Annotated in this window: 175 protein-coding genes, 5 tRNA genes, 3 pseudogenes and 2 riboswitches (1 of these 185 cut by a window edge); of the genes and pseudogenes, 55 read left to right on the top strand and 128 right to left on the bottom strand. The window is 72.1% G+C overall.

All coding sequences use genetic code 11. The features are described from left to right. From ACZ62B_RS21745 to nsdA, 3 genes are all read right to left on the bottom strand, one after another. On the bottom strand, positions 1-103 hold the start of the coding sequence (locus tag ACZ62B_RS21745) for a P-II family nitrogen regulator (protein ID WP_030231663.1). The gene continues 236 nt to the left of window position 1, outside the view; 103 of the gene's 339 nt are visible here — the first part of the coding sequence; its start codon is at positions 101-103; the stop codon falls past the left edge of the window. After that, complete coding sequence (locus ACZ62B_RS21740) at positions 100-1,440, bottom strand: ammonium transporter (protein ID WP_344565694.1); 1,341 nt, start codon at positions 1,438-1,440, stop codon at positions 100-102. Before ACZ62B_RS21740 ends, ACZ62B_RS21745 begins: the two co-directional genes overlap by 4 nt. A gap of 349 nt (positions 1,441-1,789) precedes the next feature. Then, the gene (gene nsdA, locus ACZ62B_RS21735; protein WP_344565696.1) at positions 1,790-3,286 is read right to left on the bottom strand and encodes a transcriptional repressor NsdA; all 1,497 of its coding nucleotides are present in this window, start codon (positions 3,284-3,286) and stop codon (positions 1,790-1,792) included. 446 nt (positions 3,287-3,732) lie between these two features. Between nsdA and ACZ62B_RS21730 the strand changes: the two genes are divergently transcribed. Beyond that, a complete protein-coding gene (locus ACZ62B_RS21730) occupies positions 3,733-4,398 on the top strand; it encodes a bifunctional DNA primase/polymerase (RefSeq protein WP_344565698.1) in 666 nt (221 codons plus the stop codon). A 325-nt stretch (positions 4,399-4,723) separates the two neighbouring features. On the opposite strand, the gene ftsY is transcribed toward ACZ62B_RS21730, so the two are convergent. The 5 genes from ftsY to ACZ62B_RS21705 all read right to left on the bottom strand — a co-directional run bounded on the left by ftsY (position 4,724) and on the right by ACZ62B_RS21705 (position 12,560). After that, complete coding sequence (gene ftsY / locus ACZ62B_RS21725) at positions 4,724-5,926, bottom strand: signal recognition particle-docking protein FtsY (RefSeq protein ID WP_073937038.1); 1,203 nt, start codon at positions 5,924-5,926, stop codon at positions 4,724-4,726. Between the two features lie 272 nt (positions 5,927-6,198). After that, positions 6,199-7,617, bottom strand: coding sequence for a sugar porter family MFS transporter (locus ACZ62B_RS21720; protein WP_344565701.1), 1,419 nt, complete (start codon positions 7,615-7,617; stop codon positions 6,199-6,201). Between the two features lie 193 nt (positions 7,618-7,810). Next, on the bottom strand, positions 7,811-11,392 hold the full coding sequence (gene smc / locus ACZ62B_RS21715) for a chromosome segregation protein SMC (RefSeq protein ID WP_469691739.1): 3,582 nt from the start codon (positions 11,390-11,392) through the stop codon (positions 7,811-7,813). 305 nt (positions 11,393-11,697) lie between these two features. Next, positions 11,698-11,901: a hypothetical protein gene (locus tag ACZ62B_RS21710; protein WP_073936471.1), complete on the bottom strand. Its 204-nt coding sequence runs from the start codon at positions 11,899-11,901 to the stop codon at positions 11,698-11,700. A gap of 377 nt (positions 11,902-12,278) precedes the next feature. Next, positions 12,279-12,560: an acylphosphatase gene (locus tag ACZ62B_RS21705; protein ID WP_344565705.1), complete on the bottom strand. Its 282-nt coding sequence runs from the start codon at positions 12,558-12,560 to the stop codon at positions 12,279-12,281. Between the two features lie 176 nt (positions 12,561-12,736). Between ACZ62B_RS21705 and ACZ62B_RS21700 the strand changes: the two genes are divergently transcribed. Beyond that, entirely contained in the window at positions 12,737-13,993 is a 1,257-nt protein-coding gene (locus tag ACZ62B_RS21700) for a CAP domain-containing protein (protein WP_344565707.1), read from the top strand. 61 nt (positions 13,994-14,054) lie between these two features. Here the strand turns inward: ACZ62B_RS21700 and ACZ62B_RS21695 are convergent, their stop codons facing one another. Continuing rightward, complete coding sequence (locus tag ACZ62B_RS21695) at positions 14,055-14,645, bottom strand: flavodoxin family protein (protein WP_344565723.1); 591 nt, start codon at positions 14,643-14,645, stop codon at positions 14,055-14,057. Positions 14,646-14,785: 140 nt separating this feature from the next. On the opposite strand from ACZ62B_RS21695, the gene ACZ62B_RS21690 reads away from it, so the two are divergent. Further along, positions 14,786-15,184 carry a winged helix-turn-helix transcriptional regulator gene (locus tag ACZ62B_RS21690; protein ID WP_344565725.1) on the top strand — a complete coding sequence of 133 codons (399 nt, stop codon included), beginning with the start codon at positions 14,786-14,788 and terminating at the stop codon, positions 15,182-15,184. On the opposite strand, the gene mutM is transcribed toward ACZ62B_RS21690, so the two are convergent. The 9 genes from mutM to ACZ62B_RS21645 form a co-directional block, all read right to left on the bottom strand. Then, positions 15,157-16,017 (bottom strand): bifunctional DNA-formamidopyrimidine glycosylase/DNA-(apurinic or apyrimidinic site) lyase, encoded by an 861-nt coding sequence (gene mutM / locus ACZ62B_RS21685; RefSeq protein ID WP_344565727.1) that lies wholly within the window; start codon positions 16,015-16,017, stop codon positions 15,157-15,159. The genes ACZ62B_RS21690 and mutM overlap by 28 nt on opposite strands. Before the next feature lie 238 nt (positions 16,018-16,255). Next, positions 16,256-17,074 (bottom strand): ribonuclease III, encoded by an 819-nt coding sequence (rnc, locus tag ACZ62B_RS21680; RefSeq protein WP_073936465.1) that lies wholly within the window; start codon positions 17,072-17,074, stop codon positions 16,256-16,258. Between the two features lie 19 nt (positions 17,075-17,093). Continuing rightward, a complete protein-coding gene (gene rpmF / locus ACZ62B_RS21675; RefSeq protein WP_003951102.1) occupies positions 17,094-17,267 on the bottom strand; it encodes a 50S ribosomal protein L32 in 174 nt (57 codons plus the stop codon). 2 nt (positions 17,268-17,269) lie between these two features. Further along, positions 17,270-17,914 carry a YceD family protein gene (locus tag ACZ62B_RS21670; RefSeq protein WP_344565729.1) on the bottom strand — a complete coding sequence of 215 codons (645 nt, stop codon included), beginning with the start codon at positions 17,912-17,914 and terminating at the stop codon, positions 17,270-17,272. Positions 17,915-18,042: 128 nt separating this feature from the next. Continuing rightward, entirely contained in the window at positions 18,043-19,137 is a 1,095-nt protein-coding gene (locus ACZ62B_RS21665) for an ATP synthase F0 subunit B (protein ID WP_344565731.1), read from the bottom strand. Between the two features lie 97 nt (positions 19,138-19,234). Then, the gene (coaD, locus tag ACZ62B_RS21660) at positions 19,235-19,714 is read right to left on the bottom strand and encodes a pantetheine-phosphate adenylyltransferase (RefSeq protein ID WP_344565733.1); all 480 of its coding nucleotides are present in this window, start codon (positions 19,712-19,714) and stop codon (positions 19,235-19,237) included. A gap of 26 nt (positions 19,715-19,740) precedes the next feature. Next, positions 19,741-20,328: a 16S rRNA (guanine(966)-N(2))-methyltransferase RsmD gene (rsmD, locus tag ACZ62B_RS21655; protein WP_344565735.1), complete on the bottom strand. Its 588-nt coding sequence runs from the start codon at positions 20,326-20,328 to the stop codon at positions 19,741-19,743. Between the two features lie 159 nt (positions 20,329-20,487). Then, on the bottom strand, positions 20,488-22,695 hold the full coding sequence (recG, locus tag ACZ62B_RS21650) for an ATP-dependent DNA helicase RecG (RefSeq protein WP_468719666.1): 2,208 nt from the start codon (positions 22,693-22,695) through the stop codon (positions 20,488-20,490). A 27-nt stretch (positions 22,696-22,722) separates the two neighbouring features. Beyond that, positions 22,723-24,549 (bottom strand): DAK2 domain-containing protein, encoded by a 1,827-nt coding sequence (locus tag ACZ62B_RS21645; RefSeq protein WP_469691736.1) that lies wholly within the window; start codon positions 24,547-24,549, stop codon positions 22,723-22,725. Between the two features lie 266 nt (positions 24,550-24,815). On the opposite strand from ACZ62B_RS21645, the gene rpmB reads away from it, so the two are divergent. Continuing rightward, a complete protein-coding gene (gene rpmB, locus ACZ62B_RS21640; RefSeq protein ID WP_004924906.1) occupies positions 24,816-25,001 on the top strand; it encodes a 50S ribosomal protein L28 in 186 nt (61 codons plus the stop codon). Between the two features lie 515 nt (positions 25,002-25,516). On the opposite strand, the gene thiD is transcribed toward rpmB, so the two are convergent. Both thiD and ACZ62B_RS21630 read right to left on the bottom strand, forming a co-directional pair. Then, on the bottom strand, positions 25,517-26,314 hold the full coding sequence (thiD, locus tag ACZ62B_RS21635) for a bifunctional hydroxymethylpyrimidine kinase/phosphomethylpyrimidine kinase (protein WP_073936458.1): 798 nt from the start codon (positions 26,312-26,314) through the stop codon (positions 25,517-25,519). Beyond that, entirely contained in the window at positions 26,311-27,276 is a 966-nt protein-coding gene (locus ACZ62B_RS21630) for a thiamine-phosphate kinase (RefSeq protein ID WP_030866190.1), read from the bottom strand. Before ACZ62B_RS21630 ends, thiD begins: the two co-directional genes overlap by 4 nt. Positions 27,277-27,482: 206 nt before the next feature. Between ACZ62B_RS21630 and ACZ62B_RS21625 the strand changes: the two genes are divergently transcribed. Further along, a complete protein-coding gene (locus ACZ62B_RS21625; protein ID WP_037933238.1) occupies positions 27,483-27,716 on the top strand; it encodes an Lrp/AsnC family transcriptional regulator in 234 nt (77 codons plus the stop codon). Between the two features lie 20 nt (positions 27,717-27,736). Then, a complete protein-coding gene (locus ACZ62B_RS21620) occupies positions 27,737-28,240 on the top strand; it encodes a DUF3515 domain-containing protein (RefSeq protein WP_468719672.1) in 504 nt (167 codons plus the stop codon). Between the two features lie 32 nt (positions 28,241-28,272). Here ACZ62B_RS21620 and ACZ62B_RS21615 read toward each other — a convergent pair whose 3' ends face one another. The 3 genes from ACZ62B_RS21615 to ACZ62B_RS21605 all read right to left on the bottom strand — a co-directional run bounded on the left by ACZ62B_RS21615 (position 28,273) and on the right by ACZ62B_RS21605 (position 31,317). Next, the gene (locus ACZ62B_RS21615) at positions 28,273-29,430 is read right to left on the bottom strand and encodes a D-alanine--D-alanine ligase family protein (RefSeq protein ID WP_469691733.1); all 1,158 of its coding nucleotides are present in this window, start codon (positions 29,428-29,430) and stop codon (positions 28,273-28,275) included. An 82-nt stretch (positions 29,431-29,512) separates the two neighbouring features. After that, entirely contained in the window at positions 29,513-30,523 is a 1,011-nt protein-coding gene (locus ACZ62B_RS21610; protein WP_344565744.1) for an NAD(P)H-dependent glycerol-3-phosphate dehydrogenase, read from the bottom strand. Further along, the gene (locus ACZ62B_RS21605) at positions 30,520-31,317 is read right to left on the bottom strand and encodes a lysophospholipid acyltransferase family protein (protein ID WP_344565746.1); all 798 of its coding nucleotides are present in this window, start codon (positions 31,315-31,317) and stop codon (positions 30,520-30,522) included. The genes ACZ62B_RS21610 and ACZ62B_RS21605 overlap by 4 nt, the downstream gene beginning before the upstream one ends. 174 nt (positions 31,318-31,491) lie before the next feature. Between ACZ62B_RS21605 and cofC the strand changes: the two genes are divergently transcribed. Further along, entirely contained in the window at positions 31,492-32,130 is a 639-nt protein-coding gene (cofC, locus tag ACZ62B_RS21600; RefSeq protein ID WP_344565748.1) for a 2-phospho-L-lactate guanylyltransferase, read from the top strand. Between the two features lie 9 nt (positions 32,131-32,139). Continuing rightward, on the top strand, positions 32,140-32,343 hold the full coding sequence (locus tag ACZ62B_RS21595) for a hypothetical protein (protein WP_344565750.1): 204 nt from the start codon (positions 32,140-32,142) through the stop codon (positions 32,341-32,343). A gap of 117 nt (positions 32,344-32,460) precedes the next feature. Here ACZ62B_RS21595 and ACZ62B_RS21590 read toward each other — a convergent pair whose 3' ends face one another. From ACZ62B_RS21590 to leuC, 4 genes are all read right to left on the bottom strand, one after another. After that, positions 32,461-33,102 (bottom strand): HU family DNA-binding protein, encoded by a 642-nt coding sequence (locus tag ACZ62B_RS21590; protein WP_085573005.1) that lies wholly within the window; start codon positions 33,100-33,102, stop codon positions 32,461-32,463. A 136-nt stretch (positions 33,103-33,238) separates the two neighbouring features. Continuing rightward, positions 33,239-33,469: an SCO5555 family protein gene (locus ACZ62B_RS21585; RefSeq protein ID WP_073936450.1), complete on the bottom strand. Its 231-nt coding sequence runs from the start codon at positions 33,467-33,469 to the stop codon at positions 33,239-33,241. Positions 33,470-33,746: 277 nt separating this feature from the next. Then, the gene (gene leuD / locus ACZ62B_RS21580; RefSeq protein WP_344565754.1) at positions 33,747-34,340 is read right to left on the bottom strand and encodes a 3-isopropylmalate dehydratase small subunit; all 594 of its coding nucleotides are present in this window, start codon (positions 34,338-34,340) and stop codon (positions 33,747-33,749) included. Positions 34,341-34,346: 6 nt separating this feature from the next. Then, the gene (gene leuC, locus ACZ62B_RS21575) at positions 34,347-35,774 is read right to left on the bottom strand and encodes a 3-isopropylmalate dehydratase large subunit (RefSeq protein WP_344565756.1); all 1,428 of its coding nucleotides are present in this window, start codon (positions 35,772-35,774) and stop codon (positions 34,347-34,349) included. A gap of 195 nt (positions 35,775-35,969) precedes the next feature. Between leuC and ndgR the strand changes: the two genes are divergently transcribed. Next, positions 35,970-36,683 (top strand): IclR family transcriptional regulator NdgR, encoded by a 714-nt coding sequence (ndgR, locus tag ACZ62B_RS21570; RefSeq protein WP_030866220.1) that lies wholly within the window; start codon positions 35,970-35,972, stop codon positions 36,681-36,683. A gap of 129 nt (positions 36,684-36,812) precedes the next feature. On the opposite strand, the gene ACZ62B_RS21565 is transcribed toward ndgR, so the two are convergent. The 10 genes from ACZ62B_RS21565 to ACZ62B_RS21520 form a co-directional block, all read right to left on the bottom strand. After that, positions 36,813-36,885, bottom strand: a tRNA-Glu gene (locus ACZ62B_RS21565). 27 nt (positions 36,886-36,912) lie between these two features. After that, positions 36,913-36,984 (bottom strand) — tRNA-Gln (locus ACZ62B_RS21560). 21 nt (positions 36,985-37,005) lie between these two features. Next, positions 37,006-37,078 (bottom strand) — tRNA-Glu (locus ACZ62B_RS21555). Between the two features lie 62 nt (positions 37,079-37,140). Then, positions 37,141-37,213 (bottom strand) — tRNA-Glu (locus tag ACZ62B_RS21550). Positions 37,214-37,252: 39 nt separating this feature from the next. Further along, a tRNA-Gln gene (locus ACZ62B_RS21545) sits at positions 37,253-37,324 on the bottom strand. Positions 37,325-37,415: 91 nt separating this feature from the next. Continuing rightward, on the bottom strand, positions 37,416-38,150 hold the full coding sequence (locus tag ACZ62B_RS21540) for an HAD family hydrolase (RefSeq protein WP_469691729.1): 735 nt from the start codon (positions 38,148-38,150) through the stop codon (positions 37,416-37,418). A 61-nt stretch (positions 38,151-38,211) separates the two neighbouring features. After that, a complete protein-coding gene (locus tag ACZ62B_RS21535) occupies positions 38,212-38,607 on the bottom strand; it encodes a Rid family hydrolase (protein ID WP_469691727.1) in 396 nt (131 codons plus the stop codon). Between the two features lie 112 nt (positions 38,608-38,719). Continuing rightward, positions 38,720-40,204, bottom strand: a complete 1,485-nt coding sequence (gene gltX / locus ACZ62B_RS21530) for a glutamate--tRNA ligase (RefSeq protein ID WP_469691725.1) — start codon at positions 40,202-40,204, stop codon at positions 38,720-38,722. Next, complete coding sequence (locus ACZ62B_RS21525; protein WP_344565764.1) at positions 40,197-40,982, bottom strand: fumarylacetoacetate hydrolase family protein; 786 nt, start codon at positions 40,980-40,982, stop codon at positions 40,197-40,199. Before ACZ62B_RS21525 ends, gltX begins: the two co-directional genes overlap by 8 nt. Before the next feature lie 151 nt (positions 40,983-41,133). Beyond that, positions 41,134-41,322 (bottom strand): hypothetical protein, encoded by a 189-nt coding sequence (locus ACZ62B_RS21520; protein WP_073936444.1) that lies wholly within the window; start codon positions 41,320-41,322, stop codon positions 41,134-41,136. A 606-nt stretch (positions 41,323-41,928) separates the two neighbouring features. Here ACZ62B_RS21520 and ACZ62B_RS21515 point away from each other — a divergent pair. The 8 genes from ACZ62B_RS21515 (at position 41,929) to ACZ62B_RS21480 (ending at position 52,610) form a co-directional block, all read left to right on the top strand. Beyond that, positions 41,929-45,867, top strand: a complete 3,939-nt coding sequence (locus tag ACZ62B_RS21515) for a sensor histidine kinase (RefSeq protein ID WP_469691723.1) — start codon at positions 41,929-41,931, stop codon at positions 45,865-45,867. A 9-nt stretch (positions 45,868-45,876) separates the two neighbouring features. Next, positions 45,877-46,290 (top strand): roadblock/LC7 domain-containing protein, encoded by a 414-nt coding sequence (locus tag ACZ62B_RS21510; protein WP_003993189.1) that lies wholly within the window; start codon positions 45,877-45,879, stop codon positions 46,288-46,290. A gap of 111 nt (positions 46,291-46,401) precedes the next feature. Beyond that, positions 46,402-46,797, top strand: coding sequence for a DUF742 domain-containing protein (locus tag ACZ62B_RS21505; protein ID WP_004924977.1), 396 nt, complete (start codon positions 46,402-46,404; stop codon positions 46,795-46,797). After that, positions 46,778-47,368, top strand: coding sequence for a GTP-binding protein (locus tag ACZ62B_RS21500; RefSeq protein ID WP_344560730.1), 591 nt, complete (start codon positions 46,778-46,780; stop codon positions 47,366-47,368). Before ACZ62B_RS21505 ends, ACZ62B_RS21500 begins: the two co-directional genes overlap by 20 nt. 376 nt (positions 47,369-47,744) lie before the next feature. Beyond that, the gene (locus ACZ62B_RS21495; RefSeq protein WP_344560731.1) at positions 47,745-50,957 is read left to right on the top strand and encodes a sensor histidine kinase; all 3,213 of its coding nucleotides are present in this window, start codon (positions 47,745-47,747) and stop codon (positions 50,955-50,957) included. Positions 50,958-50,967: 10 nt separating this feature from the next. Continuing rightward, entirely contained in the window at positions 50,968-51,381 is a 414-nt protein-coding gene (locus ACZ62B_RS21490) for a roadblock/LC7 domain-containing protein (protein ID WP_004983065.1), read from the top strand. Between the two features lie 94 nt (positions 51,382-51,475). Continuing rightward, on the top strand, positions 51,476-52,048 hold the full coding sequence (locus ACZ62B_RS21485; RefSeq protein WP_344560732.1) for a DUF742 domain-containing protein: 573 nt from the start codon (positions 51,476-51,478) through the stop codon (positions 52,046-52,048). Continuing rightward, positions 52,029-52,610 (top strand): GTP-binding protein, encoded by a 582-nt coding sequence (locus ACZ62B_RS21480; protein ID WP_030216560.1) that lies wholly within the window; start codon positions 52,029-52,031, stop codon positions 52,608-52,610. The genes ACZ62B_RS21485 and ACZ62B_RS21480 overlap by 20 nt, the downstream gene beginning before the upstream one ends. A gap of 303 nt (positions 52,611-52,913) precedes the next feature. Here ACZ62B_RS21480 and ACZ62B_RS21475 read toward each other — a convergent pair whose 3' ends face one another. The 3 genes from ACZ62B_RS21475 to ACZ62B_RS21465 form a co-directional block, all read right to left on the bottom strand. After that, complete coding sequence (locus ACZ62B_RS21475; RefSeq protein WP_085574439.1) at positions 52,914-53,102, bottom strand: acyl-CoA carboxylase subunit epsilon; 189 nt, start codon at positions 53,100-53,102, stop codon at positions 52,914-52,916. A gap of 14 nt (positions 53,103-53,116) precedes the next feature. Next, positions 53,117-54,700, bottom strand: coding sequence for an acyl-CoA carboxylase subunit beta (locus ACZ62B_RS21470; protein ID WP_344560733.1), 1,584 nt, complete (start codon positions 54,698-54,700; stop codon positions 53,117-53,119). Positions 54,701-54,959: 259 nt separating this feature from the next. Beyond that, positions 54,960-55,823, bottom strand: a complete 864-nt coding sequence (locus tag ACZ62B_RS21465) for an SDR family NAD(P)-dependent oxidoreductase (protein ID WP_344560817.1) — start codon at positions 55,821-55,823, stop codon at positions 54,960-54,962. A 283-nt stretch (positions 55,824-56,106) separates the two neighbouring features. On the opposite strand from ACZ62B_RS21465, the gene hpnR reads away from it, so the two are divergent. Together hpnR and ACZ62B_RS21455 are read left to right on the top strand one after the other, a co-directional pair. Beyond that, the gene (hpnR, locus tag ACZ62B_RS21460; RefSeq protein ID WP_344560734.1) at positions 56,107-57,606 is read left to right on the top strand and encodes a hopanoid C-3 methylase HpnR; all 1,500 of its coding nucleotides are present in this window, start codon (positions 56,107-56,109) and stop codon (positions 57,604-57,606) included. A 23-nt stretch (positions 57,607-57,629) separates the two neighbouring features. Further along, positions 57,630-58,508: a DMT family transporter gene (locus tag ACZ62B_RS21455; protein WP_344560735.1), complete on the top strand. Its 879-nt coding sequence runs from the start codon at positions 57,630-57,632 to the stop codon at positions 58,506-58,508. A gap of 230 nt (positions 58,509-58,738) precedes the next feature. Here the strand turns inward: ACZ62B_RS21455 and ACZ62B_RS21450 are convergent, their stop codons facing one another. Further along, positions 58,739-60,043 carry a glycosyltransferase gene (locus ACZ62B_RS21450; protein WP_344560736.1) on the bottom strand — a complete coding sequence of 435 codons (1,305 nt, stop codon included), beginning with the start codon at positions 60,041-60,043 and terminating at the stop codon, positions 58,739-58,741. A gap of 138 nt (positions 60,044-60,181) precedes the next feature. Here ACZ62B_RS21450 and ACZ62B_RS21445 point away from each other — a divergent pair, with 138 nt between their 5' ends. Together ACZ62B_RS21445 and ACZ62B_RS21440 are read left to right on the top strand one after the other, a co-directional pair. Further along, a complete protein-coding gene (locus ACZ62B_RS21445) occupies positions 60,182-60,784 on the top strand; it encodes a YceI family protein (RefSeq protein ID WP_344560737.1) in 603 nt (200 codons plus the stop codon). Continuing rightward, positions 60,781-60,984, top strand: a complete 204-nt coding sequence (locus ACZ62B_RS21440; protein ID WP_344560738.1) for a DUF397 domain-containing protein — start codon at positions 60,781-60,783, stop codon at positions 60,982-60,984. Before ACZ62B_RS21445 ends, ACZ62B_RS21440 begins: the two co-directional genes overlap by 4 nt. 25 nt (positions 60,985-61,009) lie before the next feature. Here ACZ62B_RS21440 and ACZ62B_RS21435 read toward each other — a convergent pair whose 3' ends face one another. The 12 genes from ACZ62B_RS21435 to ACZ62B_RS21380 form a co-directional block, all read right to left on the bottom strand. Continuing rightward, positions 61,010-62,245, bottom strand: a complete 1,236-nt coding sequence (locus ACZ62B_RS21435; RefSeq protein WP_344560739.1) for an MFS transporter — start codon at positions 62,243-62,245, stop codon at positions 61,010-61,012. Beyond that, on the bottom strand, positions 62,242-63,420 hold the full coding sequence (locus ACZ62B_RS21430) for an acyl-CoA dehydrogenase family protein (protein ID WP_344560740.1): 1,179 nt from the start codon (positions 63,418-63,420) through the stop codon (positions 62,242-62,244). The genes ACZ62B_RS21435 and ACZ62B_RS21430 overlap by 4 nt, the downstream gene beginning before the upstream one ends. Beyond that, the gene (locus tag ACZ62B_RS21425) at positions 63,417-66,005 is read right to left on the bottom strand and encodes a class I adenylate-forming enzyme family protein (protein WP_344560741.1); all 2,589 of its coding nucleotides are present in this window, start codon (positions 66,003-66,005) and stop codon (positions 63,417-63,419) included. The genes ACZ62B_RS21430 and ACZ62B_RS21425 overlap by 4 nt, the downstream gene beginning before the upstream one ends. Further along, positions 66,005-66,391 carry an ectoine synthase gene (locus tag ACZ62B_RS21420; protein ID WP_344560742.1) on the bottom strand — a complete coding sequence of 129 codons (387 nt, stop codon included), beginning with the start codon at positions 66,389-66,391 and terminating at the stop codon, positions 66,005-66,007. Before ACZ62B_RS21420 ends, ACZ62B_RS21425 begins: the two co-directional genes overlap by 1 nt. Before the next feature lie 228 nt (positions 66,392-66,619). Further along, positions 66,620-68,107: an AAA family ATPase gene (locus ACZ62B_RS21415; RefSeq protein ID WP_344560743.1), complete on the bottom strand. Its 1,488-nt coding sequence runs from the start codon at positions 68,105-68,107 to the stop codon at positions 66,620-66,622. A gap of 482 nt (positions 68,108-68,589) precedes the next feature. Beyond that, positions 68,590-69,954 (bottom strand): hypothetical protein, encoded by a 1,365-nt coding sequence (locus ACZ62B_RS21410; RefSeq protein WP_468719698.1) that lies wholly within the window; start codon positions 69,952-69,954, stop codon positions 68,590-68,592. A 129-nt stretch (positions 69,955-70,083) separates the two neighbouring features. Beyond that, entirely contained in the window at positions 70,084-71,688 is a 1,605-nt protein-coding gene (gene cimA, locus ACZ62B_RS21405) for a citramalate synthase (RefSeq protein ID WP_468719700.1), read from the bottom strand. A gap of 317 nt (positions 71,689-72,005) precedes the next feature. After that, entirely contained in the window at positions 72,006-73,094 is a 1,089-nt protein-coding gene (locus ACZ62B_RS21400; RefSeq protein WP_344560746.1) for a branched-chain amino acid aminotransferase, read from the bottom strand. A gap of 248 nt (positions 73,095-73,342) precedes the next feature. Beyond that, entirely contained in the window at positions 73,343-74,386 is a 1,044-nt protein-coding gene (locus tag ACZ62B_RS21395) for a 3-isopropylmalate dehydrogenase (RefSeq protein WP_073936422.1), read from the bottom strand. 67 nt (positions 74,387-74,453) lie between these two features. Further along, positions 74,454-74,585 (bottom strand): hypothetical protein, encoded by a 132-nt coding sequence (locus ACZ62B_RS21390; RefSeq protein WP_106982032.1) that lies wholly within the window; start codon positions 74,583-74,585, stop codon positions 74,454-74,456. Between the two features lie 303 nt (positions 74,586-74,888). Further along, positions 74,889-76,520 (bottom strand): L-glutamate gamma-semialdehyde dehydrogenase, encoded by a 1,632-nt coding sequence (pruA, locus tag ACZ62B_RS21385; protein ID WP_344560747.1) that lies wholly within the window; start codon positions 76,518-76,520, stop codon positions 74,889-74,891. A 174-nt stretch (positions 76,521-76,694) separates the two neighbouring features. Continuing rightward, positions 76,695-77,621 carry a proline dehydrogenase family protein gene (locus ACZ62B_RS21380; protein ID WP_344560748.1) on the bottom strand — a complete coding sequence of 309 codons (927 nt, stop codon included), beginning with the start codon at positions 77,619-77,621 and terminating at the stop codon, positions 76,695-76,697. Between the two features lie 138 nt (positions 77,622-77,759). Between ACZ62B_RS21380 and ACZ62B_RS21375 the strand changes: the two genes are divergently transcribed. Continuing rightward, on the top strand, positions 77,760-79,010 hold the full coding sequence (locus tag ACZ62B_RS21375) for a PucR family transcriptional regulator (RefSeq protein ID WP_469691714.1): 1,251 nt from the start codon (positions 77,760-77,762) through the stop codon (positions 79,008-79,010). Here the strand turns inward: ACZ62B_RS21375 and ACZ62B_RS21370 are convergent. After that, positions 78,991-79,581 carry a TetR/AcrR family transcriptional regulator gene (locus ACZ62B_RS21370; protein ID WP_344560750.1) on the bottom strand — a complete coding sequence of 197 codons (591 nt, stop codon included), beginning with the start codon at positions 79,579-79,581 and terminating at the stop codon, positions 78,991-78,993. The two genes, ACZ62B_RS21375 and ACZ62B_RS21370, sit on opposite strands and share 20 nt — an antisense overlap. An 84-nt stretch (positions 79,582-79,665) precedes the next feature. On the opposite strand from ACZ62B_RS21370, the gene ACZ62B_RS21365 reads away from it, so the two are divergent. Further along, positions 79,666-81,213 (top strand): MFS transporter, encoded by a 1,548-nt coding sequence (locus ACZ62B_RS21365; RefSeq protein ID WP_469691711.1) that lies wholly within the window; start codon positions 79,666-79,668, stop codon positions 81,211-81,213. A 54-nt stretch (positions 81,214-81,267) separates the two neighbouring features. On the opposite strand, the gene serA is transcribed toward ACZ62B_RS21365, so the two are convergent. The 6 genes from serA to ACZ62B_RS21335 all read right to left on the bottom strand — a co-directional run bounded on the left by serA (position 81,268) and on the right by ACZ62B_RS21335 (position 91,376). Continuing rightward, positions 81,268-82,857, bottom strand: coding sequence for a phosphoglycerate dehydrogenase (gene serA, locus ACZ62B_RS21360; RefSeq protein WP_344560752.1), 1,590 nt, complete (start codon positions 82,855-82,857; stop codon positions 81,268-81,270). A gap of 311 nt (positions 82,858-83,168) precedes the next feature. Beyond that, entirely contained in the window at positions 83,169-84,167 is a 999-nt protein-coding gene (ilvC, locus tag ACZ62B_RS21355; protein ID WP_073731646.1) for a ketol-acid reductoisomerase, read from the bottom strand. Positions 84,168-84,284: 117 nt separating this feature from the next. Next, positions 84,285-84,809: an acetolactate synthase small subunit gene (ilvN, locus tag ACZ62B_RS21350; protein ID WP_030866294.1), complete on the bottom strand. Its 525-nt coding sequence runs from the start codon at positions 84,807-84,809 to the stop codon at positions 84,285-84,287. A gap of 35 nt (positions 84,810-84,844) precedes the next feature. Further along, on the bottom strand, positions 84,845-86,692 hold the full coding sequence (locus ACZ62B_RS21345; RefSeq protein ID WP_344560753.1) for an acetolactate synthase large subunit: 1,848 nt from the start codon (positions 86,690-86,692) through the stop codon (positions 84,845-84,847). Between the two features lie 230 nt (positions 86,693-86,922). Beyond that, entirely contained in the window at positions 86,923-89,913 is a 2,991-nt protein-coding gene (locus tag ACZ62B_RS21340; RefSeq protein WP_469691708.1) for a putative bifunctional diguanylate cyclase/phosphodiesterase, read from the bottom strand. 509 nt (positions 89,914-90,422) lie between these two features. After that, positions 90,423-91,376: a 2-hydroxyacid dehydrogenase gene (locus tag ACZ62B_RS21335; RefSeq protein WP_468719710.1), complete on the bottom strand. Its 954-nt coding sequence runs from the start codon at positions 91,374-91,376 to the stop codon at positions 90,423-90,425. A 75-nt stretch (positions 91,377-91,451) separates the two neighbouring features. On the opposite strand from ACZ62B_RS21335, the gene ACZ62B_RS21330 reads away from it, so the two are divergent. Both ACZ62B_RS21330 and ACZ62B_RS21325 read left to right on the top strand, forming a co-directional pair. Further along, positions 91,452-92,450 carry an aldo/keto reductase gene (locus ACZ62B_RS21330; RefSeq protein ID WP_344560756.1) on the top strand — a complete coding sequence of 333 codons (999 nt, stop codon included), beginning with the start codon at positions 91,452-91,454 and terminating at the stop codon, positions 92,448-92,450. A 110-nt stretch (positions 92,451-92,560) separates the two neighbouring features. Next, positions 92,561-93,727, top strand: a complete 1,167-nt coding sequence (locus tag ACZ62B_RS21325; protein ID WP_344560757.1) for a PQQ-dependent sugar dehydrogenase — start codon at positions 92,561-92,563, stop codon at positions 93,725-93,727. Between the two features lie 7 nt (positions 93,728-93,734). On the opposite strand, the gene ACZ62B_RS21320 is transcribed toward ACZ62B_RS21325, so the two are convergent. The 9 genes from ACZ62B_RS21320 to ACZ62B_RS21280 all read right to left on the bottom strand — a co-directional run bounded on the left by ACZ62B_RS21320 (position 93,735) and on the right by ACZ62B_RS21280 (position 103,929). Continuing rightward, positions 93,735-93,923, bottom strand: a complete 189-nt coding sequence (locus tag ACZ62B_RS21320; protein ID WP_344560758.1) for a DUF6191 domain-containing protein — start codon at positions 93,921-93,923, stop codon at positions 93,735-93,737. A 37-nt stretch (positions 93,924-93,960) separates the two neighbouring features. Continuing rightward, a complete protein-coding gene (locus tag ACZ62B_RS21315; protein ID WP_469691705.1) occupies positions 93,961-97,005 on the bottom strand; it encodes a helix-turn-helix transcriptional regulator in 3,045 nt (1,014 codons plus the stop codon). A gap of 359 nt (positions 97,006-97,364) precedes the next feature. Further along, entirely contained in the window at positions 97,365-97,529 is a 165-nt protein-coding gene (locus tag ACZ62B_RS21310) for a hypothetical protein (protein WP_344560760.1), read from the bottom strand. A 140-nt stretch (positions 97,530-97,669) separates the two neighbouring features. Then, positions 97,670-98,389: a sulfite exporter TauE/SafE family protein gene (locus ACZ62B_RS21305; RefSeq protein WP_344560819.1), complete on the bottom strand. Its 720-nt coding sequence runs from the start codon at positions 98,387-98,389 to the stop codon at positions 97,670-97,672. Continuing rightward, positions 98,386-99,414, bottom strand: coding sequence for an ABC transporter ATP-binding protein (locus tag ACZ62B_RS21300; RefSeq protein ID WP_469691702.1), 1,029 nt, complete (start codon positions 99,412-99,414; stop codon positions 98,386-98,388). The genes ACZ62B_RS21305 and ACZ62B_RS21300 overlap by 4 nt, the downstream gene beginning before the upstream one ends. Beyond that, entirely contained in the window at positions 99,407-100,417 is a 1,011-nt protein-coding gene (locus tag ACZ62B_RS21295) for an ABC transporter ATP-binding protein (RefSeq protein WP_469691700.1), read from the bottom strand. Before ACZ62B_RS21295 ends, ACZ62B_RS21300 begins: the two co-directional genes overlap by 8 nt. Continuing rightward, a complete protein-coding gene (locus ACZ62B_RS21290; protein ID WP_344560763.1) occupies positions 100,414-101,391 on the bottom strand; it encodes an ABC transporter permease in 978 nt (325 codons plus the stop codon). Before ACZ62B_RS21290 ends, ACZ62B_RS21295 begins: the two co-directional genes overlap by 4 nt. A gap of 14 nt (positions 101,392-101,405) precedes the next feature. Then, positions 101,406-102,335: an ABC transporter permease gene (locus ACZ62B_RS21285; RefSeq protein ID WP_469691698.1), complete on the bottom strand. Its 930-nt coding sequence runs from the start codon at positions 102,333-102,335 to the stop codon at positions 101,406-101,408. A 1-nt stretch (position 102,336) separates the two neighbouring features. After that, positions 102,337-103,929, bottom strand: a complete 1,593-nt coding sequence (locus tag ACZ62B_RS21280) for an ABC transporter substrate-binding protein (RefSeq protein WP_468719729.1) — start codon at positions 103,927-103,929, stop codon at positions 102,337-102,339. 463 nt (positions 103,930-104,392) lie between these two features. Here ACZ62B_RS21280 and ACZ62B_RS21275 point away from each other — a divergent pair, with 463 nt between their 5' ends. The 4 genes and pseudogenes from ACZ62B_RS21275 to ACZ62B_RS21260 all read left to right on the top strand — a co-directional run. Next, positions 104,393-105,322 carry a 2-hydroxyacid dehydrogenase gene (locus tag ACZ62B_RS21275; protein WP_469691696.1) on the top strand — a complete coding sequence of 310 codons (930 nt, stop codon included), beginning with the start codon at positions 104,393-104,395 and terminating at the stop codon, positions 105,320-105,322. A gap of 59 nt (positions 105,323-105,381) precedes the next feature. After that, a complete protein-coding gene (locus tag ACZ62B_RS21270; protein WP_468719732.1) occupies positions 105,382-106,656 on the top strand; it encodes a glucarate dehydratase family protein in 1,275 nt (424 codons plus the stop codon). 7 nt (positions 106,657-106,663) lie between these two features. Continuing rightward, complete coding sequence (locus ACZ62B_RS21265; protein ID WP_468719733.1) at positions 106,664-107,647, top strand: 2-hydroxyacid dehydrogenase; 984 nt, start codon at positions 106,664-106,666, stop codon at positions 107,645-107,647. Between the two features lie 42 nt (positions 107,648-107,689). Then, positions 107,690-108,604: pseudogene (locus ACZ62B_RS21260) on the top strand (5-dehydro-4-deoxyglucarate dehydratase); the annotation flags it as partial. 50 nt (positions 108,605-108,654) lie between these two features. On the opposite strand, the gene ACZ62B_RS21255 reads toward ACZ62B_RS21260, so the two are convergent. From ACZ62B_RS21255 to ACZ62B_RS21240, 4 genes are all read right to left on the bottom strand, one after another. Further along, positions 108,655-109,179, bottom strand: coding sequence for a hypothetical protein (locus ACZ62B_RS21255; protein WP_469691694.1), 525 nt, complete (start codon positions 109,177-109,179; stop codon positions 108,655-108,657). A 35-nt stretch (positions 109,180-109,214) separates the two neighbouring features. After that, positions 109,215-109,775 (bottom strand): GNAT family N-acetyltransferase, encoded by a 561-nt coding sequence (locus tag ACZ62B_RS21250; RefSeq protein ID WP_344560770.1) that lies wholly within the window; start codon positions 109,773-109,775, stop codon positions 109,215-109,217. Beyond that, positions 109,753-111,999: an MMPL family transporter gene (locus tag ACZ62B_RS21245; protein ID WP_468719735.1), complete on the bottom strand. Its 2,247-nt coding sequence runs from the start codon at positions 111,997-111,999 to the stop codon at positions 109,753-109,755. The genes ACZ62B_RS21250 and ACZ62B_RS21245 overlap by 23 nt, the downstream gene beginning before the upstream one ends. A 162-nt stretch (positions 112,000-112,161) precedes the next feature. Then, on the bottom strand, positions 112,162-112,485 hold the full coding sequence (locus ACZ62B_RS21240; protein ID WP_469691692.1) for a hypothetical protein: 324 nt from the start codon (positions 112,483-112,485) through the stop codon (positions 112,162-112,164). Between the two features lie 187 nt (positions 112,486-112,672). Here ACZ62B_RS21240 and ACZ62B_RS21235 point away from each other — a divergent pair, with 187 nt between their 5' ends. Continuing rightward, a complete protein-coding gene (locus ACZ62B_RS21235; protein ID WP_469691691.1) occupies positions 112,673-113,476 on the top strand; it encodes an SAM-dependent methyltransferase in 804 nt (267 codons plus the stop codon). Positions 113,477-113,550: 74 nt separating this feature from the next. Here ACZ62B_RS21235 and gatB read toward each other — a convergent pair whose 3' ends face one another. The 6 genes from gatB to ACZ62B_RS21205 form a co-directional block, all read right to left on the bottom strand. Further along, positions 113,551-115,065 (bottom strand): Asp-tRNA(Asn)/Glu-tRNA(Gln) amidotransferase subunit GatB, encoded by a 1,515-nt coding sequence (gene gatB, locus ACZ62B_RS21230; RefSeq protein ID WP_344560774.1) that lies wholly within the window; start codon positions 115,063-115,065, stop codon positions 113,551-113,553. Positions 115,066-115,080: 15 nt separating this feature from the next. Further along, positions 115,081-115,320 (bottom strand): hypothetical protein, encoded by a 240-nt coding sequence (locus ACZ62B_RS21225; protein WP_030216519.1) that lies wholly within the window; start codon positions 115,318-115,320, stop codon positions 115,081-115,083. Then, on the bottom strand, positions 115,317-116,813 hold the full coding sequence (gene gatA / locus ACZ62B_RS21220; RefSeq protein ID WP_344560775.1) for an Asp-tRNA(Asn)/Glu-tRNA(Gln) amidotransferase subunit GatA: 1,497 nt from the start codon (positions 116,811-116,813) through the stop codon (positions 115,317-115,319). Before gatA ends, ACZ62B_RS21225 begins: the two co-directional genes overlap by 4 nt. Positions 116,814-116,819: 6 nt before the next feature. After that, positions 116,820-117,116, bottom strand: a complete 297-nt coding sequence (gatC, locus tag ACZ62B_RS21215) for an Asp-tRNA(Asn)/Glu-tRNA(Gln) amidotransferase subunit GatC (protein WP_004925108.1) — start codon at positions 117,114-117,116, stop codon at positions 116,820-116,822. Between the two features lie 368 nt (positions 117,117-117,484). Further along, complete coding sequence (locus tag ACZ62B_RS21210; RefSeq protein ID WP_344560776.1) at positions 117,485-118,327, bottom strand: NAD(P)H-binding protein; 843 nt, start codon at positions 118,325-118,327, stop codon at positions 117,485-117,487. Beyond that, positions 118,327-118,770: a nuclear transport factor 2 family protein gene (locus tag ACZ62B_RS21205; RefSeq protein ID WP_383348960.1), complete on the bottom strand. Its 444-nt coding sequence runs from the start codon at positions 118,768-118,770 to the stop codon at positions 118,327-118,329. Before ACZ62B_RS21205 ends, ACZ62B_RS21210 begins: the two co-directional genes overlap by 1 nt. Before the next feature lie 126 nt (positions 118,771-118,896). Here ACZ62B_RS21205 and ACZ62B_RS21200 point away from each other — a divergent pair, with 126 nt between their 5' ends. Next, a complete protein-coding gene (locus ACZ62B_RS21200; protein WP_344560778.1) occupies positions 118,897-119,724 on the top strand; it encodes a helix-turn-helix transcriptional regulator in 828 nt (275 codons plus the stop codon). A gap of 577 nt (positions 119,725-120,301) precedes the next feature. Here ACZ62B_RS21200 and ACZ62B_RS21195 read toward each other — a convergent pair. The 6 genes from ACZ62B_RS21195 to ACZ62B_RS21170 all read right to left on the bottom strand — a co-directional run bounded on the left by ACZ62B_RS21195 (position 120,302) and on the right by ACZ62B_RS21170 (position 128,229). Next, positions 120,302-122,572, bottom strand: coding sequence for a putative bifunctional diguanylate cyclase/phosphodiesterase (locus ACZ62B_RS21195; RefSeq protein ID WP_344560779.1), 2,271 nt, complete (start codon positions 122,570-122,572; stop codon positions 120,302-120,304). Positions 122,573-122,831: 259 nt separating this feature from the next. After that, complete coding sequence (ligA, locus tag ACZ62B_RS21190) at positions 122,832-125,027, bottom strand: NAD-dependent DNA ligase LigA (protein ID WP_469691688.1); 2,196 nt, start codon at positions 125,025-125,027, stop codon at positions 122,832-122,834. A gap of 14 nt (positions 125,028-125,041) precedes the next feature. Next, positions 125,042-126,049 (bottom strand): methionine synthase, encoded by a 1,008-nt coding sequence (locus tag ACZ62B_RS21185; protein WP_468879736.1) that lies wholly within the window; start codon positions 126,047-126,049, stop codon positions 125,042-125,044. A 123-nt stretch (positions 126,050-126,172) separates the two neighbouring features. Then, entirely contained in the window at positions 126,173-126,871 is a 699-nt protein-coding gene (locus ACZ62B_RS21180) for an SDR family oxidoreductase (protein ID WP_469691686.1), read from the bottom strand. A gap of 18 nt (positions 126,872-126,889) precedes the next feature. Beyond that, a complete protein-coding gene (locus ACZ62B_RS21175; protein ID WP_344560783.1) occupies positions 126,890-127,429 on the bottom strand; it encodes an LOG family protein in 540 nt (179 codons plus the stop codon). After that, positions 127,426-128,229, bottom strand: coding sequence for a class I SAM-dependent methyltransferase (locus ACZ62B_RS21170; RefSeq protein WP_468887780.1), 804 nt, complete (start codon positions 128,227-128,229; stop codon positions 127,426-127,428). Before ACZ62B_RS21170 ends, ACZ62B_RS21175 begins: the two co-directional genes overlap by 4 nt. 86 nt (positions 128,230-128,315) lie before the next feature. Here ACZ62B_RS21170 and ACZ62B_RS21165 point away from each other — a divergent pair, with 86 nt between their 5' ends. Together ACZ62B_RS21165 and ACZ62B_RS21160 are read left to right on the top strand one after the other, a co-directional pair. Continuing rightward, positions 128,316-128,639: a DUF427 domain-containing protein gene (locus ACZ62B_RS21165; RefSeq protein WP_344560784.1), complete on the top strand. Its 324-nt coding sequence runs from the start codon at positions 128,316-128,318 to the stop codon at positions 128,637-128,639. An 80-nt stretch (positions 128,640-128,719) separates the two neighbouring features. Continuing rightward, positions 128,720-129,499, top strand: coding sequence for an alpha/beta fold hydrolase (locus ACZ62B_RS21160; protein ID WP_344560785.1), 780 nt, complete (start codon positions 128,720-128,722; stop codon positions 129,497-129,499). A gap of 28 nt (positions 129,500-129,527) precedes the next feature. Here the strand turns inward: ACZ62B_RS21160 and mnmA are convergent, their stop codons facing one another. Continuing rightward, on the bottom strand, positions 129,528-130,658 hold the full coding sequence (gene mnmA, locus ACZ62B_RS21155) for a tRNA 2-thiouridine(34) synthase MnmA (RefSeq protein WP_344560786.1): 1,131 nt from the start codon (positions 130,656-130,658) through the stop codon (positions 129,528-129,530). A 59-nt stretch (positions 130,659-130,717) separates the two neighbouring features. Here mnmA and ACZ62B_RS21150 point away from each other — a divergent pair, with 59 nt between their 5' ends. Then, positions 130,718-131,422 carry an N-acetylmuramoyl-L-alanine amidase gene (locus tag ACZ62B_RS21150; protein WP_469691682.1) on the top strand — a complete coding sequence of 235 codons (705 nt, stop codon included), beginning with the start codon at positions 130,718-130,720 and terminating at the stop codon, positions 131,420-131,422. On the opposite strand, the gene ACZ62B_RS21145 is transcribed toward ACZ62B_RS21150, so the two are convergent. From ACZ62B_RS21145 to ACZ62B_RS21095, 11 genes are all read right to left on the bottom strand, one after another. Continuing rightward, on the bottom strand, positions 131,419-132,588 hold the full coding sequence (locus tag ACZ62B_RS21145; RefSeq protein WP_344560788.1) for a cysteine desulfurase family protein: 1,170 nt from the start codon (positions 132,586-132,588) through the stop codon (positions 131,419-131,421). The two genes, ACZ62B_RS21150 and ACZ62B_RS21145, sit on opposite strands and share 4 nt — an antisense overlap. A 224-nt stretch (positions 132,589-132,812) precedes the next feature. After that, a complete protein-coding gene (locus ACZ62B_RS21140; RefSeq protein ID WP_344560789.1) occupies positions 132,813-133,670 on the bottom strand; it encodes a thioesterase family protein in 858 nt (285 codons plus the stop codon). A 59-nt stretch (positions 133,671-133,729) separates the two neighbouring features. Continuing rightward, the gene (locus ACZ62B_RS21135; RefSeq protein WP_073936375.1) at positions 133,730-134,386 is read right to left on the bottom strand and encodes a trimeric intracellular cation channel family protein; all 657 of its coding nucleotides are present in this window, start codon (positions 134,384-134,386) and stop codon (positions 133,730-133,732) included. Positions 134,387-134,525: 139 nt separating this feature from the next. Beyond that, positions 134,526-136,151 carry an ABC transporter ATP-binding protein gene (locus tag ACZ62B_RS21130; protein ID WP_469691680.1) on the bottom strand — a complete coding sequence of 542 codons (1,626 nt, stop codon included), beginning with the start codon at positions 136,149-136,151 and terminating at the stop codon, positions 134,526-134,528. Next, entirely contained in the window at positions 136,148-137,149 is a 1,002-nt protein-coding gene (locus tag ACZ62B_RS21125) for an ABC transporter ATP-binding protein (RefSeq protein ID WP_344560790.1), read from the bottom strand. The genes ACZ62B_RS21130 and ACZ62B_RS21125 overlap by 4 nt, the downstream gene beginning before the upstream one ends. Before the next feature lie 6 nt (positions 137,150-137,155). Beyond that, positions 137,156-138,115, bottom strand: a complete 960-nt coding sequence (locus tag ACZ62B_RS21120; RefSeq protein WP_344560791.1) for an ABC transporter permease — start codon at positions 138,113-138,115, stop codon at positions 137,156-137,158. A gap of 1 nt (position 138,116) precedes the next feature. After that, a complete protein-coding gene (locus ACZ62B_RS21115; RefSeq protein ID WP_468879753.1) occupies positions 138,117-139,121 on the bottom strand; it encodes an ABC transporter permease in 1,005 nt (334 codons plus the stop codon). Between the two features lie 107 nt (positions 139,122-139,228). Further along, entirely contained in the window at positions 139,229-140,902 is a 1,674-nt protein-coding gene (locus tag ACZ62B_RS21110; RefSeq protein ID WP_468725232.1) for an ABC transporter substrate-binding protein, read from the bottom strand. A 401-nt stretch (positions 140,903-141,303) separates the two neighbouring features. Beyond that, positions 141,304-142,053: an enhanced serine sensitivity protein SseB C-terminal domain-containing protein gene (locus ACZ62B_RS21105; RefSeq protein WP_344560821.1), complete on the bottom strand. Its 750-nt coding sequence runs from the start codon at positions 142,051-142,053 to the stop codon at positions 141,304-141,306. 388 nt (positions 142,054-142,441) lie between these two features. Continuing rightward, positions 142,442-143,221 (bottom strand): enhanced serine sensitivity protein SseB, encoded by a 780-nt coding sequence (locus ACZ62B_RS21100; RefSeq protein WP_468887787.1) that lies wholly within the window; start codon positions 143,219-143,221, stop codon positions 142,442-142,444. A 69-nt stretch (positions 143,222-143,290) separates the two neighbouring features. Next, the gene (locus tag ACZ62B_RS21095) at positions 143,291-143,959 is read right to left on the bottom strand and encodes an AAA family ATPase (protein ID WP_107425266.1); all 669 of its coding nucleotides are present in this window, start codon (positions 143,957-143,959) and stop codon (positions 143,291-143,293) included. Positions 143,960-144,182: 223 nt separating this feature from the next. Next, a riboswitch (glycine riboswitch) is annotated at positions 144,183-144,283 on the top strand. Further along, positions 144,284-144,414: riboswitch (glycine riboswitch) on the top strand. It abuts the riboswitch before it with no gap. A gap of 74 nt (positions 144,415-144,488) precedes the next feature. On the opposite strand from ACZ62B_RS21095, the gene gcvT reads away from it, so the two are divergent. From gcvT to ACZ62B_RS21075, 4 genes are all read left to right on the top strand, one after another. Beyond that, positions 144,489-145,607, top strand: a complete 1,119-nt coding sequence (gene gcvT, locus ACZ62B_RS21090; RefSeq protein ID WP_469691677.1) for a glycine cleavage system aminomethyltransferase GcvT — start codon at positions 144,489-144,491, stop codon at positions 145,605-145,607. A 116-nt stretch (positions 145,608-145,723) separates the two neighbouring features. Further along, the gene (gene gcvH, locus ACZ62B_RS21085; protein WP_344560796.1) at positions 145,724-146,101 is read left to right on the top strand and encodes a glycine cleavage system protein GcvH; all 378 of its coding nucleotides are present in this window, start codon (positions 145,724-145,726) and stop codon (positions 146,099-146,101) included. Positions 146,102-146,115: 14 nt separating this feature from the next. Continuing rightward, on the top strand, positions 146,116-147,375 hold the full coding sequence (glyA, locus tag ACZ62B_RS21080; RefSeq protein WP_468725239.1) for a serine hydroxymethyltransferase: 1,260 nt from the start codon (positions 146,116-146,118) through the stop codon (positions 147,373-147,375). Positions 147,376-147,560: 185 nt separating this feature from the next. After that, a complete protein-coding gene (locus ACZ62B_RS21075) occupies positions 147,561-148,928 on the top strand; it encodes an L-serine ammonia-lyase (RefSeq protein ID WP_344560798.1) in 1,368 nt (455 codons plus the stop codon). Between the two features lie 29 nt (positions 148,929-148,957). Here ACZ62B_RS21075 and ACZ62B_RS21070 read toward each other — a convergent pair whose 3' ends face one another. The 11 genes from ACZ62B_RS21070 to eccD all read right to left on the bottom strand — a co-directional run bounded on the left by ACZ62B_RS21070 (position 148,958) and on the right by eccD (position 180,221). After that, positions 148,958-150,208: a DUF6236 family protein gene (locus tag ACZ62B_RS21070; protein ID WP_469691675.1), complete on the bottom strand. Its 1,251-nt coding sequence runs from the start codon at positions 150,206-150,208 to the stop codon at positions 148,958-148,960. Positions 150,209-150,249: 41 nt separating this feature from the next. After that, positions 150,250-150,843 (bottom strand): type VII secretion system-associated protein, encoded by a 594-nt coding sequence (locus tag ACZ62B_RS21065; RefSeq protein ID WP_344560800.1) that lies wholly within the window; start codon positions 150,841-150,843, stop codon positions 150,250-150,252. Between the two features lie 56 nt (positions 150,844-150,899). Then, positions 150,900-171,488, bottom strand: coding sequence for a lonely Cys domain-containing protein (locus ACZ62B_RS21060; protein ID WP_469691673.1), 20,589 nt, complete (start codon positions 171,486-171,488; stop codon positions 150,900-150,902). 14 nt (positions 171,489-171,502) lie between these two features. Next, positions 171,503-171,850, bottom strand: a complete 348-nt coding sequence (locus ACZ62B_RS21055; RefSeq protein ID WP_468879770.1) for a hypothetical protein — start codon at positions 171,848-171,850, stop codon at positions 171,503-171,505. 2 nt (positions 171,851-171,852) lie between these two features. Beyond that, complete coding sequence (locus ACZ62B_RS21050) at positions 171,853-172,323, bottom strand: YbaB/EbfC family nucleoid-associated protein (protein WP_469691672.1); 471 nt, start codon at positions 172,321-172,323, stop codon at positions 171,853-171,855. A gap of 16 nt (positions 172,324-172,339) precedes the next feature. Continuing rightward, positions 172,340-175,744: an AAWKG family protein gene (locus ACZ62B_RS21045; protein ID WP_468879776.1), complete on the bottom strand. Its 3,405-nt coding sequence runs from the start codon at positions 175,742-175,744 to the stop codon at positions 172,340-172,342. A 12-nt stretch (positions 175,745-175,756) separates the two neighbouring features. Beyond that, the gene (locus ACZ62B_RS21040) at positions 175,757-176,203 is read right to left on the bottom strand and encodes a type VII secretion system-associated protein (protein ID WP_468879779.1); all 447 of its coding nucleotides are present in this window, start codon (positions 176,201-176,203) and stop codon (positions 175,757-175,759) included. Between the two features lie 28 nt (positions 176,204-176,231). Continuing rightward, complete coding sequence (locus ACZ62B_RS21035; RefSeq protein ID WP_468879781.1) at positions 176,232-176,552, bottom strand: WXG100 family type VII secretion target; 321 nt, start codon at positions 176,550-176,552, stop codon at positions 176,232-176,234. Positions 176,553-176,620: 68 nt separating this feature from the next. Continuing rightward, positions 176,621-176,971 carry a hypothetical protein gene (locus ACZ62B_RS21030; RefSeq protein WP_468879784.1) on the bottom strand — a complete coding sequence of 117 codons (351 nt, stop codon included), beginning with the start codon at positions 176,969-176,971 and terminating at the stop codon, positions 176,621-176,623. A 361-nt stretch (positions 176,972-177,332) separates the two neighbouring features. Beyond that, positions 177,333-178,805 (bottom strand): type VII secretion protein EccB, encoded by a 1,473-nt coding sequence (gene eccB / locus ACZ62B_RS21025; protein WP_468879787.1) that lies wholly within the window; start codon positions 178,803-178,805, stop codon positions 177,333-177,335. Positions 178,806-178,823: 18 nt separating this feature from the next. Beyond that, the gene (gene eccD, locus ACZ62B_RS21020; RefSeq protein ID WP_468879790.1) at positions 178,824-180,221 is read right to left on the bottom strand and encodes a type VII secretion integral membrane protein EccD; all 1,398 of its coding nucleotides are present in this window, start codon (positions 180,219-180,221) and stop codon (positions 178,824-178,826) included. Between the two features lie 300 nt (positions 180,222-180,521). On the opposite strand from eccD, the gene eccCa reads away from it, so the two are divergent. Then, positions 180,522-184,508, top strand: a complete 3,987-nt coding sequence (eccCa, locus tag ACZ62B_RS21015; protein ID WP_468879839.1) for a type VII secretion protein EccCa — start codon at positions 180,522-180,524, stop codon at positions 184,506-184,508. Between the two features lie 209 nt (positions 184,509-184,717). Here eccCa and ACZ62B_RS21010 read toward each other — a convergent pair whose 3' ends face one another. Further along, positions 184,718-185,938, bottom strand: a complete 1,221-nt coding sequence (locus ACZ62B_RS21010) for a S8 family serine peptidase (protein WP_469691669.1) — start codon at positions 185,936-185,938, stop codon at positions 184,718-184,720. 73 nt (positions 185,939-186,011) lie between these two features. Here ACZ62B_RS21010 and ACZ62B_RS21005 point away from each other — a divergent pair, with 73 nt between their 5' ends. Then, entirely contained in the window at positions 186,012-189,347 is a 3,336-nt protein-coding gene (locus ACZ62B_RS21005; RefSeq protein WP_468725260.1) for a right-handed parallel beta-helix repeat-containing protein, read from the top strand. Between the two features lie 63 nt (positions 189,348-189,410). Here the strand turns inward: ACZ62B_RS21005 and ACZ62B_RS21000 are convergent, their stop codons facing one another. The 4 genes from ACZ62B_RS21000 to ACZ62B_RS20985 all read right to left on the bottom strand — a co-directional run bounded on the left by ACZ62B_RS21000 (position 189,411) and on the right by ACZ62B_RS20985 (position 195,796). Beyond that, complete coding sequence (locus ACZ62B_RS21000; protein ID WP_469691667.1) at positions 189,411-190,670, bottom strand: immunoglobulin domain-containing family protein; 1,260 nt, start codon at positions 190,668-190,670, stop codon at positions 189,411-189,413. A gap of 67 nt (positions 190,671-190,737) precedes the next feature. Further along, positions 190,738-194,070 carry a hypothetical protein gene (locus ACZ62B_RS20995; RefSeq protein ID WP_469691666.1) on the bottom strand — a complete coding sequence of 1,111 codons (3,333 nt, stop codon included), beginning with the start codon at positions 194,068-194,070 and terminating at the stop codon, positions 190,738-190,740. Continuing rightward, positions 194,067-194,726: a type VII secretion system-associated protein gene (locus ACZ62B_RS20990; protein WP_344567478.1), complete on the bottom strand. Its 660-nt coding sequence runs from the start codon at positions 194,724-194,726 to the stop codon at positions 194,067-194,069. The genes ACZ62B_RS20995 and ACZ62B_RS20990 overlap by 4 nt, the downstream gene beginning before the upstream one ends. 8 nt (positions 194,727-194,734) lie before the next feature. Beyond that, positions 194,735-195,796 carry a sugar-binding transcriptional regulator gene (locus ACZ62B_RS20985; RefSeq protein WP_469691664.1) on the bottom strand — a complete coding sequence of 354 codons (1,062 nt, stop codon included), beginning with the start codon at positions 195,794-195,796 and terminating at the stop codon, positions 194,735-194,737. A gap of 227 nt (positions 195,797-196,023) precedes the next feature. On the opposite strand from ACZ62B_RS20985, the gene ACZ62B_RS20980 reads away from it, so the two are divergent. Beyond that, a complete protein-coding gene (locus ACZ62B_RS20980; RefSeq protein WP_344567474.1) occupies positions 196,024-196,581 on the top strand; it encodes a glycoside hydrolase family 25 protein in 558 nt (185 codons plus the stop codon). Here ACZ62B_RS20980 and ACZ62B_RS20975 read toward each other — a convergent pair. From ACZ62B_RS20975 to ACZ62B_RS20945, 7 genes and pseudogenes are all read right to left on the bottom strand, one after another. Then, a pseudogene (locus ACZ62B_RS20975) lies at positions 196,578-197,252 on the bottom strand (NADPH-dependent F420 reductase); the annotation flags it as partial. The gene ACZ62B_RS20980 and the pseudogene ACZ62B_RS20975 sit on opposite strands and share 4 nt — an antisense overlap. A gap of 107 nt (positions 197,253-197,359) precedes the next feature. After that, positions 197,360-197,572 carry an EF-hand domain-containing protein gene (locus ACZ62B_RS20970; protein ID WP_344567472.1) on the bottom strand — a complete coding sequence of 71 codons (213 nt, stop codon included), beginning with the start codon at positions 197,570-197,572 and terminating at the stop codon, positions 197,360-197,362. Positions 197,573-197,621: 49 nt separating this feature from the next. After that, positions 197,622-198,536, bottom strand: a complete 915-nt coding sequence (locus ACZ62B_RS20965) for a helix-turn-helix domain-containing protein (RefSeq protein ID WP_469691661.1) — start codon at positions 198,534-198,536, stop codon at positions 197,622-197,624. A gap of 80 nt (positions 198,537-198,616) precedes the next feature. Then, on the bottom strand, positions 198,617-199,225 hold the full coding sequence (locus ACZ62B_RS20960) for an ATP-binding protein (RefSeq protein WP_344567468.1): 609 nt from the start codon (positions 199,223-199,225) through the stop codon (positions 198,617-198,619). Between the two features lie 169 nt (positions 199,226-199,394). Next, positions 199,395-200,162, bottom strand: a complete 768-nt coding sequence (locus tag ACZ62B_RS20955) for an enoyl-CoA hydratase/isomerase family protein (RefSeq protein ID WP_073936342.1) — start codon at positions 200,160-200,162, stop codon at positions 199,395-199,397. Positions 200,163-200,217: 55 nt separating this feature from the next. Further along, positions 200,218-200,619, bottom strand: a complete 402-nt coding sequence (locus ACZ62B_RS20950; RefSeq protein ID WP_469691658.1) for a DUF6069 family protein — start codon at positions 200,617-200,619, stop codon at positions 200,218-200,220. Further along, a complete protein-coding gene (locus ACZ62B_RS20945; protein ID WP_469691657.1) occupies positions 200,616-201,155 on the bottom strand; it encodes a TetR/AcrR family transcriptional regulator in 540 nt (179 codons plus the stop codon). Before ACZ62B_RS20945 ends, ACZ62B_RS20950 begins: the two co-directional genes overlap by 4 nt. A gap of 27 nt (positions 201,156-201,182) precedes the next feature. Between ACZ62B_RS20945 and ACZ62B_RS20940 the strand changes: the two are divergent. Continuing rightward, a pseudogene (locus tag ACZ62B_RS20940) lies at positions 201,183-201,809 on the top strand (GntR family transcriptional regulator); the annotation flags it as partial. Positions 201,810-202,049: 240 nt separating this feature from the next. On the opposite strand, the gene ACZ62B_RS20935 reads toward ACZ62B_RS20940, so the two are convergent. From ACZ62B_RS20935 to ACZ62B_RS20925, 3 genes are read right to left on the bottom strand one after another with little or no spacing between them, the layout of a single operon-like run. Next, positions 202,050-203,342, bottom strand: a complete 1,293-nt coding sequence (locus ACZ62B_RS20935) for a M24 family metallopeptidase (protein ID WP_344567461.1) — start codon at positions 203,340-203,342, stop codon at positions 202,050-202,052. Positions 203,343-203,371: 29 nt separating this feature from the next. Continuing rightward, positions 203,372-204,352, bottom strand: coding sequence for an SDR family NAD(P)-dependent oxidoreductase (locus tag ACZ62B_RS20930; protein ID WP_344567459.1), 981 nt, complete (start codon positions 204,350-204,352; stop codon positions 203,372-203,374). A 32-nt stretch (positions 204,353-204,384) separates the two neighbouring features. Continuing rightward, on the bottom strand, positions 204,385-205,149 hold the full coding sequence (locus tag ACZ62B_RS20925; protein ID WP_344567457.1) for an SDR family NAD(P)-dependent oxidoreductase: 765 nt from the start codon (positions 205,147-205,149) through the stop codon (positions 204,385-204,387). Between the two features lie 121 nt (positions 205,150-205,270). On the opposite strand from ACZ62B_RS20925, the gene ACZ62B_RS20920 reads away from it, so the two are divergent. The 3 genes from ACZ62B_RS20920 (at position 205,271) to ACZ62B_RS20910 (ending at position 207,776) form a co-directional block, all read left to right on the top strand. After that, positions 205,271-206,098, top strand: a complete 828-nt coding sequence (locus tag ACZ62B_RS20920; protein WP_344567455.1) for a helix-turn-helix transcriptional regulator — start codon at positions 205,271-205,273, stop codon at positions 206,096-206,098. Positions 206,099-206,314: 216 nt separating this feature from the next. Then, positions 206,315-207,121 carry a transposase gene (locus ACZ62B_RS20915; protein WP_469691653.1) on the top strand — a complete coding sequence of 269 codons (807 nt, stop codon included), beginning with the start codon at positions 206,315-206,317 and terminating at the stop codon, positions 207,119-207,121. Then, complete coding sequence (locus ACZ62B_RS20910) at positions 207,114-207,776, top strand: M15 family metallopeptidase (protein WP_344567451.1); 663 nt, start codon at positions 207,114-207,116, stop codon at positions 207,774-207,776. Before ACZ62B_RS20915 ends, ACZ62B_RS20910 begins: the two co-directional genes overlap by 8 nt. A 69-nt stretch (positions 207,777-207,845) precedes the next feature. Here the strand turns inward: ACZ62B_RS20910 and ACZ62B_RS20905 are convergent, their stop codons facing one another. Together ACZ62B_RS20905 and ACZ62B_RS20900 are read right to left on the bottom strand one after the other, a co-directional pair. Next, a complete protein-coding gene (locus tag ACZ62B_RS20905; RefSeq protein WP_344567449.1) occupies positions 207,846-209,096 on the bottom strand; it encodes a L,D-transpeptidase in 1,251 nt (416 codons plus the stop codon). Between the two features lie 161 nt (positions 209,097-209,257). Further along, positions 209,258-210,493: a L,D-transpeptidase gene (locus ACZ62B_RS20900; protein WP_469691651.1), complete on the bottom strand. Its 1,236-nt coding sequence runs from the start codon at positions 210,491-210,493 to the stop codon at positions 209,258-209,260. 189 nt (positions 210,494-210,682) lie between these two features. Here ACZ62B_RS20900 and glgX point away from each other — a divergent pair, with 189 nt between their 5' ends. Further along, a complete protein-coding gene (gene glgX, locus ACZ62B_RS20895; protein ID WP_468725280.1) occupies positions 210,683-212,935 on the top strand; it encodes a glycogen debranching protein GlgX in 2,253 nt (750 codons plus the stop codon). Here glgX and ACZ62B_RS20890 read toward each other — a convergent pair. Both ACZ62B_RS20890 and ACZ62B_RS20885 read right to left on the bottom strand, forming a co-directional pair. Next, positions 212,918-213,301: a hypothetical protein gene (locus tag ACZ62B_RS20890; RefSeq protein ID WP_344567443.1), complete on the bottom strand. Its 384-nt coding sequence runs from the start codon at positions 213,299-213,301 to the stop codon at positions 212,918-212,920. The two genes, glgX and ACZ62B_RS20890, sit on opposite strands and share 18 nt — an antisense overlap. Beyond that, positions 213,298-213,666: a hypothetical protein gene (locus tag ACZ62B_RS20885; protein ID WP_344567441.1), complete on the bottom strand. Its 369-nt coding sequence runs from the start codon at positions 213,664-213,666 to the stop codon at positions 213,298-213,300. The genes ACZ62B_RS20890 and ACZ62B_RS20885 overlap by 4 nt, the downstream gene beginning before the upstream one ends. A 162-nt stretch (positions 213,667-213,828) precedes the next feature. Here ACZ62B_RS20885 and ACZ62B_RS20880 point away from each other — a divergent pair, with 162 nt between their 5' ends. The 7 genes from ACZ62B_RS20880 to ACZ62B_RS20850 all read left to right on the top strand — a co-directional run bounded on the left by ACZ62B_RS20880 (position 213,829) and on the right by ACZ62B_RS20850 (position 225,545). Then, positions 213,829-215,802 carry an ABC transporter ATP-binding protein gene (locus ACZ62B_RS20880; protein ID WP_469691648.1) on the top strand — a complete coding sequence of 658 codons (1,974 nt, stop codon included), beginning with the start codon at positions 213,829-213,831 and terminating at the stop codon, positions 215,800-215,802. Beyond that, positions 215,799-217,649, top strand: a complete 1,851-nt coding sequence (locus ACZ62B_RS20875; protein WP_344567437.1) for an ABC transporter ATP-binding protein — start codon at positions 215,799-215,801, stop codon at positions 217,647-217,649. Before ACZ62B_RS20880 ends, ACZ62B_RS20875 begins: the two co-directional genes overlap by 4 nt. A gap of 30 nt (positions 217,650-217,679) precedes the next feature. Then, positions 217,680-219,401, top strand: coding sequence for an ABC transporter ATP-binding protein (locus ACZ62B_RS20870; RefSeq protein ID WP_469691646.1), 1,722 nt, complete (start codon positions 217,680-217,682; stop codon positions 219,399-219,401). Then, the gene (locus ACZ62B_RS20865) at positions 219,398-221,164 is read left to right on the top strand and encodes an ABC transporter ATP-binding protein (RefSeq protein WP_468725290.1); all 1,767 of its coding nucleotides are present in this window, start codon (positions 219,398-219,400) and stop codon (positions 221,162-221,164) included. Before ACZ62B_RS20870 ends, ACZ62B_RS20865 begins: the two co-directional genes overlap by 4 nt. 379 nt (positions 221,165-221,543) lie before the next feature. Continuing rightward, entirely contained in the window at positions 221,544-223,595 is a 2,052-nt protein-coding gene (locus ACZ62B_RS20860; protein ID WP_469691643.1) for a M4 family metallopeptidase, read from the top strand. Positions 223,596-223,667: 72 nt separating this feature from the next. Further along, complete coding sequence (locus ACZ62B_RS20855; RefSeq protein ID WP_468725294.1) at positions 223,668-224,189, top strand: DUF1990 family protein; 522 nt, start codon at positions 223,668-223,670, stop codon at positions 224,187-224,189. Between the two features lie 312 nt (positions 224,190-224,501). Further along, positions 224,502-225,545: a glycoside hydrolase family 11 protein gene (locus ACZ62B_RS20850; RefSeq protein WP_468879828.1), complete on the top strand. Its 1,044-nt coding sequence runs from the start codon at positions 224,502-224,504 to the stop codon at positions 225,543-225,545. A gap of 73 nt (positions 225,546-225,618) precedes the next feature. Here ACZ62B_RS20850 and ACZ62B_RS20845 read toward each other — a convergent pair whose 3' ends face one another. Beyond that, a complete protein-coding gene (locus ACZ62B_RS20845) occupies positions 225,619-228,237 on the bottom strand; it encodes a glycosyltransferase family 1 protein (RefSeq protein WP_469691640.1) in 2,619 nt (872 codons plus the stop codon). 261 nt (positions 228,238-228,498) lie between these two features. Between ACZ62B_RS20845 and ACZ62B_RS20840 the strand changes: the two genes are divergently transcribed. Beyond that, positions 228,499-229,701, top strand: a complete 1,203-nt coding sequence (locus tag ACZ62B_RS20840; RefSeq protein WP_468725299.1) for a S8 family peptidase — start codon at positions 228,499-228,501, stop codon at positions 229,699-229,701. Positions 229,702-229,984: 283 nt separating this feature from the next. After that, positions 229,985-230,686: maltotransferase domain-containing protein (locus ACZ62B_RS20835; protein WP_468879832.1), on the top strand; the 702-nt coding region annotated here is incomplete at its 3' end.

The following is a 230,686-nucleotide window of genomic DNA, read 5'->3' as shown; positions in this document are numbered from 1 at the left end:
CGCTGGCCTCGGTGACGGTCAGTCCGTGTACTCCGAAGGCCTGCAGGGCCTCCTTGATCTCGTCGAGCCGGTGCGGCTTCACGACGGCGGTGATGAGCTTCATGCGTCCACCTTCTTGCTCTCGGCCGGGGCGACGGGGGCGGTGGCCGCGGTGCGGGCCGCGCCGCCGCCGGCGCCGCTGAAGTCGTATGCGGTCTCGGCGTGCTCGGCCTGGTCGATGCCGGCCACCTCGTCGTCCTCGGAGACTCGCATACCGATGGTCTTGTCGAGGAGGAGGGCGAGGAGCGCGGAGACGACCAGGGAGTAGGCGAGGACGCCGAAGACACCGGCGCACTGCTTCCAGAACTGGTCGAGGCCGCCGCCGTAGAAGAGGCCCGCGACGTCGGACTGGCCCTTGCCGGTGGCGAAGAAGCCGATGAGCAGCGAGCCGAGGATGCCGCCGACGAGGTGGACGCCGACGACGTCGAGGGAGTCGTCGTAGCCGAACTTGTACTTCAGTCCGACGGCCATGGCGCACAGCACACCGGCGATGACGCCGACGGCGATCGCGCCGAGCGGGGAGACCGCGCCGCCGGCCGGGGTGATGGCGACCAGACCGGCGACCGCGCCGGAGGCGGCGCCCAGCGTGGTGAAGGCGCCGTGGCGGATCTTCTCGTAGGCGAGCCAGCCGAGGACGGCGGCGCCGGTGGCGACCTGGGTGTTGACGAACATCAGCGCGCCGACGCCGTCGTCGTTGCCGAGCCAGGAGCCGGCGTTGAAGCCGAACCAGCCGAACCACAGCAGACCGGCGCCGAGCATGACCAGCGGGAGGCTGTGCGGGCGCATCGGGTCCTTCTTGAAGCCGACGCGCTTGCCGATCACCAGGATCACACCGAGCGCGGCGGCACCGGCGTTGATGTGGACCGCCGTGCCGCCGGCGAAGTCGATGACGCCGAGTTCGAAGGCCCAGCCGCCGGCGCCCCAGACCCAGTGCGCGACGGGGAAGTAGACGACGGTGGCCCACAGGGCGATGAACAGCGCCCACGCGGTGAACTTCACGCGGTCCGCGAGGGCGCCGCTGATCAGCGCGGGGGTGAGGACGGCGAACATCAGCTGGAAGACCAGGAAGACGAAGACGGGGATGGTGTAGCCGTCCCAGAGTTCGGTCAGGCCGATGTCGCTCAGTCCGACCCAGTCGGAGTTCCAGCCGATGACGCTGCCGGAGTCGGTGCCGAACGCCATGGAGAAGCCGTACAGCACCCACAGGACGGTGACGATGCCGAGGCTGATGAAGCTCATCATCAGCATGTTCAGGGTGCTCTTGACGCGGACCATGCCTCCGTAGAAGAAGGCGAGACCCGGGGTCATGAGCATCACCAGGGCGGAACAGATGAGCATGAACCCTGTGTTGGCGGCGGACAGCGTGGGCGCGTCTGCGGCCAGGGTGATGGCTGGTGCCATCGGCGTCTCCTCGTCGTTGGTACGGCCCCGTGCGGGCGAAGCCTCGAGCGGATTGAGGGGTGGGCCGGTTATGCGCCATGAGATTGGCGCAGCGCCGTTTCGGTGGAAGCCCCTCGTTGTTTCGCCGCCGTGACGAAGGCACCTGGCGTGTTACGGGTCGATGAACTGCCGGATCCGGGGCGCGCCGATCGTTATCGTGGCGCAACCTTGGGTGTACGGCGGTGAGCCGTGGCCGGGGAGACACACGACCGGCCGCGGTCGACCTCCGAATGACCTGGCATGGGGGAGCCGAGTCGGGCAGTTCGGGAGGGCCGGCCGCGGCCGGGGCCTTAGCGGTACCTCGGGGGTGTCAGACCGCCTCCGCGGACTCGGGCAGCTCGATCGCGAGCCGCTCGCCGAGTTCGACGACTTCGGCGAGGTCCCCGAAGTCGCGTACGGCGGTGTCGACCGTCTTTCGGATACGGGTGTTGACGCGCTCGGAACGGACCTTCTTGGCCGCCTTGATGGCGTCGGTGGCGAGAACCGCGCTCTGCTCGGGCTCGCTCTGCAGCAGGTGGACGGTGGCCATGCCGATCAGGTTGAGGGCGTAGGAGCGCTGGTGTTCGCCGCCCTCCTGGCCGAACAGCTCCACGGCCCGCTTCATCAGCGGCTCGGCGAGCGAGGCGTAGGTGGGGCTGCGGCCGGCGACGTAGGCGAGGTCGCGGAAGGAGTGGGCGTTCTCCGCGTACAGCTCGGCCTCGGAGAAGAAACCGATCCAGTCGGCGTCGGGCTCGTCCCACTCGTCGGCCTCGGCGAAGGTGTCCTCGGCCATCCGCACCGCCCGCTTGCAGCGGCCGGGCTGGCCCATGTTGGCGTAGGCGCGGGCCTCCATCGCATACAGCATGGACTGGGTGCGCGGGCTGGCGCAGTCCCGGCTGCCGTACTGCGCGAGGTGGATCAGTTCCAGGGCGTCCTCGGGCCGGCCGAGGTGGATCATCTGCCGGCTCATGCTGGACAGCACGTACGAGCCGAGCGGCCGGTCGCCGGCCTCCTTGGCCGCGTGCAGGGCGAGCACGAAGTACTTCTGCGCGGTGGGCTGGAGCCCCACGTCGTACGACATCCAGCCGGCCAGTTCGGCGAGTTCGGCGGCGACCTTGAACAGGCGCCGGGTGGTGGACTCGGGCTGGGGTTCCTGGAGCAGGTCGGTCACCTCGTGCAGCTGTCCGACGACCGCCTTGCGGCGCAGGCCGCCGCCGCACTGGGCGTCCCACTGCCGGAACATCACGGTGGTGGTCTCCAGCAGGTCCAGCTCCGGCTTGGACAGCCGGCCGCGGGCCCGCGCGGCGGAGGACACCGGTTCGGTCTCGGGCCGGGCCGGCGCGGCGGACGGGGAGGGGACGAGCCAGCGCTGCATGGGCTCGATGAGGGACGGGCCCGCGGAGAGGGCCAGCGAGCTCCCGAGGAAGCCGCGCCGCGCCAGCATCAGGTCGCTGCGCGAGAACTCGCTGAGCAGGGCCACGGTCTGCGGGCCCGTCCAGGGGAGGTCGACGCCGGTCGCGGAGGGTGCCGGGCGGGTGGTGCGCAGGCCCAGGTCCTCGACGGAGACGACGACACCGAAGCGTTCGGAGAACAGTTCGGACAGGATTCTGGGGATCGGCTCGCGCGGGTTCTCACCGTCCAGCCAGCGGCGTACGCGCGAGGTGTCGGTGGAGATGTGGTTGGCGCCCAACTGGCGTGCCCTGCGGTTGACCTGGCGGGCGAGCTCGCCCTTGGACCAGCCGCTGCGGACGAACCATGACGCGAGCAGCTCGTTCGGGCGTTTCTCCGCGCTCGTAGCGTTCGTCCCGCCACCGCCGTTGCCGCTCACTGGAACGCCCCCATCCCTGAAGACCACTTGTCGCCGATTGCGCCAAGCCCTATCAGAATGCCGGTCGTCGGGGCCGCCCGTCCGGCGGTTGTCACCCTTCGAACGGAAAGCCGAGTTGCCTCCGGCATACCCACGAGTGCATGTGCCCCAAGAAGCCGTGCACACAAAGTAACCCTACGATCACCCGTCTCACCATGACGGAACCGCAATCGCCACCATTCGCCACCCCTTCGAATGAACTCACCGTCGCCATCCCACGATTCACTTGACACAGGACGGCCAAGAGTGGATGCAGCGATGCAGCGAGGGGCGCGCATCGCCGGACGCACCACCCCTGGCGCCTCAAAGCGCTGGTTGAGCGGAACGGCGTCGGGAAGTCGGAAACAGAGAGTCACTTTCTGCGTTCGCTACGTGACCACCGGTACGTCGGACCCGTTGGAGGGGGCATGGGCTTCACGATCGGTATCAGTCGGGGCATCCGCGACATCCGGTCCGGTTCGCGTCGCCGGAGCCGCTCCTCGGACGGCACCGTGGTGGCGGAGTACACCGGGCTGTGGGGCTGGGACGTGGTGCCGGGCGTCCGGGCCGCCGCGGGCACCTGCTCCTGCGGCCGCGCCGGCTGCCGGGCACCGGGCGCGCATCCGCTGGACCACGCGCCGGTGATCCGCGCCGGGGCCCCGCTGGACGAGGTGACCGCGGTCTGGTCGGAGTTCCCCGGGGCCTCGCTGATGCTGCCGGTCGGGCGGGCGTTCGACGTGATCGAGGTCGCGGAGGCCGCCGGGCGCCACGCCCTGGCCCGGCTGGAGCGCATGGGCCTGCCGGTCGGCCCGGTCGCCGCCACCCCGGACGGCCGCGCCCACTTCTTCGTCGCCCCCGGCGCCGCCGCCGCGCTCCCCGACCTGCTCTACCGCATGGGCTGGGACGTCCCGGCCGCCCTGGACCTGCGCGGCCTCGGACCCGGTACGCACATCACGGCGCCACCGTCCGACCGGGGCGACCTGGGCCCGGTCCGCTGGCTCCGCTCCCCCGCCCTGGACTCGGCCTCCCCTCCGCCGGAGGCCCGCCTGCTCCTGGGCACACTGGCCTACGTGGCCCACCGCTCGGGGACGTAACCGTCCCCGCGGACAGCCGCGCCACCGCCCCCGCCCTCCACGGGCAGCCGCCTGCCGCCGTCCTCCGCGGGCAATCGCGCCACCGTCCCCGCCTTCCGCGGGCAGAGTCGTGCCTCCCCCAGTGCCTCAAGGGCCTGGGAGGTACCCCCAGGGCGGCACGGGGGGCGCGCCAGCACCCTCGCAAACGCCGGGCAGCGCGAACACCCCCGCCCACGCCCACGCCGGGGCACCCCGGACATGGCGAAGCGCCCGTCCCCCGGTCTACTCAGGGGCGGGCGCTTCTTCGCGTCTGCCGAATCCGTCCGACGGAGTCGGAGTCAGGACCTCACTCCCCGATAAGGGCATCCACGAACGCCTCCGGCTCGAACGGCGCCAGATCGTCCGCCCCCTCGCCGAGCCCGATCAGCTTGACCGGCACACCCAGCTCACGCTGCACGGCGATCACGATGCCGCCCTTGGCCGTACCGTCCAGCTTGGTCAGCACGATGCCGGTGATGTCAACGACCTCGGCGAACACCCGCGCCTGGACCAGACCGTTCTGCCCGGTGGTGGCGTCGAGCACGAGCAGCACCTCGTCCAGCGGAGCCTGCTTCTCCACGACCCGCTTGACCTTGCCCAGCTCGTCCATGAGGCCGGTCTTGGTGTGCAGCCGCCCCGCGGTGTCGATGAGCACGGCGTCGGCGGTCATCTCCTTGCCCTCCTTGACCGCGTCGAACGCGACGGAGGCCGGGTCACCGCCCTCCGGACCGCGCACGGTGTGGGCGCCGACCCGCTCGCCCCAGGTCTGCAGCTGGTCGGCGGCGGCGGCACGGAAGGTGTCGGCGGCGCCGAGCACGACGGTGTTGCCGTCGGCGACCAGGACGCGGGCGAGCTTGCCGGTGGTGGTGGTCTTGCCGGTGCCGTTGACGCCGACGACCATCACGATGCCGGGGCCGCCGGCCGCGTTCTCGGTGTGCACGGTGCGGTCCATCTCGGGACCGACCAGCGTGATCAGCTCCTCGCGGAGCAGTCCGCGCAGCTCCTCGGGGGTGCGGGTGCCGAGCACCTTCACGCGCTCGCGCAGCCGCTCGACCAGCTCCTGGGTGGGCTGCACGCCGACGTCGGCGGTGAGCAGGGTGTCCTCGATCTCCTCCCAGGTGTCCTCGTCGAGGTGCTCGCGGGACAGCAGGACGAGCAGGCCCTTGCCCAGGGCGTTCTGCGAACGGGAGAGACGGGCGCGCAGCCGGACCAGGCGGCCGGCGGTGGGCTCCGGGATCTCGATCTCGGGAGCCTCGGCGGCGGGCGGCTCCTCGATGACGACGGGACCGGCGCCCGCCGGAAGATCAACCTCCTCTATGGTGCGCCGCGGTTCCTCCCGCGGCGTCTCGGCCTCTTCGCCGACGTGCGGCTCGGCCGGAGGGGCGGTGATGTCGGGCGCGGCGGGCGGCGGCGGGGGCAGCGGCTTCTTGCGCCGGCTGCCGACGATGAGCCCGCCGAGCGCGCCGAGCACGACCACGGCGATGACTACAGCAAGGATGACGATGTCCATAACAGCCCCAGTATGGCGCGACCTCCCGCGAGGCCGTTCTTTGTACGCGCGGGGCCTCGACCCCGCCGGGCGGGAAGCCCTCACGGGTGGGGTCACGACGCGGCCGGTGTCGCGGACGCGCCGGGATCCGCGAAGGCGACACCGGCACCCGGTCCCCGGGAGACACACCGCCGCCCCGGTCCGGGCATCGGCCCGGCCGGGGCGGCGGTGAGGGTACGAGGAGAGGGGCAGCGGGGACTTGGACCCTTCTCCCCGGTCTTGGGGGCTGCCGCTCAGCCCATCTCCTCCAGCGCCTTGCCCTTCGTCTCCTTCACGAACTTCAGGACGAACGGGATGGAGAGCGCGGCGAAGACCGTGTAGATCACGTAGGTGACCGACAGGTTCCAGTCGGCCAGCGAGGGGAAGCTCGCGGTGATGGCCCAGTTGGCGACCCACTGCGCGGCGGCGGCGACACCGAGGGCGGCGGCGCGGATCCGGTTGGGGAACATCTCGCCGAGCATGACCCAGACGACCACGCCCCACGACAGGGCGAAGAAGAGGACGAAGACGTGCGCGGCGATCAGGGCGACCCAGCCCTGGGTGGCGGGCAGCGCTCCGTCGACGAGGTCGGCGGAGAAGGCCCAGGCCTCGAGGGCGAGGCCGATCACCATGCCGACGGAGCCGATGATCGCGAGCGGCTTGCGGCCGATGCGGTCGACGAAGATCATCGCGATGACGGTGCCGACGATGTTGATGATCGACGTGGTGAACGAGTAGAAGAACGAGTCGGTGGGGTCGACGCCGACCGACTGCCACAGCGTCGAGGAGTAGTAGAACGCGACGTTGATGCCGACGAACTGCTGGAACACCGACAGGCCGATGCCGATCCAGACGATCGGCTTGAAGAAGAAGCTGCCGCCGAGCAGGTCCTTGAAGCTGGACTTCTCCTCGCGGTGCATCGCCGACTCGATCTCGGTGACACGGGCGGTCAGGTCGATGTCCTTGCCCTCGACCTCTTCGAGGATCTGCCGGGCGCGCTCGTGCTTGCCCACCGAGATCAGGTAGCGCGGGGACTCGGGGATGGCGAAGGAGAGCAGACCGTAGAGGACGGCCGGGATCACCATGACGCCGAGCATGACCTGCCAGGCCTCCAGGCCCATCAGCTCACCGCGCTGGTCGCCGTCGGCGGCGTTGAGGATGCCCCAGTTGACCAGCTGCGAGACGGCGATGCCGACGACGATCGCGGCCTGCTGGAAGGAGCCGAGCCGGCCACGGTAGGCGGGCGGGGCGACCTCGGCGATGTAGGCCGGGCCGATGACGGAGGCCATGCCGATGGCGAAGCCGCCGACGACCCGCCAGAAGGCGAGGTCCCACAGCGCGAAGGGCAGCGCCGAGCCGACGGCGCTGACGGTGAACAGCACCGCGGCGATCTGCATGCACCGGATGCGGCCGATGCGGTCGGCTATGCGGCCGGCGGTCGCGGCGCCGATGGCACAGCCGATCAGGGCGACGGCGATGACCTGCGCGAGCGCGGCGGAGCCGATGTCGTAGCGGTCGCGGACGGCCTCGACGGCGCCGTTGATCACGGAGCTGTCGTAGCCGAAGAGGAAACCGCCCATGGCGGCCGCCGCCGCGATGAAGATGACGTGCCCGAGATGTTCGGGATGAGCCGTCCTGGCTCCTGACTTCTGTGCCTGCGCCGTGCTGGTCACGTGTACTCCTCGGGCCACCGGCAACATCGCCGGATGGGGGTCAGCCCTTCGAGGTCCAGCTGAAGGTACCTGAAGGTAAAAACAACATTGCAGAGACTATGCCTTCAACTTTTGAAGTCAATAGGCCGTGTGCTGTGAGTTTTAAGACGCGCCGGAGTAAAGATCGTTCATGACTTGAAGATTTTGTGCCGGTCTAGCGCAGCCGCTGGCTGATGACCTTGGACACGCCGTCGCCCTGCATGGAGACGCCGTAGAGCGCGTCGGCGACCTCCATGGTGCGCTTCTGGTGCGTGATCACGATCAGCTGCGAGGCCTCCTGCAGCTCCTGCATGATCCGGATCAGCCGCTGGAGGTTGGTGTCGTCGAGGGCGGCCTCGACCTCGTCCATGACGTAGAACGGGCTGGGCCGCGCCTTGAAAATCGACACGAGCATCGCCACGGCGGTCAGCGACCGTTCGCCGCCCGAGAGCAGGGAGAGCCGCTTGACCTTCTTGCCGGGCGGACGCGCCTCGACCTCCACGCCCGTGGTGAGCATGTTGTCGGGGTCGGTCAGCACCAGCCGCCCCTCGCCGCCCGGGAACAGCCGGGAGAAGACGCCCTCGAACTCGCGCGCGGTGTCCCGGTAGGCCTCGGTGAAGACCTGCTCGACGCGTTCGTCGACCTCCTTGACGACCTGGAGCAGATCCGCGCGGGTCTTCTTCAGGTCCTCCAGCTGCTCGCTGAGGAACTGGTGGCGTTCCTCCAGCGCCGCGAACTCCTCCAGGGCGAGCGGGTTCACCTTGCCGAGCTGCTGGTAGGCGCGCTCGGCGGCCTTCAGGCGCTTCTCCTGCTCGGCCCGTACGAAGGGGCGGGGCCTGTTGCGCGGGTGCTCCGGGGCATCCGGCAGCTGTTCGCCCTCGGCGGGGGGCGAGGGCGGCACCGGCTGGTGCGGGCCGTACTCCGACACCAGCCCGGCCGGCTCGACACCCAGTTCCTCCAGCGCCTTGGTCTCCAGCTGCTCCATCCGCAGCCGCTTCTCGGCGCCGAGTACCTCGCCCCGGTGAACTGAATCCGTCAACTTGTCGAGTTCCGCCTTGAGATCGCGGCCCTCGGCGCGGGCGCGGGCGAGTTCCTGCTCGCGGCGGGCCTTGGCGGCGTCGGCGGCGGTGCGCTCCTGGCCGGCGCGGGCGAGGGAGACCTCGACGTGCGCGAGGAGCGTCCGGGCGCCGGCGGCGACGGCCCGGGCGACTTCCGCCTCGTGGCGCAGCCGGGCCCGGCGCTGTTCGGCACGCGCGCGTGCCTCGCGTTCCGCGCGGGCGGCACGGTCGAGGGAGTCGGCCCGTCCGGCGAGCCCCTTGACCCGTTCCTCGTGCGTACGGGCCTGGAGGCGGGCCTCCATCTCGGTCTGGCGGGCGTTGGCCCCGTCGGCGGCGAGCCGGTCGCGTACGGCGGTGTCGGGCTCCTCCTCGAACGGCATCTCCTCGGCGACGGCCAGCCGCTCGGCGAGTTCCTCGACCTCGATGAGCGCCTTGTCGAGGGCTTCCTGGGCCCGGGCCGCGGCGGCGCCGGCCCGCTCGGCCTCCCCGGCGGCACCGCGCGCCTGTCCGGCGAGCCGGCCGAGCTGCTGGGCGACGGAGGACTTCTCCCGGTCCGCGGCCCGGCGCCGCTCCCCGAGTTCCTCGACGAGCGCCGCGCACTCCCGGCGCCGCCCGGTGGCCGCCTCCTGCTCCTCGGCCAGTTCCGCGCAGCGCACGGCCAGCTCCGCCAGCTCGGCGGCGGCCTCGTCCACGGATGCCTGTACTTCCAGCAGGCTGGGGGCGCCTGCGGAACCGCCCTGCGCGAAGTGGGCGCCGAGCAGGTCGCCTTCGGCGGTGACGGCGGTGAGGTCGGGGTGGGCGCCGACGACTTCCTCGGCGTCCTCCAGGGTCCCGACGACGACGATGCGGTGCAGTAGCCGTCGCACGGCCGGCATGAGCTCGGGGGGTCCGCTGACGAGGCGCTCGGCGGGGAGGGCGGCTGCGGGCTCGTCGTGGCCGGTCGCACGGTCCCCCGTGCCCCTCCGGGGAGGTGTTCCCTCTGCTTCTGTCAGGAGGAGGGTCGCTCGGCCCGCGTCCTGTTTGCGCAGAAGCCGGATGGCGTCGGCCGCGGCGGACGGTGAGGTGGCCGCGAGGGCGTCCGCCGCCGTGCCGAACGCGGCCGCGAGGGGGACCTCGTAGCCGGGCTCGATCGTCAGCAGCTCCGCGGCCGGGCCCAGCACCCCCGTGAGGCGGTCCTTCGCGTCCAGCAAAGCTCCGGTGCCGTCCTTGCGGCGCAGGCCGAGGGCGAGGGCCTCGTGGCGGGCCCGGGTCGCCGCGCGGCTGCGTTCGGCGGCGGTGGCCGCCTCGCGGGCGGCGGTGAGGGCGGCCTCCGCATCCGCGAGCCGCCGCTTGGCGGCATCGTGCAGCTCGGCGAGTTCCGCGTCGTCCGCGTCGAGGCCGTCGACCTCGGCCTTGAGGGCCTCGTACTCCTCCTGCGCGGCGACGGCCCGCTCCTGGGCCTCGTCCCGGGCGACGGCCAGCCTCTCGATCTCCGCCTGGGCGGCGGCGGCACGCGAACGGGCCGCGCCCACCTGCCCCTTGAGCCGGGCGAGCCCCTCGCGCCGGTCGGCGATGGCCCGCGCGGCGTCCTTCAGCCGCCGCTCCTCCTGGACGAGTTCGCGTTCCAGCTCCGCGCGGTGGGCGACCGTGTCCTCCAGCGCGCGTTCGGCCGCTTCCAGGGCGGCCTCCAGTTCGGCCTCCTGCTCGCGGATGCGGGCGGCCTCGCGCTCCATGTCCTCCGGGTCCCGGCCGCGCCGCTCCTCGGGGGGCGCGGAGGTCGCGCTCTGCACGCGCGCGTCGGCCAGCGAGATCGTGCCGCGCACCCGTTCGGCGAGCTGGGAGAGCTCGTACCAGGTCTGCTGGGCGCTGTGCAGCCGTGGGACGAGCCGACGCACCTCGTCCTCCAGCCGGGCCTCGTGCTGGAGGGCCTTCCTCAGCTCGGCCTCGGCCGCCTCTTTGCGCTCTTTGAGGGCGGCCTCGTCGGCGATCTCGGCCCGCAGCGCCTCGCGCAGCCGTACGAGGTCGTCGGCGAGGAGGCGCAGCCGCGCGTCGCGCAGATCGGCCTGGATGACGGCGGCCCGCCGCGCGACGGCGGCCTGGCGGCCGAGCGGCTTGAGCTGGCGCCGCAGCTCGTCGGTGAGGTCCTGCACTCGTGCGAGGTTGGCCTGCATCGCGTCCAGCTTCCGCAGCGCCTTCTCTTTGCGCTTGCGGTGCTTGAGGACGCCGGCGGCCTCCTCGATGAAGGCGCGGCGGCCCATGGGGTCGGCGTGCAGTACGGAGTCGAGCCGGCCCTGGCCGACGATGACGTGCATCTCCCGGCCGATGCCGGAGTCGGAGAGCAGTTCCTGGATGTCGAGGAGCCGGCAGGTGTCGCCGTTGATCTGGTACTCGCTGCCGCCGTTGCGGAACATGATCCGCGTGATGGTGACCTCGGCGTACTCGATGGGGAGGGCGCCGTCGGAGTTGTCGATGGTCAGGGACACCTCGGCACGGCCCAGCGGGGGGCGGCCGGTGGTGCCGGCGAAGATGACGTCCTCCATCTTGCCGCCGCGCAGCGACTTGGCGCCCTGCTCGCCCATGACCCAGCTGAGCGCGTCCACGACATTGGACTTGCCCGAGCCGTTCGGACCCACGACGCACGTGATCCCCGGCTCGAACCGGAGCGTGGTCGCGGAAGCGAACGACTTGAAGCCGCGGAGGGTCAGGGCCTTGAGGTGCACGCCGCCGGACTTTACCCGCCGGGCAGGTCTCACTCCATGAACGCGCGGTTTCGCGGGTGAACGCGCAGGGCACACCAGACGTTGAAGAGGGTGAAAGGATGCGCGGGGCAACGAGCACGGGGCGCCGTGCGCGGGGGTGCGGGCGCCGGGGCAGGGTCACGGAGGCGGGAAAGAAAGAAGGGACGCCGGGGCGTCCCTTGCAGTTCTGACTGCTTGGCGGTGGTGACGGGCAGGCCCGACCACTGCTGTGCTGTTCGTACAGCGCGGTGAAGTGATCAGCGGTGCAGTGATCAGCGGTGCAGTGATCAGGTGAGCGCAGGCTCCGCCTGGTGTGCGTCAACGCTCTCCATGATCCTGTCGTGAGAAGCGGCAGCCGAAAGCGCGTCGTTCTCCGCCTGGATCCGTACGAGCTCGGATTCCAGGTCCTGGACGCGCTGCTGGAGCCGTCGCATCTCGGCGAGGAGTCGAGGGTCGGAGCCGCCGACGTAACCGAGAAGCGCCTTTGCCATGATGGATGGTCCTCCACAATGAGTGACCGACCGATGCGGTGTGGGTCGTGAGGGATTCGCACCCGCGGTGCTTGGCAGGCCTGGAGTTGTGCTGCCGTTCAGCCATGCCAAACAGCTAAGGTGCGCGGGGCTTTCAGCGTCTCACCAAAAAGTTTGAGGGTCAACACGATCACGCCCCGTATTGGCGGACAACCGGGCGCACACGGCCGGCGAAGGGCGGCGGCGCGAATCTCACGGGTCCTCGGGACGTGGCGATCATCCTGACGGCCGGCGCCGCCCACGGCAAGCCCTTCTCGTCAATCACCAGGACTTTTTCGTCGGGGAGGGCCCGTCGCGCGGACCGCCCGCGGCACTCGGGGCCGCCGGAGCGGGCGGGATCAGCGGATGGCGAAGCCCTCGTAGCCACCGCGCGGTGTGTCCCAGATCTCGGTGACTCCGTCCACGCGTCCGGGCGTGTCGCCGGCCTGGAGCCAGTCGAGCAGCCCCTCGCAGTGTTCGCGGGCGCCCTCGGCGACCACTTGGACCCTGCCGTCGCCCAGATTGAGAGCAAAACCACTCAGGCCGCCGATCTCCAGCGCCTTGGCCCGGGTGAACCAGCGGAAACCCACACCTTGGACACGCCCGCGCACCCAGGCGACCATTCGCACATCCTCGCTCATGGCTGCAACCTAACCGGACAAAGTCACTTGGGGCACACCTGGCCCTTGCGCCATGCGGTAGCGTCCCCAGCCATGAATCTCATATGAAACTCACTCGTTCGTGTGAGTTTCGTGATCATCGGGTTTCGGGTTGGTCGCCAGCATGAGTCGACCGCGAGGACGAGGAAGGCCAGGACATGGGACGCCACCGACGCTCCGCCGCCGGCCGCGCCGCCACGGGCCGCGCCACCGGGATCACCCACGACGACCCCTACGGCGGCGTCCCGCTTCCGAGGGGCGACCGGAGGGACGGCCCGCCCACGATGGGCACCGCGCCGTATCTGAACCCGCAGGCGTACGCCGAGACGTACGCGAAGAGCGAGGCCTATCTCTACGCGACGGACGGCGCCGGAACCCCCGCTGGGGGCGGCGACTTCACCCGCGGCGGCTTCCCGGGCACCGACTTCTCAGACACCGACTTCTCAGGCACCGGCCTCTCGGGCACCGACTTCTCCACGGGCCCGGAGCGGATCGGCTCCGCCCCTGACCGGATCGGCCACGCCTTCGCCGGCGACGGCCTCGCGCCCGACGGCGACGCGCCCCGCCCCGACGGACACCGGCGCCGGAAGAAGAAGGCCGCGACCCCGGTCCGTACCGGCCTGCTCGGCGTCTCCGCCGCGGTGGCCCTCGGCACGGTGGCGGTGGCCACCGGCGCGATACCCGGTCTGGAGAACTACAAGCTCGGCGGCGACAGCACCTCCGGTGACAGCGTGCAGGCCGGGAACGCGCCGACCAACTCGCCGAGCGAGCAGGGCGGCACGTCCGGCAGCCTGGAGAGCCCGGGCCGCGACGCCGGCACCCCGGCGAGCCGTGACGCCGAGCGCTCCGCCTCGCCCGCGCCGTCCGCGTCGGCCTCGGCGTCGGCCGCGCCGACGAAGACCCCGGAGAAGAAGACTCCGGAGAAGAAGGCGCCCGCGGCGGCCCCCGAGAAGACCGCGGAGAAGAAACCGTCCCGCGAGGCGACGCCGGAGCCGGAGCCGGAGAAGAAGACGAGCGCCCCCGCGCCCTCGTCCGCGGAGGCCGTCGCCGGTGCCGAGGTGCTCCGGCTGGTCAACGTGGAGCGGGCCAAGGCGGGTTGCAGCCCGGTCACCGCGAGCGGCTCGCTGACCGACCTGGCCACGGCGTTCAGCGACGACATGGCCGCCCGGGGCTTCTTCGACCACACCGACCCCGACGGCGACACCCCGTGGGACAGGGCCAAGACGGCCGGCATCAGCAACCTGGGCGGCGAGAACATCGCCCGGGGCCAGGCCGACGCCGCGGCCGTGATGCAGGCCTGGATGGACAGCCCCGGCCACAAGGCGAACATACTGAACTGCGACTTCAAGACGCTGGGCGTGGGCGTCCACATGGGGTCGGGCGGCCCGTGGTGGACGCAGAACTTCGGCTACTAGCGATACGCGACGAGCACGAAGGACGGCGGGCCGGGATCTTCCCGGCCCGCCGTCCTTCGTGTCACGCGGCGACGGCCGCCCGGCCCCGCAGGAAGATCTCGGCGGTCCGGGCCACCCTCCGGCCCAGGTGCTCCGCCGTGGCGATGTCGGCCTTGTGGACGGCGTCCGGGCCCTCGTCGACATTGGTCTGGGCGGCGGCGCCGGCGAACACGCCGAGGCGGTTGAGGTCGTTCTCCGAGGCCGTGCTGCTGTTCCAGCCCGGCAGCAGGCCGAGGTTGACCCAGTGCATGCCGAGCTGCGCGGCGAGGATCTGGAAGAACTGCAGGGTGTGCAGCTTGTCGCCGCTCTTCGAACCCGAGTTGGTGAATCCCGCGGCGAGCTTGTCCCGCCACACCTGGTCCCCCCAGCGCTTCGAGGTGGCCTCGGCGAAGGCGTGGAAGGCCGCGGAGGCGGTGCCCATGTAGGTCGGGGAGCCGAACACGATGGCGTCCGAGCGGTCCAGGATCGCCCACTGCTCCTCGGTGATCGTCCCGACGTCGATCAGATGCACCTCGGCACCGGTGTCGGCGGCACCCGCGCGCACGGCTTCGGCGAGGACGGCGGTGTGGCCGAAGCCGGAGTGATGGGCGATGGAAACGACAGGGGTGGTCACGGTGGGCACTCCTCGGAAGGGCTCTTGGGGAAGCGAGGGAACAGGCGAAGCAGCAGCCCGCCAGCAATGTGGAAAGGAAAGCACTAACTTCTAGTTAGTGCAACCTGTCGGTTAGCGCTGCTCTGAAGTAGGCTTGACCTATGACGACCACGCAGCGCCCGGAGGAGCAGGAGCTCGCCTTCAACGTGTTCGCCAAGGCGTGCCCGTCCCGCGGCACGCTGGAGCATGTGACCGGGCGCTGGGGCGCGCTGACCCTCGGCGCGCTCCATGAGGGCTCGCTCCGGTTCAACGAGCTGCGCCGCCGGGTCGACGGGGTGAGTGAGAAGATGCTCTCCCAGACGCTGCACGCGCTGGAGCGCGACGGGCTGGTGCACCGCGAGGCCCAGCCCACCAACCCGCCCCGCGTGGACTACGAACTGACCCCGCTGGGCCACGAGGTCGCCCGGCGTCTGCTCTCCCTCATCCAGTGCGTCGAGGGCAGCATGGACGCGGTGCTCCAAGCGCGTGAGCGCTACGACGGGACGCGCGGCGCCCGCTGACACCTCGGGCAGAAGTAGCTGGACCGGTTCATCCACGCCCGTCGGCGCATCGGCGTACCGCAGCGGCGGCAGGGCAGACCCTCACGGCCGTACGCGTCCAGGGACCGGTCGAAGTAGCCGGACTCCCCGTTGACGTTGACGTAGAGGCTGTCGAAGCTGGTGCCGCCCACCGCGAGCGCGGCGTTCATGACGTCCCGGACGTGACCCAGCAGGAGCAGGGTGCGCGGGCGGGTGAAGCCGGCCGTGGGGCGCTCGTAGTGGATGCGGGCCCGCCACAGCGCCTCGTCGGCGTAGATGTTGCCGACGCCGCTGATCAGTGACTGGTCGAGCAGGGCCCGCTTGACGGTGGTCCGCTTGCGGCGCAGCGCCTGGTGGAACGCCTCCTCGTCGAAGAGCGGGTCGAGGGGGTCCCGGGCGATGTGCGCGATGACGTCGGGCAGTCCGTCGGGGGTGGTGTCGTGCAGCGACAGACCGCCGAAGGTCCGCTGGTCGACGAAGCGGAGTTCGGTGTCCAGGGCGTCGGTGAAGCGGACGCGGATGCGCAGGTGCTTCTCGTCCGGTGCCGTGTGCGGCTGGACCAGCAGTTGGCCGCTCATACCGAGGTGGGCCAGGACCGACTGGCCGGTGTCCTCCAGGGGCAGCCACAGGTACTTGCCGCGGCGGCTGGGGACGCCGATGCGGTGCCCCTTGAGCCGGTGGGCGAAGTCGTCGGCGCCGGCGACGTGACGGCGTACCGCGCGGGGATGCAGCACCTCGGCGTCGGCGACGGTCCGGTGGGCGACCCACCGCTCGAGTCCGCGCCGTACGACCTCGACCTCGGGCAGCTCGGGCATGGTGTCCCTCCAAGGACCGGTGTACTGGCGGCTGTCCGGAGGGCGGCGGTCGGCGTGCCGCGCTCGGCCTCTCCCTCGTGCGCGAGGGATCCCCCGTGCCCGAGGAGTCCGCCGTGCGCGAAGGGGCCCGTCGCGTCGAGGCCGTCCGTCCGGCTCCGGCCCGGACGGCCGGACAGGCTCTGGCGCCGCGAGCGCCCGCCCTCCAGGAGAGTGCGGGCGCTCGGGTCGCGCTGTTCTTTCAGGCGGAGGCCGACGGGGCGTCGGCGCTCTTCCCGGAGGCATCGGCTTCGGCGGTCCGGACGGCCTCCTCGGCCTCCGCCGCCGCCTTGGCCCGCTCGTCCGCCGCGGCCCGGATGGACCGCCACGCGGACTCGGCGGCCTGCTGCTCCGCCTCCTTCTTGCTGCGGCCGGTGCCGGTGCCGTACGAGACGCCTCCGACGCGGGCGGCAGCAGTGAAGGTCTTCTCGTGGTCGGGGCCGGTCTCCGTGACCAGGTACTCGGGCACGCCGAGTCCCTCGGTCGCGGTGAGCTCCTGGAGACTGGTCTTCCAGTCCAGGCCGGCTCCGAGGTTCGAGGACTTCTCGATCAGGGGGTCGAACAGGCGGTGCACCAGTTCGGAGGCCGCGTCGAGGCCCTGGTCGAGATAGACGGCGCCGATCACCGCTTCCAGGGTGTCGGCGAGGATGGACGCCTTGTCCCGGCCGCCCGTGCCCTCTTCACCGCGGCCGAGCCGGATGAAGGAGCCCAGGTCGAGCCCGCGGCCCACCTCCGCCAGCGCACGCGAGTTGACCACCGCGGCCCGCAGCTTGGCCAGCTGGCCTTCGGGCAGGTCGGGGTGGGTGTTGTACAGCGTGTCCGTGACGACGAGGCCGAGCACGGAGTCCCCGAGGAACTCCAGCCGCTCGTTCGTCGGCAGACCGCCGTTCTCGTACGCGTAGGAACGGTGGGTCAGCGCACGCACCAGAAGGGCGGACTCGAGCTGGTAGCCGAGCCGCCCTTCCAGAAGCGTGTGGGACGAGGCCTGGTGGTCCGCTGAGTTCTTCTTCGGCGTCGACACAGTGCCTCTCACCAGCCGCTCAGACCTCGAGGACCTGGCGCTTGTTGTAAGTGCCGCAAGACGGGCACGCGATGTGCTGCTGCTTGGGCTCGTGGCAGCGCTCGCACGCAACCAGGGTGGGGACCGCAGCCTTCCACTGCGACCGGCGGTGGCGCGTGTTGCTGCGCGACATCTTCCGCTTCGGAACAGCCACGGCTACTTCTCCTGCTTCTCGTCGACGCCCGGTTCGGCGCCGCTCATCTCGTCCTTCTCGCCGTCCGACATGGTGCCGGCGAGTCCCTGCAAAGCCGCCCAACGGATGTCGACGGCATCGTGGTGGTGGTCCGGGTCGTCAGCGAGCCGTGCTCCGCACTCGGAGCACAGACCCGGGCAGTCTTCCCGGCACACCGGCTGCATCGGCAGTGCGAGCACCACCGCATCACGCAGCACAGGCTCGAGGTCGAACAGGCCGTCCTCGAGAAAGAGCCTGTCCTCGTCGTCCTCGGCGTCGTCGCCCGGCTCCGCGATCACGCGGCCCCGGTCGTCGGCGTCAGGGTACGAGAACATCTCCTGGAAGTCCGCTTCGAGCTCCTGCTCCAGCGGCTCCAGACACCTTACGCACTCCCCCTCGGCCTTGGCACGGGCGGTGCCTGTGACGAGCACACCTTCCATGACCGACTCGAGCCGGAGTTCCAGCTCCACCGGGGCGCCTTCCGGCACTCCGATGACGTCCTTGATCCCGAAGTCCTGGGGAGCGTCGACCGTACGGGTCAGGCGCTGCAGCGCACCGGGCCGCCGTCCCAGCTCGTGCGTGTCGAACACGAGGGGGTTGCGGTGGTCGAGGCGGGCGTTCGGGGCCATTCCTGCTTCCGGTCTTCGGGCTCGGAGATACCACTGCCGTGCGATGTTCTTGGGCAGCGTGGATCGCGGACGTAAGCGCGACCGAAGGGCCAGGATACTGGACCTTTCGCTCTCGTCCCAATCCGCCCCTACAGACCCCGCTCGCGCTCGTAGGCCCGCAGCTGCTCGGGCGTGATCATGCTGGTGTCGAAGAGGCTGGTCTCGTCCAGGGCGTAGCCCTGCTGGGCCTGCTGCGCCTGCTGGTCGTGCCCGGCCTGCTGCCCCTGGTTCGGGTCGTACGCCTGCCCCTGCGTGTCGTAGCCCTGGTACGCGGCGGCGTACGGGTCGGCCTGCTGGATGGGGGCACCTCCCGCCGGAGCGTAGCCGGAGGTGGGGGAGTAGGCGTCCTGCTGATAGCCGTAGGCGTCCTGCCGGCCGTCGTACTGCTGCTGGTAGCCGTACGCGGGCTCCGGCTGGGCGTAGGGCTGGTGCGGCTCGGGCTGCTTGGCCGGGGCGGCGTCCCGCTCGGCGAGGGACGCGAGGTCGGCGAGGTAGTCGGCGTCGCTGGAGTGCTGGACGGTCGTCGGGTCGTCGGCGAGGGCGCCGAGGTCGTCGCTGGCGATCCGGCCGTGCAGCTTCTGCCGGCCCTTCCCGACCGCCTCCAGGGTCTTGGCGAGGACCGCCTCGAAGGCGCCGAGCTTGACGTCGACGTATTCGTCGGCGCTGCGGCGCAGGGTCTCCGGGTCGTGGCTGCGCTCGGGGGCGTCCTCGTCCTCGTAGCCCTGCTCGTCGAGGCCGGGTCCGGTGCCGAGCAGCTTCTCGCGGCCGCGGCCGACCGAGCCGAGCGTCTTGGTGAGGACGACCTCGAAGTTGGCCAGCTTGGAGTCGACGTAGTCGTCGGCCTCCGCGCGGACCTCCTCGGCCTCCTTGCGGGCCTCCTCGAGGATCCGGTCGGCCTCGGACTGGGAGCGGCGGGCGATCTCCGTGTCGGAGATCAGGGAGCCGCGCTGGGCGTGCGCGCCCTCGATGATCCGCTCGGCCTCCTGGCGGGCCTGCTCGACCATCTGCTCCCGGCCGCCGATCAGTTCCTCGGCCTGCGCGAGGGAGTCGGGCAGCGCCGCGCGCACCTCCTCGAGCATCGAGAGCAGTTCGGCGCGGTTGACCACGCACGAGGCCGACATGGGCATCGACCGGGCACTGGAGACCGCGGCGACGATCTCATCGAGCTTCTTCTGCACGTCCACCGTGTGCTCGCCACTCTCTACAGCTGTGTTGGAGACGGACGGGACGACTGTACGGCCCTGGGGCGTCCGGTGGACACCGGGCGGCCGGTACCGACGGTCAGTCCTGGCCCAGGCGTTCGGTGAGGGCCGTCAGAACCTCCGGCGGCACCAGGTGGGCGACGTCGCCGCCCCAGGCCGCGACCTCCTTGACGAGCGAGGAGGACAGGAAGCTGTAGGTGGGGTTGGTGGGGACGAAGAGGGTCTCCACGCCCGAGAGACCGTTGTTCATCTGGGCCATCTGCAGCTCGTAGTCGAAGTCGCTGACCGCGCGCAGGCCCTTGACGATGGCGGGGATGTCGCGCTGCTTGCAGAAGTCGACCAGCAGGCCGTGGAAGGCCTCGACGCGGACGTTGCCGTACTCGGCGGTGACCCGGCGGATCAGGTCGATCCGCTCATCGATCTCGAACAGGCCCTTCTTGGACTGGTTGATCATCACCGCGACGTAGACCTCGTCGTACAGCCGGGAGGCCCGGGCGATGATGTCGAGGTGTCCGTTGGTGATCGGGTCGAACGACCCGGGGCATACGGCGCGGCGCACTTGTGATCCCTCGCTCTCCGGTCCGGTCATCGTGCGTCTTCGCACGTAGAGGCGGCGCGACCGTACCAAAACGTTCCCTCGCCGTAGCGGCGGGCCCGGATCCCCTCGAAGCCGGGCGGCCAGGCGAATTCCCCGCCTCGGGTGCTGCGCTCCACGGTGACGAGGGCTTCTTCGGCGAGCCAGCCCCCCGAGCGGAGTGTGAGCAGGATCTCGCGGAGATCGTCGTCCGAGACGGCGTAGGGCGGGTCGAGGAAGACGATGTCGTACGGCCCGTGCGGGGGCGCGGTGCGGATGATCTGTTCCGCTTTGCCGGATCCGACCTCGGCGCCGGGGAGTCCGAGCGACTTCACGTTCTCCCGGACCGTGCGGACGGCGCGGGCGTCGGCCTCCACGAGCAGGACGTGTCCGGCGCCGCGGGACAGGGCCTCCAGGCCGACGGCGCCGGAGCCGGCGTACAGGTCGAGGACGCGTTCGCCGTCCAACGGGCCGCCGAGCAGGGACTGCCAGGTGGAGAAGAGGCCTTCGCGCGCGCGGTCGGAGGTGGGGCGTGTGCCGGTTCCCTGCGGAACGGCCAGGCGACGTCCGCCGGCTGCGCCGGCGATCACGCGGGTCATCTCAGTCCTTGGTTGTGGGGGCGCTGTGGGTTCAGTCTGGCAGGTGGGGACGGGGACTGCCTCGCGTCGTGGGCGGCCGCGGGTTCGTCGTGGTCGCCCGCGCCCGCGCGGCGGAGCCGTATGCCGGCACAGCCCCGCGCCCCTTCGGGGTGCCGCCGCTCACCCCTTCTCCAAGTACTGCTCCCGCTCCTCGTCCAGCAGTGCGTCCAGGGCCGTGCGCAGGGCGGGCAGGTTCGTCAGGTCCGGGTCCGCGGTCACCACCGCCGCCGCTTCCTCCCTCGCCTCGGCGATGATCTCCTCGTCGTCGATGACGGCGAGCATGCGCAGGCTGGAGCGGGTGCCGGACTGGGCCTGGCCCAGGACGTCGCCCTCGCGGCGCTGCTCCAGGTCGATGCGGGAGAGTTCGAAGCCGTCGAGGGTGGCGGCGACGGCGTTCAGCCGCTGCCGGGCCGCGCTCGCCTCGGGCATCTCGGTGACCAGCAGACACAGGCCCGGGGCCGAGCCGCGGCCGACCCGGCCGCGCAGCTGGTGGAGCTGGGAGACGCCGAAGCGGTCGGCGTCCATGATCACCATCGCGGTGGCGTTGGGGACGTTGACCCCGACCTCGATGACGGTGGTGGCGACCAGGACGTCGGCCTCGCCGGCGGCGAAGCGGCGCATGACGGCGTCCTTGTCGTCGGGCTGCATGCGCCCGTGCAGGACCTCGACCCGGAGCCCTCGCAGCGGCCCTCCCGCGAGCTGCTCCGCGATGTCGAGGACGGCGAGCGGGGGCCGCTTCTCCGCCTCGTCCTCGGGGGACTTCTTCTTGCCGGCCTTCTTCGGGTCGTCCTCCTCGTCACCGATGCGCGGGCAGACCACGTACGCCTGGTGGCCGTTCGCGACCTCCTCGCGGACCCGTTCCCAGGCGCGGGCGAGGAAGTGCGGCTTGTCGGCGGCCGGGACGACATGGCTGGCGATGGGCGAGCGGCCGGCCGGGAGCTGGTCGAGGACGGAGGTCTCCAGGTCGCCGAAGACCGTCATCGCGACCGTGCGCGGGATGGGGGTGGCGGTCATGACGAGCAGGTGCGGGGGCTGTTTGCCCTTGCCGCGCAGGGCGTCGCGCTGCTCCACACCGAAGCGGTGCTGTTCGTCGACCACGACCAGGCCCAGGTCGTGGAACTTCACCTTGTCCTCGATCAGCGCGTGCGTGCCGATGACGACACCGGCCTCGCCGGTGGCCAGGTCGAGCAGCGCGTGGCGCCGCGCCGCCGCCCCCATGGACCCGGTGAGCAGCACCACCTTGGTGGCGGTCTCCGCTCCCCCGAGCATCCCTCCCTCGGCCAGCTCCCCCATCATCTCGGTGACCGACCGGTGGTGCTGCTGGGCGAGGACTTCGGTGGGCGCGAGCATCGCCGCCTGCCCGCCCGCGTCGACGACGGCGAGCATGGCGCGCAGGGCGACCAGTGTCTTGCCCGAACCGACCTCGCCCTGGAGCAGGCGGTGCATGGGGTGTTCGGTGGCGAGGTCGGTGAAGATCTCGGCGGAGACCTTCCGCTGGCCCTCGGTGAGGGTGAAGGGGAGGCGGTCGTCGAAGGCGGCGAGGAGGCCGTCCGGCTCGGGGCGGCGGGCCACGGCGGGGAGTTGTGCGTCGGCGTGGCGGCGGCGGGCGAGGGCGACCTGGAGGACGAAGGCCTCGTCCCATTTGAGGCGGGCGCGGGCGTCCTCGATGTCCGCCTTGGTGTGCGGGCGGTGGATCTTCAGCAGGGCCTCGGGGAGGGCGGCCAGTCCGCGGCCCGCGCGGAGGGACTCCGGGAGCGGGTCGACGGCCTCCTGGGCGCTGGGCAGGACCGTCTGGAGCGCCTTGCCGATCTTCCAGGACTCCAGCTTGGCGGTGGCGGGGTAGATGGGGATGAGGGCGCCGGCCCAGGTCTCAACCGCCTCCTCGGCGTCACCGCGCAGCAACTCGTACGCGGGATGGGCGAGTTGGAGGCGCCGGTTGAAGACGGAGACCCTGCCGGCGAACATCGCGCGGGTGCCCGGCAGGAGTTCCTTGTGCGGTTTGTGGACTCCGGCGCCGAAGAAGACCAGTTGCAGCCGGCCGCTGCCGTCCGTGATGGTCACCTCCAGGCGCTGGCCCTTGCCGCGCGGGGCCTTGGCGGAGGCGAAGGTGTGCAGGCGGGCGTCGGCGACCTGGGCGACCACCGTGACGTGCTCGTCCATGGGGAGGTCGGCGAGGTGGGTGAGCTGGCCGCGCTCCTCGTACCTGCGCGGGTAGTGGTGCAGGAGGTCGCCGACGGTGTGCAGGCCGAGGTGCTCGGCCATCACCTTCGCGGTGGCGGGGCCGAGCACCTTCTTCAGTGGTTCTTCCAGTGCGGGCACGGCATCCATTGGACACCACACCACTGACAACGTGTGTCACTCCACCCCGATGAGCAGCAGGGCGCCCTGCCTGCCGCCGTGGTACACCACCGTGTCGACGGCGAGGTAGCCCTCGCGGACGCGGGTCTCCAGGTGGGCGGCGACGGATGCGGGGGCGCCGTCGCCGAGGACCAGGGTGACCAGTTCGCCGCCGGCCGCGAGCATGCGGTCGAGGACGGCCTCGGCGGTGGCCGTGAGGTCCTGTCCGATCACGGCCACGTCCCCGTCGACCAGGCCGAGGACGTCCCCGGCCTGGCAGATGCCCGCCATGGTCCAGGACTGGCGCTCGGCGACGGTGACCTCGGCGTAGCGGGTCGCGCCCGCCGCCGACGTCATCGACACCACGTCCTCGTCGAAGCGGCGCTCCGGCTCGTGCACCGCGAGCGCCGCGATGCCCTGGACCGCGGAGCGGGTCGGGATGAGGGCCACCCGGACGCCCTCCGCCCGGACCTGCTCGGCCGCCGCGGCGGCGGTGTGGCGCAGGTCGGCGTCGTTGGGCAGCAGCACCACCTCCCGCGCGTGCGCGCGCCGTACGGCCTGGACGAGTTCGCCGCTCGCGGGCGGCTCCCCGGGACGGGCGAGCACGGTCGTCGCGCCCGCCTCGGCGTACAGCCCCGCCAGGCCCTCGCCGGGCACCACGGCCACGACGGCCCGCTGAGCGCGCTCCCCGGGCGCCGTCGCCGTCGGCTCGGTCCCGGTCGTGTGGACGTCCCCCGCGCCGAAGTGGGTGATCCGGATCCGGTACGGCCGTCCGGCCTCGACCCCGGCCTCCACGGCGGCGCCCGCGTCGTCGACGTGCACATGGACGTTCCACAGTCCGTCCCCGCCGACCACCACGAGCGAGTCGCCCAGCGCGTCGAGCCGGTCGCGCAGCCGCGCGACGGCCGCGTCCCCGGCCTCCAGGAGATAGATCACCTCGAAGGCCGGACCGCCGGCCCCCGGTACGGCCCCGGCGTCGGCGCACTCACCGGGTTCGGCGGGGTCGGCGGACCCCTGGGGGAGATCTCCACGCACCGCCACGCGCGCGTGGCGACGCTCCCCGTCCCCCGGGTCCGCCACGCCTTCGGCGGGCGGCTCGGCCACATGCTCCACGCGCGTGCGCAGCCCGGGACCCGTGGTGCGCACGGAGCCGCTCCACGGGCCCCCCACCGCGGGCATCGCCCGCGGCGCCTCCCCCGTGAACGTCTCCACCAGTGCCGCGAGCACCGCCACCAGGCCCCTGCCGCCCGCGTCGACCACTCCGGCGCGCTGGAGGACGGCCAGCCGGGCCGGGGTCTCGGCGAGTGCCGCGCGGGCTCCCTCGTGGGCCGCCCGCGCCACCGCCCCGCAGTCGCCCTCCGCCCGGCCGGCCGCGTCGGCGGCGGCCGAGGCGACGGTGAGGACCGTGCCCTCGACGGGGTGGGCGACGGCCTGGCGCGCGGAGTCGGCCGCATGCCGCAGGGCGGTCCGCAGCCCCTGCCCGTCGGCGTGCGCCGGGGCGTCGTCACCTGCCAGCACCTGGGCCATGCCGCGCAGCAGCTGCGCCAGGATCGTCCCGGAGTTGCCGCGGGCGCCGATCAGCGCGCCGTGCGCCATCGCCCGTACGGCGTCGGCGAGCGCCGGCCGCCGGTCCCCGCCGGCCCGGTGCCCCTCGAACACCGCTTCCACCGCCGCGGTCGCCGACTCGACGGTCAGATAGAGGTTCGTCCCGGTGTCCCCGTCCGCCACCGGGTAGACGTTGATCGCGTCGATCTCCTCACGGGCCCGTCCCAGCGCCTCGAGCGCGAGACCGCACCAGGAGCGCACCGCGAGAGCATCGAAGAATGTCTGCGGCACCTGCGCCACCTGCGCCTCCTTGAGCTGCCGGCCGTGGCAGGCAGCGTAGACCGTGGGGCGCCGCCCGCCGGAAGAGGGCCGGAGGCGGGCCCCTGAGCTGCCGTGGTAGTTTCGTTCTACGGGTGCAGCCGTTGTATGCTGCTCCGGTTGCCCGATCTGATCGGGCCTCTCCCCTGGCAACGCCACTCAGATTCCACAGGGCTCCTGGAGCCCGGAATTCGATCCCGGCATGCCGGGATCAACCGTAAGTGCATCTGAAGTCTTTGGAGTGACCCGTGGCTGCCAACTGCGACGTCTGCGGCAAGGGGCCGGGCTTCGGCAACAACATCTCGCACTCGCACCGCCGTACGCCCCGTCGCTGGAACCCGAACATCCAGCGCGTGCGTACCGTGGTCGGCGGGACGCCGAAGCGCGTGAACGCCTGCACCTCGTGCATCAAGGCCGGCAAGGTCTCGCGCTGACGCTTTCGCTGAGCGCGCGGCCATAGTCGGTTTCGCCGCAACAGCCGGTCCACCTTGGGGTGGGCCGGCTTCTTGCTGTGGGCCGGCGCGGTTGCAAGGTGGCCGGCGTGGGGTGGACCGGGGGTGTTGCGCAGCCCGGCGCGCTTTACGGGGTGCCCCGTGTTGGTGCGGGCCGGGGGTGGGGTTGCGCGGCCCGGCGCTTACGGGGTGCCTCCCCCACTCTCGGCTCCGCTCGAGCGGGAGGTACCCCCATCGCCCACCCGTGCCGCTGGGGGCACCTCCCAGGCCCTTAAGGCACTGGGGGAGGCACGACTGCCCGCGGGAACGCGGGAACGCGGGGACGGGGGCGCGGCCGCCCGCGGGAACGGAAGGGGCAGCGGCGCGACTGCTCGCGGAGCGTGGAGCAGAGGCGCGACTGCCTGCGGGTCGCCGAGCGGCGACTGCGGCTGCCCGCGTTAGCGGCGGCTGCGGCACGGCTGCTCGCGGAGCGGGAAGTGTCGGCGCGGCCGGCCGCGTCAGCGTGGTCGGGGCAGGTTCCAGGCGTGGTTCACCGGGCCTATGCCCGTCCCCAGGGCGAAGCCCGACGCTATCGCTCCGGTGACGTAGGACTTGGCTGTCTTCACCGCCTCCGGTACCGGGTGGTCCTTCGCCAGTTCCGAGGCGATCGCCGAGGCGAGGGTGCAGCCCGTGCCGTGGGTGTGGCGGTTGTCGTGCCTCGGGGCGCGCAGCCAGTGCTCCTCGGACCCGTCGGTGAGCAGGTCCACGGCGTCGCCGGACAGGTGCCCGCCCTTGATCACCACCCAGCGCGGCCCGAATTCCAGCACCGCCCGAGCCGCCCGGCGCAGATCGTCCTCCGCCTCGACCCGTACGCCGGTGAGCTGCGCCACCTCGTCCAGGTTCGGGGTGGCGACCGTCGCCACCGGCAGCAGCCTCGTCCGTACGGAGTCCAGCGCGGAGGCCGCGAGCAGCGGGTCCCCGTGCTTGGAGACCCCCACCGGGTCGACGACCGCCGGCGCGTCCGTGCCGGCGATCAAGTCGGCCACCGCCTCGACGAGTTCGGCGGAGGACAGCATGCCGGTCTTGACCGCCTGCACCCCGATGTCGTCGACGACGCTGCGGTACTGGGCCCGCACCGCCTCCACGGGCAGCTCCCAGGCGCCCTGCACGCCCAGGGAGTTCTGCGCGGTCACCGCGGTGAGCACGCTCATGCCGTGCACGCCGAGCGCGAGCATCGTCTTCAGATCGGCCTGGATGCCGGCGCCGCCGCCGGAGTCGGAGCCGGCCACGGTGAGGACCCTGGGCGGCGCGCTCATGACTCGATGTCCCCGAAGTGGTCCCAGCCGCCCTGGGTCGTCCAGGGCGCCCCGTCGACCGTCACCTGGGGCAGCGCCGACGGGTTGAGCACCTCGCCGATCACCTTCCAGCGGGCGGGCAGCTTCACGTCCGGCGGGAAGGTCGCCACGATCGCGTGGTCCTCTCCCCCGGTCAGCACCCACTGCATGGGGTCGACGCCGACGGCCTGGCCGATGTCGTTCATCTGCGAGGGGATGTCGATCGCGCCGGAGCGGATGTCGATGCGGACCTTGCTGGCCTCGGCGATGTGCCCGAGGTCGGCGATCAGCCCGTCGCTCACGTCGCACATCGCGGTGGCGCCGAGCCCGGCGGCGGCCGGTCCCGCGTGGTACGGCGGTTCGGGGCGCCGGTGTGCCTCGACGAAGGCGCGCGGCGAGCGGAAACCGCGGGAGAGCACCGCGTGTCCGGCGGCGGACCAGCCCAGCCAGCCGGTCACCGCGACGAGGTCGCCGGGCTGCGCTCCGCCCCGGGTGACGGGTTCCTGGTTGCGCAGATCGCCGAGCGCGGTGATCGACACCATGATCGTGTCGCCGCGTACGACATCGCCGCCGACGACCGCGGCGCCGGCCACCTGGCATTCGTCGCGCAGGCCGTCCATCAGCTCGCTGGGCCAGGTCACCGGCAGTTCCGCGGGGACGACGAGACCGAGCAGCAGCGCGGTCGGCACGGCGCCCATGGCGGCGATGTCGGCGAGGTTCTGCGCGGCGGCCTTGCGGCCGACGTCGTAGGCCGTGGACCAGTCGCGGCGGAAGTGCCGGCCCTCCAGCAGGATGTCGGTACTGGCCACGACCCTGCGGTCGGGCGCGGAGACCACCGCGGCGTCGTCGCCGGGGCCGACCCGGACCGCCGGGGTGGTGGTGAGGCGGGAGGTGAGCTCCCTGATGAGCCCGAACTCGCCGAGCTCACCAACAGTGCCCTTCATTTCCCTTTCGACCCTTCTATCCCTGTCCGTGCCCGGTCGCGAGGCGTTCGAGTCCTCGCTACGGTCGAAGTGACCGTCAACTTCTCTCGTGTCTGTACCCCGGCGCGCAAGGCCCGGTTCCCGCAGGTCTCCCCGCGAGGAGCGGCGACGCGATACCGTGGCGTTCCTTTTCCCCACATGATCCTCGTGGCCGCCCTGGAGGTTCCGTGGTACAGGCGTACATCCTGATCCAGACGGAGGTCGGCAAGGCGTCGACCGTCGCCGAGCTGATCGGCAAGATCCCTGGAGTCATCCAGGCCGAGGACGTGACCGGACCGTACGACGTGATCGTGCGCGCCCAGGCCGACACCGTCGACGACCTGGGTCGCATGGTGGTCGCCAAAGTCCAGCAAGTGGACGGCATCACCCGTACCCTGACCTGCCCGGTCGTCCATCTGTAGCCCCCGTCTACCCTGTGCCGGTGAACTCCTTCCGTCACCGGCACGCCGTCCTGTCCGCGCTCGTGGTGCTGATCACCGCCGCCGCGGGCTGCTCCTCGGCAGACGACAGCGCGTCCGTGGCGGTTCCCGGCCCGGACGCGAAGGTCACCAAGCTGTGTCAGAACCTGGACGAGGCCCTGCCGGCGAAGGTGGACGGTGAGAGTCGCGACGATCCCGAACCCGCGTCCGAACTGACCGCGGGCTGGGGCGGCGTGGCGATCATACTGCGGTGCGGTGTCGAGCGACCGCCGAAGATGGCCGACCCCAAGGTGGCCAACGGGAACGACGCCGACGCGGTGCCGGGCGGAGTGAACGGCGTCGACTGGCTCATGGAGACGCGGGACGACGACGTGCAGCGCTTCACCACCGCCAACCGCGAGGCGTACGTCGAGATCGAGGTGGCCGACGGACGGGACAGCACGGGCGTGCTGATCGATCTCGCCCCGGCCCTGAAGAAGGCGATCCCCGAGGGGATCGCCTTCTGAAGCGTGCGGGCGTGAGGCGTGCGCGTGGCGGCTCAGCGCAGCCCGGTCGGCCGGCGCAGCGCCGCCCGCACCAGCAGGTCGACCAGCTCCGGGTAGCTCACCCCGGTGGCCTGCCACATCTGCGGGTACATCGAGATGGGCGTGAAGCCGGGCATGGTGTTGATCTCGTTGATCACGAACTCGCCGTCCTCGGTGAGGAAGAAGTCCGCGCGCACCAGCCCCTCGCAGGAGGCCGCGTCGAACGCCTCCACCGCGAGCCGGCGCACCTCGGCCGTCTCCTCGTCGGTCAGCGGCGCGGGCACGATGCCGGGCGTGGAGTCGATGTACTTGGCCTCGAAGTCGTAGTACGCGTGCGCGTCGGGCGGCGGGATCTCGGCCGGCAGCGAGGCGCGCGGACCGTCCTCGAACTCCAGCACACCGCACTCGATCTCACGGCCGCGCAGCGCCGCCTCGACGAGGATCTTCGGGTCGTGGCGCTGGGCCTCGGCGATCGCCTCGTCCAGACCGGAGATGTCGTCGACCTTGGTGATGCCGATCGACGAGCCCGCGCGGGCGGGCTTCACGAACAGCGGCCAGCCGTGCTCGCCGGCGAAGTCGACGATCCTCTTGCGGGCGGCGGACTCGTCGAGCCGCCACTCGCGCGGCCGGATCACCAGGTACGGGCCGACCTTCAGCCCGAAGGAGGTGAACACCCGCTTCATGTACTCCTTGTCCTGGCCGACGGCCGAGGCGAGCACGCCCGAGCCGACGTAGGGGACGCCGGAGAGCTCCAGCAGGCCCTGGAGGGTGCCGTCCTCGCCGTAGGGGCCGTGCAGCACCGGGAAGACCACGTCGACCTCGCCGAGCGCCTTGGGCACCGAACCCGGCTCGCTGTAGACGACTTCGCGGCTGGCGGGGTCGACGGGGAGCACCACGCCGCCCTCCGTCGACTCGGCGAGCTGGTCGACGCTGGGCGTGCGGCGGTCGGTGATCGCCATGCGTTCCGGCTCGTCGGCGGTGAGCGCCCAGCGGCCGTCCGTGGTGATGCCGATCGGCAGGACGTCGTACGCGGTCCGGTCGATGGCCTTGAGGACGGCGCCGGCGGTGACCACGGAGATCCCGTGTTCGGAGCTGCGCCCGCCGAACACGACGGCCACACGCGGCTTGCGGGACGGCTGCTCGGGGCTCTGGGGGAGGTTCTCGGTGCTCATATCGCGATGAGAGTACCTGCCCGTAGGGCCGGGACACAGCGCCCGCAACGCCCGGCGTGAGCCGAACGGAGGGGGTCGTCGCTCAGCGTCGTTCGGGCTTCGCGCTGCGCGACATCAGCTCCTTGACGGCGACCACCGGGGGCTTGCCCTCGTGCACGATGGAGACGACCGTCTCGGTGAGCGGCATGTCGACGCCGTGCCGGCGGGCCAGGTCCAGCACCGACTCGCAGGACTTGACGCCCTCCGCGGTCTGCTTGGTGACCGCGATGGTCTCCTTGAGGGTCAGGCCCTTGCCGAGGTTGGTGCCGAAGGTGTGGTTGCGCGACAGCGGCGAGGAGCAGGTGGCCACCAGGTCGCCCAGGCCCGCCAGTCCGGAGAAGGTCAGCGGGTCGGCGCCGAGGGCGACGCCGAGCCGGGTGGTCTCGGCGAGGCCGCGGGTGATGAGCGAGCCCTTGGCGTTGTCGCCGAGCCCCATGCCGTCCGCGATGCCGACGGCGAGACCGATCACGTTCTTCACGGCGCCGCCCAGTTCGCAGCCGACGACGTCGGTGTTGGTGTACGGCCGGAAGTAGGGCGTGTGGCAGGCGGTCTGGAGCCGCTGGGCGACGCCTTCGTCGGTGCAGGCGACCACGGCGGCGGCCGGCATCCGGGCGGCGATCTCCCGGGCCAGGTTGGGGCCGGTGACCACGGCGATGCGGTCGGCGCCCACCTTGGCGACGTCGTCGATCACCTCGCTCATCCGCATCGCGGAACCGAGTTCGACGCCCTTCATCAGCGACACCAGGACCGTGCCGGGCGCGAGCAGCGGCGCCCACTCGGCGAGGTTGCCGCGCAGGGTCTGGGAGGGGACGGCGAGGACGGTGAAGTCGGCTCCGCGCGCGGCCTCGGCGGCGTCCGCGGTGGCCCGCAGGTTCTTCGGGAGTTCGATCCCGGGCAGGTAGTCGGGGTTGGTGCGGGTGGAGTTGACCGCCTCGGCGAGTTCGGGGCGCCGCCCCCACAGCACGACGTCGCAGCCCGCGTCGGCGAGGACCATGCCGAAGGCCGTCCCCCACGATCCGGTGCCGAAGACGGCCGCCTTGACCGGCTCGCTCACGTGCCCAGCCCCTCTTCCCGCGCGGTGGGCCTGCCGCCCCGCGCCCGCTCCTCCCGCTTCTGCGTGTGCGTCCTGCGGCGCTGCTCGATCCGCTCACGGCGCGGGTCGTACGGCGTCTCGGGGGCCTGCTCGCCGCGGATCTGCTCCAGCTGGCGCGTGACGGCCGCCATGATGACCTCCGTCGCCTCCTTGAGCAGTTCCGGGGTCATCTCCCGGCCGTAGAAGCGGTCGAGGTCCACCGGCGGCCCGGCCAGCACGCGGTGGGTCTTGCGCGGCAGCAGGCTGGGCTTCTTGGCGTACGGCGGCAGCAGTTCGTTGGCGCCCCACTGGGCGACCGGGATCACGGGGCACCTGGTCTGCAGGGCGACGCGCGCGGCACCGGTCTTGCCGGTCATGGGCCAGCCGTCGGGGTCGCGGGTGAGGGTGCCCTCGGGGTAGAAGGCGACGCACTCACCGCGCTCCACGGCGTCGATCGCCGCGCGGAAGGCGCTGAGCGCGTCCGTGCTCTCGCGGTAGACGGGGATCTGCCCGGTGCCGCGCATCGCGGCACCGATGAATCCCTTGTTGAAAAGCCCGCTCTTCGCCAGGAATCGCGGAACGCGTCCGGTGTTGTACTGAAAGTGCGCGTAGGCGAAGGGATCGATGTGCGAATTGTGGTTCACCGCGGTGATAAACCCACCCTCGGCCGGAATGTTCTCCATTCCGCGCCAGTCCCGCTTGAGCAGAACCACCAGCGGCGGTTTGCAGAGAACCGCGGCGAAGCGGTACCAGAAGCCGATTCTGCGGCGCGGCACGAGTACACCTTCCTCTTCCGAATGTCAGGCCCGGGGCCCGGACCCGGAGGCCAGGCGGGCCGCACAAGTGTCGCCCCGGGCCACCGGTCTGTCGAGAACACCGTACGCCCCGACCCCCCGGCCGCCCGGTGTACCGGGTGACAATGACCGCGACAAGAGAGGGACGCAACACTCGTGCAGTGGACCTTGGTGGTACCCCTGAAGCCGCTGGACCGGGCCAAGAGCAGGCTCTCGGACACCGCGGACGACGTCCTGCGCCCGGGCCTCGCGCTCGCCTTCGCCCAGGACACGGTGGCCGCCGCGCTGGAATGCCCGGCGGTACGGGATGTGGTGGTCGTCACGGACGACGCCCTCGCCTCCCGTGAGCTGGCCGTACTGGGTGCCGGAATCGTCCCGGACGAGCCGCGCGGCGGCCTGAACGCGGCTCTCGCCCATGGCGCGGCGGTGGCGGGCGCCGCTCGCCGCGCGGCCTGTGTCGCGGCCCTCAACGCCGATCTTCCGGCGCTCCGCCCGCCGGAACTGGCCCGTGTTCTCGATACGGCCGTCGAATTCCCGCGCGCTTTCCTCGCCGATTCCGCCGGGGTCGGCACGACTTTGCTGGCCGCGAGCCGGGGCCGGGAACTGCGCCCGTTCTTCGGCCCCGGTTCCCGGGCCCGGCACCGGGAGTCCGGAGCCGTGGAGCTGGAGCTCGACGGTGTGGACTCGGTACGGCAGGACGTGGACACCGGCGACGATCTGCGGGCGGCGCTGGCGCTGGGCGTGGGCCCCCGCACGGCCGCGGTCACCGCGCGGTCGATCGTCACCGAGCAGTAGGCTGCCGGTATGCAGGCCACCGCGTACACCTACGACCCCGACAGCCGCAGCGGCCAGGTGCTCCTGGACGACGGCACGCCGGTGCCCTTCGACGCCCCGGCGTTCGACGCGGGGGGTCTGCTGCTGCTGCGTCCCGGGCAGCGGGTGCGCGTCGAGACCGAGGGCGAGGGCGGGGCCCGGCGGATCACACTGGTGACGCTCCAGACGTTCTGACCGAGACGTTCCGACCGCCCGGGGCGCCGGCCCCGGAACACACCGCGGGCCGGACTCCCGAGGGAGTCCGGCCCGGCGCGTGAGTGCCGCTTGTCCGAGGGGACGGGACCCTGCCCGCTACTTCTTGCGGGCGGTGGTCTTCTTGGCGGTGGTCTTGCGCGCGGTGGACTTCTTGGCGGGCGCCTTCGTGGCCGTCGCCTTCTTCGCCGGGGCCTTCTTGGCGGCCGTCTTCTTCGCGGCGGTGGTCTTCGCCGTCGCCGCGGTCTTGGCGGGCGCCTTCTTGGCCGTGGTCTTCTTGGCCGCCGCCGTCTTGGTGGTGGCCTTCTTCGCCGGAGCCTTCTTGGCCGCCGCCTTCTTCGCGGTGGCCGCCTTCTTCGCCGTCGTCTTCTTCGCGGCGGCCTTCTTGACCGTGGCCGAAGCGCCTCCGGTCAGGCTGCCCTTGGGCGCCTTCTTGACCGAGACCTCGCCACCGCGCGGCAGCTTCTTCGAGCCGCTCACCAGGTCCTTGAAGCCCTGACCCGCGCGGAAGCGCGGAACGGAGGTCTTCTTGACCCGAACCCGCTCGCCCGTCTGGGGGTTACGGGCGTAGCGGGCCGGACGGTCGACCTTCTCGAACGAACCGAAGCCGGTGACCGAGACCCGCTCCCCCGCGACGACCGCGCGGACGATGGCGTCCAGTACGTGGTCGACAGCCTCGGCGGCCTGCTGGCGGCCGCCCACCTTGTCGGCAATCGCTTCTACGAGCTGCGCCTTGTTCACGTCTTCCCCTTCGGAGACATCGCCAGAACGAAAGTGTTCAAGCTTTTTCGCACGTTAGGCAGATATATACCGCAAATCAAACACGAAACGGGCTAATCACCCTTGTGCCGCAACGAACTCGGTTGTCTCGACTGGTTCAGCGTTCCTCTTCGGGGAATCGACCCTCGTCGAGGTCCTCGGTGAACCGCTCCAGACGCCTTGCCGCACCGGCGAGATCATGTTTGGCCGCGGCCGTAATGACCAGCAGCTTCCGGGTCAGCGCCATCCGTACGCCCTCCGGGACTTGCAGTGCGCGCACCTTTGAGTGCGCTTCCTTGAGCCGGACCGCGACCGCCGCATAGAGCTGGAGTTGGCCGTCGTGTTCCATGCACAGATTGTGCCATCTGGGGCGAGTTGTCGCCTGCCCAGGGGGCAACTGCCGCCTCGGGCGGCCGTCCGGACACACGCGAAGATCACGGGCACGTGACACGTGTACCCCGACAACCGCCTTCGTAACGTGGCAAGTTGAGGGCCATCGAGGTGGTGCGTGGGGCCGAACGGGTGCAGACGTGCCCGTACCCCCGATCGGGGCGATCGGGGGTACGGGAGGGGTGATCCGGTGGCCGAAAGTCGACCTCTGGCGAGGACTTCGGCCGCGGCGCGGGTCAGGCCGTGAGCGTCCTCGGCTTGAACGACGGGCGCTTCGTCTCGTACGCGGCGATGTCCGCCTCGTTCTGCAGCGTGATGGAGATGTCGTCGAGCCCGTTCAGCAGCCGCCAGCGGGAGTTCTCGTCGAGCTCGAAGGAGGCGGTGACGCCCTCGGCGCGCACCTCGCGGGCCTGGAGGTCGACGGTGATCTCGGCGGTGGGGTCGGCTTCGGTGAGCTCCCACAGCGCGTCGACGATCTTCTGGTCGAGGACCACCGTCAGCAGGCCGTTCTTCAGCGAGTTGCCGCGGAAGATGTCGGCGAAGCGGGAGGAGATCACGGCCTTGAAGCCGTAGTTCTGCAGCGCCCAGACGGCGTGCTCGCGGGAGGAGCCGGTGCCGAAGTCGGGGCCGGCGACCAGCACGGTCGCACCCTCGCGCTCGGGCTGGTTGAGGATGAAGGACGCGTCCTTGCGCCAGGCCTCGAACAGCCCGTCCTCGAACCCGTCCCGGGTCACCTTCTTGAGCCAGTGGGCGGGGATGATCTGGTCGGTGTCGACGTTGCTGCGGCGCAGCGGGACGGCCCGGCCGGTGTGGGTGGTGAATGCTTCCATGACTGATCAGACTCCAGCGGGCGTACGGGCGTCGGCGGCGAGGTCGGCCGGGGAGGCCAGGTGACCGAGGACCGCGGTGGCGGCGGCGACCTGCGGGGACACCAGGTGGGTGCGGCCGCCCTTGCCCTGCCGGCCCTCGAAGTTGCGGTTGGAGGTGGAGGCGGAGCGCTCACCGGGGGCGAGCTGGTCGGGGTTCATGCCCAGGCACATGGAACAGCCCGCGTGCCGCCATTCGGCGCCGGCCTCCTTGAAGACCACGTCCAGGCCCTCGGAGACGGCCTGCAGGCCCACCCGCGCGGAGCCCGGGACGACCAGCATCCGCACGCCGTCGGCGACTTTGCGGCCCTTGATGATGTCCGCGGCGGCGCGCAGGTCCTCGATGCGGCCGTTGGTGCAGGAACCTACGAAGACGGTGTCCACGTTGATGGAGCGCAGCGTCTGGCCGGCCTCCAATCCCATGTACTCCAGGGCCTTTTCGGCGGCGAGCCGCTCCGAGGCGTCTTCGTACGAAGCCGGGTCGGGGACGGACGCCGAAAGCGGGGCGCCCTGGCCCGGGTTGGTGCCCCAGGTGACGAACGGCGACAGTTCGGCGGCCTCGATGACCACCTCGGCGTCGAACTCGGCGTCCTCGTCGGACCTGAGCGTCTTCCAGTAGGCGACGGCCGCGTCCCAGTCCTCGCCCTTCGGGGCGTGCGGACGGCCCTCCAGGTAGGCGAACGTGGTCTCGTCGGGGGCGATCATGCCCGCGCGGGCGCCGGCCTCGATCGACATGTTGCAGATGGTCATCCGGGCCTCCATCGAGAGCTTCTCGATGGCCTCGCCGCGGTACTCCAGGACGTAGCCCTGGCCGCCGCCGGTGCCGATCCGCGCGATGATCGCCAGGATCAGGTCCTTGGCCGTGACGCCGTCGGGCAGTTCGCCGTTGACCGTGATCGCCATGGTCTTCGGGCGGGCCATCGGCAGCGTCTGGGTGGCCAGCACGTGCTCGACCTGGGAGGTGCCGATGCCGAACGCGAGGCCGCCGAAGGCGCCGTGCGTGGAGGTGTGCGAGTCGCCGCAGACGACGGTCATGCCGGGCTGGGTCAGACCCAGCTGCGGGCCGACGACGTGCACGACGCCCTGCTCGACGTCGCCCAGCGGGTGCAGCCGGACGCCGAAATCGGCGCAGTTCTTGCGCAGCGTCTCCAGCTGGACCCGGGAGACCGGGTCGGCGATCGGCTTGTCGATGTCCAGGGTCGGGGTGTTGTGGTCCTCGGTGGCGATGGTGAGGTCGAGACGGCGCACCCGGCGGCCGTTCTTGCGCAGGCCGTCGAAGGCCTGCGGGCTGGTCACCTCGTGCAGCAGGTGCAGATCGATGAAGAGGAGGTCGGGCTCGCCCTCGGCGCGCCGGACGACGTGGTCGTCCCAGACCTTCTCCGCGAGTGTCCTACCCATCGCTGTCCCTCCGGCCGGCCGTGGTGCGCCGGTCCAACTAGATCTGTGGGGAGACGGCGCCCGCACCCCCTGCTTCCGGGCGTCCGCCGCCAGGCCCGGTGGTCCACGGGCCGCGTTGCTTCCGTGCTTCCAGAGTGGCGGGTTCCACGGAAAATTGAACTTGCGTTTCACAGAGTGAGACGCAAGTATCGTTGCATGGACAACAGTAGCGGCGTCGGCGTTCTGGACAAGGCGGCCCTCGTCCTGAGCGCTCTGGAGTCCGGTCCGGCCACCCTCGCGGGGTTGGTCGGGGCGACCGGACTGGCACGACCCACGGCCCACCGCCTGGCCGTGGCGCTGGAGCACCACCGCATGGTGGCGCGCGACATGCAGGGCCGTTTCATTCTCGGCCCGCGCCTGGCCGAACTGGCCGCGGCGGCGGGCGAGGACCGGCTGCTCGCCACGGCGGGCCCGGTGCTCACGCACCTGCGCGACGTGACCGGCGAGAGCGCCCAGCTCTACCGCCGCCAGGGCGACATGCGCATCTGCGTCGCCGCGGCGGAGCGCCTCTCGGGCCTCAGGGACACGGTACCGGTGGGCTCCACGCTCACGATGAAGGCCGGTTCCTCGGCGCAGATCCTGATGGCCTGGGAGGAGCCGGAGCGGCTGCACCGGGGCCTGCAGGGCGCCCGGTTCACGGCGACGGCCCTCTCGGGCGTACGACGCCGGGGCTGGGCCCAGTCGATCGGCGAGCGCGAGCCGGGCGTGGCGTCCGTCTCCGCGCCGGTGCGCGGGCCGTCGAACCGGGTGGTGGCCGCCGTCTCGGTCTCCGGCCCCATCGAGCGCCTGTCCCGCCACCCGGGCCGGATGCACGCCCAGGCCGTCATCGACGCCGCCGGCCGCCTCTCCGAGGCGCTGCGCCGCTCCTGAGCCCCCTGTCCGTACCGTCCCGTGGGGACGGGCCCGCCTCAACGCCGCGGCGGGCCCGTCCCTCGGTTCCCGGGCACGCGCCCCGGAACGCCGAAAGCCCTCCACCGAGGTGGAGGGCTTTCACTCGTGTACCCCCGACCGGATTCGAACCGGCGCTACCGCCTTGAGAGGGCGGCGTGCTAGGCCGCTACACAACGGGGGCGTGGATCATACGTTGCCGCAGATCCTGCTGGTCTACCTGGACTCGAACCAAGACTAACTGAACCAGAATCAGTCGTGCTGCCAATTACACCATAGACCAATGATGGTTTAGACCAGTCAGTACCCCCGACCGGATTCGAACCGGCGCTACCGCCTTGAGAGGGCGGCGTGCTAGGCCGCTACACAACGGGGGCCCTAGCGATCCTGCGTCGACGACGGCGGGAGCTACCCTGACCATCCTCGCGGGAAGGATCTGTACCCCCGACCGGATTCGAACCGGCGCTACTGCCTTGAGAGGGCAGCGTGCTAGGCCGCTACACAACGGGGGCTTTGCGGATGGTATCCGCGGTGCAGATGAGCTCTGCGAGCTGGCCTACCTGGACTCGAACCAAGACTAACTGAACCAGAATCAGTCGTGCTGCCAATTACACCATAGGCCACTGGAACGCAAGCCCCAGAGGGGTTCTTGTTCTAGCTTGACGCTTGGGGGCTCCGGCCTTCCGGCCCGCTCCCCTCGGCGCAGGAAGAACATTACCCGAAGGTGGACGGGGCTCCAAAACGGGTATCGGCGGCGAGTACCGCCGGGAGTTCCGCGAGGGAGGCGATACGCCGCGGCCCCACCGGCGGCTCGACCGTCGCGCGGGCGCCGCCGCGGTCGATCCACACCGACAGCAGCCCCGCGTCGGCGGCGCCCCGGCCGTCGATCTCCGGGTGGTCACCGACGTACGCCACCTGGTCCGGGGGCAGCGCCAGCGCGTCGCAGGCGGCGAGGAACGCGCCGGCCTCGGGCTTGGAGACGCCCAGTTCGGCGGCGCACAGGATGGCCTCGAAGCGGTCGTGGACGCCGAGGACGCGCAGCTTGCGGTCCTGGACGTGGAGGCTGGAGTTGGAGAGCACCGCGTGCCGGTGGCTGGCGGCGAGGGCGTCCAGGACAAACAGCACGTCCGGGAAGAGGCTCCAGGCGGACTCGTAGTGCGTGACGTACCGCCGGAACCAGTCGTCGGCCTCGGTGTCCGTCAGCTCCGGCCGCCCCAGGAAGACCCGGGTGCGGTCGCGCCGCTGCGTCTCGAAGTCCACCTCCCGCGCGGCGAACCGCGCCCACTGCTGCTCGGTGACCTCCTTCCAGCGCACGAGGGCCTCCTCGGCCGACCCGTACCCGGCGAGCAGCCCCTCGGCCACCAGGTGGGCGCGCATGCCCTCACGGTCGGCGGTGGTGTAGTCGAAGAGGGTGTCGTCGACGTCCCAGACCACGGCTTTGATCGGCATGACGCCCAGCCTAGGCAGCCAGAGCCGTGGATGCGGGAGAACCGGCCGGGTGGCACGGCGGTCACCGAACGGCGAGCCCCTCGGCCTCGAGGAGCGTTCGGGGACCGGACAGGGCCCCGACCCCCGCCAGGAGACCGGCCGGACGGCAGTCCGCCTCGGCCGGCACGCTCGGCACGACGTCGTAGTTGGCCGTCATGGCCTCGATGTCGACCGTGAAGATCCTGATCCGGACCAGGTCGCCCAGGGCGAACCCGGCTTCGTGCAGCGTCCCGGCCAAACGCTGGAAGGTCAGCCGGATCTGGCCGCGGATGTCGCCCACGGCCGCGATGCCGCCCTCGTCGTCCCGGGCCTCGTGACCGGCGACCACGAGCCGGCGCTGCGGCCGCTCGACGACGACGGCCCGGTCGCTGGCCGGCCTGTCCCCGAAGAAGCGCGGGGCGATGTCCTCACGGCGCATGTGTCCGGTCTGCGGAGAACCCGGCGGCGGCGCCGGTCGGCACCGGCCGTGCGGGGGTACGGCAAGGGCGGCAGCCTTCCCGGCCGCCGCCCTTCACCCGTGCGTCCGTGCGTTACGCCGCCAGCCTCGCCAGCGCCGCGTCGATCCTGGCCAGGGTCTTCTCCTTGCCCAGGACCTCCAGGGACTCGAAGAGCGGCAGGCCGACCGTGCGGCCGGTGACGGCGACGCGGACCGGGGCCTGGGCCTTGCCGAGCTTGAGGCCGTGGGCCTCGCCGGCGGCCAGGACGGCCTCCTTCAGGGAGTCCGGGGACGTCCAGTCGGCGGCGTCCAGCTTCTCGCGGGCCGTGCGGAGCAGGGCGTCGGAGCCCTCCTTCATCGCCTTGGTCCAGGACGCCTCGTCGAAGACCGGCTCCGGCAGGAACAGGAAGTCGACGTTGTCCGTGATCTCCGACAGCACCTTCAGGCGGGTCTGCGCGTGCGGGGCGATGGCCGCCCACTTGGCGTCGTCGAAGGCCTCCGGGGCCCAGGGCGCGAAGGGGGCCTTGAGCCAGGGCGCGCAGCGCTCGGTGAAGTCCTTCACGTCGAGCATGCGGATGTGGTCGGCGTTGATCGCCTCGCACTTCTTCAGGTCGAAGCGGGCCGGGTTCGGCTGCACGTCGGCGATGTCGAAGGCCGCGACCATCTCGTCGATCGAGAAGACGTCCTGGTCGGCGGAGAGCGACCAGCCGAGCAGGGAGAGGTAGTTGAGCAGGCCCTCGGGGAGGAAGCCGCGCTCGCGGTAGAGGTTGAGCGAGGCCTGCGGGTCGCGCTTGGAGAGCTTCTTGTTGCCCTCGCCCATGACGTACGGCAGGTGGCCGAAGGCCGGGGTGCTCTTGGCGATGCCCAGCTCGGTCAGCGCCTTGTAGAGGGCGATCTGGCGGGGGGTGGAGGAGAGCAGGTCCTCGCCGCGCAGGACGTGGGTGATCTCCATCAGGGCGTCGTCGACCGGGTTGACCAGCGTGTAGAGCGGGGCCCCGTTGGCGCGGACGATGCCGTAGTCCGGGACGTTCTCCGGGGTGAAGGTCAGTTCGCCGCGGACCAGGTCGGTGAAGGTGATCGTCTCGTCGGGCATCCGGAAGCGGACGATCGGCTCGCGGCCCTGGGCCCGGTAGTCCTCGACCTGGGCGTCGGTCAGCTCGCGGCAGTGGCCGTCGTAGCCGGAGGGCCTGCCGGCGGCGCGGGCGGCCTCGCGGCGGCTGTCCAGCTCCTCCTGGGAGCAGTAGCAGCGGTAGGCGTGGCCGGCTTCCAGGAGCTTCGCCGCGACGTCCTTGTAGAGGTCCATGCGCTGCGACTGGCGGTACGGCGCGTGCGGGCCGCCGATCTCGGGGCCCTCGTCCCAGTCGAAGCCGAGCCAGCGCATCGAGTCGAGGAGCTGGGCGTAGGACTCCTCGGAGTCGCGGGCCGCGTCGGTGTCCTCGATGCGGAAGACCAGGGTGCCGCCGTGGTGCTTGGCGAACGCCCAGTTGAACAGGGCGGTGCGGACCAGGCCCACATGGGGGTTACCGGTGGGCGACGGACAGAAACGGACGCGAACGGGAGTGCCGGATGCGCTAGCCACGCTTGACAACCTTGTTGGTGAGAGTGCCGATGCCTTCGATGGTGACGGCGACCTCGTCGCCGACGTTGAGGGGGCCGACCCCAGCCGGGGTGCCCGTGAGGACGACGTCGCCCGGGAGCAGCGTCATGGCCTCGGAGATGTTGACGATCAGGTCCTCGATGGAGTGGATCATCTCGCTGGTGCGGCCGAGCTGGCGCTGGGCGCCGTTGACCGTGAGCTGGATGGTCAGGTCGCCGGCGGCGGCGATGTCGATGTCCGTCTCCACCCAGGGGCCGAGCGGGCAGGAGGTGTCGAAGCCCTTGGCCCGGGCCCACTGCTTCTCGCGCTTCTGGACGTCGCGCGCGGTGATGTCGTTGGCGCAGGTGTAGCCGAAGATCACGTCCTTGACGCGCTCGCGCGGGACCTCGCGGCACATCCGGCCGATGACCACGGCCAGCTCGGCCTCGTGGTGCACCTCCTGGGAGAAGGAGGGGTACTGGATCTCGTCGCCGGGGCCGATCACCGAGGTGGAGGGCTTGAAGAAGGCGAACGGGGCGTCGGGCACCTCGTTGCCGAGTTCCCTTGCGTGTTCGGCGTAGTTGCGGCCGAAGGCCACCACCTTGTTGGGGAGCACCGGGGGCAGCAGCCTGACCTTGCTCACCGGGACCTTGGTGCCGGAGAGCTCGTGGTCCGCGAACGGGATGCCCTTGATGATGTCCAGGACGAGTTCGTCCTGCTTCTCGCCCTCGACCGCGCCGAAGGCGACGTTCCCGTCGATGGAGAATCTGGCGATGCGCACGGGATGCTTGTCCCCTTGACCGATCGGCTGAAGTCTGACGCCCCAGGCTAACGCGGCGGGGGTCCGCGCCCCGCGCAATAAGGAGGGGCGTCCCCGTTGCCGTGGGGACGCCCCTTGAGTGTTTCGCGGCCGGTGCGCGTATGGACCGGTGTCACTTCGCGGCGGCGGCCGCGACCGGGATCTCCATGAGGATGGTGCGCTTGGGGTTGGCGGTCTGGGCCGGGAGGTCGACGGTGTGCTCCTGCTGGACCGGCGTCTGCAGTTCATCGGCGCCGTCGAGGTGCGCCAGCGTGGTGCGCCGCGGGTTGGCGATCTTGTGGAACATCGTCGTCGTCTTCACTGTTTACTTGACCCTGTCCTGTTCACGGGCGCCCGGAGGGGGTGAGAGACCCCAGTGAGGGCGCGGGTTGTCGGTTTTGCCATCCCTGTAAAGCGTCAGGCTAAACATGCAATTCCCCGCCGACCTCGGCAGGAGCCCCTGATCATGGTGTGATTTTGCTCACGGATCGCCGGACAAACCACCCATTCCGACCCGGCCCCCGACGAGACGGAATCGGACATTCACCCCCTGAAGCCACCATTCCGCTCCTGATCATGGCGACTGGGACACCCGGAGCCGCCCGCCGACTCGCGGACATACGCCCCTTATGGACGAGATCACTTTCTACCCCCGGTGACTCGTCACTCACGTGGTGTCACGTATCTCACGGGTAAGCCCGTGGGCCTTGTTGGAGATCCTGCACTGTGCTGGAATTCCACGGAACCGCCGCAGGATCGACCCGGCGCACAGGGGGCGCACAGACGCGCCGAGTGGCGGGCGAGAAGGGGGAACCAGCGCCGGTCACTCACGACCACCACGGGGGCGTATTCAGGGCGCCCCTATGACGCCGACACCGTGCCTCGCCGTTCACGCGGAGAGGTGCCTGGTTCAGAGGTTGCGACGCTAGTGCAGGGACGTTTCAAGAGGGATGGCAGCGCTTCGGCAGAGCCGGAGCCGCAGGGCGGGACTGGCCCCAAGGCCGTCGGCTCCTCGCCCCAGCACGCCCAGAACCAGGGCCCGGACGCTGCCGGGAACGGCGGCGAAGGCGCCGACAAGCCGAGCCCGGCACCGGCCGCCCCGAAGGGCCCGGCCGGCCCGGGGCCGCGAATAGCCCTGCGGAACTGGCGGATCTCGACCCGTCTGGTGTCGCTGCTCGCCCTCCCGGTGGTCGCGGCCACCTCGCTGGGCGCGCTGCGTATCAACCAGTCGCTGGACGACATCCAGCAGCTCGACAACATGAAGCTGCTGACCGACATGACCAAGCAGGCCACCGAACTGGCCCACGCGCTCCAGGAGGAGCGCGACCAGTCGGCCGGCCCGCTGGCGCACGGCGGCAAGGCCACCGACTTCTCGGTCAAGGGCTACCGCGAGAAGACCGACCGGGCGCGCAACCTCTTCATCGACAGCTCCGAGGAGATCGACGACGCCAGCAAGGACGGCAACCTCAAGGGCGTCCGCGACAACCTGGTGCAGCTCGCCGGTGAACTGGGCGAGCTCGAGAAGATCCGCAACACGGCGTACCAGTCGGAGGACAACTCCACCCAGACCGTCGAGGGTTACCACCGTCTGATCGAGAAGCTGGTCGAGCTCTCGCAGGACATGGCGGAGGCGACCAGCAACCCCGAGATGATCCAGCGCACCCGTGCCCTGGCCTCCTTCTCCTCCGCCAAGGAGTACGCGTCGATCCAACGCGCGGTCCTCGCCGCGGCGCTGCCCGCCAGCAACACCACCAAGGGCGAGCTCTCCGACAACGACCGGCTCTACGCCGAGTCGGCGCTGGCGAGCCAGAAGTCCGAGCTCCGCAGCTTCAAGAGCATCTACGGCGACGTCGCCGCCACCGAGCTGCTGCTGCCGATCGAGGAGGGCAACAGCACGATCAAGGCCACCGACGAGTACGCAGGGCGTGCCCTGGCCTCGGAGTTCGGCCTCACGTCGGTCGGCGCGCGGTCCTACCGCGACTGGCTGGACGACAGCTCCACCAAGATCCAGCAGATGAAGAACATCGAGCTCACGCTGCTCGAGGACATGGAACAGCAGGCCCGTGAGCTGCGCAGCGCCACCGAGCGCGACGCGATCATCTCCGGTGTGCTGATCCTGATCGTGCTCGGTGTGTCGCTGGTCGGCGCCTTCGTCGTGGCCCGCTCCATGATCCGCTCGCTGCGCCGGCTGGAGGACACCGCCACCAAGGTCGCCCAGGAACGCCTGCCCGAGCTGGTCAAGCAGCTCTCCGAGTCCGACCCGCAGGACGTCGACACCTCCGTGGAGTCGGTCGGTGTGCACTCCCGGGACGAGATCGGCAAGGTGGCCGCGGCCTTCGACGACGTGCACCGCGAGGCGGTCCGCCTCGCCGCCGAGCAGGCCCTGCTGCGGGGCAACGTCAACGCGATGTTCACCAACCTCTCGCGCCGCTCCCAGGGCCTGATCCAGCGCCAGCTCTCGCTGATCTCCGAGCTGGAGTCCCGCGAGGCCGACCCGGACCAGCTCTCCTCGCTGTTCAAGCTGGACCACCTCGCCACGCGTATGCGCCGTAACGGTGAGAACCTCCTCGTCCTCGCGGGTGAGGAGCCCGGCCGACGCTGGACCCGCCCGGTCCCGCTGGTCGACGTGCTCCGTGCCGCCGCGTCCGAGGTGGAGCAGTACGAGCGCATCGAGCTGGCCTCCGTGCCGAGCACCGAAGTGGCCGGCCGCGTGGTCAACGACCTCGTGCACCTGCTCGCCGAGCTGCTGGAGAACGCGACCTCGTTCTCCTCGCCGCAGACCAAGGTCAAGGTCACCGGTCACGCCCTGCCCGACGGCCGGGTGCTGATCGAGATCCACGACACCGGTATCGGTCTGTCGCCGGAGGACCTGGCGGCGATCAACGAGCGGCTCGCCTCGCCGCCCACCGTGGACGTCTCCGTCTCCCGCCGCATGGGTCTGTTCGTGGTCGGCCGTCTGTCGCAGCGCCACGGCATCCGCATCCAGCTCCGTCCGTCCGACTCCGGTGGTACGACCGCGCTGGTCATGCTGCCCGTGGACGTCGCCCAGGGCGGCAAGAAGCCGCAGGGCAAGCCGGGCCAGCCGGGCGCGGGCGGCGGCGGCCCCGCCGCCGCGCAGGCCGCCGCGGGCGCCGCGGCCGCACGGCGTGCCGCCGGTGCCGGTCAGTCCGCGGGCGGTGCTCTCGGTGCCGGTGCGCCCGGCGGTGGCCGGCTCGGTGCCGGTCAGGGGCCGCGCGCCGCGCTGCCCGGACGGGACGGCGCGGGCCGGCCCGACGGAGCGCGGGGGCCGCAGGGCCAGCCGGCCAACTCCACGCCGTCGCTGTTCGACCGGGGTGCTCCCGGTGCGGCTCCGCAGGGCCGTCCGGCTCCGGCCGGCTTCGGTGGCCAGGCGCCCGGTGTCCCGCAGGGCATGCAGGCCGCGGGCCCGAACGGACAGCAGGACCAGGACGCCTTCGGTGGCGGCCGCGGCCAGGTGCCGCCGCAGCGCGGCGGCGGAAAGCCCGAGCGCTCCCGTCGTCCGCAGCTTCCGCCGCGCGGTGGCGCGCGTCCGGAGCTGCCCGGCGGTGACCAGCAGCAGCCGCGCGTGCCGAGCTGGAGCGACGAGAACGCCCAGCCGCCGGTGCCGCGCGCCTCGCTGGACGCCCCGCGCGGTCACGAGGAGCCGGACGCCGCCCGGACCTCGGCCATGCCCCGGTTCGACGACCGGCAGGGCCCGGGTGCGACGGCGGAGATCCCCCGGTTCGACGAGCGTCAGAACCCCGGTGCGCCCGCTTACGGCGCCCCCGGTGCCGGCGCCCCGCAGAACACGGGCCAGTACGCCCAGCCGGGTGCGAACGGTTCCCAGGACACGGGCTCGTACGCCCAGCCGGGTATGAACGGTTCCCAGGACACGGGCTCGTACGCCCAGCCCGGTATGAACGGCTCCCAGGACACGGGCTCGTACGCCCAGCCGGGTGCGAACGGTGTCCAGAACACCGGCCAGTACGCCCAGCCCGGCGCGAACGGCGCCCAGAACACGGGCTCGTTCCTCCGCGGTGACATCTTCGGCGCCCCGCAGGGCGGCCCGGGTGGTCCGGGCGGGCAGAACCCGGCCGTGACGGGCCAGTTCCCCGTCCCGCAGGGCTACGACAACGGCTCCACCGGCCAGTTCCAGATGCCGGGCCAGGACAACGGCGCCACGGGCCGTCACTCCCTCCCGGAGCGTCCGAACGCCGCGGACCCGGCCGTCACCGGCCAGTACGAGCGTCCGCAGCCGAACGGCACGCACGGAGCCGGCCCGGACGCCCCGCGTCCGCCGGCCCCGCAGCAGCGTCCGGTCGCCCCGGAGCGGCAGGGCAACGGCGGTGCCGCGCAGCGGCCCGACGGGCGCGCGGCGTCCGACGCGTGGGCGCTGCCGCCCGCGCCCGGTCCGGGCGACGGCCGTACGCCGCTGTACGACACACTGGAGACCAACTGGTTCCACGGTGGCGGGCAGGAGCAGGGCAACGGCCCGGCTCAGGCACCCCAGCAGCAGCAACAGCACCAGCAGCCCCAGCAGCCGCAGGCCCCCACCGGTCCGCAGCGGTCCGCTTCCACCGCCTGGCGCAGCTCGCCCAACGACGAGCTGGTCCGGCAGGCCGAACGCGTCCGGCAGCCGGCCGCGGGCGGCGTCACCACCTCCGGCCTGCCGCGCCGGGTGCCCAAGGCGAACCTCGTCCCGGGTACGGCTCAGCAGCAACAGCACCAGAGCGGTCCTCAGGTCTCGCGCGCCCCCGATGACGTGCGCGGCCGGCTGACCAATCTCCGTCGGGGTATCGCACAGGGTCGTCAGGCCGGTACCACCCAGACCGGCAGCTTCCCGAACCCCACTCACCAGCAGGAGCGTTAGTTGAGCCCGATGAGCCAGGCGGCACAGAACCTCAACTGGTTGATCACCAACTTCGTGGACAACACCCCCGGGGTGTCCCACACCGTCGTCGTGTCCGCCGACGGTCTCCTGCTGGCCATGTCCGAGGGGTTCCCGCGCGATCGCGCGGACCAGCTCGCGGCCGTCGCTTCGGGACTGACCTCCCTGACGGCCGGCGCCTCCCGGATCTTCGAAGGCGGCAGCGTGGCCCAGACGGTCGTCGAGATGGAGCGGGGATTCCTCTTCCTCATGTCCGTCTCGGACGGCTCGTCCCTGGCCGTTCTCGCGCACCCCGAGTGCGACATCGGCCTCGTCGGCTACGAGATGGCGCTCCTGGTCGACCGTGCGGGAGCGGTCCTCACCCCGGACCTCCGCGCCGAACTACAAGGAAGTCTGCTCCACTGATCGGCCCCGGCACCACCCGTCTCACCAAATCACCGTCCGGCCGCCACATTCCCCCCACCGGCCCCGTCAGACGGCTTGACTGACCGACTTGCTGTCCCGCCCGGAGGACCCATGACCCCGCCCACCGCCTCTCATGATCCGTACGCGGAGCCGTACGAGGACGAGGGCGACCAGCCGCTGGTGCGTCCGTATGCGATGACCGGCGGCCGGACCAGGCCGCGTTATCAGCTGGCCATCGAGGCACTGATCAGTACGACGGCCGACCCGGCAGCGCTCATGGGACTCCTTCCGGAGCACCAGCGCATCTGCCATCTGTGCCGTGAGGTGAAGTCGGTCGCCGAGGTCTCGGCGCTGCTCAACATGCCGCTGGGTGTTGCCCGGATCCTGGTGGCCGACTTGGCGGAGGCGGGACTCGTCGCCGTGCACCAGCCGGGCGGCGACGAGACGACCGGCGCCCCGGATGTGACACTGCTCGAAAGGGTGCTCAGTGGACTTCGCAAGCTCTAACGGCGGGACGGTCTCCGAGAACCGTGCCACCACGTCCGCGAAGATCGTGGTGGCGGGCGGCTTCGGCGTGGGCAAGACCACGTTCGTCGGCGCCGTTTCGGAGATCAACCCGCTGCGCACGGAGGCCGTCATGACGTCCGCCTCGGCGGGCATCGACGACCTCACCCACACCGGGGACAAGACCACCACCACGGTGGCCATGGACTTCGGCCGCATCACCCTGGACCAGGACCTGATCCTGTACCTGTTCGGTACGCCCGGCCAGGACCGCTTCTGGTTCATGTGGGACGACCTGGTCCGCGGCGCCATCGGCGCGGTGGTCCTGGTGGACACCCGCCGGCTGGCGGACTGCTTCCCGGCGGTGGACTACTTCGAGAACAGCGGACTGCCCTTCGTGGTCGCCCTCAACGGCTTCGACGGCCAGCAGCCCTACCAGCCGGAAGAGGTGCGCGAGGCGCTCCAGATCGGGCCCGACACCCCGATCATCACCACCGACGCCCGGCACCGCGCGGATGCGAAGAGTGCGCTGATCACATTGGTCGAGCACGCTCTCATGGCGCGTCTCAGGTAGAACCAAAAAAGAAGCGACATACGGCAGTTGCCGTAGCCGCACCGGAGCCGGCTGTGTCCTTTGACACGGCCGGCCCCGGTGTTCATAACGTTTCGGCAGAGGAATCGAGGGAGGCCGACACGCGACGCGGTCGCGCGGTACCGCTGCGCGCACGAACGAACCGCCTTTTGCCGGTGCTCGCTCTGTATGACCGTTTTATCTGGGACTTACATCACTCGGATTCCTCGCCTTCCCATGTTTGGAAGAGCGCTGGTCGGCATGCTGGAATGCCTGAACTGCCCAATAGTCAAAGACGTACTCCACAGTCGATGGCACACCGGGCTCTGAGACACAGCGGCACAACGATGGTGCCGACCGCCGAGAGGTTGTTGGTCGAGTGAGGCGAAGCAAGAGCAGTCCCGAGCCGTCGGCCCGGGGCAACTTCACGCCGCCGCCGCGCACAGCGGCGCCCGCCCCCGTGCCCGGTCCCGAACCGACGGCCGCGCCCGCCAAGAGCGGAGGCCGCCTTTCCCCGCGCAACTGGCGCGTGACGACCAGACTGAACGCGATCCTGCTCATACCCGTGCTGGTCGGTCTGGTCATGGGCGGCTTCCAGGTGAAGGGCTCGATCGACACCTGGAACGAGGCCGAGGACGCGGAGAACACCGCCCGCCTGGTGCAGGCCTCCCTCACCTACGCCAACGCCCTCTACAACGAGCGGGACGTCACCGCGGTCCCCCTGCTGCAGGGCAAGGGCACGGACGACCCGGACGTCGTCAAGGCCCGCGCCGCGACCGACAAGGCAGCCGACGCCTTCGACGAGGCCGCGCAGAGCATGCCGGACAAGCCCGGCCTGAAGCGCCGGATGGAGCTGTTCCGCAAGGCCGAGCCCCAGCTGACCGAGCTGCGCGCCGCGGCGTACACCTCCAAGCTCAAGGGGGTCGCGACCGAGGAGGGCTACGTCACCGTCGCCCACCCCCTGATGGAGTTCGCCAACGACCTCGGTCTCGGCACCGGCAACGTCACCAGCTACGGACGTACGGTCTACGCGATCTCGCTGACCAAGTCGGCCCTGTCGCTGGAGCGCGCCATCGGCATGCACCTGCTGGTGAAGCCCGGCCCGACCGACAGCCAGCTCGCCAGCCAGCGCGTCGCCCTCACCTCCTACGCCTACCTCGAGCGCATCGCCATCGAGGAGTACCGGGGCGGTGGCACCGAGGCCGACGTGGAGAAGCTGGAGCAGACGGCGCAGCGGATCCAGGCCGAGGGCAAGGTGATGGCCCGGGAGGCCAAGCAGAAGGACCCGGACTACGTGGCACCGCCCGCCAAGCCGGAGACGATGATCTCCGAGCTGGGCCGGCTCCCCTCCACGGACGCCTCCGCCCGCGCCGATCTCGCCGCCCAGGGCATCACCCCCGCCAACTGGTGGGCCGTGAGCACCCTCAAGTTCGACGGTTACAGCGAGATCGAGTCCGACCTCACCGACACTGCGGTGAGCGAGGCCGCGCAGATCGCCGACGACGCCCAGCGCGACGCCCTCATCACCGGTGCCGCCGTCGTCATCGCCCTGCTCGCCGCGTTCATCCTGGCCGGCATGGTGGCCCGCCAGATGAGCCGCTCCATGCGCCAGCTGCGCAACGCCGCCTTCGGCATCGCCGAGCAGCGCCTGCCGATGCTGGTCGACCAGCTCTCCCGGACCGACCCCGGCCGGGTCGACACCAAGGTCGCGCCGATCCCGATCTCCACCACCGACGAGATCGGCGAGGTCGCCCGCGCCTTCGACCAGGTCCACCGCGAGGCCGTCCGGCTCGCCTCCGAGCAGGCCCTGCTGCGGGGCAACATCAACGCGATCTTCACCAACCTGTCGCGCCGCAACCAGTCGCTGATCGAGGGCCAGCTGACCCTGATCACCGACCTGGAGAACAACGAGGCCGACCCGGACCAGCTGGAGAACCTCTTCCGCCTGGACCACCTCGCGACCCGTATGCGCCGCAACGGCGAGAACCTCCTGGTCCTCGCCGGCGAGGAGCCCGGCCGCCGCTGGGACCAGCCGGTTCCGCTGGTCGACGTGTTGCGCGCCGCCTCCTCCGAGGTGGAGCAGTACGAGCGCATCGAGCTGTCCGGTGTCCCCGAGGCCGAGATCCACGGCCGCGCGGTGACCGACCTCGTGCACCTGCTCGCCGAGCTCCTGGAGAACGCCACCACGTTCTCCTCCCCGCAGACCAAGGTCCGCGTCACCGCGACCCGTCTCCCCGACGGCCGCGTGATGGTCGAGATCCACGACAAGGGCATCGGCCTCACCGCCGAGGACTTCGCGGACATCAACCACAAGCTGGCCAACCCGCCGACCGTGGACGCCGCGATCTCGCAGCGCATGGGCCTGTTCGTGGTCGGCCGGCTGTCCGACCGGCACGGCATCCGGGTCCAGCTCCGCCCCTCGGGCGAGCAGGCCGGCACCACCTCGCTGGTCATGCTGCCGGACGCGATCACCCACGGCGGTGGCGGCGAGCAGCAGCCGGACCGCGACGAGTTCACGGTCTCGCAGATCATCCCGGAGCAGAACTTCCAGGGTGAGGACTTCGGCCGGCAGCCGCTGCGCACCGCCGCGGAGCTGGGCTTCGACGACAGCCGCTACGAGGTCCCGGACGACATCCGCGACCTGGACCCGGTCGGCCGTTCCCTGATGCGCGAGGAGCGCCGGGCGGCCCTGGAGTCCCAGGCGCAGCCCGAGCCGGCCGCCGCGAACGCCCAGGAGGCCCCCGAGGCGCCCGCCTACCCGGACGGGTTCGCCGCCCCGCAGGGCTACGCCGACGGCCAGGGCTACCAGGACGGCGGCCAGGGCTTCGACGGCGGCTACCAGGAGCAGCAGACCGCCGAGTACGACCAGCAGGCGTACGACAACGGGCAGCGGACGGCGTACGAGGAGCCGCAGCAGCAGGCGTACGGCGAAGGGTTCTACGCGCCGGACGGTCTGCCGGCCCAGAACGACGCCTTCCCGTCCAACGGCGGCTACCCGGACGCCTCCTACACGGAGCCGGCCCAGGACGACTGGCCGCAGCAGGGCAACTACCACAACGGCTACCCGGACCAGTACCCTGCTCAGGCCCCGGAATCGGAAAATACGCAGGCCGCTGACGCGCGTGAGCAGGACAGCGTAGGCTTCGACCGTCCGGGACCGGCTGTCTCCGACGTCCACCCGTTGACCGACGCCGGGCTTCCCCGCCGCGGATCCACCGCGGGCGGCGCGAACGGCTCGGGCGGCGCGCGGCGTGTGAACCAGGAGCCGCCGGCTTCCACTCCGGAGGGTGACGGCGACAGCGGCTGGCGTTCGGCGAACGACGAGCGCTGGCAGCAGGCATCGTCGCTCCGGAAGCCCAAGGCCGGCGGAGTGACCTCTTCCGGTCTGCCGCGGCGAGTCCCCAAGGCCAACCTGGTCCAGGGAGCCGCCGAAACCACCCCCCAGGGAGGCCCCCAGGTCTCCCGCGCCCCGGAAGACGTCCGGGGCAGGCTGAGCAACCTGCGTCGCGGTGTCCAAAAGGGCCGCAGCGCGGGCAGTGAAACGAACGGTCAGGGCTTCGGTTCTGACAGCACCTACAACCAGGAGCGTTAGTGTGAGCCCGATGAGCCAGGCGGCACAGAACCTGAACTGGTTGATCACCAACTTCGTGGACAACACCCCGGGGGTGTCCCACACGGTGGTGGTCTCCGCCGACGGACTCCTTCTGGCGATGTCCGAAGGCTTTCCGCGCGACCGCGCCGACCAGCTCGCGGCCGTCGCCTCCGGTCTGACGTCTCTGACGGCAGGCGCCTCCCGGATCTTCGAGGGCGGCAGCGTGAACCAGACGGTTGTGGAGATGGAGCGGGGATTCCTGTTCATCATGTCCATCTCCGACGGTTCGTCGCTCGCGGTTCTCGCACATCCCGAGGCGGACATCGGCCTCATTGGGTACGAGATGGCCCTTCTGGTCGACCGAGCCGGTACGGTCCTGACGCCGGACCTTCGAGCGGAGCTCCAAGGGAGCCTTCTCAACTAGAGGACAGACGGTGCGTTTTGGCGTCCCGGGGCCGTAAGGTTTCGGGACGCGGCTCCACAGTGATGGGTGCCAGGCACAGTCGGAGGAGGAGAAAGTGGCAACACCCCCAGACGGTTCATCCGCGGGCAACTGGTCGTACGGTCCTGCCCAGGGCCAGAACGACGGTTCCCAGAACCTGTACGGATACCCCTCCGCGCCACAGCACCGGCAGCCGTACGCGCCGCAGGGCCCCGGCCCTTCGCCGTACGAGCAGCCGCACGCCCCGCGCATCCAGCCGGTGCAGCCGCAACGCCGGGCACCCGAGCCGGCGCCCGCCGGGGCGTCGAACAATCCCCTGGTGCGCCCGTACGCGATGACGGGCGGCCGCACCAGGCCGCGGTACCAGCTCGCCATCGAGGCGCTGGTGCACACCACCGCGCAGCCGCACCAGATGCAGGGCCAGCTGCCCGAGCATCAGCGGATCTGCACCCTCTGCCGGGAGATCAAGTCGGTGGCCGAGATCTCGGCCCTGCTGACGATCCCTCTCGGCGTGGCCAGGATCCTCGTCGCCGACTTGGCGGAGGCGGGACTGGTCGCCATCCATCAGCCCGGCGGCGACGAGAGCGCCGGCGGCCAGCCAGACGTGACACTGCTCGAAAGGGTGCTCAGTGGACTTCGCAAGCTCTAGCGGCGGTCCTTCCCGCTCCACCACCTCGGCGAAGATCGTGGTGGCGGGTGGCTTCGGCGTGGGCAAGACCACGTTCGTCGGGGCCGTTTCGGAGATCAACCCGCTGCGCACGGAGGCCGTCATGACGTCTGCTTCGGCGGGCATCGACGACCTCACCCACACCGGGGACAAGACCACCACGACGGTGGCCATGGACTTCGGCCGCATCACCCTGGACCAGGACCTGATCCTGTACCTGTTCGGTACGCCCGGCCAGGACCGCTTCTGGTTCATGTGGGACGACCTGGTGCGCGGCGCCATCGGCGCGATCGTCCTCGTCGACACGAGGAGGCTCGCCGACTGCTTCCCCGCGGTGGACTACTTCGAGAACTCGGGTCTTCCCTTCGTGATCGCCCTCAACGGCTTCGACGGCCAGCAGCCGTACCAGCCGGACGAGGTCCGGGAGGCGCTCCAGATCGGCCCCGACACCCCGATCATCACCACCGACGCCCGCCACCGCGCGGATGCGAAGTCGGCCCTGATCACCCTGGTGGAACACGCCCTGATGGCCCGCCTCCGCTAACGGCTACCGCCGCGGCCTGCCTCTGACATGCCGCCGTCCGCGCCGAGCGGCGCAACAGCCCCCTGCGGCCACTGAGCCGCCGGGGGCTGTTGCATGCCGGGTGCGGGCAGGTGGGGGCTGGTCGCGCAGTTCCCCGCGCCCCTGAGGGGGTGGCCGCTGGCGCATGACAGGTGCGGGTGGCCCGTGGCTGGTCGCGCCCGTGCGGCGGAGCCGCATATCGTCACGGCCCCGCGCCCCTGGGGGCGTTGTCCCGACCGGAGTGCAAGAAGGGCCCCTCCTTTTGTGGAGGGGCCCTTCTTGGGGTCAGCGCCAGCTGTGGGGGGCTCGGAAGCCCGGTTCGCGTTCCAGGCGGCGCCAGCCGGCCTTCGCCCGGCCCCGGTGGGCCGGAGCCGCCGGCCGGGCGGCGGCCCTGGCCAGCAGGATCGCCGTGATCGCGGCGACCTCCTCCGGCTCGGCGTGCCCCTTCTCGACGCGGATGTCAGGTGTGCTCATGGCGTGCGTCTCCCTTACTGCGGCGGGTTGCCGTGCTTGCGGGACGGCAGATCGGCGTGCTTGGTCTGCAGCATCGCCAGTGAACGGATCAGCACCTCACGGGTTTCGGCCGGGTCGATGACGTCGTCGACCAGACCGCGCTCGGCGGCGTAGTACGGGTGCATCAGCTCGGACTTGTACTCCTTGACCATGCGCGCCCGCATGGCGTCGGGGTCCTCGGCCTCGGCGATCTGGCGCCGGAAGATGACGTTGGCCGCGCCCTCCGCGCCCATCACGGCGATCTCGTTCGTCGGCCAGGCGTACGTGAGGTCGGCGCCGATGGACTGGGAGTCCATCACGATGTACGCACCGCCGTACGCCTTGCGCAGGATCAGCGAGATCCGCGGCACGGTGGCGTTGCAGTACGCGTACAGCAGCTTCGCGCCGTGGCGGATGATGCCGCCGTGCTCCTGGTCGACGCCCGGGAGGAAGCCGGGGACGTCCAGGAAGGTGAGGATCGGGATGTTGAAGGCGTCGCACATCTGGACGAAGCGGGCGGCCTTCTCGGACGCCTCGATGTCCAGCACGCCGGCCAGCGACTGCGGCTGGTTGGCGACGATGCCGACGACCTGGCCGTCCATCCGGGCCAGGGCGCAGATGATGTTGCGCGCCCAGCGCTCGTGGACCTCCAGGTACTCGCCGTCGTCGACGATCTCCTCGATGACCTTGGCCATGTCGTACGGCCGGTTGCCGTCGGCGGGGACCAGGTCGAGGAGGACGTCGCTGCGGCGGTCCGCCTCGTCGGCGCACTCCACGCGCGGCGGGTTCTCCCGGTTGTTCTGCGGGAGCAGCGAGAGGAGGTAGCGCACCTCGTGGATGCACGTCTCCTCGTCGTCGTAGGCGAAGTGGCAGACGCCGGAGGTCTCGGCGTGCACGTCCGCGCCGCCCAGGCCGTTCTGGGTGATCTCCTCGCCGGTGACCGCCTTGACGACGTCCGGGCCTGTGATGAACATCTGCGAGGTGTCGCGGACCATGAACACGAAGTCCGTCAGGGCGGGGCTGTAGGCCGCGCCGCCCGCGCAGGGGCCGAGCATCACGCTGATCTGCGGGATGACGCCGGACGCCTTGGTGTTGCGCTGGAAGATGCCGCCGTACCCGGCGAGCGCGGAGACGCCCTCCTGGATGCGGGCGCCGGCGCCGTCGTTCAGGGAGACCAGCGGCGCGCCGGCCGCGATGGCCATGTCCATGATCTTGTGGATCTTGGTGGCGTGGGCCTCGCCCAGCGCGCCGCCGAAGATCCGGAAGTCATGGGCGTAGACGAAGACCGTACGGCCCTCCACCGTGCCCCAGCCGGTGATCACACCGTCCGTGTACGGCTTCTTCTCCTCCAGACCGAAGCCGGTGGCCCGGTGCCGGCGCAGCTGCTCGACCTCGCGGAAGGACCCCGGGTCCAGCAGCAGTTCGATGCGCTCCCGCGCGGTCAGCTTGCCCTTGGCGTGCTGCGCCGCGGTCGCCTTCTCGCTCGGGCCGGCCAGTGCCTGCGCACGGATCTCGTGCAGTTCGGCCACGCGTCCGCGCGCGTCGGTCGGCTCACCCGGCGCCTCATCCAAAACGGTCATGTAGTGACCTTACGAAGCCGACCTGGAAATGCGAGCCGTCGACTCCTCACAGTCTCCGGGGTGTTTTCCTGGTACCCCTGAACAGAACCCCGGCGGCATGCAGCCGTTCCGACTGCTCAGAGGGCGTCCGGCTTGTAGGGGTCGTACAAAGACGCCGCCTGAGAGTCGCCTCACATTCATGTGAGGCGCATGCACCCGTTCGGGTCGGTCCGCTCACCCGGAGCGTAGCGGTGGCGGTGCTCCGCTCCACGCCGGGGTCTCAGCCGAAGCGGTCGAGGAGCCTGCGGTAGAGGCCGGGGGTGAGGGCGCGCACCCGGGCGGGGAGGGCGAGCCAGGCGGGGATGTAGGTGTCGTCGCGGCCTTGGGAGACGGCGTTCCAGACGGCGGCCGCGACCCGGCCGGCCGAGGTGGGGCGCGGGTGGGAGCGGTGGTACGGCGTGCCGCGGCGGGCGAAGAAGCCCGTCTCCACGGGGCCGGGCACGACGAGCGTCACCCCCACGCCCGTACCGCGCAGTTCCTGGCGGAGCGCCTCGGCGAACGCGGCGAGTCCGGCCTTGGCGGCGGAGTACACCGCCTCCTCCCGTACGCCGACCGAGCCGGCCACCGAGCCGACGAGCACCACCCGGCCGCCGCCGGCCGCCACCATCGCGGGCAGCACCTCCCGTACGAGGTGCAGCGTCGCGTTGAGGTCCAGGAACAGCACCCGGTCGATGTCGGTGTGCGGCATGGTCAGGAAGGGCCCGGCCCAGCCGATGCCCGCCCCGGCGACCAGCACGTCGATGCGTCCGGTCTCCCGCAGCGCGGCCTGGGCCAGCATCTTGGCCCCGTCCGGCGCGGCGAGGTCGGCGGGCAGCAGGACCGCCGAGGTGCCGGACGCCGTCTCCTCAAGGCGCCGCCGGTCCCGGCCGCTGAGCAGCAGTTGCCAGCCCCCGGCGGCGAAGCGCCGCGCGGTGGCCGCGCCGATGCCCGAGGAGGCGCCGGTGACGAGGGCGACGCGCCGACCGGTGCGCGGCGGCGGCCCGTGGCCGCGTGCCGCCGCCGGGGCGGAGGCCGCGGCGCGGGCGTCACTGTGTGCGGGGTCCGCCGGGGGGTCGTAGGTGGAACCGGAGCCGGTGGTGGTCACGAGTCGGTCTCCCATGCGCTGTCGCTGCGGGTCCTCGGTCTCCAGGACACCCCCACTCCGGTGCACCCCGCCAGCGCAGGAGCCCGTCCGCCCGGCCCGCTCCCGCTTCTGCCGACGGGCGGCGTCCAAGCTCACGGGGCCGCCGCGCCGCGCCGCAGGACCACTCCTGCGGGCCGCGGGGTGCGGCCAGGCGGGCGTATGGCGGGTACGCGGCCGCGTGTGCCGGGATACGAAGGGGACACCCTTCCGTACCCGGTCCGTCCGACCCCGTGGCGAGGTCCCCATGCGTCTGCTGCTCGTCCACCCCAGCGCCCTGATGTACTCCGAGATCTTCCTCCGGCTCGAACCACTGGGCCTGGAGCGGGTGGCGGGCGCCGCCCGCGAGGCCGGTCACGAGGTCCGGGTCGTCGACCTCCAGGTGCTGGGCGTGAACCGGCTGCGCGACGAGGTGCGGTCCTTCCGTCCGGAGGCGCTCGGCGTCTCCCTCAACTACCTGGCGAACATCCCCGAGGCGATCGCGCTGGCCGCGCGGGTGAAGCGGGAGGTGCCGGGCTGTTTCGTGTTCTTCGGCGGGCACAGTGTCTCGTTCGTCGCCGAGGAGGTCATCGAACAGGCGGAGGGCGCGGTCGACGCGGTGGTCCGCGGAGAGGGGGAGCCGGCGATGGCCCCGCTGCTGGAGGCGGTGCGCGACGGCGGGGTGGAGGGCGTGCCGGGCGTCGTCACGGCGGCCGGGCGCGGACCGGCGCCGCTGATGCTGCACGGCATCGACGGACCGCTCCCGGCCCGCGATCTGATGCGCAGCCGGCGCCGCTACTTCATCGGCGAGCTCGACCCGTGCGCGTCCATCGAGTTCACCCGCGGCTGCCCCTGGGACTGCTCGTTCTGCTCGGCGTGGACGTTCTACGGCCGCAGCTACCGCAAGGCCTCGCCCGAGGCGGCGGCGGAGGAGCTGGCGAGGATCCGCGAGCCGAACGTGTTCATCGTGGACGACGTCGCGTTCATCCGGCCCGAGCACGGCGACGCCATCGCCGCCGAGGTGGAGCGGCGCGGCATCCGCAAGAAGTACTACCTGGAGACGCGCGCCGACGTCCTGCTGCGCCATCCGGAGGTGTTCGAGCGGTGGGCGCGGCTGGGGCTGCGCTACATGTTCCTCGGCATGGAGGCGATCGACGCCGAGGGGCTCGACCTGTACCGCAAGCGGGTCAGCCCGGACGAGAACCTCAAGGCGCTTCAGACGGCCCGCCGGCTCGGCATCAAGGTGGCGATCAATCTGATCGTGGACCCGGCCTGGGACGAGGAACGCTTCCGCGTGGTGCGGGAGTTCGCGCTGGCCGTGCCGGAGATCGTGCACTTCACGGTGATGACGCCGTATCCGGGTACGGAGATCTGGCACACCGAGTCCCGCCGGCTCACCACCCGCGACTACCGCCTCTTCGACATCCAGCACGCGGTGGTGCCGACGACGCTGCCGCTGGAGCGCTTCTACGAGGAGCTGGTGCGCACCCAGGCGGTCATCAACCGCAAACACCTGGGGGTGCGCACGGCGTTCGGCGCGGCGCGCGTGCTCGGCCGCAACCTGCTGCACGGGCAGACCAACTTCGCCCGCATGCTGTGGAAGTTCAACCAGGTCTACAACCCGCGCCGGCAACTCGCCGACCACGCGCGGCCGGTGCGCCACGAACTGCCGCTCCCCCAGCGCCTCGACGTCGGCGACCGGCGCAAGCTGTACGTCCACACGCGGGGGGCGACACGGGGCGCGCCGACCGGCCGGACACCCGACTAGTCCGCTCCCGGGGCTCTTCCGTCATGGCGATCGCCGTTCTCGCCTCGCTCGCCGCCGGTGTGTGTTTCGCCGTCGCGGGGGTCCTGCAGCAGTGGGCGGCGGCCGCGCGGCCGGACGCGGAGGCGCTCACCGCGCGGCTGCTGGGGCGGCTGGCGCGGGATCCGCTGTGGCTGTGCGGGATCGGGCTGGCCGTGGTGGCGTACGGATTCCAGTCGCTGGCGCTGGCGTTCGGGCCGCTGAGTCTGGTGCAGCCGCTGATCGTCGCCGAGCTGGTCTTCGCGGTCCCGCTGTCGGCGCGGCTGTACCGGCTGCGGCTGGGCCGGCGGGAGTGGTCCGGCACGCTCGCGGTGGCGGCGGGACTGGCGCTGGCGCTGCTCTCCGCCCGGCCGCACGGCGGCGACCCCCGGGCGGCCGGCCCGCTGTCCTGGCTGCCGGCCGTCGGCGCGGTCGCGGCCGTGGTGTGCGGCGCGCTCGTGACCGCGCGGATGCTGTCCGGCCCCTGGCGGGCCTCGGCGACGGCGCTCGCCGCGGGGGCGGTGATGGGCACCCAGTCCGTCCTGCTGGCCGCGACGGTGGACCGGCTCCGGTACGGGCTGCCGACGGCCCTGGCCGCCTGGCAGACCTACGCGCTCGTCGCGGCCAGCGTGGGCGGCCTGCTGCTCATCCAGAGCGCCTTCCAGCAGGGCCCGCTGGCCGCGACCATGACGGTCCTGGACGCGACGGAGCCGGTGGTCGCGGTGGCCATGGGCATGCTCCTCTTCGACGAGACGATCCACACGGGCTGGCCGGTCTCGGCGGCGACGCTGGCGGGTCTGGCCCTGGTGGCGACGGGCATCGTGGCCTTGGACACGTCACCGGTCATCGCGGCGTCACACGCCCGGCACCGGGCCGCTGACGAGTGACCGGTGTCGGGTTGTTCGCAAAAGAGCACGGGTGGTTCTGTCGTACGGCGGCTGCGGGCCGCATCGTGGCTGTTCGCGCAGTTCCCCGCGCCCCCTGGGGGCGCGGGGAACTGCGCGAACGGGGGTCTGGGGGCGAAGCCCCCAGGGACGGGAAGGGAAGGGGCGGCGGGGGCGAAGAAACTCGGCGGGCGCGCAGGCGCCCATGGTGTGTGCCCGTGCGGGCCGCCGGCTCAAGCCGTACGGAAGCCGGCCCGCCGTGGCGTGCGGGCCGACTGGGTCCAGACCGGGAGGAGGTCCTCCTCCAGCACCCGGTCCCAGCTGGGATGGACGGTCCTGGACGTCTCCAGGGCCCGACGCCGTACCGCCTCCCGCACGACGGGCCGCTCGACCAGCGGGTGCAGGGCGTCCGCCCAGGCCACCGGGGAGTCGGCCGGGACGACGATGCCGTCGAACCCCGGCGCGGCCAGCCAGCGGGTGGTGTGCGCGCCCTCGGGCAGAACCACCGCCGACCCGCACGCCATCGCCTCGGCGACGACGTTGCCGCTGGTCTCCGTACGGGACGGGAAGGCGAAGACGTCGCAGCCGGCGTACACCCGTGCCAGCCGGTCCTGCGGGAGCGGTCCGAGCAGGGTGACGTCCCGGCCGAGTCCGCGGCGCACGGCGTCCTCCTCGGCGCCGGAACCCGCCATGACCAGGTGCAGGGCGTCGCCCCGGGCGCGCAGCAGCCGGACGCTCTCGGTCAGCAGCGGCACGCCTTTGCTGGCGTCCAGCCGGCCGGCGAACAGCACCAGCGGGCGGTCGCCCGGAACGCCGTACGCGCGCGTCAGCCAGTCCCGCGCGGTGGGGTCGGGCCGGAAGAGTTCGTGGTCGACGCCCCGGCGCAGCAGGGCGACCCGGTGCGGCCCGAGGACGCTGGCGAGTTCCGCGCGGCCCTCCGGGGTCGGGACGAGGACGCGTTCGCAGGGGTCCAGCAGCCGGTCCCGGCGCCGGCGCAGCGCGCTCTCGGCCCGGTCCGCGAGCAGGTCCTCCACCCTCGGGTGGCTCCCGGGCAGCCACCGCTCGGCCAGATAGCGGGCGTAGACGGAGGCCAGCAGCGGTACGTCGGTGTGCACGGAGCCGATGAGCCGGGGCCGTGGGGCGGACCGCCGGGCCGCACGGTGGTGCAGCCGTACGGCGGTGGCGGCGAAGGCGAAGCCGTGGGTCAGGTGCCAGACGTCGTGGCGGGGCAGCAGGGCGGCGAGCCGCGGGTGGTACGGCGCGAGGTCGCAGACGTCCTCCGCGCGGTCGGCCGAGCGCGTCGCCGCCGAGCTGAGCACCGGCCGGAGCATGACGAACCGGACGTGCGGGGAGAGCGGCTCGACCCGCTCGCGTTCGCCGAGGAAGTAGACGGTCAGGTCGAGGGGTGTGCCGCCGGAGCCGCCGGGCAGGCGCTCCGTGAGGCGGGCGGCACTCCGCGCGAAGTGCTCCCAGCACTTCACCTGGCCGCCCGACGTATCGCGCCGCACCAGCTCCACCAGGACCGCGACCGAGGACACGACCGGCGGGTACCACCCTTCGTGGCGGCCCAATCCCGCCACTTTCGCCAAACATGTTGAAAGTTAAAGGGAATAGGTCTACGGTGGACCTCGTTGGGTTAGTTGAACATTAAACCTCATCCCCTCAGGAGGAACGTCATGGGCATCTTCGGCCGCAAGGACAACGAGACCGCGACCGCCACCACCGCGGTGAACCCGGACCTGGCCGCGCTGACCGGCGAGTACACGATCGACCCCGCGCACTCCACGTTCGGCTTCGTCGCCCGGCACGCCATGGTCACCAACGTCAAGGGCAGCTTCCAGGACTTCACCGGCACGCTGCACCTGGACGGCACCGACCCGGCCGCCTCCACCGCCACCATCGACGTGGTGATGGACAGCATCGACACGGGCAACGCCGACCGTGACGGCCACCTGAAGAGCGCCGACTTCTTCAAGACGGACGAGTTCCCGGCCATGACCTTCCGCTCCACCAAGGCGGAGGCCCTCGGCGGCGACGACTACCGCATCACCGGTGACCTGACCATCCTGGGCACCACCAAGCCGCTCACCATCGACCTGGAGTTCAACGGCGCCGCGAAGGACCCCTTCGGCAACGAGCGCGTCGGCTTCGAGGGCAAGGCGGAGATCCTGCGCTCCGAGTGGGGCCTGACCTGGAACGCGGCGCTGGAGACGGGTGGCGTCCTGGTCTCCGACAAGATCAAGCTGAACTTCGACATCTCGGCGATCAAGCAGGCGTGAGCCCCGTCGGCCCCTCGGGGCCCCGAGTTCACCACGGCAACGGCCCGGAGCCCGACGAGGCGTCCGGGCCGACGCCTGTCCGGCTGATCCCCCCGCGCCCCTCCGCCGTCCACATCCGCGACTCCAAGAACGCCGACGGCCCCGCCCTCACCGTCTCCCCCGCCGCCTGGGCCGGGTCTCTCGGTCGTATCGGCCGCTGACGACGCAGGCCCGGCCGCCGCTTCCTCAGCACAGGACGGCGGCGCCGCGCGCTCGCAACTGCCGGACGACGGGCGTGACGAGCGCGGACGCCACGAGGCAGTACCCGCCCAGCGCGACGAACTGGACCGACTGGCCGACACCGGCGTCGAGGAGCAGGCCGCCCGCGCCGGGGCCGAGTGCCGAGGCGAAGACCAGGACCGCCACCACCACCGACCGGACGGCGCCGAGGTGCCGGGTGCCGTAGACCTCGGGCCACACGACGCCGAACAGGCTCAGGGAGAGGCCGTTGGTGACGCCGTACAGGGCCATGAAGGCGAACGCGCTCCACGGGGCGGTGACGGTGCCGAGCAGCAGCAGCCCGCCGCCGAGCGGGAGAAGGAAGACCGGCAGCAGCACGAGCCCGGTGATCCGGTCCAACAGAAAGCCACTGGCCACACTGCACAGCACGGTCAGGACCGCGTAGAGCGGGAACGCCGACGCCAGCACCCCGAGCGACCAGCCGCGCGTCTCCGCCAGATGGGCCTGATGGAAGAAGACCGTGTTGCCGATCAGTGCGGGCGCCGCGGTGGCGAGCAGCAGGGGGTAGAAGCACCGGTCCCGCAGCACCTCGGCCCGGGTCCAGCCGGCGGCGGCAGACGCCTCCGGGTCCGCGGAGCCGTCCGCGGGGTGCGGGGTGCGCTCCGTCCTGAACAGCGCCGCGACGGCGACGCCCACGGCGGTCACCAGCGTGCCGGCCGCCCACCACACGGCCTGCCACCCAGCGGCGCCCGACAGGGCGACGGCCAGGGCGGGCAGGGCGGCCTCGCCCGTGTTCAGGCCCAGGGCCGCCAGGGACACCGCCCGTCCCCGCTGCCGGGTGAACCAGCGGCCCAGCACGGTGAACGCGGTGTGCGTCATCATGCCCTGCCCGAACAGTCGCAGCAGGACGAGAGCCCCGAACAGCGTGAAGAGGTCCGCCGACCAGGTCATCGCCACGGCTCCCAGCGCCAGCAGCGGCGCGCTCACGAGGACGACCCGGCGCACCGGGTGGCGGTCGACCAGGTGACCCGTCCTGGTCAGGGCGACCGCGCCGAGCAGGGTGGCCGCCATGTACAGGGCACCGTAGGAGCCGTGGGTGAGGTCGTGCCTGTCGCGGATGTCGTCGGCGAAGAGCGAGACGAAGAAGGTCTGGCCGAAGGAGGAGAGCAGGAACAGCAGGAAGCCGCCCAGCAGCCAACGGCCCTCCCGCCGCAGGAAGGAAGTTTTGTACAGGTGGGTCATACGGCTTGCCCATGACCGTCAGCGGTGAAGGCCGCCGACGCGTACGCCGCCGCGTTGCGGGCCCAGTTCAGGTCTCGGTGGGCCGCCATCATCTGCAGATCGCGCCAGTGCCGGGCGAGCGGGTCGTCGGCGAAGTGGGCGGCCGTCCCGGCCAGCTGGATCAGCCGTTGTACGGAGCGGACGCACAGGCGGGCCAGATAGGCACGGTCCCTGCCGATCGCGGCGGCGTCCTCGGAGGGAAGGGCCCGTCGGGCGGTTCCCGCCGCGTGCAGGCGTGCGCACATGTCCTCGTACAGGTGCCGGGCGCAGGCCAGTTCCGCCGCGCTTTCCGTCAGCCCGTCCCGCACCAGCGGCTGTTCCAGTGGACGCGACCCGCCGGTGCCCTGCGCGAACCGGGTCAGGCAGGCCGCGAAGGCGCCCTCGGCGCAGCCGAGCACCGGACCGATGACGCAACTGTTGACGTACGGCAGGAACGGCACCTCGTCGAGGTAGTACGGCGACGGCCCGGTGCCGGACGGCGACCGCCCGGCGAAGCAGCGCGACGGGGAGACGGCCAGCGCCTCGGGCACGAAGACGCGGTCCACCGTGATGTCCCGCGAACCGGTGCCGGCCATCCCGCAGACGTCCCACCCGTCCTCGATCCGCACCTTCCCGGCGGGGAGCGGAACCAGCACCCGGTCCGTCGGATCGTCGCCGTGGCCGCTGAGGAGAAACCAGTCGGCGTGGTCGGCGGCGGAGCAGAACCGCCACCGGCCTGCCACCTCGAAGCCACCGGGGACGCGGGTGAAACGTCCGTCGGCCGCTGCGGACGCTGTCGCGAACACCTGCCGGACACCCGCCGTGAAGACGGTCTCGGCGGCCGTCGGCGGTAGCCGCCCGGCCAGCGCAGCGTGTCCGCCGACGACTCCGATGACCCACCCGGTGGACGGACAGGCCCTGGCCGCACGCCGGGCCGCCTCCACCACTGTGGGCCAGCCGTGCCCCGGCCCGCCGAAGCGTGGCGGCGCGGCGAGCTGGAGCAGCCCGGCGTCAAGCAGCTCGGCGACGGTCGCGTCCGGGAGCCGGCGTTCCCGTTCCGTCTCGGCGGCCCGGCCACCCCACCGGCCGACGAGCGTGTCGAGGACGGTGAGCACCTCCGGGTCGGCGCTCTCGACGGGTGCGTCCGCGCCCCTCACCGCAGCACCGTCCCGCCGTGCCCTCCGACCCGGCGCACGACCGGGTCCTCGAAGCAGAAACCGTCCGGGATGAACGGCTGCCCCGCCAGCTCCAGGAACTCCGTGAGCATCCCGGCGTCGTCACTCGCCACGAACTCGTAGAAGTTGGTGCCGTTCCACAGGAGGTGGACGTGCGAGAAGCGGTCGCCGAGCGCCCCCACCAGGTCGTCGAACCCCACCTGGCCGTCCACCATCCGCGTCAGCATCTCCTGCCGCTTGCGCCCGATCTCCTCGGGGGTGAAGTAACGGGCCTTGTGCACCTCGTCCTTGACACGTTCCCGGCGCTCGTACTCCAGCGGGTCGGGGTGATTCAGCTTCTCCAGGAAGAACGCCAGGCCGCCGGGCCTGAGCACCTCGGTGAGGTGCTCGATCTGCGTCGCGCGGTCCTTGCCGTAGAACTGGAACGCGGCCGTCTCGTAGACCACGTCGAAGCCGTCGCGGAACGGCTCGTACTGCGGCGCGGACCGCAGCCCGGCGCGGTCGAGGTGGAACAGCGAGCCGGGGAAGTAGCGGGAGCGGGCCGGGTCCGCCCAGGTGCGGAACCACCGCTCGTTGGCCCGGTTGGGCGAGCTGGTCAGGGTGGTGACGCGGCCGTCGGCGAAGGCCGCCAGGGTGCGCCCGTTGCTGCCGTCGAACGCGTCCGCCTCGTAGAAGGTCAGGCCGTGCCCGTCACGCCGTGCGCGGCGTCCGGCCAGGCGGGCCAGTGCGACACCGACCCGGGACAGTTCCTCCAGAACGCCGGGCACACTGGCCAGGAAGTGCCGGAAGAGCGGACCTGAGCGTTCCACCATCGCGTCCTGGTACTCCAGGAGGAGGCTGTCGGTGACGGCGCTGCGGATCGTGGAACGCACCGGGGCCCGCGGCACCTGGTCCTGCCCGGTCGCGATCGCGTCGAAGCGGTCGGCGAGGCCGACCATCGAGGACGACGCCACGTACTCGCCGGGACTGTCGTCCACGGGCCCGGGGGCCGGCTGGGCGAGCGCCTGCCGCAGGGCCCGCCGGTCGGTCTTACCGGACTCGGTGCGCGGAAGCTCGTCGTGGAAGACCACGAGCGCGGGCACCATGTGCCAGTCGAGGCGCTCGGCGCAGTGGCGGCGCAGTTCCTCGGCGTCGGGTGCGTGGCTGTCACGGGGTACGACACAGGCCGCGGGCACCTCCCCCGCCTCCTCGTCCGGCACCGGCACCACGGCGGCGTCGGCCACCGAAGGGTGCTGTCTGAGCCGCGCTTCGACCTCGTGCGGGTTCACCTTGAACATCGAGCGGCTGAAGGTGTCGTCCCCGCGGGCGACCCAGTGCAGGAAGCCGTCCTCGTCACGGGTGAACAGATCGCCCGTGAACAGCACCCTGTCCTCGCCGAACAAACCGGTGCGCAGGACACGGCCGGTCAGCTCGGAGTCGCCCCAGTAGCCCTGCATCACCTGGTCGCCCGCGACCGCCAGCTCGCCGGGCACACCGGGTTCCTCGACCGGAGCGCCGGTGCCGTCCACGAGGTAGGCGCGCACACCTGGGACGGGGCCACCGACGGAGCCGGGACGGCGGTCGATCTCCTCCGGCGGCAGGGCACACACGCGTTTGCACTCGGTGAGCCCGTACATCGAGTGGATCGGCACATCGGGGAGTGCCTCACGCAGGGTCCTGATGTGCTCCGCGGGGAGGCGCTGTCCGGTGCTGGCCAGCAGGCGCAGGGACGGGCGCGGGTCCCGGCCGAGGCCGTCGATCCGGCACAGGTGGGCCAGCAGGGAGGGGAAGCCGTGGACCGCGGTGACACCCTCGCGGCCGATCGTCTCCCACACCTCCCGCGGACGCGCGCTGAGGCCCCGCAGCAACACCACCCGACCGCCGAAGGCCAGCGGCAGCACGATGTTGTAGAAGCCGAAGTCGGAGCCGATGGGCGTGCAGCTCAGCACCACGTCGTCGGCGGTGTGACCGAGGGAGGAGGTGACGGCTTCGAAGGCCGCCGTCATGGTGCGGTGGCCGATCGTCACGCCCTTCGGCGACGAGGTGGAGCCCGAGGTGTAGAACACGGCGGCCGGCGGGCCCACGACCGGTATGCCCGGACCCTTCCTGGGGCGCCCGAGCGGACGCGGCCGTGGCCTCGGCTCGCCGGGCTGTCCGCCAGTGCCCAAGGGGAGCACGGCGGACAGCCCGGTGTCGGCGAAGAGGTCCCCCAGGGCCCCTGTCCGGTCGGTGACCAGGACGGCGGCGTCACAGGCACGGGCCTGATGGACCAGTTTGCGCCGCGAGAACGTCGGATGCGTGGTGACCAGGCATGCACCCGCCTTGAGGATCCCGAGGGTCGCCGCGACGACGCCGAGGGACAGGTCCGCGTAGACCACCACGCGGTCGCCGGCACCGAGGCCGAGACCGAGCAGCCGCGCCGCGTACGAGTCGGCGAGTTCGTTCAGCGCTCCGTAGGTGGTGGTGACGCCGTCCAGCGTCACGGCGGCGCGTGCGGGGTGCCGCGCCGCGTTCGTCTCGAACAACCCGACGAGCCGTACGCCGTGTCCGGTGACGCCCGAAGCGGCGTCGTGCATCAGGCCGGTCATCAGTAGGACGACGCCTTCTCGCGGTGGAGTGTGTGACGTTCCGTGCCCTGCAACGGTGGGTTGAAGACGCTGAGCAGCGTCATGTCACCGTCCGGATCCGCGCGCAGACGGTGCCGGTCGTGCCGGTCGAGCGCGTACAGCACGCCCGGGACGATCCGGTGGGAGTTGCCCGCCATGTCCGTGATCTCCCCCGACCCCGACAGGCAGAAGCATGCCTCCAGGTGCGAACGGTACTCGAGGAGCGAGGACGTGCCCGCCCGGACCACCGTGTGACACACGGTGAAACCCATCTCGTCCACGGCGGTGAGGAGGCGGACACTGGTGCCGTTGCCCCAGTCGACCTCGTACCGGGAACCGGCAAGTTCGACCAAAGATCGAATCAGCATGCGACTCCCCCGGCACTCTGGCCCTCACGAATTGCGATCACTGTAGAAAGCGCTTACTGAATCCAACAGCAGATATCTCGTCACTCATATGGCGCAAAGATGCCGCACAAGGGAAGGGCTTCCTGGGCGAGGCAACGAGAGTCGCCCCCGTGCCGGAGCGGACCGGGTCAAGGGTGACCACGAGAACCAGCGCCGAAGGCGACGCGGAGCGCCCCCGGACCGGCGGTCTCACTCCCCGCGGTACAGCCGCTCCAGGTCCACGAGCACGACCTCGCCGCGCTTCTCCGCCGCCTTCAGCTCGTCGGTGAACCCGGCCCCGCTGTAGCAGGCGGGCCGTACGGCCGACGTGTCGGTCCCGCGAGCGGCCAGCAGTGATACGGCGTGCTTCAACCGCTCCAGGTGTCCCGTCCCCATGACCCGGTCCCACTTGGCCTCGCCCAGGGAGAGCAGCACGCCGTTGTCCTGCCCGACAGCGCCTCGTACGACCACGTCGATCTCGTGACCCGTCCGTTCCACCGGGTCGGCCACCGTCCCGTACGAAACGTCGATGGGCATGCCGCCGAAGGTCTCCGGCGCGGCGAAGTGAGCCACCCAGTCCCGGCAGATCTGCTCGAAGTGCGGTCCGACGACGGCGGAGAGGAAGCGTGGCCGGGCGCTCTCCCAGACCTGCTCGGCCAGCCCCCGGTCGAGCAGGGCGAGCCGGGGCCGGGAGACGGCGTGGTCGAAGGCGATGAGGGGCTCGCCCACGCGGTAGACGCTGCGGTTCCTGCGAAACGCGTCCGCCTCCTTGCGGACGAGTCCGCAGTCCTGCAACACGGTGAGCGGGTGGGTGATGTCACTGACGGGCCGCTCCAGACACGCGGCGATCCGACCCGCCGTGGCGTTGCCCGACGCCAGGGCGGCGAGTACGGAGTGGTAGAGAGCCCGGTCCCGCAGGTCGGCCTCGTCCGCGAGGAGGTAGCGGGCCTCCCGGTAGAGCGGGGACCGTGGAGACAGTGCGGTGCGGCAGACCCAGGCGTCGAAGTCGTCGAGACCGGCAGGAGTGTCATCACGCACGAACTCCCTGCGGTAGGCGGGGGTACCGCCGACCACGCTGTGCACGAGCACGGCGAGTCGTGGGTCGCCCAGCCCCCAGAAGGCAGCGGCCTGCCGGAAATCCAGCGGCTGGACGACGAGTTCCAGGCCGGCCCGACCGCGCAGGGGTGAGGTGCCGCTGAGCAGTTTGCCCATGAAGGACAGCGAACTGCCGCACAGCAGAAGGCGCGTACGGGAACGCAGGCGCTCCGGACGCCGCGGTCCGTACGCCACCTGGATGATGGACGGCAGCGAGGGCGTGGCCCTGGCGAGGTAGGGAAACTCGTCGAGAACGACGGGCACGGGCCGCTCCCTGCCCAGTTCGAGCAGCGCGTCGACGGCTTGCTCCCAGCGGTCGAACCGCATCGGGGCCAGGCTTCCGCAGTACTGGCCGAGCTCCTCACCGAAGCGGCGGAGCGACTCGGCCTCGGTCGCCTCGTACGCGCAGAAGTAGAACCCGTCGGTGGCCCGGGCGAGTGAGTCGAGGAGGAACGACTTGCCCTGTCGCCGCCGCCCGGAGACGACGGCCATGGTCGCCTCCGGTCCCTCGTCGGCCACGAACGCGGTGAGTTCGCTCCACTCCCAGCTCCGGTCGAACATGTCCGCGGGCTTGGGCAGATCGAGCAGGGGGCGATACACCATGGGCGCCTCCATACATTGAGGAAGTACGTTTCCCGGAATTACGCTTCCCTAACGGTCGGTGGCGTGCTCGGGTCACGGGCAAGGCGCATCATGGCGGGTATGACAGTCAGCAGCGCGCTCTCACGGCCCGGGTGGGTCGTCGTCGCCGAGTACGAGAACCTGCCGGGTCGCCTTCACCCCTGGGCGGCCGTCCGCGGTTGACTGCGTGAGCGGGGGATCGACTGGATGCCGTTCACCGCGGAGGAGCTGCGGCTGGATCACATGTGCGGGCCGGGGCGTGACGGGCGGTGGCGGGGGTGGATCACCGTGTCCGTCGACGCGGAGGCGCTGGGACGGCTCGGGCTGGGCCCCGGGCGGGCCGGCTCCGTCGTCCCGGGCGGCACGTCACCGCCCGGGTGGTGGCATGCCGCCGGGGAGCGGTACGCGGTGGAACGCGGATGGCCGAGGCGGGATCCCCCGGCCGGGCAGGATCCCCCGGCCGGTCAGAACCCGCCGCCGAAGTCCCCGCCGCCCCCGAAGTCCCCGCCGCCGAAGCCGCCGCCTCCGCCGAAGTCGCCGCCGAAGTCCCCGCCGTCGAAGTCGGCGCCCGAGACGTCGCCGCCCTCGTAGCCGCCGAAGTCGCCGTAGCCGGCGCCGTAGTCGGCCGCGTAGGCGGGGCCGGCCATCATGCCGCCGAGCATGGTGCCGACGAGCAGGCCGGGCAGCAGGCCGCCGCCGAAGTAGCCGCCGGCCCAGGGGCCGTAGGCGGGACCGGCGTCCCAGTAGGGGCGGCGCCCGTACTCGGTGTCGACCTCGCGGACGGCGGGGTCGAGGCCGTCGGCCAGCCGGGCCCGGTCGGCCGCGCACACCGGGACCTCGCGCTCGGCGCCGCCCGGCGGCGTCCAGACGGCGTCGGCGACCGAGGGGCCGTGGCGCGGGTCGAAGAAGCAGGGCGGGCGGCGCTCCGGCAGCGGGCGTCCCGCACGCCGGGCGGCGAGGGAGGCGAGGGCGAAGCGGCCGTCCTCCACGGCCTGGGTGACGGCCCGGACGTCCTCCGGTTTGCGGGCCGCGGCCATGAGCGACTTGGACTTCTCGTAGGCGTCCAGCGCGTGCGCGTAGTCCGTGCGCATCGCGTCGTCCGCGCCCCGTTCGCCGGGGTGGAAGTCGAGGCGGTCGAGCTCCTCGCCGAACGCGGTGATGTCCTCGTCCACCACCACCCGCAGCTTCTCCAGCGCGGTCCGCCGCTCCTCCTCGTGGCGCCGCCGGTTGCGGCGGGACACGGCGTAGATGCCCGCGCCGCCGGCCGCCACCAGCGCTCCGACGGTGATCAGCCCGCCGACCGGGACGTCACCGCCGGACCCGTCGCTCCAGGAGTTCGGCGCGGAGCCGCCGGTGCTGCGCAGCGCGTTGTCGACGAAGTCGTTCAGCTGGGCCTTGGCGTCACCGGTGCCCTGCACGGACTGGACCAGGTTCCGCACGCCCTGGCGGCTGAGCACGCTGCTGTCGGCTCGCGCGTCGAACTCGTCGCCGAGGCGGATGCCGTACAGACCGGTGACGCCGGTCTCGGTGCGCAGGTTCTGGAAGAGGTTCTGCGTCGGGTAGTCCGCCGGGAGGACCGCCACGAAGACGGGTTCGTCCGCGTCCTCGATCTTGTCGGCGAGGGCCTCGGCGTCGGACTCCGCCAGGATGTCCCGGGCCTCGGGGTCGACGTAGACGGGACTCTCGCGCAGTTCGCGGGCGATCTCGGAGAGGTCCGTGGCGGCCTGCGCCCCCGGCGCACCGGCCATCAGGACCGCCAGCGCGGCGGCCACCGGCACGATCAGCAGGCGTATCAGGCGTATGTGGATACGCGTCGGCGCGACCTCCATACGTTCAAAAGTACCCAAACGGGCGTTAAACAGACATCAGGTCCGGCGGGGATTCCGATACCGCCCCGCCGGACCCGCCGGACCTGCCGGGCCCACCGAACCCGCCGGGCCCGTCGTCCTCGGCGCTTCCTACGCGGCCGGTTCCACCCCGGCCCGCAGCAGCCCGTACGCGTACGCGTCCTCCAGCGCCTGCCAGGACGCGGCGATGACGTTGTCGGCGACGCCCACCGTCGACCACTCCCCCGCCCCGTCGGACGTGGAGATCAGGACGCGGGTGGTGGACTGGGTGCCGTGCTTGCCCTCCAGGATGCGGACCTTGTAGTCGACCAGCTCCAGCTTGGCGAGCTGCGGGTAGATCTTCTCCAGGGCGACGCGCAGGGCGCGGTCCAGGGCGTTGACCGGGCCGTTGCCCTCCGCGGTGGCGACGATGCGCTCGCTCTTGGCCCACAGCTTCACCGTGGCCTCGTTGGCGTGGGTGCCGTCGGGGCGGTCCTCGACGATCGCGCGCCAGGACTCGACGTCGAAGTACTTCAGCGGCCTGCCCTCGGCCTCCGCGCGGAGCAGCAGTTCGAAGGAGGCGTCGGCCGCCTCGTACGTGTAGCCCTTGAGCTCGCGTTCCTTGACCCGCTCGACGACCCGGCCGACCAGTTCGCGGTCGCCGCCGAGGTCGATGCCGAGTTCCTTGCCCTTGAGCTCGATGGAGGCGCGTCCGGCCATGTCGGAGACGAGCATCCGCATGGTGTTGCCGACCTGCTCGGGGTCGATGTGCTGGTAGAGGTCCGGGTCGACCTTGATCGCGGAGGCGTGCAGGCCCGCCTTGTGCGCGAAGGCGGAGACACCGACGTACGGCTGGTGCGTGGACGGGGTGAGGTTGACGACCTCGGCGACGGCGTGCGAGATGCGGGTCATCTCCCGCAGCCGGCCCTCGGGCAGGACCTGCTTGCCGTACTTCAGTTCCAGGGCGGCCACGACCGGGAACAGGTTGGCGTTGCCGACCCGCTCGCCGTAGCCGTTGGCGGTGCACTGGACGTGGGTGGCGCCCGCGTCGACGGCGGCGAGGGTGTTGGCGACCGCGCAGCCGGTGTCGTCCTGGGCGTGGATGCCGAGCCGGGCGCCGGTGTCGGCGAGCACGGTGGAGACCACGGCCTGGATCTGCGCCGGGAGCATGCCGCCGTTGGTGTCGCACAGGACGACCACGTCGGCGCCGGCCTCGGAGGCGGCGCGGACCACGGACTTCGCGTACTCGGGGTTGGCGCGGTAACCGTCGAAGAAGTGCTCGCAGTCGACGAAGACCCGGCGGCCCTCCCCCTTGAGGAAGGAGACCGTGTCGCGGACCATCTCCAGGTTCTCGTCGAGGGTGGTGCGCAGGGCGAGCTCGACATGGCGGTCGTGGGACTTCGCGACCAGCGTGATCACCTGTGCGCCGGAGTCGAGGAGCGCCCTGACCTGGGGGTCCTTCGCGGCGCTGGTGCCGGCGCGGCGGGTGGCGCCGAAGGCGACCAGCGTCGCGTGCCGGAACTCGATCTCCTGCTGGGCGCGGGCGAAGAACTCGGTGTCCCGCGGGTTCGCGCCGGGCCAGCCGCCCTCGATGAAGCCCACGCCGAACTCGTCCAGGTGCCGTGCGATGGCGAGCTTGTCGGCGACCGTGAGGTTGATGCCCTCGCGCTGGGCGCCGTCGCGCAGGGTGGTGTCGAAGACGTGGAACGAGTCGTCGGGCTCGCTGGTTGCGGTCATGGTCTGAAGGCTCCTGAGTTGATCTCGGTCTACCGGAATGACCGGTTCCACCGTTCCCCCATGGTCCCTCGCGCCCCGTTCCCGGCTGCGGGTGGGCCAGGAAACAGAAAAACCTCTCGCGGGTGCGAGAGGTCTGCGCGCGGGTCGAGGACGACGGTGTCCGCCCGTACCGTGTCGTACGTGCGGTCACTGCGGACCGGCGCGCCTGCTGCCAATAATCGTGGCGAACGAGAGCACGGGGGCAGTCTGGCACAATCCGCCCCCGCGCTCACGATCCGTCTCAGGATGCGGGCGGTGGGTGTTCACCCGCGGGGGATTCAGCCCAGCCGGTGCATCCAGCCGTGCTTGTCCTCGGCGGTGCCGCGCTGGATGTCGAGGAGTGCCTGGCGCAGGCGGGTGGTGACCTCGCCGGGCTCGCCGCCGCTCTGCTGCCACTCGGCGCCCGCCCGCTTCACCGTGCCGACCGGGGTGATGACGGCCGCCGTACCGCAGGCGAAGACCTCGGTGAGGGTGCCGTTCTCCGAGTCGCGCTGCCACTGCTCGACGGAGACGCGCTCCTCGACGGCCTCGTAGCCGAGGTCGCGGGCGACGCCCAGCAGGGAGTCACGGGTGACGCCCTCCAGGATGGAGCCGCTGAGGGCGGGGGTGACGATCTTGTCGCCGTAGACGAAGTACAGGTTCATGCCGCCCAGCTCCTCGACCCACTGGTGCTCGACCGCGTCGAGGTAGCAGACCTGGTCGCAGCCCTTGGCGGCGGCCTCGGCCTGGGCGAGCAGGGAGGCCGCGTAGTTGCCGCCGGTCTTGGCGTCGCCCATGCCGCCGGGGACGGCGCGGACGCGGTCCTCCGAGACCCAGATGGAGACGGGCTTCACGCCGCCCGGGAAGTAGGCGCCGGCCGGGGAGGCGATGACCAGGAACAGGTACTCGTTGGCGGGCTTCACACCCAGCCCGACCTCGGTCGCGATCATGAACGGGCGCAGGTAGAGGGACTCCTCGCCGCCGTGCGCCGGCACCCACGCCCTGTCCTGGGCGACGAGGGCGTCGCACGCCTCGATGAAGGTCTCGACCGGCAGCTCGGGCATCGCGAGGCGCTTGGCGGAGCGCTGGAAGCGCTCGGCGTTCTTCTCGGGGCGGAAGGTGGCGACGGACCCGTCGGGCTGCCGGTAGGCCTTCAGGCCCTCGAAGATCTCCTGCGCGTAGTGCAGGACGGTGGTCGCGGGGTCGAGGGAGATCGGCGCGTACGGGACGAGCTGGCCGTCGTGCCAGCCGCGGCCCTCGGTCCACTTGATCGTCACCATGTGATCGGTGAAGTGGCGGCCGAACCCGGGGTTGGCCAGGATCGCCTCGCGCTCTGCGTCCGAGAGCGGGTGCGCCGAGGGCTTGAGCTCGATCGTGGGCGTCGTCATGAGTGGTTGTCCTTCACCGGTTGTAGTGACGGGCCGCGCACACGCCCGTACGGCCGGTGGCCAGTGCTAGGACGTCCGAGCATTCCCTCATTCCGCGGCTCCGCGTCCGATTATCGCCCGGAGGCGACGACGGAAGGAACAGGGGGAACGCGGCCCGGTGGTCGATGGTGGCACCCGGCGGGGACAGGGGGAAGCCGCCGGGTGCGGATGCGACCCGGCGGCTTCGAATGTTTTCGAGGGGCGCCGGGTCAGCCGGCTACTCGTGCGGCGAGCGCGTCGCCGATCTGCGAGGTGGAGCGGGCGGGCAGGCCGCCGCGCTCCGCGAGGTCGGCGGAGACGGCGTCCTCGATGCGGGCCGCCTCGGCGTCGTGGCCGAGGTGGCGCAGCAGGAGGGCGACGGACAGGACGGTGGCGCTGGGGTCGGCCTTGCCCTGACCGGCGATGTCCGGGGCCGAGCCGTGCACGGGCTCGAACATGGACGGGTACTCGCGGCCCGGGTTGATGTTGCCGGAGGCCGCGACGCCGATGCCGCCGGAGACGGCCGCGGCGAGGTCGGTGATGATGTCGCCGAAGAGGTTGTCGGTGACGATGACGTCGAAGCGGGCCGGGTCGGTGACGAGGTAGATCGTCGCGGCGTCGACGTGGATGTAGTCGGTGGTGACCTCGGGGTACTCCTCGGCCACCTTGTTGAAGACGTTCGTCCACAGGTGGCCGGCGAAGGTCAGCACGTTGTTCTTGTGGACCAGCGTGAGCTTCTTGCGGGGGCGGGCCTGGGCGCGGGCGAAGGCGTCGCGGACCACGCGCTCGACACCGAAGGCCGTGTTGACGGACACCTCGGTGGCGACCTCGTGCGGCGTGCCCTTCCTGATGGTGCCGCCGTTGCCCGTGTACGGCCCCTCGGTGCCCTCGCGCACCACGACGAAGTCGATCTCGGGCTGGCCGGCGAGCGGGGTGGCGACGCCCGGGAGGAGCTTCGACGGACGCAGGTTGACGTGGTGGTCGAAGGCGAAGCGGAGCTTGAGCAGAAAGCCGCGCTCCAGGACGCCGGAGGGGACCGACGGGTCACCGATGGCGCCGAGCAGGATGGCGTCGTGCCGCTTCAGCTCGTCGAGGTCGGCGTCGGTGAGGGTCTCACCGGTGGCGTGGTACCGCTTGGCGCCGAAGTCGTACTCCTTGGTCTCCAGCTTCACATCCTGCGGAAGGACGGCGGAGAGGACCTTGAGACCTTCGGCCACGACCTCCTGGCCGATGCCGTCACCGGGGATCACTGCGAGATTGATGCTGCGAGACATGCGGGCACCCTACTCCTCGTCCCACGGGATGACATGCGGTGTCCGGCATGCGGACGCCGTCGGCGTGTCAGTGGCCGGTCGAACCGCCGTTGTCCCTGCGGTCGAGGGCGCGCTGGAGCGCGGCGGCGGCGTTCTTGCGGTCGGATTCGCTGGTGCGGGAGGTGTGACGGACGCGGCGGCGGACGGTCGTCTCGGCCATGGGTCATCGACTCCTTCGGCATACGTGGAGTGCGGAAAGGGGTTGCGAGACGCCGAGAAGGGGCGGGGAGCGTCGGACCGCAGGGGTTGCCTGCACGGGGACCGGCTCACGACCGCCGTTCGCTTGATCGAGCGAGTCGTTCGGCTCCTACAAAGCTAGAGGAGCGGACCGCGTCTGTCTGCACAATTACTCGGACTTCCTACTATCTGAGACGGCGGACCCGGTCACACCGCTCCCACCTGCGAAAACGCCGGACGGGCCAGGTCGGGGGGTGACCTGGCCCGTCCGGGGTCGGGGGGGGCGTCAGCCCATGTGCGGGTAGCCGTAGTCGGTCGGCGGGACCAGCGTCTCCTTGATGGCGCGGGTCAGGGTCCAGCGCATCAGGTTCTGCGGGGCGCCGGCCTTGTCGTTGGTGCCGGAGGCACGGCCGCCGCCGAAGGGCTGCTGGCCGACGACGGCGCCGGTCGACTTGTCGTTGATGTAGAAGTTGCCGGCCGCGTAGCGCAGCTTCTCCATCGTGTACGCCGCCGCCGCGCGGTCGCCGGAGATGACCGAGCCGGTCAGGGCGTAGTCGGACACCGACTCCATCTGGGTCAGCATCTCGTCGTACTTCTCGTCGTCGTAGACGTGCACGGCGAGGATCGGGCCGAAGTACTCGGTGCGGAACACCTCGTTCTCCGGGTCGTCGCACTCGATGACGGTCGGGCGGACGAAGTAGCCGACCGAGTCGTCGTAGGTGCCGCCCGCGACGATCGTGCAGGCCGGGTCCTCCTTGGCGCGGTCGATGGCGGCCTTGTTCTTGGCGAAGGACCGCTCGTCGATGACGGCGCCGATGAAGTTCGACAGGTCGGTGACGTCACCCATGGTGATGTAGTCGACCTCGGCGGCGAACTCCTCCTTGAAGCCGGAGTTCCAGATCGACGCCGGGATGTACGCGCGCGAGGTGGCGCTGCACTTCTGGCCCTGGTACTCGAAGGCACCGCGGGTCAGCGCGGTCTTGAGGATCGCGGGGTCGGCGCTCGGGTGGGCGACGACGAAGTCCTTGCCGCCGGTCTCGCCGACCAGGCGCGGGTAGGTGCGGTACTTCTCGATGTTGTTGCCGACCGTCTTCCACAGGTGCTGGAAGGTCTTGGTCGAGCCGGTGAAGTGGATGCCCGCGAGGTCCCGGTGCTCCAGGGCGACCTTGGAGACCTCGATGCCGTCGCCGGTGACGAGGTTGATGACGCCCTTGGGCAGACCGGCCTCCTCCAGGAGCCGCATGAGCAGCACGGCGGCGTGGGTCTGGGTGGGGGACGGCTTCCAGACCACCACGTTGCCCATGAGGGCCGGCGCGGTGGGCAGGTTGGCGGCGATCGCGCTGAAGTTGAACGGCGTGATCGCGTAGACGAAGCCCTCCAGCGGGCGGTGGTCGAGGCGGTTCCACACGCCCGGGGAGTTGGCCGGGGGCTGCTCGGCGAGGATGCCGCGCGCGTAGTGGACGTTGAACCGCCAGAAGTCGACCAGCTCGCAGGGGCTGTCGATCTCGGCCTGCTGGGCGGTCTTGGACTGGCCCAGCATGGTGGAGGCGGCGATGGTCTCGCGCCAGGGGCCGGCCAGCAGCTCGGCGGCGCGCAGGATGATCGCCGCGCGGTCGTCGAAGGCCATCGCGCGCCAGGCGGGCGCGGCGGCGAGGGCCGCGTCGATGGCGTCCTGGGCGTCCGCCTGCGTGGCGTTGGCGTAGGTGCCCAGGCGGGCCTTGTGGTTGTGCGGCTGCACGACGTCGAAGCGCTCGCCGCCGCCCATCCGCTTCTCACCGCCGATGGTGCAGGGCAGGTCGATCGGGTTGTCGGCCAGCTCCTTGAGCTTGGCCTCCAGCCGGGCGCGCTCGGGCGTACCGGGGGCGTAGCCGTGCACCGGCTCGTTGACGGGGGTGGGGACCTGGGTCACAGCGTCCATGGGTGGCGTAACTCCTTGTCGTGAGCGGTGTGGTGTCAGCCCTTGGTGATCATGCTGCGGGCGAAGAACCGGAGGTTGGCCGGCTTCTCCGCCAGACGGCGCATGCTGTGCCTTCCCGGGGGACGACCCCCGGACCCCCGGCCGGAGCCGGGGCGGCGGCACAACCGAGTTGTCTCAGCCACGGCTGACCATGCTCCGCAGGAAGAAGCGCAGGTTCGCCGGCTTCTCCGCCAGACGGCGCATGAAGTAGCCGTACCAGTCGGTGCCGTAGGCCGTGTAGACGCGCATGCGGTGGCCCTCGGCGGCCAGTCGCAGGTGCTCGTCGCTGCGGATGCCGTAGAGCATCTGGAACTCGTACTCGTCGAGCTTGCGTCCGGCGGTGCGGGCCAGTTCCTGGGTGATGGAGATCAGGCGCGGGTCGTGGGACCCGATCATCGGGTAGCCCTCGCCCTCCATCAGCGTCCGCAGGATGCGCACGTACGCCTTGTCGATCTCGTGCTTCTGCTGGTAGGCGACCTCGGCGGGCTCCTTGTAGGCGCCCTTCACCAACCGTACGCGACTGCCGGCCGCGGCGAGGCGGCGCGCGTCCTCCTCGGTGCGGAAGAGGTAGGCCTGGATGACGCAGCCCGTCTGCGGGACGTCCTTGCGCAGCTCCTCGTGGATGGCGAACATCGAGTCGAGGGTGGTGTGGTCCTCGGCGTCCAGGGTGACCGTGGTGCCGATCTCGGCGGCGGCCTCGACGACCGGGCGGACGTTGGCGAGGGCCAGCTCGTGACCGCCGTCCAGCGCCTGGCCGAACATCGACAGCTTCACCGACATCTCCGCGCGGGTACCGAGCTCCAGCGGCTTGAGCCGGCCGATCAGCTCCAGGTACGCGTCGCGGGCGGCGGCGGCCTGCTCGGGGGTGGTGATGTCCTCGCCGACCACGTCCATGGTGAGTTCCAGGCCGTTGCCGGTGAGCTCCCGGATGATCGGCAGGACCTCGTCGACGGTCTCCCCGGGGATGAAGCGGTCGACGACCTGCTTGGTCACCGGGGCCGCCGAGATCAGGCGTCGCATCCGGTCGCTGCGCGACGCGGCGAGAATCACGGGACCCAGCACGGGGCACCTCCACAAGCTGCATGAGGCCGTCACCCGACGATTCGGGTACGGCACGGAGAACCACCGTGAAACCTACGGATGCCCCCGATCGTGGGCTATCGACAGCTGTCACGCATCCGTGCCGCAGATCTCAGACAGATGTATGAAGGATCCGGGATTTTGCGGCAGAATGCCCGGGTGACGCCGGAACACAGGGACGATTACCAGGAGCTGGTGGACGAGATCTCGGAGCTGCTGGGCGCTCCGGCGACCCTGGAGAACCGCGATTTCGAGCTGATCGCCTTCGGGGCGTACGACAGCGAGGGCGACCTCGATCCGTCCGCGCTGGACCCGGTGCGCACCCGCTCGATCCTGACCCGCCGTTCGACGGCCGCCGTCCGCGCCTGGTTCGAGGGCTTCGGCATCACCCGCGCGACCGGCCCGGTCCGCATCCCGCGCACCCCGGAGGCGGGCGTGCACCGGGGACGCATCTGTCTGCCGGTGCGGCATCGGGGCGTCGTCCTCGGTTACGTCTGGCTGCTCGACTACGACCCCGGCCCCTCGGAGCAGCAGCTGGGCGCGGCCATGCGGGTGACGGCGCGGATCGGCGCGCTCCTCGCGGACGAGGTCCAGCACGGCGCCGACCTCACGCGGGAACTGCGCGCGGTGCTGACGGCGGAGCAGGACTGGCAGCGGGAGATGGCCGTCGCCGAGCTGCGCACCGCCCTGGGCGGTCGCGCCGACGGTCCGCACACGGTGGTCTGTGTCGCCCCCTGGCCCTCCGCCGGCCCGGACGACGCCCCGTCGGTCCGTACGGTGCCGGGGGCGACGGCGCTGTGCACCCTGCCGTGGGGGACTGGGGGTGCCTCCCACGCCCTTGAGGCAGTGGGGGACGGCCTGTCCCTGGCCCTGCTGCTGCGGCTGCGCTCGACGGACGTACTGGCTCCGGCGACGACGGCGGCCTCGCGGCTGCTGGAGCGGGCGGGCTCGGGCGGTCCCCCGGTGGCCGCCGGGATCGCCGCGCCCCGCGCGGGTCTCGCCGAACTGGGCGCGGCCTGGGAGGAGGCGTCGGCGTCGGCCCGGGCGGCGCTGGCCGAACCCCGGCTCGGACCGGTCGCCCGGTGGGCGTCGATCGGCCCGTTCCGCCTGCTGACCGCGCTGCCCCCGGGCGCCGCCCACGACCCCGTCGTCAGCCCCCTGCTCTCCCCCGCGCAGGCCGAACTCGCCCGCACCGCCGAGGTCTACCTCGACCGCGCGGGCCAGGCCGGCCGCACGGCCGCCGAACTGGGCATCCACCGCCAGACCCTGTACTACCGCCTGTCGCGGATCGAGCAGCTCACGGGCCTCGACCTGGACGACGGCGAGGACCGGCTGCTGCTGCACATGACGCTCAAGGCCGCGCGTCTGTAGCGGCGGCCTCGATCACCCGGCGCAGACCCGCGGCGAGCTGCCCGCCGTCGGGCGCCGACTTCGGGTCGAAGGTCCACTGGGCGATCAGACCCGTCATCAGGGTCACGTAGAACATGCCGACCGTGTCCGCGGTCTCGTCGGACACGTCCTCCTCCCGGCCGCCCATCAGCAGCGGGACCAGACCGCGCCCGGCCTCGCGCTGCGCCGCCGCCAGGTGGTCGCGGACCTCGGGGAGCCGGTCGCCGAGGGCGAGGACCTCCATGCTGAGCCGCCACACCGAGCCGGGCTCCTTCATGGTGCCGATGATGTTCGACCACACCCGTTCGAACCGCTCCAGGGAGCCGGGCACGGTCTCGTCCACGGTCCCGTCGCCCTCGAAGGCGCCGCCCATCCCCTCCACCAGTGAGATGTAGGCCCGCGCGAGCAGGGCGTCCTTCGACCCGTAGTGGTAGCCGATGGACGCCAGATTGGTCCCCGACTCCTTGACGATGTCCCGCGCCGTGGTGCGCACGAAGCCCTTGGCGAGCAGGCAGCGCTTGGCGCCCTCCAGCAGATCCTCACGGTGTCCCATGGCGTCACCTTACCCACCTCTCCATACGCCTGTCTTATACGATCGTTCTAGACAAGCGTATAAGACGTGCGTACAGTCGCCGCCATGACAACGAACCCGCCCCGCGCCGGCCGCCGCGAGTGGACCGCGCTCGCCGTGCTGATGCTTCCGCTGCTGCTGGTCTCGATGGACGTCTCCGTCCTCTACTTCGCGGTCCCCGAGATCAGCGCGGACCTGGAACCGAGCGGCACCCAGCAGCTGTGGATCTTCGACATCTACGGCTTCGTCCTGGCCGGCCTGCTGATGACGATGGGCGCGCTGGGCGATCGCGTCGGCCGCCGCAGGCTGCTCCTCTTCGGCGCCGCGGCCTTCGGCGCCGCCTCGCTCCTCGCGGCCTACGCGCACACCGCCGAGACGCTGATCGCGGCCCGCGCGGTGCTCGGCATCGGCGGCGCGACCCTGATGCCGTCGACGATGGCGCTGGTCCGCACGATGTTCACCGACCCCGCCCAGCGGGCGAAGGCGATCGGGCTGTGGTCCGGGGTGATGACGGCCGGGATCGCGCTCGGCTCGGTGATGAGCGGCGTCCTCGTGGAGCACTTCTGGTGGGGCTCGGTCTTCCTGGTCAACCTGCCCGCGATGGCCCTGCTGCTGGTCCTCGGCCCGGTGCTGCTCCCCGAGGCGAAGAACCCCTCCCCCGGCCGCTTCGACCTGCTGAGCGTCCCGCTGTCGATGGCGGCGGTCCTGCCCGTGGTCTACGGCCTGAAGGAGCTGCCCTCCGAGGGCTGGAACGTCCGGTACGTGCTCTCGATCACCGTCGGCCTGCTGTTCGCGGCGCTGTTCGTGCACCGGCAGCGCACCGCGGCCTCACCGATGATCTCACCGGCCCTCTTCCGCGGGCACGGCTTCACCCCGGCGCTCGTCCTCAACACCCTGTCGGCCTTCGGGATGATGGGCTCGGCGTACTTCACCACCCAGTACCTGCAGTCGGTGCTCGGCAAGAGCGCGCTGGAGGCCGCGCTGTGGAGCCTGCTGCCGTCGGTGCTGATCGGCGCCGCCGCACCGGTCGCCGCCCAGCTCGTCCAGCGGGGCGTGGAGCGCGCGTACGTCGTGACGGCCGGCTTCGTCATCGCGGCGGGCGGCTACGGGCTGCTGGCCCCGGCCGGTACGGACTCGCTGTGGCTGGTGCTGGCCGCCTGCGGTGTGCTGGCCGCCGGCATCGTCATCGTGATGTCCCTGCTCACCGACCTGGCCCTGAGTTCGGCGCCGGTCGAGAAGGCGGGGGCGGCGTCCTCCCTGCTGGAGACCGGCACGGAGTTCGGCGGAGCGCTGGGGATGGCCGCCCTCGGCTCCATCGGTACGGCCGTCTACCGCCACGAGATGCCGGACGCGGCCCCCGCGATGGCCCAGGAGACCCTGGGCGGCGCGCTGGCCGTCGCCGCCGGACTGCCGGGGCGCGCGGGGGACGCCCTGGCGACGGCGGCACGGGAGGCTTTCACCAGCGGGATGCAGGCAGCGGCGGTCGCGGCGACGGTACTGCTGCTCGGGGCGGCGGCACTGGCCGCGATAGGCCTGCGGCACATCAGGATCCGTCCGGAAGCGCCCACGGAGAACGCCGGACAGGCTGACCGACTCAGCCCGTCCGGCGTTTGAGGACGAGGCCCGTTCAGGGCGAACGGGGGTCCGGGGGCAGGGCCCCCGGCACTCTCAGACCAGGTTGACCGACCGGGCGGACGTCGCCCCGATCTCCGCGGCGAGTTCGCCGAGCACCCCCGCGGCCACCGTGTCGTCGACGGTCAGCACGGCGAGCGCCTCGCCGCCGACCGTCGCGCGGGCGACCTGCATGCCGGCGATGTTGATGCCCGCCTCGCCGAGGATGCGGCCCACGGTGCCGACGACACCCGGACGGTCCTCGTAGCGCAGCACGAGCATGTGGTCGGCGAGCGCCAGGTCGACGTCGTACTCGCCGACCGCGACGATCTTCTGGACGTGCTTGGGACCGGCCAGCGTGCCGGAGACCGAGATCTCCTCGCCGCCGGAGAGGGTGCCGCGCACGGTGACGACGTTGCGGTGGTCGGCCGACTCGGAGCTGGTGGTCAGCCGGACCTCGACACCGCGCTCCTGGGCGAACAGCGGGGCGTTGACGTAGGACACCGTCTCGTCGACGACGTCCTCGAAGACGCCCTTGAGCGCGGAGAGTTCCAGCACCTTCACGTCGTGCTGGGTGATCTCGCCGTAGACCTCGACGTCGAGGCGGACCGCGACCTCACCGGCGAGCGCGGTGAAGATCCGGCCGAGGCGCTCGGCGAGCGGCAGACCCGGCTTGACGTCCTCGGCGATGACCCCGCCCTGCACGTTCACCGCGTCCGGGACCAGCTCACCGGCGAGGGCGAGGCGCACCGAGCGGGCGACGGCGATACCGGCCTTCTCCTGCGCCTCGTCGGTGGAGGCACCGAGGTGCGGAGTGCAGACGACCTGGTCGAACTCGAACAGCGGGGAGTCGGTGCACGGCTCCTTGGCGTACACGTCGAGGCCGGCGCCGGCGACGCGGCCCTCCTTGAGCGCCGAGTACAGCGCCTCCTCGTCGACGATGCCGCCGCGCGCGGCGTTGATGACGCGCACGCCCGGCTTGACCTTGCGCAGCGCCTCGTCGCCGATGAGGCCGACGGTCTCGGGGGTCTTGGGCAGGTGGACGGTGATGAAGTCGGAGACCTCGAGCAGTTCGTCCAGCGACAGGACCTTGACACCCATCTGCGCGGCCCGCGCGGGCTGGATGTAGGGGTCGTAGGCGACGACCTTCATGCCGAAGCCGGACATGCGCTGGGCGACCAGCGCGCCGATGCGGCCCAGGCCCACGACACCGAGGGTCTTCTCGGCGAGCTCGACGCCCGTGTACTTGCTGCGCTTCCACTCGCCGTTCTTCAGCGCGGCGTTGGCCTGCGGAATGTGGCGGGCGGTGGCGACGATCAGACCGCAGGCGAGTTCGGCGGCGGTCACGATGTTCGAGGTGGGGGCGTTGACGACCATCACGCCGGCCTTGGTGGCGGCGGAGACGTCGACGTTGTCCAGGCCGACGCCGGCGCGGGCGACGACCTTGAGCCTGTTCGCGGCGGCGATCGCCTCGGCGTCGACCTTGGTGGCCGAGCGGATCAGGATCGCGTCCACCTCGGCGATGGCCGGGAGCAGTTCGGCGCGGTCCGCGCCGTTGCAGTGGCGGATCTCGAAGTCCGGGCCGAGCGCGTCGACGGTGGCGGGCGACAGCTCTTCAGCGATGAGTACGACGGGTTTCGAGCTCACGTGAGTCCTCACAAGTCCAATGCGGACGGCCGTCCCGACGGCCGCAGGCGGTGAAGAAGTGCTAGCCGCGTGGAAGACGCACGACGCTGTGGGCCTGACGCGTTTGTTGTACAGCAGTCTAGTGGCGCGGGGCGAGTCGTCTTGCGCCTCTGCGGAATGATCACCCGGAAGAGGCGGTAAGGGAGAACAGCCCCTCTGGGGTCCCCCCCCCACGCCTTCAAGGCAGTGGGGGAGTTCGAGGAGCGGGGTCCGGGGCAAAAGCCCCCGCGACGGCACCCGGAACCAGCGGCGCCGTCGCGGGGCGAAAGGACTTACGCCTCTTCGTCGACCCAGCTCATGAGCTTGCGCAGCTCCTTGCCGGTGGTCTCGAGGAGGTGCTCGGAGTCCTGCTGCTTGTACTCGTTGTACTTCTTCAGGCCGCCGTGGTACTCGTCCATCCAGTTCTTGGCGAAGGTGCCGTCCTGGATCTCGGCGAGGACCTTCTTCATCTCGGCCTTGGTGGCGTCGGTGATGATCCGCGGGCCGGTGACGTAGTCGCCCCACTCGGCGGTCTCGGAGATCGACCAGCGCATCTTCTCCAGGCCGCCCTCGTACATGAGGTCCACGATCAGCTTCAGCTCGTGCAGGCACTCGAAGTACGCGATCTCCGGCTGGTAGCCGGCCTCGGTCAGGGTCTCGAAGCCCGCCTTGACCAGCGCCGCGGTGCCACCGCACAGGACGGCCTGCTCGCCGAACAGGTCGGTCTCGGTCTCCTCGGTGAAGGTCGTCTTGATGACGCCGGCGCGGGTGCCGCCGATGCCCTTCGCGTACGACAGGGCCAGCGCGAAGCCGTTGCCCGTGGCGTCCTGCTCGACGGCGGCGATGCAGGGAACGCCGCGGCCCTCCTCGTACTGACGGCGCACCAGGTGGCCCGGGCCCTTGGGGGCGACCATGCAGACGTCCACGCCGGCCGGGGGCTTGATGAAGCCGTAGCGGATGTTCAGGCCGTGACCGAAGAACAGCGCGTCGCCGTCCTTCAGGTTGTCCTTGATGTGCTTCTCGTAGACCTCGGCCTGGATCGGGTCCGGGACCAGGATCATGATGACGTCGGCCTCGGCGGCGGCCTCGGACGGGCTCACCACGCGCAGGCCCTGCTCCTCGGCCTTGGCCTTGGACTTGGAGCCCTCGTGCAGACCGACGCGGACGTCGACACCCGAGTCACGGAGCGACAGCGCGTGGGCGTGGCCCTGGCTGCCGTAACCGATGACCGCGACCTTGCGGCCCTGGATGATGGACAGGTCGGCGTCGGCGTCGTAGAACAGCTCGGCCACTGGGTTCTCTCCTTGAGTGCAGGTGTTGCGTCCCACCGTATGCCGGTGAGGGGAAGGGAAGTCTCTCGGTCTCGGAATACGGGCGGCCGGTCGTGTCCCGGCCGCCCGCTTCGGGTCTTACGCCGACCGGTCCAGGGCGCGCAGCGACCGGTCCGTGATGGAACGGCCACCGCGTCCGATCGCGATCGTGCCGGACTGGACGAGCTCCTTGATGCCGAACGGCTCCAGCATCTTGAGCATGGCGGACAGCTTGTCGCTGCTGCCGGTGGCCTCGATGGTCACGGCCTCCGGGGAGACGTCCACGGTCTTGGCGCGGAAGAGCTGGACGATCTCGACGATCTGGGAGCGCGTCTCGTTGTCGGCGCGCACCTTCACCAGAACGAGTTCGCGCTGAACGGCCTGCCCGGGTTCGAGCTCGACGATCTTCAGCACGTTGACGAGCTTGTTGAGCTGCTTGGTGACCTGCTCCAGCGGGAACTCCTCGACGCTCACCACGATGGTGATGCGGGAGATGTCGGCGTGTTCGGTGACGCCGACGGCGAGCGAGTCGATGTTGAAGCCGCGGCGGGAGAACAGGGCGGCGATCCGGGCCAGGATGCCCGGGGTGTTCTCCACCAGGACGGAGAGCGTGTGCTTGGACATGATCTGCTTCCTCTGCTTGAAAGTCCTGACGGCTCTCAGTCGTCTTCGTTGTCGCCGAAGTCGGGGCGGACGTCCCGGGCGGCCATGATCTCGTCGTTGGAGGTGCCGGCGGCGACCATCGGCCACACCATCGCGTCCTCGTGGACGATGAAGTCCACGACGACCGGGCGGTCGTTGATGGAGTTCGCCTCCTCGATGACCTTGTCGAGGTCGGCCGGGTCCTCGCAGCGGATCGCGTAGCAGCCCATGGCCTCCGACAGCTTCACGAAGTCGGGGACGCGGGTGCCGCGGGCCTCCGGGTTGACGTCCTCGGGGCCGGAGTGCAGCACGGTGTTGGAGTACCGCTGGTTGTAGAAGAGGGTCTGCCACTGGCGGACCATCCCGAGGGCGCCGTTGTTGATGATGGCGACCTTGATCGGGATGTTGTTCAGGGCGCAGGTGGTGAGTTCCTGGTTGGTCATCTGGAAGCAGCCGTCGCCGTCGATCGCCCAGACGGTGCGGTCGGGGGCGCCGGCCTTGGCCCCCATGGCGGCCGGGACGGCGTAGCCCATGGTTCCGGCGCCGCCGGAGTTCAGCCAGGTGGCGGGCTTGTCGTACTCGATGAAGTGCGCGGCCCACATCTGGTGCTGGCCGACGCCGGCCGCGAAGATCGTGCCCTCGGGCGCGAGCTGTCCGATGCGCTCGATGACCGCTTGCGGGGAGAGCGAGCCGTCCTCGGGCTGGTCGTAGCCGAGCGGGTAGGTCTCGCGCCAGCGGTTCAGGTCGTTCCACCAGGCGGTGTAGTCGCCGCGGTTGCCCTCGGCGTGCTCCTTCTGGACGGCCTGGACGAGGTCGGCGAGGACCTCGCGGGCGTCACCGACGATCGGCACGTCGGCGGCGCGGTTCTTGCCGATCTCGGCCGGGTCGATGTCGGCGTGGACGATCTTGGCGTACGGGGCGAAGCTGTCCAGCTTGCCGGTGACGCGGTCGTCGAAGCGGGCGCCGAGGGCGACGATCAGGTCGGCCTTCTGCAGCGCGGTGACGGCGGTGACCGCACCGTGCATGCCCGGCATCCCCACGTGCAGCTCGTGGCTGTCGGGGAACGCGCCGAGTCCCATCAGGGTGGTGGTGACGGGAGCTCCGGTGAGTTCGGCGAGGACCTTCAGCTCGGCGGTGGCGCGGGCCTTGAGGACGCCGCCGCCGACGTAGAGGACCGGCCGCTTCGCGGCGGTGATCAGCTTGGCGGCCTCGCGGATCTGCTTGGCGTGCGGCTTGGTGACGGGCCGGTAGCCGGGCAGGTCCATGACGGGCGGCCAGGAGAAGGTGGTCCTCGCCTGGAGGATGTCCTTGGGGATGTCGACCAGGACCGGTCCCGGGCGGCCGGTGGAGGCGATGTGGAACGCCTGCGCGATCGCCCGGGGGATGTCCTCCGCCTTGGTGACCAGGAAGCTGTGCTTGGTGATCGGCATGGTGATGCCGACGATGTCCGCCTCCTGGAAGGCGTCCGTGCCGATCGCCTTGGACACGACCTGCCCGGTGATCGCGACCAGCGGCACGGAGTCCATGTGCGCGTCCGCGATCGGGGTGACCAGGTTGGTGGCGCCCGGACCGGACGTCGCCATGCAGACCCCGACCTTGCCGGTGGCCTGGGCGTAACCGGTGGCCGCGTGGCCGGCGCCCTGCTCGTGGCGGACCAGCACGTGGCGCACCCGCGTGGAGTCCATCAGGGGGTCGTACGCCGGCAGGATGGTGCCCCCGGGAATGCCGAATACCGTGTCGGCGCCGACCTCCTCGAGAGAGCGAATGAGGGACTGTGCGCCCGTGACGTGCTCGACGGGGGCGGACTGTCCTCCGGATCGGGGCCGGGGCTGCGGGTGATGGGCCCCGGTGGCCTGCTCGGTCATCGGCATTCTCTTCTCGATGCTGAGGGTTTTTGCGAAGTTTGTACGGGTCACGCGTGCTGCTCGGCGGGTGCCTGTGCAACAAAAAACCCCTCGTGCCGTAAGGCAAGCGAGGGGAGCGCGCCGGGTGGTGGTCGCTGAGCGGTGGAGGCTCAGCGTCAGCCGACGCGCTTTCCAAGTACGAGAATTCGGGTGCGCATGGCACTGACCCTCCACCCGGCGCGCACCCAGTGTCAAGTGGGTGGGACGGGAGTCTCATTATGTGAGCGCAGTGCCGTACCGCCCTGGAGTAGGGCGGTCACTCCGGTGGAGTACACACCGGAGTGACCGCCGACGAACACGGGTTCGGCCGGTACGGGCGGCACCGGGTAGTGCCCGGCGGCCAGCGCCCTGCGCAGCCGGTACTCGTCCAGCGGCCCGGAGAAGGCCTTGCCCTGCCCGTGCGTGCAGCCCATCGCGCGCAGGGCCGCGACCTGCTCGGGCAGGTCCACGCCGTCGGCCACGGACTGCATCCCGAGGTCGGCGGCGATCCGCAGCAGCCCGCTGGTGATCTTGTGCAGCCGCGCGGACTCCACCACGCCGTCGACCAGACCCCGGTCGAGCTTCAGCACGTCGACGGGGAGCCGTCTGAGGGCCGTGATCGCCGCGGGTCCGCTGCCGAAGCCGTCGAGCGCGATCCGGACGCCGAGCCGCTTGAGCACGGTCAGCCGGCGCTCCAGCTCGTCGAGCGACGCCCTGGGGTCGGTGTCGGCCAGCTCGACGACCAGGGAGCCGGACGGCAGCCCGTGCCGGGTCAGCAGGGCCTCGATCGAGCCCAGCGGCAGTGACCGGTCGAGGAGCCGGTGCGCGCTCAGCCGGACGGCCACCGGGACGGGCAGACCGGTCGCGTGCCGTTCGGCGGCCTGCTCGACGGCCTCCTCCAGCACCCAGCGGCCCAGCTCGGCGGTCTTCTCGCTGTCCTCGGCCACGCGCAGGAACTCCGCGGGGGTGAACAGCACGCCCTGGGAGGAGCGCCAGCGCGCCTGGGCGCAGACCGAGGTGATCCGGCCGTCCGCCAGGCACACCACCGGTTGGTGCAGCAGGGCGAACTCGCCGTGGTGCAGCGCCGCGCGCAGCCGGGTGGCCAGCTCCGCCCTGCGCACCACGTCCTGCTGCATCTGCGGCTTGTACAGCTCCACGCGGCCCTTGCCGGCGGCCTTGGCCCGGTACATGGCGAGGTCGGCGTTGCGCAGCAGTTCGCCCGCGCCGAGGCCGGGTTCGGCGAAGGCCACCCCGATGGAGGCGTTGACCCGGACATCGTTGCCGTCGATGGAGTAGGGCTGGGAGAGGGTCGCTCTCAGCCGGTCGGCGAGTTCGACGATGTGCCGCTCGCGGGCGTCCCGGTCACGGACGCCGTCGCCGACGATCAGGGCCGCGAACTCGTCGCCGCCCAGCCGGGAGGCGGTGTCGCCCTTGCGGACCGCGTCCTGGAGTCTGCGGGCGGCCTGGACGAGCAGTTCGTCCCCGGCCTGGTGCCCGATGGTGTCGTTGACGCCCTTGAAGCCGTCGAGGTCGATGAAGAGCACCGCCGTGCCTCTGAGGGCGGCCCCGCGGTCCGAGGCGCGGCGGCCGGACAGGGCCTGCTGGACGCGCCGGGTGAACAGGGCGCGGTTGGGCAGGTCGGTGAGCGGGTCGTGCTCCGCGTTGTGCTGGAGCTGCGCCTGGAGCCGCACGCGTTCGGTCACGTCACGGCTGTTGAAGATCAGGCCGCCGTGGTGCCGGTTGACGGTCGACTCGACGTTCAGCCAGCCCCCGTCGCCGGATCGGAAGCGGCACTCGATGCGGGTGGTGGGTTCCTCGACCGGGCTGGCGGCGAGGAAGCGGCGCACCTCGTGCACGACGCAGCCCAGGTCCTCCGGGTGGATGAGACCGGCCAGTTCGGTCCCCTCCAGCTCCTCCGCGGGCCTGCCGTAGACCCCGGCGGCGGCCGGGGAGACGTAGCGGAGGATGCCGCTGGGGGCGGCGATCATGATGACGTCGCTGGAGCCCTGCACCAGGGAGCGGAAGTGGTTCTCCTTCTGCGCCAGTTCCTGGGTGAGGGTGATGTTGTCGAGCAGCATGATGCCCTGGCGCACGACGAGCGCGAGCACCACGGTGCCCCCGGTGAGCAGCACGACCCGGTCGACGCTGCGGCCGTTGAGGACGTTGTAGAGGATCCCCAGGGTGCATACGGCCGCGGCGAGGTACGGCGTGAGCGCGGCGAGGGAGCCGGCGATGGGCCGGGAGAGCGGGTACCGGGTGTGCTCGCCGGGCGGCGGGCCGTGATGGTGGTCCGGCGTGCCGTACCGTCCGGGCAGGTGCTCGCGGACCACGCGCGTGTGCCCCTCCCGCTCGGGCCGTCCGTCACGGGGCGCGGTCCAGGGGGCGTACGCCAGGAGCAGCGAGCCGGCGAACCAGCCCGCGTCGAGCAGTTGCCCGGAGCGGTAGTCGGCGTGCAGCAGCGGGGAGGTGAACAGGGCGTCGCACATCACGGTCAGCGCGAGCGCGCCGATCGCGGTGTTGACCGCGGACCGGTTGACCGCCGAGCGCCGGAAGTGCAGTGCGAGCACCATGCTGACCAGGGCGATGTCGAGCAGCGGGTACGCCAGTGACAGCGCGGTGTGCGCGACGCCTGGCCCCTCGGCCTGCGCGGCCTGGGCGAGGGCGAGGCTCCACGCGAGGGTGAGCAGGGAGCCGCCGATCAGCCAGGCGTCCAGGGCGAGACAGACCCAGCCGGCCTTGGTCACGGGCCGTTTGGCGAGCACCAGCAGTCCCACGATGGCGGGTGGCGCGAAGCACAGGAAGAACAGGTCGGCGTAGCTGGGGCTGGGCACGGGAAGCCCGAGGACGACCTCGTACCACCCCCAGACCAGGTTGCCCAGGGAGGCCATGGCCGAGGAGAGGCCGAACATCAGCCAGGCGGGCCGAAACCGGGTGCGGGGGCTGCGGGCGTAGACGAAACAGGACACGGCGGCGGCACCGGCCGCGGCGCTCAGTCCGAAGTCACCCATGATCAGCGCGAGTTGTTCCGATCCCCAGCCGGACGCGGCGCCGACGGCGTAGGCCGCGCAGACCAGGGCGAGAACGAGTTGGGCGGCCGGGCCGGGCCGGCGGCCGACGGCCGGTGCGCCGGCCGCCGGCGCCGTCGGCGCGGACTGCTGCCGCGGCGCTCCGTCGAGCGTGGAGGTGGGGGTGGGCGCACTCACCGGTACCTCCCGGTCCGCTCCGCTCCCGGGTCCCCGGCGGGTGTCGTTCGGATCGCGCCGGGGGCACCGCCCACGCCCCTTCGGGCGGTGGGGGAGCACGCGCCGGGCCCCGCGCCCCCGGCAAGATCCGAACGGCACCCCCTCCGCCGCCGGTGCACCGGGTGGGCATGCCTTCCGCGGCTGCCGTGCCGGTGGGGGTGGCGGCCGGGGCCGTCATGAGGGCCGCCGTACCGGATGTGGTGGCCGCGGCAGCGCGCGGTCGTGCGCCACGGTCGTCGCCGACGGCTCCGCCGCGTCGGATCGCTCGTCCATAGGCCGTGCATCGCCCGTCGCCCCCCTCACTGTCCGCAGTGTCCTGCCCCCACGCCGATGGTCAGCGGCGCGGCCCCTGTCGGGACGATACACCAGCATCGTCACTCAGGGACATAGGTTCTCTACGCTCCGTAACGATCAACTGATATATGAGTACCCACCGCGCCCGGAGAAACGCGGACGGTACTCGAAGTGGACTACAGCTCTCCCGCTCCCGTCACCAGGACCACGTTGCCGGGCTCCTCCTGGTTCAGGTGACGGCGCAACTGATTGACCAGCAACCGCTCGGCGCGCGGCCGGAAGGCGGAGGTGGGTCCGCCGACGTGCGGGGTGACGAGGACGCCCGGGGCCCGCCACAAGGGGTGATCCGAGGGCAGCGGTTCGGGATCGGTGACGTCGAGGGCCGCGGTGATGCGGCCGCTCTCCAGCTCGGTGAGCAGCGCCTTGGTGTCGACGACGCCCCCGCGGGCCACGTTCACCAGCAGCGCGCCGTCCTTCATCCGGGCCAGGAATCCGGCGTCCACGAGGTGCCGGGTGGTCTCGGTCAGCGGCGTGGAGAGGACGACGACGTCCGCCTCCGGGAGCAGGGCGGGCAGTTCGGTGAGCGGGTGCACCGGACCGCGCTCCGTGGTGCGTGCGGAGCGCGCGACGCGCGCCACCCGCGCGAGCTCGAACGGAACGAGCCGGTCCTCGATGGCCGCGCCGATCGAGCCGTACCCCACGATGAGCACGTTCTTGTCGGCGAGCGCGGGCCGGAACCCGCCGCGCCACTCCCCCTTGTCCTGTGCCCGCACGAAATCGGGGACGCCCCGCAGGGAGGCCAGGATCAGCGCGAGCGTGAGCTCGGCGGTGCTGGCCTCGTGCACACCGCGCGCGTTGCACAGCCGTACGCCGGCGGGCAGGTGCCTCAGACCGGGCTCCACGTGGTCGGTGCCGGCCGACAGGGTCTGCACGACCCGCACGGAACGCATCAGGGGCATCGGCCGCACACCGACCCCGGCGGGCTTCATGTACGGCACCACGTAGAAGACGCAGTCGGCCGGGTCGGCGGGGAACTCCTCACCCCCGTCCCAGAAACGGTAGTGCGGCCCCTCGGGAAGGCCCTCGATCTCGTCCGGCGGGATGGGAAGCCATACGTCAGCAGCGTTCATGGTTCGGAGGCTAGTTCAGGAGTGCGGGAGCGCAGAGGTTAGGTTGGGGGGCCGGAGAGGGAGGGTCACGACCAGGTGGAGCGCAGGACGATCGGCGCGGGGGCGCTCGCGGTGGGGGCCGTCGGACTCGGGTGCATGCCGATGAGCTGGGGCTACAGCACGTCCCGGCAGCGCGGCGAGGAGTCGCTCAAGGCGGTGCACCGGGCGCTGGACGCGGGCTCGACGCTCCTCGACACCGCCGACATGTACGGTCCGTTCACCAACGAGCTGCTGCTCGGGCGGGTGCTGAAGGAGCGGCGCTCCGACGCCTTCGTGTCCACGAAGGTCGGGCTGCTGGTGGGCGACCAGCACATCGTGGCCAACGGCCGCCCCGGCTACGTGAGAAGGGCCTGCGACGCGTCGCTGCGCCGGCTCCAGACCGATGTCATCGACCTCTACCAACTGCACCGCGCCGACCCGGAGGTCCCGGTCGAGGAGACCTGGGGTGCGATGGCGGAGCTGGTGCGGGCGGGAAAGGTACGGGCGCTGGGGCTGTGCGCGGTGGGGGCGCGTTCGGCGCGGCGGCCGGGGGCGCGGCTGCACGACACGACGATCGGGCAGCTGGAGCGGGTGCAGCAGGTCTTCCCGGTGAGCGCGGTGGAGGCGGAGCTGTCGGTGTGGTCGCCGGAGGCGCTGCGGGCGCTGCTGCCGTGGTGCGCGTCGCGGGGCGTCGGCTTCCTGGCGGCGATGCCGCTGGGCAACGGCTTCCTGACCGGGACGCTGACGCCCGGCGTGGGCTTCGAGGCGGACGACCTGCGCGCCCGGCACCCCCGCTTCACGGCCGAGATGATGGCCGCGAACCAGCCGATCGTGGCCGGCCTGCGCCGCGTCGCCCGCCGGCACGGCGAGCACGTCACCCCGGCGCAGGTGGCGCTGGCCTGGGTGCTGGGCCGGGGCCCCCAGGTGATCCCGGTCCCCGGCGCCAAGCGGGAGCGGTGGGTCGTGGAGAACGCGGCCGCGGTGGACCTGCGCCTGACGGAGCGCGACCTCGCGGAGATCGCGGAGCTGCCCGCGGCGCAGGGGTCGTGGGACTGACCGCCGGACCGGCGGCGGCGATCCGGCGGTTCGGGGTTCCGCGATCGGGAACTTCGGAGGCACGAGCGGTGTATGACAGGTAGGACCCGCCGCGTCGAAGGGACGAGATCGTGCAACGACGAGCCGTGACGGCCGTACTGGCCGCCGCCGCGCTCCTGCTGACCGCCGGCTGCTCCTCCGACGACGGGGGACCGCCGGGCGGCTCGGACGCAGGCGCCACCCCGAGCGATACGGCGCCGAGGTCGTCGTCGCCGGAGGGGAGCGCGGAGGAGACGCCGCCCGCGAAGGGCTCGGTGAAGGTGGTCCGCACGGTGACCACGGGCCTGAGCACCCCCTGGGGCCTGGCCCCGCTGGCCGACGGCGACCTGCTGGTCTCCTCCCGGGACGAGGCGACGATCACCCGGGTCGACGGCAGGACCGGCGAGAAGACCGAGCTGGGCGAGGTGCCCGGGGTGTCTCCGTCCGGCGAGGGCGGCCTGCTCGGCATCGCCCTCTCCCCCGAGTACGCCTCGGACCGCATGATCTACGCGTACTTCACCTCGGCCTCCGACAACCGCATCGTCCGCATGATCTACGACGAGGAGAAGCCGTCCGGTGAGCAGCTCGGCGCGCCGGACACGGTCTTCCGGGGCATCCCCAAGGGCGAGGTCCACAACGGCGGCCGGATCGCCTTCGGCCCGGACAAGATGCTGTACGCGGGCACGGGCGAGAGCGGTGACACGGGTCTGTCCCAGGACAAGGAGTCCCCGGGCGGCAAGATCCTGCGGCTGACCCCGGAGGGCGAGCCGGCCCCGGGCAACCCGTTCCCCGACTCCGCGGTGTACTCGTACGGCCACCGCAATGTGCAGGGGCTGGCCTGGGACGCCGAACAGCGGCTGTTCGCCTCGGAGTTCGGCCAGGACACCTGGGACGAGCTGAACGCGATCAAGCCCGGTGACAACTACGGCTGGCCGGAGGCGGAGGGCGAGTCGGACGACGGCGGCTTCCACAACCCGGTCGACCAGTGGACCACGGACGAGGCCTCCCCCAGCGGTATCGCCTACGCCGAGGGCTCGATCTGGATGGCCGGCCTGGGCGGCGAGCGGCTGTGGCGCATACCCCTGAAGGGCACGGAGGCCTCGGCGGACCCGGAGGCCTTCCTGGAGGACGAGTACGGCCGCCTGCGCACGGTGGCCCCGGCGGGCGGCAACAAACTCTGGCTGGTCACCAGCAACACGGACGGCCGCGGCAGCCCGAAGGAGGGCGACGACCGGATCCTGGAGCTGGAGGTGAGCTAGGCGGCGCTCACGTCTCGTCGGGTTCCTCCTCCGGGGCGGCCGGCGGGCGCACGGTGACCTTTCCGGACGCGAGGTCTATCGGCCCGCGTCCGGGGTCGGCGTCGCCGACGTCCTCCCGGGTCAGCTCCAGGCGCTTCTGCTCGTCGCGGGTGTGTTTACGGCCAGGGGCGAACAGTTCCTCGAAAGCGTTGAACATCGCTCCCCTCCCCAGGGACGAATGGATCGCACACCTATTATCCCGCCGCCAGCCGTTCATCCGTCTCCGCCGCGAACAGCCCGAGCCGGTGTGCCACCGCCGCCGCCTCGCCCCGCCCGGAGACGCCCAGCTTGGCGAGGATGTTGGAGACGTGGACGCTGGCCGTCTTCGGGGAGATGAAGAGTGCCTCGGCGATACGGCGGTTGGTGTGGCCGGCGGCCACCAGGCGCAGGACGTCGTGCTCGCGGCTGGTGAGGCCGAGCGTGTCGGCCGGGGCGGCGGGGGCCGGCTCGCGGGTGGCGGAGGGCAGTGCGAGGCGGGCGCGCTGCGCCAGCAGCGTGGCGGACCGGGCCAGCGGTGCGGCGCCGAGGTGGTCGGCGACGGCGGTCACCAGCCGCAGCAGTTCCGTGGCGCGGGCGCGCTCGTCGTCGCCCGCGCCGGTGGCGAGCAGCGCCTCGGCGAGCCGGAACCGGACGCGTGCGAGGTCGTAGGGCCGTTCCAGTGGCTCGACCGCCGCGACGGCCGCGGACCACGCGTCCGGCGCGGTCCTGCCCTCGGCGCGCAGCAGCTCGGCGCGCAGCCACAGGTCGTACGCCTGCCATACGGGCACGCCGGTCGCCAGGGTCCTGGCCGCCGCGCGGATCCGGTCCAGGATCTCCGGGCGGCCGGGCTCGGTCGCCGGGGCGCCGTGGGCGTCGGCCTCCGCGGTGGTGGCGGCGAGCAGCAGGGGCCAGCCGTAGCGCTGGGTGCCGGGCGGGAGGCCGGTGTCGAGGGCGGCCAGCAGTTCGGCGCGGGCGTCGGGGAGGCGGTCCTCGGCGGCGGCGATGCCGATGGCGACCCACTTCATGGGGAGGGCGTACTGCGGCATCGGGTCGTGGGTGCCGAAGAAGGCGCGGGCGTCGGCGAGCCGGCGGGCCGCCTCGGCCATGTCCCCACGGTCGTACGCGAGATACGCCAGGCGCATGGAGCCCCCGGCGCGGGGCTTGGCGCTCTGTTCGAGACGCTGGGCGTTGGCCGCGGCGCGGGCCGCCTCGTCCCAGCGGCCGAGGGTGTGGAGGGACTCGGCGAGGTTGCCCCACACCCAGCCCTCGGAGTCCAGCAGTCCGAGCCTGCGGGCGAGGTGGACGCCTTCGTGGAGGAGCCCGGCGGCCTCCTCGGAGCGGCCGACGCCTTCCAGGACGGACGGGAGGTTCACATGGGCGCGGGCCACCACCATGTCCATGCCCAGTTCGGTCGCCCGGTCCTTGACCTCGTACATCTCGGCGAGCCCGGTGTCGATGTCACCGGCGTCGACCATGAGGCCGCCGAGGGTGAGCCGGGCGTTGAGCTCGATGTCGTGGGCGCCGACCATGCGGGCGTACTCGACGGCGCGTTCGGCGGCGGCCATGGCGTCCGGGCCGGGGTCGTGCAGCATGGACCAGCTGGCGGCGGAGGCGAGGACCTCGGCGTGCACCTCGGACGGGGGCAGTCCGCGCACCAGGTCCTGGGCGGTGCCGAGTTCGGCCCAGCCGTCGCCGCGGGCGAGGGCCTGGGTGAGCCGGGAGCGCTGCACCCAGAACCAGGCGGCGCGCAGGGGGTCCGGGTCCTCGTCGAGGAGGCGCAGCGCCCGCTTGGTGATCTTCATCGAGCGTTCGCGTTCCCCGCAGAGGCGTCCGGCGACGGCGGCCTCCGCCATCAGGTCGAGGTAGCGCAGCGGAGTCGTCTCGGGGTCGCAGCCGCAGGGAGGGTAGGCCTCGGCGTAGTCGAGGGGGCGCAGGGTGGCCCGTACGGCGTCGGGGACGGCGTCCCACAGCTCCATCGCCCGGTCCAGCAGGCCCAGTTGCTCGGAGTAGGCGTGGCGCCGGCGGGCTTCGACGGAGGCGTCGAGGACGGCGGGCAGGGCCTTGGCCGCGTCGTGGGCGTGGTACCAGTAGCTGGCCAGGCGGGTCACCCGCTCGTCGGCGGGGACCAGGGTGGGGTCGGCCTCCAGGGCCTCGGCGTAGCGGCGGTTGAGACGGGAGCGTTCTCCGGGCAGCAGGTCGTCGCTGACGGCCTCGCGGACCAGGGAGTGGCGGAAGCGGTAGCCGTCGCGGTCGGGTGCGGGGGTGAGGATGCTGGCGTTGACGGCGGCCCGCAGGGCCTCGATGAGGTCGTCCTCGGTGAGGCGGGCGACGGCGGCCAGCAGCCGGTCCTCGACGGTGGAGCCGCCCTCGGCGACGATCCGGGCGACCCGCTGGGCGCTCTCCGGCAGACCCTCGACCCTGACGAGGAGGAGGTCGCGCAGGGAGTCGGTGAGGCCGGTGCAGCAGCCCTCGTCGGAGGCGACGGCGAGTTCCTCGACGAAGAAGGCATTGCCGTCGGAGCGTTCGAAGATGTCGTCGACGCGGGCGGGGTCGGGTTCGCGGGCGATGATGCCGGCTATCTGCCGGCCGACCTCCTCGCGGTTGAGGCGGCCGAGTTCGACGCGCTGGACCGTACGGAGCCGGTCGAGTTCGGCGAGGAGGGGGCGCAGGGGGTGGCGGCGGTGGATGTCGTCGGAGCGGTAGGTGGCGAGGACGACGAGGCGGCCGGTGCGCAGGGTGCGGAAGAGGTAGGCGAGCAGGTGGCGGGTGGAGGCGTCGGCCCAGTGCAGGTCCTCCAGGGCGAGGACGACGGTGTGGTCGGCGGCGACGCGCTCCAGCAGGCGGGCGGTGAGCTCGAAGAGGCGGGCCACGCCCTGTTCGTCGCGGCGGGCCTCGCGGGCGGCGGTGCCGATCTCGGGGAGCAGGCGGGCGAGTTCCTCCTCCTGGCCCGAGGCGGCGGCGGCGAGCTGGTCGGGCAGTTCGCGGCGGAGTTGGCGCAGGGCGGTGGAGAAGGGGGCGAAGGGGAGTCCGTCGGCGCCGATCTCCACGCAGCCGCCGAGGGCGACGATCGCGCCCCGGCGGCGGGCCGCGGCGGCGAACTCCTCCACGAGGCGGGTCTTCCCCACGCCGGCCTCGCCTGCGATGAGCAGGGCCTGGGGCTCGGTGGCGGCTCGGGTGAGGGCGGTGTTCAGTGTGTCGAGCTCGGTGTTGCGGCCCACGAACACGGGACTGACGGACTTGGTCTCCACGGTCCTGAGCATGTCATGCCCTTCCGGCGGCGGGTCACCGGTTTTCCGGTGCGCGGGGGTGGTCCTGCGGACCGGCGCTCATGGGGTGCGCGGTGTGGGGGCTGGGCAGGGAGGGTGGTCCTGCGGACCGGCGCTTGTGTTGGTGACCCGCGTTGGCGCTGGGCGGGGGTGGTCGCGCGGCCCGGCGCTTGCGGGGTGCCTCCCCCACTCTCGGCTTCTCCCCCACTCTCGGCTTCGCTCGAGCGGGGGGACCCCCATCGCCCTGGGGGTACCTCCCAGGCCCTTGAGGCACTGGGGGAGGCACGACTGCCCGCGGGAGCGGTGGGGGCGGCGGGGCGGCGGCCGACCCCCGTGCGGTCGCCGCCCCGTGGTCATGCGGCTCGGGCGAACCAGTGGCGGCGCGGATGGCTTTCCGCCTCGGTGTCTCGGGGGGCGGTGGTGCGGCGGAGGCGGGCGGCTTCCCGGGCCAGGCGGTGCTCCTCCCCCTGACGGACGAGGTCGTCGTGGTGGAGTCGGTGGAGTGCGTACTCGAACATGGTGTGTTCCCCCCGGAGGAGTCGGTGTCGGTCATCGCTTTCCGCGATGTCTCCACCTTCGTCTCCGAGGCGGGTCCGCCACATCGGGAGGGTTCCGTATCTTCCGGCCGGCGCGGGGCCTTAGGAGGTGCTCAGGCCGCCTAAGGCCTCAGTTGCTGCACCACCAGCCCCGCCGCGCCGGCGACCGCGAGCGCCATGGCGGCCGTACGTGTGTGGCGCGCGTTCAGCCGCCGGGTCAGCGGGCCGGCGAGCAGCACGCCGGCGACCGCCGCCGGCGCGAGCAGCACCGTGCGCTGGAACGTGTGCGCGCCCACCGCCCCCGCCGCACCCAGCGCGACCAGGCTCATCAGCGAGCCGGCCAGGAAGAACGCGCTCATCGTGGCCCGCAGCCGCGGTCCGCTCAGCCGCTGCCACACCATCGCCATCGGCGGGCCCCCGATGGAGGTCGCCGTGCCCATCAGCCCCGACGCCATCCCGGCCAGGAACACCGAGGAGCGCCGTGCCCGGGGCACGTACCCCGCCGCGCTCACCGCGACGCCGGTGAGGACCACCCCGGCGATGAGCAGCGCGAGGTACTTCGCCGGCAGCGCCACCACGAGCAGCGCGCCCGCTGCCGCTCCCGGGACGCGTCCGACGAGGGCCCACCCGCAGCCGCGCAGATCCGCCGAGCCCCGCTCCCGCACCAGTACCGCCGCCGTCACCCCGGCGGCGAGCAGCAGCACCACCGGTGGCGCCAGGGTGGGGTCGACCACGGCGAACACCGGCGCGGCGATCATGCCCAGGCCGAAGCCGACGGACACCTGGAGCACCGCGCCGACGCCCACCGTGAGGGAGAGCAGGGCGAACTCCGCGCCGGTCATGCCCACGCGGGCCGCGCCTCCAGGGGGAAGTGGCACAGGGCGGTGTGGTCGTCACCGTCGCCCTCGGACCCACGGACGGCGAGCGGGGGCACCTCGGTGGCGCACTTGTCCTCGGCGTGCGGGCAGCGGGTGCGGAAGCGGCAGCCGGAGGGGATGTCGAAGGGCGAGGGGATCTCGCCCTTGAGCTGGATCTCCTGGCCGTGGGCGGCGCGGGAGGCGTCCAGGACCGGTGCGGCCGACATCAGCGCGGCGGTGTAGGGGTGCCGGGGGCGGTCGAAGACGTCCTCGGTCTCCCCGTGTTCGATGACCTTGCCCAGGTACATCACCGTCACCCGGTCGGAGATGTACCGCACCACGGACAGGTCGTGGGAGATGAACACGTACGCGACGCCGAGCCGGGACTGGAGTTCGGAGAGCACGTTGAGGACCTGGGCCTGCACCGACAGGTCCAGGGCGGAGACCGGTTCGTCGCACACGATGAGGTCGGGGTCCAGGGCGAGCGCGCGGGCGATGCCGATGCGCTGGCGCTGTCCGCCGGAGAACTCGTTGGGGTAGCGGTGGGCGTCGCTCCCCCGCAGCCCGACCAGGGACAGCAGTTCCCGGATCCGCTTCTCGCGGGCCCTGGCGTCGGGGACGACGTCCCGGTGGGTGCGCCAGGGCTCGCCGATCAGGTCGGCGGCCGACATACGGGCGTTGAGCGAGGCGAAGGGGTCCTGGAAGACCATCTGGACGCGCCGCCGCCAGTTCAGCAGCTCCTTGCCCCGCAGGGCGAACGGGTCGACGCCGTCGTAGCGGACCGTGCCCGCGTCGGGCCGTTCCAGCCCGAGCAGCACCCGTGCGAGGGTGGACTTGCCGCAGCCGGACTCGCCGACGAGCCCGAGGGTCTCTCCCCGGCCGAGCCGTACGTCCACTCCGTCCAGGGCGGTCAGCCGGCGGCGTCCGCCGCCGAAGCTCTTGGTGACACCGCGGACCTCCAGCAGCGGCGGGTGTCCGGCGGTCTCGGTGGTGGTGCGGGACTCAGTCACGGTCGAGCTCCTCGGAGAAGTGACAGGCGGCCGAGCGTCCGTCGCCGGTGGCGCGCAGGGACGGCCGTTCCCGCACGCAGCGCTCCCGCACCAGCGGGCAGCGGTCCTGGAAGACACAGCCGGACGGCACCGCGCTCAGCTCGGGCGGGCTGCCGGGGACGGCGGGCAGCGGCTGTCCGCGCTCGGCGTCCTCGGGGACGGAGTCGAGCAGTCCGCGGGTGTAGGGGTGGCGGGGCGCGGCGAAGACCTCGCGCACCGTGCCCTGCTCCACGACCGTGCCGGCGTACATCACGACCACGTCGTCGGCGCGCTGGGCGACCACGGCGAGGTCGTGGGTGATCAGTACGACGGCCATGTCCCGTTCGTCCTGGAGGTCCCGCAGCAGCCGCATGATCTGGGCCTGCACGGTGACGTCGAGGGCGGTGGTCGGCTCGTCGGCGATGAGCACGTCGGGGTCGAGGGCGACGGCCATCGCGATCAGCAGCCGCTGGCGCATGCCGCCGGAGAACTGGTGCGGGTAGGACTTGGCCCGCTGCCTCGGCTCGGGGATGCCGACGCGGGTCATCAGCTCGATCGCCTTCTCCCGGGCCTCGCGCCGGGAGAGTCCGCGGTGGATGCGGAACGGCTCGCCGATCTGCCGGCCCACCGGCTGCACCGGGTTGAGGGCGGTCAGGGCGTCCTGGAAGACGATCGACAGGACGGGGCCGGCCAGTCTGCGGCGCTCGGCCGGGCTGAGCCGCAGGGTGTCCTCGCCCCTGACCCGTACGGCGCCGCCGGTCACGGAGGCGGCGGGGTCGAGCAGTCCCACGACCGACAGCGCGGTCATCGACTTGCCGCAGCCGGACTCGCCGAGGAGGGCCAGGGTGCGGCCGCGGCGGACGCTGAAGCTGACGCCGTCCACGGCGCGCACCGTCCCGGAGGCCGTGCTCAGGTCCACGCACAGCCCTTCGACGTCGAGGGCCGGGCCGGCGGCGGACGGGGCGGGTGCGGATGTGGTCGTCACGGGATCATCTCCGGGGGTACGGCGGCGGAGGCTCCGCGGCGCTTGCGGGGCAGCGTCAGACGCCAGCGCTGGGCGGGGTCGGTGGCGATGCGGGCCCAGGCGGCGAGCACCGTGGCGGACACGGTGGTGAGCACGATGGCCAGTCCGGGCAGCACGGTGATCCACCAGGCGGTCTGCAGGTACTGCCGGCCCTGGGCGACCATCAGGCCCCAGCTGACGTCCGGGGGCTGGATGCCGATGCCCAGGAAGCTCAGCGAGGACTCGGTGAGCATCACGAAGCAGAAGTCGAGGGTGGCGACCGTCAGCAGCGTCGGCAGGGCGATCGGGAGGATGTGCCGGCAGATGATGTTCCGGCTGGGGGTGCCGAAGGTGCGGGCCGCGTCGACGAACAGGCGGCTGCGCAGCTCGGCCGCCTCCGCGCGGGAGGTGCGCAGGTAGACCGGGATGCGGGCCACGGCGAGGATCAGCACGATGTTCATCGCGGAGGGCGAGAAGACGTACAGCACGACGACCGCGATGAGCAGCGAGGGGAAGCTGAGGATGACGTCGGCGACGCGCATCGCCACGCTCTCCCGGCGGCCCCCGTGGTAGCCGGCCCACAGGCCGATCGCCGATCCGATCACCAGGGAGCAGAGCACCGCGGGGACGGCCACGGACAGGGTGGTGGCCGCCGCGTCGATCAGCCGGGCCAGCACGCTGCGTCCGAGGACGTCGGTGCCGAGCAGTCCGTGGAAGCCGTCGCTCAGGGAGGGCGCCCGCAGGGAGGCGTCCAGGTCCTGGCGCTGTGCGTGGTCGCCGATGAACAGCCGGCCGAAGAGGGCGACCAGGACGACCAGGCCGAGGACGACGGCTCCGACGGCGGCGGCCCGGTCCCGGCCGAGCAGCCGCCACCAGCGCGGCGGGCCCTTCCGGACGGGGGCGGACTCCGGGGCGTCCTCGTGCCCGTCCGCGGTGGTGGTCTCCGCTGTGGTCATGATGCCTCCTTCGCTCACGCCGACACCGCCTGGCGTACTCGGGGGTCGGTCAGCGCGTGGCAGACGTCGACGAGGATGTTCAGCGCGAAGATCGTCACCGCGGTCATCAGGACGGCGGCCTGGAGGACCGCGAAGTCGCGCTGGAGGATGGAGTCGATCATGAGTTTGCCGATGCCGGGCCAGCCGAAGATCGTCTCCACGATGACGGCGCCGTTGACCAGGCCCACCGTCAGGTCGCCGGCGACGGTCAGGACGGGCGTCACGGCGTTGCGCAGGGCGTGGCCGAAGATCACCCGGCGGGGTGTGGCGCCCTTGGCGCGGGCGATCTTGACGTAGGGCGCGGAGAGCGCGGAGACCATGCTGCCGCGCACCACCTGGACGAGCACGCCGAACGGGCGGATCAGCAGGGTCGCGACGGGCAACACCCAGATCTCGGGCCCGCCGAGGGTGCCGGAGGTGGGCAGCAGGTCGAGGCTGACGCCGAAGACGAGGACGCCCATGACGGCGAACCAGAAGTCGGGGATGCTGGCGGCCGTCATCGACAGCAGGCTGGCGATCCGGTCGACCGGGGAGTTGGGCCGGTAGGCGGCCAGGCTGCCGATCAGCACCGCGCCGGTGACCGCGAGGAGCATGGTGACGCCGGCGAGCTGGAGGGTGACGGGGAAGGCGTCGAAGACCATCTCGGTGGCGGACTGTCCGGTCCGCAGCGAGGTGCCGAAGTCCAGGTGGGCGGCGTCGACGAGGTAGTTCCAGAGCTGGGCCGGGACGGAGAGGTCGAAGCCCTGCGCGGCGGAGAACTCCGCGCGCTGTTCGGCGGTGGCGCTCAGCGGGAGGTAGAGGTCGACCGGGTTGCCGGTCATCCGGGCCAGGAAGAACACGCCCAGCACCACGCACACCAGGGGGACGGCGCTGGAGAGGACGCGTTTGCGCAGAAAGGTGACCATGTCAGTGCTGTCCCGCCTTCGCCGGGCCGACCTCTGCCAGCCGCATCTCGTCGCCGGTGGCGGAGTTCGGCTCGTACCGGATGGACGGTGACAGGCCGAGCAGTCCGCTCATGTGGGCCAGATGGGCGTACTGGACGACCGACCTGTTCTGGTCCGCGAGCAGGCCGGCGAAGGCCTTCTGCCGCTGCTCGCCGGAGAGCGCGCCCGCGTCGGCGATGCGCCGGTCGAGCTCCTCGGTGCCGAAGGTGGACTGGGGTCCGTCGCTCAGCAGGTACTGGCTCGTGGTGAAGGCCGCGTCACCGGCCTGGTTGCCGTGCATGATCAGCAGGGCGATGGGTCCGACGTTCTCGGGCAGCGGCCGGAGCTGGTACTGGAGCTGGGTGGCGGTGTCCGCCATCCGGACCTTGACGTTCAGCCCGATCTGCCGCATCTGGTACTGGAGCGCCTCGGCCGTCTCCGACACCCCGGAGAACATGCCGTTGCGGGCGACCAGGGTGATCTGCCGGTCGACGGGGACGCCGTCGGCCTCGGCCTCCTCGATCAGGGCCCTGGCCCGTTCCACGTTCTGCCGGGTGGGTTCGATCCCCTCGCTGTGTCCCACCACTCCGGGCGGGACCAGTTGGCCGGCCGGTTCGGCGAGTCCGCCGAGCAGGGCGTCGATGATGCCGTCCCGGTCCACGGCCAGGTCGACGGCGCGGCGTACCCGTATGTCGTCGAGCGGCGCCTCGCGGCCGTCCAGCCGCAGTGCGGTGGTCTCGTTGTTGGGGTAGGCGACCGTGGTGTCCTTCCCGGCCTCGATGGGGTCGAGGGCCACGGCGATCTCCGCCTCACCCTTGTCGATCATGGCGGCGCGGACACTGGCGTCGCTGCGCCAGACGTAGCGGGCGCGGGGGAAGTCGGGGGCGTCGCCCCAGTAGTCGTCGTAGCGGCTGAGGTCGATCGCCGCTCCGGGCTGCCAGGAACTGACGGCGTAGGGGCCGGTGCCGACGGGGATACGGACCTTGGCCTCGGCGTTCGTTGTGCGCGGCACGATCTCCACGAAGCTCAGGCGCAGCGGCAGGATCGGGTCGGGCCGCTCGGTGGTGACGGTCAGCCGGGTGTCGCTCTCCGCCTCGGCCTTCAGGTCGTCGTCACCGAAGACATAGCCCTCGACGTTGCAGGCGAGGTCGGAGTTGACGGCCCGGTCGATGGAGAAGGCGGCGTCCCGCGCGGTGAACGGCTCGCCGTTCTGGAAGGTCACCCCCTCGCGCGTGTCGAAGGTCCAGGTGCGGTCGCCGGTCTGCTTCCAGCCGGTGGCGAGCAGTGGGTGCAGTTCACCGGAGTCGGGGTCGCGTTCGACGAGGGGCTCGGTGATGTTGGACCGGACGACGACGCCGGTGCCGGTCAGCGAGGCCTCGCAGGGTTCCAGGGTCGGTGGCTCCTGGGTGAGCACCACCCGCAGGGTGCGGCCGTCGGCACGGCCGGCGTCACCGGCGGCGCTGCCCGCCACGGCGCAGCCGCTGGACAGCAGCACCGTGCCCGCCAGGAGTGTCGCCGTCGGCGCGCGGAGGCGCCTTCGTCCGGTGGGCGGAAGAGGGGAAACGGAGAACTTCATCGTCGGCCTGTCTCCGGTGAGTGCTGGTGTGTCGCGTTCCACGTACGGGCGACTGCGAGAGGCTGTCTACACTTGCGTACCCGGTCCGCATCTGTGAACGCCGAAGCTAAACCGGCACCGTGGCAGCGTCAAGACGTGCGCGGGAACGGATCCGTGCCGCGTCCCTCGCGCGGCCGGTCCGTCCGGGCACGGCCGACCGTCCCGCCCGGCACGGCGGCGCGACCGGCCGGACGGCCTCTCCGGACACCACGGAGGCGCGACCGGCCGAGCGGCCCGGCGCCATGCCGCGGCGCCGACACCCGGGGCGTCCGAGCAGCCCGGCCGCGACGGCCACGCGACCCCGGACGCCTTCCACGCCTTCCACGGCACCCATGGGGCCGCGCCCGCCCCACCGCCATGGACCCAGGCAGGAGATCACCTGCCCACTCCCGGCACCACGACCGCCCCGGCCACCGTGCTCCAGGTGTCCCCGCTGCTCCCCGGCCTGGAGCAGGCCCTGGCCGAGCGCCACCACACGGTGCGTCTGCACGAACTGCCCGATCAGGACCGCTTCCTGCGCGACCACGGCGCGGACGTGGTCGCCGCCGTCGCCGGCGCGCGGTTCGGGGTCGGGAACGCCCTGATGGACGCGCTGCCGAGGCTGGGCGCGATCGTCCACTTCGGCGTCGGCCACGAGACCACGGACGTGGTCCGCGCCCGGGCGCGCGGCATCGACGTCGGCAACACCCCGGACGTGCTCACCGACTGCGTGGCCGACCTCGCCGTCGGCGCGCTGATCGACGTCATGCGCCGGATGTCGGCGGCCGACCGCTACGTGCGGGCCGGCAACTGGAGCGCCGCGCCCTTTCCACTGGCCGCGCGGGTGAGCGGGAAGCGGGTCGGCGTCCTCGGACTGGGCCGCATCGGCCGGGCCGTGGCGCGCCGGCTCGAGGGGTTCGACATGGAGGTGGCGTACTGCTCGCGCACCCCGGTGCCCGGTGTCCCGTACCGCCGTCCGCCCACCGCGCGGGCGCTGGCCGCCGCGTGCGACGCGCTCGTCGTGACCGTCGCCGGCGGCACGGGCACCGAGGGCCTGGTGTCGGCGGCGGTACTGGACGCGCTCGGCCCCGAGGGCCATCTGGTGAACGTCGCGCGGGGCAGCGTCGTCGACGAATCCGCCCTGGTCGCGGCGGTGGAGACGGGGCGGATCGCGGGAGCGGCGCTCGACGTCTTCGCCGACGAGCCGAACGTGCCGCGGGCGCTCCTGGACTCGGACCGGGTGGTCCTGCTCCCCCACATCGCCGGCGCCACCCGGGAGACCCGCGAGGCCATGGGCGATCTGGTGCTGCGCAACGTGGAGCGCTTCATGACCGAGGGGGTCCTGCTCACCCCCGTGCCGGGGTCCGCCCATTGACACCGTCGCACCTGGCTGTCTACAAATGAGAACGCCGACTACATATGAGGATGGCATTCATGGTTCGGACCGCAGAGCGGATCGCCGGCGTCACCGTGACCCCCGTGGCCTTCCGGGATCCCCCCTTGCTGAACACGGTCGGAGTGCACGAGCCCTACGCCCTGCGCACCGTCGTGGAGATCACCACCGAGTCCGGTGTCAGCGGCGTCGGCGAGACCTACGGCGGCACGGTGCACCTGGAGCGGCTGCGCCGCGCCGCCGACGAACTGGCCGGCATGGACGTGTGGAGCCTCAACGAGCTGACCGCCCGCACCACCCGCGCGCTGGGCGCCGACACCACGGGCGGCGACGGCATGTCCGGCATGGTCACGGGCAGCAGCACCGTGGACCGGGTCATGTCCCCGTTCGACGTCGCCTGCCTGGACATCCAGGGCAAGCTCGTGGGCCGCCCGGTCAGCGACCTGCTGGGCGGAGCGGTCCGCGACTCGGTCCCCTACAGCGCGTACCTCTTCTACAAGTGGGCGGGCCACCCCGGCCAGGAGGACGACGACTGGGGCCCCGCCCTCGACCCGGCGGGGCTGGTCGAACAGGCCCGCCGCATGATCGGCGCGTACGGCTTCACCTCGATCAAGCTCAAGGGCGGGGTCTTCCCGCCCGACGAGGAGATCGCGGCGGTCAGGGCGCTGCGCGAGGCGTTCCCGGAGCTGCCGCTGCGGCTCGACCCCAACGCGGCGTGGAGCACGGAGACGTCCCTGCGCGTCGCCCGGGAGCTGGACGGCGTCCTGCAGTACCTGGAGGACCCGACCGAGGGCATCGACGGCATGGCCGCCGTGGCCCGCGGGACGCCCACGCCGCTGGCGACCAACATGTGCGTGGTCTCCTTCGACGACCTCGCCCCGGCGGTGGCGAAGGGAGCCGTCGGCATCGTCCTGTCCGACCACCACTTCTGGGGCGGCCTGCGGCGCTGCGGACAGCTCGCCGCGATCTGCGGGACCTTCGGCCTCGGCCTGTCGATGCACTCCAACTCGCACCTGGGCATCAGCCTCGCCGCGATGACCCACCTGGCCGCCGCGACACCCCGGCTGACCTACGCCTGCGACACGCACTGGCCCTGGAAACGGCCCGACGAGGACGTCGTCGACCCCGCGCCGCTGCGGTTCGCCGAGGGCCGGCTCGCCGTGCCGACGGCTCCGGGACTCGGCGTGGAACTGGACCGGGACGCCCTGGCCCGGCTGCACCGGCAGTACCTCGACTGCGGGCTGCGCGACCGCGACGACACCGGCTACATGCGCCGCTTCGAACCGTCCTTCTCCACCAAGACCCCCAGGTGGTGAGCGACTGATGCGCATCATGCTCGACCACCGCATCCTGAGCCGCTTCCACGACCGGCTCAAGGCGTCCACGCAGGGCGAGCACGACTGGCTGGAGACCTTCGACCTGGACGCCGTACGACGCTCCGAGGCCGTCGCCGGCACCGACGTCTACGTCGGCTCGAAGCTGAGCCCCGAGGACGCCCGGCGCGCGCGGCGGCTGCGGCTGGTCCACGTCGTCGGCGCCGGCTACGACGGCATCCCGCTGGACGCGCTCCACCCGGGAGTCACGGTCGCCACCACCCACCACCACGGCCGCTCCATCGCCGAGCACGTGCTGATGTCGGTGCTGATGCTCTCCCGCGACGTCCTGGGCGCCGACCGCGCGCTGCGCGCCGGGCGGTGGCGCAACGTGGCGGTCGACCCCGGACTGCCCTTCGGGACCACGCTGCACGGCCGCCGGGTCGGCGTCGTCGGCTTCGGCGAGACCGGCACCGAGGTCGCCCGGCTGTGCCAGGCGGCCGGCCTGCGGGTCCGCGCCGTACGACGCGACCCCTCGGCGCCGTTCCCCGCGGACCTGCGGCCCGACTGGGTGGGCGGCGACGACCGGCTGCCGGAACTCCTCGCCGACTCCGACGTCGTGGTGGTCACCGTCCCGCTGGGTCCCGCCACCCGCGGACTGATCGGCCCCGCCGAACTGAGGGCCATGGGCCCCGACGCCCTGCTGGTCAACGTGGCGCGGGGGCCGGTGGTCCAGGAGGAGGCGCTCTACGAGGCACTCCGCTCCGGCACCATCGCGGGCGCCGCGCTGGACGTGTGGTGGTCGGGCCCGCCCGACGCGCCGAGCCGGCTGCCCTTCCAGGACCTGCCGAACGTACTGATGACCCCGCACCACTCGGGCCACACGGCCGACACCTTCGCCGCTCGCGCGACCGAGATCGCCGAGAACATCGACCGGCTGGAGCGGGGGGACGCGCTCACCAACGTGGTCCGCGCCCCGTCCCCCGGCCATTGACACCGGCCGGCACTCCCGTCCCTCACCCAGAGTAGGAAACCACCCATGCTCGAAGGCGTTCTGTTCTTCCCCGTCACCCCGTTCACCGAGACCGGTGACGTCGACCTCGACGCCCTGCGCCGGCACATCACGGCCAGGGTCGACGCCGGACCGGGCGGAGTCTTCGTCGCCTGCGGCACCGGCGAGTTCCACGCCCTGGACCACGAGGAGTACACCGCGGTCGTCCGCACCGCCGTCGAGGCGGTGGCGGGACGCGTCCCGGTGTACGCCGGGGCCGGCGGCTCCGTCGGCCAGGCCCGCCGACTCGCGCGGGCGGCCGACCGGGCCGGTGCGGACGGCCTGCTGCTCATGCCGCCCTACCTGGTCGAGGCCCCCGGCGACGGGCTCGTCGCCTACACCCGCGAAGTGGCCGGCGAGACCGCCCTGCCGCTGATCGTCTACAACCGGGCCAACGCCCGCTTCGACGAACGCTCGGCGGCGGCGGTCGCCCAGCTCCCCACCGTCGTGGGCTTCAAGGACGGCACCGGTGACCTCGACCTCCTCGCGCGGATCGTCCCCGCCGTGCGGGAGGCGCTCGACGGGACCGGCAAGGAGTTCCAGTTCTTCAACGGCATGCCCACGGCCGAGGCCAGCCAGCTCGCGTACCGGGCGCTGGGCGTGAAGCTGTACTCGTCGGCGGCCTTCGCCTTCGCTCCCGATGTCTCCCTGGCCTTCCACCGCGCGGTGGAGGAGGGCGACCAGAAGCGGATCGACGCGCTGCAGCGGACCTTCTTCCACCCCTTGGTCCGGCTGCGCAAGCGGGTTCCGGGGTACGCGGTGGCGCTGGTGAAGGCCGGGGTCACCCTGGAGGGCCTCGCGGCCGGACCGGTCCGCCCGCCGCTGACGCCCCTCACCGGGCCCGAGACCGAGGAACTGGCGGCCATCATCGCCGAGGCACGCGCCGTACTCGCCTCCTGAACGCGCGTGAGGGGTCTCCGGGCGCCCGGGGACCCCTCACGCGGCCCGGCTCAGCCGGTCGCCGGCAGACCCAGCAGTACGTCGGTGTACTTGAGGACCGCCAGCAGCAGTCCGATGACGCCGAGCGACACGCCCGCCCAGGCGACCGACTTCGTCCAGGGTGCCTGGGCGGTCCGTCCCGGCGTCCCGAACGCGGGCCTCGCCAGTACCGCCACGCCCACGATCAGCGCGGTCAGCGCGAACAGGCCGGCCCACAGCGCGCTGGTGTGCCAGGCGTCGCCGTACACCTCCTCGACCTGGGTGGCGACGGAGGCGTCCGCGGCCGTCTCGAGCTGGCCCATGAGGGTCTCCCGCGCGGCGGCCACCGTGCCCAGCCAGCCGCCGGTGAGCGAGACGAGGCCGAGGGCCGCGGAGACGACCGCGGCGGCGCCCTGTCCGACACCGGACGGGGCCCGGTCCTCGGTCTCGGGGGCGTCCCGCACCGCGTCCGTGACATCGTCCGGCTCCGTGGCGTCCACCGCCGTCTCGTCGCGCTCGGTGCCGGCTCCGGTCTCGTCCACTGTGCTGGTTCCCATGCCCCGCACCGTACGGACGCTCTCTGAGAGTCCGCTTAACGCTCGTCGCGCGCCGCGCGCCACTCCGGGGCCAGCACGGACCACACCTCCAGGTCGTGGCGTACCCCGTGGTGGAGGTGGGCCTCGCGGCGCACACCGTCGCGGGTCATGCCGAGCCGGCGGGCGATGTTGACGCTCGGCACGTTGCCGGCCGCCGCGACCCATTCGACCCGGTGGATGCCGCGCTGCTCGACGGCCCAGTCGATGAGCACCCGCATCGCGCGGGTGACGAGCCCGCGCCCGGTGGCGGCGGGCTCCAGCCAGCAGCCGACCTCGCAGCTTCCGTTCCCGGCGTCGAAGTTCAGGGTGAGCACCCCGCCCACGAGCGTGCCGTCCAGCCACAGCCCGTGCAGCGAGGCCGTGTCGGCGGCACGCCAGTCGGCGTACCGCCGGAGCACCTCCCGGGCACCGGCCACGTCCGTGGCCTTGGAGCCGAAGGGGACGTACTGGTTGATGAACTCACGGCCCCGGTCCAGATGGGCCAGGAACTCCTCGGCGTGCCAGGGCTCCAGGGGGCGCAGTTCGGCTCCGTCGTCACCCAGTCGTATCGCGTACATCCCGCTGCTGCTCCTCCTCGGCCAGCACGTCCGCCGCCTCGGCGTCCGTGGCGGCGGCCAGCCTCTCATGGGCGGCGCGGCACTCGGGCGGCTCGATGCTGATCCGGGGCAGGATCCGGTCCAGCGAGCGCGGCAGCCACCAGTTGGCGCCGCCGAGGAGGTGCATGAGGGCGGGGACGAGCAGGGTGCGCAGGACGAAGGCGTCGAGGGCGACGGCCGCGGCGAGCGCGATGCCGAACATGGCTATCACCCGGTCGCCGGTGAGGACGAAGGCGAGGAAGACCGAGATCATGATCACGGCGGCGGAGTTGATCACCCGGCTGGTCTCGGCGAGGCCGACGCGGACGGCGCGCCGGTTGTCGCCGGTCTCCAGCCACTCCTCGTACATCCGGCTGACCAGGAAGACCTGGTAGTCCATGGAGAGCCCGAAGAGGACCGACACCATGATCACGGGCAGGAAGGGCTCGATGGGGCCCGCGCTGCCGAGGCCGAGCGGTTCGCTGCCCCAGCCCCACTGGAAGATCGCGACGACGACGCCGAAGGCGGCGGCGACGGCGGCCACGTTCATCGCGGCGGCCTTGAGCGGGATGCCGATCGAGCGGAAGGCCAGCAGGAGCAGCAGACAGCCCAGACCGATCACGACACCGACGAAGAGGGGCAGCTTGTCGACGATGACGTCGGCGAAGTCGTCGTACCCGGCCGTCACACCGCCGACGTGCACGTCGAGCGAGGTGCCCGACTCGGCCCGCGGCAGCACGTCGTCGCGCAGCCGGTCGACCAGGTCGCTGGTCTGCTTCGACTGCGGGGACGACTCCGGTACGACGGTGAGGTACGCGGTGTCGCCGCCCGCGCCGTAGGTCGCGGGAGACACCGACGCGACGCCCTCGGTCGCGCGCAGGGTGGTGTCGAGGTTGTCCAGGGCGAGCCGGTCCCCGGCGCCGTCGACGTGGGTGACGAGGGTGAGGGGGCCGTTCACGCCGGGGCCGAAGCCGTCGGCGAGGAGGTCGTAGGCCTGGCGGGTGGTGGACGTCTCGGGGTCGTTGCCCTGGTCGGAGGTGCCCAGGTGGAGGGAGAGGGTGGGCAGCGCGAGGACGGCCATGACGACGACGGCGACCGCGCCGAGCAGCTTGGGCCGGCGCTCGACCAGTGCCGACCAGCGGGCGGCGAACCCGGTCGGCAGCTCCGGCACGGGCCCGTGCTCCGCCAGGCGGCGCCGCTCCCTGCGGCTGAGCGCGCGCATGCCGATGCACTTCAGCAGGGCGGGCAGCAGGGTGACGGAGGCGGCGACGGTCAGGACGACGGTGAGCGAGGCCGCGATGGCGACGCCGTTGAGGAAGTTCAGCCGGAGGATCAGCATGCCCAGCAGGGCGATGCAGACGGTGGCGCCCGCGAAGACGACCGCCCGTCCGGTGGTGGCGACGGCGTCGGTGGCGGCCTCGGTGACGGTGAGGCCGCGCTTCAGTCCGCGCCGGTGCCGGGTCACGATGAACAGCGCGTAGTCGATGCCGACGCCGAGCCCGATCAGCATGCCGAGCATGGGGGCGAAGTCGGCGACGGTCATGACGTGCCCGAGGAGCACGATCCCGGCGTAGGCGGTGCCGACGCCGACCAGGGCGGTGGCTATGGGCAGCAGCGCGGCGGCGAGCGAGCCGAAGGCGAGGAAGAGGACGACGGCGGCGACGGCCACGCCGACGATCTCGGCCGTGTGCCCGCCGGAGGGCCCGCCGGTCTCGACGGCGCTGCCGCTGAGCTCGACCTGGAGCCCGTCGGTCCGGGCGGCCTCGGCGGTCTCCACCACGGCGGCGGCCTCGCCCGCGTCGATGTCCTTGGACTGGTCGTCGAAGGTGACCGTGGCGTAGGCGGTGCGGCCGTCCGCGCTGATCCGGCCGGCGCCCTGGTCGTCGTAGGGGCCGCTCACGGCGGCCACGCCGGGCAGCTCCCCGATCCGGTCCAGGGTGCGGGTCATGGTCTGCTCGACGCCGGGGTCCCGCACGCTGCCGGACGACGTGTGCCAGACCACGTTGTCGCTGTCGCCGCCGAGGTCCGGGAAGCCTTCCTCCAGCAGCCGGGCGGCCCGCCCCGACTCGGTGCCGGGCACCTCGTAGTCGTTCGAGTAGGCGGAGCCGGCGGCGAAGGCCCCGGCGGAGACCCCGCCGAGGGCGAGGAGCCAGAGCAGGACGGTGATCAGACGGCGTTGGACACACCAGCGTGCGAGGGCTGCCACGAGACGTGCTCCCGGAGTGACTGAGGTGTGGATCTTTGACCGGGAACAGCCGAACGTGGACCGAACATCCAGCAAAGAACGTATGAGAAACGCACTGACACTGTTACAGCCATGGATGATCGTTTGTCGGTTTCGTGTACTAACTCACATTTCCACGGCCGCTCAGTCGAACTGGTCCCCCAGCGCCATGGTCATGAGCCCCGCGACCAGCAGCCACAGCGCTCTGCGGGTCCGCCCCCGGGAGCCCAGCACCGCGGCCAGGGCGCAGGCGGCGGCTCCGCAGGCGTACGCGACGGGGACGAGGGCCGGCGCGGAACCCGCGAGACGGAGCAGGGCGGCGGCCACACCCGCGAGGGCGAGTACGGCCCCGGCACCGACCGCGGCCCACCGGGCGCGCCGCACCTCCCGCGAGGCCCCGTCGCCCCGCCCGGTGTCCTCTTCCCGGACGTCCGCGGTCGAGTCATCGGAATCGGCACGTCCACTCATGGCGCGGGAGCGTAGCGCCCACGGCCCGGAAATCCGGGTGCGGGGGTGCGGGGCCGGCTGCTACCGTCCGCCGTTCCGACGTTCCGCGGCAGTGCGCCGCCGGCCGAAGCAGGTGCTTTGATGCTTGTCCGCCCGATCTCCGACGAGACCCTTTCCCCCTTCACGGCCCCAAGGAGCCCGTTCACCGATGTCGGACATCACATCGAACACCCCGCACGACGACCTCGCTAGCCGCCTCACCCTGCCCCGGTACCCCCGCAGCAGCGCCTACGACGCCCGCTGGACCATCGAGAACGGGATGGGCCCGCACGCGCTGTGGCTGCTGGAGTGGCTCGCCCCGGCCCTCGGCCTCGACACCCTGCGCCCCGGCGCACGCGTGCTCGACCTGGGCTGCGGACGCGCCATGACGTCGGTCTTCCTGGCCAGGGAGTACGACGTCCAGGTCACCGCGGCCGACCTGTGGATCAAGCCGGACGACAACGCGCGCCGCATCGCGGAGGCGGGCGTGGCCGACCGGGTGTTCCCGGTCCTCGCCGAGGCGCACGACCTGCCCTTCGGGGAGGAGAGCTTCGACGCGATCGTCTCCGTCGACGCGTACCAGTACTTCGGCACCGACGACCTCTACCTGCCGACGCTGACCCGGCTGCTGAAGCCCGGCGGACGGATCGGGGTCGTCGTCCCCGCGCTGCCCGAGGAGATCGAGGGCACCGAACCGCCGGAGCACATGAAGCCCTTCTGGGAACCCGCGTTCTGGTGCTTCCACAGCCCCGCCTGGTGGCGCCGCCACTGGACCCGCAGCGGGGCCGTGGAGGTCGAGACGGCCGACTGGCTGGAGGACGGCTGGCGGGAGTGGCTGCTCTGGTGCGACGTCGTCGCCGAGGAGAGCACGGAGGAGTTCCACGTGCGGATGAGCCGGCAGAGCGCGGAGATGCTGCGCACGGACCGGGGCCGCACGCTGGGCTTCACACGCGTGGTGGGCCGCCGCGCCTGACCGCGTGACGGCATGACCGCATGAGGGAGGGGGCGCATCGAACCCGATGCGCCCCCTCCCGCCGTCTTCGGGGATCAGCCCTCGTCGACGCCCAGCTTCTGAAGGATCAGCTCCTTCACGCGGGCCGCGTCCGCCTGCCCGCGCGTGGCCTTCATGACCGCGCCGACCAGGGCACCGGCCGCGGCCACCTTGCCACCGCGGATCTTGTCCGCGATGCCCGGGTTGCCGGCGATGGCCTCGTCGACGGCGGTGCCCAGGGCACCCTCGTCGGAGACGACCTTCAGACCGCGCTTGTCGACCACCTCGTCGGGGGTGCCCTCACCGGCGAGGACGCCCTCGATGACCTGGCGGGCCAGCTTGTCGTTCAGATCGCCCTTCACGACCAGCTCGGCGACCCGGGCCACCTGCTCCGGGGTGATCGCCAGCTCGTCGAGCGACTTGCCGGACTCGTTGGCGGCGCGGGCCAGCTCGCCCATCCACCACTTGCGGGCGGAGGCCGCGTCGGCACCGGCGTCGATCGTGGCGACGATCGGGTCCAGCGCACCGGCGTTGAGGATGGCCTGCATGTCGGTGCCGGAGATCCCCCACTCCTCGCGGAGCCGGCTGCGGCGCACCAGCGGCAGCTCGGGCAGGGCGGAACGGATCTCCTCGACCCACTCGCGGGACGGGGCGACCGGCACCAGGTCGGGCTCCGGGAAGTACCGGTAGTCCTCGGCCTCCTCCTTCACGCGGCCGGAGGTCGTGGACCCCGTGTCCTCGTGGAAGTGCCGGGTCTCCTGGATGATCGTGCCACCGCTGCTCAGCACGGCGGCATGCCGCTGGATCTCGAACCGGGCCGCACGCTCCACGGACCGCAGCGAGTTGACGTTCTTCGTCTCGCTGCGGGTGCCGAACTTCTCGGTGCCGTTGGGGCGCAGCGACAGGTTCACGTCGCAGCGCATCTGGCCCATCTCCATGCGGGCCTCGGACACGCCGAGCGCCCGGATGAGCTCGCGCAGCTCACGGACGTACGCCCGCGCGACCTCGGGGGCGCGCTCGCCCGCTCCCTCGATCGGCTTGGTGACGATCTCGATCAGCGGGATGCCGGCGCGGTTGTAGTCCAGCAGGGAGTGGGACGCGCCGTGGATACGGCCGGTGGCACCGCCCACGTGCGTGGACTTGCCGGTGTCCTCCTCCATGTGGGCGCGCTCGATCAGGACGCGGAAGGTCTCGCCGTCCTCCAGCTGCACGTCGAGGTAGCCGTCGAAGGCGATCGGCTCGTCGTACTGGGAGGTCTGGAAGTTCTTCGGCATGTCCGGATAGAAGTAGTTCTTCCGGGCGAAGCGGCACCACTCGGCGATCTCGCAGTTCAGCGCGAGACCGATCTTGATCGCCGACTCGACGCCGGTCGCGTTGACGACCGGGAGCGCGCCGGGCATGCCGAGGCAGACGGGGCAGGTCTGGGTGTTCGGGTCGGCGCCCAGCGCCGTCGAACAGCCGCAGAACATCTTGGTCCGGGTGCCGAGTTCGACATGGACCTCGAGGCCCATGACGGGGTCGTACGACGCCAGCGCGTCCTCGTACGACACCAGGTCAGTCGTGGTGGTCACGGTGAAACTTCCCTCTCAGCCCAGCAGGACGTCGTCGTCGCCGAGGCGCTTCACCTCGCGGTAGAGGATGGCGAGGTTGGTGATGACGGCGGCGCCGGTGACGACCGCGTCGAGCAGCCGCAGCGTGTCGTTCTCGCCACGCGCCTTCTTGATCTGCTTGTACACACCGACGGCGCCGAACGCCGAGGTGGCCATGGAGACGTACAGACCGGACTTGGACTTCTTGAAGCCCTTGGCCTTGGACAGTGCGCTCACAGCGACGGTGCCTCCTCGATCAGCGGGTGGCCCCACTTTTCCACGAAGGCGGCCTCGACGGCTGCGCCGACCTTGTAGAGCCGGTCGTCCTTCATGGCGGGGGCGATGATCTGCAGACCCACCGGCAGGTTGTCCTCGGGGGCGAGGCCGCAGGGCAGCGACATGGCCGCGTTGCCCGCCAGGTTGGTGGGGATGGTGCACAGGTCGGCCAGGTACATCGCCATCGGGTCGTCGGCGCGCTCGCCGATCGCGAAGGCGGTGGTCGGGGTCGTCGGGGAGACGATCACGTCGACCTGCTCGAAGGCCCGCTCGAACTCCTGCTTGATGAGGGTGCGGACCTTCTGGGCGCTGCCGTAGTACGCGTCGTAGTAGCCGGAGCTGAGCGCGTACGTGCCGAGCATGATGCGGCGCTTGACCTCGTCGCCGAAGCCGGCCTCGCGGGTCAGCGAGGTGACCTCCTCGGCGGAGTGCGAGCCGTCGTCGCCGGTCCGCAGGCCGTAGCGCAGGCCGTCGAAGCGGGCGAGGTTGGAGGAGCACTCGGAGGGCGCGATCAGGTAGTAGGCCGACAGCGCGAGGTCGAAGGACGGACAGTCCAGCTCGACGATCTCGGCGCCGAGCCCCTTCATCATCTCGACGGCCTCGTCGAACCGCTGGACGACACCGGCCTGGTAGCCCTCGCCGCGGAACTGCTTGACGACGCCGACGCGCATGCCGGCGACGCTGCCGTTGCGGGCGGCCTCGACGACCGGCGGGACCGGGGCGTCGATGGAGGTGGAGTCCATCGGGTCGTGCCCGGCGATCACCTCGTGCAGCAGGGCGGCGTCCAGGACCGTACGGGCACAGGGCCCGCCCTGGTCCAGGGAGCTGGAGAAGGCGACCATGCCGTACCGGGAGACGGCACCGTACGTCGGCTTCACACCGACGGTGCCGGTGACGGCGGCCGGCTGGCGGATGGAACCGCCGGTGTCGGTGCCGATGGCGAGCGGCGCCTGGAAGGAGGCGAGCGCGGCGGACGAGCCACCACCCGACCCCCCGGGGATCCTGGTCAGGTCCCACGGATTGCCGGTCGGCCCGTAGGCGCTGTTCTCGGTGCTGGACCCCATGGCGAACTCGTCCATGTTGGTCTTGCCGAGGATGACGACGTCGGCGGCCTTCAGCCGCTTGGTGAGCGTCGCGTCGTACGGCGGGATCCAGCCCTCGAGGATCTTGGAACCGACGGTGGTCGGGATGCCCTCGGTGGTGAAGATGTCCTTGAGCGCGAGGGGGACGCCGGCCAGCGGACCGAGCTTCTCCCCCTTGGCCCGCTTCTCGTCGACGGCCCGCGCCTGCGCCAGGGCACCCTCGCGGTCGACGTGCAGGAAGGCGTGCACCTTCTCGTCGACGGCCTCGATCCGGGCCAGGTGCGCCTCGGTGACCTCTACGGCCGTGAGCTCACCGGAGGCGATCTTCTCGGCGGTCTCGGCGGCGGTGAGCTTGATGATGTGATCGCTCATGGCGGGTTACTCCTCCCCCAGGATCTGCGGCACCTTGAAACGCTGCTGCTCCTGGGCCGGGGCGCCGGAGAGCGCCTGCTCGGGGGTGAGCGAGGGACGGACCTCGTCCGGCCGCATGACGTTCGTCAGCGGGAGCGGGTGCGAGGTCGGCGGTACGTCTTGGTCGGCGACCTCGCTGACGCGGGCGACCGCGCCGATGATGTCGTCCAGCTGGCCCGCGAAGTGGTCGAGCTCTTCGGGCTTCAGCTCCAGACGCGCCAGCCGGGCGAGGTGGGCGACCTCCTCGCGCGTAATGCCAGGCATGCAGCGATCCTCTGGGGTGAGTGTGTGTGGTTTGGGGCCAATCCTATGGGGCGGCGGGCCGTGCCCGTGAAACCCTTTCCCCGGGCCCGCCCCGCCGGACGCCGTGCGGCGTTTCTCCGCGTCGGAGTGCGGGTGCCGGCGAGGACGCCGTCACCGGCCGCGAACGGCGGCGTGCCGGGCGACCGCGGCGACGCCGGGGCGGGCGCATCGCCCCAGGGAGCGGGCCGGCCGCACCGGGGCAGGTTGCTGTCCTCGGCGTCGTGCGTCGGGGCACCGCGCCGGAGCCGGTGGAGCGTCACATCACGTGACGCCGGACCGCGTTCTCCGCGCGGTTCCCGCTCGACCGCACATCGCTGCCGCTCCGGGCACTACCGCGTCCACTCGTACGCGTGATCGGAGACGAATTCGGCAAAGGCGCGCGGCGGACGGCCGGTCAGTTCGAGCACCGCGGTGCTGACCCGGTCTTCGCGCCCCTCCTTGATTCCGCGCTCGACGGCGGCGAGGGCGGCAGCGAACTCCGTCGGCATTCCGGAGGCACGGTAGGCGGCGGCCTGCTCCTCCTCCGCGATGCGCTCCACCCGAACCCGCCTGCCGGTCTGCGCGGTGATGATCCGCGCGGCCTGCGGATAGCTCATCCCGTGCGGCCCGGTGATCAGGTAGTCGCTTCGAGCGTCCACCCCCGGGTCGGCCAGCAGCGCGGCGGCACTGGCCGCGATGTCCCGCGCGTCGACCCACCCCAGCCTGCCGTCACCAGCCGCGGTGCGGATCTCACCGTGCCGATGGATGTGCTCGGCCAGCGGGTGCGGGCGCAGGAAGTTCTGCATGAAGCCGGACGCGCGGAGCACGACGCCTCCGGGCTGAGCCCGAACCCGAGCGGCCATCTCCACAGCGCTGGGCGCGTTCGGCAGCACGATGGCGGAGCCGAGCATCACGAGGCGCTGGACACCGGCCCGCTGCGCTCGGCGCAGGAAGGGCTCGACCAGCGGCAGCGGGTCCACACTCTCCACCGGGGGAAGCAGGAACACCCGGTCCGTCCCGTCGAGCGCGGGTCCGTGTGTGGCCGGGTCGTTCCAGTCGAAGCGGATCGCGTCGGGATCGGCTGCGGCCGGGTTCCGGCTGGCGGCCCGAGCCCGCACACCGGCGGCGCGGAGCACTTGCACCACCGTCCTGCCGGTCCTGCCGGTCCCTCCGGTCACGAGCACTCCGGACATCAGGTGTCCTTCCTTCCGAGCGAGTCGATCAGCCCGGCGAGACCCCCGGCGGCGGCCGCCGCCGACAGCGGGCTCCAGTAATCCCGGTACAGGGTGATCAGCCCGTCGCGGACCGTGAGAACCACGATGTAGTCCAGGCGGTAGGGCCGGGAGGTGGCCACGGTGCGGCCGGTGGCCGTCCACTCCACCACGACGGTGTCCGTTCGGTCCGTGGGCCGCACGGCAAGCGCGGCCACCTCCCTCATGTCCATCAGCTCCGGATAGGGGGCGAGGTAGGCGCGTACCTCCTCGCGTCCGCGGAGAACGCGAGGGGAGCTCCCGGCCGCGAAAGGGAATTCCGCGATTCCGTCAGCCGCCCACAGATCCGCCACGGCGTTCATGTCTTTGGCCAGCATCAGGCCGATCATGCGGCGAAAAGTTTCCTCAGGTGTGCTGGACACCATTTCTCCTCGTGGTCGACAAACCGACCGGACCACCATGCACAGCGGATTTGTGGGCGCGGAACGGACGGCTGAGCCCCGGACCGACAGTGCGAGGCTCAGCCGTCCCTCCCGTGACAGGATGGAAGAGTGAGCAGCCAGGAACTCGCAGACTTTCTCCGCCGCCGCCGCGAGAACCTGCGACCGGAAGACGTGCCGGCCGAAGCGGCTCTTCCACCGAGCCGGCGCGCCCGTCGCACCCCCGGACTGCGCCGCGAAGAGGTGGCCGCCCTGGCACAGGTGTCGGTGAGCTACTACGAACGACTGGAACGGGCACGGGCGCCTCGGCCCTCACCGCAGGTGCTGTCCGCGCTGGCGACGGCTCTCCAGCTCACTGAAGCAGAGCGTGACCATCTGGCCCGCGTGGCCGGACAAGTGCTGCCGGCGGAGAACGAGGGCGCGCCGGAGCACGTACCCGAGGACGCCCGTCAACTGCTCGGCAGACTTGACGGCGTCCCCGCCTACATCGTCAACGACCGGCAGGACATCGTCGCCTGGAACGCGGCAGCCGCGGCTCTGATCACGGACTTCTCCCGCCTCACACCTGACGAGCGCAACCTCACGCGCATCTCGACGAGATTCCGTGACACCCTCTGCACCGGCGCGCCCGGTTCGGAGTCCGATTTCTCTCAGCAGGTAGCCGCTCAATTGCGCGCGGCCAGCGTTCGGTACCCCACGGACAACGTGCTCGCGGAGCTGGTCAACGAGTTCGCGACCCACGATCCGGATTTCGCGAGCAGCTGGCGCAATCACGCCGTGCGTCCCGTGCCCAGCGTGCGGAAGAACCTGCGTCACCCCGTACTGGGCGAGTTGGAAATCGACCGGCACACCCTCGGCCTGCCCGGCTCAGGTTTCTCCTTGGTGATGTACACGGCAGAAGCCGGCAGTCCCAGCGCCGCTGCGCTGAAGAGCCTCTGACCGCTGCCCCTACGGAGGACACCGCGTCCGCCGAGGCCGGGCCGCGCGGGTGGAACCGTGGCCTCGGGACGGAGAGCCGCCCGCTCCGGTTCGCCGGGCGACGCCTCGGCGAGCTCGAAGAGGGTGTTCTCCTTGCCCGGCACCTTCTTGAACACGTTGACGAGCTGCTCGGTGACCTTCTTCTCCGCCCGCGCCCTCCCCCCGGCCAGGACCTCCGGCGCGAGGTCGATGGACCGGTCCCGCGGCAGACCGATCGCCCGCACCGCCAAGAGCTCGTCGGTCCCGGTGAGCATGGTCCCCATCACCCGGGGCTTCCCTTGAGGCACCGGGGAAGGCACGACTGCCCGCGGTGACGGCGGCAGGCGATCGCCGACGGCGGGGAGGGGACGGGGCGGGGGTGGCCGCCCGCAGCGGCTGGCGCGTCCGCACCCCGCACCCCCACCAAGGAACGCAGTCGCGCCAGTCCGAGGACGGACACCCCCGACGCGGCCCCGACCCACCCACCCACCGCAGGCGCTACACACGCCCCCACCGGACCGAAAGCTGCGCCGCAGGCATCCCGCCCACCCAGCGCAAGCTATTCGTCGGCCGTGGTCGTCGCGGCCGGGAGCGCCGCGGCCGGGCGTTGCCAGCCGCGGGAGCCGCGGGCGAGGAGCCAGGCCGTGGTCTCGTCCGGCGGCATCGCCGCGGCGACCAGCCACCCCTGCACCGCGTCACAGCGAAGATCGCGCAACCGCTCCCACGTCTCGTCGTCCTCCACCCCCTCCGCGACGACGAGCAGCCCCAGCGAATGCGCCAGATCGACCGTGCAGCGCACGATCTCCGCGTCCTCCGCGTCCACGGCCAGCCGAGCCACGAACGACCGGTCGATCTTCAGCTCGCTCACCGGCAGCCGCCGCAGATGCACCAACGACGAGTACCCCGTGCCGAAGTCGTCCAGCGACATCTTCACCCCGTGCCCGGTCAACGCGTTCAACGTGTCGGCCGCACGCTGCGGGTCCTCCAGCAGCACATGCTCGGTGATCTCCAGTTGCAGCGCCCCCGCCGGCACCCCGTACCGAGCCAGCCGCGCCGCCACGGAGCCCGCGAAGCCCGGCGAGTGCACATCGCGCGGAGACACGTTCACGGCGACCGGCACGAACAACCCCTGGGCCCGCCACCGCGCGACCTGCCCCAGCGCGGTCTCCAGCACGTACTCGGTGAGGTGCGGCATCAGCCCGGACGACTCGGCGATCGCTATGAACTCGTCCGGCGGCACCTTCCCCCGCTCCGGGTGCACCCACCGCACCAGCGCCTCGAGTCCCGCGACCTGCCCGTCGAAACGCACCTTCGGCTGGTAGTGGAGCTCGACCTCCCGGGCGTCCAGCGCCCGCCGCAGGTCCCCCAGCAGCCCCAGCCGGTCAGGGGTGTTGGAGTCCCGCTTGGACTCGTACGCCTCGACCCCCGTACGGTCCCGCTTGGCCTGATACATCGCCACGTCCGCCCGCCGCAACAGCCCCTCCGCGTCGTCGGCGTGGTCGGGAAAGACGGCGACCCCCGCGCTCGCCTCCAGGACGAGGGTGAGCCCGTCGAGGTCGAGCGGGGAGCTGAGGGCGGCGACGAGGGAACGGGCGACGCGGGTGGCGGCCGTCGTGGAGTCGGCGACGGGCAGTAAGACGGCGAACTCGTCACCGCCGAGCCGCGCGGCCTCCGCCCCGCGCGGCAGGGCGATTCTGAGCCGGTCGGCTATCTGCAGCAGCAGCCGGTCACCGGCGAGATGCCCGAGGGTGTCGTTGACCGACCGGAACCGGTCCAGGTCGATCAGCATGAGCGCGGCGCGGGCGTCGATCCGCTCCGCGTCGTCCAGCGCGGTCCAGATGCGCTCCAGCAGCCACTGCCGGTTCGGCAGTCCGGTCAGCGGATCGCGGAGCTGCTCCTCGGCCCGCGCGCGGGCTATCCACAGCGTGGAGTCGAGGGCGATCAGCGGAATGGAGAACAGGGGCAGCAGCACCGGTTTGGCATCGGCGACCACACACACCAGCGGCGCTATGCCGAGCAGGGCGACAGCGACCAGGCCCTGCCGGACCAGCGCGGTACGGGCCACGGTGGGCAGCCCCGCGCGGGGGGTCTGCAGGTACCACAGCAGACCGCGGGTGACCGCGAGATAGACCGCGGCGACCAGCACCACCCCCGGGGCGGTGTACGGCGTCCAGGTGTCCGGGGCCGACGGCGACTCGACGGACGGCACGGAGCCGAACGCGGCCAGCACCAGCGCACCGGCGCCGATGCCGAGCAGGTCCACCGCGCCGTGCAGCACGCCCTGCCGCCAGCGGCCCCGCCGGGCTATGCCGACCAGCACCACGACGGTGAGGCTGACCATCCCGGCCGGGACCCAGCCGTACGACAGCAGCACCGCGAGAGTGAGGGCGGCGCCGGAACCCGTACCGCCCCACCACCGGGAGCGGCCCAGCATCACCAGATGGCCGACGATGATTCCGGTCAGCACCGCCAGCGACCAGCCGACGGTGCCGGACGGGAAGAGCGCGTGCCCTCCGGTGAACGCCCGCAGGAAGCCCGCGCCGAGCACGAAGCCGGCCGCGGCGACGACCGCCGTGGGCAACGCGGGCCAGGACGGGTGCCGTTCCGCGTCCGCATCGGACAGCCCGGCCAGCCCGGGACCGTGCCCGGCGACCGGCTGCCCGACACCGCGCGAGCCCGCCCCGCGCGCGTCCGCGGTAAGCGCCCCGGTGCGCCCCTTTGCGCCCGGCCGCCCCGCGGGCCGCCCGTCCTCACGGCCGCGCAGCCATGCGACCGCCATGCGGCGCAGGCGCAGCCGTGAGCCCGGGGCGGCGCTCTCGGTCGGTTCCATTCCCGTCCCTCTCCCAGCCGGCGGTGCCCACGCCACGCGGCCCGATGCCCGACGACCCTCAGCGGCTCCGCGGTGGAAAGCCCTTACCCCGGACCCCTCACGAGTACGGGTTGCCCCGACCGCAGCTGGGCACGGCAGGCGCACATCTCAACAGTAGGCCGCAGAAGGCCTGTACGGGCACCGGTCGCCGACGGTTGCCCGAATGCGCCCCAGCCACCCGTATGCATCTGATATGCGCCGATCGGCCGACCTTCAACCGCTACTCCTCGGCCGAAAGAGCGACGTCCGCCGCGGCCTTCGGGCCCTGTCCGAGGAGGACGGTGAAGCCGTCCTCGTTCAGAACCGGCACCTTGAGCTGCATCGCCTTGTCATATTTCGTCCCGGGATTGTCACCCACAACGACGAACGACGTCTTCTTGGAGACGGATCCGGTCACCTTCGCCCCCTGGCTCTGCAGCGCCTCCTTCGCGCCGTCCCGGGTGAAGTTGTCCAGGGTTCCGGTCACCACGACAGTGAGCCCTTCCAGCGGACGCGGCCCCTCGTCCTCCCCCGGCCCCTCGTCCTCCATACGGACACCGGCCGCTTTCCACTTGCGGATGATCTCCCGGTGCCAGTCCTCGGCGAACCACTGCTTGAGCGAGGCGGCGATGGTCGGGCCGACCCCTTCGGTACCCGCCAGCTCCTCCTCGGTGGCCTGCTCGATGCGGTCGACGGAGCGGAACTCACGGGCCAGCGCCTCCGCCGCGACCGGACCGACGTGACGGATCGACAGACTGGTCAGCACCCGCGCCAGCGGACGCTCCTTGGCCGCCGCGATGTTCGCCAGCATCGCGACCGCGTTCTTCCTCGGCTCGCCCTCCTGGTTGGCGAAGACGGTGGCGATCTTCTCCTCGCCGGTCTTCGGGTCCCGCTTGGGCAGCCCGCTGTCCTGGTCGAGGACGTACGCCTTGATGGGCAGCAACTGCTCGACGGTGAGGTCGAACAGGTCGCCCTCGTCCCGCAGCGGCGGGTCCGCGGGCTCCAGCGGCCTGGTCAGCGCCGCCGCGGCGACATAGCCGAAGTGCTCGATGTCCAGCGCCTTCCGCCCGGCCAGGTAGAACAGCCGCTCCCGCAACTGTGCCGGACACGTACGGGCGTTGGGGCAGCGCAGGTCGACGTCGCCCTCCTTCATCGCCTTCAGCGGCGTACCGCACTCGGGGCACTCGGCCGGCATCACGAACTCGCGCTCGCTGCCGTCCCGCAGGTCGGCGACCGGACCGAGGATCTCCGGGATCACGTCACCGGCCTTGCGCAGCACCACCGTGTCGCCGATGAGGACGCCCTTGGCCTTGACCACGTCCTGGTTGTGCAGGGTGGCGAACTCGACCTCGGATCCGGCCACCGTGACCGGTTCGACCTGGGCGTACGGCGTGACCCTGCCCGTACGGCCCACCCCCACGCGGATGTCGACCAGCTTGGTGTTGACCTCCTCGGGCGCGTACTTGTACGCGATGGCCCAGCGCGGCGCGCGCGAGGTGGTGCCGAGGCGGCCCTGCAGGGAGATCTCGTCGAGCTTGACGACGACCCCGTCGATCTCGTGCGCCACGGAGTGCCGGTTCTCGCCGTAGTACGCGATGAACTCCCGTACGCCGGCGAGGCCGTCGACCACCTTGTTGTGCTCGGAGGTGGGCAGGCCCCAGGCCTTCAGCAGGTCGTAGCCCTGGGAGAGGCGGGTCATGCCCTTGTAGCCCTCCAGGACGCCGATGCCGTGCACCACCATGTGCAGCGGGCGGGAGGCGGTGACCCGGGGGTCCTTCTGGCGCAGCGAACCGGCCGCCGCGTTGCGCGGGTTGGCGAAGGGCTTGTCGCCGGCCGCGACCAGGCGGGCGTTGAGCCCCTGGAACTTCTCCATCGGGAAGTAGACCTCCCCGCGGATCTCCACCAGGTCGGGCACCTCGTCGCCCTTCAGCCGGTCCGGGATCTCGGCGATGGTGCGCACGTTGGGCGTGATGTCCTCGCCGGTGCGGCCGTCGCCGCGGGTCGCCGCGCGGACCAGCCGCCCCCGCTCGTAGGTGAGGTTGACGGCGAGGCCGTCGACCTTCAGCTCGCACAGGAAGTGGAACTTCTGCTCGCCCAGCTCCTTGTGGATGCGCTCGGCCCACGCGGCGAGGTCGTCGTCGTTGAACGTGTTGTCGAGGGAGAGCATGCGCGAGACGTGCCGCACGGAGGTGAACTCCGTCTCGTACGCCCCCGCGACCTTCTGGGTCGGCGAGTCCGGGGTGCGCAGCTCCGGATGCTGCTCCTCCAGCGCCTCCAACTCCCGCAGCAGCCGGTCGAAGTCGGCGTCGCTGATGACGGGGGCGTCGTTCACGTAGTACCGGAAGCGGTGCTCCTCGATCTGCTCAGCGAGCCTGGCGTGCTTCTCCCGTGCCTCGGCGGGCACGCTCGTCGTCTCCGCTTGCTTGTCGCCGGCCACCGTGTGTCCTCCCGTTACTCTGGGTTGTCCGCGAGGGATCTCGCCGCCCGGACGCAATGGGCGAGGGCCCTGCGCGCGTACTCCGGGGAGGCCCCCGCGAGTCCGCACGCCGGAGTGAGCGTGACCGCCTCCGGGAGGAGTCCCGGCCGCAGCCCCAGCCTGCGCCAGAGCGTCCTGACACCCATGACGCTACCGCCAGGGTCCGACAACGGTCCGTCCGTGCCCGGGACGACACCGGCGAACAGCCGGGTCCCGCTCTCCACCGCTTCCCCGATCACCTCGTCGTCACGCTCGGTGAGGAGGGAGAAGTCGAAGGAGATCCCCGTCGCGCCCGCCCGGCGCAGCAGGGCGAACGGGACGTCCGGTGCGCACGAGTGGACCACGACGGGCCCGCCGTCGTGAACCCCGACGACGTCCCGCAGCGTGGCCTCGACGATCTGCCGGTCCACCGCGCGGTGGGTGCGGTAGCCGCTGGCGGTCCGCACCTGTCCGCGCAGTACGGCGGTGAGGGAGGGTTCGTCGAGCTGCAGGACGAGCCGCGCGCCGGGTACGCGCCGCCGCATCTCGGCGAGGTGGAGGCGCAGTCCCTCGGCGAGGGAGGCGGCGAGGTCGCGGCAGGCGCCGGGGTCGGAGAGGGCGGCCTCGCCGTTGCGCAGCTCCAGGGCGGCGGCGAGCGTCCACGGGCCGACCGCCTGGACCTTCAGGAGGCCCTGGTACTCCTGGGTGAACTCCTCCAGCGCGTCGAGGTCCTCGCCGAGCCAGGAGCGGGCGCGCTTGGTGTCGCGGCCGGGGCGGTCGCCGAGGCGCCACCCGCTGGGTTCGACGCGGGCGTACAGCTCCACGAGCATGCCCGCGGTGCGGCCGATCATGTCCGCGCCGGGGCCGCGGGCGGGGAGCTCGGGGAGGTGGGGGAAGGTCTCGAAGCTGCCGGTGACGGTTTTGGCGGCCTCCCGGGCGTCCCCGCCCGGCATGGAGCCGATCCCTGTCGCGGGGGCGAAGCTGAACTGGCTGTTTTCGCTCACCCGTAGAGCGTACGGATGTTTTTCGCCCCCGCCGCCCCTACCCGTCCCATCCCGGGGGCGCTGCCCCCGGACCCCCGCTCCTCAAACGCCGGAGGGGCTGGATGGTGTTGGAGGGGCTGAAAGTCACCACCCCGGTCGGACCGTCAGGTCGTTGATCTCCGCGTCGGCCGGGAGGTCCAGGGCCGTCACGATGGTCGTGGCGACCGACTCGGGGTCGATCCACCGCGCGGGGTCGTACTCCTTGCCCTCCTGCTGGTGGACCTTGGCCTGCATGGGGCTGGCCGTGCGGCCGGGGTAGACCGAGGTGACACGGACGCCATGGCCGTGCTCCTCGTGGCGCAGGGAGTCCGCGAGGGCCTTCAGGCCGTGCTTGGAGGCCGCGTACGCGGACCAGTCGGCGTGGGCGGCCAGGCCGGCGCCGGAGTTGACGAAGATCACGTGGCCCCGGCTCGCGCGGAGCTGGGGCAGGAAGTGGCGGGTCAGCTCGGCGGGGGCGATCAGGTTGACGTTGAGCTGGTGCCGCCAGGTCTTCGGGGTCAGCTCGCCGACCGGGCCGAGGTCGACCACGCCGGCGATGTGCAGGAGGGAGTCCACCCGGTCCGGGAGCGACTGGTGGGAGAAGGCCCAGGAGAGCTTGTCCGGGTCCGCCAGGTCGCCGACGAGGGTGCGGGCGCCGGGGAACCGGGCCGCCAGTTCCTTCGCCCGGCCCGCGTCGCGCGCGTGCAGGACGAGTTCGTCCCCGCGCGCGTGCAGGCGGCGGGCGACGGCCGCGCCGATGCCGGAGCCCGCTCCGGTGATCACATGTGTAGCCATGCCCGCCATGCTCGCATCATCGGGCGGTCACTTTTCGCCCAGGCTCTCCTCCAGGTAGGCCAGCGCGCCCACCGGCTCCTCGGCGAAGAACACCAGGTCGGTGAGCGGGCGGGGCAGGAAGCCCTCGTCCTCCATGCGGCGGAACTGCTCCTTGAGGCCGTCGTAGAAGCCCGCGGTGTTGAGCAGCACCACCGGCTTCTCGGTGTGTCCGTGCTTCTTCAGCTCCAGGATCTCGGTCGCCTCGTCGAGGGTGCCGGTGCCGCCGACCATGATGACCACCGCGTCGGCCTTCTCCAGCAGCAGCCGCTTGCGCTCGGCGAGGTCACGCGCGATCACCATCTCGTCGACGCCGTCGCGCGCCTTCGCCGCGAGGAACTCCACGGAGACGCCGAGGAGCCGCCCGCCCGCCTCCTCCACCCCGTCGGCGACGACCTTCATCAGGCCGACGTCGGAGCCGCCCCACACCAGCGTGTGCCCGCCCTTGCCGAGCAGTCGCGCGAACTCCCGCGCGGGGCGTGTGTAGCGTTCGTCGAGGTCGGCGGCGGAGAGAAAGACACAGATGTTCACGGACCCACAGTACGGGCCCGGTCGGACATCGCGGTCAGTCGCATCTTCGACTGCCGGTGCGGCAGCTCCTCCCAGTCGTCCATGAACCGCGCGGTGAGGCCGTACCCGGCGGCCAGTTCCACCAGCGTCTCCGTCCGGTAGTAGAAGTCCTCGTGCAGCACCTGGTGCTCCTCGCCCTCCGTGCGGTCGAAGGTGAAGTCGAAGAACCCGCCGGGCGCGAGCACCCTCCCGACGTGCGCGAAGCACTCCTCGATGACGTGCCGGGGCGAGTGCGAGAAGACGCTGTGCGCGTGGACGACGTCGAAGTGCCCGTCGGGCAGGAAGGCGAAGGTGAGGTCGTTCGCGAGGGACAGGTACGGCAGCTTGGCCTGGAGTCCGTCGCGTACGAGGGTGTCCTGGGCGGCGAGCAGGATGTGCGGCGAGATGTCGATGCCGTGGTAGTGGCCGGGTTCCAGGTGGTCGATGAAGAGGCGTCCCGCGCGGAGGTTGCCGCAGCCGATCTCCAGCATCCGGTGGTCGGGCCGCAGCCCGTGCCGCAGCAGGTAGTCGAACTGCATCCGGCCGATGCGCGCCCACTGCTCGCGCGAGGGGTTGTGGCCGACCGCCGCCTCGGCGCCGCGGGCCGCGTCGGAGGCCATCACCGCGCGGTAGTAGGCGATGTGGTCGCGGTGGAGCAGCCGCAGCCAGGTGTCGCGCAGCGCGCGCCGCGCGTGGGCGGGGACGCGCCCCGGATGGCGCAGGGCGTAGCCGGCCCGGTGGGCGAGGGTGCCGCGGTTCCGGCCGGTGTCCTTGGCTCCCATGGGTCCTCCTGCGGGTCCTCCTCGGGAAGAAGTCCGCTTCAGCGTGCGCTGTACTCGCGGAGTCGGCTACCCGAGGAGGGACGATCGTGACCACAGGCCACCGCATCACCATCGAGGCCAGTGACCGGCACGTGCGCGTGGTGCACGGCGGGCAGGTGCTGGCGGAGAGCGACGGGGCGCTGCTGCTGAAGGAGACGGGCTGCCCGGACCGGTACTACATCCCGCCGGCGGACGTACGGCTCGACCTGCTGACACCCTCCGGGACGCACACGCGCTGCCCCTTCAAGGGCACCGCGTCCTACTGGTCGCTGCCGGACGCGGCGGACCTGGTCTGGGCGTACCCGGAGCCGAAGCCGGACGTCGCGCGGATCAAGGACCACCTCTGCTTCTACGAGGTCGAAGTCGGCTGATCACGTAAACGGGTTGTGCTGGGCGAACGCGCCGCCCGCCTCACCGATGAACGCCGTCCCGTGCGGCAGTCTGGCGTGACATGGACAAGAACATCTCTTCGCGTGACGGCACCTCCCTGGCGTACGAGAGCGCCGGGCGGGGTGCCACGATCGTTCTCGTCAGCGGCGCGATGTCGACGGGCGGCACGGTGGCCCCGCTGGCGGCGCCCCTCTCGGAGCGGTTCCGGGTGGTCGTGTACGACCGCCGGGGCCGGGGCGGCAGCGGGGACACGGCGCCGTACGCGGTGGAGCGCGAGGTCGAGGACCTGGCGGCGCTGATCGGGGCGGTGGGCGGCGAGGCCGCGCTGTACGGCGTCTCCTCGGGCGGCGCGCTGGCGCTCAGGGCGGCGGCGAGCGGACTGCCGGTGCACCACGTCGCCGTGTACGAGACGCCGTACGCGATGTCCGAGGAGGATCTCGGGGAGCGGGCGCGCTACACCGAGCGGCTGACGGCGGCGCTCGCCGAGGGGCGGCGCGGGGACGCGGTGGAGCTGTTCCTGCGGCTGACCGGACTCGGCGAGGACGTCATCCAGGGCGCGCGGCAGTCACCGATGTGGGCCGGGATGGAGTCGATCGCGCCGAGCCTCGCGTACGACGACGCCGTGATGGGCGACGGGAGCGTACCGCGCGAGCTGCTGGCGTCGATCCGCGTCCCGGTGCTGTCGATCGCGGGCGACGCGAGCCCGGCGTGGATGCGTGAGGCCGCGCGGGCGATCGCCGAGTCCGTCCCCCGGGGCACGTACCGCACCCTGGAGGGCCAGACCCACATGGTCGAACCGGACGTCCTGGCCCCGGTCCTGGCGGAGTTCTTCACGCGGTGAGCGCCCCGCCGGGCCCGGAGGAGCGCCCTCAGGCCACGCCGGCCGTCGCCCGCACCGTCGACGCGATCGTCGCCGAGCCCACCACGCGGGTGCCGTCGTACAGGACGATCGCCTGGCCGGGGGCGACGCCGCGGACGGGTTCGGTGAAGCTCACCCGGAGTTCCCCGTCGACGAGTTCCGCCGTCACCCCGGTCTCGCCGCCGTGGGCGCGCAGCTGGGCCGTGTAGGTGCCGGGGCCGGACGGGGCGGCGCCGCACCAGCGGGGCTTGATCGCGGTGAGGGCGGTGACGTCGAGGGCCGCCGCGGGGCCGACGGTGACCGTGTTGGTCACCGGGGAGATGTCGAGGACGTAGCGGGGCTTGCCGTCGGGGGCGGGGGTGCCGATCCGCAGGCCCTTGCGCTGGCCGATGGTGAAGCCGTACGCGCCCTCGTGGCTGCCGACCTTGGTGCCGGACTCGTCGACGATGTCGCCCTCGGCCTTGCCGAGGCGGTTCGCGAGGAAGCCCTGGGTGTCGCCGTCGGCGATGAAACAGATGTCGTGCGAGTCGGGCTTCTTGGCCACGGCCAGTCCGCGCCGCTCGGCCTCCGCGCGGATCTCCTCCTTGGTGGTGACCGTGTCACCGAGGGGGAACATCGCGTGGGCGAGCTGGCGGTCGTCGAGCACGCCGAGGACGTAGCTCTGGTCCTTGGCCATGTCGGAGGCGCGGTGCAGTTCGCGGGTGCCGTCCTCGCGCAGGATCACCTGGGCGTAGTGGCCGGTGCAGACCGCGTCGAAGCCGAGCGCCAGCGCCTTGTCCAGCAGGGCGGCGAACTTGATCTTCTCGTTGCAGCGCAGGCACGGGTTGGGGGTGCGGCCGGCCTCGTACTCGGCGACGAAGTCCTCGACGACGTCCTCGCGGAAGCGGTCGGCGAGGTCCCACACGTAGAACGGGATGCCGATGACGTCGGCGGCGCGGCGGGCGTCGCGCGAGTCCTCGATGGTGCAGCAGCCCCGCGCGCCGGTACGGAACGACTGCGGGTTCGCGGAGAGCGCGAGGTGGACGCCGGTCACGTCGTGGCCCGCTTCGGCCGCGCGGGCGGCGGCGACGGCGGAGTCGACTCCGCCGGACATGGCGGCCAGGACGCGGAGGGGGCGGGAGCGCTGCGAGGTGTCAGTCATAACCCCTCCAGGGTACGGGGCACGGGAACCACGGCCGCCGGAAATCCGTTTACGATCATATGGGGGCGCGAAAAGCATCAGCTGACGGGGACCGGCGCATCGGGCGGCGGGCCCTGATCGTGGGCGGGGTGGCGGCAGCGGCGGGCACGGCGGCGCTGGCGCGGGACGAGCTGGCGCGGCTGTGGTGGCGCGTGCCGGGCGTCGAGAAGCCGCGCGAGCAGGGCGTGGTGGACTACGCGGGCGCCCGCTGGGTGGCGGCCTCGGACGCCAACTGGCGCCGCGCGGACCGGCCGGACGACTTCGGCGTCGACATGGTGATCGTCCATGTCACCCAGGGCAGCTTCGACAGCGCGGTGCAGGCGTTCCAGAACCCGGAGCACAAGGCCGCCTCGCACTACATCGTGGGCCAGGACGGCCGCGTCACCCAGATGATCCGCGAGCTGGACGTGGCCTACCACGCGGGCAACCGCGACTACAACGAGCGCAGCGTCGGCATCGAGCACGCGGGCTTCGTGGACCGCCCCGAGGACTTCACGGACGAGATGTACGAGGCGTCGGCCCGCCTCACCGCACGGATATGCGCCCGCTACGACATCCCGGTCGACCGCGACCACGTCATCGGTCACGTCGAGGTCCCGGGCACGGACCACACCGACCCGGGGCCGCACTGGGACTGGGACCGCTACATGAAACTGGTCCGGCGGGCCCGCACGGAGCAGGCCCGATCCGGTCCCCCGGGCTCCCCGTCGGCAACGGCGGGCTAGGTCAGCCCCGCCGCCCGGGCCCGTTCCACCGCCGGTCCGATCGCCTTGGCCAGCGCCTCCACGTCGGCCTCCGTGGAGGTGTGACCGAGGGAGAAGCGCAGGGTTCCACGGGCCAGGTCGGGATCGGTTCCGGTGGCCAGGAGGACATGGCTGGGCTGGGCGACGCCGGCGGTACAGGCGGACCCGGTGGAGCACTCGATGCCCTGCGCGTCCAGGAGGAGCAGCAGGGAGTCGCCCTCGCAGCCGGGGAAGGTGAAGTGCGCATTGGCCGGAAGACGCCCCCCGGGCGCGGGGTCGCCGCCGAGGACGGCGTCCGGGACGGCCTCGCGGACCGCGGTGACCAGGTCGTCGCGCAGCCTGCCGATCTCGCGGGCGAACCACTCCTGCTGCTCGGCGGCGAGCCGCCCGGCGGTCGCGAAGGAGGCGACGGCGGGGACGTCGAGGGTGCCGGAGCGGACGTGGCGTTCCTGTCCGCCGCCGTGCAGGACGGGCACGGGGGTGTGCTCGCGGCCCAGGAGCAGCGCGCCGATGCCGTACGGGCCGCCGATCTTGTGCCCGGACACGGTCATCGCGGCGAGCCCCGACGCGGCGAAGTCCACCGGGACCTGGCCGAAGGCCTGGACCGCGTCGGAGTGCAGCGGCACGCCGAACTCAGCGGCGGTCTCGGCGAGTTCGCGGACCGGCAGGATCGTCCCGATCTCGTTGTTGGCCCACATGACGGTGGCGAGGGCGACGTCGTCGGGGTCGCGGGCGATGGCCTCGCGCAGGGTGTCCGGGTGGACCCGGCCGTGGGAGTCGACCGGCAGGTACTCGACGGTGGCGCCCTCGTGCTCGCCGAGCCAGTGGACGGCGTCGAGGACGGCGTGGTGCTCGACGGGGCTGGCGAGGACCCGGGTGCGGGCCGGGTCCGCGGCGCGCCGGGACCAGTAGAGCCCCTTCACGGCGAGGTTGTCGGCCTCGGTTCCGCCGGAGGTGAACACGATCTCGCTGGGCCGGGCGCCGAGGGCCTCGGCGAGGGTTTCGCGGGCCTCCTCGACGGTGCGCCGGGCGCGGCGGCCGGCCGCGTGGAGGGAGGAGGCGTTGCCGGTGACGCCCAGGTGCGCGGTGAGTGCCTCGACCGCCTCGGGAAGCATCGGGGTGGTCGCGGCGTGGTCGAGGTAAGCCATGGTGGGGCCGATTCTACGGGCCCCGTGCAGCGGCCACGGAGTGCGGTTGGCCGGGATGCGCCGCCCGCCCGGAAGCCCGACGGGAGCGTGCCGTCCGCCTGCGCGAGTCCGAGGTCCGGGGCGGGGCGGGTGGGGTTCGTCTCGCCCCCGCCGCCCCCATCCGTCCCGTACCCGGGGGCGCCGCCCCCGGGCCCCCGCTCCTCAAGCGCCGGAGGGGCTGGTTCTCACAGGCGGGCCCGTGCCAGTTGGCGGGACTGGGCCACCAGGCGGTCCTCGCTGTCCCAGACCTCCGCGTCCTCCTCCAGGAAGCCGCCGGCGAGGTTGCGGGTGGTGATCGAGACGCGCAGGGGGCCCGGGGCCGGGCGGCAGCGGACGTGGACGGTCAGCTCCACCGTGGGGACCCAGCCGGACAGGCCCAGTTCGAAGGCGGTCGGCGGCAGGGCGTCCACCGCGAGGAGCAGCGCGAACGGGTCGGGGTCCCGGCCGTCGGCGAGACCGAACCAGGCCCGCATCTCCCCCTTGCCGGAGGGCTGTCCGAGCGCCCATCCCAGGGTCGAGGGGTCGAGCTTGAGCATCAGGCGCTCGGTGATGGCGGAGCTGCCGTCGACCGGGGCGGGGCCGTCCTCCGGGCCGAAGCACTGCTCCATCGGCGGTATCGCGGGCGGCTCGGCGGTCGTACGGACGTCGTCGGGGAGGGAGTCCAGATCGCCGTAGGAGGCGAGGACGCGGATGCGCTCCACCTCGTCGCCCCGCTCGTCGAACTGGAACAGGGACGCCTGACCGGTCGACAGGGTCCGTCCGGTGCGCACGGTCTCGGTGCGGACGACCGCCGGGCCCGGCTGGGAGGCGGTCAGGTAGTGCGCGGAGATGGTGAACGGGTCGGCGTGCGGCAGGGCGTCCGCGAGCGCGCGGCCCAGGACCGCCAGCAGGTAGCCGCCGTTGACGGCGTTGATGATCGTCCAGCCGGCGGAGAGGTCGATGTCGTAGACGCCGGGCGCGCGGGGGGTGAGCGCGGTGTCGCGGTCGAACTCACTGGCGCCGATGGTGGCCCTGACGGGCTGGGCGGAGGCTGCTTCTGGCATGGCTGAACAGTACAAGAAGATAATACTAAGCGGTAGCTTTGTTCTCGCGGCCCGCGGGACTACTCCTCCCGGACCGTCGAACGGCGGTGCCATGCGCGAGGGGCCCGCCAGTGGTAGCGCATCGCGAGGATGCGCAGCACGAAGGCCGTGACCACGGCGACGCTGCTGGTCCCCGCGTTCAGCACGTCGTAGCGGATGCACAGCGCGGTCAGGGCGGCGCCGACGATGGCCGGGACGGCGTACAGGTCGCGGTCCCAGCGCAGCAGCGACGGCACCTCGTTGGCGAGCACGTCGCGCAGCACACCGCCGCCGACCGCGGTGGCCAGGCCCAGACAGGCGGAGGCGGTCAGGCCGAGGCCGTAGTCGTACGCCTTGGTCGTGCCGACGACGCAGAACAGGCCGAGGCCGGCCGCGTCGAAGACGTTGACGCCGGTCTGGATGCGTTCCACGTGCGGGTGGAGGAAGAACACCAGGACCGTGGCGAGCAGCGGGGTGACGAAGTACCCCAGGTCGGTGAAGGCGGCGGGCGGTACGGCGCCGATGACCAGGTCGCGGAAGAGTCCGCCGCCGAGCGCGGTGACCTCGGCGAGCACGGCGATGCCGAAGACGTCGAAGTTCTTGCGGACGGCCAGCAGGGCGCCGGAGATCGCGAAGACGAAGATGCCGATCAGGTCGAGCGTGTGCAGGACGGACGGACTGAACAGTTGCTGGAGCACCCTTACATTCTCACCCAGCAAGAACCCCTCGCCTTGCAAAGCAAGGCGAGGGGCGGTGTGAACTTGCTGTCCGGGATCCCGTCGGGCGATATCCCGGACGCGGGCGAAGACCCGGCCGACGGCTGCGGCCGTCGGCCGTCTATACGGCCTTGTCGGCGGCGCCGGCTTTCCCGGCGGCCTTCGCCTTGCCGGCGGCCTTGGCCTCGCCGGCCTCTTCCGCGCTCTCGGCCTTCGCCTCGGCGGTCTCGGCGGCCTCGGCCTTCTCGGCGCTTTCGGCGTCGTCGGCGTTCTCGGCCTTCTCCGCCTTGGCGGCAGTCGCGGCCTTGTCGGCGGACTCGGCGTCGTCGGTGCTCGCGACCTCGTCGGCCTCGGCAGCCTTCTCCGCGCTCACGGCCTTCTCAGCCTCGTCGACGGTCCCGGCCTCGTCAGCCTTCGCCACGCTCTCGGCGGCCTCGGCCTTCTCAGCGCTCTCGACCTCGTCGGCCTTCTCGACCTCGTCGGCCTCGGCAGCCTTCTCCGCGCTCACGGCCTTCTCAGCCTCGTCGACGGTCCCGGCCTTCTCGGCGCTCTCGGCCTCGTCGGCCTCGGCGGCCTTGTCGGTGGTCTCCGCCTTCTCCGCCGGCTCGGGCGTGTCCCCCTGCTCCGGCACGGTCTCCTGCTTCGGCGGGCCGGGCTGTTCCGGCACCGCCGGGGTGCCGGGCTCCACGGGCGTCGGGTTGTCGTCCACGCCCTCGCGGGTCGCCGACACGACCTCGCCCGTGGTCCGCTTCAGCGTCCCGGCCGCGATCTCGTCGGCGAAGTGGCAGGCCACCCGGTGGCCGCCGCCGATGTCGCGCAGTTCGGGGCGTTCGGTCGAGCAGCGCTCGGCCTGCGCCCACGGGCAGCGCGTGTGGAAGCGGCAGCCGCTGGGCGGGTTCGCCGGGGAGGGCAGGTCGCCGGTGAGCAGGATGCGCTCGCGCTTGTCCTCCACCTCCGGGTCCGGCACCGGCACGGCCGACATCAGGGCCTTGGTGTACGGGTGCTTCGGCTCGGCGTACAGCGCGTCGCTCGGCGCCTCCTCGACCAGCGAGCCCAGGTACATCACGCCGATCGTGTCGGAGATGTGCCGGACCACCGCGAGGTCGTGGGCGATCACCACATAGGTCAGGCCGAGTTCCTCCTGGAGCTCGTCCAGCAGGTTGATGACCTGGGCCTGGACCGACACGTCGAGCGCGGAGACCGGCTCGTCGCAGATGATCACGTCGGGTTCGAGGACGAGGGCGCGGGCGATGCCGATGCGCTGGCGCTGGCCGCCGGAGAACTCGTGCGGGTAGCGCGAGAGCGCGTTGGAGGGCAGGCCGACCTTGTCCAGGATCGACTTGATCTTCTCCCGGCGCTCCTCCTGGTCCTTGCCGATGCCGTGGGCGATCATGCCCTCGGACAGGATCGACTCGATGTTCTGCCGGGGGTTGAGCGAGCCCAGCGGGTCCTGGAAGACCATCTGGAGCCGGCGCCGGAAGCGGCGCATCTCCTCGCCGGGCAGCTTCGCCAGGTCGGTGCCGTCGAGGACGACGGAGCCCTCGGTGATGTCCACCAGCCGCAGCACGGACCGCCCGAGGGTGGTCTTGCCGCAGCCGGACTCGCCGACCAGACCGTAGGTCTCGCCGGCCTCGACCTTCAGGGACACCCCGTCCACGGCGTAGACGTGACCGACCGTGCGGTCGACGAAGACGCCCTTCTTGATGGGGAAGTGGACCTTGACGCCGTCCAGTTCGAGCAGGCTCATGCGGTGACCTCCTCGGCCTTCGCGTCGTCGAGTACGGGGTTGACGCACCGCACCTGGTGGCCGGCCGCGCGCGGCTCGGTGAGCTGCGGGGTGCCGGTCAGGCAGCCCATCTCGTACCGGTCGCAGCGGGGCGCGAAGGCGCAGCCGTCGGCCCAGGCGATGCGGTCGTTGATGGAGCCCCGGATGGGCTTGAGGGGTTCGCCCCGGGGAGCGTCCAGCCGCGGGATGGAACCCAGCAGTCCGTGCGCGTAGGGGTGGGTCGGGTGACCGAACAGCTCACGGCGCCCGGCGGACTCCACGGTCTTGCCCGCGTAGAGCACGTTGACCTGGTCGCAGAGTCCTGCGACCACGCCGAGGTCGTGGGTGATCATCAGCAGGGCGGTGCCCTCCTGGTCCACGAGTTCCTTGAGCAGCTCCAGGATCTGCGCCTGGATCGTCACGTCGAGGGCCGTGGTGGGCTCGTCGGCGATGAGCATGCGGGGGGCGCAGGCCACCGCCATGGCGATCAGCGCGCGCTGGCGCATGCCGCCGGAGAGCTGGTGCGGGTACTCCTTGAGCCGCCGGGTCGGGTCGGGGATGCCGACCCGGTCCAGCAGGTGGGCGGCCTCCTTGCGGGCGGCCTCGCCCTTCATCCCGCGGTGGCGCTCCAGGATCTCGGTGACCTGCACGCCGACCGGCACGACCGGGTTGAGCGAGGACAGCGGGTCCTGGAAGATCATCGCCATTTCGCTGCCGCGCAGGTCGCGGCGGGCGGACGGGCTCATCGTGAACAGGTCCGCGCCGTCGAACTCGGCACGGCCGCCGATGGTGACGCCCTTGCTCGGGAGCAGGCCCATCAGGGCCAGGGAGGTGACGGACTTCCCGCAGCCGGACTCGCCGACCAGGCCCACGACCTGGCCCTGGTCGACCTCGAAGGAGACGCCGTCGACCGCCCGGGACTCCTTGCGGCCACGGCCGCCGAAGGTGATGGTCAGTTCGTCGACATTGAGCAGAGACATGGTGGTTCAGCCCCTCAGCTTCGGGTCGAGGGCTTCCCGCATGGCCTCGCCGAGGAGGGTGAAGCCGAGGGCGGTGATGATGATGCCGACGGCGGGGTAGACCGCCATCATCGGCGCGTTGTCGAAGAACCGCTGCGCCTGGGTGAGCATGACGCCCCACTCGGGGATGGCCGGGTCGGGGTTGCCGAGGCCCAGGTAGGACAGGGCGGCCGCCTCGATGATCGCGGTGGCCAGGGAGAGCGTGGCCTGCACGATCACCGGGCTGAGCGAGTTGGGGATGATCTGCGAGAGGACGATGCGCCGCTTGCGCACACCGAGGGACTGGGCGGCGAGCACGTAGTCCGAGCTGCCCTGGGCCAGCATGGAGCCGCGCAGCAGCCGGGCGAACACCGGGATCTGGACGACACCCACGGCGATCATCACGGTGGTCAGCGACTGACCCATGACCGCGGCGATGGACACGGCCAGCAGCAGCGAGGGCATCGCCAGCATGATGTCGATGAAACGCATGATGACGGAGTCGATGCGCTTGCCGGTGTCACCGCCGAGGGTGGCGAAGGCGCCGGCGAGGCCGCCGATCACGAAGCCGATGATCAGACCGATCATCGTGGCGACGACACCGACGAGCAGCGTCTGGCGGGCGCCGACCAGCATGCGGGAGAACATGTCCCGGCCGAGGTGGTCGAGCCCGAACCAGTTCTCGCCGCGCATGCCGACGAACTCGCCGCGGTTGGGGAAGACCTCGCCGCGCCAGGTCTGGGCGGTCGGGGAGAACGGGGCGATGTAGGGCCCGATGATCGCGAGGACGACGAACAGGGCGATGACGACCGCGCCGATGATCGCCATCTTGCTGCGCTTGAGGCGGCGGAACGCCTCCCGCCACAGGCTGGCGCCGGTGCTGGTCTCCTTGGTCGCGGCCAGTTCCGCGAGCCGCTGGATCTTGTCGGTCTTGGTGGCGACACTCATGTCAGTGCACCCGCACTCTCGGGTCGATGAGGCTGTACGCCAGGTCCACCAACAAGTTGATCAGGACGTATATCAGCGCGATGAACATGATGAACCCGACGAGCACGGGGTAGTCGCGGCCGTCGATCGCGGTCCGGATGAAGGAGCCGATGCCGCCGAAGGAGAACACGGACTCGGTCAGGACCGCGCCGGACAGCAGGGAGCCGGTGAGCAGGCCGACCGCGGTCACCACGGGGAGCATCGCGTTGCGCAGCACGTGCCGGGTGCGGACGACGCTCCGCTTGAGGCCCTTGGCCTCGGCGGTGCGGACGTAGTCCTCGTCCTGCACCTCGAGGACGCTGGCGCGGGTCATGCGCACGATGACCGCGAGCGGGATGGAGGCCAGGGCGACGGCGGGCAGGATCAGGTGCGTGATCGCGTCCCAGGAGGCGTCGAACTCCCCGGTGAGGATGCCGTCCAGGACGGCGAAGCCGGTCACGTCGGTGGCGTTGATGCCGGTGTCCTGGCGTCCGTAGCTGGGGAAGATCCCGAGCTGGACGGCGAAGATCTGCTTGAGGATCAGGGCCAGGAAGAAGACCGGGATGCAGATGCCGACGAGCGAGCCGGAGACCGCGCTGACGTCGAGCCAGCCACCGCGGTTGCGGGCCGCGAAGTAGCCGAGGGGCACGCCGACGGCGACCGCGATCAGGATCGCGAGGAGCGACAGCTCCACGGTCGCGGGGAAGCGCAGGACGAACTCGTCCCACACCGGCTGTCCGGTCTGGGTGGAGGTGCCCAGGTCGAGTTCGGCGATGCGCTTGAGGAAACGCCAGTACTGGACGTAGACGGGCTGGTCCAGCCCGAGCGCGCGGTTGATACGCGCCACTTCGGCCTCGGTGGCCTTCTCCCCCAGGATCGCTGAGGCGGGCCCACCGGGCAGACGGTCGAGCCACAGGAAGAGCAGAACCGACAGGCCGAGCAGCGTGGGTATGAGCTGGAGCAGTCTTCGTACGACGAGACGCAGCACCCCGCATGCCCCTTTCTTGCGTGATGTCTTACATGAATGGACCCGCCCGGCCGCCGAGTTGCGACGACCGGGCGGACCCCCCGTTTCGGTTTCCTACCGCTGCTCGCCTACTTGAAGGACGTCTCGGCGAAGACTTCCTGCGTCAGCGGGGAGACGTTCGGCGGGTTCACGTTCTTGGCGAAGGCGATGGCCGGCGGGGAGGACGAGATCGGGACGCCCGGGAGGTAGTCCATGATGACCTCGTTGGCCTTCTCGTACGCGGCGGTGCGCTCCTCGGCCTTGCCCATCTTCGAGCCGGCGTTCACGGCGTCGAAGACCTTCTTGTCCTTGAAGCCCCACTGCTTGTCGTACCCGGCGAACCAGGTGCCGATGAAGTTGTAGCCGTCGTTGAAGTCACCGGTCCAGCCGAGCATGTGCAGGTCGCAGGAGCCCGCCTCGGTGGCGTCGATGTAGTCCGGGGCCCACTTCATGGCCTTCGGCGTGACGGTGATGCCGGCCTTCTCCAGGTCGGCCTTCATCAGCTCGAACAGGTCCTGCGGGGCAGGCATGTACGGGCGGGTGACCTCGGTCGGGTAGCAGAACTCGACCTTGAGCTTCTCCTCACCGGCCTTCTTGAGGAGGTTCTTCGCCGCGGCGGTGTCGTACGGGTACTTCTTGACGTTCTTGGAGTAGCCCGCGATGGTGTCCGGCATGAACTGGTCGGCGACCTTGCCGCCCTCGGGCAGCTGGGTCTTGACCAGGTTCTCCTTGTCGATCGCCTGCGCGATCGCCTGGCGGACTTCCTTCTTCTTGAGGGCCTTGTTGGCCTCCTGGCTCATGCCCACGTAGAAGAGGTTGAAGACGCCACGGGTCGGGACGACGAAGCCCTCGTCCTCGAGGGTCTTGACGTCGGCCGGCGCGACCAGGTCGTAGCCGTCGATGTCACCGGCCTGGAGCGCCTGGCGGCGGCCCTCTTCGGTGTCGATGGTGCGGAAGACCAGGTTCTTGATCTTCGCCTTCTCGCCCCAGTAGTCGTCGAAGCGCTCAAGGGTGACTTCCTTGTTGCCCTTGTTCCACTTCGTGATCTTGTACGGGCCGGTACCGGCGACCGTGCCGGCCTCCTGGCTGTACTTGGGGTACGTGATGGCGTCGCCCTTGGCGGTCGCCTCCTCCTTCGCGTACTCCTTGAGGGCCTTCGGCGAGTGGATCGCCAGGGCCTGGAGGGAGAAGCCGCCGGGGAGGTTGGCGGAGGGCTCGTTGACCTCGATGACGGCGGTGTTCTCGTCCTTCGCGGTGCAGGACTTGTAGTTCGCCTTGGGCGTCTCCTTGTCCTCGTTCTTCGCGAAGCCGCCCATGATGGTCTGCCAGTAGTAGGAGACCGCGCTGGACTGGTAGGTGCCCGTCCAGTTGAACCAGTGGTCGTAGTTGGCGCAGACCGCCGCGGCGTTGAACGCCTCGCCGTCGTGGAACTTCACGTTCTTGCGGAGGTTGAAGGTCCAGACGGTGCCCTCGTCGTTGCTCGACCAGGTCTCGGCGAGGCCGCCGACCAGCTTGGTGCCGCCGGACTCGTGCTCGAGCAGGGCCTCGAACGCCTGGCGCGTCACGCGGAAGGTTTCACCGTCGCTCGCGAGGGCAGGGTCCAGGGAACCCGGGTCACCTGCACCGGCGAAGACGAAGGTGTCCTTCTTGCCGCCGCCGCTTTCGTTGTCAGCGTCCCGTTCGCTGGAGCAGCCCGTGGCGATCAGACCGACCGCCACCGCGGCCGTGATCGCCCGAGCGGTTCGGGACTTGAATATGCGCATACTGGGGCCACTCCGGGTCCGCTATGTGGATGCATCTTGACCGGCCGAACACTACAGACGTTCGCAGTCGGTCAGGAACAGTCCGGATAGCGGTGATACCTACCTGAGATCTGAACAGTTGACATAAGGGACGGTTCAGGCGTTCCCCCGTCAAGATTTAACCCGCCGGACACGGAAGCGCCGTCGCGACGGCCGCCCAGGTGACGCCGGGGAAGCGTGAAGAACGGGTGAAACCGCAGGTGACGGGCGGTCAACAGGTAGTCGCTGAGCGCGCATGGCCGAAAATGTGGCGGGAAACCAGCGGCATGCGGCAGGCCAAGCGGACGCGGTTACTCCGACCCCCTGACCCTGTCCACTCCGTGGACAGTGACGCCCCGTCAGCACGGCGGCGTCCGGGCCGGTCAGCCCCGGTGCGCGGGCGGGTAGCCGTAGGCCGCGGCGGGGGGCGGCACGGCGCCGTGGGCCTCCCGGTCGTAGAACGGGCGGGAGTTGGCGCGCAGCCACATGGCGACCGGGTCGTGCTCGTCGGACATCGCGACGGTCGACACGGGCAGTCCGTCCGGGACCGCGCCGAGGGACTGCTGCATCATCGCGCGTACGGCGTCCACGGCGGGCGGGGAGGTGTCGTACACGTCCAGGCCGATGGCGAGGTACGGGGCGCCCAGCGCGGGCTGCACCCAGGCGCGGCGCAGGGCGCGGACGGCCGGGGTGCGGTGGGCGTTCTGCGCGAGGAGGGCGTAGAACTGCGGGATCTCGATGGCCGGTTCGGACAGCCGCAGCGGTCCGGCGGGCTGGCGGTCCAGGCCGCCGGCGATCCGGCGCAGGTCCAGCCAGGGGATGCCGACGCCGCCGCCGGGGGCGTGCGGATTGAGCCAGAGTCCGTAGTGGTCGGGGTAGAGCGCGCGGGCCACTTCGAGGCCGTCGACCACCTCGTACGACCGGTTCCAGCCGCTGGCGGACAGCTCCTGGGCGGAGGTGACGCAGGGGGCGTAGCCGAAGCCCTCGACCTCCATGTTCCCGTACTGGGCGTCAGGGGAGCCGGCCTGGCCGTGCCAGAGCAGCATCCAGACCTGGCCGGAGGCGGGGGTCGCGAGGGCGCGCAGCAGTGCCTCGTACGCGTCGTAACGCCCGGGCGTCACCTGGCGCAGCATGTGCTCGACCTGTCCGGTCGCCGCGGTGCCAGCGCTCACTTGTATCGCCCCTCCGTACCTCGCCAGCGGATGGACCTAGCTTAAGCCGACACCGTGCGGCGGGCTGCCTGGCTGCATCGCGGTGAGCTCGCGGGAGAGCTCGGGGCCGTGGCGCCGTGGGCGGGTGCGGGTTTGTTGTGGCTTGTCGCGCAGTTCCCCGCGCCCCTTCAGGGGTTGGTCGCGCCCACGCGGCGGAGCCGCACATCGATACAGCCCCGCGCCCCTTCAGGGGTTGGTCGCGCCCACGCGGCGGAGCCGCACATCGATACAGCCCCGCGCCCCTTCAGGGGTTGGCCGCGCCCACGCGGCGGAGCCGCACATCGATACAGCCCCGCGCCCCTTCAGGGGGTTACTGCTGGCGCTGGTAGAAGGGGTGGACCTTGGTGCGGAGCCAGTCGCCGACCGGGTCCTGGGCGATGTCCAGGACGATGAGGTTGACCGGCCAGGGGGACGGGGTCCGGCCGAGGGCTCGGCCCAGGGCGTTCAGGGGGAGGGTGCGGGCGTCGCCCTCCCATTGGGAGAGTTCCACGCCGATGAAGAGGACCGGGTCGGCCGTCTCGATCGCGGCGAGGCAGCGGCGGGCGGTGGTCACCACGCCGAGGGCGTCGAACTCCGCCGAGGCGGCGGCGAGGAAGTCCAGCGGGTCGTCCTGCCAGTCGGGTTCGAACAGCCGGACCCGGCCGCCGGTCGCCGGGCCGTCCAGCGGGGTGCGTCCGGCCCGGCACAGCTCGGCGACGGCCGGCGGCGGCAGCGGGATGCCGACCACGCCGCCGGGGTTCACCGCGATCCCGGCCTGCGGCGGCAGCCCGCGGGCGAACTCCACGGCGGGCGCGATCGTGTACGACATGTGGGAGCCGACGACCTGGCGGAACTGCTCCTCGGAGCTGAAGACGGGGACGTGGACCTGACCGTCGATCTCCATGGTGGGCAGGTCCAGCGGGCCGCTGTCCGGGCCGCCGCCGTTCGGCAGCGGGACCCAGACGAAGCTGCGGCCCAGCACCTCGACGATCCTGCCGCCCGCCGAGGGGACGCCGAGGGAGGCGGAGAGCACCTCCTCCAGCTCGTTGCCGGGCCACCCGCCGTGCGGGTGGGGGTGCGTCTGTGCCGGGAAGTCCGCCGGGAAGTCCATCTGCCTACCGCCTGCTGCCTGGAACCGCTGCTGTGGCTGGAAAGGCTACCCGTCGGCCCGCGGCGCCGGTCAGCCCGTGAAGCCGACCCGGCGCAGCGCGTCCGCCGCGTCCCGGTCGATCAGGACCGCCGAACCCGCGCCCGCCGGCAGCGCGCCCCGCTCCACCGCGCGCAGCAGCCGCTCGCTCGCCGCGCGGTGGCGCAGGAACGCGTAGCGGGAGACACCGCGCCCGCGTTCGCGCTGGCCGGCCAGGGCCTGCTGCGGGGTGACGTCGAGCAGCAGCAGATGCAGGCTCGCGCCCCGGCGGCGGGCCTCGCGGGCCAGCCAGCGGCGCACCCAGGCCTGCGTACCGCAGTCGTGCACGACGACCGGCCCCCCGGTCCGCAGCACGCGGCGCAGCCCGGCGTAGTGGGCGAGGCGGACCAGCGGGCGGTAGACCGCGTACGGCAGGAGGCGCGGCATGCGGCCGTCCCAGCGGTCCCGGGTGTCCTGGGAGTCGACGCGGGTGCCGCGCACCGTGCGCCGCATCAGGGTGGACTTGCCGCTGCCGGGCAGCCCGGTGACCACGACGAGGTCCCGGGGTCCGAAGAGCAGGGCGCGCGGGCTGCGGCCGGCCCGTGCGCGCAGATCGCGGACTACGGGCGCCGGCAGCGCGCCGCGGGCCCGACGGGCCTGAGCGGCCGGCTGCTGGGGCAGCGTGACGCCCGTGGTGGTGGCGCACGCCGTGGTCCTGTTCACCGTGATCGTCCTCCCCTGGGGCCGGGTACGAGTACCGATCCCCGCCGAGTGTAAAGAGAAGGTAATGCCGGGTGTCTGTCGTTTCCGTCCGTTTCCTGAAACAGGCTTGTCACAGCCCCCTGTGACGATGCCCGCACACCCTGTGCACCCCCTGGGAAGGGTCCCCCTGCCGCGCCCCCGCGATGCGTGCAATGATGTGCGCGCCAACTGCATACCGGCCGTTTGAATCCGCGCGGGAGAGTCCCCGGCACCGTTTGCCGCCGGGGCGCCGAAGGAGCAAGTCCCTCCCTTGAATCTCTCAGGCCCCGTTACCGCGCGGGCGAGGCACATCTGAAAAGCGGGCCGCCGAAGGGCATCAGCAGTGCTCCGGTGGCTCCACCCAAGGTGCAAGCCAGGGCGCCCCTGCGTGGGCGGTCATGGCGAACCTCTCAGGTTCCGATGACAGATGGGGAGGAAACGTCCTCGCCTTCCCCCACGCCCGAATGAATTCGCGCGGGAGGGACCCCCATCGCCTCTGGGAGACCGACCGATGAGCAGTACCGAACCCCGCCGGACCGCGCTCGACGCCCTGCACCGTTCGCTCGGCGCGACGATGACCGACTTCGCCGGCTGGGACATGCCCCTGCGCTACGGCTCCGAGCGCGACGAGCACAACGCCGTCCGCACCAAGGCCGGCCTCTTCGACCTCTCGCACATGGGCGAGATCACCGTCACCGGCCCGGGGGCCGCCGAACTGCTGGACTTCGCGCTGGTCGGCAACATCGGCAGCGTGAAGCCGGGCCGTGCCCGCTACACCATGATCTGCCGCGAGGACGGCGGCATCCTGGACGACCTGATCGTCTACCGGCTGGACGACGCCGAGTACATGGTGGTCGCCAACGCCTCCAACGCCCGGACGGTCCTCGACGCGCTCGTCGAGCGCTCGGCCGGCTTCGACGCCGAGGTCCGCGACGACCGCGACGCCTACGCGCTGCTGGCCGTGCAGGGCCCCGAGTCCCCCGGCATCCTCGCCTCGCTCACCGACGCCGACCTGGACGGCCTGAAGTACTACGCCGGTCTGCCCGGCACGGTCGCCGGTGTGCCCGCGCTGATCGCCCGTACCGGCTACACCGGCGAGGACGGCTTCGAGCTGTTCGTGAAGCCCGAGCACGCGGCCGAGCTGTGGCAGGCGCTCACCAAGGCCGGCGAGGGCGCCGGCCTGGTCCCCTGCGGGCTGTCCTGCCGGGACACGCTCCGTCTGGAGGCCGGCATGCCGCTGTACGGCAATGAGCTGAGCACCTCCCTCACGCCCTTCGACGCCGGTCTGGGCCGGGTGGTGAAGTTCGAGAAGGAGGGCGACTTCGTGGGCCGTGCGGCGCTCGCCGAGGCCGCCGAGCGCGCCGCGTCCGAGCCTCCGCGCGTCCTGGTCGGCCTGGTCGCCGAGGGCCGCCGGGTCCCGCGCTCCGGGTACGCGGTCGTGGCCGGCGGCGAGGTGATCGGCGAGGTCACCTCCGGCGCGCCCTCCCCGACGCTGGGCAAGCCGATCGCGATGGCGTACGTCGACGCCGCCCACGCCGCGCCCGGCACCGAGGGCGTCGGCGTGGACATCCGCGGCAGCCACGAGCCGTACGAGGTCGTGGCGCTGCCGTTCTACAAGCGGCGGAAGTGACACCGTCCTCAGACGGCTTTCCGCGCGTGAGGTGAGCACGTCGTGCCTGCTCACCGGCGCCGCACAGCAGTCCCCTCCCTCATCAGCAGTCCCCCGCGTACAGGAGAATCCAGGACATGAGCAACCCCACGCAGCTGCGTTACAGCAAGGAGCACGAGTGGCTGTCGGCCGCCGAGGACGGCGTGTCGACGGTCGGCATCACGGAGCACGCGGCCAACGCGCTCGGCGACGTGGTCTTCGTCCAGCTCCCCGAGGTCGGTGACGGCGTGACCGCGGGCGAGACCTGCGGCGAGCTGGAGTCCACCAAGTCGGTCAGCGACCTGTACTCCCCCGTCGGCGGTGAGGTCACCGAGGTCAACGAGGACGTGGTGAACGACCCGTCGCTGGTGAACTCCGCCCCCTTCGAGGGCGGCTGGCTGTTCAAGGTGCGCGTCACCGACGAGCCGGCCGACCTGCTGACCGCCGCCGAGTACGACGCCTTCATCAAGGGCTGAGGAGCCGTAGCAGCATGTCGCTTCTGAACACGCCCCTGCACGAGCTCGACCCGGCGGTGGCCGCCGCCGTCGACGCCGAGCTGCACCGCCAGCAGTCCACCCTCGAGATGATCGCCTCGGAGAACTTCGCCCCGGTCGCGGTCATGGAGGCCCAGGGCTCGGTCCTCACCAACAAGTACGCCGAGGGCTACCCCGGCCGCCGCTACTACGGCGGCTGCGAGCACGTCGACGTGATCGAGCAGATCGCCATCGACCGGGTCAAGGAGCTCTTCGGCGCCGAGCACGCCAACGTGCAGCCGCACTCGGGCGCGCAGGCCAACGCCGCCGCGATGTTCGCGCTGCTCAAGCCCGGTGACACGATCATGGGCCTGAACCTCGCGCACGGCGGGCACCTGACCCACGGCATGAAGATCAACTTCTCCGGCAAGCTCTACGACGTGGTCGCGTACCACGTCGGCGACGACGGCCAGGTCGACATGGCCGAGGTCGAGCGGCTCGCCAAGGAGAGCAAGCCGAAGCTGATCGTGGCCGGCTGGTCGGCGTACCCGCGTCAGCTCGACTTCGCCGCGTTCCGCCGGATCGCGGACGAGGTCGGCGCGTACCTCATGGTCGACATGGCGCACTTCGCCGGTCTGGTCGCCGCGGGCCTGCACCCGAACCCGGTGCCGCACGCCCACGTCGTGACGACGACCACCCACAAGACCCTCGGCGGCCCGCGCGGCGGTGTGATCCTCTCCACGGCCGAGCTGGCCAAGAAGATCAACTCCGCGGTCTTCCCCGGTCAGCAGGGCGGCCCGCTGGAGCATGTGATCGCCGCCAAGGCGGTCGCCTTCAAGGTGTGCGCCACCGAGGACTTCAGGGAGCGCCAGCGCCGCACCCTGGAGGGCGCCCGCATCCTGGCCGAGCGCCTGGTCAAGGACGACGTGAAGGCCGTGGGCGTGGACGTGCTGTCCGGCGGCACGGACGTGCACCTGGTCCTGGTCGACCTGCGGAACTCGGAGCTGGACGGCCAGCAGGCCGAGGACCGCCTCCACGAGGTCGGCATCACGGTCAACCGCAACGCGATCCCGAACGACCCGCGCCCGCCGATGGTCACCTCGGGGCTGCGCATCGGTACGCCCGCCCTGGCCACCCGCGGCTTCACGGCCGAGGACTTCGCCGAGGTCGCGGACGTGATCGCCGAGGCGCTGAAGCCGTCCTTCGACGTGGAGGCGCTCCGGGCCCGGGTGACGGCACTCGCCGCGAAGCACCCGCTGTACCCCGGTCTGAAGTAATTTCGTACGCTTTCACACGTACGGACATCAGGGGCATCGCGCACACTGGGTCGGTGGGCGCGGTGCCCCGCACCATGCACCGCCGCATGAACGATCCCTCTCTTCCGACCCCCGGACCTTCCGATCCTCTGAACCACCCTTCCCCGGTGGACAGCGTCGTCCGCCGAACCCTTAGGAGTCCTCCCGTGGCCATCTCGGTCTTCGATCTCTTCTCGATCGGCATCGGCCCGTCCAGCTCGCACACGGTCGGCCCGATGCGGGCGGCCCGGATGTTCGCCCGGCGGCTGCGCAACGAGGACCTGCTGGACTCGGTCGCCTCGGTCCGGGCGGAGCTGTACGGCTCCCTGGGCGCCACCGGACACGGCCACGGCACGCCCAAGGCGGTGCTGCTGGGCCTGGAGGGCGACTCGCCGCGCACGGTGGACGTGGAGTCGGCCGACGAGCGGGTGGAGAAGATCAAGGACGGTGGCCGGATCCGGCTGCTCGGCGAGCACGAGATCGCGTTCTCCTTCGACGACGACATGGTGCTGCACCGCCGCAAGGCGCTCCCGTACCACGCCAACGGCATGACGCTGTGGGCGTACGACGCCTCCGGCGCGGAGCTGCTGACCAAGACGTACTACTCGGTCGGCGGCGGTTTCGTCGTGGACGAGGACGCGGTGGGCGCGGACCGCATCGTGCTGGACGACACGGTCCTGAAGTACCCCTTCCGCACGGGCGACGAGCTGCTGCGCCTGACGCGGGAGACCGGCCTGTCCATCTCCGCGCTGATGCTGGAGAACGAGCGCGCCTGGCGGAGCGAGGAGGAGATCCGCGAGGGCCTGCTGGAGATATGGCGCGTGATGCGGGCGTGCGTGGACCGGGGCATGTCCCGCGAGGGCATCCTGCCGGGCGGCCTGAAGGTGCGCCGCCGCGCCGCGAACACCGCGCGCAAGCTGCGCTCCGAGGGCGACCCGCAGGCCCTCGCCATGGAGTGGATCACCCTGTACGCCATGGCCGTGAACGAGGAGAACGCGGCCGGCGGCCGGGTCGTCACCGCCCCGACGAACGGCGCGGCCGGGATCATCCCCGCCGTCCTGCACTACTACATGAACTTCGTACCCGGCGCCGACGAGGAGGGCGTGGTCCGCTTCCTGCTGGCGGCCGGCGCGATCGGCATGCTCTTCAAGGAGAACGCCTCCATCTCCGGCGCCGAGGTCGGCTGCCAGGGCGAGGTCGGCTCCGCCTGCTCGATGGCGGCGGGCGCGCTGGCGGAGGTGCTGGGCGGCTCCCCCGAGCAGGTGGAGAACGCCGCCGAGATCGGCATGGAGCACAACCTCGGTCTGACCTGCGACCCCGTCGGCGGCCTGGTGCAGATCCCGTGCATCGAGCGCAACGGCATGGCCGCGGTGAAGGCGGTCACGGCGGCCCGGATGGCGATGCGCGGCGACGGCTCGCACAAGGTGTCCCTGGACAAGGTCATCAAGACGATGAAGGACACCGGCGCGGACATGTCGGTCAAGTACAAGGAGACGGCCCGGGGCGGGCTCGCGGTGAACATCATCGAGTGCTGAGGGGACGGGCGCCGTCCCGCGCGTTCCGCTCACACGTCGGCGCCGGCGCTCCGTCGCAGGGCGCGTCCGATGCGGCGTACCGCGGTGGTGGGTCTCAGCCCGCGTTCGACGCGCAGGAGGAAGCTGACCGGGGACGCGGCGAGCGCCGCGTCCCGCTGCCGCCGGGCTCCGCCGAGGATGCCCACGGCCGTCGCGCCGACGCCGGCCACGATGCCCGCCGCGCTGCCCGCCACGGTGCCGCCGACCGTGGCGATCAGTCCGCTCGCCAGGGCCGCCGAGGTGGGGGTGTCGAAGGTGGTGCTGACGGAGGTGGTGATCGTCTGGAGGCCGACGCCGTTCATGGCCTCGCGCAGCTTCACCAGCTCGACTTCGAAGTCCTTGTGCACCGCCTGCCGCACGTACATGTCCAGTGCCTGCGCACTGCGGATGCCGGCCAGCTCCTCGCGCAGGTCCGCCGCCGTCCGGGCGATGGCGTCCAGGTAGGCGAAGAACTCCGGTTCGTACTTCCTGCGGAGTTCCACGATCTTCTCGGCGGGCACCTCGGCGAGCCGTGCGGGGAGCACGCACCGCACCGACAGGACCCCGACCCGCCCCGCCAGGCCGCCGGTTCCGGCCGGGGCGGGGGCCCCGCCCAGGAGGACCGCCGCCATCCGCTCGGCGTCCCAGGGGTCGACGGCCGTGTGGGCGGCCTCCTGGTCGGTGACGGGGAGGAAGGCGGTGCGGACCGCGAGTTCGGCGGTCAGCGCGCACTTGTAGACCCAGGCGAGCGCCGGGTCCATCCCCACCCACGCGTGGTGCGCGCCATGGCTGACCGTGTTGCGCGTCCGCCGCACCGCCAGTCCGGTGCCGAACAGGGCGTCCCTCAGCTCCGGCGACATCTCCCCCGGGTACAGGCCCGCCAGCGGCCGGCCCCCGGTCGAGAAGAAGCGTGCCCGGCCGCCCACGGGTGCCGGTGTGCCGGGCGGCGAGGGTTCGGCGTTCACCACGTCCACGGCGTCCGGTGCGCCGGCGCCCTGGACACCGAAATGGCTCCGCAGCTCCTCACCACGCTCGTCCACGAGTCGCCGCAGGTGCCGTGACGCCGCCTCGACGGCCCCGGCGGGGTCGATGTCCTGGACGAAGCCGAGGCCGTCCCGCAGCACACGGACATGGTCCGGGTCCGAGACGCGGAAGCCCTCGGGCACCACGCGGGCCATCTCCGGCAGGTACAGCGCGGCGGCTTTGATCCACGCCGGGTCACGGAAGTGGACGTACGGGTAGTACAGACCGGTGCGCTGCACGGACACGCTCCTTCGTGGAAGTCCCCGGGCCCCGTGGGCCGTCACCCGGTGATGTTATGAGGACCAGGTGTGCCGTCCGGTCGTGTTCCGCCCGTGATCGTCTCCCCGAGCCGATCGGGCTCCAGCACGCTGCCCGCCGGGCCGGCCGGGTTGACGTAGAGCGCGCGGCCCGGGGGCAGGCGCTCCAGGAGGGCCGGGACGGTGACGCGTTCGAAGGCGAAGCCGCCGACGCCGTCGAGGTGGGGCGAGGAGGTGAAGACCGGGACCACGAGCCCGCCGTCCTCCACCGCGGCGGTCACCAGGGATCCGTCCGGCAGGGTGAGCACCGCCACCTCGGCGGTGGCCAGGGCGCGCAGGACGTCCTCGGGCGGTCCGTAACCGGTGACGGCGAGCTGGAGGGCCCTGTCGACGTCGTCGGTGGGCTCGGGCCAGCCGAGCGATTCCGGGGAGGGACGGTACGCCTCGTTGTCCTCCCACTCCTCGATCTCGCCGGTCGCTCCCGTGCGCCAGCGGCCGACCACGACCCGGTCGGGCGGGACGCCCTCGCCGTCCCAGCCGGGGTCGATCATGCTGATCCAGTGGTCCGGCGCGAGCCGTGCGGCCTCGACGATGTCGTCGGGGGGCGTGGGCGTCATCGCTGTCCCGCTCCGGTCACTCGGCTCGTCGGCCGCCATACGTCCTCCTGTTTCGCCTACTGGGCATCCGGATCACCTGTCCCGAGGGGCGGCAGTCCGAGGATCTCCCGGAACCGGGCGGCGAGGCGCGCGACCGTCCGGGGGTCCGTCCCTTCCGCCGCCAGCAGGTCGGCGAGCCGGCGCACCGCGTCGCGGTACGCCTCCGCCGCGTACCGCCGGTCCGCGAGCACGGAGTCCGCATCGCCCGGCAGGAGCAGCCCGAGGGCCGTGTCCCACGCCTGGACGGCGTCCGGGCCCGGGGTCGCGGTCTCGAAGGCCGTGAACGCCGAGCGCCAGATCCGGCGCGACACCGCGGCCGCGACGGCGTCGAGGGCGTCCGGCCACGGGCCGGGGCGGGCCAGCAGCAGCCGCACCTGGTCGAGCGGTGCCAGTCCGCTGCCCCGCACGCCTCCGCCGAGCTGTGCCTCGACGTCCATTCCGGGGGTGATCTCGATGCCCGCGTCCCTCAGTTCGGCCAGGGTGATGGTCTCGGCGCCGGTGAACCCCGGCGGGGTGCCGGGCAGGTCCTCCGCGCTCACCTCGCCGGCGATCCACCGATGCCGGGCTTCCTCGGACGGCGGCGCCTGGAGCGGGAGGTCGTCGCCGGCCGTGATGGCGTCGGGGGCGGGGCCGGAGGGCCGGGCCGCAGGGCCGGGCGCGGGCGGGCGGGTCTGCGACCAGTGGGCTCCCGTGTCGTCCTGGGGTGAGGTCAGCACGAGGAGGCTCTCGTTCACCGCCGGCCGCCGGTCGAGGAGCCGGAGGGGCCGCGTCGGCAGCCACACCGTCCGGGCTGCCCCCGTCCGGGCGGCGATCGCCTCGGCCAGGCCGGCGTCCCCCGTCCCCGCTCCGACGGGGACGACCGTGACGTCCCGGTCCAGCCGCGCCAGGACGGGGTCGTGGGAGAGCAGCTCGGCGATCTCCTCGTAGGGCACCGGGCGGGTGGTGCCGTCCGGCCAGGGCATGTCGACCTGTCCCGGGGTGGTGCCGCTCATGTCCAGTACGTATCCGCCGGGGTGGTCGCTCTTTCCGGCACCCTTCCGGTGCCAGGGCGCCAGGGCCCCGCGGCTGTTGCCCAGGCCGCCGTCGGGCGATATCACGTAGCGGTCCGCCCACATGCGGCTCGGGGCGGGCTTCCCCGTCCAACTGCGGCCGGCCTTCGTCCCGTTCACGGAGGTGATGAGGGTGCGGTCGTCCAGCGCGCCGTGGCGTTCGAGGTCGTACGCGGCGAGCGCGGTGGGGTCGTAGGCGTCGCGGCCGAGGGCCGCCGCCGTGGCAGCCGTCCGGAGGAGGTCCGTCCGCAGGGTCTCGTCCCGCGGGTCCTCGCCGGGGCCCAGGTGGAGTGCCTTCGTCGTCAGGGCGTCGGGGTCGGGGTGACTCTCCACGCTCTCCACGGCCTGGACCGTCGCCCACAGCGCGTTCTGCCGGTCGGCCGCGGTGACGTGCGCCGTTGTGCGCAGTCCCAGCACCTGGCGGGTCCACCGGTCCGGATCGTGGCGGCCGATCAGTTCGCGGGCCCGGTCCACGGAGGGCAGGGGGACGAAGTCGGGCAGTGCGGACCGGGGGTCGGCGGACAGGCGCGCCGACGCGGCCTCCAGCATCGTCCGTACGTCGTCGGGGTCGGGCGGCGCGGGCCGGGTGCCTGGGGCGGTCGTCAGGCCGTGGTGCGCGCGGGTGACCCGGTCGAGCAGGTCGAGCGTCAGTTCCCCGTACTCCCGCAGGTTCCCGTCCCCGCGGCGCATGGCCTCCAGGGCACCGATGCCGCGCAGCAGTCGACGGTACGTGCCGGCCGGGTCGTCCCTGTCCTCCTCCACGTCGACGCCGAACGTGGCCCGCAGGGCGCGGACCAGTCGCAGTGCCGTGTCCCGGGCCATGGCCGGGGTGAGGTCCGGGGAGGGCTCCAGGCCGGCCTGCGCGGCCAGGACGTCGAGTTCGTCCGGGGTCGGTTCGGGGCGCAGCCTCACCATGTCCACCGGGTCGTTCGCCGGGGTGGTGCCGATGCCGTGGTCGTACAGCTTTCCCTTCGCGTAACGGCTCAGGTGCTCCCTGTCCGGGGCGTAGACGTCGCGCCGTGTCGAGTTGGAGACGTCCTGGGCCGCCGACGAGACGGCGAGCGGGTCGGGGACGAACGGGCGGCTCCGCTTCAGGGCGGCGGCGGTGTGCCCCTCCGGTCCGCTCCCCCAGCAGGACAGGAACACGATGGGGGTGTCCCGGTCCAGCCGGCTCACGCTGGGGCGCCGCCGGAGGTAGCCGCCGGTCTCCGTGCCCCGGACCGGAACGTTGTTCTGGAGCATGTTCTCGACCATGAGGGTCTGCCCCGGCAGGCCGTGGACCAGGAAGAAGTAGGGCTTGCGGCCCTTCCACGGCACCGGCCGGGGATTCCCGATCGGCTCACCGGTGACCGGGTCGTAGACGGACCACTCCGTCGACCGGACCAGATCCTGGAGCCACGGCTCGCGCCGGAGCAGGTCGGCGCCGTTGACCACCGCGCGGCCGACGGGCCGGCCCTCGTCGGTGAGGGTGACCGACTTGACGTCCGCGTCCCGGAGGGTCTTCCCGTCGATCGTGCGCAGGACGCCTTCCCCGGGTTCCGGCCGGCCCTCGTGCGGACCCAGGTCGCCGGGGTCGCTGGCGATCCACTCGCCCACCGGCTCGCCCATCGGCTCACCCGCCGACTCGTCCGTCGACTCGTCGCCGAGGTACCGGTCGTCGGTCACCTCGACGCGGTGCCGGCCGGTGTCGGGGTGCGGCTTCAGGGCGACCTCGCCGCTGTGCGACCACAGCGTCCGGTCCGTCCGGGCCGCGGCCCTGCGCGGCAGGTCCAGCCCCATGGCACCGGCGTTCGGCGAGACGAGCACCACCTCGGCGGCGTCCTCACGGCCCGCCAGTTCCGCGTCCTGCGCCAGCAGTTCGGCGAACTCCTCCGGCGACAGCCGCCACCGCTTGCTGCCGTCCGGCAGGACCAGCCGGACCTTGGTGTGGTCGCCGTCCTTCGTCCCGATCACGTACGGGAGGGGAGCACCGGGCCGGCGTGCCCACGGTGCCGGCCGGGGGTTCCGGTCGTCGCCGTCCATCACGTCGTACGAGGAGACGTCCAGGTCCCAGGCGGGCCGGCCCGTCCAGTTCCGGCCCAGCGGGGTGCCGTCCGGTGCGGTCAGGCGGGTGGCGTCGGACAGCAGGCCCTGCCGGCCGAGGTGGTACGCGGTCAGTGACGCCGTGCTGGTCGCCCGGCCGGCCGCCATCGCCTCGGCCGTCAGCTCGTACAGCCGGCGCACGCGGTGCGACAGGTCGTCGGCGTCGAAGCGCACCGGGGCGGGAGGGGAGTCCGTGGACTCGCCGTCCGTATCACTGTCCGAGTCACTGCCCGAGTCGCTGTCCGAGTCGGGGTCGTCCCCGGGGTTGTCGTCGAGGTGCAGGAGGTTCCCGGCGAGCCGGTCCGGGCCGGTGAAGTAGTCCGGCCGGCCGAAGTCCTCCGGGCTCAGTTCCGCCAGCCGGGCGGCGGCCTCCGACAGGGGGGAACGGTCGACCGTGACGACCGCCTGTCGTCGTGCCGCCCGCCCGGTGGCGCCGTCGATCGGGCCGACGGCGCTGATGTCCCGGCCGCCGCTCTCCGTGACGACCGTGAAGTCCTCGGCCCGGACCGTGCCGCCGCGTACCTCCGCGACGTCGCGCACGCTCTGTTCGTTGAGCTCCAGCTGACGCCCGATCTCCTCGAGGAGGAGGTCGCGCACGGCGTCCGCCCGTTGCCGGCCGACCGTCTCGGCGTGCTCGACGGCGTCACCGGACAGCGCGAAGCGCGGGCCGTTGCTGTAACCGGTGACCGTGATCGTGGGGAGCCGGAGGCCCGCCCTGAGGTCCCGCAGGCCGGACAGCACGATCTGCTCGGCCAGCTCGGCGAGTTGGCGGCGCTGGTCCGGATCGGTGATGTCCCGGTGGCGGTACTCGAAGGCGACCCGGGACCGGGACGGGGGAGGCCCCGGGGCGGGCTCGGCGGGGCCGCCGCCGTCCGGCGTCACGGTGTTCCCGTCCTGGACGTCGTCGAGCGGGTCGTCCTCGGCATCGGGTTCCGGCCGGGGTGTCAGGTCGTGCCCGTCGGGACCCAGTGCGGCCGTCTGCGTCTTCGGGGGCTCCGGCGGGGGCGGAGGCGGGGGGACGGTCGCGGCGGTCTTCACCTGGTCGGTGCGGACGACGACGCCCAGCCGGTCGCTGAACAGGGCCGCCACGTTGGTCAGCCAGTCGGCGGCCTCCGCGGCGTCCAGGTCCGGGCGGACCGTCTCGCTCATGTAGCGGCCCGACTTGTCGTTCACCACCCAGGAACGCAGCTTCGCGCTCCAGCGGAACTCGCCGGACACCCGGCTGCGCCCCGGCAGCGTCCGGCCGGCCGTCTCGCCGCCGTCGTCGACGAAACCGGCGGCGATGCCGGTGTGGCCGAGCCCGTCGAGCGTCTTGCGCAGCGACTCCGCCGTCAGGTCGGAGTCCTTCTCCCGCATCCCCGCCAGCAGCGCGTCGAACTGCTCCGGTGTGACGATCCCGCTCAGGTCCTCCGTGCCGAGGATCACCCGTCCGTCATCGGTGACCGTGTACAGCCATACGGCGTCCCGGTTGCCGGTGATCAGCAGGTCCGGGTCGACCTCGTCCAGCGGCACCCACAGGGGGTTGAGCCGTACGTCGCCGTCCCGGTCGCGTTCCTCGTCCTTGATCCGCTTCGGGAGGACCGGGTCGCCGAACCGGTCGCGGGCCGCGGCGTCGCTGCCGTCGTAGTGGTTGACGCCGTTGTAGTAGACCTCCGTCTGCCGTGTGGCGTTGTCGGGCCCGGCGCCGCTGACCCGCCGGGGACCCGCCGGGAACGACCGCACCACGTCGACCCGCAGGCCGAACGCGTGCGCGAGAAGGGGCAGGAAGATCTCTCCCTCGGGTGTCTCCCAGCGGTGCTCCCAGTTGACGACGGCGTCCATGAGCCTGGGCAGTTCCGTGTCGTCCAGCGGCGCGGTGCTCTGCGTGTAGGCGGTACCGAGCAGGCGGCCCAGTGCGCGGTCGTCGAGGTCGTCGGGCCTCGGCAGCAGATCGTGCCGCTCGAGGTGCTCGAACATCTGGCGCGGGCTCAGGTCCTCGGCCTCCGCCTCCAGTACGGCCCTGGCGTCCTCCGGGGAGATCTCCGGATCGGCGGGACGCGACGCCATGCGGGCGTCGACGTACCGCGCCAGCAGGCCGGCGGGATCGAGGGCCTCGGCCACGGGGACGCGCCGGATGCCGTGGTGGTCGAGGAGGGCCAGCATCTCGGCCCGGTCCATTCCCTCGACGCGCGTCCCGAACTCGTCGGCGACCGTCTGCCGGAACTGGCCGATGACCTGCGGGTGCAGCCTCCCTCCACTGCGGCCCACATGACCCTCGACGTAGGAACGCATGGCCCTCAGCACGGTCCGCGAAGGGCCGCCCCTGCTGCCGGACACGGCCTGACCACGCAGTTCGCCGCGTACCGCGTCGGGATTGCCGAGCCAGTCGTACGCGGCGCGGTCGGTGGCGGCGAGTCCGGGCAGACGGCTTCGGATGTGCACGGGGTCGCCGGCCATGAAGGAGTAGAGGAGGCACTCACCCGTACCGGGCACCCGTACGCGGCGGCCCCTCGCCGGACCGCCGACGCCCTCCGGATCGGAGACCTTCCCGCCGTCCTTCGGACCCGGAACCTCGGGTCCCACGGCCACGGCCTTCGCCTTCGGGGCCGGGGGGTGCGTGACCGGCGCCGTGGGTCCCGTGCTCTTGGGCGGGGGCTTGGCCCCCTTCGGCAAGGGGTCAGTGCCCTTCGGCAGCGGCTCCGCGACCTTCGGGAGCGGCTCCGCGGCCTTCGGCAACGGCTCTGTGCTCTTCGGGAGCGGCTCCTTCGGCAGAGGCCCCGGCTTCGGGCCCTCCGGCAACGGCTCCGTGCTCTTCGGGAGCGGCTCCGCGACCTTCGGCAACGGCTCTGTGCTCTTCGGGAGCGGCTCCGCGGCCTTCGGCAACGGCTCTGTGCTCTTCGGGAGCGGCTCCGCGCCCTTCGGGAGCGGCTCCTTCGGCAGAGGCCCCGGCTTCGGGCCCTCCGGCAACGGCTCCGTGGCCTTCGGGAGCGGCTCCGCGACCTTCGGCAGCGGATCCGGGCCCTTCGGCAACGGCTCCGGGCTCAGCGGCTTCGTGGTCTTCGGCAGGGTCGCTTCGGTCGGCAGTGCGAGTTGGTAGTGGCGGTCGTCGAGGCTCAGGACCACGTGGGCGCCGGAGTGGGGGGATGCCCCCACGAGGGCGTGGAGGGCCGGGGTTCCCGTGGGGTGCTCGGGGAGGAAGTCCTGGAAGGCGCCGTCGCTCCCGACCACCGTGACACGTACGCCGAAGGTGCGTGCGGCGAGCAGCGGGAGCAGGTCGGACGCGGCGTGGTTCCAGCCGGCCTCGGACGGGGCGTCGCCCCGGCGCAGAAGCTGGGTGACCGCCAGTTCGGCCCGTACCTCGGGGGTCAGCGCGGCGGCGTGCGGGATGAGGCCGCCGAGGCCGTCGAACTCACGGCGTGCGGGGGTGTCCGTCCCGAGGTCCAGGCCCGCCGCGGCGATCTCCTCCGCGCTGAAGGCGTCGGTGTGGTCGGGAGCGACCGCGGCCAGCAGGTCCTCGTCGGCGTGGTCGGTGAGCCGGGAGGCCATCCTCCGGCGCAGTTCGGACATCGCCCGCGGGTCGGCGAGGTCGATGCCCTCGGCGGCCAGCAGCCCCGGGGCGGCACGTTCGAGGCCCTCGGCGAGCGCGCGGAAGAAGGCGTCGCCGTCCCTCGGCACGTCGTGGAGCGTGTACGTCTTGTCCTCGGGGGACGTGAGGACGGTGTCCGGTGCCTCACCGGTCCTGGTGTAGCGGGGCGGGGCCGGGGGCTTGGGCTTGGGTGCCTTGGGCGGGGCCTGGTAGGTCACCTCGGGCGGTTCGGCGAGACCGGCCAGCTTCTCCCGGCCCTCCGCGGTGGCCGCGAGCCGGTGCCAGCGGGTGAGCTGGTCCGCCCCGGCCCGTACCCGGTGGTACTCCGCCGCGGCCTTCTCCGCCGTGTCCCGGAGCGCGTCGAGTTCGGCGCGCCGGGTGTCGAAGGCGTCGCGTGCCGCGTCCCGGCGGGTGGTGGCGTCGTCGAGGTCCCGGCCGGGCGCTCGCGCGGACAGCAGGGCCGCGTCGAGCCGCGCGTCGGCCGCCGCCTTCTCGGTGCGCGCGGTCTCCAGCCGCAGATCGGCCGCCTTCCGCTGTTTCCCGGCGGCCGTCTCCGCGTCGGCCAGAGCGGCCAGAGCGGCGTCCCGCTCCTCCCGCAGGAGGTCCGCCCAGCCGTCGTGCTCGGGGGCGGCGCCGTACTCGTTCTCGGTGAACGCGTCGACTTCGGCCCGTGCGGCGGCCACGGCCCTGTCCGCGAGGTCGTGCTCCCGGCGTGCGTCGGTCTCGGCCTGCCGCAGGGCGGTGTCCGCGGCGGTGACGTCGGCGCGGGCCAGGTCGACCGGGCGCGTGGCCGCGCGGGCGACCCGGGCGGCTCTGTCGAGGGCGGTCTGCGCGGCGTCGAGGTCCGCGCGCAGTCCGCCGGAGGCGCGCCGCTTCTTCCAGTAGGCCTTGTCGGCGTCGACCCACGCCTTGCTCGCGCTCTCGACCGCGTCCCACGCCTTCGAGACGCGCTCGGGGAAGTTCGTGTCGGTGATGATCCGCAGCTCGCGGGCGATGTCCTCCCGGATCCAGGTGACGACGTACGCCTCGGACTCCATCGCCTGCGGACCCGACCGGGCCTTGGCGAAGGTCCCGCCCCGGATGCGGTTCGCGAGCCTGGAGTCCACGATGCCGCGGTGCACGTCGCCGACGCCGATCCAGGTGGCCGGGACGGCGAACAGGAAGGAACGGCCCGTCTTGGGCTTGAGGTTGCGCGAGGTCAGGTGGTCGTCACCGACCGGCATGCTGTCGCCGTCGAGGTCGTTGGGGCCGGGGCCGAAGGCGCCGATCTGGTTGAGCCCGGCGTTGTTGGGAGAGTCGTAGAGGAAGGCGCCGCCGAGGCTCGAGGACTGGCTGTGCTCGACGGACGACGACGTGCCGGCGTTCTCCCCGTACCGTCTGAGCACCTCCAGTTTCTTGCCGTCGGCGACCGTCAGCAGCAGCGCGCGGCTGAAGTCGGGCGCCGAGCGCAGCGTCAGTTGCCCGGTGTCGGTGCCCACGAGGGACTTCTCGGTCAGCCCCGCCACCTGGTAGCCGTCCGGTTCGGTGGTGCGGGGGAAGAACGCCGTGACCGCCGTGGAGCTGGTGCCGTCCTCCAGTGCCTGGGCCGAGCCGGTGCCGAGGCGGGTCAGTCCGGTCTCCCTGGTCCTGCGCAGGAGTTCGGTGAGGGCGGCGGCGTCGGGGCCGTCCTCGGCCTCCAGCGCCCGGAGGGGGAAGCCGACGTCGTACGCCTTCGTGAGGAGGAGGTCGCCGGCCATGCGGATGTTCTCGATGCCGATGATCCCGCGGGGGTGCATGCCGTTCTCGGGGAAGGTGAACGGCCGGGTGGCGCCGTCCCCGTCCCGGACCGTCAGTGTCTCCCCCACCTTGGAAAGAGGCACCGGGCGGGGCGGGCCGGCCAGGGCGGGGTCGGCCGCCGGGTCGGGCGCGGGCAGCGGCCGTCCGGTCCCGGAGGTGCCGGTCCCGTCCGTCTCCGTCGGTGACGGCACCGGCTCCATCAGGCTGAGCGGCACGTGCTCGCGCAGCTCGCCGACGTCGTCCTCCTCGACGATGCTCAGCCGCCCCCGGAAGCGGTCGAGGGCCGTAAACTCCGCCTCCTCCCGCTCCGGGTCGGCCGGCGCGCCGGTGTTGGGGGTGTCGTCGGCCTCCAGGGTGATGCGCATCCGGTACGGGGTGACGACCTCCGCGTGCGGTTCGGTGGACGCCGCCCGGTAGATGGTGACGGTGGTGACCGTGTGGCTCGACGCGACCGTCTTCCGGTTCGAGCCGCCCTCGGTGTACGTGGGTCCGGCGGCCGGGACATGAGGGTCGCCGGTGTACACCGCCTGGCTGGTCAGGAAGCCCAGGTCCGCCCCGGCCGAGGACTCCGAGTTCTGCTGCGCGGTCTCGATCGCCCGCCGGTTCTCCTCCAGCTCCGCGCTGTGGTCGAGCCCGTCGAACACGGGTGTCCCGGGGATCAGTTCGACGCGTGCCCGCACCCGCCGGCTGCCGATCCGGACGCTGTCCCAGCCCCAGCCGCCGGCCTTGACCAGGGTCGACGGGCCGGTGGTCGTCATCTCCCCCTTGAGCGCCCGGGTGGCACGGCCCGTCACCAGCTGCCGGATCCGCTCCCGGCTCTCGTCGTCGAGTCCCAGCTTCCCGATCCGCTTGTCGAACGCGAGCAGCACGTCCGTGGGGTCCAGCGCGTTCACCGCGTACGTGCCGAAGGCGGCGCCGCGCATCCAGGGCTGCGGCGTCCAGGCCTGAGCGGTGTAGCGGGGGACGTCGCCCAGCCCGTCGTCGATCAGCCCCATCCGGTGGGCGCTCTTCTCCGGCAGGTGTCCCAGCAGACCGCCCGGACTGGTCAGGGCCGTCCCCGCCGCTCCGGCGAGGGAGCCCGGTACCAGGGCGCTGCCCGCCGCTGCCGTCCCGATCCGGCCCATGCCCAGCCGGCTGGAGAGCAGCGCGAACCAGTGCTGCACGTCGCCGGCCACGAGCACCTGGTGGGTGAAGCCCTTGCGGTTCATGTCCGCGACGACCGTGCGTACGACGCTGAGGCTGTGCGCGCCGGTCCGCGAGATGGGGTTGGCGACGATTCCGTAGCCGCCCATGAGGCCGTGTCCCGGGTTCTGGGCGACGGAGTAGATCAGCTGGCCGCCGAAGACGAAGCTGGTGCTGTTGCTGATCTTGCCGGCCGCCTGGCGGGTGCCGCCGAGCGTCATCTCGGTGTCCATGGACATCGGCGGGGTGAGGGCGTTCAGGTTCCCGACCGTCGTCGCGTACCGATAGGTTCCCCACAGCTCGCCGTACGGCCCCTTGCCCAGCAGGCCGCTGCCCACCAGGCCCAGCGGCCCCGAGCTCTGGTCGAAGCTGGACGCCAGGTACTGGGGGGTGAAGGTGCGGACGATCGCGTCCCGGGTGGGGGCGCCCTCCTTCACCAGTTGCCAGGCGCTGCCCGACGCGGTCTGCAGGACGCGGTTCACCTCCGCGATCAGCGTGGGCGACAGCACCATGTTCACGATGACGAACGGGTGCTGCCGGAACTCCTTGAACTGCCGTGTCCCGCGGTCGGCGAGCCGTCCGGCGGGCTGGCTCGCGTCGGGGCCCGCGGGCAGCACGAGGTCGCCCTTCGCCAGGGCGAGGGCCCGCCCGGTGGTCATGGACGCGGGTGCGGGCTCGTCGGACAGGTACGGGTTGAGCGCCCCGTCCGCGTGCGGGTCCGCGTCGGGGGTGTGCTGGACGGGGACGCCGAGGAGCACCTGTCCGGTCATCGGGCCGCCGCCCCGCAGGTGGCCCAGCGGTGTCCGGCCGAAGAGCACGTTGACCGGCTCGTCCAGGACCAGCAGTCCCGGCAGCCCGAGGCCGAGGCCGCGGATCAGGCCGCGGGCCCGCCAGTAGCCGCCCATGGTCGCGGTGAGGGAGAGGTCGTAGCGGTAGAGGTGGGTGGGCTGGTTGGTCACCGACATCGGTTCGTTGGTGACGGTCGAGCCGAAGGTGGTCTCCGCCTCCCACTGCCATCCCTGGCGTGCTCCCAGGGTCAGCCCGAGTGTGTTCCTCGGGAGGTCCGCGCCGTCGCGGTTGTTGTCACGGCCCGAGAACGTGCCCTCGAAGCCCAGGTCCACGCCTCGTTTCGCGCTCGTCTGACCGTCGAGCCGGTCGACGCCCTGGGCGCTGAAGCGCATTCCCTCGTCGACGTCCTTGCCCTCGTAGCGGCGCCCGGTCAGCGTCCCGCGCACCCGGAGGGTGTAGTAGGTCGTCCCGACGGAGTCGGGGTCCGTGAGCCTGATCGGCAGGCCGACCGTGGTCAGCGCCTCCAGGTTCGCGGTGACGTTCTGCTGGGACAGCACGCCGAGGATCTGGAGGGTGTTCTGGAGCGCGATCCGGTACTTGACGGGATCGGTCCACCGGGGCGGCATGGGCAGGCCCTGAGCCGCCTGGAGCACCTGGTCGGGCCTGCGCCTGAGCAGGTCGCCCAGGCGGGTGCGCCAGCCCTTCGGCAGGTTCGGCGGCAGCAGTTGGTCGAGGGGCACCACCAGGTCCTGGTTGAGATTCGAGACGGCGTCGACGACGCCGTCGGCGAACGCGTCCAGCAGGGTGCGGCCGACGCCGTCCGCCGCGTCCGGGGTGACCCGGGTGCGCAGACCGTCGTCGAAGGTGAACTCCTTCACCCGGTGCATGCCCAGGGTGCGCGGGTGGTCCACGGTCAGATAGGCCGGGACGAACGGCGGGGCGGCGCCGTTGCGCAGGGCGAGGGTGGTCCCGTCGTCCCATCCGGCCAGCCGCCGTGCCTCGGAGCTGGTCATCCGGTCCAGGCTCCAGGTGAGGAAGCGCGTCGGCGGCGCGTTGTCGCCGGCCCGCCGCACCCGCACCGACTTCACGACCAGGTAGAGGGCGGTCCTGGGACCCTTGACCTGTCCGGCCGACTTCAGGGTGCCGGCCGCGCCGAGTCCGACCGACCAGGTCTTCGCGTACGAGTACTGGGCGGTCGGCCCGAACTGGAGCCGCAGGTCGAAGGGGGCCGTGCCGGGGTCGAAGAAGTTGAAGGCGGGGCCGGCGACGGCCTGCAGCAGCAGGCTTCTGCCCTGGGCCCGGCTGCGCTCGCTGCGGACCGTCGAGGTGTTGATGTCCCGCATCTCGGCCTGGTCGGTCTCGCCGACGAGGATCGCCTTCCGCGGAATCAGTTCCTCCACCACGAAGACGCCCAGCGGTGACTTCTTCTTGTCGTCGGCGAACAGCGGCGGGGTGGTGATGCGGCCGCGCGCCATCGTGCCGCCGTGCCGCTGGAAGCTGTCGCCGGAGAAGAAGACGTCCAGTTCGGTGTAGGCGGAGCTGCCGGGGAGGGCTCCGATCTGTCCGGCGGCCCAGTCGCGGATCGCCGCGACGGGGCCGAACCCCTCGATACGGACGAAGCGGTACTGGGAGTTGCGGTCCAGGTCGATGGAGCGGGGGATCCGGCCCGGCTCCGGGATCCTCGTCACGCTGTCGGGCAGGCGGACCTGGAGGCCCTTGCGGACGCCGAAGGCGAACCGGGCGGGCACGGCCGAGTCGGTCTCGGGGTCGGGGTCGGTGCCGGGCCCGGGGTCGATGCCCGTGACGACCCGGCCGGCGGGGTCGGTGACGCGTATCTCGTAGTGGATGTCGTCCAGGAACGCCCGCGACTTGTCCAGTGTCCGGGTCTCCATCTGGTTCATGCGCTGGTCGGTCAGGGTGTAGCCGACCTTGTTGATGAAGCCGAACCGCAGGGCGAGCCGGCCGAAGCCGCCGAACGCCGCGGTGCCCGCCGGGCCGATCGGCCCGCCGAGGCCGTACTGGGAGTTGGCCTGCATGTTCTTGGTCAGCCCGAAGGTCGCGGCCGCCCGGTGCATGCTGTCGATCTTCGTCGAGTCGCCGATGCCGTCGTCGAACGGGGCCCAGGTGCCGTAGTGACGCGCTCTGACCCACGCGACGCGGGCCTTTCCGTCCGCGTTGACGTACGGGAACGGGCGCCCCTGGCCGTCCGCCAGCGTCTTCGGCTTGTCCCGGAGCGTCTGCCGGATGTCGTCGAGCAGCCGTGAGTCGTCCGCGGGCCGGGCGTCCGGTCTGCGCCCCAGTTCGCGGTCGATGGCGTCCAGGGCCTGTTCGGTGCCGCGCAGGACGACCGTGCTCTGACCGAACGTGCTCGGGTTGGCGAGGAGTTGTTCGATCTCGGCGGCGGTCAGGTCGGACGGCAGCAGCGACGGGAGGTCGTCGACGTACGCGGGCATCCGCCTGCCGTCCGGGAACCGGGCCGGGGCGCGGCGCCTCGGCGGGGGCGCCATGGCGGGGTCGAGGCGCGGGGCGTCCGGGGGCGGCGGATCCGGCTCGGTGGTCAGCGTGACCAGGGTTGTCGTCGGGTCCGGCCCCGAGGGCGGAGGCGGGCCGGGAGGGGTGACGGTCTCGCCCCCGGCCGTGGCCATGGTGGGCGGTACGGGGGTGTCCGCCGGGGACACGGGGGCCTGCCGGACGGCCGACCAGTCGTCGGCCCGCTGACGCCGGCCGTCCGCCATGGGCAGCAGGGAGAGGACGTGCGGCTTCGACGGGTCGCTCTGGGCGAGCAGGCCCACGGGCCCCGGTGAGGTCCACACACCGCGGGCGGTCCCGGCGCCGACGAGGGCCCGCCGGCCGACGGCCCGCGGGTCCGTCGGGGCCGGGGTCGTGGAGGCGAGGACGATGTCGGCCGTGCGCGGGAAGTCGTTCAGCGCCGGGTCCACCGCGAGCAGTTCGGCGATCTCCTCGTAGGGGACCTCGGCGCGGAAGCCGCCGGGCAGCTCCATGGTGAGGTGGTCGGGACCGGCCCCGCCCCGCACCAGGTACGGGGCGGGCTTGGCGGTGTCGGTGGTCCACGGCATCTTCGCCCGGCGCAGCGGACGGTGGCCGCCGTCCGGGGTCGCCGCCATGACGAGGGCGGTGCCGACGTCCACCGTCGCGTTCGACGGGCCCGGCGCCCAGTTCCGGCCGGCCGGGGCGCCCGAGTCGTCGGACAGCAGGGTGTCCGGCGCGAGGGCGCCCAGGGTCTCCAGGTGGAACGCGCCCAGCGCGACCGGGTCGTCCACGTCGACGCCGAGGGCCGCCGCGCGCGCCACCAGGTCCAGGAGGTCGGACAGCCGGGACGGGTCGGGCCGGTCCAGGTGCAGCACCCTGCCGGTGAGGGCCGCCGGGTCGGGGGTCCTGCTCTCCCACTCCAGGGTCCTCACGGTCGCCCAGAACAGCCGGGCCCGCTCGGGCGCCCCGATGACCACCTGGTCCGGGTCCAGCCCCAGGACGTGGGCGGCCTCGGCGTTCACGTCCTCGTCCGTGAGACCGTCCAGCCCTTCGGCCACGGTGGTCACGTGCGGCAGGGTCACGAAGCCGGTGAGCACGGCGCCGGGGTCCAGGCGCACGGCGTCGGCGGCCCTGGCCAGCAGGTCCCGGTAGGCGTCGGGTCCCGGCTCGCCGTCCGGGTCGCCGTGTTCCGTCGCGCGGATCTCGCGGGCCGCGCGCTCGAACAGGTCCAGGCCGAACGGCACGGCATCGCGCAGCACCGGGTCGGCCGCCCGCATGGTCTCCAGCGCGCCGATCCCCGCGAGGAGTTCGCCGTAGCGGCTGTCGTCCTCGATCGCCGGCCCGAACGTCAGCCGCAGCGCGCGCACCAGCCGCAGCGTCCGCTCGCGGACCTCCTCCGGGGCCGGCCCCGCCGGGTCGGTGTGCAGGCCCGCCGCGCGGGCGCGGTCGTCGAGCGCGGCACCGTCGGGTTCCGGCCGGTGCTCCACCCACTGCCCGCGCCGGCCCCGCGAATCCGTGAGGATGAAGTGGGAGACCCGGCCGTCCTCCCACTGTCTGAAGCCGACCTCCTGGGTGGCGCCGTAGACGGTCCGGCCGGTCTCGTTGGCCACGTGCTGGCTCTGGCTGACGTCGGCCAACGGGTCGGGGACGAACGTGTCCGTGACCAGTCTGCGCCTGCGGGTGAGTCCGGGCGGTGTCGCGGCGAAGCACTCCTGCATCACGATGGCGTGGTCCTCGGGGAGCCGCGCCAGGCTCGGGCGGCGCCTGAGCATGCCGCCCGTCGCCCGCTCCCGTTTCCGGTGGCGGGGGTTCGAGCGGGTCGGCAGCGCCGTCTCGCCGGGGGAGCCGTGCGCGGCGAAGACGTACACCGGCTTGCCGGCGAACGGGACGGGCCGGTCGTCCTTGGTCCACGTCCCGTCCTGCCGGTTGACGTGGTAGAGCTCGGTCGCCGTCGCCGAGTGCCGGATGCCCGGCAGCAGTCGCGCGCGGTCGCCGTCCTCGAACACGGCCCTGCCGATCGGCCCCTGGTCGGTGACGATGGTGTGGGACCGCAGGTCCTGTTCCCAGAAGGGGGCGCGGGCGGACTCCGCGGGGTCGGGCAGCAGGCCGGGAGAGCTGCGGATCCAGTCGGTGCGGTCACTGCCCCGGGCGCTCCGCAGCGGCACCGCGTAGGGGTGGGAGGCGGTTCCGTCGGGCCCTTGGGCCACGCCCACTTCGCCGTTGGCCGACCAGACGTCCCGGCCGATCCGGTCCGCCAGCCGGCGCGGCGGCTCCAGACCTCCTCCGCCGGCGTCGGAGACGAGCAGCAGCACCGGCACGTCCGCCGGGAGTCCGCCCAACTCGACGTCCAGGGCGAGCAGTTCGGCGAACACGTCGTACGGCACCTCGCGCGGGGCGCCGTCGTGGCCGCGTACGACGACATGGTCGCGGTCGCCGTCCGCCCGTACGACGTAGGGGTCCGGGCCGCCGGGCCGGTGCCAGGGCGCGGGCCCCACCTCGTCGCGTGACAGGGCGCCGTCGGCCAGGGGTCCGGTCTTCCCCGTACGGGTGAGGTCCAGGTCGTCGGTCCCGCCCTTGCCCCGGGTCCAGTCGCGGCCGCGGGGGCGCCCGTCGAGGCCGGTGGTCATGGCGTGGGTGGGTGACAGCACGCCCTGGCGGTGGAGGTGGAGCGCGGCGAGGGCGGCCAGGCTGCCCGCCGGCTGTGCCGTCTGTGCCGTGGCCAGCCCCAGCAGCCGGCTGCGCTGCGCGTCGGTCACCGGGTCGGCGTGGTCCAGGAGCAGCACCCGGCGGGCCACGGCGTCCAGGTCGAGCGGGCCGGAGTCCAGCAGGGGGTCGGCCCGGCGGAGCCGGTCGAGGCGGGCGAGCCCTTCGCGGAAGTCCGGGTACAGGGGGTTCGACGTGACGGCGGGGCCGTAGATGTCCGCCAGCAGTTCCCGGTACCGGGCTTCCTCCGGGGCCGGCTCCTCCGCCCGGTCCTCGTTCACGTCGTCGTCCTGGTGGTCGGACAGCGGGGTGTCGAAGCCGTCCAGCACGCCGTCCAGGCTCGGCAACGGCGTGTCGAGACCGCCGACCGGTCCGGGATCGAGGAGGTCGGCGAGAGCGGCGGGCGGCCCGGACGGCGCCTCGGTCCCGGGGCGGTCCGCGAAGGTGACGTCGTCCACTCCGGTGCCGCCGGTGCCGGGCGCGGTGAGGTCGCCGGGCCGGACGGCCGCCCAGTCGGCGGCGGCCGGGCGGCCCGGTGCGCCGGGGAGCAAGGTGGGGACGTACGGCCGGGACGGCCCGGTGGCGGCCAGCGCCACGTTGCTCCGCGAGGCCCATACGGCGCGGCCGGTCCCGGCGCTGACGACGGCGCGCGGGTCGGTGCCCGGGATGGTGCCCGAGGTGGTGCCCGGTCCGGTGGGCGGGGACGCCTTCGAGACCGCCAGGACGATGTCCGTGCCGTCCGCCGGGCGGGTGTTCAGCACCGGGTCCCGTGCCAGCAGCTCGGCGACCTCCTCGTACGGCACCCGGCCGCGGAAGCCTCCGGGAAGGTTCATGAGCAGGTGGTCCCCGCCTCCTCCGGCCCACACCGTGTAGGCCGAGGGGCCGCCCGGCACGCTCCACGGCGGTCGCTCCTGGCCGACGGGCCGGTAGCCGCCGCCCGGCTTCGGAGCGGCGACGACGACACGGTCGGTCGCCATGGTCGCGTTCGGCGGGGCCTGCGCCCAATGGCGGCCGACCGGCGCGCCGTCGACGTCGCGGAGCTGGGTGGCGGACGAGAGGGCGCCGAGCGTCTCCAGGTGGAAGGCGCCCAGTTCGGTCAGGTCGTCCACGTCGACGCCGACGGCCGCCGCCTGGGCGACCAGGTGGAGCAGGTCGGGGCGCCGGGCCGGGTCCGGCTGTTCCAGGTGCAGGATCCTGCCGGTGAGGGTGTCCGGGTCGGGGGTCCTGCTCTCCCACTCCAGGGCCTTGACCGTCGCCCAGAACAGCCGGGCCCGCTCGGGCTCCCCGACGGCCGCCGGGCCGTCGTCGAGCCGCAGGACGCGGGCGGCCTCGGTGTCCAGGTCCTGGTCCGTCAGGCCACCCAGCCGCCGCGCGGCGGCGGTGACGTGGGGCAGGGCGACGAAGTCGGAGAGCACGGTGTCCGGCCGGCGGCGTACGGCGTCGGCGGCATCGGTGAGCAGGTCCCGGTGGGCGTCGGGGCCGGTGTCACCCGGCCGGCGGGCGTGGGCCGCGCGTTCCAACAGGTCCATGGAGAACGGGCCGAGGTCGCCCAGGGCCGGGTCGGCCGCCCGCATGGTCTCCAGCGCGCCGATCCCGGCGAGGAGATCGCCGTACCGGCTGTCGTCCTCGATCGCCGCGCCGAAGGTCAGCCGCAGCGCGCGGACCAGCCGCAGGGTCCGCTCGCGGGTGGCGTCCGTGACCGGCAGTTCGGGGTCCGTGTGCAGGCCCGCCGCGCGGGCGCGGTCGTCGAGCAGGTCACCGGTGGGCTCCGGCCGGTGCTCCACCCACGTGCCGCGCCGCCCCCGCGAGTCCGTGTAGAGGCGGTGGACGAACTTCCCGTCCGGCAGCGTCGCGAAGCTGACCATGTGGGTGCCGCCGTACGCCGTGCGGCCGGTCTCGTTGGCGACGTGCTGGCTCTCGCTGACGACCGCCAGCGGGTCGGGGACGAAGGTGTCGTCGATGCCCCTGCGGGTACGGACCACACCCGGCGGCCCGGCGCTGGAGCACGCCTCCATCAGTACGCCGTGGTCCTTGGGGAGCCGCGCCAGGCTCGGACGCCGCTTGAGCATCCCGCCGGTCTCCCGCTGCCGGGTGTGGTGCCTCGGGTCCGTCGTGGTCGGCACCCGGGTCGCGCCGGGCCGGGCGTGGGCGCTGAAGACGTACACCGGCTTGCCGGCGAACGGAACCGGCTCGTCGGCCTTGGCCTCCTCCTTGGTGACCGGGTTGTAGTGCCACAGCTCCGACGACTCCGTCGCGAGCTTCAGCACCGCGAGCCGGCGCGGGGCCTCGGAGTCCTCGAACACGCCTCTGCCGATGGTCACGCCCCCGTCGCCGACGACGCTGTGCGACAGCATCTCGCGCTCCCACTCCGGCGCGTTCTCGCGCTCCGCCGGGTCGAGCACCTGGCCGGGGGTGCTGTGGATCCAGTCGGCGCGCGGTATCCCCTCCCCGTACAGCAGGGAGACGACGTACGGCTGCGACGGGTCGTGCTGCGGGGAGACCTTCACGGTGCCGTTGGCCGACCAGACGTCCCGGCCGATCCGGTCCGCCGCCTGGCGCGGCAGGTCCAGGCCGCGGGCGCCGGCGTCGGGGACGAGCAGCACCACGGGGGTGTCCGGGGGCAGCGCGGCGAGCCGGGGGTCGCGGGCCAGCAGTTCGGCGAACACGTCGATCGGCACCTGGCGCGGGGCGCCGTCGTAGCCGCGTACGACGATCCGCTGGTGGTCGCCCTCCGCCATGACGACGTACGGCTTCGGCTCGCCGGGCCGGTGCCAGGGCGCGGGCTCCACATCGCCGCGGCCCAGGGTGCCGTCGGACTGCCGGACCACCTTCCCCACCTCGGTGAGGTCGAGGTCGGGGATCGCGGCGTTCGTCCAGTTGCGGCCCCACACGCCGCCGTCGTCGGCGGTCAGCGCCTGGGTGGCGGACAGTACGCCGCGGAGTTCCAGGTGGAAGGCGGACAGGGCGGCCAGGCTGCCCGCCGACTCCACCGCCGGGTCCATCGCCACCCGGAACAGCTCGGCGCGCTGCGCGTGGGTCACCGGGTGGGCGGTGTCCAGGAGCAGCACCTGGCGGGTCAGGCCGTCCAGGTCGAGCGGGCCGTCGCGGAGCGCGGGAGCGGTCTGCCGGAGCTGGTCGAGGTGCGCGAGGGTGTCACGGAGGGCGGGGTGGAGGGGGTTCGTCGCGATGTCGGGGCCGAACACGTCCGCGAGCAGCCGGTCGTACAGCGCCTCGGTGGCCGGGTCCGACGCGAAGTCCGGTTCGGGCTCCGACGCGTCCTGGTCGTCCTCCCAGTCCATGATCATGTCGACCGAGTCGGGGGAACCGGGCGCGGAGGACTCCCCGGCCGGGATCTCGGCCGGCGCCCGGGAGCTGAGCGGCGTCTCGTCGACGGTGACGGGCGGTGCGGACGACACGCCCTGGCCGACGGCCTGGGCCGGCTCCACCGTGGAAGCGGTGGCCGGCAGGTCCTCGGACTCGGTCCGCAGGTTCCGGTACGACGAGGGGGTGCGGATGTCGTCCGGGGACGTGCCGGCCGACGGGTTGAGGGTGGAGAAGACGGTGTCCGGGGCGTTCGCGTACGCGTTCGGCGTGGGGGTGGGGGTGGGGGTGGGGTACGACGGCTTGACCGTGCCCGTCGCGCCCGCCATGCCCGTCGCACCCGTCGCGCCCGCCATGCCCGGGAGGCCGTACGCGTTGACGCCGGTGCCGGTGCCGTGGACCGTGTCGTGGTCCGGGAGGGACGAGACGGACGATACGGACGAGACGTCGCTGGTGTCGCTGAAGACCGACGCGGTGTCGCTGATGTCGCCGACGGAGGAGCCGGCGCTGTACGTGTTGCCGGTGTAGGCGTTCCGGTACGTGTCGCCGTTCACGTACGTGTCGCCGTAGGTGTCCCGGTACGTGCTGCCGTCGTCGTACGTGTCGTCGTACGTGTCGTCGTACCGGTTCTCGTACGCGTACCGGTCGGCGCTTCCGCCGCCGTCACCGTCCCGGTTCCCGCCGCCCGGCAGGTCGTTGACGTCGCCGGAGCCGAAGTCGATGTTCTCGAAGTAATTCTTGTAGACGAACTTCCCGCCGAACTCCGCTCCGGTGGAAGCCGCTTCGAAGATCAGGCCGCTGAGGCCGGCGCTCAGGAACGTGCCGGGGTTGAGGGTGAACGTGCCCAGGAAGATCAGGCTGGTGAAGGCCTCGGCGAAGGTTTCCGCCTGCCCCTCGTTGAGGAAGCTGAACGGGAGCTCGGAGGCCTCCTTCCAGAAGCGGTTGTCCTTGAAGAACTTGTTGATGAACTTTCCGCCGATCTCGCCGAAGATGCCTCCGAAGAGTCCCGCGAACGCGCCGGCGACCGCGGACTGGCCGATGTCCGTCCAGTCGAACTTGTCGCGCCGGCGCTCCGGGTCGTCCGGCGCGGTCATGGAGATGAGCTGCGAGGCGAACGCGACGAACGCCTCCTGGATCGCCTCCAGCAGCACCGACAGCGGCGTGGGGACGGCGTGTCCCAGCCGCTGGAGGAGCAGCAGGATGGTGAGCGCGGTGCGGGCCTTCTGGATGGCGATCTCGGTGAGCGACGTACCGCCGGTGAAGACCGCCAGCGCGGCGATCAGGGCCAGCTCGATGTTCATCAGGATGAACTCGATGAGGATCTGGTACTTCGCCTCGGACAGCTTGATGGACCGGTCCACCTGCCGGGCGCCCAGCTCCCGGAGTTCGTCGGAGAACTTCTGCAGGTGGTTCTGGCCGTTGTCGTCGACGAAGAGCTTCATCGCGGCGACGAACTCGTCGGCGATCCGCGGCGGGAGCGAGTTCCCGGCGGTGGAGATCGCTCCCTTCATCGCGTCGGACAGGTCCCTGACGTCGTCCGCCAGCCGCTGGTAGGGGTTTCGGCTGTCGAAGCCCCGGTCCTCGTTGCCGGTGGCGACGTTCGCGCCCACGTAGACCTCGAGGAACTCCCGGAGGCCGGGCGAGAACATGATGGCCATTCAGCTCAGCGCCTGTTCTCGCTCTCCGAGCCCTGCGCCTCGATGTCGTCCAGCGCCTGGGTCTGCGGCCGCTGCACGTGGTCGGCCTCCGCGGCGACCGCGTCGACCAGCGCCATGAACCCACCGGTGATGGACAGGACCGTCTCCGTCACCTGCTGCTGTTCGCGCCGGACCTGCTCGCCGACCGCGTTGGCGAACTCGTCGTCGCCGCCCTCCTCGCCCCACCAGCCCGCGTACTGGGCGTTGCCGGTCTCGAACCGGGGCAGCATCTCGTCGCCGTAGCGGACGGCGTCGGCGAGGTGTCTGGAACCCTGCAGGATCGCCTGGATGTCGGCGGAGTAGTTGCCGGCCACGGTTACGCGCCCCCCTGCCGTTCCTTGTCGTCCTCGTCGTCCTCGACGATCTCGTCGCGGAGCCTGCTCATCGCCGTGGGCCCCTTCGTCACGGAGGTCTCGTCGATCAGCGAGCCGAAGACGGCCCCCCAGTCGACGCCCATCCGGTCCGGGGCGGCGCCGCGCGCGGTCATCCTGGTGATCGGGTCGAGCAGGTCGACGACCCGGCGGGCCATCTCGGCCCGTGCCGTGTTCGCGGCCTCCAGCACCGCCGCGGAGAGCTGGGCGGCGGCCATGGTCCGGTACTTGCCGTCGAGGAACTCCAGGCTGGTCAGCTCGCCCTTCGCGCCGACGGAGACCCGCACCGACCGGTCCGCCGAACGCGCGGTGGCCGACGCCGTGTCCAGCTCGGCCCGTGCCGAGGCGGCGGCCTCCTCCGCCGCCTTGAGGTGGGCCATCGCCTGGGCCACCCGGTCCTCCATCGACCGACTCATCCCGCTCCCCTTCCCCTCAGCGCCCCAGGGCCTGCGGCGCGCCGCCCTCGTCGGTGCCCCAGACGTCCTCGTCCTCGGCCAGCCACGTGGTCCGTTCCCGGTCCCCGCTCTCCGTCTGCGGCCTGTCCCCCGCCCCGCCCATGCCTCCCATGGGCGGCATGAAGGGCGTGCTGCTGCTGGTCTGCGTGGTCCTGGGGACGACGCGGTGCTCCTCGTCGTCGACGGTCTGCGCAGCGGCCGGCCGGCCGGAGCGGCCGACCGCGGGCTCGATGACGGTCCTGGTGCGCTCGCCGGAGCTGCCGCCGGCCTCGCCACCGCCCGCGCCGCGCATCATCGGCGGGTACATCCCCGGCGAGCCCGCCCCCGTGCCGGTGCCGTCGGCGGAGGCGCCCGCCAGGGCGTCGCCGCTCTGCGGACGCCCGAGCGCCGAGGCGAGGTCGTCCTGGTTGTAGAGGTTGTCGTCGAACACGGAGGAGTACGCGGAGCCGGCCGAGCCCGTGGAGCCGCCCCCGTTGTAGGCGGAGAGGTCGGGGGGCTCCGGGAGATCGGCGATGCGCTGACGGATCAGCTCGTCGATGTCCTTGTCGTCGGCGGTCATCCGGTCGTACTCGGCCTGGATGTCGCCCATCCGCTGGTCGTACTCGGCCTTGGCGTCCTTGCGCGCCTGCTCGGCCTCGGTGCGCGCCTCCTCCCGTTCCGCCTGGGCGTCGGCCTTCGCCTGGTCGTACTCGCTCCTGGCGTCGGCCTCGGCGGCGTCCGCCCGGTCGAGGGCCTCCCGTTCGGCGGCGTCGATCTCCGCGATCCGCCGGTCGTACTCCTCGCGGGCCTCGTTCTCGGCGGTGCCGGCGGCGATCTCCCGCTCGTACTCCTGGCGTGCCTCCGCGCGTTCCTGCTCGGCGTCCTGGCGTGCCTGGTCCCGCTGTTCCCGGGCTTCGGCCTTCTCCTGCTCGTACTCCTGTCGTGCCGCCGCCTCCTGGCGGTCGGCGTCCTGGAGGGCGGCGTCGCGCTCGGCGCGGGCCTCGGCCTTCTGCTGCTCGTAGTCGGCCTGCGCGTCGGCCTTGGCGTTCTCGGCGTCCAGCCTGGCCTGCTGCCTCTCCTGGAGGGCCTCGCGGCGGGCCTCCTCCTGCTGGGCCTCCGCCCTGGCCTGCGCGTCGGCCTGTTCCCGCTTGGCGGCTTCCCGCTCGGCGTCGGCCTCCGCCTTGGCGGCTTCCTGCTCGCGTTCCGCCTCGGCCCTGGCGGCGGCCTGCTCCTGCTTCGCCTCGGCCTGCGCGGCCTCCTGCTCCGCCTTGGCCTCGGCCTTCTCCCGCTCGGCCTCGGCCTTGGCCGCCTCCTGCTCGCGCTTGGCCTCTTCCTTGGCGGCCTCCTGCTCCGCCTTCGCCTCCGCCTTCTCCTTCTCGGCCTCCGCCTTGGCCGCCTCCTGCTCGCGCTTGGCCTCTTCCTTGGCGGCCTCCTGCTCCGCCTTGGCCTCCGCCTTCTCCTTCGCCGCCTCTTCCTTGGCGGCCTCCTGCTCCGCCTTGGCCTCGGCGCGGTCGGCTTCGGCCTGGGCTGCGGCCCGCTCCCGTTCCTTCTTCGCCTCGTCCTGAGCCTTCTGGTTCTGCGCGAGGATGAACGCCCGCTGTTCGGCGGCCTCCTGCTTGGCTTCGGCCTTCTCGCGTTCCTGCTCGGCCTTGGCCTCGGCCTTCTCCTTGTCGGCCTCCGCCTTCGCGGCCTCCTGCTCGCGCTCGGCCTCTTCCTTGGCGGCCTCCTGCTCCGCCTTGGCCTCCGCCTTCTCCTTCTCGGCCTCCGCCTTCGCGGCCTCCTGCTCGGCCTCCGCCTCCGCCTTCTCGCGGTCCCGTTCGGCCTTGGCCTCGGCCTTCTCCCGCTCCGCCTCGGCCTTCGCTTCGGCCTTCTCCTTCTCGGCCTCCGCCTTCTCGCGGTCCCGCTCCGCCTTCGCCTCGGCCTTCTCCCGCTCCGCCTCGGCCTTGGCCTCGGCCTTCTCCTTCTCGGCCTCCGCCTTCTCGCGGTCCCGCTCCGCCTTCGCCTCGGCCTTCTCCCGCTCCGCCTCGGCCTTCGCTTCGGCCTTCTCCCGTTCCGCCTCCGCCTTGGCGGCCGCCGCTTCGGCCTCCGCCTTCTTCTTCTCGGCGTCGGCCTCCGCCTCGGCGGAGATCTCGGAGAGGGGACGGTCGTCCCTGTCGGTGATGCTGGTGTCGAACGCCTTCTCGGCCGCCTTGAACGCCTTGTTGATCGCCACGATGGCCTCGGCGCCCTTCGTGCCGAGCCAGTCCTGCACGGACTGCTCCCACCGGCGCACCGCCTCGTCGGCGATCGCCTTCCAGGTGGTCATGTCGCCCGGCTTGCCGTACGACTTCTCCCCGATGACGATCTCGTTCCGGAAGCCGGCGGTCGACACCACGTAGTTGTGCCAGGTGGTGGCCATCCCGGAGCCACTGGACACCGTCTCGATGTCCGTCTTGTCGAACTGGGTGTCGAAGAGCTTCAGCCGGGCGTCCTGCAGCATGTCGTAGAGCCAGCGCTGCGGGTTGCTCTCGGCCTTCCACGCCTCCCAGGCGTTGTAGAGGTTCTGCGCCTGGGTGAGGACGACGCGCTGGGCCTCGGCCAGCGCGCGGGCCGGCTCGGACGTCACCGTCACGTCGTCGATGGTGACCTCGGCGTCCCCGCCGCCCTTGCCGTTGAGCTGGTCGGCGTACCCCTCGTAGTTCCGGGCCAGTTTGTGGATGAGCTCCTTGAAGATGGCGGCCGACGTGCCGTCCCAGGAGTCGCTGCCCTCTCCGATGTTCTCGGTGTCCCACTTGCCGACGGTGACCGCGCTGTCCTCGAAGAACTTGACGACCCGGTCGAACGCCTGGGCCGCCTTCGTGAAGGTGAGCAGATCGACGTAGTCGGCGTCGTTCACCGGGAGGCCGCGGTTCTCGAACCCGTGGGTGGAGTAGGGCCACATGGTGAGCTGCGAGAGGGCGGCCTTGGAGCCGTAGATGTACTGGACCAGGGGGTTGGTGTCCCAGTCGAGCTTCTCGCCCTCGCTGTTCGTGCCGCCCTTGTCCTTCAGGACCTCGCTCGTCTTGGTGTAGCCGGGGATCACGTCGTCCCCGCTCGGCGGCCAGGACTGGCCCGACGCGAGGAAGGTGATGTACACGCGGTACTGGTAGAGGTAGCTGCCTTCGGAGACGTCCTTGTCGTCGCCGGCCGGCTTGTAGTACGGGATGGTGTAGTCGGTGTTGTGCGTCTTCCAGCCGCCCGAGGACAGGAAACCCGACGAGTAGTCCGGACCGCCCTCGTCCTCCACCCGGACATGGATCAGCGGGATGTCGTCGTTGCCCTTGAGGGTGTCGAACAACGTCTTCCGCTCCGGCAGGACGTAGCCGGTGAGCAGGTCAACCGCTTTCTTCCAGTTGTCGTTGTTGTTGTCCCCGGGGTTGGCCATCGCCGAACTCCGCTACTCTTCCTCTTCGGTACCGCCCGGATTGTCGAGATCACTGTCGACATCCTCGAAGATGTCCATGAAATCGTCCGCGGTGATGCTCTCGAGATTCTTGCCCTGGCTCTTGGCCAGCTCGTCGATGGTGTCCCACAACGCCTGTTCGAGGTCCTCGAAGAGAAGCGTCTGGTCCTCCAGGATGCGCACGACCTCGCCCGCGCCCTGCTGGACGACCTTGTTGAGGGCGCCCCCGCCGACCGCGCTGTTCTCGCCGGCCATGAGACCGATGACCAGCGGCTTCGCGGCGTCGATCGTCGTGGTCGAGATGCTGTCCGCGATGAACGAGATCGCCGGTCCCGCGGTCGGACTGTCCTTGAGGATGTTCTCCAGCGTCGTACGGAAGCTGTCGATCTGGTTGTTGATGAAGTTCTTCAGGAACGTGCTGTCGAGGACCGTGACGGCCATGCGATCACCCTTCCGTCACCGGCCGGCGTCAGCGGCTGCCGATCCTGATGTCGCCCCACCGCTGCGAGAGGTTCTGCTCCGTGTACCGGTAGTTGGAGGAGATCTCGGTGAGCAGACCGGAGTGGTTGGCGAGCAGGTTCTTGATGTTCTGGACAGCGTTGTCCCACTTCGCCTGGACCTCGCTGTAGACGTCCCGGTCGTCACCGATCCAGCTGTTGCGGAGTTCGGCCAGTTCCATCTCCAGGTTGGCCAGAATGCTCATGATCGCCTGGGACTGGCTGATCATGTCGTCCGCCGCGCCTTCGGCGTGGTTGTAGTCGACGTAGATGTAGCCGTCGGAGAAGTCCATCAGAGTCCTCTATTCACCGGGAGAACGACGAGATGTGAGGGGTTCGGGGCTGCTGGGCGCGTCGGGGGTCAGTTCGACGACGTGTCGGTGCCGTTGAGCTCGTCGAAGACCTGCGTGGAGCGCGAGTACTCCGCGTCGATCGCGTCGCTGGTGGATCCCTGCACCAGCCCGTGCTCCGTGAGGGTGCCGTTGAGCTCGTCGACCATCCGGTCCAGGTTGATCAGGATCGTGTCGACGTGCTCGTCCCACTGCTCCAGCAGCTTCTTGTACTTTCCGCCGTCCGCGCCCCCGTAATTCGAGGCGAGCGTGTGCGACGTGGACTGCACGTCCTGCTGACAGCGCTGAACACCGGTGAAAGCCTGTTCCAGCGCCATGATCCCATTACGGGTCGCGCGCTCCTCGGACTGCTGCATGGCCATGAGAGAACTCCCTTTTCGGCGAAACTCACCGGGCTGCGGCCCCCACTTCACCCTGCGGGCAGACAGGGCGTCCCTGCGATCACTAACGACTCGCCGGGGCCATGGGGTGGCCAGATGCTATGCAGGCCGCAACTTGTTTGGCAATTGCCCGCGGAACCGCGAAGTCCCCTATTTTGAGGCTCAATTGAGCAATGACTCGGAATTCACGCCGCTCAAGTGAGCGGCGCGGTGGATCCGGCCGGACAGATCGGGCATCCGCGCCGCTCACCGGGGTGCCGCAGAGCACCCGGCTGAACGTGAGGTGACCGCGGGACGCCAAGAATTTCCCTGCCGGCTGCTTCCCCGCGGGGGCCGTCACCCCCTATGTCCGCGGGCACCGCAGCGTCACCCTCGCCTCGCCCCGGGCCGCCGCCTCGGGGGTCAGGTCCGGGCCGCTGGGCAGCATGGCCAGCATCGGGGACGGCATCGTCCGCGCCTCGACGCCCTCGTAGCCCAGCGCCTTCACCGCCTCCTGGGACAGCAGCCGGTACTTCACGCCCTCGTCCGTCACCAGGTACGTGGTGTCGCCCAGCGCGCTGCCGCTCGCGCTCAACGCCCTGACCAGCGCGCCCTTCCCCGCTCGTACGGCGATGGAGTCGACCTTCAGGCAGCCCGGTTCGACCTCGGGCGCCGGTGCCTGCACCGCCGGGGGCAGGGCGTCCTGCGGCAGCACCGAAGTGCCCACCCGCACACCGGAGTCCGCGGAGTCGACCTCCGCGCAGGACACGGAGCCGGTGGCGACGGTGACCGCCTTCGGCGGCTTCGCGGGCAGCCTCTCCGTCCCCGAGTCCCGCGCGTCCGGGGCGAGATGCCCGGCCAGGGTGTCCGCGCCGAGCGTCGCCACGGTCGCGGCCTCGCCGTCGTACGCCTTCTCACGTGTCCGCGGGTCGCCCAGCAGGAGGGTGGCGCCGGTGTCGGTGAGGGGGACGAGGCCCTCCCGCGTGAGCAGGTGGTAGCGGGCGGCGGAGCCGGGGACGTCGACCTTGAAGAGCTGCCCGATCCTGGTGCTCCGCCCGCCCAGTTCGGGGCCCTTCCCGCCCCGGCCGGGTACGTCGGCGGGGGCCAGGTCGGGTCCCAGCGGGAAGGCGTCGAGGAACGCCGCGGAGACGGGACGCGGGGTGACGTCGCCGTACCCGAGGGCCTCGGCCGCCTTCGCCCGCTCGTCCAGGCGCAGCCGGCTGCCCTGCCACAGCAGGTACGCGGCGTCGTCCGGGCCGGTGACCAGCAGGCCCTCGTTCTCGCCCAGCCGCCGTCCGCCGGGCACGTCCTGCGGGGCGTCGGTGCCGAGGGCGAGTGTCGTGGTCGTCGTGACGACGCCCGTCGTCCGCGGCAGGATCCCGGAACACACCAGCCACGGGGTGTGGTCCAGGTCGCCCGTGCCCGGCAGCGCCTCGGGTCCGTCGGGGATGCCGACGGGCGTTCCGTGCGGGGTGCCGGCCAGCGAGGACGTGCCCACCGTCGTGACGCCGACCTCGCCGCCGGTGACCAGCCGGGCCGACGCGTGGTTGCGCACCGGGCGCAGCCGCCCGTCCAGGTACAGGTAGCGGGCGCCGGTGTCCTTGTCGACGATCAGGTTCTCCCCCGAGCGCCACGAGTCGTTGCCGCCGGGCCGGATGAGTCCGAAGACGAACGCGCCGGCGCACACCAGCACGGCGATGATCACGCCGATCGCGGCGCCGCGGTTGGTCCGGCCCAGCGGGCTCTCCGGGGAGTCCGGCTCGGCGCGCAGCATGGCCGAGGCCAGCCGCCCCATGATGAAGAGGTGCGCCTGTACTTGGTCGCGCTTGCTGTGCATGTCGCCGTGTCTCCCGGGTCAGCCGTTGATGCCGCGGAGCCAGCCGTAGACGCCCATCGACCAGAGCGTCAGCGGCAGGATGCTGAGGGCGGCCAGTGAGTGCAGCAGCTCGGCCGCGCGCCCCCAGTACGGGACGAGCCGCCGTCCGGGCACGGTCCACGAGGCGATGGTGATCGCGGCGGCCAGCCCCATCAGCCCGGCCGTCAGGGTCAGCCGGTCCGCCGGGGCGAGGGAGCGCGCGGACACGAGCAGCAGCAGGACCACGCCCCAGGCCCCGGCGCAGGTCAGCGCCAGCCGCTGCCAGACGTTGCCCAGCCCCCGGCTGTGCAGCAGCAGGAGCAGGGAGAAGGCCACGACGGTGAGGATCTCGGCGAGGCCCGGCGCGACCATGAGCGCCGCCAGGCAGGGCAGGCACACCAGGCCGATGGCGCCGTAGAGGGCGGTCATCCAGCCGTCCGCCAGCGCGGAGCGCGCGTCGACGTCCGAGGAGGAGTACGGGTCGATGCCCTGCTGTAGCTGCTGGACGTTGGTCGGCAGGGGCGGCATCCGCATGCCGGCCAGCCGGAACGACAGCGACGGGACGAACCCGCCGAAGAGCACCACCACGACGGCCACCACACCGGCCGCCTGCTGCGGCGCCAGGTCCAGGGTGATCAGGGCGGCGCCGAGCGCGCCCGCCGCCGCGACACAGGCCGCGCCGATGAACAGCGCCGGGTAGACGCCGACCGCCGCCAGGGCGAGCACCGTGCCCGCGCCGCCGGCCGCGGACGCCGCCAGCAGCCGTGCGCCGAGGACGGCCTCGCCGTCGGCGCCGCCGAGGTCGCCGCCGGGCAGCAGCCAGCCCGCCAGGGCGAAGTAGGGGGCCGCCATCAGGCCGAGCACCGAGCCGGCTCCGGCGTCCCCGACGGCGCGGGAGGCGGAGCCGGCCCCGGCGATCAGCAGCAGTCCGGCGGCCGAGGCGGCGACCGCCCGTATCCAGCCCGCCGTGCCGGGCATGGCCAGCAGCACGATGCCCAGCGCGAGGGTGGCCGCGGCCAGTCCGCGCAGCAGGCGCCGGCCGGCCTCGGGGCTCCAGCCGTGCGGTCTGCGGCCCATGCCGTCGGCGATGCCGTCGACCAGGTCGTCGATGTGCACCTCGGGCAGCGCCTCGGTGCGCGGCCGCAGATAAAGCTCCTCTCCGTCCCGCAGACCGAGGGAGTCCAAGGTACTCTCGGGGTCGAGCGGTGGACCGCCGAGCCGTTGGAGCACCCAACCTCCGTGCTCCAGACCGGTTTCCTCCAGGTCGTCCCCTCCGTAGCCGATCACTGTGGGCAGCAGATCGGCGACGGGAACGTCGGAGGGCACGGCCAGGTCGACGGTCCTGGCCGGAGCACGTACGGTGACGCGGCACAGGCTCGCCGTCTGAGTGTCGGTCATGGCTTCGGGGTTCACACTTTCTGGCGGACCACGGGATACGCGGTGGCTGGAAGGTGGCAGCGGCACACCGGTCGGTCGCCGAACGCGACGGAAAAGTCGGACGGGGCATGCGCCGACGAGTTTGACCGTACGCCGGGCTTTTCGCAACACCACTCCGGGAGTTCAGCGTCACGGCACCTTACGGCCATTTCCCCGACGCCGTCGCGCGGGAATCTGACTCTTTACGGTAAAACCCGCGACGTTCTCGCGGAGTTCCCCCGGAATTCCTTCCGAAATCCTTGAGGAGGACGTTCGTTGAGCGTGATCCTGTTCCGCCGGCCGGCCCGCCGCAAAGGGCCGGAAATGCCGTCGGGGGAACTGAGTCTCCAGGAGCCGCCCACGCTTCCGGAAGTCGTGCCGGACAGTTCCGCGGTGTGGACGTATCTGCCGATGGCGCTGATGTCGGTGTCCATGATGCTGATGTTCATGCGGCCGGGGATGAGCCAGAGCAGCGGCGGGTTCATCTACATCGCGCTCGGTGTGATGGTGATCGCGTCGGCGGGCATGATGCTCGGTCAGGTCATGCGGCGCAACGGCGAGCGCAAGCAGCGGATGAAGGGCGAACGCCGCGACTACCTGCGGTATCTGCGGCAGACCCGGCGCATGGTGCGGGCGTCCATCGTCGAGCAGCAGCGCGCCCTCGCCTGGCGCCATCCCGACCCCGACGCGCTGTCGTCGCTGGTGCGCAGCACCCGGCTGTGGGAACGGCGGACGTCGGACGAGGACTTCGCCGAGGTACGGATGGGCGTGGGCGACCAGCGGCTGGCGATGAAGCTGACACCGCTGTCGACCAAGCCCGTCGAGGACCTGGAGCCGCTGAGCGCGCACGCGCTGCGCAGCTTCACCCGCGCCTACTCCACCGTCCGCGACCAGCCCATCGCGATCTATCTGCGGGCCTGGTCGAAGGTGCTGTTCCGCGGGGACGAGGAGCGGATACGGGCCCAGGCGCGGGCCCTGCTCGCGCAGTTGGCGGTGTTCCACTCCCCCGACGACCTGTGGATCGCGCTGTGCGTCTCGGACGAGCGGCGCGCGGAGTGGGAGTGGGCGAAGTGGCTGCCGCACAGCCTGCACCGGCACGACGAGGACGGCGCCGGACCGGCCCGTCTGATCGCCTCGGCCTTCACCGAGCTGGAGAACCTGCTCGGCGCGGAGTTCCTGGAGCGGCCGGGCGCCGACCCCGACGCGGTACCGGGACGTGAGGAGCCGTACACGGTCGTCGTGATCGACGGCTGCACGGTGCCGGCGGGGCACCGCTTCGACGGGCACGGGTTCCGCAACGCGGTGGTGCTCGACCTCACCGGGGCGCTCGCGTGGAAGCCGGGGCGGACCACGCTGCGCCTGGAGGTGGACGAGGGCGGGGTCGCGCTGGTGCGCACCGACCGCGACCGCAAGGAGCAGTCGACGGTGCTCGGCCGGCCCGACCGGCTGGGCACGGTGGGCGCGCTGGCGCTGGCCCGGCTGCTGGCGCCGTACCGGATGAGCGTGGGCGGCGACGACTCCAAGCCGCTCGCCAATGACGTCGAGCTGACCTCGCTGCTGAACATCCCCGACCTGCACCGGCACGACCCGGCCACGCTGTGGGAGAAGGCGACGGGCAGCGCCCGGCTGCGGGTGCCGATCGCGGTGAGCGGTGAGGGCAGGCCCGTGGAGCTGGACATCAAGGAGTCCGCGCAGGGCGGCACGGGACCGCACGGCATGCTCATCGGCGCCACCGGCTCCGGCAAGAGCGAGCTGCTGCGCACACTGGTGCTGGGGCTGGCGCTGACCAACTCCTCCGAGACGCTGAACTTCGTCCTCGTCGACTTCAAGGGCGGCGCCACCTTCCTCGGCCTGGACGAACTGCCGCACACCTCGGCGGTCATCACCAACCTCGCCGACGAGGTGGCGCTGGTCGCCCGGATGCAGGACGCCCTGCACGGGGAGCTGATCCGGCGGCAGGAGCTGCTGCGCGCCGCCGGCAACTACACCTCCGCGCTGGAGTACGAGAAGGCGCGGCAGTCCGGGACGCCGCTGCAGCCGCTGCCCAGCCTGTTCGTGGTGGTCGACGAGTTCAGCGAACTGCTCGCCTCGCACCGCGACTTCATGGAGCTGTTCGTGATGATCGGCCGGCTCGGGCGCAGCCTCGGGGTCCACCTGCTGCTGGCCTCGCAGCGCCTCGACGAGGGCCGCATGCACCAGCTGGAGAGCCATCTGTCGTACCGGATCGGTCTGCGGACGTTCTCCGCGATGGAGAGCCGGGGCGTGCTCGGTGTGCCGGACGCCTACGAGCTGCCCGCGCAGCCGGGCGCCGGGTTCCTCAAGAGCGGCGTCGACGCGCTGACCCGGTTCCGGGCCGCGTACGTCTCGGGGCCGTACCAGCGGCGGCGGGCCGTGGTGCGGGCGCAGGTGGCGCGGCAGGTGGTGCCGTGGACGGCGGAGTGGGTGGTGCCGCGCGCCCCCGCGGACCCGGGCACGGCGGGCGAGCCGGACGAGACCGGGCCCGAGTCGGAGGGCGAGGGTGACGGCGGCGGGGAGACGCTGCTGTCGGTGGCGCTCGACCGGCTGCGCGGGGCGGGGCCGCCCGCCCACCAGGTGTGGCTGCCGCCGCTGGGCCGGCCGGCCACCCTGGACCAGATCCTGCCCCCGCTGTCACCCGACCCGCGGTACGGCCTGACCACGGCCGACTGGCCGCTGCGGGGGCGGCTCACCGTGCCGGTGGGCGTGGTCGACCGGCCCTTCGACCAGTTGCGCGACCTGCTGACCGTGGACCTGTCGGCGGCCGGGGGGCATGTGGCCATCGCCGGGGGGCCGCAGAGCGGCAAGAGCACGCTGCTGCGGACCCTCATCACCGCGCTGGCCCTCACCCACACCCCGCGCGAAGTGCAGTTCTACTGCCTCGACTTCGGCGGCGGCACACTGGCCGCGCTGGACGAGCTGCCCCATATGAGCGGGGTCGCGGCGCGCGTCGACACCGAGCGGGTGGGCCGTACGATCGCGGAGGTCACCACGCTGCTCGCCCGGCGGGAGCGGTTCTTCCTGGAGCACGGCATCGACTCCATGGCGACGTACCGCAAGCGGCGCGCGGCGGGCGAGTTCCCCGACGAGCCGCACGGGGACGTCTTCCTGGTCATCGACGGCTGGGCCACCGTGCGCCAGGACTTCGACCGGCACATCCCCACGTTCAACGCGCTGGCCGCACGCGGGCTCAACTACGGGGTCCACCTGATCGTCACCACCGCCCGCTGGGTGGAGCTGTCGTCGTCGGTGCGCGACCAGACCGGGACCCGGCTGGAGCTGCGGATGGGTGATCCGATGGACTCCCAGATCGACTCCCGGAAGGCGGCGACGATCCCGCGCAGCGCGGGTCGGGGGCTGACCTCCGACAAGCTGCACTACCTGTCGGCGCTGCCGCGCGTCGACGGGGTCGAGGACGCCGACGACCTCGCGGACGGGGTCGCGGGACTGGTCGCCGCGATCGGCGAGAACTGGACGGGGCCCGCCGCGCCACGGGTGCGGATGCTGCCTTCGACGCTGCCGGTGGAGGAGCTGCCGGAGCCGGAGGGCGAGAACGGGCTGCGGATCGCGATCGGCCTGGACGAGAACGAACTGGCGCCGGTGTGGCACGACTTCGCCGAGAACCCGCACCTGATCGTGGTGGGCGACACGGAGAGCGGCAAGACGAACCTGCTGAAGCTGGTCGCGCGCGGCATCACCGAGCGGTACACGCCGGCCGAGGCGCGGATCATGACGGTGGACTACCGGCGGGAGCTGGTGGAGAGCGTTCCCGAGGCGTACCGGCTCGGGCACGCCGTGTCCCTGGACATGCTGCGGGACCTGGTGGACGGGGCGGCGCGGGCGGTCAAGCAGCGGGTTCCGGGGGAGGACATCGCGCCGTCGCGGATGCGGTTGTGCGACTGGTGGCAGGGGCCTCGGCTGTTCATCCTGGTCGACGACTACGACATGGTGGGCGGCGGGCCGATGACGCAGCCGTTCGCTCCGCTGCTCGACCATCTGGCGCTGGGGCACGAGGTGGGGTTGCACCTGGTGGTGGCGCGGTCCTCGGCGGGGGCCGGGCGGGGGCTGAACGAGTCGTTGCTGCGGCGGTTGCAGGAGGTCAACACGCCGGGGTTGTTGATGTCGTGTCCGCCGAGTGAGGGGTATCTGTTCGGGAGCGTGAAGGGGCGGGAGCTGATTCCGGGGCGGGCGGTCCGGATCGCCCGGCGGAAGACCTTGCAGGTGCAGACGGGGCTTGTGGGGGGCGGGTCGTGATGTGCCCGTGTGGGTGCGGGGCGGAGGGTGGTTGCGCAGCCCGGCGCTTGCGGGGTGCCTCCCCCACGCTCGGCTCCGCTCGCGCGGGAGGTGCCCCCATCGCCCACCGTGCCGCCCCTGGGGGTACCTCCCAGGCCCTTGAGGCACTGGGGGAGGCACGACTGCCCGCGATTACGGAGGCTGCGGCACGACTGCTCGCGGTTACGGCGCTAGGGGGTTGTCGGGGGGCGCCAGTTTCTGGTTCTGCCTCGGGGGATCACCGCTGCCAGGGCTGCCAGGAGGAGGACGACCGTCAGGGCTGCCGCCGCGATCGTCAGGGAGCGGTTGTGGGGGGTGGGGTCCGTGGGGGGTGGCATCTGGGCGGGGGCGGGGGGCTGCTCGGCGGGCTTCGTGTGGTCCTGGATCAGGGACAGGGCCGCGTACGGGTCCAGGCGGGGGGTGTCCGAGGGGTAGGCGGTGTCGAGGAGGCGGCGGGCGACCTCGGGCGCCTTGAGGTCGGGGTGGTAGGCGCGGACGAGGGCGGCGGCCCCGGCGACGCCCGCCGCGGCCAGCGAGGCGCCGGAACCGATGTAGTGGCCGGAACCTTCCGGGCCGACGCTGACCATCTCGCTGCCGGGCGCGGACAGGTCGGGCTCGTGCGCGGGCGGCGCGTTCTTCTGCCGCACGCCGCCGGGGCCGAAGTCCACGACGGCGAGCGCGCCGGGCGCGGCGGCCGGCCAGTACGGTCCCTCGGGCATCTCACCGTCGGGCCCCTGCTCCTCGCGGGCCACGGCGTCGGGCGCGGCCGGGGCGACGACCAGCGCGTCGCGCCGGGTGGCGTGGGCGACGGCGGCGGTGAGTTCGGCCTTGCCGGTGCGCAGGACCTGGCCGACGTAGATGACCTGTGCGCCGCGGTCCGCCGCCGTCCGTATGCCGGCGGCCACGCGTTCCACGGAGGGCACCCCGCGGTCGTCGGTGCCGGACAGGGCGAGGATCTCCGCCCGCGGGGCGACCCCGGTGATGCCGCTGCCCTTCTCCGGCGCGGCGGCGATCAGGCCGGCGGCGAACGTGCCGTGGCCCACGCAGTCCTCGGCCGCCCCGTCGACGGCCTCCACCCTGCCGGACAGGCTGGGGACGCCGGTGGCGACACCGGTGTCGACCACCGCGACGGTCACCCCGCCGCCGCGGGAGATCCGCTGGGTCCGGGACAGTCCGAGCGCCGTCTGCGACCACGCCGCTCCGGTGGCCGTCCGCTCCGAGGCCCCGGTGCACGGGTTGCCCTCGCCGAGCCGGACGGGCAGCGGGGGCAGCAGCGTGGCCCCCGGATCGTCGGCACCGGGACTCGCCGTCGGCGCGGCGGGGGCGGCGAGGGCCGGCCCGCCCGCGGCCGGCAGGACCACGGCGACCGCCAGCACGAGGCCCGCACCCCGACGTTTCATGACATTCCGCATGAGCCGCATGATATGCACACGAAATGTACGGCGCACAACGCCAACCAGGCAACAGCACAAGGAGGTTCGAGGCGTGGCACGGCAAATACTCACGGTCGGCCCGGAACGGTCGGACGGCTTCCAGACGATCGGTGAGGCACTGGCCCAGGCCCGCACCGGGGCGGTGATCCGGGTCCGTCCCGGCCGCTACGCCGAGAACCTCGTCATCCGGCACCGGGTGACGATCGTCGGCGAGGGCGAGCCGGGCACCGTGGAGCTCTGCCCGCGGGACGGCACCGCCGTCACCCTCATGGCCGACGCCGTGATGCTCAGCGCCCTGACCCTCCGGGGCCGCGACAAGGAAGCCGCGGTCGTGGACGTACCGGCCGGTCAGGCGGCCCTCGACGACTGCACCGTGACCGGTTCCGGGTGGACGGCGCTGCTGGTCCGCGGCAAGGGCTCACTGGCCGCCCGCGGCTGCCGGATCGGCAATCCCGGCGGCGCCGGCCTCGTCGACTCCTCGGAGTCCGAGAGCATCGTCGAGGACTGCGTGTTCGAGAACTTCGGCACCTCCGCGGTGGTGATAGGCGAGAGTGCCGGGCCCCTCGTCCGCGACTGCCGCATCCGGGGCGCGCGGGCCAACGGCGTCCTGGCGAGCGGCGAGGCCCGCGGCACCGTGGAGGGCTGCGACATCTCCGGCACCGACAAGCCGGCCATCGCCCTGGAGGGCCACAGCTCGACGCGCGTGCTGCGGTGCGCCGTGCACCACACCTCGGTGGGCCTGCTGGTGACCAGCATGTCCCGGCCGGAGATCGAGGAGACCTCCTTCGAGTCGATCGCGCAGAGCGGCATCGTCATCTCCGGCGGGGCCGACCCGGTGCTGCGCGGATGTGTCACCCGGCGCACCAAGACCAGCGGGCTGCTCGTCCTGGACCGCTCGCGCGGAACCCTGGAGGGCTGCTCGTTCCACGGCTCCACCGAGGCCGCCGTACGGGTCGTCGAGGGCGGCGCCCCGCTGCTGCGGGAGACCGTGGTGAGCGACTGCGCCGACACCGCCGGGGCGGTACAGCTCTGGGACGACTCCACGGCCGAGTTCGAACACCTGGAGGTCCTGGACGCCGCCGGCGTCGGCATCTCGGTGCGCTCCGCCGCCAATCCCCTGCTGCGCCGCGCCCGGGTCACCGGCTCCGGCGGCCACGGCATCGAGTTCACCGACGACGGCCGCGGCCGGCTGGAACACTGCGAGATCGAGTCCGCCGGCGGCTGCGCGCTGAGCATCGACGACGACTCCGACCCCGAGATCAGCGACACCGTCCTCACCTCCGCCGCCCGCTCGGGCCTGCTCGTCGGCGAACGCGGCCGGGGCACCCTGCGGGACTGCGAGATCGGCGACAGCGCCGACGCCGGGGTCGGGGTGCGGGACGGCGCGGAGATCACCCTGGAGCGGGTCCGGGTGCACGGCTCGAAGGCCCACGGCGTCCAGGTGTCGCGCGGCGGCCGGGCCGTCCTCGACTCCTGCGAGGTCACCGGCAGCACGGGCGACGGCGTACGGATCGACAGCGCCGAACCGGTCGACGTCACCCGGTGCGTCGTACGCGACAACCGGGGCGCGGGACTGCGCCAGAGCCGCGCGAGCGAGCGGCTCACGGTCGAGCTGCTGACCAGCGCGGACAACGGACTGCCGGACAGCTGGGGCGAGTCGGCCGACACGGGCGGCGAGGACGGCGCACCGGGCGGGCCCGGCAAGGAGCCGGAGCCCGAGGGCCCGCTGGCCGAACTGGAGGCGCTCATCGGCCTGGAGAACGTCAAGCACCAGGTGAACACGCTGGTCAACCTGAACCAGCTCGCGGAGCGCCGGCGCCGGCTCGGCATGCCGGTCCCGTCGATGAGCCGGCACCTGATCTTCGCGGGGCCGCCCGGCACCGGCAAGACCACCGTCGCCCGCCTCTACGGCAGCATCCTCGCGGACCTGGGCGTGCTCAGGAGCGGACACCTGGTCGAGGTCGCCCGCGCCGACCTCGTCGCACAGGTCATCGGCGGTACGGCCATCAAGACCACCGAGGCGTTCAACAGCGCGCTGGGCGGCGTGCTGTTCATCGACGAGGCCTACACGCTCACCGTCGAGGGGACGTCCAACGACTTCGGCCGCGAGGCCGTCGACACCCTGCTGAAGCTGATGGAGGACCACCGCGACGACGTGGTCGTGGTGGCGGCCGGCTACTCCGAGCAGATGGAGTCGTTCCTGGCCGCCAACCCCGGTCTCGCCTCCCGGTTCACCCGCACCATCGAGTTCGGCAACTACGCGGTGGAGGAACTGGTGACGATCACCGAGAGCCTGTGCCGGCGGCACCAGTTCGAGCTCGGGCCGCTGACCCGGGAGGCCCTCGCCGTACGCTTCGAGCAGATGACGCGCGACGCGACCTTCGGCAACGGCCGTGCGGCGCGCGGGGTGTTCGAGGACATGGTGGACCGGCAGGCGTTCCGGCTCGCGGCCATGACCGACCCCGCGGAGAACGACCTGACGCTGCTGCTGCCGCAGGACGTCGGCGACGCGGAGGCGGCGGCCGTCGGCGTCGGCACGGCACAGGACGCGGGCGACGCGTCCGGCGCCATGGACCCGATGGCCGAACTCACCGCCATGGTGGGGCTCGCCGCCGTGAAGCGGGAGGTCGCCGACCTGGTCAGTCTCCTCACCAACGCCCGGCAGCGGATCGCCGCCGGACTGCCCGCCCCCCGGATCAGCAACCACCTCGTCTTCAGCGGGCCGCCCGGCACCGGCAAGACCACCGTGGCCCGGCTGTACGCGAAGCTCCTGCACTCGCTGGGGGTGCTCCCCCGCGACTCCCTGGTGGAGGTGGCGCGGGCGGACCTGGTGGGCCAGTACGTCGGCCACACCGCCCAGCGCACCAAGGACGTCTTCACCAGCGCGCTGGGCGGGGTGCTGTTCATCGACGAGGCCTACACCCTGACCCCCGAGGGATCGTCCAACGACTTCGGCCGCGAGGCCGTCGACACCCTGCTGAAGCTGATGGAGGACCACCGCGACGAGATCGTGGTCGTCGTCGCCGGTTACACCGAGGAGATGGGGCGCTTCCTCGCCTCCAACCCCGGTCTGACGTCCCGGTTCTCCAAGTTCGTGACGTTCGAGGACTACAGCACGGACGAGCTGGTCACCATCGTGTCCCGGCATGCCGCCGCCTCCGGGTACGAGTGCGCCGACGCCACCGTCGAGGCGCTGCGCGCCCATGTGGACGCCATCCCGCGCGACCGGTCCTTCGGCAACGCGCGGCTGGCCCGGCAGCTGCTGGAGACGATGATGACGAGCCAGGCCCGCCGGCTGGGCGGGCTGGCTTCGCCCAGCCTCGCCGACCTCACGACGCTGCTGCCGCAGGACCTGCCGCCGGCGCGGCGGCAGCAGGCCGCGCTGTGACGTGCTGAAGGCCGACGCCCGCCGGTCAGGTGCCGGCGGGCGTCCACCGCGCTGTCGCGCCCCTCAGACGTTGAACTTGACGGACTCCAGCCACATCTGCGGCTCCAGGGACCCGCCGAACCTCCAGCCCTCGGACGACTCGCACATGTAGGCGCCCCAGTCGTGCCCGCCGAGCTTGTGGTGGTGGCAGACGTTGCCGTCCTCGACGCCGATGGCGTAGCCGCTGAGGTTCGGCGCGTCCGAGGCCGCGCTGCCCAGCGTCAGGTCCGTCCCGTCGGCCGCGCCCGACCACGCGGTCGTCCATCCGTCCTTCTGGACGAACTCGTTGGCGGACACCCTCTTGACGCCGACCACCGCGATGTTGATGGCCGTGATCGGCAGATTCTGGCCCGACATGGCCCCGTCGCACCTCGGGGTCGTCCAGCCGGCGCCCTTCCTGTGGACCCGGTAGCAGATGTGCCGGCCGGGATCCGAGGCGGCCAGCTGCTGAACGGCGTAGGCGGCGGTGTTCGGCGGGAGCTTCGGGGCCTCGCGCCTCTCGGCCCGAGCCTCCGCCTTCTTCGTCGCCTCGGGTGACTCGCTGACCGGGGCGGACGCCGAACTGGTCACCGGGGCGGGCTTCTTGACGACGGGGCTCGGCTTGGCGGACGGCTTCTCGGTCGAGGGCTCCGGGGTGGGCTCCGGGGTGGGCTCCGCCGGGGCGTAGTCGCCCTTCGGCACCTCCAGGGGCTCCTCCTCCAGCAGCGTGTCGGACCCGGCGGCGACCGCCACGTCCTCCTTCTTCTGCCGCGAGTCGTCCGTGGCCCAGATCAGCAGCGGCACGGCGAGGAGGACGACGCCCGCGATGCCGGCGGCGGCGAGCAGGGGTTTCTTCGGGTTCCCGGACGGTGGCCCGTCCGCACCGGCACCGGCAGCGGCGGCGGTGGCGGTGGCGGTTCCGCCCACCCCGGCGGCCTCGTCGGCTGCGGTGGCTGCGGTGGCCGGCTCGGCGGCGCTCTCGCTCTCCGCTTCCGGCCGCTCCCGCGAGGCGGAAGCGGTGGCCGTCGCGGCCGGTTCCTCGGTGGTGGCGGCCGTGGTGGTGGGCTGCTCGGAGGTGCCGGGGGTCTCCGGGGTCGGCCGGGCCGTCCCCGCCGCTTCCCCGGTTCCCCCGGTGTCGCCCTCGCCGGGTTCCGGTGCGGCCGTACGCCGTGCGGCCGGTGCCAGCATCGGGCCGGGGTCGGCCGCCGCCGACCCGAGGGAGACGGCCCTGCGGACGGACGAGCCGCCCGTGCCGTCGGACCCGTCGGGCTCGCCGGGAGCGGGCGGCCTGTTCTGACGTGCCATCGTTCTCCTCGATCTGATCGGTGTGGACTGTGGGGTGATGGGTGGTCGTGCGGTGCGCCCCCGCTCGCTATCCGTCCTGGCCCACGGGCCCGGAGCAGCGTTCCGGCCACTGCGGGTCGTCGCCGATGCGGAAGCCCTTGGCCAACGCCTCCTCGAGGTGGGTGAGGGCCTTGAGGTCCAGCCCGCTCAGCTCCTCCGACCCGTCCATGTAGGCGGTCGCGTTCCCGGGGAGCTCACGCAGCAGTACGACGGAGGGGCCCGCGGGCACGGTCCGTACCCCCAGCACCCGGAAGCCGGTCCCCGGCACGAAGACGATCTCCTCGTACGCCTCCGGGGGTCCGCCCGGCCGGTCGATCAGTTGCCGTACCTTGCGTCCGGTGACGGACCAGACCGCGTAGCGCACGGGAGCCCCGGCGGGGAGCGCCGAGGATCCGGCCAGGGCGCTGACCGGGGCGGGGTCGTGCAGCAGCGTGCCGTCCGCCGGTCCGGGGCCGTCGGCGTCCCCGCCGCGCAGGGCCACGCCCCGGTAGGAGGGCAGCCGGCGCAGAGCGGACGCGAGGCACCCGGCGTAGGGCAGCAGGCGTCCCTCGCCGGTGCGCAGGTCCCGGATCAACTCGCGGTGGTGCAGGGGTCCTTCCTCGGCGGTGAGGTAGGCGTGCGCGGCGACGAGGTCGGTCCGCGCGGCCTCCAGTTCGTGGCCGCGCAGGGCGGGCATCCGGGTGAGCACCCGCGACACGGCGGCGGCGTGCCCCTCCCAGGCACCGGCCGCGGCATCCCGGAACGCGGCACGCTCGGCGGCCCCGCTGACGTGCCCGGGCACGAACGGAAGGGCGGCGGGGCTCGACGCGGACGCTCCCCCGGCCCGCCCCTGCGGTCCCGTCCGCACCTCGGCACGTACGGCCCGACCGCCGGCCGGCCCTGGACCGCCCCGCTCACCGGAGGTGCGCCCCGCCCCGCCGACGACACCGTCGGCTCCGGGGCGCGCCCCAGCCGAGGAGGCGGACCGAGGCCCCGCGGCCCCCGCACCCGCCCCGCCGTCCGGCGCCGCACCGGGCCCGGAAGCCCCCGGCCCGCTCCCGGCGCCGGTCTCCGGCAACGCGGCGGGCACGGACGCCCCGCGCTCCACTTCCTCGGATCCGGCGGCCTCCGGCGGAGAGCCCGGCGGCACACCCCCCGCTCCCCCGGCACCGGCGGCCGGCCGGCCGGGAGCATCCGCGTCCACCCGGACATCCGGGGACGCGACAGGCCCGGCGGCCGAAGGACCGTTCGCTTCGGCGTCCCCACCGCCCTGGAGGGCATCCGGGGACGCGGCGGGCGGGGGCACCGGCGCCCCGGGCCCGTCGGCCTGCGGACCGGCGGCGGCCACACCGCCTCCGGGCCCGGCGCCCGACGAACCACTCACAGCCGTACCGGCCCGACGGGCCACCCCACCGGACGCCGAAGCCCCACCGGACCCTCCGGCCTGCGGACCGGCAACAGCCCCACCAGGCCCACGGCCGACCCCGGCGACAGGCGGGGCCGGGGACGTACCGGCCCCACGGGCCACCCCACCGGACACCGAAGCCCCACCGGACCCTCCGGCCTGCGGACCGGCAACAGCCCCACCAGACCCACGGCCGACCCCGGCGACAGGCGGGACCGGGGACGTGCCGGCCCCACGGACCACCCCACCGGACGCCGAAGCCTCGCCGGGCTCGCCGGGCCCACGGCCCACCCCGACAGCAGGCCCGGCAACGGGCGAGGCAGTGGCTGTACCGGGCCCGTGGGTCACGGCCGGCACAGACCGGCCGGGCTTGGCGGCCGACGGGTCGTCGGCGCCCGTACCGGGCTCGGCAGCCGGCGGCGCGGCGGTCGGGCCGGGCCGCCCGTGGGCCGCCCGCCCCGGCGGCGGGACACGGCCGGGTCCCGCGACCGTGCCCGGTCGGCCGGCCGCCGGGCCGGGGCGCGCGGGCCGGCCGGAGGTGACGTAGCGGATGCTCGGTATGCCGTGTTCGGCGGCCAGGCGGCGCAGGGCGCCGTCGCCCGCCAGGAGTCTGCCGCGGACCAGCAGGGTGGTGCGGGCGCGGACGTCGGTGCCGAGGCCGCGCACGAGGCGGGACAGCGCGGGCAGCAGGGAGTCGTCCAACGGCTGCCCCGGCATGCCCAGTTCGATGGCGCACACCTCCGGGTCGACGGCCGGTCCGAGCGGCCCCGGACGGGGCCCGTCCAGGGCCCACAGGGCGAGGCCGGCCCGGGTCACCGTCGCCTGCCAGCGGTCCGTCAGCCGTACCGTCCCCCGTTCGCCGCCGCCGAGGATCCAGTCGGGCGGGTGGAGCCCCACCGGCCTGGGTACGGGGGCCCGCCCCTCGGAGTCGACCGGCCCGCAGACCACGGACGACACGAACGGCCGCCAGCTCGGCCTCCCGTCCAGCCCGACCAGCGTGGGCCGGGGAGGAGTTCCGGGCGGTGCGTGGCCGTCGAGCAGCGGCAGGCCGGTGAGCACCTCCACCTCGGTGCCCAGCAGGTCGGCGACCGACTGCCCGAGCCGCAGCAGGTCGCGCCGGCCGCCGGGCGCGAGCCGGGTGCGGGCGCGCTCCGCCTCCGGCAGCCCCGCGAGCACGGCGGCGACCTCGTCGGCGCCGACGTCCTCCGCCTGCGGGGCACCGACCAGCACCGTCAGCCGCTCGAAGTCGACGGGCACGGAGAAGCACAGGTCGTCGGGGGCGGGCCCGGGTGCCTCGGCCGGGCGGATCACCACGCCCGCCGGGACACGGTCCACGACACAGCCGCCGGACGTGCGCGCGGGCACCCCGTCCAGCGCCTCCTCCCAGGCGGGCGCCGGTGCGCGCCGGCCCGCCTTCCGGGGCTCCGCGCCGGGCGCGAACCGCCACCAGGAACGGCCGTCGCCGTGGACGAAGAGCGCGCCTCCGGGCGTGATCAGGACGGCCCCGTCGGGAGCCGTCACCTCCAGTTCCCAGGCGTCCGCGATCCTGCGGGCGACGCTGGGCCGGTCCGGCCGGTCGTCACCGGCGCCGGACATGACGAGCCGGACCCGGCCGGTGCCCCGCGCGCGGAGGGAGTCGAGGAGCGCGCCCAGCCGTGCCCAGTGGTCGGCGTCGGGCGCCCCGCCCCCGGCGGCGGAGCCCACGATCACCGTGACGACGTCCTCCTCCCGCCCGACGGCGCCCGCCACCTCGGCGACGACGTCCAGCGGGAACGAGTCGTCCTCGACCGAGCGCACCAGCAGCACGCCGTCGACGTCCTCGACCGGGGGCCCACCGGCGCCCCGGTTCCCGGTGCCGTTCGCGCCGCCGGCCGAACTCGCCGTACCACGGCGGCCCGTACCGGAACCGGAACCGGAATCGGAACCGGAGCCGGACCTGCGCCCCCGGCCCCGCATCACGGACGACCAGCGGCTCACGCGTCCGTCCCCCGCACCGGGTGCACGGCCTCGGTCAGCACCCGCGCGGTACGGCCCACGGGCGCGGCGGCGGGGGGCCGCTCCCCCGCACCGTCTTGGACCGCGTCGCGTACGGCGCCGAGGTCCAGCAGCATGCCCACCGCGGCCGAGGGGTTCAGATACAGCGCGTGCCCCTCGGGGACGCGTGTCACGAGGTCGTCGACGCCGACGAGTTCGAAGGCGAACCGCCCCGCGGTGTGCAGGAAGACCGACGAGGTGAACACCGGCACGACCGGCGTCCCGTCCGGCGCCGCCGCACTCAGCGGACCGCCGTCCGGTGCCGTCAGCACGGCCACCTCGCGCCCCACCAGCGCGGCCGGCACCGCCTCGCCGGGCCCGTATCCGGTGGACGCGAGCTGGACGGCGCGGTCCACCTCGTCCTCCGGTTCGGGCCAGCCGAGCGCACGCGGGGACGGCCGGTACTCGGGGTTGTCCTCCCACTCGACGATCTCGCCGTCGAGTCCTGACCGCCACCGGCCGGTCATCGCCCACTCCGGGGGCTTCCCCTCCCCGGACCACATCGGGTCGACCACCCCCAGCCAGTGGTCCGGGGCGAGGCGGCCCGCCTCGCGGATGTCGTCCGGAACGGGCGGAAGCGCCTCGTCCTGCTGGCTCATCGCTGTCCTCACTCGGTGGATCGGGACGCCGGCGCGGGCGCGGACCGCACCCGTTCGTCCAGGTTGTCCGGGTCGTCCGGGCCGTCGTGCCAGAGGAGGCGGCGCGCGGTCGTGGCGTCCGTGACGACCCCGGTGAGCAGTCCGGAGCTCAGTACGGCGCGGACCGCCCCGGTACCGCGTCCGCCGGCCGTGACGCCGATCAGCTCGGTGACACCGCGGAGTTCGGCGGCGCTGACGGCGATCGTGCGGGCGGTCAGCTCGGTGGGGATCACCCGGCCCGCGGCGTCCAGGACATGGCCGGCCACCTCGGCGCACGCCCCCGCCTCCCGGAGCGTCTCCCGCTCCCGTTCGGACAGGGCGTCGTACACCGTGGAGTGCGGGGCGTCCCACGCCGCGATGCCGACGACGGCCTTGGTGACCAGGCCGAACCGGTCCAGCGTCTCGGCGGTGGCGGGCTGGCTGCGCAGGACGGCGGCCGTCACCGCGTCGGGCAGCAGGAACGGGGTGTGGAGCGGGAACGCCCTGCCCCCGCCCGCCGCGGCCGTGCGGCGGACCGCGGTGATCGCGGCGTCATGGGCGAGGTCCCGCCCGTGCACCCCGGTCAGCTGGACCACGTCGCACGGCGGCAGCCGGGTGACCGCCTCGCTGAGGGCGTCCACCGCGTGGCTGCCGTCCAGTCCGAGGACGTCGCCCTCCTCGGCGATCTCCGAGATCAGCCGGGCCGCCGCCGTGCCGAGCCAGCGCCCGCTCCGCCGCTGGTCCGCCGGCACCGCCGTACCGCCCTCGCCGTGCCCCAGGTTGACAACGATGCCGTGACGGAGTCCGAACCGCTCGGTCAGCGCCCGTCCGAGCGGGACGTCGATCTCGGCCGGGACGGTGATGTCGATCCGCACGATGTCGTGGGCCACGGCCGCGTCGAGGAGGCGGGCCACCTTGAACCGGCTGATGCCGAACTCCTTGGCGATCTCCACCTTCGACCGGTGCTCCAGGTAGAAGCGCCGGGCGACGGCGGCGGCGAGGAGCGTGTCGATCGGCGCGGGTAACGCCACCGCCTCGGCCGGTTCGGCCATGTCGTCTCTCCGCGCTCTCATCGGTCGTCGACTCACGTCACTTCTCCGGCTAGTTCATCTGTGCGAAGTGAGCGGAACATGACGGGGAAACGACGCAGGAGTGACACCAGGGGCGTCAGTGACCGCCGGGACCGAACTTTCCGCCTGCCGGACGGGTCGCCCGTGCCGGGACAGGGAAGAAATCATTCGACTCCCCTCCCCCCACCAGCACTTCATCAGGGAGCCCCATGCTGCGCGGCATCGACGTGAGTGCGTACCAGCCGTCCTCGTACGACACCGACGGCCTGTCCTTCGTCTTCATCAAGGCGACGGAGGGCCGTTCGTACACCAACCCCAAGCTCTCGGCCCAGACGAAGCGGGCCCGCGACGCCGGCCTGGTCGTCGGCTTCTACCACTTCCTCTGGCCGGGCAACCTCACGGCCCAGGCGGAGTACTTCGTGCGCAAGACCCCGGAGAAGCGGGGCGACGTCCTCGCGGTCGACTGGGAGACGACGGGCGAGGGAACACGGGCGAGCAACGCGGAGAAGGACCGCTTCATCAAGAAGGTGAAGGAGCTGCGGCCGCACAACAGGGTGATCTTGTACTGTAATCGGAATTTCTGGCTGAACGTCGACACGACGTCCTACGACGGCGACGGCCTCTGGATCGCCGACTACGTCACCGCCGGAAAGCCCCGCATCCAGGCCAGGTGGCGCTTCCACCAGTACACCGACGACCCGCTGGACAAGAACGTCGCGGACTTCTCCAGCGGGTCGGCGTTGAAGGAGTGGGCCGAGGACGCCTAGCCGCGGAACTCCGGCTTGCGCTCCGGGGAGGCTTCCGCCAGGGCCTTGGTGACCTCGTCGGTGCCCGCGCGCAGGCCGTAGACCGGGGTGTCGGGCTGCTGGCGCCAGGAGTCGTCGATGCCGCCCGCGTCCACGGTGTCGAAGCCGAGTTCGTCGATCAGGGCCCGCACCTTGCGCTTGGCCGCCTCGTCGTCGCCGGCGACGGGCAGCGCCATCCGGCCGGGGTCGCCGGCGGGGCGGTGGCGGTCCAGGATGTCCTGGGCGTACGTGCCGTTGAAGGCCTTGATCACGGGGTGGCCGATCTGCCGTTCCGTCCAGCGGCTCTCGGTGACGCCCTCGTCCTCGATGCCGGCGATCCTGCCGTCGCGCTGCCGCGGGTAGTAGTTGCCGGTGTCGATGACGGCCACACCGTCGGCGGCCCCGTCGAGCAGGCCGGACGGCAGGTCCGGTACGGCCTTCAGCGGCACGGTGACGACGACGATCTCGGCGCCGCGTGCCGCGTCCTCGGCCCGTACGGGCGTCGCGCCGGTCTCCTCGGCCAGCTCCGTGAGCGTCTGGGGGCCGCGGGAATTGGCGACGAAGACGTCGTGGCCGAGGGCGGTGAGCCGCCGCGTGAGATTGCCCCCGATGTTGCCCGCCCCGATGATGCCGATCCTCATGTCCGCTCGCCTCGCCCTTCCGGGGGTCGATGTCCGCTCCGGTTCCCTCCGGGAACCACCATGATCGGCATCAACCCCCGGAACGGACGGACTATTCCGGACCTACTCGTTCACCGGACCTACTTGTTCAGGTGCGCCCAGAACTCGTCGAACGACAGGACCTTGTCACCGTTCAGGTCCTGGGACTTGATCACGGCCTCGGCGACCGCCTCGGTGACGTTCCAGTCACCGCCCTGCGCCAGGGCGGCCTTGAACTCGGCAGCGGTGATGACCCCGTCCCCGTCCGTGTCGATCCGCTCGAACTGCTTGCGCGCTTCCTCGATGTCCGCCACCGATCCGCCCCTCATCTCGTACTTTGCCGTCTTGCTGACGCGGGTCAGATTATCGGGCCACCTGAGACTCCAGTGCGGCGACCACCCACCCGAACCGCTCCTGGTAGGCGGTGGGCGGTTCCAGACCGTTCACGATCGCGGACAGCTCGCGGTAGCGGGCGAGGCGTACGTTCGTCGCCGCCTCGAGGCGTTCCAGTACGGCGGCCGGGTCGGCGTCCCCGATCAGCTCGTGCAGGACACCGGCGGCGCGCGGCGAGTCCGGCGCGATGCCGTCCCCGATCGCCCCGCCCGCGAGCCGCACCAGCCGGCTCATGAACCACAGGGAGCTGCCGGAGGGGACGTCCGGTCCCCGGTCCGCCGCGTTGAACTCGATCATCCTGCGCATGGTGGCCCGGAACTCCGGGTCCTGGATCAGCTCGGCCAGCTCCACCCAGGCGTCCACCTGCTCGGGGGTGGGGTCGTCGGGCAGGTCGGCCGCGGCGAAGCGCAGGCGGGTGCGGATGTCGGGGTCCGCGGTGTCGATGCCGTCGAAGACCTCCGTCATGAAGTCCTCGATGATCCGTTTGCGCTCGGCGGTGGACAGCCGTGCCAGCTTGTTCATGAGTGTCGTCTCCTCCGCGGTCGAGCCGCGTCGTGCCACGGTCGACAGCACCGCGCGGGTCACCTTCAGCGACCGGATCTGCGCGTCCAGCGCGGCCACGTGCGCCGCCGCGACCTGCGCGACCGTCGTCTCACCGGTCAGCACCCGGCGTACGTCGGTGAGGCCGAGGCCCAGCTCGCGCAGGGTGCGGACCAGCTCCAGGCGGGCGACGGAGCCGGCGTCGTAGAGCCGGTACCCGCCCGCCGAACGGGCCACCGGGGGCAGGGCGCCCTCGTCCGACCAGTAGCGGATGGTGCGCACGGACAGCCCGGTCGCCCGGGCGAGCTCGCCGATGGTGAGAAGTCCGGTGCCGTCGTCGGTCATGTCCGGGAGTCTGGACCTTCCAGTGGCTGGAGACTCAAGCCACACGGGCGAGGACACCCATCAGGAACCCTCAGGGCCCCTCAGCGGTCCGTCACCCGGATCTCGAACCAGGTGGTCTTGCCGCGGGGCAGCAGGTCGACGCCCCAGCGGTCGGCGAGCTTGTCGACGAGGAAGAGGCCCCGGCCGCTGATGTCCATCTCCTGGACCGGCATGAGACAGGGCAGTCCGCGGGACGGGTCGCGGACCTCGATCCGGATCCAGCCGCGCCGGTGGCGCATGCGGAGGCCGAAGACGCGGGCGCCGGTGTGCCGTACGGCGTTGCCGACCAGTTCGGAGACGAGCAGGACGGCGTCCTCGGCGGTCTTGGCGGTGAGACCCCACTCCCGCAGGATGACCACCTGGGCGAGCCGGCGGGCGGTGGCGGCGGACTCGGGGCGGGACGGCAGCGGAACTTCAGCCTCCGTCGGGTTGCCGAACAACTCCAGCGCCTTCAGCGCGCGTTCGTCCTCGACCGTCGGCGACCAGCGCGACGCGGTCGCACGTCCGTCTCCCCGCGGCTGTTCCCTGCCATCCAGCCCCGCCATGCCCCCATCATGGCCGTCCGAGGGACCCTCGGGGGCCGTTCCGGGGGAATACGCCCCCCGTACGCCTCTGTCCGACATGGAGCCACCGACATATGCCGAAGGCATTTCGGAGCCCTCGAAATACCGTCCGACCTGGGGAAACGGCTCGCGCTCAGGCAATCGACGGACTCCCTCGACACGAACGGCTTAAGGGTGCCCCAAGGCTCCCATGAACCGCCCCATCGAGGGACCCGGAATCAGACATCGCGTCAATTGCAAGACCGCGTAGGAGATTTCAGAGGAACTTCGCCTTGCCCGGCCCCTCCTCCACGAAGCTGCGCATCCCCCGCTCGCGGTCCTCGGTGGCGAACAGGCCCGCGAACCAGTTGCGTTCGACGGCGAGACCGGTGTCGATGTCCGTCTCCAGACCGGTGTCGACCGACTCCTTGGCCGCGCGCAGCGCGATCGCCGGACCCTGGGCCAGCTTCGCGGCCCACGCGTGCGCCTGCGCGTAGACCTCGTCGGCGGGGACCACCCGGTCCACCAGGCCGAGCGCCAGCGCCTCGTCGGCCCGCACCTGGCGTCCCGTGAAGATGAGGTCCTTGGCCTTGGAGGGCCCGATCAGCCGGGACAGCCGCTGGGTGCCGCCCGCGCCCGGGATCAGGCCGAGCAGGATCTCGGGCTGGCCCAGCTTGGCGTTCTCCCCGGCGATCCGGTAGTCGGCGCACAGCGCCAGCTCGCACCCGCCGCCGAGCGCGTAGCCGGTGACGGCGGCCACGACCGGCTTGGGGATGCGGGCCACGGCCGTGAAGGAGTCCTGGAGCGCGCGGGCCCGCAGCACCATGGCCGCATGGTCCATGGCCTGCATCTCCTTGATGTCCGCGCCCGCCGCGAACACCTTCTCCCCGCCGTAGATCACCACGGCGCGCACGTCCTCGCGCCGCGCGGCCTCCTCGGCGAGCTCCTTCAACCGGTCCTGCGTGGCGACGTCCAGCGCGTTCATGGGCGGCCGCTCCAGCCGCAGCGTGCCGACGCCTTCGGCGACTTCGAGATGTACGGTCATGCTCCGCAGGTTAGCGGCCGTTCACACGCGGGGGTACCGCGGGTACACCACCGGCTCACACCCTGCCGGGTTCCTCGCCGGGACGGCCGCCGGGCCCCGGGATCAGCACCGCCGCCACCGCCAGGTGCATCAGGGCCAGCGCAGCCCGGGTGCCGCCGTCCATGCCGTCGCCGGTGAACGGCAGGAAGGACACGGCCAGTACGGCGCCGGCGGCCCCGGTCCAGATGGTGCGGGCGCGCCGCACCCCGGACCGCTCCAGGACGGCCGGCAGTCCCCAGCCGGAGAGCGCCGCGAGCAGTGCGACGGCCGCCACGGGCACGGCGCCGATGTCGAGCGTCCGTTCGCCGTCGGCAATCCGCAGCCGGTGCCCCAGCAGCGGGTCCGCGACCAGCCACACCAGAACGGGGGCCAGGACGGCCAGGGCCGTGACCCCCAGGCGCCTTCTCCGCGCGCTCACTCGGCGCTCCCCGGGAGCGCCCCGTGCAGGAAGACCTCCACCAGCTCCTGCGGGGTCAGGTCGGTCTCGTCCTCCGTACGCGGCTGGGTGAAGATCAGCCCGGGGAAGAGGGCCGCGATCTGCTCCGGCGGCCGGCGCAGGGCGGCCTTGGCGGGCTCCAGCAGCTCCGCGAGGGCCGCACGGATACGGGTCGTCGACTCGTTGCGGCCCGCGCCGCGCACCGTGCCGGGGTGCTTGCCGCCGCGATGTCCCAGCGAGCCGATGATCGCGCCCATCCTGGACATGTACGCCCGCAGAGCCTCGGCCGCCTTCGCGAGCCGGTCGGGCAGCGGCTGGGACGCGTCGATCGCGTCGAGCTCGCGGACCGCGTGCTCGGGGGAGAGCGCCTCGGCGATGCAAGCCTGCAGCAGCTCGTCCTTGTCGGCGAGGACCCGGAAGATCGTGCCCTCGCCGATGCCCGCGGCGCGGGCGATCTTCGCGGTCGTCACCGCGGAGCCGTACTCGGTGATCAGCGGGACCGCGGTCTGGATGATCATTTCGCGACGTTGCTCCGGTGACATGGCGGCGGCACGGCGGCGGGCGCCAACCTGCCCTCCACGGCGCAGCTCGAGGAGAGATTCGACGCCTCGAACGCGACCCTCCGGAAAGCACTGCAGCTCCTCAAGGACGAGCAGCTCATGGTGGGTCGCGCCGGGTCCGCCGTCACCGTTCGCGAACACCGGCAGCGAACGATGCGCCCGGCCGCGTGCATGGCTCCCGCGGAGCCGGGAAAGCCGTACCGCTGACCGGCCGTCGGCCGATGTCGCGTCCGCACTGGGTCTCGACAACGCCGGGACCGCGGTCCTACGTCATCAGATCCTGTCGATCGACGGGGAACCGGTCGAACTGGTCAAGTCCTACCACCCTCTGTCCATCGCCCGGGAGACCGCCCTCACCGCCAAGCGGAAGACCAAGGGCGGCACCCCGGCGCTCCTCAGCCAACTCGGGTTCCCGCCACGCCTGAGCGTGGACCGGGTCTCGGCCAGGGTCCCCGCCCAGGAGCAGTATCAGGCCCTGAACCTGCCCAGCGACCTCCCTGTGCTCGCACCCTGCGCGTCGTCCACAGCGACGACGGATGCCCCGTGGAGGCCACCGTCATGGTCAAGGCGGGTCATCCGTACGCGCTTCAGTACGAGTTCACACCTGGCTGAGTTTGTCCCGGCAGAACAGCAGGGGCATGATCTGGTCCGGAGAGACGGGCGGATCGTGCCGCTGAGCCGGGCTTCAACACCTGACCAGGCTTGCCGGCAACTCGACTGCGGGACACCCCCGTTGACCGTGCCCGATCCCTGCATCCGGCACGGCAGTGGCACGAACCTCAGCCGACGACAGCCAGCCACGGCGGCAACGGCCGGCCCGTGACGACGGCCCGAGCTCTCAGAGGGCAGGTATCAGGCCGAGCGGCCCGGACTGCCTTCCGCGCGGAGGATCTGCGCCGTGTACGGGTTGAGCTCGATTGCGCCGTCGTCGCCGACGATCACTGTGCCGCCGAGGTAGGCAAGGTGGCGTCCGTAGGCGTAGTTGGGTTCGAGGGCGAAGGTCATTCCCGGTTCGAGTTCCATGTCGGCGGCCATGGTGGGGTGATGCTCGCCTTCGGCGGGATAGGCGTCGGCCCCGGCCATGCGGCGGCTGGCATCGTTGGGGAAGCCACTGACGGCGATCGTCGGGTTGAGTGTGTGGATGGCGGGGCCGAATTCCCATCCGCCGGCGTTGGCGTAGGGCTTGCGGATGTCGGCGACGGCTTCGCCGAACGTCCGGCCGGGGCGCAGGGCTGCCAATCCGGCGTCGTACGCTGCTCGGGTGACGTCGGCGGCACGCAGCAGGTCCTCGTGCGGTTCACCGATGGTGATGGTGACCTGGTGCTGGGTGTGGCGGCCGGCGGCATTGCTGAACACCTCGGCGGAGATGACGTCACCGTCCTGCAGGACACGAGGAGCTTGCGGGCTGTAGCTCCACGGCGGCAGGCCCCGTGCGAGCGGGTCGGGGCCCGTCCAGAAGTGCATGGCCGAGGGGGTAGTCCCGCGGGCGTAGCCCGCAGCCATCCCGGCCGCGTACACCTCGCTCTCGGGTACACCGGCGGCGGCGGTCTGCGCCATGGCCCGCACCATGGCGTCACCGATGCGCGCCGAGTGGCGTACTACGGCGATCTCCTCGGGGCCCAGCGGCATGATGAGTCGGCTCAGAGCCATCCCCACGGGTGTGAACTCGGCTGCGGGAAAGGCGGCCAGTATGTTCATCCAGAACCGGTAGGGCACGATGCCCTCGGGGTGCCAGGGCGGAAAGCCCTCCAAACCGACGACCCCTACCGTCGCCTTCGCGAGCCCCAACTCGTTCAGGGTGGCGGTGACCACGCGGGAGTCGCGGAACATGCGCAGGTTCTCCGGCGGCATCCAGAGGGTGTCGCCTCGGCGGGCGGATTCGAGGTGGCCCTTTGTGAACATCTCCATCGGGAGCAGCGAGACCGGCTCGCCCTTGCGCGGGAAGATGACGGTGGTGCCGGCCCGGCCGTTGGTGAACCAGGTGTCGTAGTTGAACGGTGCCGGGCCGGCGTCTTCGTGCTCGCCGAAGACCAGCAGCGCGTCGAGGCCCTCACGACTCATGAACTCCCGTGCCAGCTCCCAGCGGCGATCGCGTTCGGCCATGGAGAATGTGGGCACCGCTGTTTCATCCGTGATGTTGCTCATCTCGTCCTCCTTCATTCCTCGCTGTTGCGTCAGCGGGTGGTGGCCGCGCCGGTCAGAATCAGGCTGTCCTTCCAGAGCTGCTCCGCGCGGGCGGCGTCGTGGGACTCGTCGGACGAGGGGACGTCCCGGCGCCCGTCGAAGTACCTGGCTGTGGTGCCGGCCAGTTCGGGCGCGGTGGCGAGCCAGGCGAGTGCGCGGCCCGATTCCTGGGCGGTGTGGATGCTGTCCTTCATGACCCGGCGCAGCAGCCAGGTGAACCGGGGCGCGATGTGCCGGAACGCGAACCGGACCGGTGCGGGCATCGAGCGCCCCAGCGCGGTGTCCAGCATGATCCCGGGGTCGAACGCGTTGGCGGTGACGCCGTCAGGCAGCCGACGGGCCAGGGCGTAGGTGAAATAGATGTTCGCGAGTTTGGAGGTGCAGTAGCGGCGCTGCCCCCTGAGCAGGGCATTGTCCTTGGCCGCCGCCGGTCCGAGCTCGCCGCGGGCGAGGGCGTGCGGGTCGTTCCAGGCCGGGGCGAGTCCGCCTTTGGGGCCGGGGTCGTGGGTGCCGCTTGAGACCACGACCACGCGCGACGGCGCCTTCAGTACGGGCAGCAGTGCGTGGACGAGAGCGAAGTGACCCAGGTGGTTGATCCCGAACGTGGCCTCGAATCCGTCGGCGGTCCTGGCATCGTTCGCTCCCATCTGCACGCCCGCGTTGCACACCAGGGCGTGCAGCTGCGGCAGCGCGCCCGAGCTCAGCCGGTCTGTCAGCTCGGCGGCGAAGGACCGGATCGAGTCGAGTGATCCCAGGTTCAGCACCATCGCCTCCACCGAGTTGCCGGCGGCGGCGCCGGCGGCCAGCGCGTCGGCGGCGGCCCGCGAGCGGGCTGCGTCGCGGGAGGCGATCACGACGTGCCATGACCCGGCGGAGGAACCGAGGATCGCTTGCGCGCACGCATGGCCGAGACCGCTGTTCCCCCCGGTGATGACGACAGTCCGGGCGTTGCCCATCGGATGTTTCGGCATCGTCGCTCCTTCGTCGCTCGTGTCGTCCCCCCTCACCACGGGACGTTGCCGTTGCGGTTGCGGTACTGCCTGGTCGGCCCGGGTGAGGTGGTGGCGAGCTCGACGATGGCGTCGGTGCCCTCGGTGACGGTCTGGGTGCCCTGGTGGTGGTTGAGGTCGGTGGCGGTGAAGCCGGGGTCGGCCAGGTTGAACCGGACATCCGGGATGCCGTTGGCGTACTGGACGGTGAGCATGTTCAGGGCCGCCTTGGACGTCGGGTACATCAGGTGGGCGGACCCGGAGTGGTCGGAGCCGGCCGTCGTCGCGCCTGTCAGTGATCCGGCGCCGCTGGAGACCATCACCACCCGCGGATCGTCCGCGGCCCGCAGCAGCGGCAGGAATGCGTGGGTGACACGGACCGGGCCGAGGACGTTGACGCGGAAGACGGGGACGAGGTGCTGCGGCAGGGTCTCCTCCGGCGTGATCACCTTGTCCAGCGGGCCGACCTCCTCGCCGGTTATCCCGGCATTGTTGACCAGGACATCGAGCCGGTCGGTGTGCTCCTTGACGGCTTCGACAGCTGCGGCGACGGAATCGTCGAAGGTCACGTCCAGCGGTACGAAAATCACGTCCGCGCCCTGGGCGGCAAGCCGCGCGGCAGCCTCCTTGCCTCGGGCCTCGTCACGTGCGCCGAGGAAGACGCGCCAGCCGAGTTCGCCGAGCCGGCGGGCGGTCTCGTAGCCGAGGCCCTTGTTGGCGCCGGTGATCAGGGCGGTGGTGGGGCTGGTGTGGTTCGAGTTTCCTTGTGATGCGTTCATGCTTCGACGCTAAGCAGCACGCGAAGAGGCATCCAGGTACGCCCGATGGTGGTACGGGCCGTACCAGGATGCCCGCGCCGCAAAACCGGAAGTCCGCGCCCGTGGGGAAGAGAATGAATGAATGGACCGCATCGAGCTCGCCCGCGTCGTTAAAGCTGCCCGTGCGCGCATCGCACCGGAGGACGTCGGCCTCCCGGCCGGCCCCAGAAGAAGAGTGCCCGGCCTGCGCCGCGAAGAGGTGGCCCAGCTCGCCGGGCTCAGCTTCGAGTACGTGGTCCGCCTGGAGCAGGGCCGCGGGCCGCAGCCGTCCGACCAGGTACTCACGGCCCTGACCCGAGCACTGCGGCTCGACCGCGATGAGCGCGAACAGGTATTCCGGCTGGCCGGCAGCTCGCCACCGCTGCCCGGCCGGATCGAGATGTCGCTGCGGCCGAGCGTGCTACGCCTTCTCGAACGCCTCAGCGACCTTCCCGCGCTCGTCCTGTCGGCCAAAGGCGATGTGTTGGCACAGAACTCCATGGCCTGCGCGCTCCTCGGCGATTTCATGTGCTGGCCCGATGGGCAACGCAACATCATCTGGCAGCGGTTTCTCGGCGCAGGTGTCACTCACGTATCCACCCCGGAGGAGGCCGAAACGACGGCCCAGCAGTACGTGGGGTGGCTGCGCACCGCGCGCTCGCGCTACCCGGACGATCCGGACCTCCGGTCCCTGATCGAGAACCTGCTCAATGCCAGCGAGCAATTCTGGAGCATGTGGGAGGAGGGACGCTCCACGACATCCCGGTCCATGCGCAAGACAATCAAGCACCCCGACCTCGGAACACTCACCCTGGACTGCGACACCCTGCTGCTGCCCGACACCGAACAATCAATGATCGTCTTCTCCGCGGCACCGGGCTCACCCGGCGCCGCGGCCCTCGACGAGCTCCGTGCCACGACGGCGCGCTGACACACCTCTGCGATGCCGGGAGCGGACAGGCCACCCCGCTGCCGCCCCGCCTGCATGGCGGTGAATCGCTGTGCCAGAACCACAGTTCCGCAACGCGCTGCGGCGTATCTCCTGAGAGGGCGGTACGTGGCCTTGCGTCCGGCTTGTGATCGCTCGATGGTGTGACGTCGCGGTATCGCTGCCGGTCAAAGGACCGAGATTCGCTCGGGTTATGGCATGAGCATGCGCAAGCCGTACCCGAGCGATGCCACCGACCGGCAGTGGCAGCTTCTCGAGCCCGTGATCACGGCGTGGAAGGCCCGGCGCCCCTCGGTCGGCGGGCACGAGGGCAAGTACGTGATGCGGGAGATCGTGAACGCGATCCTCTACCAGAACCGCACGGGGTGTCAGTGGGAGTTCCCGCCCCACGACATGCCGCCGCCCGGAGCCGTGAAGTACTGCTTCTGCCTCTGGCGCGACGAGGGCCTCGACCAGGACATTCACGGTCTGCTGCGCTGGCGGCCGCGCGAGAACCGCAAGCGATCAGCCGACCCGAGCCTGGTGATCCTGGACACCCAGAGCATCCACGCCGTGGACGTGTGCGGCCTCGTCGTCGACTGCGTCGTCCTGCCCGCCTCCGCGCACGAGAACACCGCCGGCATCGCCCTGCTGGACGGTGTCGCCGCCCAGTGCGACACGGTGACCAAAGCCCTGGTCGACCAGGGCTTCAAGAACTCAGCACGGGTGGGCTCCCGGTCGGGTGCCGGTGAAGAGTTCCGCGGTGACGGTGTGGCCGCTCCGGGCGCTGTGGACCACCACCCGGTGAGCCTGGCGATGCGGCAGAGCATGATGCGGTGGCCTCGTGTGTCGCGAGAACCGTCGTCGTGGAGCCAGGTGGACGTCCAGCCGACGGTTTCGGCGTCGAGCATCACCATGTCGATGAGTGCTGGTGCTGTGACCAGGACCGTCCGCCGGGCGGCTGGTCAACGCCGTGCTGCTTTGACCGTTCAGGGAGCGCTCACGGGATCATCACGGGATGAGTGAGATCGTCCTGATGTCGGATCCGCGGGTCGCGGCCGTCTCCGTGCGTGAGTGCGGTGAGCCGCTGGTCGATGTGCGGAGTAGTGGTCCGCTTCTTGTGGACATGCGGAAGCAGGGCGACTCGGACGCCTTCTTCCATCTGCGTCGAGGGGTGCTGGAACGGCTGGTCCGGGCGCAGGAGCGACTGCCGGACGGTCTGCGGTTCCTGGTGGTCGAGGGGTACCGGCCCCCGGCGCTGCAACGCCGCTACTTCGAGAAGTACGCGAAGAGACTGCGGGCCGAGCGGCCGGGGTGGTCCGACGAGCAGGTCCGGTCGGCTGCGAGCCGCTTCGTCTCCCCACCGGACGTCGCGCCGCACAGCGCGGGTGCGGCGGTGGACCTGACACTCGCGGACGCGGACGGCCGCGAGCTGGACCTGGGCACGCCCATGAACGCGACCCCGGAGGAAAGCGCCGGCGCCTGCTGCACCGACGCCCCCGGGATCGGCGGGCAGGCGCGTGCGCACAGGGAGGTCCTGGGGCGCGCGCTGACGGCCGCGGGGTTGGTGAACTACCCGACGGAGTGGTGGCACTGGTCGTTCGGCGACCGTTACTGGGCGCTGCTCACGGGAGCGGCGAGCGCCCGTTACGGGCCGATTCGGCCGGACGCGGACGGCTGACGCTCCGGGCCGAGCCGTGAGCCGGAACGGCCCCGCACCCCTGGCAGGGTGCGGGGCCGTCCGTGTGGCTCACGCCTTCCACTTCTCCCAGGACATGTTCCAGCCGTTGAGGCCGTTGTCCGGGGCGATGGTGGCGTCGTTGGAGTTCTTGACCTCCACCACGTCGCCGATCAGGGAGTTGTTGAAGAACCAGGCGGCCGGGGCCTCCTTGTCCCAGCCGCCGCGGACGTCGCGCAGGCCGACGCAGCCGTGGCTGGAATTGCGGTTGCCGAAGGCGTCGCCGCCCCAGTAGTTGCCGTGCAGGAAGGTGCCGGAGGTGGACAGGCGCATGGCGTGCGGGACGTCCTTGATGTCGTACTCGCCGCCGTAGCCGACCGTGTCGCCGTTCATCCGGGTCACCGTCAGCTTCTCGCTGATGACCATCTTGCCGTTCCAGGTCTCGTAGCCGGGCGCGCCGGTGGTGACCGGGACGGTCTTGAGGAGCTTGCCGTCCCGCATGACCTTCATCGTGAGCTTCTTGGCGTCGACGACGGAGACCTGCTCGCGGCCGATGGTGAAGGAGACCTTCTTGGACTGCTTGCCGTAGACGCCGTCGCGGCCCTCGACGCCGTCGAGGTTGAGGTCGACGGTGACCTTGGTGCCGGCCTTCCAGTACTTCTCCGGGCGGAAGTCGAGGCGGTCGTTGCCGAACCAGTGGCCCTCGACCTCGACGGCCGGCTCGGTGGTGATGCGGACGGCCTTCTCGACGTCCTCGGGGTTGGTGATGCCCCGGGTGAAGCGGAGCGAGAACGGCATGCCGACGCCGACCTTGGAGCCGTCCTCGGGGGTGAAGTGCCCGATGAAGGTGTTCTTCGGCGTCAGCGTGGTGAAGCTGGAGTCCTCGGCCGCGGTGCGGCCCTCGGAGTCCTTGGCGACCGCGTGCACCGTGTACTTGGTGGAGGCGGCCAGGTGGGTGGACGGCGTCCAGGTGGCGCCGTCCTTGGATATCTCGCCCTCGACCTTGTCGCCGTCCGGGTTCTTGACGACGACCTCGGTCAGCTTGCCGTTGCTCGCGTTCACCTTCAGCGCGCCGCTGGTCTCGACGGACTTCGCGCCGTCCTCGGGCGCGATGCCGACCACGGCCTCGGACTGCTTGCTCTGCGCCGCGGTGGAGTCCTTGCCCTTGTTCTTGCCGTCGCCCGAGCCGGAGTTCTGCTCCGAGCCTCCGCCGCCGCAGGCGGTCACCGCCAGCATCACGCCGAGCGCCAGTGCCGCCAGCTTCCGGCCGCCGCGCCCCCGGGCGCCGACCGGCGCCGCCCCCGATATGGGCCCCACGTTCACTTGTTTCTCCCCTCGGCGGGCCCAGTCCCTGCCGGACCCGCGCCCCCGCGCGCCCCTCGCGCGCTCGGGCATAGTAACCACAGGCCAGAGGGGTTCGAGGCGGCGGGTTTGTCACCGTTCCGTTCCAAGTTCAACGGCCCGCCGAGGGAGTCGCTTCAAAGTCACTTCACCGCGCTGCCCGCCTTCCACTTCTTCCAGTTCATGTTCCAGCCGCCGAGGCCGTTGTCGGGGGCGACCTTCTCGTCCTCGCTGTTGACGACCTCGACGACGTCGCCGACGAGGCTGCGGTCGAAGAACCAGCCCGCCGGGGTGTCCGCCCCGCCGCCCTTCACGTCGCGCAGTCCGATGCAGCCGTGGCTGACGTTGGAGTCGCCGAAGACGTCGGTGTCGGCCCAGTAGTTGCCGTGCAGGAAGGTCCCGGAGCTGGTCAGGCGGATGGCGTGCGGGACGTCGGGGATGTCGTACTCGCCCTTGCCGTCGTCGTCGGTGAAGCCGACCGTCGCGCCGTTCATGCGGGTGACCTCGAGCATCTCGGTGATCACCATCCGGCCGTTGTACGTGGGCGTCTTCCGCGCCCCCGCCGTGATCGGCACGGTGGCCAGCAGCTCCCCGTCCCGGTGCACCCGCATGGTGTGCTCGGCGGCGTCGACCACCGACACCTGGCTGCGGCCGACGGTGAAGGTGAAGGTGCGGTGCTGGAGGCCGTAGACGCCCGGCGCTCCCTCGACGTCGCGCAGGTTCAGGTCGACGGTGACCTCGGTGCCGGGCTTCCAGTACCGCTCGGGGCGGAAGTCGAGGCGGGAGTCGCCGAACCAGTGCGGGCGGATCTCGACGGCCGGGCGGGCGGTGACGCGGACGGCGCGTTCGACGGCCGCGCGGTGGACGATCTTCCGGTTGAACTCCAGGGAGACGATCATTCCGGTGCCGACGGTGGAGCGGTCCTCGGGCGCGACGTAGCCGATGAAGCGTTCCTCCGGGACAAAGGTGGTGAAGGTGGTGTGCCGGGCGGAGCGGCGGCCGTCGCCGTCCACGGCCACCGCGTCGACGGTGTACTTCGCGGCCAGCGCCAGCCGCGCGTCGTCGGGCTTCCAGGTCAGCCCGTCGGCGGAGATCCGCCCGGGGACCGGCGACTCCCGCGCGTCCTGCGACGCGACGACCTTCACCGACTCCAGCCGCCCGTCCGGCACCCGCACCCGCAGCGCCGAGTCGGGGCGTACGTTCTTGCTGCCGTCGTCGGGCGACACGCGGATGACGTCCTCGGCGGCCGGAGGCCCGAACGCCCCTCCGACGGTGCCGTCCGCGGTACAGCCGGCGGCTCCGGTCAGCAGTCCTGCCCATGTCACTACGGCGGCCAGCACGGCCCTCGCGCGCCGTGCGCGCCCTTGTACGTACCTCACGCGGTGCCCAACGACGGGCCTCGCCTCCGGGAAACGACCATGCCGCCCCCCGGGGAAACGTGAGTGCGAGGCACGCTCTGGGCAGAACAGGGGGAGGACGACGCGCCGGGGAGCCGCGGCCGGAGCCGACGACACGTGCCCCGCTCCCCTGTCCGCCGTCGTCCCCCACGAGCCGCGGGAGGCTGACAGGTGTCCAGCGCAGCCGAGCAGGAGGCGGTGACCCCGGAGCGGGCCACCGGGGACGGGCGCCCGGCCGCCGTCGTGAACGGCGCGCGGCCGGCGCCGCCCGTGCCCACGGTGCCCGTGCGGCCGGGCCGGCCGACGCCGCTGGGAGCCCGGTTCCGGGTCGGCCCGGACGGGGTGGCGGGGACGAACTTCGCGCTGTGGGCGGGCGGGGCGGAGGGGGTCGAGCTGTGTCTGTTCGACGAGCGGGGCAGGGAGAGCAGGGCCCGGCTCACCGAGCTGACGCACGAGATCTGGCACGGCTTCGTGCCGGGTGTGCTGCCCGGACAGCGGTACGGCTACCGGGTGCACGGCCGCTGGGACCCGTGGACCGGCGCCCGCTGGAATCCGGCGAAGCTGCTCCTCGACCCGTACGCGCGTGCGGTGGACGGAGACTTCAGGCTCCCGCCCGAGGTGTACGGGCACGTCCGCGACTGGCCGGAGCAGCATGTCGCGGACACCGTGCGCGACGACCGGGACTCCGCGCCGTACGTCCCCAAGGGCGTCGTCGTCCACGATGACGACGACTGGGCGGACGACCGCCGGCCGAAGACGCCGTGGGCGGACTCGGTGATCTACGAGCTGCACGTCAAGGGCTTCACGCGGCGGCACCCCGGCATCCCCGAGGAACTGCGCGGCACGTACGCGGGTCTTGCGCACCCCGCCGCGATCGAACACCTGGTCCGGCTCGGCGTCACGGCCGTGGAGCTGCTGCCGGTGCACCAGTTCGCGCACGAGGACCATCTGCTGCGGCGGGGGCTGCGCAACTACTGGGGCTACAACTCCATCGGCTACTTCGCCCCGCACGCCGGGTACGCGGCCTCCGGGACGAGGGGACAGCAGGTCGGCGAGTTCAAGCGGATGGTGCGGGCCCTGCACGCGGCCGGGATCGAGGTGATCCTCGACGTGGTCTACAACCACACGGCGGAGGCGGGCGAACTGGGCCCCACGCTCTCCCTGAAGGGCGTCGACAACCGCGGCTACTACCGCCTCCAGCCCGACGCCCGCCGGTACGCCGACTACACGGGCTGCGGCAACACCCTCCACGTCGTCCAGCCGCACGTCCTGCGCCTGATCACGGACTCCCTGCGCTACTGGGTGACCGAGATGGGCGTCGACGGCTTCCGCTTCGACCTGGCGGCGGCGCTGGCCCGCTCGATGCACGACGTCGACATGCTCTCCCCGTTCCTCGCGGTGATCGCGCAGGACCCGGTGCTGCGCCGGGTGAAGCTGATCGCCGAGCCGTGGGACGTCGGCTCCGGGGGCTACCAGGTGGGCGCGTTCCCGCCGCTGTGGACGGAGTGGAACGACCGCTACCGCGACGCCGTACGGGACTTCTGGCGGCACGCGCTGCCGGACGTGCGGGAGATGGGCTACCGGCTGTCCGGCTCCAGCGACCTGTACGCCTGGGGCGGGCGGCGGCCGTACGCCTCGGTCAACTACGTCACCGCGCACGACGGTTTCACCCTGCGCGACCTCGTGTCGTACGACCGCAAGCACAACGAGGCGAACGGCGAGGGCAACCGGGACGGCACGGACGACAACCGCGCCTGGAACTGCGGCGCGGAGGGGGAGACGGAGGACACCGGCGTACGGGCGCTACGGCGGCGGCAACTGCGGAACCTGCTGACCACGCTGCTGCTGTCGACGGGCGTGCCGATGCTGGTCGCGGGCGACGAGATGGGCCGCACCCAGCGCGGCAACAACAACGCCTACTGCCAGGACAACGAGATCGGCTGGGTGGACTGGGCGCTCGTGGACGACCCGGACTGGCGCCCCCTGCTGGAGCTGACCTCCCGGCTGATCGCCCTGCGCCACCGGCACCCGGTGCTGCGCCGCCGGGCCTTCTTCTCCGGCCGCGCGCACTCCGCGGACGGGCTGCGCGACCTGGCCTGGTTCACCCCGCGCGGCACGGAGATGACCGAGGACGACTGGTACGCGCCGGCCGCCACGCTCGGCATGTACCTCTCCGGGAGGGACATCCCGGGGCGCGACGAGCACGGGGACCAGATCCTCGACGACAGCTTCCTGGCCGTCCTGCACGCGGGGGAGGGACCGGTGGAGTTCGAGCTGCCGGGCCCGCCGTGGGCCCGGCGGTACGAGGTGGTCGTGGACACCGGACGGGAGACGCAGGCGGAGGCGCCCGGCGTGGAGCACCGGGCGGGGACGGCGGTCACGGTGCCGGGGCGGACGGTGCTGCTGCTACGGGTGCGGACCTGACCGTGGCACGGGCACCGGACCCTCCCCGCGCGGCCCGCGCACCGCGAGGACACCGGCGACCACCGCGACCACGAAGCCGGCGAGCTGGAGGACGACGCCGACGGTCGCGAGGAGGCCGCCCGTGTCCACGGTCGTGGTGAGGTCCTCGGTGTTGGCGACGGCTCCCGTCAGGAAGAAGGCCGCGGTGACGGTGGCGAGCAGCGGGGCGGGACGCCAGGGTGCGAGCAGGACCGCGAGGCCGACGGCCAGGAAGACGAACGGGCCGGGGCCGTCGTAGCCCTGGGCGGAGTCGCCCGCGGAGGCGGCGAGCATGCCGCATCCGGCCACGACGGCCATCGGACGGCGCTTCAGGCCGGGGGCGCTCATCGGCTGTCCTCCCGGACCCCGGACCGCACCGCGAGAGCCCGGGCCGCGCCCACCACGACGAGGACCAAGGCGACGAGTTCCATGGCGGTGGCCGCCACCAGCAGGGACTTGCCCGAGTCGAGGTTGTCCCACGCGTCGGGGGCGACGATGGCTCCGAAGCCGATCCACAGGCCGTTGGCCAGCGCGAAGAGCTTCGTCCAGAGGTTGGGGCGCCAGACGAGCAGGGCCGCGCCGGCGAGCGGGAGGAGCAGGCCCGGGGGGATCACGGGGTAGTCGGCGCCGCCCAGGATCTGCAGCACGATGGTGACCGCCATGCCCAGCAGGGCGGCGATGGTGAACCGCACGGCGGCGGTGTGTTTCCTCATGCCCCGAACGGTAGGAATCGGCGCCGGTCCGGGGCGTCGGCCCGGTGAAGACACCCGCGGTACGCCCCACGGAGTACACGCAGGTCGTAGGACCAGCGGCGGAGGACGGTCCGGCCAAAACCCGGTGGGCAGCGTCAGTGGCGTTCCGTAGGCTCACTGCTGATGCCCACTACACCTTCTCCCCCGGAATCCCGCTCCACCGTGCGTACGTTGCTGCGGCTGTGGCCGTACGTGCGGCCCGTGCGGGCGCGGTTGTTCACCGCCGCGTTCATCGCGATCGTCGCCTCCTGCATCGGGCTGGTCATCCCGCTCGTCCTGAAGTGGATGGTGGACGGCCCGATCGCCGACCGGGACCCGGCGGGGGTGTGGCTGGGCGCGCTGTACCTGCTGCTGCTCGGGCTGGCGGAGGCGCTGCTGTTCGGGTTCCGGCGGTGGCTGGTGGCGCGTCCGCTGTCGCACGTCGAGGCGGAGATGCGGGCGGGTCTGTACCGGCATCTGCAGCGGCTGCCGGTCGCGTTCCACGACCGGTGGCCGTCGGGGCAGTTGCTGTCGCGGGCCACCACGGATCTGATGCTGCTACGGATGTTCCTGGCGTTCCCGCTGACGTTCCTCCTGGTCAACGGCGTGACGATCCTGGTCGGCGTGATCATCATGCTGCTCCAGGACTGGACGCTGGGACTGGTCATCCTGGTGCCGGCCGTGCCGGTGATGGTCACGTGTGTGGTGTTCGAGAAGCGGTATTCGGGCGCGGCGCGGCTGGCACAGGACCAGGTGGGTGATCTGACGACGGTCGTCGAGGAGGGCGTGCTCGGCATCCGGATCATCAAGGGGTTCGGACGGCACCGCAGTCAGGCACGGGCGTTCCGCGAACTGTCGGAGAAGCTCCGGGGAACGGAGCTGCACAAGGCGCGGCTGCTGGCGACGATCCTGGGCGTCATCGTGACGCTGCCGGAACTCGCCATCGGGGCGGCGCTGGTGCTGGGGGCCGTACGGGTGGCGGACGGTTCGCTGTCCGCGGGAACGCTGGTGGCGTTCCTGTCGACCGCGCTCGCTCTCCGCTGGCCGGTGGACTCGATCGGCTTCCTCCTGGCGATGAGCCAGGAGGCGGCGACGGCCACGGAACGCTACTTCGAGGTCATGGACGCCGAGCCGGAGTCCTCCCCAGCTGCGGGCAGTAGTACCGCCCCAGCTGCGGGCAGTCGTGCCGCCGTAGCTGCGGGCAGTCGTGCCGCTGGGGCGGCACGGGTGGGCGCAGCGGCACCTCGTAGCGCCGAGCGGCGTGTCCACCCCCCGGGCGAGTCGCGCAGCCCGGCGCTTACGGGGGACCGTCCGCACCCACCCACCCCATCGCCCGAGCGGCACGACTGCCCGCGGGACAGCGAAGACGGGCTCGTCTTCCACGGCGTCAGCTTCCGTTACCCCGACGCGCCCTCCGACACGGCCCCCGTGCTCGACCGCGTCGACCTGCACATCCGCCCCGGCGAGTCCCTCGCCCTGGTCGGCGCCACCGGCAGCGGCAAAACCACCCTCACCGCCCTCGTCCCGCGCCTCCACGAAGTCACCGAGGGCCGCATCACCCTCAACGGAACGGACATCACCGAGATGTCCCGCGAGGAGCTGCGCTCCCGCGTCGCCGTCGCCTTCGAGGAACCCACCCTCTTCTCGGCCGGCGTCGGCGAGAACGTACTGATGGGCGGCGGGGACGGCGAGGAAGACCTGAACCGCGCCCTGGCCGTCGCCCAGGCCGATTTCGCGCACGCGCTGCCCCAGGGCACGGACACCCAGGTCGGCGAACAGGGCCTCAGCCTCTCCGGTGGCCAGCGCCAGCGCCTCGCGCTGGCCCGCGCCGTCGTCGGACGCCCCGACTTCCTGGTCCTCGACGACCCCCTGTCCGCCCTCGACGTGCACACCGAGGCCGCCGTCGAGGCCGCCCTGCGCCGGGTGCTCGCGGACACCACCGCCCTCATCGTGGCCCACCGCCCCTCCACGGTCCTGCTCGCCGACCGCGTGGCCCTGCTCTCCGGCGGCCGGATCACCGCGGTCGGCACCCATCACGAACTGCTGCGCGACAACCCCGAGTACGCGCACCTCATGTCCGGCGCCCCGGCGGGGAACCAGGAGGACGACGAGCGATGACGGCGACCACCACCGCACCCGCCCGGGACGAGGACGACGACCGGACCCCGTCCTCCGACGACCCCTTCGACCAGGACCAGCTGCCCACTCCCCCGGGCGCCACCGGCGTGCTGCTGCGTTCCCTGCTCTCTCCCATGCGCGGCAGGGTCGCCGTCACCGCGCTGTTGCTGCTGCTCCAGCAGGCCGCGGTGCAGGCCGGCCCGCTGCTGGTGGCGTACGCCATCGACCGGGCCGTGCCCGCGTTCCGCGACGACGACAACGGGCCGCTGATCGCGGTGGCGGTGGGCTACCTGCTGTGCGCGGTGGCGGCCGGCGCGCTGCAGTACGCCTTCGTCACCGCCTCCGCGCGGGTCAGCCAGGACGTGCTGCTCGATCTGCGCGGCCGTATCTTCCGGCACGCGCAGGCGCTCAGCGTCGACTTCCACGAGCGCTACACCTCGGGCCGGCTGATCTCCCGTTCCACCACCGACGTCGAGTCGCTGCGCGAGCTGCTGGAGGAGGGCCTGCAGGAACTGGTGATGGTCATCCTGTCGGCCGTCTACATCTCGGTGCTGCTGCTCTGGCTGGACCTGGGGCTCGGTGCGGTCGCGGTGGCGTCGTTCGTGCCGCTGTACCTGTTCATACGGTCGTACCAGCGGCGGGCGGGGCGGGTGTACCGGAAGCGGTCGACGGCCATCGCGGCGGTGATCGTGAAGTTCGTCGAGACGATGAACGGCATCCGGCCGGTGCGCGCCTTCCGCCGGGAGGCGGCGAACGACGCCGAGTTCGCGGTGCTGAACCGGCGGCACGAGCGGACCAACGGCGACGCGCTCCTTGAGATGGCCCGCTATGTCGTCGGCTCCCGGATCACCGCCAACACCACGGTCGCGCTGATCGTGCTGTGGGGCGCCTACCGGGTCGCGGACGACACGCTGGAGCTGGGCGTACTGGCGGCGGCGGTCCTGTACCTGCGCCGGTTGTACGACCCGATCGACCGGCTCGGCATGTTCCTGAACTCCTACCAGTCGGCGGCGGCGTCGCTGGAGAAGATCGCCGGCCTGCTGGCGCAGACCCCGTCCGTGCCCGAGCCGTCGGCCCCCCGCGAGCTGCCGGAGCGGCGCCCCGGACTCCCCGGCCGCGAGGTCGTCTTCGACGACGTCCGGTTCGCGTACCGCACCGGCGGCGAGGTGCTGCCCCGCTTCGGCCTCACCCTCCCGGCCGGGCAGACCGTCGCGGTCGTCGGCTCGACCGGCGCGGGCAAGTCGACGCTGGCGAAGCTGCTCGCCCGCTTCTACGACCCCACCGACGGCCGGGTGCTGCTCGACGGGACGGACCTGCGCGACCTCACGGGACGCGATCTGCGGCGCGAGGTGGTGATGGTGACGCAGGAGGCGTTCCTGTTCTCCGGCACGGTCGCCGAGAACATCTCGATCGGCCGGCCGGACGCCACCCGCCAGGAGATCGAGCAGGCGGCGAAGGAGATCGGCGCGCACGACTTCATCGCCGCGCTCCCCGACGGCTACGACACCGACGTACGCAAGCGGGGCGGCCGTATCTCGGCCGGTCAGCGCCAGCTGGTCGCCTTCGCGCGGGCGCTGCTCGCGGACCCGGCGGTCCTCATCCTCGACGAGGCGACCAGTTCGCTGGACATCCCCGGCGAGCGGGCGGTGCAGCGGGCGATGGCGACGGTGCTGAAGGGGCGTACGGCGGTGGTGATCGCCCACCGGCTGTCGACGGTGGAGATCGCCGACCGGGTGCTGGTCATGGAGCACGGACGGATCGTGGAGGACGGCAGCCCGTCCGAACTCATCGCCGGGACGGGCAGGTTCGCCGACCTGCACCGGGCCTGGCGGGACAGTCTGGCGTAGCCGCGACGGCGCACAGGGGGAGGACGAGCGGTGATCGACGCGTACGAGGACCCCGGCACGCCCGACCGTCGGGGCGGGGCCCGGTATCTGTGGTGGCTGGTCATGCGGCAGCCGGGGCGGTGTGCGGCGGGGGCCGTGTTCGGCAGCGTGTGGATGGTGCTGCTGGCGGCGACGCCGTACGCGATGTCGCGGGCCGTGGACGACGGGCTGGGGGCGGGCGACATGGGGGCGCTGGTGCTCTGGACCGGGGCCCTGTTCGTGGTGAACGGGGTCAACTCCTGGCTGAGCATCATGCGGCACCGCACGATGACGCGGGTGCGGATGGACGCCAACTTCCGCACGGTGAAGGTGGTCGTGGGGCAGACGGTGCGGCTGGGGGCCTCGCTGGAGCGGCGGGCCGGGGCCGGGGAGGTCGTCACCATCGGGGTGGGCGACGTGCAGATGATCGCCCAGTCGCTCACGGCGGTCGGGCCGGGGATCGGCGCGGTCGTGGCGTACGGGGTGGTGGCCGGGCTGCTGCTGTCGGTGTCGCCGCTGCTGGCCGTGGTGGTGCTGCTCGGGGTGCCGGTGATCGGGCTGGCCGTCGGGCCGCTGGCGGGGCGGTTGCAGGGCACGGAGACGGAGTACCGGGAGCGGCAGGGCGTGCTGACCGCGCGGATCGGGGATCTGGCGGGCGGGCTGCGGGTGCTGAGCGGGCTGGGCGGGAAGACCCTGGTCTCCGACGCGTTCCGCCGGGACTCGGGGCGGCTGCGGGAGCAGGGGTACCGGGTCGGGGCCGTGACGAGCTGGATGCAGGCGCTCGCCGCGGGACTGCCGACGCTGTTCCTGGCGGGGGTGACCTGGATCGCGGCCCGGCTGGCCGCGCAGGGGCAGATCAGTGTGGGCGAGCTGGTGTCGGTGTACGGCTATGTGGCCGTACTGGTGTGGCCGGTGATGTTCCTCATCGAGTGCGGATACCAGTTGAGCCGGGGTGTGGTGGCCGCCCGGCGGGTGACGGCGCTGCTGCGGCTCGATCCGCCGGCCGACGCCGCCACCGCCGACCCGCCGGCCGAGCCGTCCGTGCTGGAGGATCCGGAGTCGGGGGTGCGGGTGCCGCCGGGGCTGTTGACCGCGCTCACCGCCGTGCGCCCCGCCGACGCGCTCGCCGTGGTGGACCGGCTCGGGCGGTACGCGCCGTCGGCGGTCACCTGGGGCGGGGTCCGGCTGGACGGGATCGCGCTCGCACGGGTGCGGGAGCGGATCCTGGTCGCCGACCCGGAGGCCGATCTGTTCGCCGGTCCGCTGCGGGAGGTGGTGGCCGGGCGCGGGGACCCGTCCGACGAGGACGTGCTGCGGGCGCTGCACGCGGCCGCCGCCGAGGACATCGTGCAGGGACTGCCCGAGGGGCTGGACTCGACGGTGTCCGCGCAGGGCCGCAGCCTCTCCGGCGGTCAGCGGCAACGGGTGCGGCTGGCGCGGGCGTTGCTGGCCGACCCGGAGGTGCTGCTGGCGGTGGAGCCCACCTCGGCGCTCGACGCGCACACCGAGGCCACGGTCGCCGACCGGCTGCGCGCGGCCCGGAAGGGACGTACGACGCTGCTGGCCACCACCTCGCCGCTGGTGCTGGACCGGGCCGACCGGGTGCTCTTCCTGGCCGACGGGAAGGTGGTGGCGAGCGGCAGCCACCGTGAACTGCTCGACAGCGAGCCCGGATACCGGGAGCTGGTGGCCAGGGACGCCGACGAGAACGCCGCCGAGGAGGTCGTGCGATGAGCGGGGAACGACTCCCCCTGGCCGGGCCCGCCGATGTGCGCCGGGCCGCCGCGGGGCTGGTGCGGGCGGACGGGCGGGCCTTCGCCGGCGTACTGGTCCTGAACGCGCTGGCGGCCGTGGCGGGGCTGGCCGGGCCCTGGCTGCTGGGGCGGATCGTCGACGAGGTGCGCGACGGGGGCGGGGTGGCGGTGGTGGACCGGCTGGCGCCGGTCATCGTGGCGTGCGCGGTCACGCAGCTGCTGCTGTCCCGCTGGGCCCGGTACGTGGGGCACCGCTTCGGGGAGCGGACGCTGGCGCGGGTGCGGGAGCGGTTCGTGGACCGGGCGCTGGGGCTGCCGTCGTCGGTGGTGGAGCGGGCGGGCACCGGTGATCTGACCGCGCGGGGGACGGCCGATGTGACCGCCGTCGGTACGACCCTGCGCGACGCCGGGCCCGCACTGCTGGTCAACGCCGTGCAGTCGCTGTTCGTGATGGCGGCGGTCGTCGTGGTGGATCCGCTGCTCGGCGCCCTCGGGCTGCTGTGTCTCACGCCGATCTGGCTCGCGGTGCGCTGGTACCTGCGCCGGGCGCGCGACGCCTACCTCGCCGAGGGCGCGGCCAACTCGGACGTGGCGGAGATCGTCGCGGCGACGGCCGCGGGGGCCCGCACCGTGGAGGCGTTCCGGCTTCAGGAACGGCGGATCCGGGCCGGCCGGGACGCGCTGGAGACCTCCCGCCGCGCCCGCTTCCACACGCTGTTCCTGCGCACGGTGTTCTTCCCGGTGGTCGAGGTGTCGTACGCCGTGCCGGTGGCCGGGGTGCTGCTGATCGGCGGGGTGCTGCACGAGCGGGGCGCGGTGAGCCTCGGGGCGGTGGTGAGCGCGTCCCTGTACCTGCTGCAGTTGAGCGGGCCGCTGGACGAGGTGCTGATGCGGATCGAGCAGTTGCAGAGCAGCGGGGCGTCGTTCGCCCGGGTGGAGGGGCTGGCCCGGGCGCCGCGCGCGGCTCAGCGGGGCGACAGTCCGGATCCGGCCGGTGACCGCATCGACGTGACCGGGGTGCGCTACGCCTACGACGGGGGCGTCGAGGTGCTGCGCGGGGTCGATCTGACGGTGACGCCGGGTGAGCGGCTCGCGGTGGTGGGGCCGTCCGGGGCGGGCAAGACCACGCTGAGCCGGCTGCTCGCGGGCGTGGACGCGCCGACCTCGGGGAGCGTGACGGTGGGCGGGGTGCCGGTGGCGGGCCTGGACCCGGAGCGGCTGCGGCGGCAGGTGGTGCTGGTCACCCAGGAGCACCACGTGTTCCTGGGGTCGGTCCGCGACAATCTGCGCATCGCCGAACCGGACGCCGAGGACGGGGAGTTGTGGGCGGCGCTGGCCGTGGTCGGCGCCGAGGCGTGGGTGCGGGAGCTGCCGGAGGGGCTGGACACGGAGCTGGGCGAGGGCGGCCACGCCACCGACGGTTCGCAGGCGCAGCAGCTCGCGCTGGCGCGGGTGGTGCTGGCCGACCCGCACACGCTGATCCTCGACGAGGCCACCGCCCTGCTCGACCCGGCCACCGCCCGGCACACCGAGCGCGCGCTGGCGGCCGTCCTGGAGGGCCGTACGGTCATCGCCGTCGCCCACCGCCTCCACACCGCCCACGACGCCGACCGCGTGGCCGTCATGGAGAACGGCCGACTGACCGAACTCGGCACACACGACGCCCTGGTGACGGCCGACGGGGTCTACGCGACCCTGTGGCACTCCTGGCACGGCGACCACCCGTCCGGCGGCACCAACTAGCCCGTCCGGCGTTTGAGGACGAGGCCCGTCCAGGGCCGAAGGGGGTCTGGGGCGCAGCCCCAGGGACGGGACGGGAAGGGGCGGCGGGGGGCGAGCACCCCAAAGGCCCGCCCCCGCCGCCCTCCACACTTGACCGTTCGTATACCGAACCTGAACTCCCGGACAACGAACGGTTTCCGGCCAAATTTCTGACGCGCCCCTGACAGAAACCCCGATCCCCTGCCACTCTTCCCACGGCCGCTCAACAGCAACCCCACAGCACACCCCACCGCTGCCCCGCGGCCACAGCGAAATGCACTTCCGTTCTGCCCGGCCGGCCCACCCGCCGCCCGGTTCTCCCCAGGCCGCGCGATCCGCGGCCACGCAGAAGGAGTCAGCGTTGAGAAGCAGGTCGTCCCACAGACGCACCCCCCACGCCACACACCGCCGTGCCGCCGCCGTCGCCCTCGCCGGGGTGGCCGCGCTGATCGCCACGGCCGTGCAGTCCGGCAGCGCCACCGCCGCCCCCGAACAGGCACCGGCGGCCGCGAGCAAGGCGAAGCCGGGTTCGGAGTCGGTCAAGCTCACCCCCGCCCAGCGCGCCGCGCTGATCCGCGAGGCGAACGCCACCAAGGCGGAGACCGCCAAGGACCTCGGCCTGGGCGCGAAGGAGAAGCTCGTCGTCCGCGACGTCCTCAAGGACCGCGACGGCACCGTGCACGTCCGCTACGAGCGCACCTACGACGGTCTGCCCGTCCTCGGCGGCGACCTGGTCGTCCAGGGCGAGACGCCCGGCGCGGCCGACTCCGTCGTCAAGGCCACCCGGACCGCGGTGAAGCCCGCGACCACCACCGCCAAGGTGCCGGCCGCCGAGGCCGAGCGGCAGGCCCTGTCCGCCGCGAAGGCCGAGAAGGCCGAGGGCGCCGACGTCGACCGGGCCCCGCGCAAGGTGATCTGGGCCGCCGAGGGCAAGCCGGTCGTGGCGTACGAGACGGTCGTCGGCGGGCTCCAGCACGACGGCACCCCGCAGGAGCTGCACGTCGTCACCGACGCCACCACGGGCGAGAAGCTGTACGAGTGGGAGGCCATCCAGAACGGAACCGGCCACACCGTCTACAGCGGCACCGTCGACCTGACCACCACCCAGTCCGGGTCGTCGTACAACCTCACCGACGGGGCGCGCGGCAACCACCGCACGTACAACCTCAACCGGGGCACCTCCGGCACCGGCACGCTGTTCTCCGGCTCCGACGACGTCTGGGGCAACGGCAGCCCGCCCAACCTGGAGTCGGCCGCCGCCGACGCCCACTACGGGGCCGCGCTGACCTGGGACTACTACAAGAACGTGCACGGCCGCAGCGGCATCCGCGGCGACGGCGTGGGCGCCTACTCCCGGGTCCACTACGGCAACAACTACGTCAACGCCTTCTGGTCCGACAGCTGCTTCTGCATGACCTACGGCGACGGCTCCGGCAACGCCAACCCGCTCACCTCGATCGACGTGGCCGCGCACGAGATGACCCACGGTCTCACCTCGAACACCGCGGGCCTCAACTACAGCGGCGAGTCCGGCGGCCTGAACGAGGCGACCAGCGACATCTTCGGCTCGACCGTCGAGTTCTACGCCAACAACTCCTCCGACGTCGGTGACTACCTCATCGGCGAGGAGATCGACATCAACGGCGACGGCACCCCGTTGCGCTACATGGACAGGCCGAGCAAGGACGGCGCGTCCAAGGACTCCTGGTACTCGGGCATCGGCAACATCGACGTCCACTACTCCTCCGGCCCCGCGAACCACTTCTTCTACCTGCTGAGCGAGGGCAGCGGCACCAAGACCATCAACGGTGTCACCTACGACTCGCCCACCTCGGACGGCCTCCCGGTCACCGGCATCGGCCGCGCCAAGGCGGAGAAGATCTGGTTCCGCGCGCTGACCACCAAGTTCACCTCCACCACCAACTACGCGGGCGCCCGCACCGGCACCCTGGCGGCGACCGGTGAGCTGTACGGCACGGACAGCGCCGAGTACAAGGCGGTGCAGGACGCGTGGGCGGGCATCAACGTCGGCTCGCGCTCCGACGACGGTGGCGGCGGCGGTGACGGTACGACCTTCGAGAACAACACCGACGTGACCATCCCGGACTACGGCTCCGCGGTGACGTCCTCGATCACCGTCTCCGGGCGGACGGGCAACGCGCCCTCCAACCTCCAGGTCACGGTCGACATCGAGCACACCTGGAGCGGTGACCTGGTCGTCGACCTGCTGGCCCCGGACGGCACCGCGTACAACCTGCGCAACCGCAGCGGCGGCTCCGCGGACGACATCAAGGAGACCTTCACGGTCAACGCCTCCTCCGAGGCCGCCAACGGCACCTGGCGGCTGCGGGTGCAGGACCGGGCACGGTACGACACCGGCTACATCAGCGGCTGGAAGCTCACCTTCCCGTAAACCGGGAACGCGTGCCACGAGCGGCGCCCCGCCTTTCTCCAAGGCGTGGGCGCCGCCCTACTCTTGGGTCCCATGTCTTCGGCGGACTTCACCTACGACCACGTCGGCGCGACCCGGGAACCCGGTTTCTGCCCTCCCGGCTTCCACCCGATGCGCGTCCGCACCCGCCTCGGCGAGGGCGAGGCCGTCTTCCGGCAGGCGGCTCGGGCGCTGCTCACCTGGGAACTGCACCGGGAGCTGGGGGTCGGCGTCGAGGCCGCCGCCGACCGCGCGGCCCCGGACGTCGACGTCACCATCACCCTCGCCGGGGTCGTGAAGGCGCCCTGCCGCGTGGTGTGGACGGTGGAGGAGCACCGCAGGGCCGGCTGGGCGTACGGCACCCTGGCCGGGCACCCCGAATGCGGCGAGGAGTCCTTCGTCGTGGACCGCACCGGCGACGGAACGGTGTGGCTGACGGTGGAGGCGTTCAGCCGGCCGGCCCGCTGGTACTCCCGCGCGGGCGGCCCGGCCACCCGCGCGATGCAGCACGCGTACGCCCGCCGCTGCGGCAAGGTGCTGCGCCGCCTGGCCACCCGGGGCCTCGAGGAGTACTGACACCCGGACGGTGACGCCGGAAAGGGTTCGAAAGTTTCGAACCGCGGCCTCGGAGAGACCCCGACACTCCTCCCCCCGGCGACCGGCGCACTCGCCTAACCCCAGCTACGGCAACGGCCCACAGCACCGAATACTTTCGGGAGCATTACGAAACCATTGACAACTCCTCCGCCGCGGAAGACCGTTGTGGCGCTCCCCGGTCCTACGTCACGGACGTAGGACCGGTCCCCTGTCGCCTCGTCGGTGAGCGCCGAGGTGTGTTCGGCGTGTCTCCCCGTCCCCGACGTGCCCTTCACGAGGAGGAACAGTTCCATGAGCGAATTCCCCCACGGCTCCGCCCCACGTCCGGTCAGCCGCAGAAGATTCGTCCTCGGCGGTGCCGGGGCACTGGCGGCGGCGGCCGGATCCGGACTGCTGCTGCCCGGCACGGCACGGGCCGACCAGGTCCTCACCAGCAACTCGACCGGCACGTACAACGGGTACTACTACTCCTTCTGGACCGACGACCCCGGCTCCGTCACCATGACGCTGGGAGCCGCCGGGCAGTACAGCAGCCAGTGGAGCAACACCAACAACTGGGTCGGCGGCCTCGGCTGGAGCAACGGCAGCCGACGGAACGTCACCTACTCCGGCACGTTCAACCCGGGCAGCAACGGCTACCTGGCGCTGTACGGGTGGACCGCCAACCCGCTGGTGGAGTACTACATCGTCGAGAACCACGGCCCGTACAACCCCGGGTCGGCCGGCCAGCAGCGCGGCACGGTCAACGCCGACGGCGGCACGTACACCATCTACGAGTCCACGCGGGTCAACGCGCCGTCGGTGGAGGGCACCAAGACCTTCCAGCAGTACTGGAGCGTCCGGAACAGCAAGCGGTCCAGCGGCACCATCAACACCGGCACGCACTTCGACGCCTGGGAAGCGGCCGGGATGCCGATGGGGGCCTTCAACTACTACATGATCATGGCCACCGAGGGCTACCAGAGCTCCGGCAGCTCCAACATCACCCTCGGTGGTGGCGGCGACGGGGGCACTCCCACGACCCCGCCGCCGACGGGCGCCTGCAGCGCCACCTACCGCACCACCAACGCGTGGAACACCGGCTTCAACGGTGAGGTGACCATCACCGCGGGCAGCGGCGGCGTCACCAACTGGAGCGTGCCGATGACGCTGGCCTCCAACCAGACGATCGCCTCGCTCTGGAACGGCACCGCCAGCAGGAACGGGAACGTGGTGACCGTGACCCCGGCCGGCCACAACCGCACCCTGAGCGCGGGACAGTCGACGTCGTTCGGCTTCACCGTCAACGGGCCCTCCAGCCCGGCGCCGTCGGTCGGCAGCTGCAGCGCGGGCTGATCCGGCGTCCCGCTCCCCCCACGCCTCGGCGCGGTGCCCCTCGGCACCGCGCCGTCGCCCGCCCGGGGAGACCTCACCGCATCAGCAGCCCCGCGGCCTCCACCACGTCCTCCGAGGGCACCGCGACCAGTCCCAGCTCGGCACCCGACGCCAGCAGGCGATGGCTGGGCAGGATGCGGACCGTGTACCCGAAGGGCCCCGTACGGTCCAGGGCGAGCGGACCCTCGTACACCCAGCGCCCCTCCCCGTCCGGCGCGCCCACCGGCTTCAGCGGCACGGCCGTCGCACCGGTGATCCGGTCCTCCCCGTCCACCCGCCCGGACACCGCCTGCACCTCGACGTCCTCCGGTTTCAGACCGCCCAGCCCCACCCGCACCCGCAGCGCGAGCGTGCTGCCGAGCTCCGCGGTGGCCGCCGTCACGGACGTCTCGACATGGTCGACGGTCACCCCGTGCCAGGCGGCGCGCACCCGCGCCTTCCACCCGGCGAGCGCACGCGCGGACTCCGCGTCCATCGCACGATGGGCGTGCGCGGCGGGCACGTACAGCCGCTCCACGTACTCCCGGACCATCCGCCCGGCCAGCACCTTCGGCCCGAGCAGGCTCAGCGTCCGCCGCACCATCTCGATCCACCGGTCCGGCAGCCCGTCGTGCCCCCGGCCGTAGAAGCACGGGGTGATCCGCTGCTCCAGCAGGTCGTACAGCGCCGCGGCCTCTATGGCGTCGCGCCGGTCCGGATCGGTCCCGGCCCCGTCCGCCGTGGGAACGGCCCAGCCGAAGTCGGGCTGGAACCACTCGTCCCACCAGCCGTCGAGGACGGACAGGTTGAGGCAGCCGTTGAGCGCGGCCTTCATCCCGCTGGTGCCGCACGCCTCCAGCGGCCTGAGCGGATTGTTCAGCCAGATGTCGCAGCCGGGGTAGAGCTTCTGCGCCATCGCCATGCCGTAGTCGGGCAGGAACACGATCCGGTGCCGCACGCGCGGGTCGTCGGCGAAGCGGACCAGTTCCTGGATGAGCCGCTTGCCGCCGTCGTCCGCCGGGTGCGCCTTGCCCGCGACCACGATCTGCACCGGCCGCTCGGGGTGCAGCAGCAGGTCCATCAGCCGGTCCCGGTCGCGCAGCATCAGCGTCAGCCGCTTGTACGACGGGACGCGCCGGGCGAAGCCGATGGTCAGCACGTCGGGGTCGAGCACCCCGTCGATCCAGCCCAGCTCGGCCGTGCCGGCGCCGCGCTGCCGCCAGGAGGCGCGCAGCCGCTCGCGCACCTCGAGGACCAGCAGTTCGCGCAGGGACCGGCGCAGCTCCCAGATGTCCTGGTCGGCGATGTCCGCGACGGAGTCCCAGCGGTCGGAGTCGCCGACGCTCAGCGCCTCCTCGGCGCGCTGGGCGCCGATCTGCCGGGCGCCGAGCCGGAACACCTCGGGGGCGACCCAGGTGGGCGCGTGCACCCCGTTCGTCACGGAGGTGATGGGCACCTCCTCGGGGTCGAAGCCCGGCCAGAGCCCGGCGAACATCTCGCGGCTGACGTTGCCGTGCAGCAGGGAGACGCCGTTGGCCCGCTGGGCCAGGCGCAGGCCCATCACGGCCATGTTGAACAGGTTGGGCTCACCGCCGGGGTAGCTCTCCATGCCGAGCCTGAGGACGCGGTCGACCTCCATGTTCGGCAGTTCGGCGTGCGGGCCGAAGTGCCGGGCGACCAGTTCGCGGTCGAAGCGGTCGATGCCGGCCGGGACGGGCGTGTGGGTGGTGAACACGGTCCCCGCGCGGACCGCCTCAAGGGCCGCGTCGAAGTTCAGCCCGTCCGCGCGCAGTTCGGCGATGCGCTCCAGACCGAGGAAACCGGCGTGGCCCTCGTTGGTGTGGAACACCTCGGGCGCGGCGTGCCCGGTCAGCTCGCAGTACGTGCGTACCGCCCGGACCCCTCCTATGCCGAGCAGCATCTCCTGGAGCAGCCGGTGTTCGCTGCCGCCGCCGTAGAGCCGGTCGGTCACCCCGCGTTCGCCGAGGTCGTTCTCCTCGACGTCGGAGTCCAGCAGGAGCAGCGGGATCCTGCCCACCTGGGCCAGCCAGATCCGGGCGCGCAGGGAGCGGTCGCCGGGCAGGGCGAGGGTGACCTGGGCGGGGGTGCCGTCGGGCTCCTCGAGCTGGTCCAGGGGCAGCTCGTTGGGGTCGAGCACGGGGTAGTGCTCCTGCTGCCAGCCGTCCCGGGACAGGGACTGGCGGAAGTAGCCGTGCCGGTAGAGCAGGCCGACGCCGATGAGGGGGACGCCGAGGTCGCTGGCGGCCTTGAGGTGGTCGCCGGCGAGGATGCCGAGTCCTCCGGAGTACTGCGGCAGGGCGGCCGTGATGCCGAACTCCGGGGAGAAGTAGGCGACGGCGGCGGGCAGCCGGTCGGGCTGCGCCTGGTACCAGCGGTCGCCGGTCATATAGGCGTCCAGATCGGCGGCGACCGTGTCGAGGCGGTCCAGGAAGTCACGGTCGCCGGCCAGCTCGGTGAGCCGCTCGGCCGCCACGCTGCCGAGCAGCCGTACGGGGTCGCAGCCGGCGGCGGCCCAGCGTTCGGGGTCGACGGAGCGGAACAGGTCACGGGTCCCGGCGTGCCAGGACCAGCGCAGGTTGCGGGCCAGGTCGCTCAGGGGGCGCAGGGGTTCGGGGAGCACGGGTCGGACGGTGAATCGACGGATCGCCTTCACAAGTCACCTCGGCGCGTTCGTGAGAGACGCGGTGTGCGTCCGGGCATCGTTGCCGACAGTACCGGCGCGGCCACGGTCCGCGTGGGAAGCCGGGGGACACGGACGCCTTCGTACCCCCGGTCAAACGATTCACTTCACGACGGATATGGCCGATTCCGCCCCCATGGGCGTTCTTGTCGCGCTTCGTCCCGCACGAGACGCTTCCCCTCTGGCGTGCCGGCCCGCGCCGGACGCGCCGAGTGGAGGAGGGGAGCCCGGACCATGGCACGGACGCGCGGACGGTGTGCGCGTCGGGCGGGGGTCATGACGGCGGTGCTGTGCACCGCGGCGGTCTCGGCCGCCACCCTGCCCGCGCACGCCGCACCACAGGGACGCATACTCGGCGCCGGGGCACCCGGCTCCGTGACCGGCGGTTACCTGGTGACGCTGGAGGAGGGGACGACGGCCGGCTCGGCGGCCGGCAGGGCCCTCGCCGAGCGGTACGGGGCGAGAATCAGCCACACTTACGGCACGGTGCTCAACGGGTACGCCGTACGGGCGGACGCGAGACAGGCCGGACGCCTGGCCGCCGACCCGCGGGTCGCCTCGGTCGTCCAGGACACCCGCGTGACGCTGGACCGCACCCGGAAGAACCCGCCCTCCTGGGGCCTGGACCGCATCGACCAGCAAAACCTCCCGCTGGACGAGCACTACACCCGGCCGGAGTCGGCGGGCGCCGGGGTGACGGTCTACGTGATCGACACCGGCGTACGGACCACGCACGAGGAGTTCGCCGGACGGGCCCGCCACGGCTGGGACTTCGTGCAGAACGACCGGACCGCGCAGGACGGCAACGGACACGGCACGCATGTCGCCGGGATCGTCGCGGGCGCCTCGTACGGGGTCGCCGAGAAGGCGAGCGTCGTCTCCGTGCGTGTCCTGGACGACGCCGGTGCCGGCACCACCGCCCAGGTGATCGCCGGCATCGACTGGGTCACCCGGAACGCGAGGAAGCCCGCGGTCGCCAACCTCAGCCTGGGCGGCTTCTACAACGCACAGCTCGACGCCGCCGTCCGCACCTCCATCGCCTCCGGCGTCACCTATACGGTCGCCGCGGGCAACGAAGGCGGGCCGGCCGCGCTGTACTCGCCGGCGGGCGTGAAACAGGCCGTCACGGTCGGCGCGACCGACCGGCAGGACAAGAAACCGGCCTTTTCCAACCACGGCTCGGCGCTCGATCTGTTCGCCCCGGGGGTGTCGATCACCTCGGCCTCCGCCGCGAGCGACACCGCGCGGGTCACCTCCTCGGGTACGTCGATGGCGTCCCCGCACGTGGCGGGCGCGGCGGCGCTGTATCTCGCCGAGCACCGGCGGGCGACCCCGGCCCAGGTGGCGAACGCGCTGGTCAAGGGCGCGGCGAGCGGGAAGGTGACCGGGCGCGGGCTCGGTTCGCCGGACCGGCTGCTCCAGGTTCCGCGCGCGTAGCGGCACCCGCGCGGGCGGCCGGGCACCGGCCGCCCCGGACGGCACCGGACGGCGTCGGAGGGCATCGGCGGCCGTGGGAGCGGGCCCACCGATGACCGGCCCCGTCCCGTGCGGACGGGGCCGGTCTTGTGTGTCGACATACGCGCGAGTAGTTAGCAACGTGCCGGATTGCCCACCCGAACAGTGTGGGAAGGCTCCTGCGGGTACTCCCTCAGCAACACCACGCAGGACCCACCTCCCCACAGTCATCCGCCCACCCACGTTGACGCGGACAGGAGCGGTCATGCCCGCCAAGCACCACTCGTCATCCCCTCCGACACCGGGCGCCGCCCGGACACCCGTGAAGCGCGGCGCCGGATCCCCTCCGGCCCGCCCGGCCGAGACCGGCCCCCCGCCGCCCGCCTCCGTGACACCGGCCCCCGCGACCGCCGTGGGGCGCATTCCCGTCCTCGACGTCCGGCCGATGGTCCGGCAGGGGCGCCGGCCGGCGAAGGCCGTGACCGGTGAGACGTTCGAGATCTCGGCGACCGTGTTCCGGGAAGGGCACGACGCGGTGGCCGCCAACGTGGTGCTGAAGGATCCCGAGGGGCGGCCGGGGCCGTTCACGCCGATGCGGGAGCTCGCGCCCGGCACGGACAGATGGGGGGCGACCGTCACCGCCGGGGAGCCGGGGCTGTGGACGTACACCGTGGAGGCGTGGGGCGATCCGGTCACCACCTGGCGGCACCACGCGCAGATCAAGATCCCGGCGGGCATGGACACCGAGGTCGTCCTGGAGGAGGGCGCCCGGCTGCACGAGCGGGCGGCGGCCGGGGTGCCCGACTCCGGGCCCAGAAGCGTCCTCCTCGCCGCCGTGGACGCCCTGCGCGACGAGAGCCGTCCGGCGGCGTCCCGGCTGGCGGCGGCGTTGACGCCGGAGGTGGACGCGGTGCTGGCCCGGCACCCGCTGCGGGAGCTGGTCACCAGCAGCGACCCGCTGCCGCTG

The sequence above is a fragment of the Streptomyces sp. NPDC053426 genome (assembly GCF_055585405.1).
This window is presented reverse-complemented; position numbering and strand designations above follow the sequence as displayed.

Excerpts from the sequence above, each read along its gene's own strand:
- ACZ62B_RS21145 (WP_344560788.1), bottom strand. The coding sequence starts at position 132,588 with ATGGCTTACCTCGACCACGCCGCGACCACCCCGATGCTTCCCGAGGCG.
- glyA (WP_468725239.1), top strand. The coding sequence starts at position 146,116 with ATGTCGCTTCTGAACACGCCCCTGCACGAGCTCGACCCGGCGGTGGCC.
- ftsY (WP_073937038.1), bottom strand. The coding sequence starts at position 5,926 with ATGGACATCGTCATCCTTGCTGTAGTCATCGCCGTGGTCGTGCTCGGC.
- ACZ62B_RS20865 (WP_468725290.1), top strand. The coding sequence starts at position 219,398 with ATGAGCGGGGAACGACTCCCCCTGGCCGGGCCCGCCGATGTGCGCCGG.
- ACZ62B_RS21390 (WP_106982032.1), bottom strand. The coding sequence starts at position 74,585 with ATGGCCGAGACGACCGTCCGCCGCCGCGTCCGTCACACCTCCCGCACC.
- ACZ62B_RS21205 (WP_383348960.1), bottom strand. The coding sequence starts at position 118,770 with ATGGTGTCCAGCACACCTGAGGAAACTTTTCGCCGCATGATCGGCCTG.
- ACZ62B_RS21320 (WP_344560758.1), bottom strand. The coding sequence starts at position 93,923 with ATGTTCAACGCTTTCGAGGAACTGTTCGCCCCTGGCCGTAAACACACC.
- ACZ62B_RS21310 (WP_344560760.1), bottom strand. The coding sequence starts at position 97,529 with ATGTTCGAGTACGCACTCCACCGACTCCACCACGACGACCTCGTCCGT.
- ACZ62B_RS21000 (WP_469691667.1), bottom strand. The coding sequence starts at position 190,670 with ATGGCACGTCAGAACAGGCCGCCCGCTCCCGGCGAGCCCGACGGGTCC.
- ACZ62B_RS21030 (WP_468879784.1), bottom strand. The coding sequence starts at position 176,971 with ATGGCCATGCAGCAGTCCGAGGAGCGCGCGACCCGTAATGGGATCATG.
- ACZ62B_RS20840 (WP_468725299.1), top strand. The coding sequence starts at position 228,499 with ATGGCACGGACGCGCGGACGGTGTGCGCGTCGGGCGGGGGTCATGACG.
- thiD (WP_073936458.1), bottom strand. The coding sequence starts at position 26,314 with ATGAGCGCGCCGCCCAGGGTCCTCACCGTGGCCGGCTCCGACTCCGGC.
- ACZ62B_RS21060 (WP_469691673.1), bottom strand. The coding sequence starts at position 171,488 with ATGTTCTCGCCCGGCCTCCGGGAGTTCCTCGAGGTCTACGTGGGCGCG.
- ACZ62B_RS21045 (WP_468879776.1), bottom strand. The coding sequence starts at position 175,744 with ATGGCCAACCCCGGGGACAACAACAACGACAACTGGAAGAAAGCGGTT.
- ACZ62B_RS20910 (WP_344567451.1), top strand. The coding sequence starts at position 207,114 with ATGAGTGAGATCGTCCTGATGTCGGATCCGCGGGTCGCGGCCGTCTCC.
- ACZ62B_RS20960 (WP_344567468.1), bottom strand. The coding sequence starts at position 199,225 with ATGCCTTCGGCATATGTCGGTGGCTCCATGTCGGACAGAGGCGTACGG.
- ACZ62B_RS21435 (WP_344560739.1), bottom strand. The coding sequence starts at position 62,245 with ATGACCCACCTGTACAAAACTTCCTTCCTGCGGCGGGAGGGCCGTTGG.
- ACZ62B_RS21240 (WP_469691692.1), bottom strand. The coding sequence starts at position 112,485 with ATGAGTGGACGTGCCGATTCCGATGACTCGACCGCGGACGTCCGGGAA.
- gcvT (WP_469691677.1), top strand. The coding sequence starts at position 144,489 with ATGAGCAGTACCGAACCCCGCCGGACCGCGCTCGACGCCCTGCACCGT.
- ACZ62B_RS21375 (WP_469691714.1), top strand. The coding sequence starts at position 77,760 with ATGTATGAAGGATCCGGGATTTTGCGGCAGAATGCCCGGGTGACGCCG.
- ACZ62B_RS21710 (WP_073936471.1), bottom strand. The coding sequence starts at position 11,901 with ATGGCAAAGGCGCTTCTCGGTTACGTCGGCGGCTCCGACCCTCGACTC.
- ACZ62B_RS21535 (WP_469691727.1), bottom strand. The coding sequence starts at position 38,607 with ATGCGCCGTGAGGACATCGCCCCGCGCTTCTTCGGGGACAGGCCGGCC.
- ACZ62B_RS21150 (WP_469691682.1), top strand. The coding sequence starts at position 130,718 with ATGGGGGCGCGAAAAGCATCAGCTGACGGGGACCGGCGCATCGGGCGG.
- ACZ62B_RS21475 (WP_085574439.1), bottom strand. The coding sequence starts at position 53,102 with ATGAGCACACCTGACATCCGCGTCGAGAAGGGGCACGCCGAGCCGGAG.
- ACZ62B_RS20925 (WP_344567457.1), bottom strand. The coding sequence starts at position 205,149 with ATGAACGCATCACAAGGAAACTCGAACCACACCAGCCCCACCACCGCC.
- ACZ62B_RS20990 (WP_344567478.1), bottom strand. The coding sequence starts at position 194,726 with ATGAGCCAGCAGGACGAGGCGCTTCCGCCCGTTCCGGACGACATCCGC.
- ACZ62B_RS21120 (WP_344560791.1), bottom strand. The coding sequence starts at position 138,115 with ATGAGTGTCGCCACCAAGACCGACAAGATCCAGCGGCTCGCGGAACTG.
- ACZ62B_RS20920 (WP_344567455.1), top strand. The coding sequence starts at position 205,271 with ATGGACCGCATCGAGCTCGCCCGCGTCGTTAAAGCTGCCCGTGCGCGC.
- leuD (WP_344565754.1), bottom strand. The coding sequence starts at position 34,340 with ATGGAAGCATTCACCACCCACACCGGCCGGGCCGTCCCGCTGCGCCGC.
- ACZ62B_RS21235 (WP_469691691.1), top strand. The coding sequence starts at position 112,673 with ATGTCGGACATCACATCGAACACCCCGCACGACGACCTCGCTAGCCGC.
- hpnR (WP_344560734.1), top strand. The coding sequence starts at position 56,107 with ATGCGTCTGCTGCTCGTCCACCCCAGCGCCCTGATGTACTCCGAGATC.
- ACZ62B_RS21420 (WP_344560742.1), bottom strand. The coding sequence starts at position 66,391 with ATGCTGATTCGATCTTTGGTCGAACTTGCCGGTTCCCGGTACGAGGTC.
- ACZ62B_RS21315 (WP_469691705.1), bottom strand. The coding sequence starts at position 97,005 with ATGCTCAGGACCGTGGAGACCAAGTCCGTCAGTCCCGTGTTCGTGGGC.
- ACZ62B_RS21285 (WP_469691698.1), bottom strand. The coding sequence starts at position 102,335 with ATGGTCACCTTTCTGCGCAAACGCGTCCTCTCCAGCGCCGTCCCCCTG.
- ACZ62B_RS21630 (WP_030866190.1), bottom strand. The coding sequence starts at position 27,276 with ATGAAGGGCACTGTTGGTGAGCTCGGCGAGTTCGGGCTCATCAGGGAG.
- ACZ62B_RS21125 (WP_344560790.1), bottom strand. The coding sequence starts at position 137,149 with ATGTCTCTGCTCAATGTCGACGAACTGACCATCACCTTCGGCGGCCGT.
- ACZ62B_RS21740 (WP_344565694.1), bottom strand. The coding sequence starts at position 1,440 with ATGGCACCAGCCATCACCCTGGCCGCAGACGCGCCCACGCTGTCCGCC.
- ACZ62B_RS21410 (WP_468719698.1), bottom strand. The coding sequence starts at position 69,954 with ATGGAGGTCGCGCCGACGCGTATCCACATACGCCTGATACGCCTGCTG.
- ACZ62B_RS21170 (WP_468887780.1), bottom strand. The coding sequence starts at position 128,229 with ATGGGAGCCAAGGACACCGGCCGGAACCGCGGCACCCTCGCCCACCGG.
- ACZ62B_RS20980 (WP_344567474.1), top strand. The coding sequence starts at position 196,024 with ATGCTGCGCGGCATCGACGTGAGTGCGTACCAGCCGTCCTCGTACGAC.
- ACZ62B_RS21445 (WP_344560737.1), top strand. The coding sequence starts at position 60,182 with ATGGGCATCTTCGGCCGCAAGGACAACGAGACCGCGACCGCCACCACC.
- ACZ62B_RS21670 (WP_344565729.1), bottom strand. The coding sequence starts at position 17,914 with ATGGCCCCGAACGCCCGCCTCGACCACCGCAACCCCCTCGTGTTCGAC.
- ACZ62B_RS21395 (WP_073936422.1), bottom strand. The coding sequence starts at position 74,386 with ATGTCTCGCAGCATCAATCTCGCAGTGATCCCCGGTGACGGCATCGGC.
- pruA (WP_344560747.1), bottom strand. The coding sequence starts at position 76,520 with ATGGACGCTGTGACCCAGGTCCCCACCCCCGTCAACGAGCCGGTGCAC.
- cimA (WP_468719700.1), bottom strand. The coding sequence starts at position 71,688 with ATGACCGCAACCAGCGAGCCCGACGACTCGTTCCACGTCTTCGACACC.
- ACZ62B_RS21595 (WP_344565750.1), top strand. The coding sequence starts at position 32,140 with ATGCAGGCCACCGCGTACACCTACGACCCCGACAGCCGCAGCGGCCAG.
- ACZ62B_RS21140 (WP_344560789.1), bottom strand. The coding sequence starts at position 133,670 with ATGCCAGAAGCAGCCTCCGCCCAGCCCGTCAGGGCCACCATCGGCGCC.
- ACZ62B_RS21510 (WP_003993189.1), top strand. The coding sequence starts at position 45,877 with ATGAGCCAGGCGGCACAGAACCTCAACTGGTTGATCACCAACTTCGTG.
- mutM (WP_344565727.1), bottom strand. The coding sequence starts at position 16,017 with ATGCCCGAGCTGCCCGAGGTCGAGGTCGTACGGCGCGGACTCGAGCGG.
- ACZ62B_RS21730 (WP_344565698.1), top strand. The coding sequence starts at position 3,733 with ATGGGCTTCACGATCGGTATCAGTCGGGGCATCCGCGACATCCGGTCC.
- ACZ62B_RS21455 (WP_344560735.1), top strand. The coding sequence starts at position 57,630 with ATGGCGATCGCCGTTCTCGCCTCGCTCGCCGCCGGTGTGTGTTTCGCC.
- ACZ62B_RS20855 (WP_468725294.1), top strand. The coding sequence starts at position 223,668 with ATGTCTTCGGCGGACTTCACCTACGACCACGTCGGCGCGACCCGGGAA.
- ACZ62B_RS21255 (WP_469691694.1), bottom strand. The coding sequence starts at position 109,179 with ATGGGAACCAGCACAGTGGACGAGACCGGAGCCGGCACCGAGCGCGAC.
- ACZ62B_RS21290 (WP_344560763.1), bottom strand. The coding sequence starts at position 101,391 with ATGACCACAGCGGAGACCACCACCGCGGACGGGCACGAGGACGCCCCG.
- ACZ62B_RS21250 (WP_344560770.1), bottom strand. The coding sequence starts at position 109,775 with ATGTACGCGATACGACTGGGTGACGACGGAGCCGAACTGCGCCCCCTG.
- ACZ62B_RS21335 (WP_468719710.1), bottom strand. The coding sequence starts at position 91,376 with ATGAACGCTGCTGACGTATGGCTTCCCATCCCGCCGGACGAGATCGAG.
- ACZ62B_RS21010 (WP_469691669.1), bottom strand. The coding sequence starts at position 185,938 with ATGCGGAATGTCATGAAACGTCGGGGTGCGGGCCTCGTGCTGGCGGTC.
- ACZ62B_RS21345 (WP_344560753.1), bottom strand. The coding sequence starts at position 86,692 with ATGACCGAGCAGGCCACCGGGGCCCATCACCCGCAGCCCCGGCCCCGA.
- ACZ62B_RS21505 (WP_004924977.1), top strand. The coding sequence starts at position 46,402 with ATGACCCCGCCCACCGCCTCTCATGATCCGTACGCGGAGCCGTACGAG.
- ACZ62B_RS21615 (WP_469691733.1), bottom strand. The coding sequence starts at position 29,430 with ATGAGCACCGAGAACCTCCCCCAGAGCCCCGAGCAGCCGTCCCGCAAG.
- ACZ62B_RS21540 (WP_469691729.1), bottom strand. The coding sequence starts at position 38,150 with ATGCCGATCAAAGCCGTGGTCTGGGACGTCGACGACACCCTCTTCGAC.
- ACZ62B_RS21210 (WP_344560776.1), bottom strand. The coding sequence starts at position 118,327 with ATGTCCGGAGTGCTCGTGACCGGAGGGACCGGCAGGACCGGCAGGACG.
- ACZ62B_RS21690 (WP_344565725.1), top strand. The coding sequence starts at position 14,786 with ATGACGACCACGCAGCGCCCGGAGGAGCAGGAGCTCGCCTTCAACGTG.
- ACZ62B_RS21490 (WP_004983065.1), top strand. The coding sequence starts at position 50,968 with ATGAGCCAGGCGGCACAGAACCTGAACTGGTTGATCACCAACTTCGTG.
- ACZ62B_RS21305 (WP_344560819.1), bottom strand. The coding sequence starts at position 98,389 with ATGACCGGCGCGGAGTTCGCCCTGCTCTCCCTCACGGTGGGCGTCGGC.
- ACZ62B_RS21100 (WP_468887787.1), bottom strand. The coding sequence starts at position 143,221 with ATGGACTTCCCGGCGGACTTCCCGGCACAGACGCACCCCCACCCGCAC.
- recG (WP_468719666.1), bottom strand. The coding sequence starts at position 22,695 with ATGGATGCCGTGCCCGCACTGGAAGAACCACTGAAGAAGGTGCTCGGC.
- ACZ62B_RS21425 (WP_344560741.1), bottom strand. The coding sequence starts at position 66,005 with ATGACCGGCCTGATGCACGACGCCGCTTCGGGCGTCACCGGACACGGC.
- gatA (WP_344560775.1), bottom strand. The coding sequence starts at position 116,813 with ATGAGCGATCACATCATCAAGCTCACCGCCGCCGAGACCGCCGAGAAG.
- ACZ62B_RS21370 (WP_344560750.1), bottom strand. The coding sequence starts at position 79,581 with ATGGGACACCGTGAGGATCTGCTGGAGGGCGCCAAGCGCTGCCTGCTC.
- ACZ62B_RS20930 (WP_344567459.1), bottom strand. The coding sequence starts at position 204,352 with ATGCCGAAACATCCGATGGGCAACGCCCGGACTGTCGTCATCACCGGG.
- ACZ62B_RS21160 (WP_344560785.1), top strand. The coding sequence starts at position 128,720 with ATGGACAAGAACATCTCTTCGCGTGACGGCACCTCCCTGGCGTACGAG.
- ACZ62B_RS21195 (WP_344560779.1), bottom strand. The coding sequence starts at position 122,572 with ATGGAACCGACCGAGAGCGCCGCCCCGGGCTCACGGCTGCGCCTGCGC.
- ACZ62B_RS21130 (WP_469691680.1), bottom strand. The coding sequence starts at position 136,151 with ATGAGCCTGCTCGAACTGGACGGCGTCAAGGTCCACTTCCCCATCAAG.
- ACZ62B_RS21050 (WP_469691672.1), bottom strand. The coding sequence starts at position 172,323 with ATGAGTCGGTCGATGGAGGACCGGGTGGCCCAGGCGATGGCCCACCTC.
- ACZ62B_RS20965 (WP_469691661.1), bottom strand. The coding sequence starts at position 198,536 with ATGACCGACGACGGCACCGGACTTCTCACCATCGGCGAGCTCGCCCGG.
- gcvH (WP_344560796.1), top strand. The coding sequence starts at position 145,724 with ATGAGCAACCCCACGCAGCTGCGTTACAGCAAGGAGCACGAGTGGCTG.
- ACZ62B_RS21035 (WP_468879781.1), bottom strand. The coding sequence starts at position 176,552 with ATGGACTTCTCCGACGGCTACATCTACGTCGACTACAACCACGCCGAA.
- ACZ62B_RS21180 (WP_469691686.1), bottom strand. The coding sequence starts at position 126,871 with ATGGCGGGCATGGCTACACATGTGATCACCGGAGCGGGCTCCGGCATC.
- leuC (WP_344565756.1), bottom strand. The coding sequence starts at position 35,774 with ATGGGTAGGACACTCGCGGAGAAGGTCTGGGACGACCACGTCGTCCGG.
- ACZ62B_RS20850 (WP_468879828.1), top strand. The coding sequence starts at position 224,502 with ATGAGCGAATTCCCCCACGGCTCCGCCCCACGTCCGGTCAGCCGCAGA.
- eccB (WP_468879787.1), bottom strand. The coding sequence starts at position 178,805 with ATGCACAGCAAGCGCGACCAAGTACAGGCGCACCTCTTCATCATGGGG.
- ACZ62B_RS21280 (WP_468719729.1), bottom strand. The coding sequence starts at position 103,929 with ATGAAGTTCTCCGTTTCCCCTCTTCCGCCCACCGGACGAAGGCGCCTC.
- ACZ62B_RS21110 (WP_468725232.1), bottom strand. The coding sequence starts at position 140,902 with ATGCGCATATTCAAGTCCCGAACCGCTCGGGCGATCACGGCCGCGGTG.
- ACZ62B_RS21585 (WP_073936450.1), bottom strand. The coding sequence starts at position 33,469 with ATGGAACACGACGGCCAACTCCAGCTCTATGCGGCGGTCGCGGTCCGG.
- ACZ62B_RS21065 (WP_344560800.1), bottom strand. The coding sequence starts at position 150,843 with ATGACGCCCACGCCCCCCGACGACATCGTCGAGGCCGCACGGCTCGCG.
- rsmD (WP_344565735.1), bottom strand. The coding sequence starts at position 20,328 with ATGACCCGCGTGATCGCCGGCGCAGCCGGCGGACGTCGCCTGGCCGTT.
- ndgR (WP_030866220.1), top strand. The coding sequence starts at position 35,970 with ATGGACAACAGTAGCGGCGTCGGCGTTCTGGACAAGGCGGCCCTCGTC.
- ilvN (WP_030866294.1), bottom strand. The coding sequence starts at position 84,809 with ATGTCCAAGCACACGCTCTCCGTCCTGGTGGAGAACACCCCGGGCATC.
- ACZ62B_RS21265 (WP_468719733.1), top strand. The coding sequence starts at position 106,664 with ATGCGCATCATGCTCGACCACCGCATCCTGAGCCGCTTCCACGACCGG.
- ACZ62B_RS20955 (WP_073936342.1), bottom strand. The coding sequence starts at position 200,162 with ATGACCGTACATCTCGAAGTCGCCGAAGGCGTCGGCACGCTGCGGCTG.
- ACZ62B_RS20935 (WP_344567461.1), bottom strand. The coding sequence starts at position 203,342 with ATGAGCAACATCACGGATGAAACAGCGGTGCCCACATTCTCCATGGCC.
- ACZ62B_RS20875 (WP_344567437.1), top strand. The coding sequence starts at position 215,799 with ATGACGGCGACCACCACCGCACCCGCCCGGGACGAGGACGACGACCGG.
- eccD (WP_468879790.1), bottom strand. The coding sequence starts at position 180,221 with ATGACCGACACTCAGACGGCGAGCCTGTGCCGCGTCACCGTACGTGCT.
- ACZ62B_RS20880 (WP_469691648.1), top strand. The coding sequence starts at position 213,829 with ATGCCCACTACACCTTCTCCCCCGGAATCCCGCTCCACCGTGCGTACG.
- ACZ62B_RS20885 (WP_344567441.1), bottom strand. The coding sequence starts at position 213,666 with ATGAGGAAACACACCGCCGCCGTGCGGTTCACCATCGCCGCCCTGCTG.
- ACZ62B_RS20985 (WP_469691664.1), bottom strand. The coding sequence starts at position 195,796 with ATGGCCGAACCGGCCGAGGCGGTGGCGTTACCCGCGCCGATCGACACG.
- ACZ62B_RS21400 (WP_344560746.1), bottom strand. The coding sequence starts at position 73,094 with ATGACGACGCCCACGATCGAGCTCAAGCCCTCGGCGCACCCGCTCTCG.
- ACZ62B_RS21415 (WP_344560743.1), bottom strand. The coding sequence starts at position 68,107 with ATGGTGTATCGCCCCCTGCTCGATCTGCCCAAGCCCGCGGACATGTTC.
- ACZ62B_RS21705 (WP_344565705.1), bottom strand. The coding sequence starts at position 12,560 with ATGAGCGAGGATGTGCGAATGGTCGCCTGGGTGCGCGGGCGTGTCCAA.
- ACZ62B_RS20945 (WP_469691657.1), bottom strand. The coding sequence starts at position 201,155 with ATGATCATCCAGACCGCGGTCCCGCTGATCACCGAGTACGGCTCCGCG.
- ACZ62B_RS21700 (WP_344565707.1), top strand. The coding sequence starts at position 12,737 with ATGGGACGCCACCGACGCTCCGCCGCCGGCCGCGCCGCCACGGGCCGC.
- ACZ62B_RS21365 (WP_469691711.1), top strand. The coding sequence starts at position 79,666 with ATGACAACGAACCCGCCCCGCGCCGGCCGCCGCGAGTGGACCGCGCTC.
- ACZ62B_RS21470 (WP_344560733.1), bottom strand. The coding sequence starts at position 54,700 with ATGACCGTTTTGGATGAGGCGCCGGGTGAGCCGACCGACGCGCGCGGA.
- ACZ62B_RS21270 (WP_468719732.1), top strand. The coding sequence starts at position 105,382 with ATGGTTCGGACCGCAGAGCGGATCGCCGGCGTCACCGTGACCCCCGTG.
- mnmA (WP_344560786.1), bottom strand. The coding sequence starts at position 130,658 with ATGACTGACACCTCGCAGCGCTCCCGCCCCCTCCGCGTCCTGGCCGCC.
- ACZ62B_RS21040 (WP_468879779.1), bottom strand. The coding sequence starts at position 176,203 with ATGGCCGTCACGGTCCTCGACAGCACGTTCCTGAAGAACTTCATCAAC.
- ACZ62B_RS20890 (WP_344567443.1), bottom strand. The coding sequence starts at position 213,301 with ATGAGCGCCCCCGGCCTGAAGCGCCGTCCGATGGCCGTCGTGGCCGGA.
- gatC (WP_004925108.1), bottom strand. The coding sequence starts at position 117,116 with ATGCCTGGCATTACGCGCGAGGAGGTCGCCCACCTCGCCCGGCTGGCG.
- ACZ62B_RS21105 (WP_344560821.1), bottom strand. The coding sequence starts at position 142,053 with ATGCTGCGCCAGGTGACGCCCGGGCGTTACGACGCGTACGAGGCACTG.
- ACZ62B_RS20915 (WP_469691653.1), top strand. The coding sequence starts at position 206,315 with ATGAGCATGCGCAAGCCGTACCCGAGCGATGCCACCGACCGGCAGTGG.